Below are 230,686 nucleotides of genomic sequence, written 5' to 3'. Positions count from 1 at the left end.
TCTGATCTTTGCAATGCTCAGCAAAGGTCAATTATATCAAGAAAGAGGTGTTGTTAGTATTTAAATACTCTTTTGTTAAAAATTAATAAAGAACTCTATTTTGGAACTTCCAATTCCATTTATTGGTATATTGGGAGAAGGGTATCTTTTTGCCTTTTTGCCCTTTAAATGCCTCAAAAATTTTTTAATTACCCCCTTGACATTTTACCGTTTGTCTTTCTTCTCTTTTTTCATGCTTTTTAACTGAAATTCTTCTCCGTGCTTCGCAGGCCCTTCGCTTCTTCCAGAGTTCGCTACACCACGCTTCAGAAAAACAAAATGATAAACTATATTTTACAAAAAAAGACACACTTTATAGTGTATCTCGATGTCTACAAATTTACTACTGCTCTTTTAAAAGCTTAATATCTAACTTCGCTTCCTGCAACCTTTGGCTTAATTCTGGAATATTTTTATCAAAATTCTCTAGTTTTTTATCTAACTTCATGTTTATTTCTGTAAAAGCTTCAGGATTTACAGCAGTCCGTTCAAATGTAGCTTAGGTGAACTACCATCCACCTAAAGAGGTGGAGGCTTCCTGCTTCGTCGACCAGACTTGCTGCCGGGACTGTATCCCCAGCAGTAGAGGTCCAATCTCTACAGGCGTAAATTCGGGTGGTTCCCACCCTACTAATTGTTTATATAAACAACACCATAGTTTCTCAAGTTTTTTGCTGCATTTTCATCCCTATCATGGATCGTATTACATTCAGGACATTTCCACATTCTGTCCTTCAATTTCAGTTCTTTATAGAGATATCCACATTTGCTACATATCTTAGACGATGGAAATGTCCTATTTGCTTCTATAATTTTTCTGCCATACCACTCTGCCTTGTACTCAAGAAAACTTAAAAACTTCGACCAACTACTATCCAATATATACTTTGATAACCCTGTTTTTGATAGCCCCTTTACGTTCAAACTTTCGACCACCACGACTTGGTTTTCATCTGTGATGGTCTTAGACAACTTGTGCAAAAAATCTTCTTGCATTCTTTACATACTCATGGTCTTTTGCAAGTCTTTCTCTTGCCTTCTCCCAATTTTTAGAACCTTCTTTCTTCCTCGATAGCTGCCTCTGTAACTTTTTTAATCTCTTCTCAGCTTTAATTAGATATTTTGGATATTCAACCTTCAAACTTCCTGTATCATTTACAATTGTTGCAAAACTTTTCAAACCTAAATCTATTCCACAAATAAAATTCTTCGGCTTTTTTACATCATTTTTCGGGTCCTGTACATCTACAAGTATACTTACGTAGTACTTACCTGCTTTTGTTTTAACAACTGTTGCTGATTTTATTTTACCTTCAAACTTCCTGTGAAATATTGCTTTTATTTCACTTTTTATCTTCGGTAAATACAAGAGCCCTTTCTCAAAATCCACCCTGATTGTCTCATTTCCACCTTTAGTTCGTTGATTATTTGTTGTGTATGACTGTTTGTCTTTCTTTCTCTTGAACTTCGGTATTTCAAAATGTTTTGGATTACTGAAATGGTTTCTAAATGCCTTTTCTTGTTGTAATTGAACATTTGCAAGAGCAAGACTGTCTACTTCCCTCAAGAAAGGATATTCTTCTTTATATTTTGCTGGAGTTATTCTTGGAACTTTCTTACCTTTTCTTAGTGCTTCTAATTTTTCTTCTAACATATTGTTCCATACAAATCTACAGCAACCAAAGGTCTTTTCGAAAAATTCTTTTTGGACTTTATTAGGATATATCCGATACTTATATGCTTTCAGCATTTCCTTTTTTCACCCTGACTTTCGATATACTTTTTAATCACTTCAACTGGAGCACCACCACTTGTCAACAAACAATAACTTCTTGACCAAAAATACTCCTTCCACAGCTTTTGTTTAACTTCAGGAAACTCTTTTTTTATAAGCCTTGATGAGGCACTTTTATAAGCATTTATGAACTTAGAAAGTGATGTTGTGGGAGTTGCTTTGAATAGAACATGAATATGGTCTTTATCATGATTCCACTCAATCATGGTTATATTATAATTTGCCTGAATATGCTCAAAAATCTCTTTCAATCTTTTTGCAATCCTATCATCTATTACATCTCTTCTATATTTTGTTACCAAAATCAAATGGTAGTATAGTAGAAATACTGAATGTTTATTAGTATCAAACTTCATTGTCATCACCAGTTTTATTATATACCGAAACTAAATATTTATCAACCGCAATTCATCTCCATCTTACAGAAGATGGAGACTTCTTGCGAAATGTATGTTAAATTTGTCAACAACAAAATTCATAAATTCTTTATTTGTCACTTCATGACCCCCATATAAAACCTTTTACTAACTTCATCATACCATTCTTATTACAAGTAATCAATATAAAAAAAGAGAGATACACTTTTAATGTATCTCTTGAAGCGTCTTTTGGGATTCTTCTATTATCTGTTTGGTCATTTCAGTCATAGGCTTTGGCTCTAATGATTTAGAATTTGCTTTGTCAAACATTTTTTGTACATCTACCGCTTTTTGCAAAAATTCTTTCGCCTTTTCTTTATCTCCATTGTTTAAATAATACATACCAACCTTGTTATAAGCATCAGCTAATTGCTGATAATTTTCCGGCCTCAAGGGTTGTACTTCTACTGCTTTCAACACATATTTAAGGCCGAGGTCAATCTGCCCATGGGCAAGATAGAAGGCACCTAATTGTGCATTAAGTTGAGAATTAAAAGGCTCTAATTGTACAGCTTTTTCTTCCTCAAACATCGCCTTTTGAAGCTTTACAGCATCTTTTAACTGGTCACCAAGGGCAGTTAAAATTTGCCCATATGTCATTCTGTATTTTGCATTCCACGGGTCACAGGATACTGCTTTTTCGTAATTTTGTTCTGCCAAAACAAGATTTTGCTGCCTCAAAAAGTTGTCTCCTTTTACGGCATAACCTAACGCTACGGACATAGAGCCAGACATAAACATTACAACGAAGGCCACAAGTATCGCTAAATAGTTTAAGTAAATCTTTTTGTTTTTTACTTTAACTTTTAGTATGTCCAAAGAATTTATTACACCAATTAACGCCCAAAGTGCAATAGATACTGCAGAAAGCGATAGGTCAAAATCCATTGCAGCATGAGCATAAAGGCTTACTACGCTTACTATAACAGCAACAATTAAAATTCTATCTTTGTCCTCTAAATATCCTTTATATACTCTGTACATGCACCTAAACAGTGATACTAATAAAAATACTATAGCGATAGCTCCAATAATACCTGTATCTAAAAGCACTTGCATAAAGTAGTTATGGGTTTGTGTAGTCCAATACAGATAAGATTGGTATTTAAAATATAGTGATGCCCATGCGCCGCCACCTGCCCCAAATATAGGATAGTCTTTGAAAATCTTTAATCCATCTTTGTAAAACTGCATCCTCTGTGAGCTACTTTGAGTTGAGAGACTTATGTCTTGCACGCGGGATGCAATATCCTCTGGCAAGTATTTATATTTTAGCATTATGTTTTGTACTTCATAAGGATCATTTTTAGGATATATTTGTGCTTTTGTAAAAGTAACTGACGTGTTTCGGAAGTTATTCACAAAAGTTATAGCAAGCCTTTTTGTGTCTTTCAAAGTGGAAAATTCTATCGTTTTTTCACCTATGAAATTGTCTTTGTCGTAGAATTCTGCAATTTTAGTCGGTTGGTCATTTTCATTTCTGCTGTTTATTATTATGCCGTAAGCCCAATCCTTATTCGAGGGATTTTTGGCTACAACATCGTATTTTAACACATAAACTCTGTCAGGTTCTGCACTCACAAATCTCGTGACGCTTTTTATGCTGTCAGGCTCCTCTACATCATGTTTTAAAGTCAAAGGAACTTGTGTCGTAAAAACTATGTATCCTGCTGCTATCACAAAAATTCCAATTATAGCAGCAATAGCTATTCCTACTTTTACATTTATTTTATTGACAATAGTTACAATAAAGATTATTCCGTATGTAACAATTAGTGAAACAAAAACGCCAATCAAATACCATTTTATCAAGGTGGAAGCTGCCCCGCTGGCAACTGCCGAATTAAATTTTGCTATAGGCAATGCCGAAGCAATCACAACTCCTACAAAATACATAAAAGGTTCTATTCTTTTGCCCCTTGGCATCAAAAGCATGAGGATAATGCCAAGGAAAGGAAGCATAAGCCATGCACCGCGAGACAAGGTAAATACATAGGCGTAAAACTGTGTATAAGCAGTCACACCGTATATTGCCTTTAAATATTTATTATCAGTGTAAGAAATTAAAGCTAAATTGACAAGGAAAAAAGCCATCAAAAATGAAGCTGTTGTATTAGGGTACTGAAAAGTAGAGTTTATCCTGCCTCCTACCCATGAACCGTTGTAATGGATGAGATTAACTGAAGATCCCAGCCCCACAACCGCTACTACAAAAGAGCTTAAAACTAGCACATTTAACAGCATAAAAATTTTTTTGTTATCTCTTACGGTTCTACTAACCATAAAATACATGAACAAATAATCAAAATATCTCAAAACTTCCCCTATACTCGCCCTTATATTTACAGCAAAAAAACTAGAGATTATATACGCCCCTACAAGAGATAAAGCAGCATAGTCTAAGGTAGTACTTATTATGGGTTCTTTTTGCACAATTTTAAAAATAGCCCATATAATAAATACCGCAGAAGTCAATGCAATTGTGGGAAACATTTCTTTTTCAAAGTACATGCCTCTAAAAAAAGGTGGATAAAATACGAGAACTAAAAGCAATATATAAAATATTGTGTCTAAGCTTGCAAAACTTCTGTATGCTTTTTTCGTTTGTTTTTTTATTGTCTTGCCCTTTTTTACAGCTACTTTTTGCGCCATTTTCAATCCCCTTTTCTTGTAGCATTTAACCCATTAAGACCACAGTATATACATATTCGACAAAAATTTCACTTTTCCTTCTTTTTATCAAACTATCAATTACAAATTTAAAATCGCAAAAAGGCACAATTTGCCTCAATCACACATTTTAATTGCAAGAATATAATAAAGTGAAAATAGAAAAAGGAGGATGGGTATGAGGCTTAAGTACTTAATTGTATTCCTGTTAGTATTAGCCCTTACAGTTTCTTTTGCAGGGTGTACAAATAACAGTAAAAAACTTACAAAAATTAATTTTGTAGAAACAGTCCATTCTATTTTTTACGCTCCCTATTACGTAGCTGTAAGCCAAGGCTTTTTCAAAGAACAGGGGCTGGAACTCGTCATTACAACTGCTCAAGGGTCAGATAAAGCTGCAACGGCCGTTTTATCTGGCACAGCAGACATAGGACTTCAAGGACCCGAAACCACTGTATACGTACTTAAAGAAGGTAGAGATGATTATCTTGTAAACTTTGGGCAACTCACAAGAAAAGATGGGTCTTTCCTTTTGGGGAAAAAGCCTGAACCGGACTTTAAATGGGAAAATTTAAGAGGTAAAAAGGTAATAGGTGGAAGGCCTGGCGGGATGCCTCAAATGACACTGGAATACATTTTAAAAGAACACGGCATAAATCCAAAAACAGATTTAACCCTTATCACCAATCTTCAATTTACTGCCGCAGCGGGAGCTTTTATGTCTTCCGATGCTGATTACGTGGCGTTATTTGAACCTACAGCTTCCCTAGTTGAAAAACAAAAAGGTGGATACATTGTAGCATCAGTTGGCGCTTCCAGTCATGAAGTTCCTTATACGACTTTTAATGCAAGAAAAAGCTATATTGAAAAACATCCTGATATAATACAGCGTTTTGTAAATGCAGTGTATAAAGGACTGCTGTGGGTGGAATCTCATTCTCCTAAAGAAGTAGCGGAAGCAATTAAGCCTTTCTTCCCAGATGCTGATGTAGACCTTATGGCGACAGCAATTGAAAGGTACAAAAATCAAAACACCTGGGGCACTACTCTAAAAATGAAAGTTGAGGACTTTGATTTTCTACAAAATATACTTTTAGATGCAGGTGTAATAAAAGAAAAGGTGGACTCACATCATCTAATCAGCAACACTTTCGCTGAAAAAGCTGAAAAATGATCAAAAAGTAAAGTTTTAAATTGTGCTCAATATGTCCCTCCCATATTGAGCACAATTCCCCTTTTATTAACTGACTTTTCACATAGAAGGGAGTGCTTTTATGAATAAAATAATGGTAAGTCTCAAAGATGTATCCTTTAATTATCACACTTTAGAGGGTGAAACAGAAGCTTTAAAAAATATTTCTTTTGATGTGTATGAAGGAGAATTTATAGGAATTATAGGCCCTTCTGGTTGTGGCAAATCTACTCTTCTTTCTATTATTTCTGGTCTTTTAAAGCCTTCTTACGGAAGTGTAGAAGTAAACGGAAAAATAGGCTATATGCTTCAAAAAGATCACCTCTTTGAATGGCGAAATATATGGCAAAATGCGCTACTTGGACTTGAAATACAAAAAAGTCTAACAGAAGAGTCTAAAAAATACGTAGAAGGTTTGCTTGTAAAATACGGCCTCGGCGAGTTTAAAAACCATTATCCTAATCAATTGTCAGGTGGAATGCGACAAAGAGCCGCTCTCATAAGGACATTGGCTTTAAAACCAGACATACTTCTACTAGATGAGGCCTTTTCTGCTTTAGACTACCAAACAAGACTTGCTATATCCGATGAAGTGTATAAAATTCTTAAATATGAGCAAAAAACTGCGGTCATAGTAACTCACGATATCTCAGAGGCAATTTCTATGTGTGACAGAATTGTAGTGCTATCAAATAGGCCTGCCCATGTAAAAAAGATTTATGACATTGTCTTAACCTGCGAAGATCGATCTCCCATAGGCTGCAGAAAAGCTCCTGAGTTTAGAGAATATTTTAATTCTATTTGGAAGGAGTTGGATGTCCATGTATGAAGCAGCAACCCCTTATATTTCAAAAGAGCACAGGGAATTTCTAAAAAAAGTAAAGAGAAAAAATGTATTAATACGAGTCACTCAATTTGCATTATTAATCCTCTTTTTTGCTACATGGGAAATTGTGGCAAGGCATAAAATTGTAGACCCTTTTTTGGTCAGCCAGCCTTCAAGAATGTTAAAAACTATGATGACTTTAAGCCAGAATGGTTCTCTTTTTATGCACATATGGGTTACTTTGAGTGAAACGATAATAGGTTTTACTCTTGGCACAATAATTGGCATGATAATCGCTATACTTCTGTGGTGGTCAGACTTTTTGTCAAAAGTAGCAGAACCTTATTTGGTTGTACTTAATAGCCTCCCTAAAATTGCATTGGGTCCTATATTTATCGTTTGGATGGGAAATGGAGAAGCTCCAATAATTACAATGGCTCTTGCTATTTCATTGATAGTAACTATAATCAGCTTGCAAACGGGTTTTAAAGAAGTAGACGAAGAAAAAATAAAACTTTTAAAGACCTTTGGTGCCACAAAAATGCAAATACTTACAAAATGTATTCTTCCCGCCAGTGTCCCAACGATTATTTCCGCAATAAAAATAAACATCGGCCTTTCCTGGGTAGGAGTAATTACGGGAGAATTCTTAGTTTCTAAAGCAGGTTTGGGATATTTGATTGTCTACGGCGGTCAAATTTTTAAGTTGGATTTGGTAATGACAAGTGTCCTGATACTCTCAATACTTTCTGCCTTGATGTACATTTTTATAGTGTATCTTGAAAAAAAGCTGATAAGGTGGAAATAGAAAACAGTGTTTTTTGTCTTTTTATGTGCTAAAATATGTATTGTAGTACTATAAATGCGGGGTCAACCACCACCCGCCTATAGAGGCGGGGCTTGTAGAAGCCCCGGTTGACCAGCCTAAGGGTTTGACCCAAAGGACAAGGAAATGATAACCCTACGTTATCCCTGTCATGACACCATGGAATGCGTCCCAAGTTCCATGCTCTGTCGTGCAGATTTAAACAGTCCTGGGTGGTAGGGGCAGTGGTCTGAACACAACAAGCAGGAATAACATTGGCGATGGGAGATGCAGGTATAGTCATGCACTCACAAAACTGAACAGAACAAGATTGGGACTGCCCAAAACACACTATTTTGATGCTGTATGTATAGGTCACTCAACACCTGACAGGGTTATTTTTAAAACACAAAATATACTGTACATCAAAGCAAAAGGCAGAGGTTCAAGACAAATGGCAAATGTCGATAAGTACGGTTTCCCCATAGGACACAGAACAAGACAAAAATTTTTCTATGGTTTTCAAACAGGTGACATGATAAAAGCAGTTGTCCCGAAAGGTAAGTATAAAGGAACATGGATAGGAACAGCAGCATGCAGAAAAAGCGGATATTTCGATATAAAGAGCAGGACTGGAAGAAGAACTGCTCAAGGTATATCTCATAAAAACTGTAGAATAATTCAGCGGTTTGATGGATATTGCTATGAACTAGAACAAACAAAAATTAACGGCGCATTTCCTCTCCAACCTGTAGAGGTTAGATAGGAAATGTGCCAGTAAGGTGGTGAAAACTAATGAAAATTGCATTAGCACAAATAAATCCAGTTGTAGGAGATATAAAAGGAAACTTTGAAAAGATAGTAGAGTTTATAAATAGAGCAAAATATCAAAAGGCTGACCTTGTAGTATTCTCTGAATTAGTTACCGTGGGTTATCCTCCTAAAGACTTTTTGTTTATGCAAGATTTTTTAGAGGCCAATGAAAAATATATAAATGAAATAGTCTTGCCCGCTACTTATCAAATCGGAGTAATACTTGGTACTGTAAGGCAAGACGCAGAAGGCAATCTTTATAATTCTGCTTTTTTTATTTATGACGGTAAAATAGTCGAGGTTTTTGATAAGACTTTACTTCCCAACTATGACGTATTTGATGAAAAAAGGTATTTCAAACCAGCACAAATAAGAAAGGTAGCTTCTTTTAAAGGGATAAAATTAGGAGTTAATATATGTGAAGACATATGGAAAGATTATGTTTTTGAGCCAAATGTAGATTATTCTGTTGATGTTTTAGAAGAACAATTTAAGCTAAAACCTGATATTTTTATAAATATTTCAGCATCTCCTTACTACTTGGGTAAGCAAAATATGAGAGTAGAAATGATAGAGAAAAAAATAAAAAAGTACGCAATTCCTTTTGTTTACGTGAATCAAGTTGGTGCAAATGATGAATTGATATTTGACGGTTCTAGCTTTGTAGTAAATGAAGAAGGCAAAAGAGTTGTGCAACTTAAAGCTTTTGAGGAAGACATTAAAATTTTCGATATGGAAGAGCTTAAAAATTTTAAAGAGTTACCTGAGATAAAAGAGGATATATCATGGGTATACAATGCTCTCGTAGTTGGTGTAAGAGATTATTGTAAAAAATCAGGTTTTAAAAAGGCAGTAGTAGGCTTAAGCGGAGGAATAGATTCTGCAGTAGTTTGTGCCATTGCAGTAGAAGCTTTAGGAAAAGAAAATGTTCTTGCAGTTTCAATGCCTTCAAGATATTCCTCTGAAGGAAGTAAAACTGATGCAAGAATACTGGCTGAAAATTTGGGAGTTGAATTTAGAGTAATCCCAATAGAGCCTGTATTCAAAAGTTATTTATCCGTTTTCAATGGGGATAACAGCGTTATAGGTGACCTGGCAGAAGAAAACATACAGGCAAGAATAAGAGGTAATTATTTAATGTTTATATCAAATAGGGAAGGGCACATTGTTTTAACTACCGGAAATAAATCAGAATTGGCAATGGGATATTGCACTCTTTACGGAGATATGAGCGGAAGCCTTGCACCAATTGCAGATGTACCTAAGACAATGGTATACGAGCTTGCGAGGTATATAAACAGAGAAAGAGAAATAATTCCAATTTCTATAATTGAAAAAGTTCCTTCTGCAGAATTAAGACCTAATCAAAAAGATGAAGACTCATTGCCTCCTTACAAGATTTTGGATGAAATATTAAAAATGTATATAGAGGAAAACAGGTCAGCAAAAGAAATAATAGAAAAAGGATATGATGAAAGATTGGTAAAAGATGTTATAAATAATGTTAACAAAGTAGAGTACAAAAGAAAACAAGCAGCACCTGGACTCAAAGTCACCACCAAAGCCTTTGGAACAGGAAGACGTATGCCAATCGTTCACAACTTTAAACTATGATTTTTAAGTAACTTCTGAGGAGGAATTTAAGTTGTCCAAACAATTAAAAAGCGACATTGTGCTCACCGGAGTAACTATGGTGTGGGGGGCTACATTTATAATAGTCAAAAACGCTATACAGACACTTCCTGTATACAATTTTCTTTTTATACGCTTTTTATTGGCTTTTTCGCTTCTCGCAATAATCTTCTATAAAAAGTTAAAAACCATTGACAAAAAAACATTGGCTGTTGCTTCAGTAATTGGGACAATGCTTTTTTTAGGTTATGCCTTTCAGACAATGGGACTTAAATACACTACAGCATCTAAATCAGGATTTATAACAGGGTTTAGCGTAGTGTTAGTGCCAATTTTAGAAGCAGTGCTTCTTAAAAGAAAGCCTTCAAAGCCTGCAATTTTAGGAATTGTCCTCGCTTTTATAGGACTTATACTGCTCACTACAAATATTGATTTATCTATTAACATAGGTGACTTTTTGACACTTTTGTGTGCCTTTGCTTTTGGAATGCAGATTGTTTTGATAGCAAAATACGCTTCTACTTTAGATACTTATTTACTTGCTACTATTCAAATCGGAGTAGTTGCTGTTTTAAGCGGAATTGTGAGTTTAATATTTGAAAAGCCTTTTATACCCACTTCTCTTGATGTATGGTCAGCTATAATAATAACAGGGGTATTCGCAACTGCTTTTGCATATGTTGCCCAAAACACGATGCAAGCCTACACTACTGCCACTCATACAGCTTTGATATTCGCACTGGAGCCAGTTTTCGCTGCAATAGCTGCTTTTTTAATTGCCGGAGAAGTGATGTCTTTTAGAGCAATAATAGGCGGAATTTTTATGTTTGCAGGTATAGTGCTTTCCGAACTGCCTGAAAAGGAAGTGAGTAAATAATAAAAAACTTCCTACTGCTTTTAAAAATCATCAGTAGGAAGTTTTATTTTTACATTTTTTGATATTTGCTAGCAATTTGCAATCTCATCAAAGCCCTCTTTAAGGCTGCTTCTGCCAAAAGATGTTCCTGTTTGCTTCTTTTTTGCCTAAGTTTTTCTTCTGCTCTTTCTTTGGCTGCTTGAGCACGAGCTATATCAATTTCTTCGGGCCATTCTACTGCACTAGACAAGATTGTCACACTGTCTCTTTTGACTTCCATAAAGCCGCCGGAAATAAATGCCTCTCTCCACTGTCCGTCTTTTTTTATCTGTAAAGTACCTGTACCTACGGCTGCTGTCATGGGGATGTGGCCTTTTAAAATACCTATTTGACCTGTGGTTATGGTCACTATTATTTCTTCCACATCTCCTTCGTAAAATTTTCTATGAGGAGTTAAAACCTCGAGGTGAAAATTTTTATCCATTCTTTTCACCTCATTTCATTTTTTCAGCTTTCTCGTAGACTTCGTCTATGTTTCCTACCATGTAGAAAGCAGCCTCTGGGATATCGTCCATTTCTCCCTCTACAATTTTCTTAAATCCTCTTATCGTCTCTTTCAGCGGCACATATTTGCCAGGTGTTCCAGTAAAAGTTTCTGCTACAAAGAAAGGCTGTGATAAGAACCTCTGTATCTTCCTTGCTCTGTAAACTATAAGTTTGTCTTCTTCTGTAAGTTCTTCCATACCCAATATAGCAATTATATCCTGCAGTTCTTTATACCTCTGCAAAATCTCTTGCACTTTTCTCGCAACATAATAGTGTTCTTCTCCTACTATATGAGGTTCCAATATACGTGAAGTAGAATCTAAAGGATCTACTGCAGGATAAATTCCCATTTCTGCAATACTTCTTGACAAAACTGTTGTAGCATCTAAGTGGGTAAAAGTTGTAGCTGGTGCTGGGTCAGTTAAGTCATCAGCAGGTACATAAACAGCCTGAACTGAGGTAATAGACCCTTTCTTTGTAGAAGTAATTCTTTCTTGTAAAAGGCCTAACTCTGTAGCCAATGTAGGTTGATATCCAACTGCAGAGGGCATTCTTCCTAAAAGAGCTGAAACTTCTGAACCAGCTTGGACAAACCTGAATATATTGTCTATGAATAAAAGAACGTCTTGGTGCTCTTCATCTCTAAAATATTCTGCCATTGTAAGCCCTGCAAGACCTACTCTCATTCTGGCTCCCGGCGGCTCATTCATTTGTCCAAATACAAAAGCAGTTTTGTCTATAACCCCTGATTCATGCATTTCATGCCACAATTCGTTTCCTTCACGAGACCTTTCACCAACACCGGTGAAAATTGAGTAACCACCATGCTCTATGGCAACGTTGCGTATTAGCTCCATTATTAAGACAGTTTTGCCAACACCTGCACCACCAAAGAGCCCTATTTTACCACCCTTTGGATAAGGAGTAAGTAAGTCTATTACTTTAATACCCGTCTCCAAAATTTCAGTAGCAGGGCTTTGTTCTTCAAAAGGCGGTGCTTTTCTGTGAATTGACATGTACTTCACATCTTTGACTTCTCCTAACTCATCTATAGGCTGCCCCAATACATTAAACATTCTGCCTAAAGTCCCTTTTCCAACAGGGACCATTATAGGGCTGCCTGTATCTATACATTCCATACCCCTTTTTAAGCCATCTGTTGAAGCCATTGCAACACATCTTACTACATTGTCTCCTATATGCTGAGATACTTCTACAACTAGTTCTCTGTCTTCCATAGGTATTTTTATGGCGTTGTTTATAGGAGGAAGTTCCCCTTCAAATCTTATATCAACAACAGGACCAATGACCTGTGTAATATACCCCTTCTTCAATTTATCATCTCCTTTTATACAGATGCCCCTGCGACTATTTCTGATATTTCCTGAGTAATAGAAGCCTGCCTGAGTTTATTATACTCTATTGTAAGTCTGTTTATCATTTTATCGGCATTTGACGTTGCTCCATCCATTGCAATCATCCTTGCAAAATGCTCTGAAGCAAAAGCTTGAACAAGTATACTGTATATGAGACCTTTGAGATACTCAGGAACAAGCACATCAAAAACTTCTGAAGCAGAAGGCTCGTATATCATGTCACTGTCAATTACTACTTCATTCTTTTCAGCTTCTTCTCCTTCATTGGCTAACGCCATAAAATTGTCAATGTCTAAAGGTAAAAGTCTTAAAACCCTTACCTTTTGTACAAGTCCTTGCATTTCAGTATAAACAATAGATATTTCATCTGTCAGCCCTCTATTGTAAGCATTTAATATGACATCGCTAATTTCTCCTGCTATGGCTGTAGTTGGATTTTGAGCGGTATATAAAAATTCAATATCTACATTATAACCTTTTTTGATAAAATAACGTCTTCCAACCTCTCCTATCACCATTAAATTTACATTTTCTTTGCCGATAAGTTCTTCAGCTTTTTTTATAGCATTGTGATTGTAAGCGCCGCAAAGGCCTTTGTCACCAGTTACAACTATTAAAGATTTTTTCTTCTCACTTTTATCATCTTTTTTCTCAAGATATCGTGAAGTAACTTCTCCAGTGTGAAGTAATATATCTTTCATAGCTACTTGAATTTTATGATAATAAGGTCTCACATTGTCTAACATGACCTTTGCTTTTTGAAATTTTGAAGCCGATATTAAATACATCGCTCTTGTAATTTTGCGAGTTTCTCTTACACTTTTAATCCGCAACGCTATATCTCGCTTTCCCATTAATTATCACCCTTTGCGGCGTACTTTTCCTTATACTCTACAATTGCAGCTTTTAATTTTTCTTCTACCTCGGAAGTTAAATCTTTTGTCTCTCTTATAGATTGTTTTATTTCCGGATAATTTGAATCCAAAAATTCTAAGAGCCCTTTTACAAAAGGTCTCACCTGCTCTACTTCAATATCAGCAACATATCTGTTCATTACTGTGTATATAGCTATTACTTGGTCTTCAACAGGCATAGGTTGATATTGAGGCTGTTTGGTAATTTCAACAATCCTTTCTCCTTGTCTTAAAACTTCAAGTGTTGCTTTATCCAAATTCGAACCAAATCTAGCAAAAACTTGTAGCTCTCTATACTGGGAAAGTTCCAATCTTAATCGGCCAGCTACTTTTTTCATGGCCTTTATTTGTGCGGCACCGCCAACACGGGATACAGATAGACCCACATTTATAGCTGGTCTTATTCCTGAATAGAAAAGCTCTGACTCAAGGTATATTTGTCCATCTGTGATTGAAATTACATTTGTAGGAATGTATGCAGATATATCTCCCGCCAATGTCTCAACAATTGGGAGTGCCGTCAACGAACCTCCCCCGTATTCATCTGCAAGCCTTGCAGAACGTTCAAGAAGTCTTGAATGAAGGTAAAATACATCACCAGGGTATGCTTCTCTTCCAGGTGGTCTTCTCAAAAGCAAAGATATAGTTCTATAAGCAATAGCATGCTTTGAAAGATCATCATAAACTACAAGTACATCTTTGCCTTGATACATAAAATGTTCTCCCATAGCGCAACCTGCATACGGAGCAATATACTGAAGTGCAGCTGAATCACTGGCAGTTGATGCGACAACTGTTGTATATTCCATAGCCCCATACTTTTCTAACATGTTTACAATTCCTGCAACAGTTGAAGCCTTTTGTCCTATAGCTACATATATACAATATACTCCTTTGTCTTTTTGATTTATTATAGTATCTATAGCAATAGCAGTTTTACCTGTTTGCCTATCTCCAATTATTAATTCTCTCTGCCCTCTTCCTATAGGGATCATAGAATCTATAGCTAAAATACCTGTCTGTAAAGGTGTATCCACAGATTTCCTTCTTACTATTGGTGGAGCGGGATATTCAATGGGGCGTTTTGCTTCATAGTTTATTGGTCCTTTACCATCAATGGGCTCCCCTAAAGGATTTACAACTCTTCCTAACATTTCTTTTCCAGCAGGCACTTCCATGATTCTGCCTGTTCTTTTTACTATATCCCCTTCTTTAACTTTTTCGGGGTCTCCAAGGACAACAACACCTACGGTATCTTCTTCAAGATTTAAGACCATTCCAACGACTCCACTTTCAAACTCCACCATTTCTCCGTAAATAGCATTGTCAAGGCCATAAATCCTCGCTATTCCATCACCTGATTGGATGACGTGTCCAATTTCCTGAGTTTCAAGGTTAAAATCGAAATTTTTTATTTTTTCTTCTATAACTGAGCTTATTTCTTCAGGTCTTATGCTCATACTCTTTCACCTTCTTAAATTCATTTTACACAGCTTGTTGCATATTTTTTAGAAGTGCAGTAAGTCTTGCTTTGACTGAACCATCGATTATTGTATTCCCAATAATAAGTTTTAAACCGCCTAATATACTTTTATCTACTATTGGTTCGATATTGATGTGTTTTTCTAACTTTTTCTCTAATTTTTCTTGAAGCTTTTGCAATACTTCTTCTTTTAGTGGATATGCAGAAACGACTTTTACATCTGTAATATTAAAATACTCTTTGTATAGCTTTTTAAACTCCTTTCCAATGTCTTCAATTAGATCTTCTCTATGTTTTGATATTATTATTTTGATAAAATTGATAACTTCTTTATCGGTATCCTTTAAAATCTGCTCCACAAATTCTATTTTCTTTGTTTTATCAATACTTTTATTCTTAAAAATCCGCTTTACTTTATCCACTTGAAGAATTTCAATTGCTTTATTTAACTCCTCATAATACTCTTTCACTTTATTTTGCTGCTTCGCAACATCAAAAAAGGCATAAGCGTATCTCTTCGCAATTATTTGTGCCATGATGCCCTCGCCTCCTCGATAACCTCATTGATGAGGTCTTCGTCAGCAACAGGTAGCTTTTTCTCCAGCACACGGGAAGCGGCATCTATGACTAATTGCGATATCTCTGTCCTTAAATCATGCATAGCTTTGATTTTCTCTAACATTGCCTCTTCTTTTGCCTTTTCTATTATATTTTCTGCCTCTTTATTGGCATTTTCTATAATTTTGTTTGCTTTGTCTTCTGCTGCCTTTTGTGCCTTCTCAATAATAGCTTTTCCTTCATTATCAGCATTTTTTAGTATTTCTTCGTACTTAGCTTTTAAATTATGAGCTTCTTGCCTTTCTCTATTTGCTTCTTCTAAGGAGGATTTAATTTTGTTTTCTCTATTTTCAAGAAATTGTGTAACAGGTTTGAATAGAAGCCATTTCAAAATAAAATAAAGAACTAGTAAATTAATTATTGTAAAGATGAAAGTCGATATATTAAAAATGCCCAATTTTTTCCCTTCTTTCATCAGGAAATTTGTCTCAAACTTATGGCTTTAATATTATTATCAGGAATGCCACCAACAAACCGTAAATAGCTGTTGCCTCTGCAAGCGCGCCTCCCAATAAAAGAAGCTGCATAATCCTTCCACCTGCTTCTGGCTGTCTTGATACAGCTTCAACTGCCTTTCCTGTCGCAAGACCTATACCAATACCTGCACCTATCCCTGTTAATGCAGCAATAGCTGCTCCTATAGCTAATAAATCCATTTAAATCCTCTCCTTTTCTTTTTTATTTTTATTAAAATTTTTTAATCATTTCATTATTTTATTATACATTATTCTATACCTTCTTCAATATATAACATGGTCAAAAACACAAATACCAACATCTGTAATAACCCATCAAAAAGGTCAAAATATAAACTAAATACTGCAGGAACTACTATTGGCACAGCCCTTTCAATAAGTTCCATTATCGTAACTGCTGCAAATATGTTGCCAAAAAGTCGGGCTGCCAGCGACAAAGGTCTTGTGAATAAATCCAAAACATTGATAAAAAGGTTTATAGGAGACTTAAAAAAGTGCTTTACGTACCCTTTAAGCCCTCTTGCTCTTATGGAAGCTATAATAACAGTAGTAATCGACATAATGGCAAGGGCTGAAGTTGTACTAATATCTTTAGTAGGAGGTGTTAAGCCAAAAATGCTTATAGTGTTGGCTAAAATCAAAAAAGCTGCTACAGTTCCTAAATAAGGAGCATAATCTCTCCAATGCTCCCCTAAAGCACCTTCCACAAATTTATTAAATCCCTCCACCATAAGCTCTACAACATTTTGTGCACCCTCAGGAACTAATTTCCATCCCTTAGTAACAACAGCAGCACCCAAAATTAGTACAGCCATTATAATCCATTCTACTACTATTGTTTCTGTAATAGGAATACCTCCAAATAGCGGTATGGTAAATACCACTGAAGATCCTATCTCCAATAACCTCACCTCCTCTTCTATACCCCCAACATGTATAATTATATACTTATTACAAAAGATTTTCAATTTAGTATATTTACTGTGTTGCTAAAAGCTAACAATTCATTTGATTTTTACCTGCTTCGCAACTCTTCTTCTAGATTTTTGTCTAACACAAATAGATAGACGTATTCTCCTTTTTGAGGATTCATATCCTTATAGATACCTATAACATTACAACCTGTAAGGCGCATTATCATCTCCTTAAACTTGGGTTTTAATATTTCATCCAATAATTCCCTTAATTGTTTTACCAACTTTTTACCCTCTTCAGTAGATATAATTTGCATCTCCTCATGGCTCAAAGATTTAATAAGCCTTACAATAATCATATCCTCGCAAATTCGGGTTTTTGCTGCCTCTGCACCTCTTCCAATTGCTTCTTTTGTGAGTTTTATCATTTCTTCGTTTATTTTACTTTCTAATACCCCTTTCATTATTTTCTCCCTCCGCACAAATAAAAACAAAAATTTTTATCAATAGTTAATAAAAATTATACCTCTTACAATGTTCTAACACAACAATTTTAATGCTGCTAAATTTTTTATTTCATCAAAAATAATCAAAAATTTAACGATTTTCTCGTGTTTTTTTACAAAATTAAAAATTTATTTTTTTGTCCACTCATCAAAAATTGATAATACTTGGGATACTCCCATTTTCTTTAAAGAAGAAAAAACTATAATTCTTTCGCTATCAATGTTAAAAGTTTTACAAATGCCTTCTACCGCATTTACTATCTCTGATTTATTGACCTTATCAGCTTTTGTTAATACCACTGTAAAAGGTAACTCTTTATGTCTAAACCAATTTACCATTAAAAAATCGTCTTCTGTAGGAGTTCGACGTATATCTATTAAAAGCAAAGCATGCCGCAGATACTTAGAAGTATTTAGAAAAGTCTCTATGTTATGTGCCCACTGTTTCTTCATTTCTTTTGAAACTTTTGCATATCCATATCCCGGCAAATCTACTAAATAAAAGCCATTATTTATCAAATAAAAATTTATGCCCCTAGTTTTTCCAGGTTTAGAACTTGTCTTTGCGAGATTTTTTCTGTTTAATACAGTATTTATCAAAGTGGATTTGCCCACGTTTGACCTTCCTACGATTACTATCTGAGGAAAATTATCTTTAGGATACTGCTCTTCATTAAAGGCAGTACGAACCAGCTCTACAGTTTTAATTTTCATAAATGCCCTCCTTAGACAAGGCATAGTCAAGAACTTCATCAATTTTTTCAACAAATTTAAATTCTAATTTTTTCTTTACGCTTTGAGGAATTTCATCCAAATCTCTTTTATTTTCCAAAGGAAGTATAACCTTGCGTATCCCTGCTCTGTGAGCTGCTAAAACTTTTTCCTTTACTCCTCCTATAGGTAAAACTTTGCCGGTTAAAGTTATTTCTCCTGTCATAGCTACATCTTTTTTTACAGGAACTTTTTTAAGTGCAGACACCATAGCAGTAACCATAGTTATTCCCGCTGAAGGACCATCTTTTGGAATTGCACCTTCAGGCACATGTATATGTATATCGGCATTTTTGTAAAAATCTTTATCTATATTCAGTTTCTCGGCATTCGCCCTTATATAGCTAAAACCAGCTTGTGCAGATTCTTTCATCACATCCCCTAATTGCCCTGTAAGATTGAGCTTGCCACTTCCTGGCATTATAGAAGCTTCTACAGTTAAAATTTCTCCTCCTACCCTTGTCCATGCAAGTCCAAAAACTATCCCTATTTCGTCTTTTTGATTTGCTTTGTCAGAGCGGTAAATAGGTTTGCCTAAGTAAGACTGTAAATTTCTTTTTCCAACTTTTATTACTTGTGCGTTTTCTTCCACTATCTTCTTTATAGCTTTCCTCACAATTTGAGATAAATTCTTTTCTAAGCCTCTTACTCCTGCTTCGCGAGTATATTCTGAAATTATTCCGTAAATAGCAGATTCTTGGATTATTATTTTGTTATCTGGCACCCCATGTTCTTTTAAAATCTTAGGTATTAAATAATCTTTTGCAATGTGAAGTTTTTCTTCTTCAGTATATCCAGAAACATATATAACTTCCATTCTATCTAAAAGAGGTGCCGGTATGGTATCTACCGTATTAGCCGTTGTTATAAACAATACCTTTGAAAGGTCAAAAGGTAAATCAAGATAATGGTCTCTAAAAGTGGAGTTTTGTTCTGGATCAAGAACTTCAAGCATTGCAGAAGCAGGGTCTCCTCTAAAGTCTGAGCTCATTTTGTCTATTTCATCCAGTAAAAACACAGGATTTTTTGAACCGGCTATTTTTATGGAATTTATAATACCTCCTGGTATGGCTCCAACGTAGGTACGCCTATGTCCCCTTATTTCTGCTTCATCTCTCACTCCACCAAGAGATAATCTGACAAATTTTCTGTTCATAGCCCGCGCTATAGACCTGCCTAATGAAGTCTTACCAACACCTGGAGGACCTACAAGGCATAAAATAGGACTTTTAATTTTGTTGTAAAAACTTCTAACTGCTAAAAACTCTATTATCCTCTCTTTTACTTTCTTTAAGCCGTAATGGTCCTCATCCAATATTTTTTGTGCTCTTTTTAAATCTAAAATATCTTCTGTTTCGTAATTCCATGGCAAATCCAAAATCCAATCCAAATAAGTTCGCACTACAGAAGCTTCTGCAGAACCAGGCGCCATTTTAGAAAGGCGTTTTAATTCTTCTTTCGCCTTTTTTCTAACCTCTTCGGGTAAATCTTTTTCATTTATTTTCTTTTCATACTCCTCAATCTCTTGGTCAATCTCATCTGTCTCTCCTAATTCAGCTTTTATAGCTTTTAACTGTTCTCTTAAATAATATTCCTTCTGTAATTTGTCAATTTGACTTCTAACTTTGGCATTTATCTCTCTTTCAATGTTTAGTATTTCTAATTCCTTCATTAAAAACCCTAAAAGAGTTTCTAACCTTTTATTTACATCAAAACACTCCAAAAGCTGCTGACTTTGATTTGTATTTAAAGATATGTGAGCCGCAATCATATCTGCAAGTCTTCCAGGCTCTTCTATGCTTATAACACTGTATAAACTATCTATAGGCAGTCTCGAAGTCATATTTACATATTCTTCAAAAGCAGAAATAACACTTCTCATTAAAGCTTCAAGCTCTGGTGTCTTTTCAATTTCTTTTTGCTCTTCTTTTTCTATAACTTCTACCTCAAAAAATTCATCATCTCTTGTCACTTGCTGAATTTCAGCACGACTTATCCCTTCTACCAAAACTCTTATAAGTTCTCCTGGCAGTTTTAACATTTGTTTGACTTTTGTAATAGTGCCAACTTTGTAGACGTCGTCAATAGAAGGGTCTTCTATCTCAGCTTCTTTTTGCGTTGTAACAAATATCAACTGATTTTTCATAAAAGCTTCTTCCAAAGCCTTAATTGACTTTTCTCTTCCTATATCAAAATGAAGCACCATGTATGGAAAAATAGTTAATCCTCTTAAAGGAATCATTGGCAATATATACTTTTTTTCTGTCATATCTTCACCCTCTTTTATGCAATATAATCCAAGCCCCCTTCCCATTCACTATTTTAGTATGTGAAGGAGAAGGGGGATTGATGTAAAAATTTTATTTTTTTACGAAACAGACTCCGTCTTTTTTATTTTCTTTTTGGCTTTTTGAGCATCTGAGTAAACCAATGTTGGCGGAGCCTTCTTTAGTACCGTGTCCTCTGTAATTATACACTTTTCTATGTTGTCACTGGATGGTATTTCGTACATCACATCCAACATAATTTCCTCTAAGATTGCCCTCAGTCCTCTTGCGCCGGTCTTTCTCTCCAAAGCCATATCTGCAATGAGCCCTAAAGCTTTCTTATCAAATTCAAGCTTTACACCATCTAATTCAAACAATTTTTCGTATTGTTTTGTCAGCGCATTTTTGGGCTCTGTCAAAATCCTTACTAAGTCATCCTTACTCAATGGGTCTAATGTAACTACTATTGGCACCCTTCCTATAAACTCGGGTATCATACCGAATTTAAGAAGGTCCTGTGGCATTATATGACTTAAAATTTCGCTTAAGTCTTTTTCTTTTCTGCTCTGTACTTCTGCGCCAAATCCTAAGCTCTTTTTCCCTATTCGGGATTCTATTATTTTTTCTATGCCTTCAAAAGCGCCACCACATATAAACAATATATTAGTTGTGTCAATTTGTATAAACTCTTGATGAGGATGTTTTCTTCCACCTTGTGGGGGCACATTTGCAATGGTCCCTTCTAAAATTTTTAACAAAGCCTGTTGTACGCCTTCTCCTGAGACGTCACGAGTAATAGAAGGATTTTCTGACTTTCTCGCTATTTTATCTATTTCGTCAATGTAAATTATACCTTTTTCAGCTTTTTCTATGTCATAATCTGCTGCTTGTATGAGTTTTAAAAGTATATTCTCTACGTCTTCACCGACATATCCAGCCTCAGTTAGAGAAGTTGCATCTGCTATTGCAAAAGGAACATTTAGAAGTTTTGCCAGTGTCTGAGCCAATAAGGTTTTACCAGAACCTGTGGGACCTAAAAGTAAAATATTGCTCTTTTGAAGTTCTACATCGTCTGGCTTTATCCTGCTGTTAATTCTCTTGTAGTGATTGTAAACAGCAACAGCTAAAGCTTTTTTAGCTTTTTCCTGCCCAATTACATATTGGTCAAGAAATTCTTTTATTTCCTTTGGCTTAGGAAGTTCTCCAATTCCCATATCCATATCTTCTTCAAATTCTTCATTTATGATTTCTTGGCAAAGTTCAATGCATTCATCACAAATATACACACCAGGCCCTGCAACTAGCCTCTTTACCTGGTCCTGTGTCTTTCCGCAAAAGGAACACTTTAATTGCTTTTGATTATCGTATTTAGCCATAATTCCACCTCTTTTGGGGCGTTATTTTTTCTTCCTGACAAGGACCTCGTCTATAATGCCGTATGCTTTTGCATCCTCCGCATCCATGAAAAAGTCTCTTTCAGTATCCGCCTTTATTTTTTCAATAGGTTGCCCCGTATTTTCTGCTAATATTTTATCCAACTTATCTCTTAATTTTAAAATCCTTTCTGCATGAATTTTTATGTCTGTAGCTTGGCCTTGCATTCCTCCTAAAGGTTGATGAATCATTATCTCACTGTTAGGAAGTGCAAACCTCTTTCCTTTTGCACCTGCTGCCAGTAAAAATGCAGCCATAGACGCAGCCATTCCAACACACAAAGTCACTACATCTGGCTTTATATACTGCATGGTATCGTAAATTGCAAATCCTGCAGTTATTGAACCGCCTGGACTGTTTATATAAAGCCAAATGTCTTTGTCAGGGTCCTCAGCTTCCAAGAACAAAAGCTGAGCAATAACTAAACTTGCTGTAGTATCATTTATTTCTTCTCCTAAAAATACAATTCTGTCTTTCAAAAGGCGAGAAAATATATCGTAAGAACGTTCGCCTCTATTTGTCTGCTCTACAACAATAGGTACAAGACTCATAATAATCACTCCTCTTTACTTATTATTTTACACTCACTAAAAATAAAGTCAATCGTCTTATAATACGCTATATCTTCTTTTATGCCGTTTATCTGGCTTTCAGTCAAGCTTTTCTTGAATTCTTCCAGATTTATTCTGTAACTCTCTGCCATTTCCTTTAATCTGTTTTCTAATTCTTCCTCTGTAACTTGAATATTTTCCACTTTGGCAATTTTGTCTATGACAAGTTGAGTTTTTACTCTATTTAAAGCTCCATCCCACATCTCTTTCCTTAAATTTTCTAAGGTCTTCCCTGTAATTGATAAATAGCTATTTAAATCTAAACCTTGATATCTCAAATTATAATCTAAATCCCTCAAAGAAATATCTATTTGCCTTTCCACCATAACATCTGGTATATCAACTTTTGCATTTTCCACAACTTTCATTACTGCTTTTTCTTTCATCTCATTTTCTGCATCTAATCTATTTTTCTCTTCTAATTTCTTTCTTATGTCGGCTTTTAACTCTTCTAATGTCTCAAACTCACTTACATCTTTCGCAAACTCATCATCCAATTCAGGCAATTCCTTTTTATTTAAAGCCTTAAGAGTGACTTTAAAAACAGCCGATTTGCCTCTTAATTCTTCCACCCTATAATCTTCAGGAAAAGTAATATTTACATCAAAAGTCTCATTTACATTGTGGCCTATTATTTGGTCCTCAAACCCGGGAATAAAAGTATTGCTACCTAATTCTAATTCATAATTTTCCGCCTTGCCGCCTTCAAAAGGCTTGCCATCTATAAAGCCTTCAAAGTCTATTACAGCAATATCTCCACTTTCTGCTGCTCTTCCTTCAACAGGGATAATTCTCGCATTTTGCTGTCTTAATTTTTCTAATTCGTATTCTACATCTCCATCGTACACATTATACTCTATTTTTTCAATTTCTATGCCTTTATATTCACCCAACTCTACCTCAGGCATGACAGGTACAGTTGCTTCTAAAATCAAGTCTTTTCCTTTGCCGATTTGTAAAATGTTAATATCCGGATAATCTACTGGCTCTAAATCAAACGTTTTAAGAGCTTCCTTGTACGCTTCGTCAAAAACATACTCTACAGCATCTTCGTAAAGGACACCTTCACCATAATATCTTTCTACAATAGCTCTTGGCGCTTTCCCTCTTCTAAAACCCGGTACATTAAATTTTGAAGCATTCTTTTTAAAAGCAAAATTTAAACCCTCTTCAAACTTTTCACTTGGTATTGTAAGTTCAATCGTCGCAATACTTTTCTCTAATTTTTTAAGACTCACACCCATTAAGTAAATCCTCCTATTCTCTTTCTTTCGTATAAAGTCTTCTAAACTTATAATATTATAACATAAAAAAACGGTGAATCAAACTCAAGTTGTCATAATTTTATGCAAAAAAAATAATGCCTACTGCATTATTTTCCTGTCAAATATATATTTTTCTCCCTTAAATTTTTATTGGTGCGGGCAAAGGGACTTGAACCCCCACGGGTAACCCCACCAGATCCTAAGTCTGGCGCGTCTGCCAGTTCCGCCATGCCCGCATATTAAAATGGTGCGCCATTAGGGACTCGAACCCCCACCCCGCTGATTAAGAGTTTACGCAAGACCATTTTATCAAAGTTTTTTTAATATGTCAAGAATGCCTCTAAGCAGGATAGTGTCAAGATACTGTAGGATTTTTTAAGACAACCCCTGAAACTTAGTTAATTTCAGCCTTCAGCTTATCATGCTTTTTATATAACTTGTGCATATTTTATTGCTCTTAAAACTCTGTATATTGGCGTCACTTTTCCCATATTCAAAACTGTAATATTATTTATTTTTTCATTTGTAGACGTTTTAACTCTCCTTACCGCCTCTTTTATTTGCTTCTTCGTTAATTTGTAGCTCCCTTCATTTATATTCTCTTTCTTACCCCATTCTATTTCTCTCAAATCTCCTCCATTCTTGCTGAATACTCTTAATTTCGCCATTAACTTTAATCCTTCTCTACTCCATCCTAATGGATTCCTACTTAATCTAGAAGAAAATACATGACTTATATGCCCTTCTGCACTGCACCCTATTACATCTTTGTCTTTACTGTATATCTCTACTCCTTCCCAATTATTTAGTATGTACCTCTTCGCCTCTTTTACCTTCTCTTTTTCTCTCTCTTCCTTTGTTACCTTTATTAGTTCATTAAATACCTTCTTTAGTTCTTCTTTATCTCCTTCATTTATTGCTCTCCATATCTTATCCCTGTATTTTGGCTCTTTCGATGTAGCTTTTAATACGTATTTGTTTAAATGATATCTGTCTAACACAAACCTTGATTTTACTATCCACTCTAATCCCTCTTTTATCCACGGCGCTCCATCTCCTGCTATGTATATCTTCTCTATCTTCTCTTCCTTGTAATTTTCTTCTATGTAATTTGCTACATCTATCCATATGTCTTCAGCTTTCTCTCCTACGTATGCCTTGTAATACACATTTTTCAGTACGTTTCTTCCGTTTCTCTCTTCCCTCCCTTCATGTATGTACACCAATCGAGGTGTTTCATCTCCACCCTCTTGTAAAGGTACATGGTCTTCATCTGCCTCTATGTATAATACCTTTACTTCTTTCTTCTCTTTTATTTCTCTCTTTACTTCTACTTCCCCTATTTCCCTTATTGCGTTTAATACCGTCTGTTTACTTAGCTCCTCTGGACATGCTTTTTTACTACTTCTTTCATATGATTCTTCTATCGCGTTTTCTACTAACTTTATCTTTACTCCCTTTTCTATCCTATCGTGCCGCCCTATCTCTAATGCATCATCCACCAAATATGTATATCTCCCATCCTGCCTAGATTTGTAATATGTCCTCTCATATTCAATATCTCCAAGAATTGTCGTTAACCTCTTTTTATCTTTTCTTTCTACTATCCATTTTTCTTTCCTTCTCTTGTCTTCTTTTATTATCCTATCTAACTCTTCAATAATTGCTTCTATTACTTCACTACCTAGTTTGTCCGTGATTTCCTTTATTCTTGCTACAAGTCTTGTAATATCCATTCCTTCGTTTAATAAATCACCAAAAATTTCTATCACTTCTCTAGTGAAATTTAGAGCATTTTGTAGTATAATATCTTCAAAAATATATTTTTTCACAAGAGACACCCCTTTCTGTGATGTTTTGTTTCCTATTTCTATTTTATCACAGGGGTTGTCTCTTGTTTTTTTTCACTCAAAAAATCCTACGATAATTTTACACTATCATAAGCAGGATCGCATTTCCCTTTTAATAATTTTAGGAGTACTTCAGGGTCATTTTCTTTTTCAATCATTCTAGCCTCATCTTCACCTCTATGAATAATATTTCTGACTACACTATCTGCTAATTTTGAAATTTTTAGCTCGTCAATTTCTCCATATGCTTCGTACAGTCGTTCATCTTGTATTACAAATGCATGCAAAAATATCCAAATATACGTTCCGCCGTAGGATTCCAAAAAGTTACGTTTCATTTGTCGTTAATCATGATAATAGCATTGGGGGAGTATTAGACCGCTCTCATACTGACATTATCGCAGAATACTTTTAATATGACAATATCACAGAATAATAACAATTTTTCTTTTTACTTATTGACAATGCAAAGAAAAATAAGTATAATTAAAGTAACAAGTAAATAGAAAAAAAGGCAAAGGCGCCTTTAGAAAAAAGGTGCCTTTGCCTTTTTTAATTATTAGCCATCAAATTTAAATTTCCATCAAACTTTATACCAAATATTATCCCCTAAAAAACCTTTTTAAAATATGCAGACCATTTTTATTATACCACAAATTAATTCAAATTTGAAAAAAGGGGCACAAGGAGGTGAAAATGGTTACTAATAGGACATCCCTAATGTATACTGAATATTTTAAGAAAAATAGAGAAAAATGAGAAAATTGTAGATATGTTTTATAAAATGATTATAATTGATAGCCAGCAGAATTTGCAGTGTATTTGCACCCTTTTAAAAAGGAGAGGGGTGTAGCAGGACAGGTTATGTGCTTATAGCAAAAATGTAAGACTATTTTAAAAAAACAGAAAATTTTAAAGGAGGATGGTAAGCCGTGCGTAAAGGCTTTGTTAGGGGAGTAGCGGCAGGTTTATTATCGTTTTTACTTTTATTTGCTTCGGCGTGTGGAAATAAGTCTGAGAGTAGCGATGTTATAAAAATTGGAGCAAACTTAGAGCTGTCGGGAAATGTTGCCACATTGGGTCAATCAGGCTTAAATGGAATTATGTTAGCAGTAGATGAAATTAATAATGCTGGCGGAGTTCTTGGTAAAAAGATTGAAATAGTCAAGTATGACAATAAGTCTGATAATACAGAAGCCGCTTCGGTTGCGACTCGGTTAATTACCCAAGATAAAGTAGTTGCTATTATTGGTTCGATGACTTCTGGCAATACCCTCTCTTATGTTAACATTGCCGAAACTAATAAAGTTCCTGTGATCTCGCCCTCGGCAACTAACCCTGATGTTACAGTAGATCCTAAAACAGGCAAGGTAAGGGAGTATATTTTCCGGACTTGCTTTATAGATCCTTTCCAGGGGACGGCAATGGCGAAGTTCGTTTTAAATGAATTAAAGCTTAAAAAAGTTGCTGTTTTAAAAGATAATACAGCTCCTTATTCGGTGGGTTTAGCTAAGTTTTTTGTAGAAGCTTTCAAAGCTGGCGGTGGCGAAATTTTAGCTGATGAAAACTACACTAGCCAAGATCAGGATTTTCGCTCGGTATTAACCAAGATTAAAAATTTAAAGCCTGAATTTATTTATGTACCTGGTTATTACGAGCAAGTGGGCCAAATTGTAAAGCAAGCACGTGAGCTTGGTATTAATGTTCCTATGGGCGGTGGTGATGGCTGGGATTCGCCAAAACTTGTTGAAATTGCTGGTGCAGCTGCGCTTAATAACACCTTTATTACCAATCACTATTCGTCTTTAATGCCTGACCCAAAAGTTCAGGACTTTGTTAAAAAGTATAAGGAAAAATACAGCAGCGAACCGGATGCAATGGCTGCAGTAGGTTATGATACGGTACTTGTTTTAGTTGATGCCATTAAACGGGCTGGTGAAGCTACACCCGAAAAAATCAAAGAAGCTTTAAAGACCACCAAGAATGTAGAAGGAGTTACTGCCAAAATCTCCTTAGATGAAAATCACAATGCTGTTAAAGGCTTAGTGATTTTGGAATACAAAGACGGTAAGCAAACCTATAAAGCTTACGTAAATCCTTAAAAGATTAAAGGGGAGGAATATTCCTCCCCTAAAGAAAATGAATTTAATTAGGTTAGAGGTGGTTAATATGATGGAATTTATCCAGCAGTTAATAAATGGAATATCAGTAGGAAGTATTTACGCTTTAATTGCGTTAGGATACACTATGGTTTATGGTATTATAAAACTCATCAATTTTGCCCATGGCGATGTTTACATGCTTGGTGCCTTTGCAGGACTATATGCGACCTTGGTTTTAAAAATGTCTTTTGTTCCAGCGTTAATTTTTTCCATGATTGTGTGTGCTATTTTAGGCATTATTATCGAAAGATTGGCATATCGTCCTTTAAGAAACTCACCTAAAATTGTAATTTTAATTACTGCAATAGGCGTTTCCCTTCTTTTAGAATATACCACGATGTTTTTCCTGGGTCCACAGCCTCGAGCATTTCCGGAGGTTTTTAAAGAGGTTTCGTATTCATTACTTGGCGGAAAGGTTACCATATCAAATAGGGAAATTTTAATTATTGCGGTCACGGTTATCTTAATGATTTTACTACAGTATATAGTTCATAATACGAAAATTGGAAAAGCAATGCGGGCAGTTTCTTATGACATGCAAGCTGCTCGTTTAATGGGAATAAATGTGGATACGACAATATCCATCACCTTTGCTCTTGGTTCAGCTTTAGCTGCGGCAGCAGGGGTACTGGTAGGGATATATTACAATAAAGTATTTCCCTTAATGGGAATTATGTTTGGTTTAAAAGCCTTTGTTTCAGCGGTTTTAGGAGGAATAGGAATTATACCTGGAGCAATGACCGGAGGGCTTATTTTAGGGATTACCGAGTCCTTAGTAAGTGGGTACGGCAGTTCTTTATATCGGGATCCTGTAGCTTTTGTGATTTTGATTATTATCCTATTAGTTAAACCTTCTGGCTTATTTGGGAAAAACGTTCGGGAGAAAGTGTAGGTGATACAGAATGCTGAAAAATTGGTTTACAAAGGAAAATCTTGCAGTAATGTTGTTGCTAGTAGTGCTTATGGTAGGAGTTCAGGTTTTGTATTCAGCAGAAATCATTAGTCCTTTTGTGATGTTAAACTTAATTATTATCGCAATCAATATTATTCTTGCAGTAAGTTTAAATTTAGTGGTTGGTTTTACGGGACAATTTTCTATTGGCCATGCGGGATTTATGGCATTAGGTGCTTATGCGTCGGCTATTATGTCTTTAAATTTTAATGCCCCTTTTATTGTATCCTTGTTAGTTGGAGCAATAATGGCGGGTATTGGCGGTATTATAATTGGCATACCTACCTTGCGTTTAAGAGGCGATTACTTGGCTATTGCTACTTTAGGACTGGCTGAAATAATCCGGGGGGTAATAACAAATATTGATTATTTAGGTGGAGCTTACGGTTTAATGGGGATACCACAGAGGACTAATTGGCTGTGGGCTTTTGGGTGCATGCTGGTTACAGTTTTAGTTATCAAAAACTTTGTTCAATCCAGCCACGGTCGGGCGTGTATTTCAGTTCGAGAAAATGAAATTGCAGCGGAAGCCATGGGAATAAATACCACGAAATATAAAGTTATAGCTTTCACTATGGGTTCATTTTTTGCTGGAATTGGCGGGGCACTCCTTGCTCATTATATTACCTTTATTGAACCAAATGCTTTTAACTTTTTAAAATCCTTTGATATACTTGTGATGGTAGTTTTAGGAGGACAGGGGAGCCTCACCGGTTCAGTGGTAGCGGCAATTGTACTAACGTTAATTTCTACATTTTTACAGAGTTTAGCAGAACTGCGACTTATAATTTATGCCATAATCTTAATCTTGGTAATGTTATTTAGACCCCAGGGGCTTCTTGGAACCCATGAGTTATCCTTTAAGCTTTTGCAGAGAAAGAGAGGTGTAAGTCATGGCAGCCATTCTGCAGACGCATAGCGTGGGGATTTGTTTTGGAGGATTAAAAGCAGTTCAGGATTTAAATCTTACCTTAAATGAAGGAGATTTAGTTGGGTTAATCGGACCAAACGGTGCAGGTAAAACGACGGTTTTTAACCTTTTAACCGGGATTTACCTTCCAACCACTGGTGATATAATCTTTAAAGGCGAAAGCATAGTAGGGTTAAAGCCTTACCAAATTGCTGCTAAAGGCATAACCCGTACTTTCCAAAACATTCGTTTGTTTGGCGAACTTTCGGTTTTAGAGAATGTTTTAATTGCCAGGCACTTGCATGTTCCATATAATATGATGCATGCTATATTCCGTCTTGGGAAGTTTTACCAAGGAGAAAAAGAAATGCGGGATGAAGCTTATGAGCTATTAAAAATCATGAACTTAGCTCATAAGGCAGAAGAAAAAGCCAAAAACTTACCTTACGGAGAACAGCGCCGATTAGAAATTGCCCGTGCGTTGGCTACTCACCCTTCCTTATTACTTTTAGACGAACCAGCAGCAGGCATGAATCCTCGAGAAACGACGGAGTTAATGGAATTAATTAGCTTTATCCGAAGTAAGTTTAACGTGACTATTTTACTCATTGAGCACGATATGCATTTGGTAATGAACATTTGCGAGCAGATTTACGTCTTGGACTATGGAGTTAATATTGCTCACGGGACGCCTGAAGAAATTAAAAACAACCCTCGGGTTATTGAAGCATATTTAGGAGAGGGGGCGTACCTATGAGCGGGAAGGAAGTATTAAGAATTGAAGAGTTAAATGTATTTTACGGGGCCATTCATGCTTTAAAAGGAATATCGCTTACCGTAAACGAAGGAGAAATAGTAACCTTAATCGGGGCAAATGGTGCGGGGAAAAGCACTACTTTAAATACAATTTGTGGATTGGTCAAGCCTAAATCAGGAAAAATAATTTTTGAAGGTAAGGATATTACTGGTAAAACTGCTCATGACATTGTAAAAATGGGTATAAGCCAGGTGCCTGAGGGCCGACGGGTTTTTGCTAACATGTCAGTATTGGAAAACTTGGAGTTAGGTGCTTATCTTTTAAAAGATAAAGCAGAATTTAAACGCAGGCTTACCAGGGTTTTTGAACGGTTTCCGCGGCTTGCGGAAAGAAAGGGACAACTGGCCGGCTCTTTATCTGGCGGAGAACAACAAATGTTAGCGATGGGGCGAGCATTAATGTCAGCACCTAGACTTATGCTTTTAGATGAACCTTCAATGGGCTTAGCCCCCCTGTTGGTTAAAGAAATTTTTGCGATCATTAAAGAACTAAACGAGCAAGGAACTACTATTCTTTTAGTAGAACAAAATGCACATATGGCTCTTTCTATTGCTCATAAAGGCTATGTATTAGAAACAGGAAAAATTGTGTTATCTGGCCCCGCCTGGGAGCTGGCGGAAAACCCGCAGGTAAAAGAAGCTTATCTTGGGGGGTAAAGTAGGTTAGATAAGGCAGTTCTTTGAAGGGCTATGTAAAATTTAAGTAGCTGAAGCAGGAAAAAGGAAAAGAAAAGAGACCTCACTGATTCATTTAAAATAAAGGCTTTTTTAAAGTATGCACAAGTCTAATAAAAAAATTGATAAAGGGGAGATAGAATATGAAAATTGGTGTTCCCAAAGAGATAAAAACTGCAGAAGCTCGTGTGGCTATTACTCCTGCGGGAGTAGAGGCATTTGTCAAAAATGGCCATGAAGTATACATTGAAAAAGATGCAGGAATAGGAAGTGGCATAACAGATGAGGAATATGTAAAAGCTGGCGCTAAAATACTTTCTACTGCAAAAGAAGTGTTTGATGTAGCAGATATGATAATGAAAGTAAAGGAACCACAGCCAAGCGAATACGACTATTTCAAAGAAGGACAGGTTCTTTTTACTTATCTTCATTTAGCTCCTGATAAACAACAAACAGAAGCTCTATTGAGGAAAAAAGTGGTAGGGATTGCTTATGAGACAGTACAACTAGATAATGGAGCTCTTCCTCTCTTAACTCCCATGAGCGAAGTAGCTGGAAGGATGTCGGTGACAATAGGAGCTTATCTTCTCACCAACATAAATGAAGGAAGAGGAATTGTAATGGGGGGAGTCCCAGGAGTAGAGCCAGCAGAAGTAGTAATAATAGGTGGGGGAACAGTAGGTACAAATGCAGCCAAGGTAGCTGTGGGGATGGGAGCAAGAGTTACAATATTGGATGTAAATCCTGCAAGACTTGCATATCTTGATGATATATTTGGAGGACGAGTTACAACTTTGATGTCGAATAGTTTTAATATTGCTCAGAGTGTGAAAAAAGCAGATTTATTGATAGGAGCAGTTTTGATACCTGGAGCAAAGGCACCAAAGCTTGTGACAGAGGAAATGGTAAAGACGATGAAGAAAGGTGCAGTAATAGTTGATGTTGCAATAGACCAAGGTGGTTGTATAGAGACATGTGATAGAACGACTTCTCACAAAGACCCGTACTTTATAAAACATGGAGTAGTGCATTATTCCGTGCCAAACATTCCGGGGGCAGTACCAAGGACTTCTACTTTTGCATTAACTAACGTAACATTGCCCTATGCCTTGGAGATAGCAAATAAAGGATATAAGAAAGCTTTACTTGAAAATAAAGCGCTACTGAAAGGACTCAATGTCTACAAAGGAATGGTAACATACAAACCTGTTGCAGATGCGCAAGGTTTAGAATATGTTGATCCTATTGATGCTTTAAACAAAGAATAATTTTAAACCTGTATTTATTGGGTTAAGCTTAAAGTGTAAGAACCTCAATAACTATACTATTATAGCCATTTTGAATGGCTGTACTTACTGCTGAATACAAAAGAAAACTTTAATTGCCCTTCTTTATCGATGTAATAGTATTGAGATATACGGAACCAAACTTGACAAGAAAATTTAAAGCTCCAAGTGTACCATGGACACCTCTTTTGGCCATTCTTTTCGTACTTTCACTCATGGTATTTCTTCTATGGGAGACTTGGGTAAGGCTTATAGTATAGCTTATAAGACAACAGCAATAAAAATACGATACAAAGTTTCATGCTTTGCTCATCAGATGGAAGGTGAATCCCACTTTTATACATGTAAAAAGCGGGATTCGTCATGATATTATATTTGTCAAAAAGTAACATCGTAAATTAAAAACTTCTGAAGATTCACTGTGAGGATTGACAGCAAGCATTTAGTATAAGTACTCTATTTTTTTACAGGTTGGTTCTTGACTAATTCAACATTTATTATACAACCTTAAAAATAAAATATAATCTTGCAATGAAACAAAGGCGTTTCATTTGTATGAGTAGGCCTTTGTTTTATTTTTTTAATATTTTATGCTTTTATACTTTGATTAATCATTCTATCTACGTAAGAAAATGGCATTTTAGCTCTTATAGGACCATCTGGTTGTGGCAAGACTAGAGAATGGAAGACTACATCACTGGAAGATTCGGTTAAAGGAGGTGAAAGGGTGAATCGCACTCATTTTGAAAAAGAATTAGAGGAACTTCATTATGACGTATTAAAAATGGGTAGCCTTGTAGAAGAGGCGATAGCGAACGCCATTGCTTCTTTAGTGAACCATGATACAGAATTGGCACAAAAGGTCATAGATGGTGACGACAGAATAGACAAAATGGAAGTAGAAATTGACAATAAATGTGCAAAGATTATTGTAACCCAGCAGCCAATTGCAAGGGATTTGAGAATAGTTTTGACAGGGCTCAAAATTGTTACAGACTTAGAAAGAATGGCAGACTATGCAGTAGATATAGCAAAAGCTACTTTGAGGATTGCTCATCAAAAATATATAAAACCATTGATAGATATTCCTGGAATGGCTGAAATCGTAAGAGAAATGGTAAAAATGTCATTGGATTCTTATGTTCGCCAGGATTTAGACCTTGCAAGGACGATTGGTGAAAAAGATGATATAGTAGATGCCCTTTACAAACAAGTATTTATGGAACCATTAACTTATATGATGGAAGACCCAAGAAACATCGACCAGGCGAGTCAGTTTTTGTTTGTAGCTCGTTATCTTGAGAGAATTGCTGATCATGCTACTAATATATGTGAATGGGTAATTTACTTAGATACGGGAGAGCATATAGATTTAAATTAAAAATATTAGGTTGTTGAACAATTTTGCGCAAAGCCGCAGCCTCTACCTATAACGAAAGTTTATGTAGAGTACGGTGTCATTACTGCTAGTTATTTAGTGTATTTTGGTTTTTATTTTTAAAGTTTGTGTTACAGAATAAATTACAGCAGTCAAAAATATTGTTGTTATGGTAGGAGTTAGATACCATTTTAATAATGAAGTACCGTTATATACCATGTAATTATACGTAACAATTCCAATGATAGATGATACAACTGCAGGAATATTAAGGTACCCACTTTCTTCATATTTTAATATAAAGAAGCCTACAAAAACTACTGTATATACTGGAATAAATACACTACCGATAGCATATAAAAAGTTTTGATATTTATCAATTGGGAATAAATATGCTGCTATAATACCTATTAGCGAATAAATTATTAATAGCTCTCTTTTACTGAGCCTTGTTTTAATAACTGCCATTGTAGATATCGCAGCAGAATATACATCCATAAAAGTGGTTGTTACTGTTGATAAGAGTATTATTAGCAACGGTACAAACCCAGATTTTATTGATGCAAAATATGAAATTATATCTTTTCCTCCCGTCTTTAAGGAAACAAAAAGACCTATAAAATACATAAAACAGCTTGCAATAAAATAACCTAAAAATGTATATATAAAGCTAGATTTTCTATTTTCACTGTTGATCGTATAATCTCCTACTAAAGGCAGCCATGATACAGGCATAGCAACGGCAAGTTCGATTGCATCTACAAAACTTATATTACCTGTTGGTGTTAAAATTTTCCCGCCCTTTAAAAATACTACAACACCAATAGTCAATATAAACAACAATATTACTGCAATGTTATTTACCCAGTATGCTTCACTTTCAAAAAATAGTGACCATAATAAAACAGATATGCCTACAAAAAGTATTCCTACACCAACAGACATACCAATGGCACCATTAAAAGCTTTTGCTGATTGTATAATCATGACTGCTGTCCATCCAATCAATTGTAGAATGTTTAGTGCTCCTAAAAAAATTGTACCTTTATTGCCCAAAACAACTTTTGTTGATTTTATTGCTGGCAACTTAAGGATGTATGACATAAGCCCCCCAAGCGAGAAAAATAATGTACCAATGATATGGCCTATTAAAATAGCCAACAAGCCTTTAGTTAAACCTAGAGGTGCAAATAGCGAACCTGTATAGATTTCAGCAATTGAGATTGCTGCACCTGCCCATATTAGAAAAAGGGTAAAATTTTTAATTTTCATGATTCACACCCGCCTTTCTAAAGTAAGTTTATGAGATAAATTTCTTATATTTTACTAAAACCAATACCACTACATATCCTATAACCGAGCCTATTGTACTGGAAAGCGAAAATGGAATGACAAACATAAAAGCCGCACCGGAACTTCCAAGTATATACTTAGCTATAGGATAAGAAAGCAAAGCCCCTATAATGCCTGTACCTATAACTTCTCCTATAGAGGCAAAATAAAATTTACGTGTAAATCTATAAAGATATCCAGCAATGAACGCACCAACCATTCCTCCTGGAAATGCCAAAAGCGATCCAACACCAAGGATGTTCCTCAAAAGTCCTATAATAAAAGCTACTTCTAACGCTCCCCAAGGGCCCAAAAAAACTGCTGAAATAACATTAATAGCATGTTGAACAGGTGTAACTTTGGCAGCACCTACACTAAACCATACATATTGAGAAGCAAAGGTGCCTATAGCAATAATAAGTGCCATAAAAACCATACGATGTATTTTATTCATACTCCACCTTCTTATCTTTTTCTATTATCTCCGGCGTGAGATTATATATCTCATCAAAAAATGTCACTTTAAAACTGCCGGGCCCTTTGACATTGCTGCTTTGAGCGGCTCTTTCACCTGCTATTCCAAAAGCTACAAAAGCTTCTACTGTAGCTTCAAAATAATCTTCACATACTCCGCAGAAGCTCGCTACTACAGAGGTAAGCATACAACCTGTGCCAGTAACAGTGCCCATCATAGGATGTCCATTTTTTACATACGCAATTCTTTTTCCATCAGTAATTATGTCAGTAACACCTGACACTGCTACTACAACGTTGTACGCGTTTGCTAAATCTTTTGCAGCTTCAGAAATATCATCTGCTCCGCTTTGAGATTCTACACCGCGTATCTTCCCACCTTTGCCTGCAAGTATTGAAATCTCAGCACTATTCCCTTTTATCACAGAAATTTTTACCTCTTCTAATATCTTTTTTGAGCTTTGTGTCCTAAGCTTCGTAGCTCCCGCTCCAACAGGGTCTAATATAACTGGTACTTTAAGTCTATTTGCAGCCTTTCCTGCCTTTATCATCGCTTCTACTTGTTCATTTGTAAGAGTGCCTATATTTAAAACTAAAGCATCTGCTGCACTTACCATTTCTTCTACTTCTTCCAAGGCATGTGCCATGACTGGCAATGCTCCTATAGCCAGTGTTATATTAGCACAATCATTGACAGTAACTATATTTGTAATATGGTGAACTAAAGGCTTTTTCTCTCTTAAAATTTTCAACAATTCTTTTTTCATTTCAAATTCCTCCTATCGTTTATCGCTTTTGCTATAACCTCCAAAAGTTTTCTTGTATTGTTTTCTATATCCCCATAAAATACAGCTGAAACTGAAGATATCCCGTCTACTCCCGACTTTAACATGACTTCATAAGCATTATCCTTCGTTATACCTCCTATTGCAACTACGGGAATAGTGACTGCCTCTTTTATCTTTTTCAGCCCTTCTATTCCAATGGCTTCCGCTTCCGGCTTTGTAGGAGTCTTAAACACTGCTCCTACCCCTAAATAATCCGCTCCATCCTTTTGCGCCTTTAAAGCTTCTTCCACTGTGCTTGCTGATACCCCCACTATTTTATCACGACCTATTATTTTTCTTACAACATCTGCCGGCAAATCCTCCTGTCCAACGTGAACTCCATCTGCATCTACTGCTAGGGCTATATCCACTCTGTCGTTAATAATGAGAGGGATTTTATTTCTTTTTGTAACTTCTTTAACTTTGAGAGCAATTTCATAAAATTCCCTACTTGATATGTCTTTTTCTCTCAGTTGAATTATTGTTGCACCGCCTTTTATTGCTAATTCTACTGCGTCAGCAATATCCATATCCTTTATGTAAGACCTATCCGTTATAGCATAAAGGGTTAAGTCCATATCTCACACCTTCCTTATTTCTATATTCCAAAAATGGTTAGTGGGACCTACTCCATGCCCTATGGCCAACGAATGTTTTATAGCCCCTGTAATGTATGACTTCGCTCTTTTTATTGACTCAACTAAATCATAGCCTAAAGCGATATTGGCAGCTATAGCTGAGGAAAATGTGCAGCCTGTACCATGCGTGTTTTTAGTATCGATTCTCTCTGATGTAATTTCATAAAACTCTTTTCCATCGAAAAATACATCTAAAGCATCTCCTGTAAGATGTCCACCTTTTACCACCACTGTTTTTGCACCAAAATCTAAAATTCTTTTAGCTGCCTCTTTCATATCCGATACACTTTTGACTTCTTTTCCAATTAATTCTCCTGCTTCCATGAGATTTGGCGTAACTACAAGGCTTAAAGGAATCAGTTCCTTTTTCAAAGCCTCCACTGCTTCCGGCTTCAATAAATAGCTTCCACTTTTTGAAATCATAACAGGGTCCAACACAATATTTTTTACATTGTAATCTTTTAACCCTTTTGCAACCATTTTAATTATGTCTTCATTAGACACCATACCTATCTTCACTGCATCTGGGTATAAATCCTCAAAAATTGCCTTCATCTGCAAATACACCATATCAGGACTTATATCCTCAATTCCCAAAACCCCCATTGTATTTTGCGCTGTTATTGAAGTAATGACACTCATGCCGTATACTCCATGGGCTGAAAAAGTCTTTAAATCTGCCTGTATACCTGCTCCTCCCCCAGAGTCAGAGCCGGCAATAGTAAGGGCTAATTTCATAAAAACACCTCCAAATAATAAAATAAGCCCACCTGTGAGGTGAGCATTTTTACAAATGTTTTAAAAAGCATGCTTCCCTACGCAGGCATTACCCTGACAGGTTCAAAGGGTCGGGAACGAATCCCCTCTCAGCCACTTTTTGGCTCCCCTAGCACTTGTCATATTTAGTTTTAAGTAAATTGCTTAAACTAATTATACCACAAACGCAAAAGAATTCAACAATTATTTTGAAAATGATATCAATATTTAATGAGTTAAGTTATAAATTCCCCTTTTTCTGATAAAATTTAAGTGCTAACAAAAAAACATAAAATTACTGCCCTTAGCTCATTTTTGCAAGCTAAGGGCTCTCCTCAATTTCTCAGTCTTCATTTCTTATTTATCAAAAAGATATCCTATTTGAACCTGTTGTGCTATTGTTTGTCCTTCGCTGTCTGCAAAGATTAAAATTTCTTTGCCTTCAACATGGTTAAAATAATAACCATACTGTTCTTGTTCATTGCCTATTGTCTATCTGCTTGCTGTGAAATTTTTAAATTAAATTTTAGAAAGATTCTTCATAAATCTTGGCAATAACAGCTTCAGTTGCTTCCACTGGTGCATTAGAAAGCAATCCGTCCAGCGAAGGCGTAGTTTTAGCAAGCCTTACCAGAGTCGGAATATCCTCTTTTGTGAATCCAAAGTCCGAAAGTTTTTGGGTGCATCCTACATTAAAGAGCCATTCTTCAACCTTTTTAGCTACATATTCTGCTTCAGCAGGCAGACCTTTTAGCCCAGGCACTATAGGACTATATACTTCAGCCAGAACTTCTGCAACAGATGGATAAATAGCCTTTACCACCGCAGGCAGTATAGCACCAAGTCCAAGACCATGAGCTATCTCGGGTTTTACTGCACTCAGAGGATGCTCTAGCGCATGGGTAAGGTGCAAAAGGCCATTGTCAAAAGAAATACCAGCTAAAGCAGAAGCGTAAAGCAAATAGTATCTGGCCACAAGGTTTTCAGGGTCATTTACAGCAGCGGGTAGGTAACGAACTATCAGTCTCACTGTTTCTTTTGCCATTAGGACGCTGTAAGGTGACGCTACAAGAGTGGTAGCAGCTTCGGTAACGTGGTTTAAAGCATCTATAGTAACCGCTATTGTCTGTTTTTTGTCAAGCTTTGTCATAAGGGAAGGGTCATCTATGGCATACATAGGATACAGGCAATCATAAGCAATTGCAGGCTTATAATTTTTTTCTGGGATTGTAGCCACCGCAAATCTGTCTACTTCGGTACCAGTACCATGAGTAAGGTTTATAGCTATAATAGGAGCAGCTTTTTCAGGTATGAATTTCTGTTCATAAAGTTCTCTTGCATTTTTATCAGTGTATTCCAGCAGTACAGCCACACTTTTCGCGGTATCTATAGGGCTGCCACCGCCAATGCCGATAACAGCTTTTGCCCCAGTTTCCCGGCCGATTTTTGCCGCCTCATCGATCATGTCAACAGTAGGATTGGGCCCAACCTTGTCATAAAGTGAATATTTGAATCCGAGTGTCTCAAGAGCCGGTTTTACCACATCCCAGGCTCCACTGGCTTTATAGGAACCTTTACCGGTTACAAGAATGACATTGTTGATACCTTTGTTTTTAAGAACTTCTAGAATATCTTTTATCTTTTTTATACTACCTATTCCAAAATAAGTCGTGTTTTTGCAGCGAAGTTCAAAAACCTTATTTGGATTTATTTTTGTTTCCCACACTTTAATTACCTCCTATTGTTAAATTTATAACAATCTCTGTATACATTATAGCACTATCTTAGAAAATGGTCAACCCCAAGTTATAACATCTATTCTTATTTATTACCTTTATTACCTCATTTATAAATCCTTATAGTTGTATAAACACCTTTACTATTGTTTTTTAGCAGCCATAACTATTTTTACTTTGCCAGTTGCTTTATCAATGTAAAGTGCACCTCGTATTTTACATTCCTAAGCCTCTTTTTCTTCAAAAATTGCTCAAATTGCATTTTGATTTCTTCTTCAATATTTTCGCTAGCATCAGGAATTTGACGCAGTTCAATATAAGACTTTAATCACTGGTTTGGATAAACTGGTACATAGGTCCTCTGGCATTCAACACAACACTTTCAGGCCAATATTTTTTGATTCCATTCATAGCAAGTACAGTAGAAGCATAACCACTACCTACAGAAGCTATATATAACGTTTTTATGTGAAAATCTCTCCATCCGATTTCCTTTTTGTCCCCGATGCTTATACGTGCCATATTAGCTTCAATCATATCCAAAGCATTTGCATTATAAAGAAAATTGCAGGGTTTACCTATACTGCCAAAAGTGTGAACAAGAATATATTTTCCTATCTTTACTAATAATTAACTGTTTTTTATTTACATTTTTATTTGATGATGTAAAATTTTGTGTGAATTGATTAAAAACCTCCTTCTTGGTAAGAATTAGAATATAAAACAAACCAAGAAGGAGGTTAAAGCAGAGCTTTCAACAGAACTTGGCTATATTTAGAAAAAAAGTTATACTTAAAGATGGATTAGATAAAATGTTAATTAATTCTTGTCAAGGAAGAGTATGAAATTAATCTAAATACACAAAATATTTTCTACTCCTCTTTTATGCATACATATTTCCATAGGGTCTTTTGCCTATCGGATGCAATTTGATAAAAGAATGATTCATAATCTTTTGAAAATCATAATCAAAATATTGGCAAAAATTTTCAACATATTTTTGGATAAACGCGTAATCCTTGTCATCTATTTTTTCCTTAATAACTTCTTTCCCAAGTTTATAGTCTTCTACATCTCCTCTCAAATATATAACTCCTCCATGCATACCTGTACCACAATATTCTCCAACTATATTTTCATCATTTTTTAAGTTCAGTACAATCATACAGCCACCTGCCATATATTCACCAAAGAAGTCTCCCGCACTTCCTCCAATAACTATTACAGGAACTTTATCTTTGTATTCTTTCATGTGTATGCCAACTCTATAGCCAACACTATCTTTTATATAGATAGATCCACCCCTCATCCCGTAACCAACGACGTCACCTGCATGTCCATGTATAATAATATTCCCATCGTTCATTGTATTTCCTATTGCATCCTGTCCATTGCCAAAAACTTCTATTGTGAGCCCGTCCATAAAGGCTGCCATGTCATTCCCAGGCGTACCTTCGATATTTATTTTTGTAGTCCCAGACAAATTATCTCCTATATATCGTTGACCATTGACATTTTTCAAATTAATTATGTCTTCACCTGAACGAACTAACTCTTTAATTATTTCATTAAGGTCTCTATAATAAATTCCTGCCGCATTTATGGTTTTCATTATACCACCTCCAGGTCAAGCATTTTTGCCTTTCTTAATTCTTTTGGCAAATATATAAATCCAAAATCATCATTTAAAAGATATTTCTTAAATGGGGTTATATCTGTTTCATTTTTTATAAACCCAGTAAACAATCCAGCCCTATCAATATCATTAATTAATATAAATCCTACTAACCTATTTTCTTTTACCACAAATTTTTTATAAGACCTTCTGTTATGATCAATTTTAGAGATAATCTCAAATTCCTCCTGCTGTGGATTCGTTATACCAGCTGTTATCATATTTGTATTTTTATAACCTATTGAGTTCATAGGGAAAATCCCTTTAAAACTTTTATTTATACCAATCATGTTAAGTCCCGCAATTTCCCCTTGCATATATGCATTTGGCCATATTGGCACAACCCTATTTGACTCAACAAGCATATCGTAACCTTCGGCTACGTCTCCTGCTGCATACACATCTTCAGCAGTTGTTTTCATAGTGCTATCTACTAAAATACCACGATTTATAGAAATTGACGTGTTTCTTACAACATCAACGTTTGGCACAACACCTATCGCGATAATAAGATTATCGGCTTCTAATTCCTGCCCATTTTTGAGCACAACCCCTTTAACATATTCATCTCCTATGATTTTATCCACTGTTGTTCCCGTAATTATTTTTATGTCGTCATTCTGAAGACTCTGAGATACCAAAGATGCCCCTTCTGCATCAAGAATTGTACTTAAAATTCTATCTGCAAGTTCAACTATTGTTACATCTACCCCTAAATGGTGAAGACCTTCTGCTGCTTTGAAGCCTATGAGACCACCACCTACAATTACAGCTTTTGAACCGGGCTTGGCAGCTTCCTTTAATTTTTTAGCGTCGTCCATTTTAATAAAAGTATGAACATTTTTTTTGTTCAATCCTTCTACTGGAGGTATTATAGGTTTTCCGCCCGTTGCAATGAGAAGTTTGTCAAAACTTATGCTATCCCCGTTTTCAAGATGCACTTCTTTTTTTCTCTCATCAATAGAAATAGCTTTAATACCAAACACAGTTTCTACTTTATTTTTGCGGTAAAAATCTTTCTCTCTATATATCATTTTGTCCTCAGACACTAAATTCCCAAGATAATAAGATATAAGGGGCCTTGAATACACATGGTATGTTTCATCTGAAATAACAACTATTTCAGAACTTGTATCATATTTTCTTATTGCCTCTACTGCACCTACCATTGCCACAGAATTACCAATTATTACTATTATCATACAGAAATGCCTCCTTCACTGTAAACAAGTGCCTCATTGGGACAATTCTTGACACAAGCCGGCTCTCCTGCTTCAGCACATAAGTCACATTTTGAAGCAACCTTATTATTTACATCTCTTATAATTGCACCAAACTCACACACAAGCACGCAAGTCCAGCATCCAACACATTTATCTGTATCACACGTTACAACACCAGTTGACGGATCCTTTTGCATCGCTCCTGTAATACATGATTTAACACATGGCGCATCATCGCAATGCCTACACTGGAGCGAAAAAGATACAGGTCTATTTTCTTCTATAACAATTCGTGGTGTCGGCCTCTGGGGTTCCAACTTATATGCTTTTAAAACATCTTTATACTTTGAATGAGATGTAATACAGTATACTTCACATAATCTACATCCCACGCACACTTCTTCTTTTACATAAACCCTTTTCACAAAAATACCTCCTATTCGCCGGCAGCAAGAATGCCAAGTATATCAAGTTCCTTTTGCGTCATTCCTATCCCACGAAGCATTAACCTATTGCCTTTAAGACTTTCAATATCATTTATACCCATTCCACCAAGCATTTCTTTTATTTCATGACTCCATGCTTGAACAAGGTTAACAAGACGTTTATATCCGATTTCTGGGTTTAATCTTTTAACAAGGTTAGGATCTTGTGTAGCAATTCCCCAATTGCACTTACCAGTATGGCATTTTTGGCACATATGACATCCCAAAGCAATCAAAGCAGCTGTTGCAATGTAAACAGCATCTGCACCAAGAGCTATTGCTTTGACTATGTCTGCACTGTTTCTAATACTACCCGCTGCAACTAAAGATATTGTATGTCTTATACCTTCAGAACGGAGTCTTGCATCTACAGCAGCTATTGCAAATTCAATTGGAATTCCTACGTTATCCCTTATTCTCTTTGGAGCAGCCCCTGTACCGCCTCTAAATCCGTCTATTGCTATATAATCTGCTCCAGCTCTTGCTATTCCCGAAGCTATTGCCGCCACATTATTGACTGCTGCAATTTTAACACCAACAGGTTTTTGATAATCGGTAGCTTCCTTCAATGAATATATTAATTGCGCAAGGTCTTCAATTGAATAGATATCGTGATGCGGTGCAGGAGATATAGCATCACTTCCAGGTGGTATCATCCTTGTTGCCGAGATGTCCTCACTCACCTTTTCACCGGGTAAATGACCACCTATCCCAGGCTTTGCACCTTGACCAATTTTTATTTCAATAGCCGCTGCAGTATTGAGGTATTCTCTATCAACACCAAAACGACCTGATGCTACCTGTACAATTGTGTTTTTGCCATATTTCCGGAAGTCCTTATGAAGCCCCCCTTCACCAGTATTATAAAGTATCCCAAGCTCTTCAGCAGCTCTTGCCAAAGCTGCGTGAGCATTGTAACTTATTGAACCATAAGACATTGCTGAAAACATTATTGGTGTCTCAAGTTTGAGTTGTGGAGGCATTTTTGTTTTAACATTAAGGTTTTCGTCTATTTCTATCTTGTCAGGCTTCCTACCTATATATACCCTTAACTCCATAGGTTCTCTTAGTGGGTCTATAGAGGGGTTTGTAACTTGGCTTGCATTTATAACCATTTTATCCCAATATACAGGATAAGGCCTATCATTTCCCATGGATGACAGAAGAACTCCACCTGTTTCTGCCTGTCTGTATATATCTCTTATAGCATCGTAAGTCCAATTGGCATGTTCTTTAAATGTTTGAGGATGTTTAATAATTGTAAGAGCTTGTGTTGGACACAATACGACACATCTTTGACAATTTACACAATTCATATCATTTGAAATCATTTTATCTAGATGTTCATCATAACTGTGAACTTCAAATGAACACTGTCTCATACAAACCTTACAGTTAATGCATTTATCGTAGTCTCTGAGTACTTTAAATTCTGGAGTAAGGTAGCTTAAACTCATGCAGTAACCTCCTTTGTAGAATACATTTCTTTTTCGTTGTCACGTATGAGCTCAGCTATAACAGGTTCTCCACCTCTAGGAATCCATACGCTTTCAGGATTTTTGCATACTTGCCTTATTGCTGACTCTTCGCTGGCTACATATATCATATCGCCTTTTTTTGCAGCAGTAAGTGGCCTTAGTTTAATCCTATCGTTTATTGCCACAAAGCCATCTTCATATGCTATTATCATTGAAAATGGACCATTTAGGAGTGCTCTCCCATAAATTATTTTCAGGTTAGTGTATAAAATTTTTTCTTTTGGTGACATCCTTTCAACCTGCTTCCACAAAGGCGATGCAACTACTTTGCATGCAAGTTCTATTGGTAAACCATGTCTTCTTAATAGAAGATCGAAAATGTATGCCGCAACTTCTGTATCAGTTTGCAAGGTGCAAATATATCCAAACTCTTCTAAATATTTACGATTAGTATCGTACGAAGAAAGCTCGCCATTGTGAACAACAGAGATATTTAACAGATTAAAAGGATGTGCACCGCCCCACCATCCTGGTGTATTCGTTGGAAATCTACCGTGAGCCAACCACATATATCCTTTGTAAGATTCCAATTTATAAAAATTTGCAACATCTTCTGGGTAACCTACTGCTTTAAATACTCCCATATTTTTCCCGCTAGAAAAAACATATGCGCCTGGTATGTTACTGTTTATATTAAATACAAATTTAATTGTAAATTCATTTTCATCCAGTTCTGATAATTTCAATTTCTCTGGCCTTGGTATAGCAAAATATCTGTAAATTAATGGTGCATTTTTAATATGTGCCGTTTTTCGTGTGGGTATTTTTTCTTCTAAAGCGACTATATAATTTGCTTTTAAAATATTCTCTGTTTCCTGTTTAGCTATCAAATCATCATAAAACATATGAAATGCAAAGTAATCTTTAAAATCAGGATAAATGCCATATGCAGCAAAACCACCTCCAAGACCATTTGATCTATCATGCATTGTCGCGATGGAATCTGCTATAGATTGCCCCGAAAATAGACGACCAGTGCGATCAATTATGCCACTTATAGCACATCCCGAAGGTATTCTTACATAACCTTCCTTCAACATTTTATAACCCCCTTAAAAAATTTTTATATGCAATATTTTTTTTGAAAGTTGCATCAAGCGAAAATGTTTACTGTTTAAAATTGTCCTCAAATTGTGGCAAAATGCTTATCACTCCTAAATTACGAGTGTTATGTTAATTATAATATATTTTATTAATTTTGCAATACGTTAATATGAAAAATTCATAAATTATTTTTAGGTTAATTCTTCACTTAAATGTAGTGGGCAAAAAAAACAGTTAGATACTTTAACATCATAGGTAACTTATATGTAGAATGACAACACCCCCACTTTCTACGCATAAAAAGTGGGGGTGCTTTTTTATATCTGCAATGCTCTTTCTATTGTTCTCGTTCTTCTCCCTAAACATCCAAAAGTCGGCAAAAATTCGCCCAAAAACGGGAAAAAACTTCCTGATTCTTTTCCCACAGCCTTTTTGTCTCCTCTTTAAGTTGAGCCACTGCTCCTGGTCCAGCAAACTCTATAAGTTCTTCTTGATAAATCTCAGTCCAATAACTAACGATTATAGGTGTAACTTCTGGGTGAAATTGTAAAGCCCAGGCACAATCCTGATAAGCAAAAGCCTGGTTAGTACAAGTATCACTTTCTGCAAGGAGAACAGCCCCTTCAGGCAGTTCAAAAGTATCTCCATGCCATTGAAAAGCCCAAAACTCTTCTGGCAAATCCTGAAAAAGAAAGGCCTTTTCCCCTGCTTCTGTCAAATGTATTTTATACCACCCAATTTCTTTTACCGGGTTAGGTTTAACTGTTGCTCCCAACGCCCTGGCAATAAGCTGCCCTCCCAAACATATTCCTAATACTGGTATTCGTCTTTCTATCGCATCGCGTATAAGTTCTTGTACTTGATAAAGATATGGGTACTTTTCTTCTTCGTATGCTCCCATTGGACCTCCCAATATTATCACAGCATTATAGTCAGCCACCGTTTTAGGTAAAATAGCTCCAGGTTGATTCATTACGCGAATATCTAACTTCCATCCTTTCTTCGAAAAAATTTCAGCTATAAGGCCTGGTCCTTCCTGACTTACATGTTGGATAATTAAAACTTGCATTATCTCCTCTCCTTTGTTAAACAATTATGATTATTCAGATTCAATCAACTTTTCTATTTAAAGTGCTTTTTCACCTCGTTCGCCAGTACGAACTCGTATCACATCTTCTAAATTCACCACAAAAATTTTACCATCTCCAATTTCTCCAGTCCGTGCAACTTCTGATATGAGCTTTACTAACTTTTCTGTCTGATGATCAGCTACTGCAATTTCAACCTTAACTTTAGGCAATAAATTGATAAAATATTCATTGCCACGGTAAACCTCGGTCCAACCTTTTTGATTTCCACAACCCATTACTGGATAAACAGTCATACCGTGAATATCAAATTTACCTAACTGGTCTTTAATAATCTCTAATTTTTCCGGCCGTATAATTGCTTCTATTTTCTTCAAAGCAAATCACTCCTTTTAAACTTTTCAAAATATATTCGATATTAATTTCTACTGTTTAATATTATTTTCTAAACAATGTTGTATAGATAATTGTGTTTTTAATTATTATCATAATAGCTAAAATAATTATATTTAAGTTCTATATTATTATAAGCTCCTTCACCGTGTTGAGATATGTCTAAACCTGATTCCTCCTCTTCCTCACTTACTCTTAAGTCCATAAACAGACTTATGAATTTAAGTATGGCATATGTCATTATGCTTGCGAAAGCATATACCGCAATAACACTTATAATTTGTATTATAAATTGGTGTACATTTCCATATATTAATCCATTAGCACCTGCTGGGTTTACTACCTTTGTAGCAAATATACCTGTTGCTATAGCCCCCCACGTACCACCAATACCATGTATGCCAAATGCATCAAGCGAATCATCATATTTAAATTTATGCTTTAAGTAATTAACTGAGAAATAACACAATATTCCTGCGATAGCACCAATTATAATTGCTGATACCACAGTTACATAACCTGCAGCGGGTGTTATTGCAACAAGTCCTGCCACAGCTCCACTTGCCGCACCAAAAAGTGTTGGTTTGCCATTTACTTTCCATTCAACTATAACCCAACCGAGCGCAGCCGCTGCAGCCGCCGTATTTGTCACTACAAATGCATTAACAGCTATTCCATTTACTGCTAATGCACTTCCTGCATTAAAGCCAAACCATCCAAACCATAAAATTGCTGTACCCATAATAACCATAGGTATATTATGGGGAATTATATTAACATTTTTACGCTTTCCAATTAAAATTGCCGCTATAAGGCCTGAAATACCTGAACTGATATGAACAACCGTACCACCCGCAAAATCCAGTGCACCAAGATTTTTAAGCCATCCTCCGTTGCCCCATACCCAATGTGCAATAGGATCATACACAAGTGTTGTCCACAATAGAGTAAATAATAAAAACGAACCAAATCTCATTCTTTCAGCAAAAGCGCCTGTTATAAGAGCAGGTGTAATTATTGCAAACATCAACTGGTAAATCATAAATGCCATAAAAGGAATTGTTGCAGAATATGCGTCATAAGGTTCAAATCCTACATTTTTCAACCCTAACCATTGTAAATTTCCTATTATATGTCCTACATCGCTTCCGAACGATAATGAAAAACCAAATAATATCCATTGGATTGATACTATTGCGATAATTATAAAGCTTTGCATCATGGTACTTATTACATTTTTACTACTAACCATGCCACCGTAAAAGAATGCAAGTCCTGGAGTCATAATCATAACAAGCGCAGCAGAAAATAGCACAAAAGCAGTATCACCTGTATTGATTTTACCTGTAGAAGCAAAAACTAACTTTGGTATAATTAAAAACATAAACATAAGAGAGAATAACAAATAAATCTTCTTCACCATTTTGTATAAACCTCCTCTAAATTTTTCTGTTTTAAGCCAACATAGAAAATGGCGCTTTTGCCTTAGGCTTTAGCCTGTTGCAAAAGCGCCATTGCTTTTGTACTTTAAAATATTAATTTTTATGTCCAATTAGATGACACTGTAAAAAGTTAAATGTTAAATAACATGTCGGCATATGTTGGTAGTGGCCACAATTCTGCATCTACGATTGTTTCCAGTTTATCGCCGATTTCTCTTAAAATGCCCATTTTTGTGAATATTACATCTCTGTAATAGCAAGCCTTGCTATAAGAATCACTATTCATATTTGAAGCTTCATTAACTGCATTTTCAAGTTCAGAGATGTTTTTCTTAAATTCACTCATTAGCGAAGAAACTTCTTCTAACAATTCGGTTTGTGCACTTATATCAACATTTAGACCTGTTGCTCTTACAGAATTTATTGATTCTGCGATTTTTGTGGCAAAATTTATTACAGCTGGGAGTATTTGCCGTTTTGCTATATCCAACATTGTCAGAGCTTCAATATTAATTGTTTTTATATAATTTTCAAGAGAAATCTCATATCGCGATTCAAGCTCAACTTTGCTTAAAACACCATGTTTTTCCATGAGTTTGACATTCTTCTCTTTAATTAAAGCAGGAATAGCTTCAACTGTTGATCGAATATTTGGAAGTCCTCTTTTTTCTGCCTCTTTTACCCATTCTTCTGAATAACCATTCCCATTAAATATAATTCTTTTGTGCTTCTTTACAATTTCCTTAAGCAACAGTTGCACTTCTTCATCAAAATTTGTGGCCTTTTCCAACCTATCCGCAATCTGGGATAGACTTTCAGCAACAATGGTGTTTAATATAAAATTAGCAGTTGCAATTGATGAAGAAGAACCAACCATTCTAAATTCAAATTTATTTCCTGTAAATGCGAATGGAGATGTTCTGTTTCTATCTGTAGAATCCTTTGGTAGTGCAGGAAGAGTTGATACACCTACTTTTAGTACTCCTCCTTGTTTTGAAGTTGTTGCACCACCATTTTCGATTTGTTCAAGAATATCCGTAAGCTGTTCGCCAAGGAAGACTGATACAATTGCGGGCGGTGCCTCATTAGCACCAAGACGATGGTCATTTCCTGGTGTTGCAGCAGCTACTCTGACCAAATCAGCGTATTCATCGATAGCTTTGATTACAGCACACAGAAATACTAAAAATTGTGCATTTTCGTGGGGTGTATGTCCCGGATCTAAGAGATTTTGACCATCATCGGTGCTCATTGACCAATTAATGTGTTTACCGGAACCATTGACTCCTGCAAAAGGTTTTTCATGCAAAAGGCATACAAGTCCATGTCTTAAAGCAATTTTTTTCATTAGCTCCATTGTTAATTGATTATGATCTGATGCAATATTAGCTGTATTGTATACTGTAGCGAGTTCATGCTGAGCAGGAGCAACTTCATTATGCTTAGTTTTAGCAGGAATTCCTAATTTCCACAATTCTTCATCTAGATCTTTCATAAATGCTGATATTCTTTCTTTGATAGAAGCAAAATAATGATCTTCCATTTCTTGACCTTTTGGTGATTTAGCACCAAATAGAGTTCTTCCTGTAAGTATAAGATCTTTACGCTTATCATACATCTTTTTGTCAATTAAGAAATATTCCTGTTCAGGTCCTACGGTTGTAATAACCTTTTTTGCTGTAGTATTACCAAATAATCTTAATACTCGAAGAGCTTGTTTTGATAAAGCTTCCATAGAACGCAGTAAGGGTATTTTTAAATCTAGCGCTTCGCCTGTATACGAACAGAAAGCGGTGGGGATATATAGCGTATTATCTTTTATAAAAGCGGGCGATGTACAATCCCATGCTGTATATCCTCTTGCTTCAAAGGTAGCCCTTAAACCACCTGATGGAAACGAAGAAGCATCAGGCTCGCCTTTAATTAATTCTTTTCCAGAAAATTCAGTTATTACCCTACCATCTTGAGTAGGAGAAATGAAAGAATCCCTCTTTTCAGCAGTAATTCCAGTTAATGGCTGGAACCAATGAGTAAAATGAGTTGCTCCTTTCTCAATTGCCCAATCTTTCATTGCATTTGCTACAACTTCAGCAACTGCTGGTTCTAATGGAATTCCCTCATCGATTGTTTTTCTTAAAGCTTTGTATGTTGCCTTTGGAAGGCGTTCTCTCATGACAGAATCGTTAAAAACATTTGAACCAAAAATGTCGCTTAGAGTGTTTTGTGCCATAGTAATTTCCTCCTCTTAAATTTTTATAAATTAACATAATAAATTGATAATTAATTAAAATACAAATATTAAAAACAAAACAAAGGCGCCACCTCTAAAATACAGGATGAAACGCCTTTGTTTCATTCACACACTATTAAATTTTCATGTTGATTTTATAATAGCACATTTTTATTTTGATTTCAAGTACTTTTTTATCAAAGATAGTGTCAAGATACTGTAGGATAATTTTTATAAACAACTCCTGAAATATCTTAAATCATGGCTTTCACCGTGTGCTTGTTTCTATTGGTTTTTTATATTATATTTTCATATTTTATTGCCTTAAAAATTTTACTAAACACTCTTAATTTTGCCATCAGCTTTAATCCTTTTCTACTCCATCCCATCTTCTCTTGACTTGTAATATGTCCATTTATATTCTATTTCTCCAAGCATTAAAGATGAAGTAATTGGATTCTTTCTGAACCATTCGAATGGCCTCGTCCGGAGGCAACGGTTTGCTGAAATAATAACCTTGAACTTTGTCGCACCCGCTCTCTATAAGACAATCAAGCTGTTCTTTTGTTTCCACACCTTCGGCAGTTACGCCGAGTTTCATCCTGTGCCCCAAGAAAATAATCGCATCGACAATAGCCTTATTTACCTCTACCTTTATCTCGCTCACAAATGACCTGTCAATTTTCAAACCATCAACCGTAAATTTTTGGAGGTATTTGAAAGAACTATTTTCCGTTCCGAAATCATCTATTATTATTTTGACCCCTACCTCTTTCAATCGATAAAGGTTTCTAACCACCGTTTCCATTGCTTCTATAAGGATGGTTTCAGTAATCTCCAGTTCCAAATATCTCGGTTCAAGTTCAATCTCGTTTAGTATATCAAACACAACTTTTGCAAAATCAGGCTGCTGCAGCTGATGCACTGAAACATTCACCGAAACATTAAAGCCAGAATACCCCATATTAAGCCATTCTTTCATTTGCCTGCAGGCTGCCCTTAACACCCATTCACCTATAGATATTATTTGTCGTGTCTCTTCAGCAATCGGAATAAAATGAATGGGATTGATCAGTCCTTTTTTAGGATGCTGCCACCTCAACAGTGCCTCCATACTCGTCACTTTACCAGTCCTTATATCAACAAGAGGCTGATAGCACAAAAAGAACTGGCCTTTTTCCAAAGCCAACCTTAAATCTCTTCTTATTGTGCTGGCAACTTCGACTTCTTTTCTCGTAATGCTGTCAAAATATTGAAAACCATTTTTTCCATCTCTTTTAGCCCTGTACATTGCTATATCTGCATTTTTGACTATAACTCTTTCATTTTTTCCATGGTCAGGATATATGGCAATACCTATGCTAATAGTGACATGCAATTCATGATTATTGAACTTTATCGGTTGGTTGAAAAGTTCCAATATTCTGTTTGCAACCTTATTCGTATCGTCCATATTAATTATGTCAGGTAACAAAATGACAAACTCATCACCGCCCACTCTGGATACCGTATCTGATTCACGCAGACACGCCTTCAGTTTCTTGGCAATCTTTTTCAATAGCCTGTCACCTATATGATGTCCCAGGGAGTCGTTGATTGTTTTGAAATTATCAAGGTCGACAAAAAACACTGCAAGTTTCTTCCCATTCCTTTTTGCATCTGCCATGGCAATTTTGAGCCTATCCATAAAAATCTCCCGGCGAGGGAGGCCAGTTAAAGGATCATAGAATGCCATGTATTTTAACTTGCTTTCCATCTGTTTCCGCTCAGTAATATCCGTGTGTGACCCTGCCATTCTTATGGCTCTGCCATCTTCATCCCACAATGCCTTTCCCCTGCTTAGAATCCAAATATATCTACCGTCTTTTATTTTGATCCTGTATTCGCATAAGTAAAATGGTGTCTTTTTCTCAAGATGATTACGTAGATTATTAATGACGGTTTTAACATCTCTGGGATGGATGAATTTAGTCCATGTTTCACGGTAGTTGCTTATTACTTCTTTATCAAAGCCAATGATATCCTTCCACCTCTCGGATATGTATGCCGTATCCGTTATCAAATCCCAGTCCCATAGTCCATCGCTTGCTCCTTCAACTACCAATCTGTAGCGTTCTTCACTTCTTTTCAATTCTTCCTGCTGCCTTTGTATTTCAATTAAGTTCTGCCTCAACTCTTCTTCCCGGGCCATAAGTTCTTCATTCATTGCAGAGAGCTCTTCCTGTTGAGCCATCAATTCCTCGTTTAAAGCAACAAGGTTATTATTTGCTTCTTCAAGTCTCCTTTCAGCATTCTTTAGGTCTGTAATGTCTATACCAGTTGAAACAACATACCTGTTTCCTTCATCATCCCAAATAATACTGTTATGCCACATAATATAAATTTGTCTGCCATCCTTCAAAACCATCGGATTTTCACATTTGTAATGAATACCTTTATATCCAATGTCGTCCAAATTTTCTTTTATACGACTTATCGTGTCCCTGGGAATTATTGAACTTACATCTATCCTCTCTGTTTGTTCTTCGACCGCTATACCAATTACAGCCTGGGTATATCTGTTGAACCAAACTACTCTACCATCCAATGCCCAGACTACTATAAGCATCTGCTCGTTTTCAAAAATTCTGCTTAAAAATTCTTCTCTCTTCTGAAGATAAGCAATTGATTTCTTTGATTCTTCAATAAAACTCTTATTTTTCTTCTGACTAGGTAACTTCTCCTTCATTCGCCATTAATTTCTCCTTTCTGGACAACTATTCTTTAAATAATGTCTTCAACGACTTTTTCATCTTTGTCTAAATATAATTTTATTTTTTCACCATTTTTTAATTTGTAGCCTATTTTATCAAAGTATAATTCGACTCCCTCATAGCCGTAAAGGATTTTTACTATTGAATTTTTACTTCCCTTTAATAATACGTAACTGCCGACGCCGTGCGATCCGGCTTCTTTTACAAAGATATTTTTGTCAAATTCGATCGTGCTCATTTTAACCTTACCATTAATGGAAACTGAACCATTTGTAGAAATTTTTGTGTTATAACAACCTGCTTCTGAGGTTATAATTACGTCCTTCATAGCATAAATTTTGCTGTCATGAACCCATTTTGCAAGTATACGCCCCTTGTTTTCATGTTCCTCGGCTAAAATCCTTGATATGAAGAGGATTTTTTCATAAATTTCTTTTAATGAATTCAAATGTTTTATAAGACCAATAATATCGTAATCCAAAATGTTGTTGAGCGTTTTAACGAGACTTTTTAAATGCTCTAGAAGATTTTGAAGTACATTTGAACTGCGTATCATACTTATTTCTCTTGATGATGTTTTTAACTCTTCTTTTAAGGTTTCGATTAATTTGATTTTCTCGCTTAAATGTCTGGAATTATTCATAACCGTTGGTAGTTCTTTAATATGGACAAAAATTGCCGATAATTTCTCAACAATAAGATTTACGGCGTGAAGTTCTATTTTATCAAAAATGTTTCCTGGTAAAAAACCGGCATGTAACTGGCTATCAACAATTCCGCCATGGATAATAATATTTTGCCCTCCCTGAACTACTGATTCGTAAACTGAACCAAATATCTGAACATTTCCTGAAGCAATTATTTGATTACCTTTTTCGACATTTCCGTTTATTATAACATCACCATCGAATGTTACAGGCCTTGAATTCTTCGTGATACTTCCTTCGTAAATTAACATGGGAATAGAATTAAATAAATATACAACTTTATCATTTTCGTCTTTTTTATGTACAACCGGTCTTATGTCAGCTATCGCAACTATCTTATCTTCATCTTCTTTAAAAACTATGGAATCGCTGAGAATTTTTACTTCAACATCTCTTACAGGCGGTGCATGTATAATTCTACCTCTTACGCTAATTCCATTTTCACCTTTTATGGGTTTATGTAGTTTTCCGATAACATCACCTTTTCTTGCAAAGGGTATACTTGCCATCTTAAATATATCTTCTTCAGAGGATGTTTCGGTATAAAGAATTCTCGGTTTATTGATATTTATAATAAATTCCAGATAACCATCCCTGCCACTTTTATATGGTATTCCTCTTGCTATTACTGCTTCTTTTTTATTTTGGGTATATACACTAATTAACGCACTTTTATCTACACTCACTATAATTCCATTCTTACGAAGATCGCTTTCCAGTATATTTAAAAATTCATGAATATCTACATTATCCCAAGAAGAAAAAAGGGTTTTTTTTAAGGTTGCAATCATTTCATCATCCGAAATTTCTACAATAACCCCTATTTTCTTCAAAACATCACTTAATTCTATTTTCATAAAAACACCCCCGCGTGTTAGGCACCCCAATGGATATTAATGGATATTCTATATTCAAATATATATTCTGCCTCATTGTAAGCTCAAAGCGACTATATCTATTAACTTCAAAACTATTATTCTAAAATTGCTATCTTCCGTTGTCCTTATTGTGGTAAAACTCTTGAAAAATCAAAGCTCGTAGGGAATGTGATATCCATAAATGCAAGAACTCTTCTCGCCCTTATTATCTTGATAAATATTTAAAAAACAAATTGCATGGGGTACAGGCAATATTGGACTTTGTTTTGTTTGACAAACTCGTCTGCTTTAAGTCAGCCTTATATGCAGTTCTTGGTCATCGGGCCGGGATTTATCATCTAATGTAATTTGGATGATTATTTTCGTTTTTTTTTTGAGAAAAAGACAATATAAATTTTTTTAGTTGTTTTCAAGTTATAACTTACTTACAAAAGCAAAGATATACAATATAAATAGTTAACTGTTTTGTTTTTTACATTATTATCTGTTAAAGTACTATATTCGACAAAAAAAGCATAATTCCTTCTTAAAAATTTTAAAAAAAAAAAAAAAAAAAAGGGGGGGGGGGGGGGGGGGGTTTTTTTTTTTTTTTTTTATTTTTTTTTTTATAAAAAACAAAAAAAAAATTGGGGGGGGGGGGGGGGGGGGGAAAAAAAAAAAAAAAAAAAAAAAATTTTTTTTTTTTTTTTTTTTTTAAAAAAAAAAAAAAAAAAATTTTTTTTTTTTTTTTTTTTTTTTTTTTTTAAAAAAAAAAAAAAAAAAAAAAAAAAAAAAAATTTTTTTTTTTTTTTTTTTTTTTTTTTTTTTTTTTTTTTTAAAAAAAAAAAAAAAAAAAAATTTTTTTTTTTTTTTTTTTTTAAAAAAAAAAAAAAAAAAAAAAAAAAAAAAAAAAAAAAAAAAAAAAAAAAAAAAAAAAAAAAAAAAAAAAAAAATCAGAAAATTGTTTAACCAATTTCACCTAATTGGGTTCTTTGTCAAGAGCTGGGGTAGGTATTTTCTAAATGCCCCCTTTATGTTACCTTTAGATAAGAGGTATTCTTCAAATTTAGTACTTGTATATTGTGACCTCAAATCGCTATGAAGTATAAGCTCTTTTTGAGGTTTCTGAGCATCATAAGCATTATAGTAAGCTCTGTATCCACAGTTTTAGACAAGGAAAAGTTCTAAGCCGGAAGAATAGCAGAAAAAATTAGTGGACCCCAACATAAGGAGAAAATCCTTAATTTCGCATACAAAAAAGGTATCGACATTTTATCGATACCCTTAAACTTCGCATAAATACTGGTGCGCCATCAGGGACTCGAACCCCGGACCCGCTGATTAAGAGTCAGCTGCTCTACCAACTGAGCTAATGGCGCACGTAGAACCGTTCTTATATATTTGGCTTTTTCTTCTCTGGTGCGCCCTGTAGGATTTGAACCCACGACCTCCAGGTTCGAAGCCTGTCACTCTATCCAACTGAGCTAAGGGCGCATACATAATTAAAATGGAGCGGACAACGAGACTCGAACTCGCGACCCTCACCTTGGCAAGGTGATGCTCTACCAACTGAGCTATGTCCGCATCTATATGGTGCGGGAGAAGGGACTTGAACCCATATGCCGCTTTAGGCACTAGAACCTGAATCTAGCGCGTCTGCCAATTCCGCCACTCCCGCACAAATTCAGGCCCTCACTTTTCTCTTTAAAACTGGTGACCCATCCGCGACTCGAACGCGGGACACCCTGCTTAAAAGGCAGGTGCTCTACCTCCTGAGCTAATGGGTCACATAATTGGCTGGGATGGCAGGATTCGAACCTACGAATGCCAGAGTCAAAGTCTGGTGCCTTACCACTTGGCTACATCCCAGCATGGGGTGGATAGTGGGACTTGAACCCACGACCTCCAGAGCCACAATCTGGCGCTCTAACCAACTGAACTATATCCACCACACAATAAATGGTGCGCCTGGAGAGATTCGAACTCCCGACACACGGCTTAGAAGGCCGTTGCTCTATCCAACTGAGCTACAGGCGCATATTGGAGCGGGTGATGGGAATCGAACCCACGTAACCAGCTTGGAAGGCTGGGGCTCTACCATTGAGCTACACCCGCATGTGTTAACTTACTTGAAATTTCAGAAGAATTTTCCTCGCTTGTTTCTTAATCCGTCTGACATTTTTAGATTATATCAGATGCCTTTATCTTTGTCAACACCTCGTTTTAAAAATTTTTTCTGGATTAAATTGTATAGAAAACATAAGAGGGGTAATTCCCCACTCTTACGTTTTCTATGCTTCTTTTAGCACTGAGACTTCTTCTAAATTCACTAATCTTGGGAATATACCAGTCTTATCAATTGTCACTAATGCTATAGTTTTTTTTGCACCTTCTCTTGGCAAAGAAGGACTGCCTGGATTTAAAAGTAAAATATCTTCATGTTTTGAAATCATAGGAATATGAGTATGCCCAAAAAATACAGCATTTACTCCCAATTCTCTTCCTCTATCTAAAATCGTTTGATACTCGTATTTAACATAATATCTGTGTCCATGAGTTAACAAGATTTTTTGGCCTTCTGTTTCAATTACTTTCTCCAATTCATCTTTTGTAGGGAAATCACAATTCCCTTTAACATACTCTAATGGAATCCCAAACTCTTGAGATAATTGAATAGCATCTGAAGCATTATCTCCTAAATGAATAAGATAATCTATTCCTTTAAGCTCCCGCAATTTTTTTCTAACCAGCGCAAATATACCATGTGTGTCGCTAATAACTGCTAAAACCATTTATTTTTCCTCCAGACGTTTTAAAATATAATTTTTTAACTTCATAAGAGCATCAGCTCGATGACTTATCTTATTTTTTTCTTCCATAGTAAGTTCTGCCAAACTCTTTCCTAAATTATCGACATAAAAAACTGGGTCATATCCAAAACCATTTTTCCCTCGAGGATGATCTAAAATGTGCCCTTCTAATTTACCTTCTAATAAAGTTTCTTTTTCCCTTTCTACCACTGCTATTACTGTCTTAAAATAAGCTTTTCTTTTTTCGTAAGGAACGCCCTCTAATAGTTTTAATAATTTTTTGTTGTTATCTTCATAGGTAGCATTTTCACCAGCAAATCTTGCTGAATATACTCCAGGCTGTCCATTTAAATGCTCCACAAACAATCCTGTATCGTCAGCTATAATAATTCCCTCAACCTTTTCTTTTAAAAAGCGAGCCTTGATAAGAGCATTTTCTTCAATCGTATTTCCTGTCTCTTCTATGTCTTCTTTTATACCCAAGTCTGCCATAGAATAAATTTCAACAGGATAGCCTTTAAAAAAATTTTTTATTTCTTCAGTTTTGTGAGGATTGTGGGTTGCTATTATTATTTTCAACTGAATCAACTCCTATTTTATCGACAATATCAGAAAGAACCTCTTTTTGAATTTTGATAATCTGTTCAATCCCATATTCTGCAAGGCTTAAAAGGTCTGTCAAATTCTGCTTTGTAAATGGTCCGCCTTCACCTGTTCCCTGTATTTCTACAATTTCTCCTTTGTCTGTCATAACTACATTCATATCTACTAATGCATTCGAATCTTCTTGAAAGGATAAATCTAAAAGCTCATTTCCCTCCACAATTCCTACACTTACAGCCGCAACAAAACCTTTCAAAGGAATCTTAGGGATGTCACCTTTTTCTACCAATTTGTTAAGTGCATCTGCCAATGCTATAAATGAGCCTGTAATAGAAGCTGTTCTTGTACCCCCATCTGCTTGTATAACATCGCAATCTATCCATATAGTCTTTTCTCCTAACACATCCAAATCCACTACAGACCTTAAAGAACGGCCTATAAGCCGCTGTATTTCCATAGTCCTTCCACTAGGTCTTCCTTTAGTTACTTCTCTTGGATTCCTTGTTTCAGTTGCTCTTGGCAACATACCATACTCACTGGTTATCCAACCCTTACCTGTACCTTTTTGAAATGGAGGTACCTTATCCTCAATGGAGGCAGTGCAAATGACTTTTGTGTTTCCCATCTCAATTAGCACTGAACCTTCAGCAAACTTATTAAAATTTCTCGTAATTTTTATAGGTCTCAGTTCATTAAATTCTCTTCCATCAATCCTGTTCATTTCTTCAACCCTTTCATTTAATAAAAATAGTTTAAAGTTAATTTATTCTGCTTTATTGTTTTTATCGCTCAATATTATTTTAAAACCTTTATTAATATTTTACAAGAACATAAAGACAAAAAAATCTGGTTTAAAAAACCAGATAAATTATGGATTGCTATTTGTATTATTTGTATCATATACAGAATTAGAAACAGTTGCAGAGATAGATCCCTCTTTTAATTTTTTAAAATATTCTACAATGCCATTATATATTCCTTGAGCTACTTTCCATTGGAAGGCATCGTCCTGAAGCAAAGCTGCATCATCAGGATTGGTTATAAAAGCTGTTTCGATAAGTATTGCCGGCATTTTTGTTTTGTTTAACACTGACAAATTAGGCCCTTCTTTAAGCCCTCTGTCTACAGTGTTTATCTCTTTCATTAAGTTGTCATGGATGATTTGAGCAAAAGTCTTGTTGTCTCTTGTGTCTCCCTTGTATCCATTTGGATAATACCATATTTCTGTGCCTTTAGGAGTTGGAGTCCCAAAAGCATTGGTGTGTATACTTATAAATACGTCAGCTCCCGCATTGTTCGCTTCTTGTGACCTAGTAACAAGGTCTATAAATACATCAGAATCTCTAGACATCGTGGTTCTAAATCCACCTTTTGTGAGAAGGCTATTTAGCTTAAGAGCAATCCCTAAAACTACATCAGATTCTCTTAAACCACCTACTCCTATCGCACCAGGGTCACTTCCACCATGGCCAGGATCTATGTAAATAAGAGGCATTTCATTCGGCTGAGACTTCAAGACCAACATTATAATGTTTTTATCGATTATTTTTACAGAATAATCTGCTTTCCCAGTAGTATCTGCCACCACTCTCACTGTATCGTTGTTATACTGTGAATACCTTATAGCCGTTATAACATTTCCTTGCACTGGTATCTGACCAGCTTTACTTCCATCTGGCATTTTAAGAATAGCATCTGATATGTCAACAACTATCTTATTATCTCCAACTTTTTGAGTATTAAACTGCTCTGCATCGCAATTGATTATAACTTTATCATAATCACCTTCTTTTGCAAAACTTATTCCTGTTACATAGCTTGTACCAATATCAAATGAAATAGTTAAATTGGTACTATCCTGCGATTTGGTAATATTATAAGGGACTACATCTGTTAAATATATCACTGCCCGCACTTTAGGGACAGGTTGTGTTTGGTTCTGTGCAATTACTGCATTTACAAGACTTTTCTTATTAATTGGTATATTTATTCTTCCTTTGTCCCATATGGCATTTTCTATGTCCACATAAATTCTAATATTCCCTGGATCTTCTATAACTCCTTGACTATACTTTATGGGACTATCCGCTGTGATATTTACGGAAAATACGCCGTTATTATAACTTGTAGTAAAGCTAGTTATATTTGCAATTTTAGGTGGAGAGGCGGCATTTATTTGGTAATTTTTTTGGTCCCATTCTACTTTGTAGCCAAAAGTTTCAAACAAAAACCTAAAAGGAATATATGTATATCCTTCGTTGCCAATTCCTATTATTCGCGCAGGAGCTACTAACTTAACTTCTTTACCATCAACTAAGGCAACGTCACTTCCAATAGTCAGTCTAACAGTTTTATCTTTTGTTATAGTAACAGATTTAGTTTTGTCATCCCACTCTACTTTAGCTCCGAATCCTTTTTCCGAGATTACTCTCACAGGAATTAATGTACTGTCTTTTAAAATCAAAGGCGGGGTCTTTCCAGTGTCAAAATTTTGGCCAGCTACTTTAATTGTGATATCTGGAACATTGTAATAAAAGGGCTTTCCATCTACTAAAATAGTGTTCTTATATGCAAAAGCCATACTATATGAGGCTAAAATTGCTACAACCATTGCAACAAATAATGCTATTTTTTTCACTAAAAGCCCCCCTTTTTGTGAAAAAATTCGACTTTAAATATATCATAATACATTAATATTACAAAATGATTACAAACTCATTACAATTTCTTAACTTTATTAGTAATTACATATATTGTATCGGTTAAATGGATTAGTTTTTTGAGTTTTAGGAAAAATAAAAAATGGAGGTGGCACTTGTGACTAATATAAATTGCACAGCCGATTGTATTTATCAAAAAGAAGGAAAATGCACTTTATCTGACCTCTCACAAATGATAAAGAACAATAGTTTTGTTGATGATAATTACAATAAAGACAATTTAAATAGTGAAAACATGAAAATAAATTGTGCTTATTATGTTCCAGTAAAAAAATAGCAGCAACTTTTACTTTCCTTATAATTGTTGATGCTTTATTTACCAATTTATTCTATGCGCCTTTTTTAATAAAATAGGAATTTTTTAGCAGCTATGCTGCAAAATTAGAATTAAATTTCTTCTCTCCAAAATACATTTTGACAAAAATAAATGACAAAAGCACTGTCAATATAGGTATGAGTTTTAAGTTATACGGGAAAGAAGCTTCAATCATACTCATTTTTATAGGCTGAGGTGGATATAATAAATATTTCCCAACACCATATAAAGACATTCCTATGTAAAAGGAATTAATCGACTTATTTTTGAATTTCTTGGGTTCAAAAAACATGACAAATAAAAACCACTCATAAACTGGTAACGAAAATGAAAATATCATAATAAATCCCAAAAGCAAAGCAGCAGAAAGAGAAAAAACTGAAAAACTTAAAGCATTTTGTAAATCTAAGCTACGTACACCACTTACCTAAAGAAGGTAAATGGGCTTCTGAGCCATATATATTAAATACTCCCAAGGGATTGTTTTTATCCTGGATAGAAACGGGTGGTTTTTCCAAGTATTTAATATTACCATCCCAAAAAAGATGAGAAGGCATATTTAAGTTTTTTCACCAATAGCTAACTCTCTGCTCCACATATCAGAAGGATTGCTTGCAAAAATCTTTAGATATTCATAAAAATGATAAAAAATTATAGCAATTGAAACTATTATAATTAATAAAGCCGCTAAAAACCTTTTACTCATTTTACCCTTCTTTTTTAAAAATTTATGTAAAAAAGGCACCCACTGCAAGTGCCTTTTTATTTATTGAAAAGATGGCAAGCAACAAAATGGCTGCTACCTACTTCTTTAAGGGGTGGAGTTTGTTCTTTACAAATATCCATCGCATATTTGCATCTCGTTCTAAATCTACAACCAGATGGTGGATTTATTGGGCTTGGCACATCACCTTCAAGTATTATCCTTTCTCTTTTTCTCTCTACTTTAGGGTCAGGTATAGGTACAGCTGACAAAAGTGCCTGAGTATAAGGATGGAGGGGATTAGAGTAAAGCTCGGCGCTACTAGTCATTTCCACAATCATTCCTAAATACATTACAGCAACCTTATCACTTATATGCCTTACCATACTCAAGTCATGAGCAATAAATAAGTAGGTAAGGCCTTTTTCTTGTTGCAAATTCATCAAAAGATTTACAATCTGAGCTTGTATAGAAACGTCTAAAGCAGATATAGGCTCGTCAGCTATAATAAATTCTGGCTCTATAGCCATTGCCCTCGCTATACCAATTCTTTGTCTCTGACCACCTGAAAATTCGTGAGGAAATCTATTAGCGTGTTCTCTATTTAGCCCTACCATCTCTAAAAGTTGATATATTCTTTCCATTCTTTCTTTTCCAGTATATAACCCATGAATGTCAATTCCTTCACCAATGATATCCCCAACCGTCATACGGGGATTTAAAGAGGCATAGGGGTCTTGGAAAATCATTTGCGCTCTTCGGGCAAATTTCTTTCTTCCTTCGTAAGTTAGATGGTTAACTTTTTCTCCATCGAATATTATTTCTCCTGCCGTTGGCTCATATAATCCTATTATCGTACGACCTGTAGTAGATTTACCACACCCCGACTCTCCCACCAAACCTAACGTTTCTCCTTTTTTAATGGTAAAGCTTACATCATCTACAGCTTTTAAAATACCGCCACTAACTTGAAAATATTTTTTAAATTTTTAACTTCTAATAAAACCTTGTTATCACTCATCTGCTGCTACCCCCATTTCGAACGGATTGGTAACTTTGGGAGCATAGGGGTGCTTAAGCCAACAAGCAACTTGATGAGTCTCTGATTCTCTAGTCACCTCTGGCGGAGCTTCATAGCATATTTTCATAGCGTAGTCACATCTTGCTGCAAAAGGGCAACCAACAGGTGGTGCAAATAAATCAGGTGGCGTACCAATTATAGGTACAAGTCTTTCCTTGTTTTTGGCATCTAATCGTGGAACAGACCTCAACAATCCCCACGTATAAGGATGCTGGGGATGATAGAATATCTCATCTAAAGTTCCTCTTTCTACAATTTTTCCTGCATACATTACCACAACTCTATCAGCTATATCAGCGACAACTCCAAGGTCATGAGTAATGATAATTATTGAAGTATTAAACTGTTTTTGCAAATCCTTCATCAAATCTAAAATCTGGGCTTGTATTGTAACGTCTAAGGCTGTAGTAGGTTCGTCTGCAATTAATAATTTAGGTCTACAAGCAAGGGCAATAGCAATCATCGCCCTCTGTCTCATGCCGCCCGAAAATTCATGAGGATATTGATGAATTCTCTTTTCAGCATTAGGGATGCCGACAATATCTAACATTTCTTTAGCCCTTTTCATAGCCTCTGATCTAGTCACATCTTCATGTTTTAAAATTACTTCAGCAATTTGATTCCCTATTGTCATTGTAGGGTTTAAAGAAGTCATAGGATCTTGGAATATCATGCCAATTTTTGAACCTCTTATTGATTGCATCTCTTTATCCGTATAGTTAGTTATATCTTTTCCGTCAAATATAATTTTTCCACCTTTTAATCTTCCTGGAGGTTCAGGGTTTAGTTTCATTACAGCATGCATTGTAACAGACTTACCACAGCCAGATTCTCCAACAATCGCTAACGCTTCTCCTTTATACACTTCAAAGCTTACGCCTCTTACTGCTTTAACCTCCCCGGCATATGTGTCAAAAGAGTATTCCAGATCTTTTACTTCTAACAATACTTCCTTTTTTTCCATGTCAATTCCTCCTTATTTGCGCAACCTTGGGTCCAAAGCATCTCTTAAACCATCACCTAATAAGTTGAAAGAGAGCATTGTCATACTTATGAAAAATGCCGGGAAGAACAACTGATATGGGTACATCAAAAGAACATTGGTAGCATCATTAGCTAAAGTTCCCCAACTTGCTAAAGGAGGCTGCACGCCAAGACCTATATAACTTAAGAATGCTTCTGTAAAAATTGCCGCAGGAACGTCAAAAGTTATAGAAACTATTATTGGACCTAAAGTGTTTGGGATTAAGTGTTTTAAAATTATTCTTACAGGAGAAGCACCTAAAGTCTTTGCTGCTAACACAAATTCCTGCTCTTTTAATTGCAAAACCTGTCCTCTTACAAGCCTTGCCATTCCAACCCAACCTGTTATAACCATTGCAGTAATTATAGTAACAATGCCAGGTCCCATAACAAGCATAAGCAAGATAACTAATATGAGATAGGGTATTCCATACAAAATATCCACAATACGCATCATAACATTGTCAACTTGTCCTCCAAAGTATCCTGAAATTCCCCCGTAAATTACACCAATGATGCCATCCAGTAAAGCCGCTGCAATACCTATAGTAAGGGATATTCTCGCTCCCATCCACGTCCTCACAAATAAGTCCCTGCCAAGATAATCCGTACCAAACCAATGCTCAGCAGATGGTGGTTTGTTTGTCATCATAAGGTTTTGGTCAGAATATTTGTAAGGTAGCATATAAGGACCTATAATCGCCATTATGCCCAATAAGATAAGAAACACCAAAGATGCCATTGCAACTTTATTCATTTTAAGCCTTCTCCATGCATCTTGCCAATAAGTCATACTGGGACGTACAATCGCTTGGCTTTCTTCAATATTGGGCCCTACTCTTTCAAATTTCTCTCTTGTAATTTCAACCACCGTTATTTACCTCCCTTAGCAAGTCTTATTCTTGGATCAATTAAACCGTATGTTATATCTACAAGGAATACTAGGAATACAAGGATAGCACTGTAGAAAATAGTCGTTCCCAATATCATAGTATAGTCGTTGTTATATATACTCTGCACAAAATATTTACCAAGACCTGGTATGCCAAATATTCTTTCAACGACAAAAGTACCTGTAACGATTCCTGCAATCAATGGTCCCAATACCGTTATTACTGGCAAAATGGCATTTCTTATCATATGCCTCCAAATAATCTCAAAAGAAGAAAGCCCTTTTGATTTAGCAGTCTTTATATAGTCCTGTCCAATTACATCAAGCATACTTGCCCTCATTAAACGAGAAATTATTGACAATGAAGCAAAAGAAAGCGCTATTGAAGGAAGTATAGTATGAGCAAAAGTTCCCCATCCTGACACAGGAAGCCATCTTAATTTTGAAGCTATCCAATACTGCAACAATGTAGCAATAATAAAATTAGGGACAGACCTTCCTATAATAGCCAAAATCATTGAAACATAATCCCAAAAGCCATTTCTGTTTAATGCCGCCACAATTCCAAGAATCAATCCTAAAAATACTCCTATTATTATTGATTGCATTCCTATTTGAAAAGAGGCCGGAAAACCGTTTGCTATAATTTCATTTACCGTTCTGTTCAAATATTTTAATGAAATGCCTAAATCGCCATGTAACAAATTTTTTAGGTAATATCCATATTGGACAATTAAAGGTTTATCCAAGTGATACTTAGCCAGCATGTTTTGCCTTATCTGCTCTGGGACTCTTTTTTCGCTTGTAAAAGGATCCCCAGGAATCATGTGCATTAAGAAAAATGTTAAAGTAACAATGACCCACAAAGTTATAATCATATATATCGTTCGTTCTAAAGTATATCTTAGCAAATTTTTACACCTCCAATGGCGTTTGATGTAAATATACAGCGAATATATATGGCCTATGCCATATATATTCGCATTTATTCTAAATCATTCTTTCTTTATTTTTTATTTATTTTCCCTCAATGTAAGTCCATTTCATCTCCCAATCAGGGCCAAATGTTGGGAAGTAAAGATTCTTTACATACGGTTTTACCACATATGCCCTTGCTTGGAACCACAATGGACCAATTGGCATATCTTCCATTAAGATTTTTTCTGCTTGAATCATTTGTTCATTTCTTGCTTTCAAATCACCATTTACTTTTGCTTCTTCTATGAGTTTATCGTAATTTGGATTGCTGTAGAAAGCTGTGTTATTACCATTGTTTGTCTCCCACATATCGAGGAAGGTCATTGGATCGTTGTAGTCAGCCCCCCAACCAGCAAGAACTATTTGATAATCTCCTTTGTCCATCATGTCAAGTCTTACTTTAAATGCTACGCTTTGAATCTCAACTTGCACTCCAAGAGCTTGATTCCACATTTGTTGTAAAGCTACAGCGTATTTTTTAGCAGTATCTGTATCACCCGTTAAGAACTTAATGTTAGGGAGTTTGCTAAGGCCCAGCTCTTGTAAGCCTTTTTGCAAGTATTCTTTTGCTTGTGCCACATCATTGTCTTTGAAATATCCTGGTCCAGCTTCACTCCTAAAATCTCCGTTGTAACCAGGAATTCCAGGCGGAACAATGGCTTCTGCTGGTATAGAACCATTTTTAGCAACTTCTTTTACAAAAAGCTCTCTATTTATTGAAAGAGTAAATGCCTTTCTTATACTAGCATTTTTAAATATTTTATCTTTATTATTGAATTGCAAATACCAAACAGTCGCAAGTGCATAGTTGTGATATTCAGGTGAATCTTTATATTTATCTATATAGTCTCCAGGAATAAAGATAGAATCAAGAGCTCCCGTATCATAGTTTTGCACCAGAGAGTTATTGTCCTTTATCATACTGAAATTAATTGTTTGAAGTTTTACATTATCTTTATCCCAATAATATGGGTTTTTTCAAGGACAATGTTTTGTTCATGGTTCCATTCTTTTACTATAAATGGGCCACTGTATACCATAGTGTTGGGATCAGAGCCAACTTTATCTCCATATTTTTCATATATTGCTTTTTCAAGAGGCATATAAGTTACAAAAGAAGTCAATCCTAAAAATTGAGGTGCTGGTGCTTTCAAAGTAACTTGCAAAGTCTTATCATCTAAAGCCTTAACCCCTACTTGGTCAGCACTGCCTTTGCCAGAGTTATATTCTTCTGCCCCCTTAATATAATACAATTGATAAGCATATTGAGAACCTGTATTAGGGTCAAGAGCTCTTTTCCACGCATATTCAAAGTCATAAGCTGTTATAGGATTGCCGTCACTCCATTTAGCATCTCTTAAATAGAAGGTATAGGTGAGCCCATCCTCTGATATTGTCCAATCTTTTGCAAGGCCTGAACCTTTCTCAATCTTTCCGTCTTTGTTGTATCTTACAAGTCCTTCTAGCACGTCATTTAAAATTGTAATAGAAACTTCATCTGTAGTTTTTTGAGGGTCCAGTGTTGGTGGTTCATCACCTAAATTTAAATTCAAAACTTGTTCACTCTGAGTATTTGTAGAAGTTGTACTTGTAGCAGTTTTACTTTGCCCACTGCAACCTGCCAATAGTGCGCTTAAGACTAATACTAGAGAAAGCAATGTTACTATAACTCTTTTGTGTTTCAACATTTACATCTCCTCCTATTTTCTGTAAAATAAAATTTAAAACAACTTGACCCCCCTCAAAATATAAAAAGCGCGTTTTATCTCTCTTTACTTCACCTCCTTAGTGAAGTGGGCATTTGAAAATCGTATATTGCTTATAAATGATATATACATTTTATATCATTTGGCGATGATAATCAATATACAAATTTAAACACTCGAGAAAAGCTTTTCTTTATATATTATATAATTAAACAAAAATTTAAAAAATCCTTCAATTTTTGTTTAATGTTTAAAATTTTTTTGTAAACATTATATCAAAATTTAAATGCGTAAACAAAATTACTATTTTTATTCAATTTTATTACATTAAAGTTTTATATAATTAAATTCATCCCCTCCTGCCTTAATTATTATCCACCTTAATTTTTTTTAAATCAAGCAAATTATTTGTATATTTTAAACTTTTTGTTTAATTGTATTATAAGTATGTTTATTCTTAATATTTAAATTTACCGTTAAATTGTAAAGACCAGGCCCTTCAAGACCTGGTCTTTATGCCTTTTTTGTCAATTGTATTTTCCTTTATTTATTCTTTCCCTCAATATATGTCCATTTCCATTCGTTGTCAACACCAACTGGGAATCTTACCCAATCCTTTACATATGGTCTTTGCAGATAGGCTCTTCCTGCAAAGTAAAGCGGACCAATTGGCATGTCTTCCATCAATATTTTTTCTGCTTCATGCATTGCTTGCATTCTAACTGCATTGTCATTTGTAGAGTTAGCCTTTTTTATGAGTTCATCGTACTTCGGATTGCTGTAGAAGGCTGTGTTGTTTCCACCACCTGTTACCCAAAGGTCCATAAACGTCATTGGATCATTGTAGTCAGCCGCCCAACCAGCGTATACTATGTCATAATCTCCTTTGTCCATCATATCAAGTCTCACTTTAAACGCGACATTTACAATATCAACACTTACACCCAAGTTTTTGTTCCAGAATTCCTGCAATGCCTGTGTATGCTTTTTAGCAGCGTCACTATCTCCACCTACAAATTTTATCTTTGGAAGCTTGTCGATTCCCAATTCTTGCATTCCTTTTGCAAGAAGCTCTTTTGCCTTAGCTACATCATTGTCTTTAAAGAAATCTCCGCCTTCTTTTCTAAACTCTTCTTTTTCACCAGGTATTCCTGGTGGAACAAATGAAAGAGCAGGTATTGAACCATTCTTGAGGATGTTATCCACAAAAGCTTTTCTATCTACTGCATATGTGAAAGCTTTTCTCATGTTAACATTTGAGAATATTTTGCTCTTATTATTGAATTGTAAATACCACGTTGTAGCCGTTGCCATTTGATGGAAATTGGGATCGTCTTTGTATTTGTCAATATATTGTCCTGGTACACCTATACTATCATATTCTCCTGCTTCGTATTTTTGAACAATGGCATTTTCATCTTTTAACATATCCATATTTATTCTTTCCAGCTTTACATTGTCTTTATCCCAGTAATTTGGATTTTTTTCAAGAACAATGTTTTGTTCATGGTTCCATTCTTTTACTATGAATGGCCCGGAATAAACCATTGTATCTGGTGAGGAACCATATTTGTCTCCATATTTTTCAACAGCAGCTTTTTGCGCTGGCAAATACGTGATAAAAGATGTTAACCCTAAAAATTGAGGAGCTGGTTTTTCAAGGATGACTTCCAATGTTTTATCATCAAGGGCTTTTACTCCCACATCCTCAGCTTTTGCTTTGCCACTATTATATGCCTCAGCATTTTTAATGTAGTAAAGCATATATGCGTACTGTGAAGCTGTTTCTGGAGCAAGGGCTCTCTTCCACGCGTATTCAAAGTCATGAGCAGTTATAGGAGTGCCATCACTCCATTTAGCATCTCTTAGATGGAAAACATATCTCAATCCATCATCTGAAATCTCCCAATCCAAAGCAAGTCCAGAACCTTTTTCCACTCTGCCATCTTTATTTAGTCTAACTAGACCTTCTAATGTAGCATTCAAAATATCAAAAGACACAGTATCTGTCGCCAGTTGTGGGTCAAGGTTTGGTGGTTCTTCCCCTAAGTTAATATTCAATACTTGTTCATCTGCAGGTTGAGATTCAGAAGATTTATCAGTTGGAGACGTTGATTGTTTTGAACATCCTACAAAAAGCACCGAAGATAAAATAAATAAAACAGCTAATGCTAATACTAAAATTCTTTTTCTCATCAAAAACCCCCCTCTTATTAATATTTTTTTAAAATTTCATCTCTCTTACCTTCTATTACAATTTCATGCCTCACCTCCCCCCCCTTAGCCCTTATAAAAATTATCAGTAAAATTAAAATTATTTTTCTTGTCTACAATTATATATATTAGATAAAATCTACAAAATTCCTCCTAAAATTTTATGAATTTTTTATTATTCTAATTGCAAATCCAAAAGAATAAAATATTATTTGACTATTCACTAATTAACAAAAAAATTTAACCCCTTCAACAATTAATCAATTTGTTTAGTAAAAATAAAATACGGACAAATCCAGCAAATAAGCAATATTTCAGCAATCTCGAGAAAAAACAGCTTTACATAATTATATCATCTAATGTTTACATATACAATATTATTTTACGAATTCAGTGAAAATTATTGAATCAATCAAATTTACTTGTAATTGTCATTTTATTGCGAATAAAATAGAAAATAGCCTACACTTTGTGTAGGCTACAGACTGTAGACAAACTTTCGTAAAGGAGATATTTTGCATAAGGAGCGACTTGTTACAAAGCGGTAACAAAACTTAGCGAGACCAAGCGTGGAGGCAGGGCCGAAGCCATGGATGGCGAAGGCGGGCACCTTAAGGCATGGATGCCGATTGTGCCCGGTACCCTGCCGGAGCCCGAAGGACGAGCTTTAGTTTTGTCGCTTTGGAACATCGGAGCGACGATGCAAAATATCTCCTTTGAATATTTTTTAACTTGGTCAATCGAGTAGGAGCTGAATAATTATTTTATTCAGCGTCCTCTCACACCACCGTACGTACCGTTCGGTATACGGCGGTTCATTAGGAATTATGTACAATTCTTAGTACATCGTTTCTTCCATCCCTTGACGCCGATGATATACTATGCACTTCCGTTGTCTTTTGAAATTCCCTTTCTCTATCCAACGGATAGCCTCTTTGTTGAGTTGTCTGCAGTCTTCGCATATCTCTCGAGTTCATAAGATTTCCGAAACCTCCTAATGTTCAGTCCTTCCTTATCTATTCATGTCTAGATAAGTACTATGACCTCTGCTGACTTCTCAAGGTTCAGCCATACATCACTGTATGGGTTGTCACTTCATATTTTACTTCCATGACTTATCCTTGAGACCTCCCTGGGTAAGAACAATAGCTTTCATCTCATATATCTGCCAGATTTACTGTATGGGATTCGGGTAGTGTTGGACTTTGTTTTGATGTGCAAACTCATCCATCCCAATTCAGCCTCTTATCTGGTTCTTGTTCATCAGACCGAGATTTTGCCTTAAGCTTCCTTCAGATTCCACCTCACGATGGACACCCTTGCTCTCGGCTAGTGGTTCCCACTACCAAGCCCACAGCGGACTTTCACCGCCTAGCTATCGCCCATGCCGGGCGCACACAAACTGTAGCCTACACTTTGTGTAGGCTACTTATTTCGACAATTCTTCTTTTAAGATTTGATTAGTAAGCTGAGGATTTGCTTTTCCTTTTGTCGCCTTCATAACTTGCCCTACTAAAAAGCCCATTGCTTTCTCTTTGCCGTTTTTGTAATCCTCTACTGATTTAGGATTTTCTGCTATGACTTTTTTGATAATTTCTCTTAATTCATCCTCATTAGCTATCTGTTTCAATCCTTTTTCTTCTACTATTACCTCTGGCTCTTTCCCTGTACCAAACATCTCTTCAAAAACAGTTTTAGCGATGGATCCGCTTATCACACCGTTATCAATTAATTTAAGCAACTTTACTAACATTTGCGGTGTTACGGGTACTTCGTCTATTTCTTTCCCTGTCTCATTCATGAGGCGAGAAAATTCTCCCATAAGCCAATTGCTTACAGTCTTTGGAGAATCATATTCGAGAGCACACTTTTCAAAAAAGTCCGCCATTTTCTTTGAAGAAGTTATAATTTTAGCATCATATTCAGGCAAACCGTACTCAGCAATAAATCTTTCTCTCTTGTGGTGTGGCATTTCAGGCAAAGACTTTCTAATCTCTTCTTTCCACTCATCTGTTACAATTATTGGAACTAAATCTGGTTCAGGGAAATACCTGTAGTCATGAGCTTCCTCTTTTGTCCTCATAGGCTCAGTAATTCCTTTTGACTCATTCCATCTTCTTGTCTCTTGTACTATTGTTCCGCCTTCTTCTAAGACTTTTATCTGTCTTTTTATTTCATATTCCAACGCCTTTTGAACAGCTTTAAAAGAGTTTAAATTTTTAAGCTCTATTTTTGTCCCTAATTCAGTACTTCCCACAGGCCTCACAGACACATTTGTATCAACTCTTAAAGAACCTTCCTGCATTTTGCAGTCAGAAACTTCGGTGTACTCTAAAATGCTCTTTAATTTTGTTAAGTATTGATAAGCTTCTTCAGGTGTAGACATATCTGGTTCAGAAACTATTTCAATGAGAGGCACTCCTGCACGGTTGTAATCTACTAAAGAACCATCTGTATTTTCATGTAGCAACTTTCCAGCATCTTCTTCAATGTGTATCCTCTTTATTCCTATTTTCTTTGTCTGCCCATCTACTTCAATTTCTACATACCCGTTGCTGCACAAGGGAAGGTCATATTGAGAAATCTGATAAGCTTTGGGTAAGTCAGGATAAAAGTAGTTTTTTCTGTCCATCTTGCTGAAGTTTGCAATTGTGCAGTTTAAAGCAAGTCCCGCTCTTACAGCATATTCTACAACTTTTTTATTTAAAACTGGTAAAGTGCCGGGAAGTCCAAGACATACCGGACATACGTGGGTATTAGGTTCACCGCCAAATTTGGTAGTACAGCTACAAAAGATTTTGCTCTCTGTCAAAAGTTCGGCATGGACCTCTAAGCCAATCACTGCTTCGTACTTCATTATCTTGCACCTCCTATGGCCTGTGGTTTAGCATTAAATTTGTGAGCTTGTTCAAAGGCATAAGCGACATTTAATATTTTCCCTTCGTCAAAATGTCTGCCAATTATCTGAAGTCCAACAGGTAAGCCATCTGAAAGACCACAAGGTATGGATATGCCAGGGAGCCCCGCTATGTTAACCGATACAGTGTATATATCCGCTAAGTACATGGCTAACGGGTCGTTTGCCCTTTCTCCAATTTTAAAAGCTACAGTAGGACTTGTTGGACCTATTATTACATCGCATTTTTCAAAAGCTTTTTCAAAGTCATTTTTAATGAGAGTTCTGACCTTTAATGCTTTTTTGTAATAAGCATCATAATAACCAGAGCTTAAAGCATAAGTCCCTAGCATTATCCTTCTCTTTACTTCTTTGCCAAATCCTTCGCTTCTCGTAACCATGTACATGTCAATCAAATCTTCATATTTTTCTGCAATATGGCCGTATCTTATGCCATCATACCTTGCAAGGTTGGAACTAGCCTCTGCCGAAGCGATTATATAATAAGCTGGAAGAGCATATTCTACATAAGGAATAGATATATCTATGATTTCTGCTCCTAAATCCTGTAAAACTTTTATGGATTCTTGTACAGTTTCTTTTACCCCTTCTTCTATTCCCTCGCCAAAAAATTCTTTAGCCACTCCTATCCTCAAACCTTTAATATCTTCTTTGAGATAAGAAGTGTAATCAGGCTTGTCTATTTTTAAAGAAGTAGAGTCTTTTGGGTCATGCCCTATAATTGTATTTAATACAATAGCACAGTCTGTAACATCTTTTGTAAAGGGCCCAATCTGGTCAAGTGAAGAAGCAAAAGCTACAAGGCCATATCTTGACACCAATCCATAAGTAGGTTTCATCCCTACTACACCGCATAAAGAAGCTGGTTGTCTTATAGAACCACCTGTATCTGAACCCAAAGCAAAAGCCGCCTCGTCTGCCGCTATAGCTGCTGCAGAACCACCAGAAGACCCTCCTGGAACACGGGATAAGTCCCAAGGATTTTTTGTAGTTTTAAAAGCGGAATTTTCTGTAGAAGACCCCATTGCAAATTCGTCTAAATTGGATTTTCCTAAAATTATCACTCCTTCTTCTAGTAATTTTTCCACTACTGTGGCATTATAGGGAGGAATATAGTTTTCTAGCATCTTAGAAGAACAAGTGGTTTTTATTCCCTCAGTAGAAATGTTGTCCTTTATTATGACAGGAATGCCTGTAAGGGCCGTGTCCTCTCCCTTTTTGATTTTCTCATCTGCCTCTTTTGCTTTTTGCAAGGCAAAATCCTCTGTAATTGTGATAAGAGCATCTATTTTAGGTTCTACTTCTTTTATTCTTTCAAGATAGGATTTTGTCACTTCCAAAGCGCTGACTTCTCTCTTTTTGAGAAGTTCTCTAAGTTCGTGAATTGTCAAACTATATAATTCCATTTATGTACCTCCTCATTCTATAATCTTTGGCACTTTAAAACAGCCGTTCTCTTTATAAGGTGCATTCATCAATATTTTGTCTCTGTCCATTGAAGGCTTTACTTCGTCTTCTCTAAATACATTATGGATTGGCACTATATGAGCTGTAGGCTCTACATTTTCAGTGTCCAATTCGTTTAATTTGTTTACATAGTCGATAATTTTGCTCAGTTGCACTGTAAACTCTTCTATTTCCTCTTGCGAAAATTTGAGACGGGCCAGTTTAGCCACATGCTCAACTTCGCTCCTACTAATAGCCATGTTACCACACCTTTCCTTTATTATTCACATCTTATAGTTTACCACAAAAACATATTTTTTGAAGGGTAGTGTTTTTAAATATTTTCACCTTTTAGCATTTCTTCAAATTGTTTTTCATCAATTATCTTTATTCCTAATTCTTGGGCTTTTTTAAGTTTAGAACCAGGATCTTTACCTACTAATATATAATCTGTTTTTTTACTTACTGAATTTGTAACTTTTCCACCTCTTTCTTCAATCATTCTGGTAGCTTCTTCTCTCGTGTAATTTTCCAACGTTCCTGTCAAAACAAAAGTTTTCCCTTCAAATATGTTGCTTACTTTTCCTTTTGAAAGTTTTTTCATGTTTACTCCAGCATTTTTAAGTTTTTCAATTATCTCTACATTTTGTTTTTCTGCAAAAAAGGAAACTATGCTTCTTGCCATCTTAGGTCCTATGTCAGGCAACTGTGTAAAGTCTTCAAATTTTGCCTTCATGATATTGTCCATTGTCTTAAAATGCTCAGCAATCACTTGGGCAGCTTTACTGCCTATTAAGTTTATACCCAAGCCAAAGAGCAATCTATCTAAATCTCTTGTTTTGCTTTCTTCAATAGCATTTAATAAATTTTTAACAGATTTGTCCCCCATTCTTTCTAATTGTATTAAATCTTCGTATTTAAGATAATACAAATCTGCTATGTTGTGAATTAGACCTTTTGACAAAAGCTGATTTATTATAGCTGGCCCCAATCCTTCTATATCCATTGCATCTTTTGAAGCAAAGTGGATAATGCCTCTTAGAAGCTGTGCAGGACAATTTAGACCTGTGCAACGCCTTATAGCCTCCCCCGGAAGCCTCACAGCTAAAGCACCGCATTCAGGGCATCTATCTGGCATTACAAACTCTCTTTCTTGTCCAGTCCTCTCTTCTTTTACCACTTCTACTACTTCAGGAATGATTTCTCCCGCTTTTTGAACTATTACCGTATCTCCTATCCTTATGTCTTTCTCTTTTATGTAATCTTCATTATGAAGTGTAGCTCGGCTCACAACTGAACCTGAAATAGCTACAGGCTCCAATATAGCTGTAGGAGTAAGAGCTCCAGTCCTTCCTACTTGAACTATTATATCCAAGACTTTTGTCTTTTTCCTCTCTGCAGGATATTTAAAAGCAATAGCCCACCTGGGGTCTTTTGCAGTCTGTCCTAAAATTTCTCTCTTTTCAAGGTCATTTACTTTTACAACTGCTCCATCAATGTCGTAAGGCAGCTTATCTCGTAAGTTTCTTATCTCTTCTATTTCTTTTATTACTTCATCTATATTGCTACATTTTTTATGAATTGGTATTACTTTAAATCCTTGTTCTTTCAAAAATTCCAATGTCTCTATGTGAGTTTTAAATTTTCTACCTTCAATCTTCTGAAGGTTAAAAATAAAAATGTCTAAATCTCTTTTCGCCGTCACTTTAGGATCTAATTGCCTTAAAGAACCTGCTGCAGCATTTCTGGGATTTGCAAAAAGGCTTTCCCCTAATTTTTCTCTCTCCTCATTTAATTTTTCAAAAGAAGTGCGGGGCATGAAGACCTCTCCTCTTACAACAAGGCTCGCATCATCCTTAAGCCTTAAAGGAATTGACTTTATAGTCTTTAAATTTTGTGTGACATTTTCTCCTACGATCCCGTCTCCTCTTGTAGAACCTACAGTAAATATGCCATTTTCATAAATTAGTTCCACAGATAAGCCGTCAATTTTTAATTCTACTACGTACTCTACATCTCCCACTGCCTCTCTTACTCTTCTGTCAAAGTCTCTAAGTTCTCCCTCAGAAAAAGCATTAGCCAAACTTAACATTGGAACTACATGCGTAAAAGGCTCAAATTCTTTTAAAGGCTCCCCACCTACTCTTTGGGATGGAGAGTCTGGAGTTTTAAACTCTGGATATTTTTCTTCTAATTCTATAAGTTCTCTCATCAGCATATCGTACTCATAGTCTGAAATCTCTGGTTGGTCCAAAACGTAATATCTGTAATTGTGATAATTTATTTTTTCTCTCAATTCCTTTATCCTTTCTTTTGGCTCCATAATCCAACCTCCACAACTTAAGAAATAGCTTTAATAGGAGCAAACTTTAAGTCTAACTTTTTTATGCCCACATTTGGAAAGGCAACTGTAATCTCTTCTCCTTCTACTTTTACTACAGTGCCTATCCCCCATATTTTATGCTCCACTTTATCTCCTAAATTATATTGAGCCTTTTCATAAGTTTTCCTTTCTACATAGCTAGATACAGGCCTATACTCTTCTCTTGGCTTTGATAACTCATGGTATCTTACTAAAAACCTCTCAGGTATTTCGCTTATAAAACGGGAATAGGAGCTGTACTGAGATTTGCCGTATAAATTTCTCCTCCTCGCATAGGTCAAATAAAGTTTTTCTTTAGACCTCGTAATACCAACATAGCAAAGCCGTCTTTCCTCTTCTAATTCATATTCATCTGTAAATGACTTAAAAGAAGGAAATACCCCTTCTTCCATACCTACCATAAAGACTACTGGAAACTCTAATCCTTTTGCAGAATGTAAAGTCATGAGAACAACGCTTTCTCCAATCTCTCCAGCCAAGTCAATATCAGAAACCAATGTTATCCCGGACAAAAATGCTTCTAAAGATTTGTCCTCTGAAGACTCTTCAAATTCATAAGCCGCATTTAAAAACTCATTTAGGTTTTCTATTCTTCCCTCTGCTTGCTCTGATTCTTCTTTTTCTAACTCCTCTATATATCCAGTCTCTTCTAAAATGTAATTTATTACTTCACTGACAGTCATTGTATCTTTTTTATCAATTAATTCTAAAATAAACTCCTTAAATTCTAAAAGGCTATTTTTAGCCCTTTGGCTTACTTTTGCATCATCTATTGCAAAAAAAAGACTGGTGTCTTTCTCCAAAGCTGTAGCCTCTAATGCTTCAATGGTTGCAGCTCCAATACCTCTTTTAGGAACGTTTATTATCCTTTTAAAAGATATGTCATCATAAGGATTTACAAGTATACGCAAATAGGCAATTATGTCTTTTATTTCTTTTCTGTCGTAAAACCTTAAAGCTCCGACCACTTTGTAAGGAATTCGCACCCTCATTAAGGCTTCCTCAAAAGCACGGGACTGGGCATTTGTCCTGTATAAAATAGCAAAATCCCTAAAACTTCTATTTTCTCTTTCTTTTAAGTTGATTATTTCCTGTATCACAAATTCCGCCTCTTCCCTCTCATTCTCTAATTCACAGAGAATTATCCTTTCTCCTTCTTCATTATTTGTCCATAAAGTCTTTTTCTTCCTTCTTATATTATTATCTATGACATGATTGGCAGCTTCCAATATTGTTTTGGTAGAACGATAGTTTTGCTCTAATTTTATAACTTTAGCCTCAGGATAATCCTTCTCAAAGTTTAATATGTTTTTTACATCTGCCCCTCTCCAACCATATATGCTTTGGTCATCATCGCCAACCACACATAAGTTTCTGTATTTCTGGGCTAACATATTCACAAAATGGTATTGAGGCATATTTGTGTCTTGATATTCATCTACCATTATGTATTTAAATTTTCTCTGGTAAAAGTCTAAAACTTCGGGACTTTCCTTAAAAAGTTCAATAGTTTTTATAATTATGTCATCAAAATCAAGGGCATTGTTTTTCTTTAACTTTTTTTGATATAATTTGTATATTTCACTTATTTTCTTACTTCTATACTCATTTCCAAAAACATAAATATACTCTTCTGGAGTTACCATTTTATCCTTTGCAGAAGAAATAGCATTTAAGACAGTTTTCACAGGATACTGTTTTTCACTTAAATTTAGCTCTTTAAGGCATTCTTGTATTAAAGCCTTTTGGTCAGTAGTATCAAATATGACGAAATTTCTGTCATAGCCTATTTTGTCAATATCTCGCCTTAAAATTCTCACACAGGCAGAATGGAAAGTAGATACCCATAGGTCACCTATATAACCTAATAAATCTTCTACTCTTGTTTTCATTTCTTCTGCCGCTTTATTTGTAAAAGTGATAGCCAGTATGTTAGAAGGGGATACTTTTTTTTCTTTTATAAGATAAGCAATTCTACGAGTTAGAACGCGAGTCTTGCCGCTTCCAGCACCCGCTAATATCAAAAGAGGTCCTTCTGTAGTCATAACTGCTTCTCTTTGTTTGTCGTTGAGGCTGCCTAATATGCTGTTCATTTTTTTCACTCCAATTCAATCATTTAAAAAATCATTTAAAAAGCCCGGTTTTAGTCCCGGGATTCTGTTTCTAATCTGTCTAATATAATTTTATATCCATTTGCTCCATAATTCAATGCCCTATTTACTCTGCTTATGGTAGCAGTACTTGCTCCTGTCTTTTCTGCAATTTCTATGTAAGTCTTCTTTTGGCCAAGCATTTTTGCAACTTCCAATCTCTGCGCTAATGCCTTTATTTCATTTATTGTAGCAATATCTTCAAAAAACCTGTAACATTCCTCTAAATTTCTAAGTTTTAAAATGGCCTCAAATAACTGGTCTACCAGTTCATCCTTAATTTTGGATTCATACATAACCAATCCCTCTTTCAAAAATAATTAATTGTTTACAAATATATTGTACTTAATACACAGACAAATTTCAATACTTTAAAGTGATTTTTTATAACGTATACAAAATTAAGATGTAAGTGATATTGTAGACAAAAGGGCATTATTTCCAATATCAGATAGTGAATTTCATGGCTTTGCTTTGCCACCCCTTAAGAAGGCAAAGTAAAAGGATTGTTTAGAATAGCAAGAGTAGATGACAAAAATGAAAAATGATGGTATAATTATAAAAAATACTACCCGGATTTCCGGGTAGTAAGCAGCTGTTTATTTTTGTCTTTTTTCTAATTGATTGACTCTTTTATAGAGTTCAATCATTCTTTTTATTAAGTTTTTTTCAGCAAGAGCTGTCATAAGCTGGTCTTGAGCATGAATTACTAGGAAATTAGGAGCTTCACTTTGCTCTCCTTGTGTCAGCATATTTTGGTATTTATGCCCTTCATAAAACTCTTCATCTGCTTTTTCAAGATGCTTCTCAGCTTCTTCAAAATCTCCTCTTTCGGCTGCATCCAATGCTTCATAAGCTTCCGCTCTTGCATTTCCTCCATGCAATACTAAGTTGTATATTATTTGTTCTAAGTCCATTAGTTTCACTCCCATCACAAATTATTCTTGGTCTTTTACTTCTTTTTCGTTCTTTAAAAGTTGAGCTTCATACATTTTAAAGAAGGGATAATATATAATCGCTGTTACAATTAAATTTACCAGCTGCAACAAAGCTCCTTGCCAATGGCCACCGGAAGATAAAAATCCGCTTATAAAAACTGGAACTGTAAAAGGCAATTGTATTAAAGGTCTGGGTACTAAGTTTACAGCAAAGGCAAAGTAATTTATTGTTACAACAGCTGCTGGAGCTAATATAAACGGAATAATTAGTATTGGATTTAACACAATAGGAGCACCAAAAATCAATGGTTCGTTTATATTAAATATTGCAGGTATAAGCTCAGCTCTTCCAATTGTTCTAAGTTGTGCAGAAGCAGAGAGTAAAAACATTATTGTCAAAGGCCATGTAGTACCTGAACCGCCTAAGTGGGTAAACACATGGAAGAAAGGTTCAGTTACAATACCTGGTAAAGGCAGTCCTTTTGCTGCAGCCTCTGCATTTGCAGCCAATTGAGCCATCCAGAAAGGATAAGCAATTGAGGAAACAACATTCATACCGTGAATTCCTAATGACCACAAAAGCATCATGAGTATTATTTCAGCTAAAGCTGCAGGATAACTATTTGATGCAGCAACAAGGGGCTTAAATAAGTCAAGCACCAATTGTGGCAATGTTATATGGAAGTTTGCCCATACAATCCATTCTACAATCCACGCTGACACTATCATTACAAACATAGGAACTAATGCTAAGAAGCTTCTTACCACATAAGGTGGTACACCTTCAGGCATTTTTATTACCAAACCACTTTTGTTAAAGAATCTCACAACTATTGCTGTAATTATGCCTATTATTATTGCTACAAACAAGCCTTGACCGCCGAGGTAATTTAGTACATCTCCAAAAGTAACTTTTGTCACATCTGTTGCAGGAAAGCTTGTTATAAAAAATGCCAACATTGAAATAATTCCTGTCATCGTCTCGTCGAGGTCCCATCGTGTAGCAAGGCTATAAGCTGTACCAAAGGCTACCATCATAGCCATTATCCCAAAAGTAAGTTGGAAAGGTATCATGATTTGAGCTGCAATAGGTTTTACTGCTTTTGCCCATGCATGTATAGGTGCCCAATTAATTCCCTCTGGTGGATTTGCTATAATTAAGAAAAGGGCACCAGTCAAAATCACAGGCAAAGCAAAGCTTGAAAATGCGTCTCTAATTGACTGCAAATACACATTTTGTGCTATACGAGCAAGAACTGGCATTAAAGATTCTTCCATCCACTTCATAAACCAATTGTTTGAAAGCCTATCGTTCATTTTATTCCCTCCTTAAACTTCTTTTCCACTTTTTTTAGCAAGCTCAATTATTTGATTTAATATTTTTTTGCCATCCATCATAGCAAAGGCCTGCATGTCGACTATATCAACAGGGATATTGTATTTAGAAGCGATTGATTCAATTTCTTTTTTGAGATGCCTTACTTGTGGTTCTAATAATGCTACATCGTATTCCTCTGCCTTCTTTTTAAACTCTCCTGTACCGCCGGCATCTACTACAACATCCAATCCTTGCTTTTTAGCTTCATCTGTTACCTTTTTAGCAAGAGCACTGGAAGTTGCTCCCCAGCTGCAGAGTATTACTCCTCTTATTGCCATTTTTAACACCTCCTTTCAAAGATTATTTCATTTTTTTCTTTTTAAGCTTTTTATGTTGTTTTTGTAGGTTGCTATCATAAAGTTGTATCATTTTTATGACATAAGTCTGTATTGCAAACACTATTAACATAAAGGCACTTCCAAAAGCCATTATTTTTAAGCCATTAAGGAAGCTATCATGAAACATGGCATAAAATCCTGTAGAAAACCATACTACCCCCAAAAGCAAATAAAATATTTTTCTTTGAACTCTCGATATGCTAAACATTTTTGATCATCTCCTAAGTAATTATCCTTTTTATTTCTTCATAAAATTTTTTCAATAAAACTTCTTTTATTTTTTCTTTGACCTCCTTTTGGGACTGTGCTTCGTTAAGAGTATTCACTAAATCTTCTCTTTCAATTAAAGACATACTTAAATCTCCCAAAACTTCAATTCCTTCTCTATCACCTTCTGGTGCTACCATTAAAAAAGCTGTCCTTATCTTTTCATAATCTCCTACAAGATTTTTCATTTTTACTTCCTCTATAACTTTTCCTACAACTACTAATGGAAAATCTATATTTTCAATTGTGCAATGGTATATAACAAATCCTTTGTTTGGTAATACTATTTTACCTAAGCTTTCTCTTTTTAAAAGTCTTCCTTTTATTTGCTCCTTTTGATTTTCATTAATTAAATTTTCATCTATCAAATTCTTAAGAATATATTCTATTATTTGAGAAGAATTTTCACCTTTTGCAGTCATGTAAGTTATGGTGTCGCATAGCTCCAAAATTCTCTTACCATAATTGGCTATGTGTAAAGCCTCTTTTTTAAAATTGCCTTCTTCTTCTTTTTTTATTCCATATTCCATAATAAAGTCTGTATTTAATGCATTTTTTAGCTTTTCTACATCTTCCTTTAAAAGCAAGGGATTTACCACAACGACTTTTTTGTCTTTTATGTCAAGAGGTATTGTAGAAACAATTAAGTCTATATCATCTCTTACTTTTAAATCTTTTAGTTTTATGCTGGAGGTAACATCCACTATGTTTATTTGTGGAAACATCTGAAGTTTTGACATCAGCATCCTTGATGTTCCAATACCACTAGCACATACCACCATTATGTTGTACCTTTTTGCAGCCTCTTTTTTCCTCTCTAAAGCTGCACCAAAATGCATAGCAATATATCCAACTTCATCTTCTGGAATATCCATGTTTAATTTTTTTCGCAAAACATCGCAAACTCTATTGCTTTTTTCAAAGAGCAAAGGATATTTTGTTTTTATATCCTCCAACAAAGGGTTTCTTATGTCAAGCCCCATCTCCAATCTGTACACCGCCGGAACTAAATGACTCTTTAAGCCATCTTCCAAAAACTCATCTTCTGAAAAACTGACATCAAAAATTTTTTCTGCTTCCTTTATCATGTCCCGGGCAATAATCTCTATGTCTTTGTCATTGTAATTTTGAGTAGTTGACCTGTACTTTGCACCTATAAGGTGTATTGTCACATAGCCAATCTCATCTTCAGGTATAGGTATATCCAATTCTTCTTGTAAATATTTAGCTAACTTTTTAGCAAATTTGTATTCATTAGTTTTTTTAAGTTCCTGTAAATTGTCTTCACCCATTTCAATAGTTTCACCATTTTGAAGCCTTTTTATAGCCAAGGCAAGGTGAACGACAAGGCCTAAATAGGAACTTTCTACAATTTCATAGTCAATTTGCGATTTTAATTTTAAAATTGCCTTTTCTATTTTCAAGACAGTATCGTAGTCAATTAAGTTTAAAAGCCTCAAATCTATGTTTTTTTCAATATTGTTTTTTGCGAGATATCCTGTTTTTAAGAAATCAATCAAATCTGCAGTATCAAAATTCTCATACAAAAAGTTAGCTATAGCTTTTCTAAAAGAGTTTTCGCTTCCCGATATATAAACGCCATAACCCGGCTTTGTTATTAAAGTTAATCCCTGTTTTTCAATCCACTTTTCCAACTCTTTAAGGTCATAACTTATTGTAGAAGTGGTAACGCCAAATTTTTTGCTGAAATACTCTAATTTAACAGGCTCATTTAGCTGCAAAAGCTCTGACAATATCATTTTTCTTCTCTCTTCTGTTTCAAACTCTGAACGATATCCTACTATATCCAGCTTTAGCTTCTCAATATCAGCAACATTGCCTTCTATAACCAACCCATCAGTTTTATTTACAATTTTTGAGTTGTAATTTTTAACAAATTCATTTATAGAAGCAATTTCTCTGTATACTGTCCTTTTGCTTATATCAAATTCTTTCATAATGTCTTCCATTCTTGTATTTGAAGAGGACAGTATTTTTCTTAAAATTTGCAGCTGGCGCCCACTTAGCTTATTCATTTTACATCATCACTTTTCTGTGACATTAATTTAATAATAGTATCTCTTTTTACGTCTATATTATACACCTAATCGCTAAATTAACAAGGAGAAGATGTAAATCTTCTGACATTAGCATTGTGTCATATTTTTAATTGTAAAAATATATAAAATAAGACCTCGTGAAAGCGAGGTCTCAAACTGTAGACAAACCTTTTATATAACATGTTGGCATTTTGCATAAGTGTAGCGACTTGATAGCCCGGCACTCAACCGAAAATGTTAAAAAAGGAGAATAAGAGAAAAGACCAGCCCGTTCAGTTGAGTGCCGGGAAACTTAGCGAGGCTGAGAGGCGAAAGCGGGGCCGTAGCCTTGTGATGGCGGAGGCGGGCACTAAGTCAAGGATGACGAATGTGCCCGGAACCCCGCTTGAGCCCGAGGCCGAGCGCTAGTTTAGTCTGCGATATCACCGGAGCAAACTATGCAAAATGCCAACAACGATAATATTTTGTCAACAAGCTAAAGCCTCCTTTTCACGAGGTTTTAAGTTTAAAAGAAAAGATCTCTTTCTCCATTTTCTATTCTTTTTAGTCTTCTCTTTGTCTCTTCCCTTACAGTTATTGATGGAATTTTCTCTAAATTTACCAATATTGCTTTTTCTCCAATTTCCTTAGTTTTTTTATCCCCGTAATCAATCAAAAACTCTTTGAAGGTTAGTATCGCATTAGGTAGACAGAAGTTGTGTATTTGCCCTGATTTCGCAAAGGTCATAAACCTGTCTCCTGTACGTCCCATTCTGTAGCAAGCAGTACAATAACTTGGAAGATACCCTTGTTCACACAAAGTCCTTAAAATTTCATTAGGGCTTCTTTTATCTTCTACCTCAAATTGTGGCTTTGAACCACCTTTTTTGGATATCTCTTCATGATATCCACCTACTCCTGTACAAGAACCGGCACTAATCTGAGAAATGCCAATGCTTATTACTTCTTCTCTAAATTTAGGCTTTTCTCTTGTAGACAAAATCATTCCAGTATAGGGCACTGCCATTCTTATGACTGCTACTAATTTTTTAAAGTCTTTATCTGATACAATATATGGAAATTTATCTATTGAAGTGTTAAGAGCTGGTCTAAGTCGCGGTACTGAAATAGTATGTGGCCCAACTCCAAATTTCTCCTCTAAATGGTTCGCATGATAAAGCATTGCAACAGTTTCGTATTTGTAATCATAAAGCCCATACAAAACCCCTAATCCTACGTCGTCAATACCTGCCTCCATAGCCCTGTCCATGGCAGTCAAATGATAGTCGTAATCGTATTTTGGTCCCTGTGGATGCATGTATTCATACGTAGGCCTATGGTAAGTTTCTTGGAATAAAATATAAGTCCCTATTCCTACTTTTTTAAGTTTTTTGTAATTTTCTACAGTAGTCGCCGCTATATTGACATTTACTCTTCTAATACTTCCGTTTTTAAGTTTTGTATCGTATATCGTCTTTATTACATCGATAATATAATCTATAGGGCAATTTACAGGGTCTTCTCCAGCTTCAACTGCTAATCTCTTATGTCCCATCTCTTCCAAAATCTCAACTTCTCTTCTCACTTCTTCCATTGTAAGCTTTTTTCTTTCCTGCTCATTAGAATGTCTGTAACCACAATATCTACAGTTGTTTACACAGTAGTTACTTACATAAAGGGGAGCAAATATTACAATCCTATTTCCATATATTTCTTCTTTTATATACCTTGCTACTTTAAACATCTCATTGAGCAAATCCTCATCTTCTACATTTAAAAGTACCGCTGCTTCTTCAGGAGTAATGCCTTTTAGTTTTTTAGCTTTCTCTATAATTTCTAATGCATCTTTACTTGTCGCTTTTTTAGCCTTTTCCAAATCCTGTCTTATCTTTTCATCATCAATAAAATCCGCTTTTTCTTTTATCATACTTTATCTCCTCCCTCGCCCTCAGGAAAATCCCCTTGGGCTTAGTTTTATTTTTATTATATACTATAATTGTTAATTTTTCAACAAAATTATTTTTCTTAAATCCTCAATATAAGGTAGTTTCAGCGCAGAGCAAAGCAGTAAATAGGCAGGAATTCCTGTAAAAATTGATAAAAAAATATTTATCCACATATTAACATTAATTGTCAACAATTTACTGTGGATAATTATAACAATTATTCCCATAATTGTTGATGCTGTTATCGGTTTTATAAACCAATTTAAATAGTCTATTCTTAATCCTGTCATTTTTATGAGCTCAAACATATTTAGCATTAAAATAAGAGCATCGGCAAATATAAAGCTGTATACATATCCAAAAAGTTTAAGTTGTGGCATGGCGGTTAAGTAATACATACCTATAATACAGACTCCCAACCATATAATAGAATTTTTTAAAACCACATTTTGCTTTCCTAATCCATGGAGAATGCTAGCCACCACCGCTTCTAAAAATGCGAATATACTTCCCATGGAAATCGCTCTCACAAAAGCCCCTACTCCTGGGGAAGAAGGATACAAAAGCTGAGAAATTTGCTCAGGAAGAGCTAAAAATAAAATTATAGCAGGAAAAGCTACTAAAGTAGTATAGCCAATTGCTTGGTTAATCCTAAGTCTTACTGTATCCCACTTTTTTAGAGCAGCTGCTTCAGAAACTGCAGGAAGTACAGTAGTGGAAAGACTTGAAGTTATAACTGCTGGCATGTAAGCAAGAGGTACTGCCATACCCAACATTTTGCCAAATTCAGACATCGCTTCACTGTGAGTGAGACCTGAGACAACAAGTCTTGAAGGAATTATTAAAGATTCCGCTAAATCCAACACATTTACAATTAATTTTGAAAAAGTTATAGGTATGGAAGTAATAACTAACGTTTTTGCTATAGAAAAAGCATCCCATTCTTTTCCATCATAAGGTATTTCTTTGTTTATAATTTTTACTTCCCTTCTGTAAAAAAGTATATACATAAGAAAACTGACAATTTCACCTGCAGATATGCCAAATATAGCTATCGCTACTAAATATTCAAGTGTAGCTCCTGTAAAAAGCTGTATTAAATATAAAGTTGTTGATACCCGTACTATCTGTTCAACAATTTCTGAAACTGAAGCAGGTATCATATTTATAACTCCTTGAAAAAAACCCTTAAACACTGATGAAGAAGCAACAATGATAAGCACCGGTGCAAAAATGAGAATTGATAAAAGTGCTCTCGGTTCGTGAAGTAACTTTTCAGCTACGTACTTAGCATTAAAAAATAGCAACGAAGAAATGATAAAAGCAATTATCAATACTATCAAAAAAGTAATTTTTAAAATTTTAAACATATTTTTTTTGTTTCCTTTTGCTCTTTCTTCTGAAATAAAGCGAGAAGTGACAGCCATCGTACCAGAGGTTAAAAAAGTTATTGAAACAAAATATATAGGAAGAACTAATTGATAAATACCCGTACCTTCCGGGCCTAACATATTTGATAAAATTATTCTAAAGATAAATCCAATGCCTCTGTCTATAATATTGGCAATAGTTAATATAAAAGCACCGCGAATAAAAGACCTATTGTGCATAAACAACACCTCACAATAGTTTATTCGCAGTGCTTTTTATATATGAAAAAAAACCGGCAGTATGCCGGCAGTAAAGGGGGATTAGGGGGAGAAATTTTTAAGTACATAAAATTGAGGGGGTTAAGATTTACACATTCCTAAGGCTTCCTCTCACCTATTGGCAGAGGTGATAAATTCACATTACCTCTCTTCCGACAAATATTATGCATCATTTGATGAAAAATGTCAAGATTTGATTTAAATATTTTTTTACATGAAATTTTTCCTGCAGTTTTGTAAAATTATTAATCACTGCAAATAAATAAAACTGCAGTAAACCTTTTTCGTAAGTTTTAAAAGAATATTTATAAATAAATCCCCGTCATTTTTTCCAAATATTTTTTAATCCTTCAAAAAATTTTTTAACCATTTGAGTTTAAATATTTTAAAACTGTAGAGACGTGTACAGCAAGGCCCATTTTAATACAGTCCTCATCGATATTAAATTGGTTGTTATGTATAGGTTTATCTATTCCTTTTTCTTTATTGCCACATCCTAATTTATAAAAACTGCCAGGGACTTTTTGTAAAAAATAAGCAAAATCTTCTACTCCCATTGTTGGGGCAACTTCTATCACATTACTTTCCCCTAACAAAGAAAAAGCAGTTTTCTTTATGAGGTCTGTCATACCTTTGTGATTTACAAGGCAAGGATACCCTCTTGTTCTTTTAAATTCCACTTCCCCTCCCATAGCTTTTGCTGTGTTATCGCAAATCTTCTCCACCATCTCAACTATCTCGTCTCTTTTTTCTTCTTCCATCATTCTTATAATTCCAGACATCCTCACTTTGTTCGCTATTATATTTCGTGCATATCCTCCTTCAATAGTCCCAATAGTTAGCACTATAGGGCTTAATGGATTAGCTTTTCTGCTAACAACAGTTTGGAGCATATTTACAATATTAGCAGCAATCACTATGGCATCCACCGATTTATGAGGCTCAGCCCCATGACTGCTTTTGCCTTTTACAATTATGTCAAACATATCTGATGAAGCATAGGCTTTTCCATAGGTTATCCCTATTTGCCCTACTTGAAGTTCTGGGTCTACATGTAGTCCTATTATAGCATCAACTTTAGGATTTTCTAAAACTCCTTCTTCAATCATCGGAAGAGCTCCCCCCGTTGTTTCTTCCGCTGGTTGAAATATAAACTTAACATTTCCCTTTAACTTATCTCTCATATTTGCCAAAAGTTTAGCAGTACCAAGAAGTATAGCTGTATGAACATCATGCCCACAAGCATGCATTCTTCCTGGAATTCTAGATGCATATTCTACATCATTTTCTTCTTGAATTGGAAGAGCGTCCATATCTGCTCTTATAGCTATCGTCTTGCTTCCATTGCCTTTAAGGGTCCCCACAACGCCAGTTTTAGCAATTCTCTTTACTTCAATCCCTAAATTTTTTAAATAATCATAAACAATTTCAGAAGTTTTTGTTTCTTCAAAACCTAATTCAGGGTACATGTGTATTTTTCGCCTTAATTCTATTACTTCTTTTTCTACTTTTTCAGCCTCTTTGAGAATATCCATCCTAAATCCCACCTGTTTTTTAATATTTTTCTATGTCTACATGCAAAACATTCTCAATTTTCTCGCCTAATAGCATTTCTGCCGTTTTGATAAAATTATCTTTATCTCCACTTACAAAAAATTCTGCCTTACCCCTGATTTGAGGATTTAATAAATCTTTCTTTAATAAATAATCTTTCACATCATAGGCTAATTTAATTGCAGGGTCTACTATTTTTACATTTTCCCCCATTATCTCTTCTATAACTGAAGCCATTAAAGGATAATGGGTACAACCTAAAACAAGAGTATCTATATCTTTTTCTTTCAATTCTTTTAAACACTTGCTAGCAGTTTCATAGGCTATTGGCGAATTATATAGCCCTTTTTCAATAAGTGGGACAAACTCAGGACATGCCTTTTGGTAAACTTCAATATTTTTATCAATAATTTTTATATTCTTTTCATAGCTTTTGCTTTCAACAGTTCTTGTAGTTGCAATAACACCTATTTTTTTATTTATAGTGTATAGGGCAGCGCTCTCTGCCCCTGCTTTTAAAACATCAAAAAGAACCACATCATATTCGCTTTTATTTATAACTGCACAAGTAGTATTACAAGCTATTACTACAGCTTTTACTTTTTGCTCTCTCATAAAATTTAAAATCTGTTTTGCAAATTTTTTTATCTCTTCTTCACTTCTATCGCCATAGGGAACTCTTTTTGTATCACCAAAGTAAATATAGTCTTCTCCTGGTAAAACCTCAACAAGTCTTTTTAGTACTGTAAGTCCTCCTACTCCAGAGTCAAAAACACCTATTGGTCTTGAGTCCATTTCACCACACCCTAATAAAAATTTAAGCCAATTAATTATTCACACCATGGTATTTATTATATCATAATTTATTTATTAGGTTGTAAGATGTATAAAGAAGCTTTTGAACTGACATCTACCATTTTTACTTCTTTAAAGTTTTCTTTTAGTTCTTTTTTAACTTCTTTTACAAAATTAAAATAATCTCCACCTTCCAACCATTCCACAAATGAAGTAAAAAAGTCTCTGTTTTGATTGTAGTCATGAAGAATTACATAATGCTTTGCGACCCTTGACATCTCTTTATATAATATTTCCCGCTCATTCTTTTTAATACCATGAGCCACATAAGAAGCTGTAACCACATCAAAAAAATTATCTTCGAAGGGAAACCCTTCACCTGGATTTATCTTATATGTCTTAATATCCATGTTTTTCAGCCTTTTCATCGCTTGTGCTAACATACCTGCGGAAACTTCCACCCCAGAAACCTCAAAGCCAGCTTCCCTTAATACATAACACAATGCACCTGTACCACATCCGACATCTAAAAATTTTATGTAATTTCCTAAATCAATATGTTCTTTCAAAATAGCTAAAACTTTCCTATAATATTCCACTTGAGAATTAAAAAACCACCCATAAATTGGAGATATAATATCAAAAAGTTTTACATGGTCTTTGGGCATAACTTCTCCCCCATTTTTAAAAAATTAAGGCATATGTTAGTAGATATTATACCATAACTTTAAACTGATTAAAAACGCCAGGTTTACACCTGGCTTACCAAAGCAATATCTTTTCTATAGTACATCCCTTTAAAGCTTATTTTTTTAATTTCTCTATAAACTTTTTCTCTCGCTTCTTCATATGAATCCCCTATTGAGGTAACAGCAAGCACTCTTCCTCCTGATGTGACAATTTTACCATCTTTTAATACCGTCCCTGCATGATATACAAATGCTTCTTTTACTTTTTCTAACCCTGTTATCTCAAAACCAGTCTGATATTCCCCTGGGTAACCGTTTGATACCGCAACGGCACATGCAGCCTTTTTGTCTTCCCATTCAATTTGTATTTTATCAAGTTTTCCTTCTATGGTAGCTTCCATTATATCAATAAGGTCTGTTTTTAAAAGAGGCAGTACAACTTGTGTTTCAGGGTCTCCAAATCTTGCATTAAATTCTAAAACCTTAGGTCCTTCTTTTGTAAGCATTAAACCTGCGTATAACACTCCTTTATATACAATGCCTTCTTTTTGAAGTGCCTTTACCATTGGTTTTAAAATGCTTTCCATCACTTCTTTTAAAGTTTCTTCCTCAAGATAAGGATTTGGTGCAATGCTTCCCATACCTCCAGTGTTAGGACCTTTGTCTCCTTCATAGATCTTTTTATAATCCATAGCAGAAACCATAGGTAAAATATTTTCTCCATCTGTAAATGCGAATACTGACGCTTCTTTTCCAAAAAGCATCTCTTCTATTATTATGATATCTCCTGATGCACCAAATATCCTTTTTTTCATCATTAAGTCTAGAGCTTCTTTTGCTTCTATAAAGTCTTTTACAATAAACACTCCTTTACCTTGTGCCAGTCCATCTGCTTTCATCACAGCAGGATACCATGTCTCTTTTAAAAACTTCAAAGCCTCCTGATATTTGTCAAAGGCTTTAAACCTTCCAGTAAGAATATTGTATTTAGAAAGAAGCTGTTTAGTAAAATATTTGCTTCCCTCAATAGCCGCAGCACTTTTATTAGGCCCAAAGATTTTAAGCCCTACTTTCTCAAATTCATCCACAATACCTTGTACCAGTGGCATCTCTGGCCCTACCACTGTTAAATCAATGTTATTTTTTATGGCAAATTCTTTAAGCTTTTCAATATCTCCAACTTTTATGTCAACACATTCTGCCAAAAGACCTATGCCAGCATTTCCGGGAGCACAGTAGATTTTATCCACTTTGGGACTTTGTGAAAGTTTGTGAACAATTGCATGTTCTCTTCCTCCGCCCCCTATGACTAAAACCTTCATACAAATTCCTCCTCAATGTTTAAAGTGCCTTATGCCAGTGAATATCATTGATATACCGCCTTTGTCTGCAGCTTCAATTGATAAAGCATCGTTTTGTGAGCCGCCTGGTTGGATTATGGCAGTTATACCGCCTTTTACAGCCGCTTCCGCAACATCTGGAAATGGGAAAAAGGCATCTGATGCAAGGACACTTCCCTTTGCTTTTTCGCCTGCTTGTTTGATTGCTTGTTCTGTCGGCCATATCCTGTTGACTTGTCCCACGCCAATACCTACTGTAGCTCCATCTTTTGCTAAAACAATCGCATTGGATTTTACGTGCTTTACTACCTTCCAGGCAAACCTTAAATCTTCCATCTCTTTTTGAGTAGGTGCTTTTTTAGTAACTACTTTCAAATTATTCTCATCTAAATCTATTTCATCTTTTTCTTGTACTAAAAGTCCGCCTTCTACTTTCTTTAAATCATATTCTTTTTCATATCCTTCTTTTAACCTCAATATCCTTAAGTTTTTCTTTTTCTTTAAAATCTCTAAGGCCTCTTCTTCAAAGTCTGGAGCAATTACTATTTCTAAGAATATTTTTATAAGTTCTTCAGCTGTTTTAACATCTACAGTTCTATTTAATGCTACAATTCCCCCAAAAATAGAAACAGGGTCACTCTCATAAGCTTTTAAGTAAGCATTGTATATATTATCTGCAATAGCTACTCCACAAGGATTTGTGTGCTTTACGGCAACTGCTGCAGGCTCTTTAAACTCTCTTAAGAGCTCTATTGCCGCATTTGCATCGTTTATATTGTTAAAAGAGAGCTCTTTGCCGTGCAACTGCTCACATTCTGCAATACCATAGGCTTTAATAGGATTTTTGTAAAAAGCCGCCTTTTGATGAGGATTTTCACCATATCTCATGTCTTGAGCTTTTTCATAGGCAAAGGCCATAACTTCGGGAAACTCTATGTTATTTTTTTGTATCAAATAGTTGTATATCAAAGAATCGTAAAGGGCTGTATGACCAAAAGCTTTTGCTGCCAGATAAAATCTCGTCTCTTCTTTTGTATTGCCATATTGTTTTATTTCTTCAATGACTGTATCATAATCCTTTGGATCTACAAGAATAGTCACATATTTGTAGTTTTTAGCTGCAGCCCTTATCATTGAAGGTCCGCCAATGTCTATATTTTCTATCGCTTCTTCTAAAGTCACATTTTCTTTTAGGATTGTCTCTTTAAAAGGATATAAATTTATGACAACTATATCTATTGGCTCAATGCCATGTTCTTTTAAAGCTTTAATGTGCTCTTCATTGTCTCTTATTGCAAGAAGCCCTCCATGAATTTTAGGATGAAGCGTCTTTACTCTACCATCCATAATTTCAGGGAAACCTGTTATCTCTGATACCTTTACTACATTTACTCTATTTTCTTTAAGAAGATTATAAGTCCCACCTGTTGATATTATTTCATATCCTAATTCATTAAGCTTTTTGGCAAATTCCACTATGCCTTCTTTTTTTGAAACGCTTATTAACGCTTTTTTGGCCATAGAATTGCCTCCTTTTTACAGTTTTATAATCCCTTTTAAAACTCTAATATTTTCACTTTTCTACCTTCGATTTTTAACTTCCCTTCTGTAAAAAGCTTAACTGCATAAGGTAAAACTTTGTGTTCTACTTCCAGCACTTTTTTAGCAATGGTCTCTGGCATATCCTCTTCATCGATTTTCACAACTTCTTGAAAAATAATAGGTCCAGTATCAGCACCACTGTCCACAAAGTGAACGGTACAGCCGGTGTATTTTACTCCGTATTCATAGACCGCCTGATGTACCTTCATTCCATAAAATCCTTTGCCACAAAAGGCAGGAATAAGTGAGGGATGTATATTTATTATCTTGTTTTCAAATCTTTCTACAATTTCTCCACTGAGAATTGTCAAAAACCCTGCAAGAATTATTCCATCCGGATTCAATTTTTCAAGAAGCTTTAATAACTCTCTTTGAAAATTTTCTTTCAATTCTTTTTTGGGAAGGCAGTAAGTAGCAATTCCGTGTTTTTTTGCCCTTTCAAGAGCATAAGCTCCTTTTTTATCGCTAATGACGGCAATTATCCTGGCATTGATATATCCTGCTTCAATGGCATCAATTATTGACTGCAAATCAGTCCCGTTACCTGATGCCATCACCACAAGGTTCATAAAATTACACCGCCTTCGCCTTCTACTATCTCCCCTATTACATAAGCTTTTTCACCCATGCCGTTTAATTTTTCTAAAGCCTTATCTACATCAGATGGGTCTACTATAACTACCATGCCAATCCCCATATTAAAAGTACGATACATTTCTCTTTCTTCAATATCTCCCAATCTTTGAATTAATTCAAAAATAGCTGGAATTTCCCAACTTCCTTTATTTATTTTTGCATCTATACTTTTTCTTAGTATTCTTGGAATATTATCAATAAAACCTCCCCCAGTAATATGAGCCATCCCTTTAATTTTTAACCCTTTTAAAGCCTCTATTGACTTGACATATATTTTTGTAGGAGTAAGGAGTATATCTCCTAAATCCATCCCAAGCTCTGGTATAAAGTCTTTTACTGAAAAATTGTTTTTCTCAAAAAACACTTTCCTCACTAAAGAATAGCCATTGCTGTGAATTCCAGAAGAGGCAAGCCCAATTATGGCATCTCCTTCTTTTATTAATTTTGTATCAATCAGCTCTTCTTTTTCTGCAACTCCTACACAAAAGCCTGCTAAATCGTACTCTCCTTCTTTATAAAAACCTGGAAGTTCTGCTGTCTCTCCTCCTATCAAAGCACACCCGGCTATTTTGCAACCTTCTGCTATTCCTTTGATTACTTCTACTGCAACCTCACTTTTTAACTTTCCAGTAGCAAAATAGTCAAGAAAAAATAAAGGCTTAGCCCCAGTTACAATAATGTCATTTACACACATAGCTACAAGGTCTATCCCTATAGTATCATGTTTTCCCATCATAAAGGCTATTTTAAGTTTTGTCCCAACCCCATCAGTGCTTGACACAAGCACAGGATTTTTATAATTTTTTATCTCAACAAGACCAGCAAAACCTCCTATCCCTTCTAAAACATATTCATTTAAGGTTTGCTTAGCTATTGGCTTTATCATTTCCACCAGTTTATTGCCTTCATCTATATTTACCCCAGCATCCTTATAATTCATAATTATACACCTACTTTTTATTTTTTCTCAAAAAGATATTTACTTCCTTCTTTTGGAACATACATAGGATAGTTGCCATCAAAGCAACCTGTGCAAATAGATTTAAGTCCTACACTTTTTATAAGCCCTTCAATACTTAAAAACTGTAGGCTGTCAGCTCCTATTAATTTGCACATCTCTTCAACTGACATCCTTGCTCCTATCAATTCTTTTTTTGTCGGAGTATCAATTCCAAAGTAGCAGGAATATTTAACAGGAGGTGAACTTATCCTCACATGAACCTCTTTTGCTCCCCCATTTTTTAATAAACTCACCAATCTCTTCATAGTAGTACCTCTAACAATTGAATCATCTATTAAAACTATCCTCTTGCCTTGAACCAATTCTTTTAAGACATTTAGCTTTATCCTCACACCTGTCTCTCTATCCCTTTGGTCGGGAGCAATAAAAGTCCTTCCAATGTATTTATTTTTTATAAGTCCCTCACCCATTGGTAGTCCTGTTTTGAGAGAGTAACCTCTTGCAGCAGCAATGCCTGAATCTGGAACTGGTACTACCAAGTCTGCATCTACAGGTGCTTCTTCAGCTAATCTTTTGCCCATCTCCAATCGTGTAAAATAAACACTTCTTCCATTTATGACACTGTCAGGTCTAGCAAAATAGATGTATTCAAAAACACAAGGCATCTTTTTTTCTTCTACTTCTAACTTAACAGACTCTATTCCTTTTCCATCAATTATAACTATTTCTCCTGCTTCTACATCTCGTATCAACTCTGCTCCTATTACGTCAAAGGCACAAGATTCAGAAGATAAAAAATAAGTGTCATCTTTTTTACCTATGCAAAGAGGCCTTATACTGTTTACATCTCTTATCCCTATTAATTTATTGTCTGTTAAAATCACCAAAGCATATGAACCTTTTATTTGTTTCATTGTTTCTAAAAGAGCTCCGATTAAGTTTTCTTGAAAATTTTTTGCAATTAGATGGAGAATTATTTCACTATCAGTTGTAGTTTGAAATATTCTACCGTCCTTCTCTAATTGGTCTCTTAACTCTCCTGCGTTTATCAAATTGCCATTATGGGCAAGAGCTATATATTTGTTTTTAAAATTACCAACAAGGGGTTGAGCATTTATAATGCTATTGCTGCCTGTAGTAGAATACCTTACATGGCCTATCCCCATTTTCCCCTCTAATGTCTTTAAATTTTCCTTATTAAAGACCTCGCTGACAAGTCCCAACCCCTTAATACAATTTATTTTTTCGCCATCATAAATAGCTATACCTGAACTTTCCTGCCCTCTGTGCTGCAAGGCTTGTAAGCCATAATAGATATAAGAAGTAACTGAAGTGGACAAACTAAAGGCACCAAAAACACCACATTCCTCTTTTAATTTCTCTCCATTTCCCATTTTATTCTCCCTCTCCAGCTTTCCTCTAAGACTTCTAAAGGAAGGTCTATTATTCTTTTACCATTTACATCAATTACAATATCTTTACCCTCTACAACTCCTACTTTTTGCGCTGGAACTTGGTGTTCATAAGCTATTTTTAATACTTCCTCTACTTTTTCAGGACTTACAGCAATTAATGCTCTTGGTTGAGATTCAGAGAACAACTCTATATCCTCTCTCAGAGAAGTTTGTAGCGAAATTTTTGCACCTTTTTTGCCTGAAATTGCACTTTCAACCAAAGCAGCCGCAAAACCGCCCTCTGATATGTCATGAGAAGAATTAATTAAGCTTTTATCAATAAGTTTTAACACCAATTCTTGCAATCTTTTTTCCTCTTCTAAGTCTATTTGAGGTGGTTGCCCTTTTACCATTCCAAAGCAAACTTTAAGATACTCACTTCCTCCAATCTCTCCTTTATTCTCACCTAAAATTATAATTACATCTCTTTCTTTTTTAAAGTCCATTGTACAAATTTTTGATACATCCTCTATAAGACCTGCCATTCCTATTACAGGAGTAGGATAAATGGCCTCTCCCTCATTTTCATTGTAAAGACTGACATTTCCGCTTACCACAGGGATTTGAAGTGTTTCACAGGCTTTAGCTATTCCAAATATAGAATTTTTTAACTGCCAATATATTTCTTTCTTTTCCGGATTGCCAAAATTCAAACAATCCGTAACCCCTATAGGCTTAGCACCAACCATACAAAGATTTCGAGCTGCCTCTGCTACAGCAATTTGAGAGCCTATATAGGGATCTAAATAACAATATCTACCATTGCAATCAGTTGTCAATGCAACAGCTTTTTTTGTACCTTTTATCCTCACAACAGCCGCATCCATTCCCGGAGTTATTACTGTGTCTGTCCTCACCATATAATCATATTGACTGTATATCCATTCTTTACTTGCAATATTTAAAGAAGAAATTACATCTTTTAGAGCTTTATTCATATCCTCTGGAGGTTTTATTTCATTTATATCCAACTTATTGACATCTTCTTGCCATTTAGGTACTTCTTCTTCTCTCACATATTGTGGAGCATCTTCTGTCAAAGACTTGGCTGGAACTTCCGCAACTACTTTTCCATCTTTAATCACTCTTATCATTCCATCATCAGTAATTTTCCCTATTGTGGCGGCATTCAGTCCCCATTTTTTAAATACCTTTTGTACATCTTCTTCCTTGCCTTTCTCTACTACAACCAACATCCTCTCTTGAGATTCAGAAAGCATTATTTCATAAGGTGTCATTCCCTCTTCTCTCAAAGGCACTTTATCAAGGTCAAGCTCCATTCCAGTTCCACCGCGGGAAGCCATCTCGCAAGAAGAAGAGGTAAGACCTGCCGCACCCATATCTTGTATAGCAACTACGGCATCTGTTTCATAAAGTTCTAAACAAGCCTCCAAAAGCAGTTTTTCCATAAAGGGGTCGCCAACTTGAACAGAAGGTCTTTTTTCTTCTGATTCCTCGCTTAATTCCTGAGAAGCAAAACTTGCACCTCCAATACCGTCTCTCCCCGTAGTAGCACCTACTATCATAACAGGGTTACCTACACCTTTTGCTATCCCTTTTTTTATCTTGTCTTTTTCTACTATTCCTACACACATCGCATTTACTAAAGGATTTCCTTTGTAACTTTCTTCAAAATAGGTATCCCCACCCACTGTAGGAATTCCTATGCAATTTCCATAATCCGCTATACCTGCTACCACGTTTTCGATGAGATATTTAGTCCTTTTATCATCAGGAATTCCAAATCTTAAAGAATCTAAAAGAGCAATTGGCCTTGCCCCCATTGTGAATATATCTCTTATTATTCCCCCAACACCTGTAGCTGCTCCTTGATAGGGTTCAATTGCAGAAGGGTGGTTATGGCTTTCTATCTTCATCACAACTGCCAAATTATCTCCAATATCCAATACTCCTGCATTTTCTCCCGGTCCTTGTATTACTCTTTCGCCTTTTGTAGGTAAATATTTTAAAAGAGGTTTAGAATTTTTATAGGCACAATGTTCAGACCACATAACACTATACATACCTAATTCAGTTATATTAGGCTCTCTTCCTAATATCGAAATAATCTTCTCATACTCCTCATCAGTAAGTCCTAATTCTCTCCATATTTTATCCATCCTTAAACCCCGCCTTTTACAAAATTATCCACTATTGACCCTAAGATATAAAGCCCGTCAGTATTACCCAGCAAGGGGGCATAAGCTCTCTCTGGATGAGGCATCATTCCTAAAACATTTCCTTTTTTATTTATAACTCCGGCTATTCTCTCAACAGAGCCGTTGATATTTTCTTTGTACCTAAAAACAATTTGATTGTTTTCTTTTAGTTCTTTTAAAGTTTTGTCATCTACATAATAATTGCCTTCTCCATGAGCAATTGGAAGTAAAATCTCCTGCCCTTTTTTAAGCCTTGTAGTAAAAGGAGTTTTGTCATTTTCAACTATTATGCTGACAGTATTGCAAATAAATTTCAGACCTTCATTTTTTCTCAAAACTCCCGGCAAAAGCCCTGCTTCTGTAAGTATCTGAAATCCGTTGCATATGCCTATAATAAATTTTCCTTTTTCTGCTTCTTCCCTGACAGCCTCCATGACAGGCGAAAACCTAGCAATAGCTCCTGCCCTCAAATAATCACCATAAGAAAATCCTCCTGGTAACATTATAACATCGTACTTACTCAAATTTTTTTCTTGATGCCACACATATTCTACTTCTTCACCAAGCCCATCTTTAACAGCATAATAGCAGTCCGCATCGCAATTGGACCCTGGAAAAACTATAACAGCAAATTTCATCTTTATCCCTCCACAATTTCAAAGGTGTAATCTTCAATAATTGGGTTTGTCAGTATCCTTTTGCACATCTCATCTACTTTGTCCTTTAAGAGGGATAAATCGCCATCCTCAAAAGTTAATTCTATATATTTCCCAACCCGCACCTCTTTTACTTCTTCGTATCCTAATGAGTACAAAGCTCCCTTTACTGCTTTTCCTTGAGGGTCAAGTATTCCTTTTTTAAAGTTATATAGACTTTTGCAATTAGCACTTTACATACCTCCAAGTCTTTTTAAAATTTCTAAATATGCTTCTTCTACTTTGCCCAAATCCTTTCTAAATCTATCTTTATCAAGTTTTTCCATAGTGTTTTTGTCCCAAAATCTGCAAGTATCAGGAGAAATTTCATCAGCTAATAATATTCCTTCATTACTTTTACCAAATTCTAATTTAAAATCTACCAAGATAATGTCTTTAGATAAAAAATATTCTGACAAAATTTTGTTGACTTTAAACGTCATTCCTGTCATAATTTCAACCTCTTCTTTGGTGGCTAATTCGAGAGCTTGTATGTGATATTCATTAATCATTGGGTCTCCTAATTCGTCATTTTTATATGAGAATTCTAATACAGGCGTTTTAAACTTTAGTCCTTCTTCAAGACCTAATCTTTTACAAATACTTCCTGCTGCGTAATTTCTCACGATAACTTCTAAAGGGAAAATCTCAACCTTTTTAACCAACATTTCCCTGTCACTAAGTTTTTCCACATAATGGTTGGGTACATTATTTTTTTCTAATAATGCAAATAAAATTGCAGAAACTTTGTTATTTACTATACCTTTTTCGGCAATTGTGCCTTTCTTTAAACCATTAAAAGCAGTTGCATCATCTTTGTATTCGATGATATAAAAATTCTCTTCATCTGTCTTATAAACTTTTTTAGCTTTTCCTTCATAAAGCAATTCTCTTTTTTCCATATTTATCTCCTCCAATCTCTTAATTGTTTAACACTTCTTCAGCCTTTTTCTCCCTATAATCAGCTAAGGTCTTCTTTAAATAAGTATATTTCAAAGAGAGAATATGACAAGCTAAAAGTGCTGCATTTTCTGCTCCATCTATGGCTACTGTTGCAACAGGCACACCTTTGGGCATTTGAACAATTGATAAAAGGGAGTCAAGACCATCTAAAATAGAAGACTTTATTGGAAGGCCAATAACAGGCAAGAGTGTATAAGAAGCAATAACACCAGGCAGATGAGCAGCTTTTCCAGCACCTGCAATGATTATATCATAATATTTATCTGCATTTACAGCAAACTCTTGTGTCTCAAAGGGAGTTCTATGGGCAGACAGCACTTTAACATCATAGGAAATTTCAAATTCTTCAAGAATTTTTGTGCATCTTTCAACCACAGGCAAATCAGATTTGCTGCCAACTACTATCGCAACTTTAGGCGTCATTTTTTATATACCTCCTATACTTTACTTTTATCTTTTAAGACCCCAATTAGTAAGTACTAATTGGGGTCTTATTTTTAACCAGCAAGTGTAGCAAAACGTAATATGAATAAAAACGCAAGAATGTACACAATAGGATGAATTTCTTTTGCTCTTCCTGCTGCAATTTTTACAATAGGATACGCAATAAGCCCTGCAGCAATACCATTAGCAATGCTAAAGGTGAAAGGCATAGCAATTATAGCAAGGAAAGCAGGCATAGCTTCTGTAAAATCTTCAAAATTTATGTTTTTAATGGAGCCCATCATTAATACACCAACAATAATAAGGGCAGGAGCAGTAGCTTGCGTAGGCACCAGCAAAGCTATTGGTGAGAAAAACAGTGCCACTAAAAACAAAATACCTGTCACAAAAGCAGTAAGACCTGTTCTTCCGCCTTCTGCAATACCTGCAGCACTTTCAACATAAGTAGTAACAGTAGAAGTTCCTAAAAGAGAGCCTATCGTGGTGGCAATAGCATCTGACATAAGTCCTTTTTTCATATTAGGCATTTTGCCGTTTTCATCTAACATTCCAGCTTTTGAACCTGTTCCTATAAAAGTACCAATAGTATCGAATAAATCTACAAAAGTAAAAGATAAAACTACATATAACATACTGGTGAAAAGTGAGAGAAAACCTATATCCTTGCCAATTCCCAAAAGCCCTTTTATATCCAATTTGAGAAATGTGGGTGCAAGACTTGGTGGCATTTTAATTATACTAAAATCAGAGGGTAATTTCGCTATTCCAGTAAAAAGTCCCAATACTGTAGTTATCAATATGCCAAGAAGTATTGAACCTTTTACGTTTCTTGACATCAATATCGCTGTTATAAAAAGTCCCGCAATGGCAAGAAGTGTCCCAGGATTAGTCAAATCGCCAAATCCAATGTAAGTTGCTTGATTTGCCACGATTATACCAGCATTTTTAAGTCCAATAAAAGCTATAAATAAACCTATTCCTCCACTTACTGCATATTTTAAAGACATAGGTATAGCATCAACAATCATTTCCCGTATTCCAGACAAAGTAATCAAAATAAATATAATTCCTGAGAAAAAAACTGCAGCTAGAGCCTCTTGCCAACTGTATCCCATTGTTAAAACGACAGTATAAGTAAAGAAAGCGTTAAGTCCCATACCTGGAGCTTGTGCAAAAGGATAATTAGCGTAAAAAGCCATCATGAGAGTTCCAATGGCCGCTGAAAGACAAGTAGCTACAAAAACGGCTCCTGGATCCATTCCTGTTTCTTTTAGTATAATGGGATTCACAAACATAATGTAGGCCATTGTTATAAAGGTTGTAATACCTGCTAATATTTCTGTTTTTACATTTGTCTTGTAATTTTCAAGTTTCCAAATCCTATTTGCTAATGCGTAAAAAGATGTCTTCGGCTGCAATTTACTCACTTTTTCCATTATAATCCTCCTATCTAAGTATTTTACATTTTTTTGAAACTTTAAAACAAACAAACCCGGGAAGAATAGATTTCTTTAGCAAAACATAGAGTGAAACCTATCCTCCCGGGCTTTTGTCCCTAAGGTGTGGTATATAAACATATACCTGTACCGCTCGGTCCGAACACCTATAAATAGGCTGGAACCCTAGGTACACTTTCACTCATAGTCGAACAATTTACGGTTGTTCGGTAGAGACTCTCGAGCCATATTCTCGAGATTATATGAGTGATTTTTATTCAATTGTCCCACTTATATCTTATCAACTTTTTTGATATTAGTCAACCTCATTTGTGAATTTTTTTATAAAAAATTAAATTAATGTTCGGATTTTTATTCCCACTCTATGGTAGCTGGTGGTTTCGAAGTAATATCGTAAAGCACTCTGTTTACTCCTGGCACTTCATTAGTAATGCTTGTAGATATGCTCTCCAAAATTTCATAAGGAAGCTTTGTCCAATCCGCCGTCATCCCGTCGTAGCTATCTACTACTCTCAAAACTATCGCATAGGCGTAAGTCCTTTCATCCCCCATAACTCCAACACTTTTTATGCCAGGCAAAATCGCAAAAGATTGCCATACTTTATTGTACCAGCCAAACTTTTTCATTTCCCTTAAAACTATGCTGTCAGCTTGTCTCAAAATTTCTAACTTTTCTTCTGTAACTTCTCCAAGAATTCTGACTGCAAGGCCTGGTCCAGGGAAAGGCTGCCTATATAATATCTCCTCAGGGATTCCTAATTCTTTTCCTACTTGCCTTACTTCATCTTTAAAGAGCATCCTCAAAGGTTCAATAAGTTCAAAACCTATATCTTCAGGCAAACCTCCAACATTGTGGTGACTTTTAATAGTAGAAGACACGCCATTGCCACTTTCTATTACATCAGGATACAAAGTACCTTGCACCAAAAATTTCACATCTCCTATCTTTAAAGCCTCTTCTTTAAAAACTTCTATAAAAACATTACCAATAATTTTTCTCTTTTCTTCTGGATCCGTAACTCCTTTAAGGCGGGACAAAAATCTATCCCTTGCATCTACCCGGATTATGTTCATGTCATAATTTTTTCTAAAGGTTTCAATAACCATATCTCCTTCATTTTTCCTTAAAAGCCCTGTATCAACAAAAATGCACACCAATTGGTCGTGAATGGCTCTGTCTACTAAAACAGCAGCAACTGAAGAATCTACACCACCAGACAGAGCACATACAGCTTTGTGTTTTCCCACTTTCGCTTTTATTTCCTTTACTGTCTGCTCAATCAAAGAATCCATTGTCCAATCTGCCGCGCAATCACATACTTCAAAGAGGAAATTTCTTATAATCTCTGTCCCTCTATGAGTGTGTGAAACTTCAGGGTGGAATTGAACCGCATACAACTTTTTCTCTACATTCGCAATCGCTGCGATAGGGCAATTGTCAGTAGAAGCTACTACCTTAAAATCTGGAGGAGGAAGTTCTATTTGATCAGTATGGCTCATCCAAACAATAGTGTCTCTTTCTATGCCTTTAAACAAAGGAATAGTATTGTTTAATACAATTTCTGTCTTGCCATATTCCTTTACAGGGGCTGGAGCCACTTTTCCACCTAAAAGCTCTGTCATAAGCTGTGCGCCATAACATATCCCTAATACAGGATAGCCCAATTCAAAAATTTCTTTATCACACTTAGGAGCATTTTGTACGTAGACACTGGCTGGCCCTCCAGAAAGCACAATTCCCTTTGGCTCTTTTTTTCGTATTTCCTCTGGAGAAATATTGTAAGGAACAATTTCACAAAAGACATTTGCTTCTCTTATTCTTCTGGCAATTAATTGGGTATACTGCCCTCCAAAATCTAAAATAAGCACTACTTCACGTTTAATCCCCATTAAAATCCTCCTCTTTTATCTCAAATTATAATTAGGAGCTTCTTTTGTAATAATTATATCATGAGGATGACTTTCAGTTAATCCCGCCTGTGTTATTTTCACAAATTTTGTTTTAGTCCTCAATTCTTCAATATTGTGAACACCACAATATCCCATTCCTGCTCTCAAACCGCCAACCAATTGATAAACTGTTTCTTTTAAAGGCCCTTTATAGGGCACCCTTCCTTCTACTCCTTCTGGTACAAATTTAGTAACATCTTCTTGGAAATACCTATCGGAACTTCCCTCTTTCATTGCTCCTAAGGAACCCATACCTCTATATACCTTATAACTCCTACCTTGATATATTTCAATTTCCCCAGGGCTTTCCTCCGTTCCAGCAAAAAGACTCCCCAGCATAACCACAGAAGCCCCTGCTGCAATGGCTTTTACAATGTCTCCTGAATACTTTATTCCCCCATCTGCTATTATAGGTATTCCATACTTGTCCGCTTCTTGAGCACAATCATAAATAGCAGTAATTTGGGGAACTCCTACTCCAGCGATCACTCTCGTAGTGCAAATTGACCCTGGTCCAATGCCAACTTTTACGCAGTCAGCCCCTCTTTCAATTAAATCTCTTGTAGCTACAGCCGTAGCTACATTCCCTGCTATTAGTTGTAAATCTGGGTATTTCTCTTTTATCTTAGAGACAGCCTCTAAAACTCCCTTAGAATGGCCGTGAGCTGTGTCTATTACGATAGCATCTACTCCAGCTTCTACTAATGCTTTAACTCTGTCCATCATGTCTTTTCCAACACCGACAGCAGCAGCCACTAAAAGTCTTCCCTTGCCATCTTTTGCAGCATTAGGAAATTCTATTGCCTTTTCTATGTCCTTTATAGTTATGAGTCCTTTTAAAACGTTGTTTTCATCCACTAAAGGCAATTTTTCTATTTTATGTTTTTTTAGTATCTGTCTTGCTTCCTCTAAAGTGGTTCCAGGAGGAGCAGTTACCAAATTGTCTTTTGTCATAACTTCTCTTATAGGTTTATCCAAATCATCTTCAAATCTTATATCACGATTAGTTATTATTCCTACAAGTTTTGAATCCACAGTGATAGGTACTCCCGATATTCTATACCTTGCCATGAGTTCTGCAGCATCTCTTATGGTATGATCAGGAGAAAGATAGAAAGGATCTGTTATTACCCCATGCTCTGACCTTTTAACTTTGTCAACCTCTAATGCTTGTCTTTCAATAGGCATGTTTTTGTGAATTACTCCTATGCCGCCTTCCCTTGCTATAGCTATAGCAAGTTTGGATTCTGTAACCGTATCCATACCTGCACTCATTAAGGGAATATTTAAAGTGATTTTCTTGGTAAGTTTTGTTTTTAAATCTACATCCTTAGGAAGGACTTCAGATTTTGCAGGAATTAAAAGAACATCATCAAAAGTTAATCCTTCTTTAACAAACTTTTCCTCCATAGATTACATCTCCCTTTTAGTATTATTATAACACACTTAGCAAATAAAATCTTTGCTAAATAATTAGATTACTTCAAAACTTTACAGTTTATACACTTGAATAAATTAAAGGCCTGAGGGCAGAATTTCCTCAGGCCAAAACAAATGGCAAATTCCGCCCATAGTAAAGCAGTTTACGGCTGCTTTGTAGAAACTCCCGTGCCATATCCACAGGATTATATGGACTTTCTTAAAAAGTTATTAATTTGTCTAAATAATTTATTATTCAATATATCAAATTTACATGTCTCTGTCAACAGCACAAAAACAGCAAAAAACTAACTTTTCATATAAAATCGAGTAGGAGCTGAATAATTATTTTATTCAGCGTCCTCTCACACCACCGTACGTACCGTTCGGTATACGGCGGTTCATTAGGAATTGTGTACAATTAGATATCTTTGGGATAAACTCTTATAACCTATGCTTTCAAAGTATTTATTTGTAAGAGTCTTATTTAGGATTGGGCTATTGGATATTCTCCAGTAGCCTTTCCTTGTATTGGCGTATTCCCAGGCTTTTTGTTCTTCTACTCCTAGTTTTACTAAGTTATCATGCTTCGTTTTTATCTTCTTCCATTGTTTCCATATACATGCCCTTAGTCTTCGCCTTATCCATTCGTCAAGGGTTTTCATTATGCTTTTCGCGTCTGCTAATCCAAAATAGTTGACCCATCCTGTTGTTATTTGATTTAGTCTTTTTATTCTGTTTTCCATGCTTATTCCCTTGTTCCGATTGGTTATTTCTCTTACTTTTTCCTTAAACCTTTTGATGGATTTTTCATGGATTCTTATTCTTACTTCGTTTTCTTTTGTATAGAATGAAAATCCAAGAAATTTTCTTCTCCATGGTCTATCTACAGCACTTTTTGCTTCGTTGACTTTTAGTTTTAATTTGCTTTCTATGAATTTCTTTATGCTCTTCATTACTCTGTTTCCTGCAGACCTGCTTTTTACATATATGTTGCAGTCATCTGCATATCGGCAGAATTTATGCCCTCGTTTCTCAAGTTCTTTGTCTAGTTCGTCCAACATTATGTTTGCTAATAGGGGACTTAATGGCCCTCCTTGGGGTGTCCCTTCTTCTGTTGATACTTTGATTCCGTTTATCATTACTCCTGATTCTAGGTATCTTCGTATTAACTTTAGTACCCTTTTATCTCCTATCCGCTTTTCTAGTTTGGACATTATTATGTCGTGGTTTACTCTGTCAAAGAACTTTTCTAAGTCCATATCTACAACCCATGTGTATCCTTCATTTATGTATGCTTCTGCGGCTTTTATTGCGTCTTTTGCACTGCGTCCTGGTCTGAATCCATAACTGCTATCAGAAAATGTATGGTTGTAGACTTTATTTAGTATTTGGGCTATTGCTTGTTGTATTAGTCTGTCTAGTACTGTAGGTATTCCTAGTAGTCTTTTTCCTCCATCAGGTTTGGGAATTTCTACTCTTCGCACTGGTTGTGGTTTGTATTTCCCCTCCAGCAGTTGTTGTTTTATGGTTGCCCAGTTTTCTTTGAGATACGGTAGAAGTTCATCTACTCCCATCCCATCGACTCCATGGCTTCCTTTATTTGCAACAACGCGCTTGTATGCTGCTTCCATGTTCCCTCGTTCTACTATCATTTCAAGCATCTTGCCGGTATATCTTTGTACTTCGTTTCTTCCATCTTCCGACGCCGATGATATACTATGCACTTCCGTTGTCTTTTGAAATTCCATTTCTCTATTCAACGGATAGCCTCTTTGTTGAGTTGTCTGCAGTCTTCGCATATCTTTCGAGTCCATAAGATTTCCAAAACCTCCTAACGTTCGGTCCTTCCTTATCTATTCATGTCTAGATAAGTACTATGACCTCTGCTGACTTCTCAAGGTTCAGCCATACATCACTGCATGGGTTGTCACTTCAGATTTTACTTCCATGACTTATCCTTGAGACCTCCCCGGGTAAGAACGATAACTTTCATCTCATATATCTGCCAGATTTACTGTATGGGATTCGGGTAGTGTTGGACTTCGTTTTGTTACGCAAACTCATCCATCCCAATTCAGCCTCTTATCTGGTTCTTGTTCATCAGACCGAGATTTTGCCTTAAGCTTCCTTCAGATTCCACCTCACGATGGACACCCTTGCTCTTGGCTAGTGGTTCCCACTACCAAGCCCACAGCGGACTTTCACCGCCTAGTTATCGCCCATGCCGGGCGCACGTAAAAAAGGATTCTAACTATAAGATAGTTAGAATCCTTGATATTACTAATTTCTATGGTAATGGTGCGCCCGAGAGGACTCGAACCTCCGGCACGCAGTTTAGGAAACTGCTGCTCTATCCTGCTGAGCTACGGGCGCTTAATATTATTACAAAAGTATTTTATCAGACAATCGCAAAAGTGTCAAGTTTAAAAAGCTTAAAAAAGGCTGAGCCTCAACTCAGCCTTTTTTGATTACATCATATCCATTCCTGCTCCGGGATTTGGCATTCCTGTATTCTTCTCTGGTATGTCTACTACTATTGCCTCTGTTGTGAGTATCATTGAAGCAATTGACGCAGCATTTTGTAAAGCTGTCCTTGTAACTTTTGTTGGGTCCACAATACCTGCTTTGAACATGTCTGTGAATTCTTCCTTGTAAGCATCATATCCGAAGTTTGGATCTTTAGCAGCTTTTATTTTTTCTACTATTACAGAACCGTCAACACCAGCATTTGTTGCAATTTGTCTTACAGGCTCTTCTAATGCTCTTAATACTATCTTAGCACCCGTCTTGAAATCGCCCTCTAAGGAGTCAACTACTTTTTGTACATCTTCTATTACATTGAGAAGGGCAATACCGCCACCAGGTACTATACCCTCTTCTACTGCTGCTTTTGTAGCTGCTAATGCGTCTTCAATTCTGTGTTTCTTTTCTTTGAGTTCTGTCTCAGTTGCAGCACCAGCTTGAATTACAGCTACACCACCAGCCAATTTTGCAAGTCTTTCTTGTAATTTCTCTCTGTCATAGTCTGATGTCGTTTCTTCAATCTGAGCTTTTATTTGATTTACTCTCTTCTTAATTTCTGATGGATCACCTGCGCCACCTACAATTGTTGTATATTCTTTCGTAACTTTTACTTGTCTTGCACGGCCAAGCATATCTAATCTTACATCTTTCAAGTCATAACCTAATTCTTCGGAAATTACTTGACCGCCTGTGAGTATTGCTATATCTTGTAACATTTCTTTTCTTCTGTCACCAAAACCAGGAGCTTTTACAGCTACACATGTAAATGTACCTCTTAATTTGTTAACAATTAATGTTGCCAATGCTTCTCCTTCTACGTCATCAGCAATAATGAGAAGCTTCTTGCCCTGCTGTACTATTTGTTCTAAGAGTGGTAACAAATCTTGAATATTTGAGATTTTTTTATCTGTAATAAGAATAACAGGCTCTTCTAATACTGCCTCCATTTTTTCAGCATCTGTCACCATATAAGGGGAGATATATCCTCTGTCAAATTGCATTCCTTCAACAACTTCAAGAGTTGTACCTAATGTTTTTGATTCTTCAACAGTTATAACTCCATCTTTTCCTACTTTGTCCATTGCTTCTGCAATGAGCTTTCCTATCTCTTCATCAGCTGCTGATATAGAGGCAACGTGAGCAATTGACTCTTTATTATCTATAGGTTTAGATATCCTCTTTAATCCCTCAACTGCAGCATCAACAGCTTTTGCAATGCCTCTTCTTAAAAGCATTGGGTTAGCTCCTGCAGCGAGGTTTTTAAGCCCTTCACGAACCATTGCTTGTGCTAAAAGTGTTGCAGTTGTTGTACCGTCACCAGCAATATCATTAGTTTTTGTAGCTGCTTCTTTCAAAAGCTGAGCCCCTTGATTTTCAAATGGGTCTTCTAATTCAATTTCTCTCGCAATTGTAACACCGTCATTTGTTACTGTTGGGGAACCATACTTTTTGTCAAGTACCACATTACGACCTCTTGGTCCTAGTGTAACTTTTACAGTATCCGCAACTGCATTAACTCCTCTTTCTAATGCTCTACGAGCTTCTTCACCATATTTGATTTGTTTTGCCATTTTTAACTACCTCCTTATTCGATAATTGCTAGAATATCGCTTTCTCTTAAAAGTAAATATTCTTCACCATCTAATTTAACTTCTGTCCCAGCATACTTGGAGAAGATTACTCTATCACCGACTTTAACTTCTAATTCTACCTTTTTGCCGTCTATGTATTCCCCTGTTCCTACTGCAACTACTTCACCTTGTTGTGGTTTTTCTTTTGCTGTACCAGGTAGAATGACTCCACCTTTTGTAACTTCTTCTGCCTGGATTACTTTGACCACAACTCTGTCTCCGAGCGGTTTTAATCTCATACTCTTTATCCCTCCTCCTTCATTTGTTAGCACTCAACTTATGTGAGTGCTAATCCCAATCTCTATATTAATTTAAGTGGTAAAACATATCAAACCTTATTATAGCCAATTTTAGGCCATATAATCTGATTATTTATGATTTTGCCCAAATATTATGATTTTATGCCATTATTTATCGATTTAGACTATGTTTCTGTATTTTGTATTTAAAAATAAAAAATACAGGGAAAATATTTATTCCCCTTTACCTTCAGATTTAACTAATCCTTGTTGTTTAAGATAATTAATCATATTATACATATACTGCTGCTGTTCCTTTGTCAACATAGATTTTAGATTGTCTATAATTGCTACCTGCTGGTCAGATAATCCTTGAGGTAATGAATTGTTTTCTTCTTTCTCTAATTGTTCCTCTGTTTCTTTTTTATTGGTATCTAAAATTTTATCTCCTTCCTCTATTTTCGATATTTCCCCTTTATCTTCTATTCTTTCTATTTCCTCTTTATTTTCTTCTGCTTTTTGCTCTTCTTCCTCCATACTCCTAGTAGAAGATTGTAATTGTTTTTTCTCCTCTTTCATGCTGTTCATAATACCCTCTGCTTTGTTTAATACTTCCAACAATTTTATATTCTTTGCCAGCTTATCAGTTTCTTCTAACTTTTCTTCAGGAATTATAGGCCTTAGGGCCTCATAAATATCAATTATTTTGTCGAAAATATTGTCTTTATCTTCTTCTTTTGAATATTTCTCCATTTTTTCTTGCAAATTCTTCAACGCTTCATGAAATTTTAAAAACTTATCTATCACAATTTTTTTATCTTCCGTTATGTAGGGTTTTATCGCTTTCAAAATTCCTATTTTATCTACTTCTATTTTTTCTGCCATTTCAATTTCTTCTTCTGAAAGGCTCATCAATTTTTTTTGTATTTCAATTATTTCGGCTATTTTAGAGAAAATATCTACATAATATTGGTCTCTCTTGTTTAGATAAGGCTTTATGCTACCTACAAAATCTTTTCCCTTTGTTATCACTTCGTACACATCTATTGAAGTTTTTTTATTTTCCTGCGGTGAAGATAATTCATCTTTATCTTCTTCTGTAACTTCTTCTTTTTCTCTTTCCTTTTCTATACCCATTACCTGAAATCTCACAAATGCTACTATCAAAAGTTCTACAGCAAGTATTTTTAATAAAATCTCCTTTTGCAAAACAAATTCCCCCTATTTTTAATCTCTTACTAAATATATGTAAGGGGCTAGTCTATTATTATAGACCACCCCTATTTTTTGTCTAATTTTTTTCCCAAATAATTATTCCTGGAACAAATAGAAGTATTAAAATTATTATTATGAAAATCCAAAACCATCCTGCAACAAAACCTGCTCCTTTTTCTTCTGGCATAAATACTACCTGGTTACCCAAACTGTACAAAAATGTACAGTTTAGATAGCTGGGGTATTTGTAGTCCGCCTTTCAGGCTTTCCCAGCCCCAGCAGGCGGTATTTGGGAAAGCCATAGCCCCTGCCCCAAGAAGCAGGAACTTGCGCCTTTACGGATCTCCCCACTTGCCCTGAATTAGTAATTCCTTCAGGGCAGAGAAGTCTCTTGGTACCTTCTCAGGGGAGAGTGGCGTTACCACCGCTACCTTGAGAACTCGCCAGAAATTATAGGCACTAAAACTTGTTCCATCCAGAGGTTCTAGCACCCTTCCTGGCTCACTCTCAAGGCTTTGTAAAAATTCTATTGCTTTATTTATTTCCCTTATGTGCTTTTTCTTTATATGCTTGTTCCTGACTGTTTTCTTTACGTGCTCTTTTAATTCTTCTAATTCTTCTACAGTCAATGCGTTGAGAAACTTTATATAATTGTCTGGTATTTTTTCTTGCAGTTTTAATCCCCTTCTTGCTATTACATAGGCTGCTGCTATATCTTTTGTTATCATATACTGTGGTGCATATTTTAACATGCCTATTATTGAGGTATAAGAAGGATTGACTTCTATTACTTCTATCTTTTCTCTTTTTGCTATTGTTTTTATTTTTGAAAGAAGTGATTTGTAGCTAAAGCTATGCCTTATTCTCCTTGATTTTCTCCCTGAAAAGTCTCCTCTTTTGCCTTTTTCTTTTATTTCTAATTCTTCAATTACAATTGCTTTTCCTTTCTTTTTTGCTATTTTTACTATCTTGTGAGCATACTGCCATCTGAAATATTCTTTTTTGTCTTTATTTCCAGTTGCAAGCTCTGGCATTGGTATACTGCCATAGCTTATTAGCTTCCCTTTTTCATCTACTTCTGTCCATGATATGTTGTCTGGATATGCATTTATATCTATTGCTATGACTCCTTTGTCTTTTGTTATTAGACTTGTGCAAAATTCAAAAGCCTTCATTTAAGCCATTTCATAGACATGCTTTTTTTCTATCACTCTTGAATTTTTTATCTTTTATGTAGGATTTCCCCTCCCATTTGTCGAATTATTATATATACACTATAAAAATTTTTTTAAGGAGGAGGAATTCCTACATGTACCAGCTTCAATTACTTTTAAATATACCTGAACTCTTTACCTCTCAGTCTAAAATTGATTTCTATTCTTCTATGTTTGAAAATCTTGACCTGTCTTCAATACCTGAATTCCCTTCCTCTAGTCCTGGCCGTAAGGGTTATTCTCATCATGCACTTTTTAGAGCTTTTATTGTTATGAAAGCTGAAAGATTCGGTACAATTTCTGACCTTTTAGATTATCTCCGCAATAATCTTATCATTGCTCATCTTTGTGGCTTCGATATTTCTAAACCTCTTCCTTCTTATTGGACTTTTCGCCGTTTTATTAATGACTTCTCTCATGATTATTTAACCACTATCTTTCAAAATCAAGTCAATATCCTCAAAAATATGGGTATTATCTCTGGTGAGTTTATTTCCATGGATTCTACTCCTATTAAAGCTAACACTAAGTTAAATAACCCTAAGTCTTTTTCTAAAAATAAATTCTCTAAAGATAATCAGCCTAAGTCTGATAAGGATTGTAAATTAGGCGTTTATTCTGCTTCTAATGATTCTTCTAATAAACGTTATAAGTTTTATTGGGGATATAAAAATCATATTATTGTTGATGCTATCTCTGGTTTACCTATCGCTGAAACTACTACTCCCGCTGATGTCCCTGATTTTGAAGTTGCTTTGTCTTTACTTGAAAAGACTAATAATTGGTTTAAACTGACTGGTACTAATTTTATCGCTGATAAAGGTTATGACGTTAAGAAACTCTATAATTATGTTAGAGATACTCTCCACGGTCATTGCTTTATCCCTCTTAACAAGCGTAATTCTAAAAATCCCCCTCTGACTGATGATGGTTATATGGTTTGTGAAGCGGGTATTAAAATGCTTAAAGATGGCAAACAGTATTTTAATGGTTTTATTAAGCAAAAATTTGTTTGCAAGTTCTGTAATTCTAAAGATGATTCTGCCTGCCCTATAAAGCATCCTAAATATTTTAATGGCAAAAAGCATAGAGGCTGTACTAAGTATGCTATTATATCTTCTGATTATAGGTCCTCTATTAATAGAGACTCCCTATATTTTAAGGCTGTCTATAGATTGAGAATTGAATCAGAAAGATATAATTCCCGCTTTAAAGCTCTGGATTTTGAAAAGGCTTATGTTAGAAATATTAATTCTGTGAGCAACCTTAATACTTTTGGCCATATTACTTTGCTTACTGTCGCTATTGTAGCTATTAAGTTGGGCAAATATGATGAGTTTAGATCTCTTGTTGCTTTGATGCAATCGGCCTAATTTTTACTGAATCTATTTCATGCCATTTTTTAACATTTGACTCCTACAGGATATTTATGCCCTTTTTTAGCCCTCTTTTTATCTTTTCTTTTCCCTTACCACTTCCTTTATGTTTGATTGTCAGTCTTGATTACTATATATTGTATGTCATACATATTTTGGCTTTTGATTATGATTATTTTATTTAATTTTGCACATCCCTATTTTGTTATTTTTATTTCTGGATATTTTTCTTCAATAGCAAAATAGGCGTATATATTGCCATTTTTGAGTTTTAATTCTACAGAGTAGGGTATGTTTGATTCAGCGATTTCCTGAAGGAGCTCTTCTCTTCTCTTATTCTTTTTATATCCTGCTTCTATTCTGGCATATACATATTTTCTTTCTCCTACATTTATCCTTAAGAAAGTGCCATTTTCTTTTATTTCTATTCTTGTGTTGAGATTTCCTTTTTTGCTTTTATCTCCTCTTGAATAAAAGTTTCCTTTTCTTCTTTCTTGCCACTTTGTTTTTAGTTTTTGATATTCTTTCTCATTTATATGGCGCTTTTGAAGTTTTTTAAATAAATCTTTCCCTCCAAAAATTACTTTCTTTGGATTATTCCCTAATTCTTTAGAGGATTCTAATGTGCTTCTTGCTTTCATTATTGCATCATCTACGTATCTTGAGTTTAAGTTAAAAATCCCTTGAAGCTCTCTTTTTAATGTTTTTCTATCATAACCTTCTAGAAGCCTTTTGTATGCAAATCTCATGCAGGATGACCATCTTCTCATTAAGTCTAATACTATTTGTTTGTCCTGTTGGTTTAGAAAAATGAGTTTAGCCTGTATTACTATCATGCTTTTTGCCACCCCGTTGTCCGTAAATTCTTGCTGCGAAAGATGTTACTATTGCTATCAAGTCCTCTGCTAGCTCTTTATTTATATCTTCTTCGTCTTCTTTCCCGTCTAAAACTATAAGCTCCACTCCAAAGCTTTCCATGAAAAATTTGAGATATTCAAAGCCAAATCTCGTTAGTCTATCAGGATATTCTATTACAACTTTTTCAACTTCTCCTCTTTTTATCTTGTTCAAAAGCTTTAATAAGCCTCTTCTATTTTCATTTACTCCACTTGCTATTTCGGATATGACTTCATACTGCCATCCTTGGGAATCAGCGTATTCTTCAAGCCTTCTAATTTGATTCTTAAGATATTCTTCTTGTTTCTTTTTGGACACTCTTGCATACAAAACTACTTTAGGTTTTGGTTTTTCTTCCAGCATGCCTAATAACTTCTCTATATCTTCTTTTTTCTACCTTCTTCTTCCTTTTGCTGTTCTAACTGGGGTTATTAATCCTTCCTTTTCCCAGTTTATTAATGTAATTCTGCTTATATCATATAGCTATTTAACCTTTTTTATAGTTAATAACATTCATCATCATCTAATTAAAATTATATCATTTTTTACTACCAATTTTAACTGTTTTGACCTCCCTTCAAATAGGTAAATGGTAGTAAAATAAAGCTTTTCATATTTAGCTAATATATAATACGTAATTTTAAGAATTTGTGTTACCAAAATTAATGCCTGTTAATGACCACAAAAATCGCTTTGCTTTTTTTCGCGGTTTTTCTTCCTGCAAAATTACAAGTATTAAAAAGAAAAATAGTAGACTTTCAAGCTCAAATCTTACATCCAACAGCAAAGTTAAAATTACAAAAAAGAAGAGCAGTGTATCTCCAGAAAAAGACATATATTATCACTCCACACGCATCAAATTTTTTAAATCGAGTAGGAGCTGAATAATTATTTTATTCAGCGTCCTCTCACACCACCGTACGTACCGTTCGGTATACGGCGGTTCATTAGGAATTGTGTACAATTAGATATCTTTGGGATAAACTCTTATAACCTATGCTTTCAAAGTATTTATTTGTAAGAGTCTTATTTAGGATTGGGCTATTGGATATTCTCCAGTAGCCTTTCCTTGTATTGGCGTATTCCCAGGCTTTTTGTTCTTCTACTCCTAGTTTTACTAAGTTATCATGCTTCGTTTTTATCTTCTTCCATTGTTTCCATATACATGCCCTTAGTCTTCGCCTTATCCATTCGTCAAGGGTTTTCATTATGCTTTTCGCGTCTGCTAATCCAAAATAGTTGACCCATCCTGTTGTTATTTGATTTAGTCTTTTTATTCTGTTTTCCATGCTTATTCCCTTGTTCCGATTGGTTATTTCTCTTACTTTTTCCTTAAACCTTTTGATGGATTTTTCATGGATTCTTATTCTTACTTCGTTTTCTTTTGTATAGAATGAAAATCCAAGAAATTTTCTTCTCCATGGTCTATCTACAGCACTTTTTGCTTCGTTGACTTTTAGTTTTAATTTGCTTTCTATGAATTTCTTTATGCTCTTCATTACTCTGTTTCCTGCAGACCTGCTTTTTACATATATGTTGCAGTCATCTGCATATCGGCAGAATTTATGCCCTCGTTTCTCAAGTTCTTTGTCTAGTTCGTCCAACATTATGTTTGCTAATAGGGGACTTAATGGCCCTCCTTGGGGTGTCCCTTCTTCTGTTGATACTTTGATTCCGTTTATCATTACTCCTGATTCTAGGTATCTTCGTATTAACTTTAGTACCCTTTTATCTCCTATCCGCTTTTCTAGTTTGGACATTATTATGTCGTGGTTTACTCTGTCAAAGAACTTTTCTAAGTCCATATCTACAACCCATGTGTATCCTTCATTTATGTATGCTTCTGCGGCTTTTATTGCGTCTTTTGCACTGCGTCCTGGTCTGAATCCATAACTGTCAATTCTCAAATTAAATCTCCAAAGATTTTCAAATTATAATGGCATTTTTTAAGTGCATAAAAGTATTTTTTCTCAAATTATTACAGCCTGATTAAAAATTTTTTTCACCTTCCAAGAGCATTACCGCCAAAATATGTTAATATCTGTTATTGAAATTTTATTTAATTAATATATAATAAAATTGAGAGTAACACAAAAAGTGCTACTCTCATAAACTGATTTCATTTTGTGCCTGGTATATTACTTCTTCGTCTATTTCTCTTAGCCTTTTAGAATACGCATAGAGTAAAGAAGCTGTTACCAGGTTATTTATTATCCTTGGGAGCCCTTTTGTTAGGGAATATATTGCTTCATATGCTGATGGTGTAAATATATCATCCATCATTCCGGCTATTTTCATTCTTGTTTTTATATAATCTTGAATTTCTTCTTTTTTTAGCCCTTGCATCACATACTTTATAGAAATTCTTTGCCTTAGTGCACTGTTTACATTGAGAGCTAGTTTGTTTCTTATGTGTGGTTGTCCTGAAAGTATCAATATATACGGGTTTTGAGAATCCATATTAAAGTTAAATATTATTCTCAAATCTTCAAGAACATCATTAGAAACCAGTTGTATTTCATCTAATATTATGACAGGAGTTATTTTCTGGCTATAGTAAAGTTCTGTTATCGCTCTTTGTATCTGGTAAAAGAGCGTTACTTTTTTGTATGAGGGTGTTTCGCCTAAAATCATAGCCAATGCTTGATAGAATTCTCTCACTGTAAGTGTAGATAAAGCGAAATAACATGGTTTAAATGTAGAACGGTTGAGGCCTTCAGCATATCTTCTTAATGCAGTAGATTTACCTGAACCGGCCTCCCCAACGATAAGTCCTATACCCCTTGTTTCTTGTAAATATTTTAACCTGGCATTTAATTCAGCAATGTCTTCACTTATGTAAAGGTCGTTTACACTTATCTCTTTAGAAAATGGATTAAATTTCATTCCAAAATATTGGGTAAACACTTTAAGGCACCTCTCTTTCAATCAATGATATCGTTAAAAGAGATTACTTTATGCTTGGTAAAATCACTTATTTCTTCATTTTCGTTTACGTCATTTTTGCCTTTTATATACGCAGCAGGAATTTTAGCATTCTCATGAAAGTTCACTTTATACGCTTCCCCCACTTTTTTGCCCTCATAATAAAGTAGAAGCGGTGTATTATCCTTAAGCCACTCAGGGTCATATCTGACTTCTAAGTGCATTATTTTTAAACTTTTCTTCTGTTTCATAAAGTATATTTTCCACTTTAAGTGTAGCATCCTTATTTACCTTACGATTTACTCTTATGAGAAAACATTCATTCAACATATCTATGTTACACATATTTATTCTTGATATTTGTGACATGAAAAAATCTAAAGGACTCATGCCAATACTGCTGTGTTCTTTTCTGTTGTAATCTTCCTCCAGCCATTTAAAAAACATCATGTTGAGTTCATCTATACTCTTTACGGAGGTAGGATCTATTGTGCTTAAGAATCTCATTCTCACCGTATGAAAGAATCTTTCTATTTTTCCTTTTGAATGAGGTGAAAAAGGCTCAGCGTGAATAAGAGATGTGCCTAGTGAAGCACAGATATATTCCAATTGAGTGCTTCTATATATCTTTCCGTTGTCAGTGTAAAGCATTTTGGGTATCCCCCTTCTTAGCACCGCCTCTTTAAATGAGTCTCTTAAAGCTAAAAAATTCTGGGTATAGTAAAAGCGAGCATAGGTACAAAGCCTTGAAGCATCATCTATATATGGCAATAAGGTACGTTTGTCTTTTTGTTTTACCTTCTTTAATATATGGCCCATACATGACATCAGTTTGCCACAGTTCATTGATGTATTCATGGGAAAATCTCTTTGTTTTACCCTCTTTTTCTTTATCTAGAGATTTTACAGGAATGTTTTTCAAAAACCTATAGAATGTCGAAAGGGATACTTTATTCGGTGATATTATTCCTTCTCCTATCAATGTCTCATAAAGAAGTTTGTTGGGCATTTCAGGATGTTCAAGCTTCTTTTGCTTTATTCTCTCTGAAAGTTCAAAGTCTATCTTTCTGTATTTGCCTCTGTCACTTCGATAACCCGGCTTTAACGCTTCTATACCACCTCTTAAATACTGATACAGCCACCCTCTAAGTGTCTTAGGAGTATATCTTCTCATTCCAAGATAAGGTATCTCAATAGGTTTATCGGAAAGAGCATCAAAATATTCTTTCTGATTTTTTACCTGTCCGTTTAACACCGGACTTATCAGTGAAAATCTCTTTAATGCTATAGCTTCTCTCGCTTTTTCATCAAGCATTTATATGTTCCCCCTTCACTTTTTTGATTTCTTAATCGTAATTTTAGCTCATATCTGGGAGACATTAAAGGAAAAAGCTATGTTGCTAAGAAAAAATCAAAATTTTTATTTAAATCTTTCATGTTTAATGCTAAAATTATGTGAGAGGGGCCAGAAATGATTTTTGGCAATGAGCATAAAACCGTTGGGAAAAGAGTGGTACAATGTTTATTATGTCCAAAATCTCTCTGGCCCTCTCTCTTTGAGAACTAACCTCGAATAACTTTATGTAAGGGTCTATTTGCCTTAATCCATATATGATAAAACTTAAATTATTCATTATCCTTTTGGTGTAAAAATATATATGCTGTCTTGAAAATAGTATGGTAGGGAAGTTTCTTTTTAAGTCATTTATGAAAGAACTGAGAGTTTTTTCTCTTGTAAGTGTCTCTTTTAAAGACTTTACAATCATATTGAAAGAATACTGAAAATGAGGAATACAGAAATCAGGGAGGTAGGAAAGAGTCCTTTTGCACACAGGGCATATATACCTTCTTATGGCTATTTTTACACAGTTAGGTCCATCTAAATAGTAACGGTAGTAAAAACCGTGCTTTTTTAGTTTTACTCTGCACTTGCAGTCAGAATGAGGGCATCTGTCTGGTGGGTCAGGAAAATTGTAATCTTTACTTCTTTGCAAATATTCTTCAATGTTATCAACATGAAAAATTATTTGCATAAAACAACATCTCCAATTAAAAAATTAATGCTAAAAGAATGTGATGAATTTTTTTCACATTCCTTTAGCATTAATTTTATCACAAGATTATTTAATCTGAAAAATTTTATCGGTTTTGGGCTGAATTAATTTGAGAAATGACACATAACTGCTATCAGAAAATGTATGGTTGTAGACTTTATTTAGTATTTGGGCTATTGCTTGTTGTATTAGTCTGTCTAGTACTGTAGGTATTCCTAGTAGTCTTTTTCCTCCATCAGGTTTGGGAATTTCTACTCTTCGCACTGGTTGTGGTTTGTATTTCCCCTCCAGCAGTTGTTGTTTTATGGTTGCCCAGTTTTCTTTGAGATACGGTAGAAGTTCATCTACTCCCATCCCATCGACTCCATGGCTTCCTTTATTTGCAACAACGCGCTTGTATGCTGCTTCCATGTTCCCTCGTTCTACTATCATTTCAAGCATCTTGCCGGTATATCTTTGTACTTCGTTTCTTCCATCTTCCGACGCCGATGATATACTATGCACTTCCGTTGTCTTTTGAAATTCCATTTCTCTATTCAACGGATAGCCTCTTTGTTGAGTTGTCTGCAGTCTTCGCATATCTTTCGAGTCCATAAGATTTCCAAAACCTCCTAACGTTCGGTCCTTCCTTATCTATTCATGTCTAGATAAGTACTATGACCTCTGCTGACTTCTCAAGGTTCAGCCATACATCACTGCATGGGTTGTCACTTCAGATTTTACTTCCATGACTTATCCTTGAGACCTCCCCGGGTAAGAACGATAACTTTCATCTCATATATCTGCCAGATTTACTGTATGGGATTCGGGTAGTGTTGGACTTCGTTTTGTTACGCAAACTCATCCATCCCAATTCAGCCTCTTATCTGGTTCTTGTTCATCAGACCGAGATTTTGCCTTAAGCTTCCTTCAGATTCCACCTCACGATGGACACCCTTGCTCTTGGCTAGTGGTTCCCACTACCAAGCCCACAGCGGACTTTCACCGCCTAGTTATCGCCCATGCCGGGCGCACGTAAACAGGGCTCTATCGCAGGATAGAGCCCTTTAAAATTACTTGAGTTCATTGAAAAACCAGCCTAATCCGCCATCCATTATTATTACAAGGAGTATGAAAAAGAACAGCAATGTCTCTAAAGACCATGTTACATTAAGCCAGCCTCCACCAAGCGCTAATACAAGTATCAAGAAGAAAAACAACAAATTGCTTTCGCCAAAAACTGAACTTGTTCCTGCCATATTGATCCCCCTTTAAGCAATTTTTAACACCTAATCAAGCCTTTGGTTCTTCAACAATGAAACCTGGAACAAACAAGAGGATTAAAAGTATTATGATTATAATCCAAAACCACCCAAATCCTGCTCCGCTTTTATCTACTGGCATAAATATTTTCCTCCTTTCAAGCTTCAACCTTTTTATATGGAGGTCTTTTCAGACCTACTACATAATATGACATAACTTCATATGGTGACACTTTTTAAATTTCCACTAACAAATTTTTATATTTCACATATTGTGTTAATAGCATGAAAGTATTTCGGTAATATGTCAAGAGGGTGATAAAAAAAATTCAAAAAAAATTTAATAAAATAACCTAAAAAAGGGCATAGCAAAGCTAACCATCACGCAATAAGCTGATGGAAATTAATGTAAAATATGGTTATGGGATAATATGTTAACTTATACAATCATCTCCTTTCATTATTGGGGATTTATAAAGTTTTTCTTCGCGCAGCAGAGCGAAGACTAACCTTACAGTTTTACGTGCAGTCAATACAAGAGCACGTTTATGCTTGTGAGTTTTGCTTTCTTTAAATTTGCGAGCATAGTATTGTGAGAACTCAGGTAAATACTTCCTGAGTTGGTCAGCTGCTTGAATAAAATAATATCTGAGATACTCATTACCAGTACGCTTGAGATATGTGTCCTCCGCTTTAAAATCAGCAGACTGGTATTCTGACCAATAAAGGCCGGAAAACTTTGCAAGGGCATTATCATTATCAAACCTTGAAATTCCGCCTATCTCAGATATTAAGCCGGCTGCGATGGTTGGGCCAATACCTTTTACTGATGTAAGACAAAGAAATTCATTGTTAAATCCTTTTACCTCATTAATAATGGCTTTTTCTACAGCTTTCTTCTGTTTTTCAAGGGACTGTAGATTATCAAAGCAAGACTTGATAACAAAGTTTAAAGAATCATCTACAGTAGCATTAATTCTATAAGACTTGCGAACAGCCTCTTGAAGCAATTTAGCTGTAGCTTCTGGATCATCAAAGCGATCTTTACTCTTATCAACCAAAAAGCCGGCAAGCTCATCAAGCGGTCGAGCCGCAATATCATCAAGGGTGAAAAACTCATTAAACATTTCAGTAGCAGTTGCTCCAAAATTATTACTAAAGACTTTATTTTGGCACAAACCGCTAAACTTAAGGAACAAATTGCTGAGTAAATAATTTTTTCTCTAACAATACTATTAACAATGTGAAAGCGATGGCGAGTAAGCCTCTGGAGAGCAAGATATCTAAAATCTACAGAACAAGATTTAGGGAGTCTACCGAATCTCAGTTTTTCAGCAATAGCAAAGGCATCCATCCAGTCATTTTTAGGCAAATTGCCGAGAGACTTTTTAAAAGCATTAATAATATTAGCATTAAAAGTAGTAATAGAAGGTTGATAAGGCTTAAGAGCAAAATGATCAGCCAAATAATACTGGAGGTGCCAGCCATAGACTGAGGTAGATTCCAAACCAATAAAGACCTTTTGGATATTGTATTTATTACAACACTCCAAGATACGTGATACTATAACATCACAACCATGAGGGTTATTTTCTACAGAAAAACGAGAGGAAGCATCATTACCCTCCTGGTCGAGAATATGAACCTTGACATCATTCAGGCTTACATCCATACCAACAAAAAGCTTATTCAAGATTGTTACACCTCCTTTCAAAAGTGATAAAGTAAGTAAAAGTTAATTTGAGATAACCCTAGCAACCAGATTATGTAGCAACCTCGCAATTAGCTCTTAATATATAAGCCTGAATCCTCTGCTGCCAGGGGCTTATATATGACAAAGCAGATTTCGCGTAAGAAAAGGCAAATCTGGTGTAGGGACCACACTTAAAAGAGCGGTCAAGCCGCATGGAGGACGAAAGCCTGTCCCACATTAACTTTACAGTATAATAATGCTACAAGTTATCTCAAAAGTAAATAATAAGGCCGAAAAAAGATGAGACGGCCGCGCCATGAATCCTGCATATTGCGCAATATTACGGATTCATGGCAATAGATAAGATTTTAGACAAGATGAGAATATTAAAGATTTCCAGTTATAAATTTGCTTTATTAAATTTTAAGAAGTGAGACAAATTTATTGCCTTTAAAATTAATTATACGAGGAGGTAAGCTAATGAATTTAATTCCTATATTTGCTTTTTCAAAAATCGCAAAAGAAATTTATGTAACAAACAAAATTGACAAAAGACTTTTATATAAAGCTATGTACTTGAGAAGCGAATGTGTTCCAGTGATTTTATATTCCCACCTTCCTTATGAGGTCTTAAAAAAAAGAGTTGAAAAATTAGGTGGCAGCATAAAATTTGAACTGCCGATTATAAAAGCTTGGTCAGTGAATTTGCCCTGTGACAAATTAAAAAATTTTGCAGCACTAAAAGGAGTTCATTTCATAGCAGAAGATTCAACTGTGAAGCTTCAGCTTAACATCGCTACACAAGAAATTGCCTCTCGAAAAGTCAACGATTTAGGCTATACAGGAAAAGGAGTAACAATTGCCTTTTTAGATACAGGAATATATCCTCATCCTGATTTTACCAAACCAAAAAATCGCATAGTGGCATTTCACGATGTAGTAAACGGAAAAAAACAGCCTTATGACGACAACGGCCACGGCACTCACGTAGCTGGAGATGCAGCAGGAAATGGATACACTTCTAATGGAAAATACAAAGGAGTAGCCCCTGAAGCTAATATAGTAGCAGTAAAAGTATTAGATGCTTATGGTAGAGGCTTGTCCTCTGACATATTAGCGGGGATGCAATGGGTTTTAGACAATAAAGACAAATACAATATACGAATAGTTTCCCTATCAATAGGAGAAACGCCCTCTCTCCCTACTTTCTTAGATCCTTTGGTAAGAGGAGTAGATACTCTTTGGAGAAATGGATTAGTAGTAACTGTTGCAGCAGGAAATTCCGGACCTAATTACAATACAATAACTTCTCCGGGTACCAGTAAAAATGCAATAACAGTGGGAGCAGTGGATGACAAAAGAACTTCTGATATAAGCGATGATGAAATAGCTCAATTTTCTGGAAGAGGCTCACCTTATCTATACAAACCAGACGTAGTAGCTCCAGGAGTAAAAATAATCTCAACTGCTTCAGGAAATGTACCTTTTGGAGCAGATGAAATAATGATAAATAAGGCCTACAGAAGCGCTACAGGAACTTCTATGGCAACTCCAATCGTAGCAGGTGCAGCAGCACTACTCCTTGAAAAAAATCCTAATTTGACTAATGTACAAATAAAAAATATTTTAAAATCGACAGCAGTAAAAATTGACGATGCAGGATTATGGACACAAGGAAGTGGAATGATAAATATAGAAGAAGCTTTAAAAAAAGCATGAGGGGCTAGCCCCCTCATTTTAATGACCTATGTCCTAGTCCAATTGCCACTTCATTTAAGTTTAGCATCCCTACAGCAAAAAACACACAAACACAAAGATGCTCATCAGCATAGGCAATGCCTATTTTTCCACCTACATTAAGTCCCATAGCTTTGTTCATGACTTGTATAGCAGCTTCATGCGCAGCTCCTGCTACAGCTCCTTCTGCAGCGTGTGTGTCTTCTATAATTCCTTCTCTTTTAGCCGCTACTACCGCTCTTTCAATAATTTTAGATATAGAATTTACGTATTCTCCACCATAGTCAACAGCTGCAACTTTTACTCCTTGTTGCCAATATTTGTTTTTTAGTATTTCTTCCTCTTCCCTTGTACACATAGCCATTTTTATTGCAATTCTTGCCACATCAATGCTTTTCATTGGCTTCATATTCACACCGCCTAAAATCCTTTTATCATGTTTAGTAAAATCTGATAAAAAATAGGTATAAAAATAGCTGGCAACAAATTCCCCACTTTTATATTCTTAATCTCTAACATATTCAAAGAAATCGCAAATATCAATACTCCTCCTACAGCTGTCATGTCGTCAATCACTGGTTTTGTCAAAAGCCCTTGCAAAAAAGATGCACCTAATGAAATAGAACCTTGATACAAAAATACCGAAATAGCTGAAAAAACAACACCTATTCCAAAAGTAGAAGCAAAAATTATTGAGGAAATGCCATCTAGCACAGATTTAGCAAATAATATACTATGGTCTCCTGAAAGTCCATCTTTCAAAGAACCAACAATCGCCATTGCACCGATGCAATAAACTAAACTAGCTGTTACAAATCCTTTACTTATTGTAGAACTGTTATCTTTACTCAATTTTTTTTGCAACACATCCCCTAACTTATTAAGATACCCTTCAATGTCTAAAGCCTCTCCTATAACACCGCCTATCACAAGACTTACAATTGCTACCATCAAATTATTAAACTGAAGGCCACTGGAAATCCCTATTATCATCACACTTAAGGCGACACCCTGCATGACTATATTTTTAAACCTTTCCGGAATTCCTACTTTAAGAAGAGTGCCAATAGTACCACCCACAATTATTGCAATTGAATTTACAACAGTTCCTAACATTTATTTCTTCCTTTCGTTAAAGATTTTTTTCCCCATCTCCCTGCCATAGTAAAATAAATACTGTTGAGCAAATCCAGACAAATCTCCAAATTTATCTATTGCAAACAGTTGAATCTCCAAAGGGGTCCCTTCTCTTTTTAAATACAGATACTCAACAATTCTTTTTATCCATACATCTGTAGGAAAAGTATCGTATCTGCCTATAGAATACAAAATAACACAATCTGCAACTTTTGGACCTACCCCATTTATACTCATAAGAATATCTCTTATCTCATTAGTACTGTATTCAAACAACTTTAACAGGTCTATTTCTCCGGAAAAAACTTTGGAAGCAGCATCAAGTATATATTTCGCTCTAAAGCCACATTTTGTTTGGGCAATCGTCTCAACATCAAACATAACTAATTCTTCTGCTTTGGGAAAAGTATAATATACTCTGCCTTTATACTCAATTGGATTTCCAAAAGAACTAGCAAGATTTTCTATTACTTTCTTTATCTGTGGTATTCTGTTATTTTGAGAGATTATAAATGAAATAAGAGTTTCCCAAGTATCTTGGCGCAAAATCCTTATACCTTGCCCATATTGAATTGCTTCTTTTAATATAGGATCCTTTGAAAGATTTTCTTTTATTTGCTTGTAATCTCTTCCTAAATCAAAATAGTCAAACCAAATGTCATAAAAGTCATTTAAATCTGTATTGTCAATTATCAACACGTCTCCTTCCAATTTCACGTTTATCACTCTATCGTAAGCAACTCCTGTATAGCTTCCATCCTCTTCCTCATTCCATCTAAAACACTGCCCACACTCAAAAGTCTCTTTAAGGTTAAAATCTTCAATCCCCCTTACAATTACCTTTGTCCCCTTTTCTTCCACACTATATTTCATCTTCCTCATCCACATTGAGTTTATTTACTTACTAACTATCATATTTCTCTATCCTGTTAATTATTATTATATAATTTTTTCTGTACAAAAAAAAGCCGAAACCGGCTTTTTTATTAATACAAGTCATAATTTTTGTCTTTATTTTTTATTTCTCAAATATTCATCTATAGCTTTAGCTGCTTGTTTGCCTGCACCCATTGCAAGTATTACAGTTGCAGCACCAGTCACCGCATCGCCACCAGCAAACACACCCGGTTTTGAGGTTTTACCGGTTTCATCGGCAATTATGCCGCCCCATTTTTGAATCTCGATATCTTTTGTAGTGGAAGGAATCAAATTATTAGGGCTTGTTCCTAAAGCCATAATCACTGTATCTACTTCTATTGTAAACTCAGAGCCAGGTATTTCAATAGGTCTCCTTCTTCCTGAGCTATCAGGCTCACCTAATTCCATTCTTATTACATCCATACTTTTTACCCATCCATCTTCTGTCCCATTTATCCTTATTGGGTTAGCTAAAAACTCAAATTTTATACCTTCTTCAATAGCATGCTCTATCTCCTCCGCCCTTGCTGGCATCTCCTCTTTTGAACGCCTGTATACTACAGTTACTTCTTCCACACCATCAAGCCTTAGAGCAGAACGTGCAGCATCCATTGCAACATTTCCTCCACCTATTACAGCTACTCTCTTACCTACTACAATAGGAGTATCATATTCAGGAAATTTATATGCTTTCATAAGATTTATTCTTGTCAAAAATTCATTGGCAGAATAAACACCATTCAAATTCTTGCCCGGAATATCCATTAACTTAGGAAGTCCAGCACCTGTGCCAACAAATACTGCTTCAAAGCCTTCTTCCTCCATTAATTGGTCAATCGTAACTGTCCTTCCCACAACCACGTTAGTCTCAACTTTTGCACCTAATTTCTTTAATCTTTCTATTTCTGCTTCCACAATTCTCTTGGGTAATCTAAATTCGGGAATCCCATAGGTCAAAACTCCACCCAAAGCATGCAAAGCCTCAAAAATTGTAACATCATAGCCCATTTTTAGAAGGTCTCCTGCACAAGTAAGTCCTGCAGGTCCTCCACCTATTATAGCCACTTTTTTATTTTTCTTCTCAGGCTTTACTTCTTCTTCAATATTATTTTGAAGGGCATAATCAGCTACAAATCTCTCTAATCTTCCAATAGCAATAGGTTTGCCAATTTTATTTAATACGCAATTCTTTTCACACTGTTCTTCCTGCGGACATACTCTGCCACAGACGGCAGGTAAACTATTTGTACTCTTTATTATTTTATAAGCCTCTTCAAATTCTCTTTTCGTAATTGCTTTTATAAACTCTGGTATTCTCACATGGACGGGACACCCGGCCACACAAGTAGGTTTAGGACATTGTATACACCTTGAAGCTTCAGCAATTGCCTCCTCTTCAGTATATCCTAACGCTACTTCATTAAAATTTTTCCTTCTCTCTTTTGGATCCTGTTCTTTCATAGGCACTCTATCTTTAACGGCCATGGTGATCACCTCCATGATGTTGTTCATACAATTCTAATGACACTTTTTCTTGCTTTTTAAACATATTGAGCCTTGTCATTGCCAAATCAAAATTCACAAGGTGTCCATCAAAAATCGGCCCATCCATACATACAAACTTTGTCTCTCCTCCAACTTCAATCCTACAAGCGCCACACATACCTGTCCCATCTACCATCAATGGGTTCATACTTACTATAGTTGGTATATTGTATTCTTTAGTCATTTTGCAAACATTCTTCATCATTATAACAGGTCCTACAGTAATCACATAATCTACTTCTTTGTCATTTTCTAAAACCTCTTTTAAAACATCCGTGACAAATCCTTTTTTGCCAAGAGTACCGTCATCTGTAGCATAATGTACTTTATCACACACAGCTTCCATTTCTTTTTTGAAAATTACATATTCCTCACTTCGTCCACCTAAAATTGCCTCTACTTTATAACCTTCTTGATGTAACATTTTTAATTTTGGATAAAGAGCAGGTATACCTACACCACCGCCAACACCTAATATTTTTTTTGCATCTTTGGGAACTTCCATCGTATTACCCAAAGGCCCCACAAAATCTAAAATATAATCTCCTTCATTGAGAGTACCCAATAGCTTCGTCGATTTACCAACCTCTTGAAATACAATTGTAACTGTTCCCTTTTCCGGGTCATAATCTGCAATAGTAAGAGGAATTCTTTCCCCTTTATCATAAATTCTAATAATGACAAACTGGCCAGGCTTTGCACTCTTTGCAACTCTTGGCGCTTCAATATCCATGAGTTTGACTACAGGATTTAATACCTCTTTTCTCACGATTTTGTACATATCACACACCCTTTTCTCTAATATTTGTTTTTTCTATATACAAATTTTTTACATAAATGTCCATTTGCAGGACATTTATGGCCGTCATATACTCCAATTGTTTTTTTATATTTTTCATAGCTTCTTTTAATACAGGGATAATTTTGTACCCATACCTCATTGTAACGTCTACTTTTAAAATTATACCTTCAGGCCTTTTTTCTGTCAAAACTTTATTAACTTTGTAAACTTCATTAAATAAAATAAGTTCATGAGCCACTATTGAATTTATAACGCTTTCAGAAATGGTATATTTACCTAAATAACTATAATTAGGCCTTACAATGGTTTTTTCAAAATACCCTTTGTTATTCCTCCTAAAAATCCTGAGAGGGTCTAAAAAATAGCCTGAGAACTGCTTTTTAACTTCGAAAGTTGGAACAGGGATAACATGTTTTCCTTCTAACAACCGTTTTTCACGGGCTATTTCAATCTGTTTAGGTGGGACTACATCTTCAATATATATCCTTACACTCACTGGCGGAAGCCCTAACTTTTCAGCTATAGCATCCACCATTTTATCAGAAGTGCCTATTATAAGGATTTTATCCGGTTTCGCTTCTTCAATAGCTTTTTTTACTTCCTCTACATGCGTAGGATCAGTAAATAATGCTCTTTTTATCGCTCCAATTTTTGTAGCCTCTTTTTTAGCAGAAACCCCCGCAATAATGTTATTACCTTTTATTAAAATTCCATCATCAATGATATACCTAATGCCATACTTGCCAGCAATAAAAGAAGCATGATGGCTTTTACCCGTCCCACTTTCTCCTACTAAAGAATAAACCTTCAACAGAGTAACCCCCTAAAAATGCAATATAAAAAACCAGCTAATAATCTTTTGAATTGTTTTACAATATTAATTATACGGTTTTATATAAATTTTTCAATCACAAAAAATATGTATTGCTTCAGCATGTTATAGAAAAAATCAGCAATATATACCCCCCTATCCTATACCCCTACAAAGCTTATTATAACTTTCTTACTATTTTAAAGTCAAGACTATCCCCTTAAATCTCTTTCATAAATTCTATTATTTAAGCAAAAATTATACCAATAATTTCTTAAAATACCAAAATAAAAAGTGCCGAAAACTCGGCACAAAATCAATTTAAATCTATGTAAAAACTCAGGAAAATGTTGAAACCCACGAGGGAAGGGTAGAAAAGATCTTTGAGATGTATTACTTTTTCAACAAAACATCAGGAACTTGCGGCTTATAGAACCAGCCGATGCAAGCAGAAGTTGCAAGTCCCAATGTGCCTATAAATGTAAGCAGCGTTCCTAATAGTGATAGTGGGTTAATTTTTTTCATTCACTTCACCTCCCACTCATCTTTATCTAATTATACAACATTTAAAACGCTTTGTGTGGATTTCGGAACGAAAGTGTCATTTTTGGGAACGAAAATGCATTTTTCACCTAAATATATCCAAATATTTACACAAAATCCCATTTTTTTATGTAATAAATACAATATATTCCTTTAAAAACCATTAATTTTTTGTATAAAAATATATTCTTTGCTTAGATTTACATAAAAAGGCTGAAAAAAATAAAAAAATTTTTATATCCCTGCTTTTTTAAACAACGTATCTGCAATTTTTACTATAGTTTCTCCTAATGTAGTCCTCATAACAGCTTGTAGTGTAAAACCTATAGATACTAAAAACAATATTTTAATATAGACTATTGAATTGGCGAAAAATAAAAAAATATTTATACCAACTAAACTCAGAATTATAACCCTGTAAAATTTATTATCCTTCACTATCGCTAAAACTATAAAATATAACAATAGGCTTGTAAAAACTTTAAATTCTAAAGGAAAATGTATATCTACAAATTTTGCTAAAGCAGCAAAAGGTATGAAATAAACTGCCGTAAAAGTTACACATCTATTATAGGTTGAACAATGAGCTCCTCCTGTATTTATTCTCAAAAAAAGAGCAGAAAGCATTATTACTACAGTGTAAAAGCCAAATCCCAATATTAAAGAAATAGCATAAACTAAAGTAAATTCAATTATTACCCCTAAAATTAAGCTTATACCATATTGTATTTTTGCCATTTCAATATACGTTAAATTTTGCGTTTTAAACAGTCTTTGTGTTAACCTCTCAGCTAACTTTTCGATATTAATTTTAATCACCCTCCAAAGAAAATTTGGGAATTTCTACAATAACGTCAAAATAACCTCCATCGGTTTGTACTTCTATTTCACCGCTATACTTTTCTACTATATTTCTGACAATATACAATCCTTCTCCTCTGCCTCTACCCTCTTTTGTAGAAAACCCTTCTTCAAAAAAGATGGATGGTTTTACATTTGTTTGAAAATTATATCTATTCTTTATGTAAAAAATGTAATCTATTGGGTCTTCTTTCATCTCTATAATTATGTATTTATCTTTTTCCATTTCATCACAAGCCTCTATTGCATTGTCTATTAAATTTCCTAAAACCGAAACTAAATTAAGCACGTGTTTTTTGCTGCACTGGATTTGTGTATCACATTTAAAATCCACTTCAATATCTTTACTCTTAGCATTACTTATTTTCGAATAAAGCAATATATCAATTTCATTTACACCTGTGTTTATCGTCACTAAATTTTTATCAATTTCTTCCATATATGAAGACAAATAATTCTCCAGTTCACTATATCTTTTTTCCTTGACTAATTCAGAAATAATTATCAAGTGATTTTTAATATCATGGTGATTTTGCCTATAGATGCGATTTTGCTCTTCTATGTATTTAAATCTAATACTATTTATCAAAAATTGGCGTTCTTCTTTATTTTTAGCATACAGCTCTCTTAACACAAAAATAGAAAACCCATTCAATATAAAAATTAAAATTCCTATGAAAATCCTAAACAACTCTTGATTTTTTGGCTGAAATACATCAAGACTTTTCATAAAATTGTTGTTTACTAGTATTACTATCAATACCATTTGCACTACATAAATCATCATCGCATTTTTGTAACTATCCTTAAACATAAAACCTCTTCCAATCTAACTATGATTTGTAAATAGCTTTTACTCTCCTCCTAAATTCTTCATACAATTCTTTAGAGAGATAAGCCTTATAATTTGAGCCTTTAAAACGTATCTCAAAGGAAGTCCTATTGTTATCTTTCAACAGCTCAACTTTAAAGAGGTTCACTAAAAAAGACCGATTTGTTCTAAAAAACATGCTACCATCTAACAATTCCTCTATTTCTTTTAAAGAGTAATCACATATAAATTTTTCTTTTTGGGTATAAACTATGCTCCTTTTTTTACTGGCTTGAACACAATAAATTTCCTTTGGATTGATAAGCTTTACTCCATCTTCCGTCTTAAAAGGGATAACATTTTCTACTTCCAAAAGTTTTTTCTTTATCCTATCTAAAGTTTTTCTCAGCCTCTTCTCATCAAGGGGTTTCTCAATATAATCAGAAGCATAAAGCTTTACAGCATCTTTTATGTATTCCTCAAAAGAAGTAATAAAAATTATTTCCAAAAAAGGCATGTATTCTCTAATCTTTTTCGCCACCTCAATGCCCGATATTCCTGGTAATCCTATATCTAAAATGGCAACGTCCGGTTTAATTTTAATTAATGCTTCTAATGCGTCATTTCCGTCTCCCGTAGAATATTCAACACTTACACCTTCCATTGTTAAAAGAATTTTTATGAGTTCTTTTTTAAAATTTATATCGTCTTCTGCAATGACTATTCTTAACATATAAATTCATCTCCCAATACATTACTCTGTAAATAGATAAAGTTTATATTTGCGTATAGCAAAAGAAACCAAAATTGCTATTAATAATTGGGGTAAAAAACACTCAAATCGTAAAACATAGTCCTTCAATAAAATTACAGGATCTATATCAAATAAAAATTGAATTGCCGTAACATTTAGATATTCTATTATTAAATAAATGGAGACGGATAAAATAACACTCATCATACCTTTAAAAAAGTCCATAACTTTAAATACCAAAAACAAAATCATTAATACCCCGATATAAAGTATAACATTTACAATATAACTACTGACCAATGGCCTTATAAAGTACAATATGATTCCAGTAAGTAAGCTTATATACAAAATCTTTTTTGGCTTAAACTTTACTCCCCCTAAACCAAAAGCAATACTTATTATAACTGCTGCCTCTGGCACTGAAAACAAAAATACTTCCCAAATCGTCAACTTATCCATTTTTCTCGCCTTTCTACTTTACATAATCTCAAATATAATTGTAATTTTTATTAATTATGATGTCAATTAAAATTAAAAAACTGACAAGAGGACCAACATAAACCTCTTATCAGTTTTCATTTTATACATATTCTTTTGCCTTTTCTTCACCGTTTAAAACTCTCAAAGCACCTTGAGCTAAAGCTAGCATTTCCTCTTCTCCCGGATATACATAAATAGGTGCTATAAAATTTACTCTCTCTTTTATAAGCGTTACAAATTCCTCACTATATGCAATACCTCCAGTAATTCCTATTGCATCTACGTGTCCTTTAAGAACAACCGCCATACTACCAATCTCTTTTGCAACTTTGTATGCCATTGCTTCAAATACCAGTTTAGCATATTTATCTCCGTTATTTATTCTTTTTAATACTTCTCTGACATCATTTGTACCAAGAAGAGCTGTCATTCCTCCTTTTCCATTTATCATCTTTTTTATCTCTTCATAACTGTATTTGCCACTAAAGCACAAATCTGCAACATCAAGGGCAGGAAGGTTTCCAGCTCTCTCAGGTGAAAAAGGTCCATCCCCATTTATAGCATCGTTAACATCTACAATCCTTCCCTTTTTATGTGCACCTACCGATATGCCTCCTCCAAGATGAGCTATTATGAGATTCGCTTTTTCATACTCCTTACCAATATCTTTTGAAAGGCGCCTTGCTACTGCTTTTTGATTTAAGGCATGGAATCTACTTTTTCTTTTTATTTCTGGAATACCAGTAATTCTCGCCACATCTTCAAGTTCATCAACCACAACCGGATCCACTATAAAAGCCGGAATACCATATTTATCTGCTATCAGACGAGCAATTATTCCTCCTAAGTTTGAGGCATGTTCTCCTTGGACACCATTTTTTAGGTCATTTATCATAATATCATTTACAATATAAGTACCACTTTCAACAGGTTTAATTAAGCCTCCTCTACCTACCACTGCATCAAATTCAGATAATAAAAAATTGTTATCTTGAAGCGTATTAAGTATACAGTCTACCCTAAAATCCAGTTGTTCAATAATATTATTGTATTTATTTAACTCTTTGCTTGAATGTCTTATCGTATCATTGAATACCTCATTTTCATCTTCATAAACTGCAAGTTTAGTTGATGTTGAACCAGGGTTTATTACTAAAATTTTATACATAATATTAAATCTCCCCTTTTAAATGATGAAAGCTTAATCTAAAATCATACTTGGAAGCAAAAACTGCAGGAACTTAAGCCACAATATTTTTGCTTCCAAGTATTCATTCATTATTGTCTTATTTAATAAAGTCGCGTTTTATTGTAAAGTTCCTCAAACATTTTGTTTATTTCTTCAAGCTCACTATTCGCATTTTCTATAAGTTTATATAGATTCATATTTGTATTCTTTATTTCTTTCATATTTTTATCAATTTTGTAACTTATTTCTTTAAGTTTTATAAGTACATTGTTTATAGATTCTACAGAGTCTTTGGTTGACATGGATAATTTCCTTATTTCATTTGCAACTATTGTAAACCCTTTGCCACTCTCACCAACTCTCGCAGCTTCTATTGCCGCATTTAAGCCCAATAAATTTGTTTCTGAAGAGATATGTTTAATAAAGTCTATAAGCTCGTCAGTAGATTGAGCATTATTTTTTGCATATTCTGCAAACTTTGAGGCTTCATCGCTTATTTCAGATACTTCTTTTGAAATCGAAAAGATTTCATGGAGCATAGAGTGAATCTGCTGCAATGAAGAAAACACTTTTTCAGTTATATTTGCTATCTCATCCTGTTTTGCTGTCGATTGAAATATACTTATTCCACCTGTTATTACACCGTTTTCTATCAGCGGAAACGCTATAGCAATATATGGAAAACCATACACTTCGCTTCCTACTCTTCTAACAATACGTTTTCCACTTTTTATTGCTTCATATATAGCAGTACCCTCTTTTAAAGGATCTCCTACCTTTATGTTATGATTGATTTTTTTACCAGGTAAATATAATACGCATTCATTAACATCACATATTGATATACCTAGATCCTCTGTTGTCATTATATTAATAAAAGGTGCTATTTTTTTAAACGCCTCAATAAGGGTCATTTTATCACCCCATATTATTCACCGAGATATGCACAGTTAATATATAAAAGCTGAGGCAGCCATAGAGAAACCTACTCCAGAACCTACAAATACAATGAGGTCTCCCTTCTTTATCTTATTATTTTTTACTGCATCATCTAAAGCCATGGGAAGACATGCCGAGCCTGTGTAACCATATTTTTCCATAATAGTAGTTGTCTTTGATCGATCTAATCTCAATGTGTCCATAACTTCCAATATCACTGACTTATTTATCTGAGTAAAGAAAATATGGTCAATATCTTTAACTTTATAACCTGCTTTTTCCACAACTTCCTTTACAAGAGGAGGCCACATTTTAAGATTCCTATCTGGGGGAAGGGGTTTTAGAGAAGTCAAAAGCTGGTCTTTAGGATTGCCTTTTCTAAACGGATTCTTCGCTCCACCATCATATATACCCAAAAAATCATATTGTGTACCATCTCCTATGAATTTGGATGCTAAAAACCCAGCATTTTCTTCTGTTGAAGTAAGTACAACCGCTCCGCCACCATCTGCAAATATGGCTGATAATCCTGGTGTATTATAGTCAATAAACTTGCTCATGTTATATGCACCAATAACTAAGACTTTATTTAATGAATCATCTGCCATAATCATTTTTGATGCAACTGCAAGAGAGCCTGCAAATCCGGCGCAAGAAGCATTTATATCAAAAAAGCCAGCATTTACTGCCCCAAGTCTTCCTTGTACAACAGCAGAAGTTGGGGGAGTAATATACTCGGGAGTGTCCGTTGATAAAATTATCAAATCAATATCCTTTGCTGATATATCTGCCATTTCTAAGGCCCTTATAGCTGCTTCATAAGCAAGGTCTGCAGTGCTTTCATCTTGTCCAGTTATATACCTTTGAAGTATTCCAACCTTATTTTCAAAATTTATGCTTATTGGCTCACCTATTCTTTTTGACAGTTCTTCATTTGTTATCAAATTCTTTGGGTGATAACTTCCCACTCCTATGATTCGCGCCCTTCTCATATATTTATCTCCTCCCCTATTTCTCAATAAAGTCTAGCATAACCTTTAATGTTTGTTGTTCATTATCAATAAACACACTATGAGCCGCATTTTCAATAATTACAACATGGGCATTCTCTCCGATTTCTTTTGCTGTTTCTTCGCTATACTCTTTTTTTACAATTACATCGTGTTCTCCCCATAATAACAATACAGGCATCTTTAGATTGTCTACTTCCCCTGTACCCATGACCACACCATTATGAATGTGAGATATATTAAAAATCTGCGTTGCCCATGCACAATCAGGATAATTTCTTACTGTAAAAATATCCTCTATGAGCTCTTTGTAATAGTTTTCTTCAGGCTTTTTATAGTTAAACACAGCAGAATCCCAAATATTTTTCATTATTTCTCTGTTTCCCGATCTCAATGCATAAACTATCGGCAAAACTTGTACTTTATCATTAAACACTTCTTCTTTTGTTTTCCAATATTCACCCGGTATCACTTTACCTTCTTCATCTTTTTTTGTAAATGGTATACCTTTGCAAGATGGTGAACTTACGAGGATCAATTTTTTTACTGCATCAGGGTGGTCAGCCGCTAGTTGCATAGAAATTACTCCGCCCATCGACCACCCTACAAGAATAAACTCTTTGATATTCATTTCTTGTGAAAAAAGCCATATATCTTCAGAAAAATCCCTCATTGTTTCAATAGGCTTGTTATATGAAGAGATTCCTGCTCCTCTTAAATCTACTGCATAAAGTTTAAAATTTTCAGGAAATCTTTGCATAAATTTTTCCCAATATTTTGATGAAACTAAATTACCATGAATAAAAATTATTGCGTCTTTTCCTCCTTCTCTTTCTCTGTAACCAATTTCCTCTCCATTTGGTAAAGCAATTTTTTTATATATTACTCTACACATAAATTTTAACCCCCTTTATTTTTAACATCTACAACGTAATATAATATTTTAATTTGTTTCCGAGGAAATAAACTGCTTGAAATATAATTTACTTTTGCTAAAAGCAATTTCCTTTCTCATTTTGACAATTGTGCATCTATCCAATCCATAGCTGATTTATCATATGCCAGTTCAACGTGATTAAGATGATATACATCTTTAGCTATAACTTTTGCGCCTGATTTTGTCATTGCCGATGTATCAGTAGCACTTTTTACAAATACTAATCCATCACTGGGCCCTGTGGTCTCCCATGGAACACCATTTATATAATTGTAATCTCCAGCCAATACAGCTATTTCCACAGAAGGGTCTACAGAAGAATTCTGTAATGTATTGATAAGATTTCCACCTTCTTTAATTGCATAATCTATTCCATATGAATAACTAGCAAATCCCCATCCTCCATAATAAGTTGTATACCAATCTTGCTGCGTTGTATTTAGAGGATATACACTATCCCATCTTGCTAACATCTGAAGTTGTCCTGGATAGGCACCACCTTCTGTATATATACTGTGATAGGTGGTATTATACCATAATCCATAAATCAACATATAAGTATAAGGAACAGGTCCAAATCCTCCAGTTGTTATTATACCCCATGCCATATTTGGATTCCTAAAAGTAAAGTCAATTCCACCATTTGGAGCTCCCAGCTGGATATATCTTCTCACATCTTTTCCAAAATCAACTCCCCATGATTTTTTGACATTTGATACGTACATTCTCGCAGACATATTGCCTTTACTATGTGCTATAATATCAACTTTACTTGCTCCTGTTACAGCCTTAACTTTCTGAATCGCATCAGCGAGAATCTCTCTTTGAATGTAATTGTCTCCATGAGGATGAGCAAAAGTCACTGCAAAAACTTTATAGCCTTTTTGTGAAAGATATTGCATTAAGCCAGTAATAGAACCATCTCTTTTAGGATCTGCGAAAAAATTTGCATCAGAACCAGCACCATGAACGAGAATCACAGGATATGGTTTGGTACCTGTATCCCAGCCAGGTGCATAATGAAGTAAAAAATATTGCGAATTAGGTTGAGGATTATTGTTAAATTCTTTGATGATTTCTGGATCTTTTTGCTGATTATCTGTTATGAATTTTTCTTGTCCTATGTTAGGATTACTATCTCTTAAAAGTTCCACTTTAGCCCAGTATTTGGAGTCAGTATACGTTTTTACTGGCGTTGGGTCAAAATATGATGTTGCTTTATAATGTCCTTGAAATAATAACAACGACATTATTACCAATAGAGGAAATACTCTTAGCTTCCTCATAAATTGTTCCTCCTTTCTTCATCAACATTTTATCTTTAACATTCAAATATTACCATATCATAAGCTCTTTAGCTTTTTCTTTAAGTTCATCTCTAAATTTAGGATGAGCAATATTTATTAAATTTCTGACCCTATCCCTTATTGAGCGTCCTCTCATTTCTGCAATACCATATTCTGTAACAATATAGTCTACATCATTTCTTGAAAGAGTCACTGCAGCACCCTCTGTTAGCACAGGAACTATTGTGGATATAGTATCGTTTTTTACTGATGAGTACAAAGCTATTATTGATTTGCCTCCTTTTGAAATTTGTGCCCCTACTGCCGTGTCTGCTTGTCCCCCTGTCCCACTGAATTGCCTTATACCCAGAGATTCTGAACAAACTTGACCTGTTAAATCTACTTGCAGTGCGGTATTTATAGATACCATTTTATAATTTTGACCTATTACATACGGGTCATTGACCACTGCACCTCTTTGAAATTCTACTCCCATATTATCATCTATAAAATCATATAGTTTCTTAGTACCAAGCGCAAATGTAGCTATAGATTTTCCTTTCCATAAGGTCTTTTTCTTATTGGTGATTACCCCAGCTTCGAATAAATCTACCATTCCTTCTGTAAACATCTCTGTGTGTATGCCAAGGTCCTTTTTATTTAAAAGTGCTTTTGCCACAGCATTGGGTATTCCACCTATTCCTAATTGAATCGTTGAACCATCCTCTACTAATTCAGCTATATAATTTCCTATTATTTTATCTTTTTCATTTGGCTCTACAATAGGAATTTCAGGAACAGGAGCGTGATTCTCAACAACAAAGTCAACTTCACTTATATGAATTTGTGTATCACCATAAGTCCTTGGTAAATTTTCATTTATTTCTAAGACAACATAATCAGCGTTTTCAAGAATATCTTTTTCATAAGTAATGCCTAAAGATAATGATAGATATCCATGTTTATCCATTGGAGTAGCCGTTCCTAGGAAAAACCTAGGTTTTCTATAGTGTAATCTTTTTGTTGAAGCTAAATGAAGATGATTTGGTATAAAAGATACTGTCCCGTATTTATGTGCTTCACGGAGTCCTGCAGTATAAAACCATGATTCAGTAAGAAAATGCCCTTTCATTGATGGATTCATAAAAAATTCATAATCTTTCATTGGAAGACATACAACAACCGTTACATCTTCAACTCTATCTTTTATAGTATGGAGTTTACTTAAAATGCCTTGAGGCTCTGAAGCAGCCATAGCAGAAACAATTTCATCTCCACTGTTAATCTTTGATAAAATTTCTTCAACAGAAACTAACTTCTTCTTGTATAGTTCTTTATAATCCATGTTTAAAACCTCCTGTCATAAAATTTATGCCATAAAATTTATTCTATAGGTCCCCACTTTATTGTAATTGCATCCCATACATAACCTATACCTGCACTTACCCACACGACTATATCACCATCTTTTATTTTTCCTCCTTCTAGGGCAAGTTGTGTTGAAAGTATCTGGTCGATCTGACCCATATGCCCATAGTTTTCTAAGTAAATCGATTTGTCAGGAGATAAGCCTAGTTCATTTAAAATAAATTCATGAGCAGACCTTTTCATGTGAAGTATCGCAAGATAGCCAATATCGGAAGGTGTATATCCGCTTTTCCTTAGAGATTCTTTAATCACACCTAAAAAATTAGGCATCGATTTTTCTTCAAGGCCTTTTTTCATATGTTCCATATTCAAAACATCTAATTTATATAGTCCTTTATCAATCATTTCATGGCTTACAGGATATTTTGTCCCTCCACCGACAACAGCAACATCTTCAGAAAAGGAACCATCTGTTATAATTGATGCCTCAAGTACAATGTTCCTATTATAATTTTTCTTAAGGAGAATTGCTCCTCCTCCTGCAGCAAGGTCATACATGAAGGATACGCGCGGATTCTTATAATCAATAAAGTCAACGTTTCTGTATCCACCAGCAATCATAACGGTATTAATATTATCATCTGCAACCATCATATCTTTCGCTATCTTCAAAGCTGCAACTGCTGTACCGCACCTTAACGCCATATCAAAAGCCCACGCATTTTCTGCTCCTATTTCGTATTGTAATTTGATACCAGATGTCCAAAGTAGATATTCTTTGTGTTCTTCGCCTATATATATAATGAGGTCTATTTCTTTTGGATCAACACCAGTTCTTCTCAAACAATCTTTCGCCGCTTGTATTCCCATATGACAAGTATGGTCTTCAGGACCCGGTATAGGCTTTCTTATAATCCCAAATTTGGTTTTTATAATTTCTTCAGGTATACCTGTTTCTTTTGCTATATCTTCAGCTGTCATATATGTCTCAGGAATGTAAAGTCCTGTTCCAACAATTCCTACGTTAATATCCTTTCTTTCCATTTTTCATCTCCTCCTATAGGTTTTGTTAAAAACTCTACAATTTTTTGATTCACTTCCTCTGCTTTTTCTATAAAAAACATGTGTCCTGCATTATCAAAAAATTCAACTTCTGAGTCCTCAATTTTTGAATGCAATAAAAGAGCATTTTCATAAGGTACGATTTTATCGTCTTTACCTGCCATTATTAAAGTAGGAGATTTAATCAAATGAACTCTTGATTCTTCATCAAATGCTAATCCAGCGTAAAATTGTCTTTTATAAGCGTAAAATGGTTGCGGCTTTTCAAATTTCCATTTCACAATTTGTTCAAATTCATCTTTATGAGTAGAAAGATATTCATCGCTAAAACTTAAAGACATAGCAATTCGCAAATTTTCCAGTGCATTACCTGCACCTGTTCCATTTAACATAATGCTAAGAGTGGACAGTGGTATTGGCACGATATTTGGTCCTCCATAATGAGTAGAACATAATATCAACCTATCAACAAGAGCAGGGTATTCCAAAGCAAGTTCTTGTGCTATATAACCACCCATAGAAACCCCAAGTATGTGAACTTTTTTAAACCCAAGTTCTGTTACCAGAGCCGCTGTATCATCAGCAAACAGCTTAATAGAATATTCCATATCAGGTTTATCGGAATCACCAACACCTCTTAGGTCAAAAACAATAACTTTAAAATGCTTTTTTAACTCGTCAATCTGCTTAAACCACATCCATTTCGAACACCCAAGTCCTTCTATAAGTACAATAGGTTGACCATTTCCGTGTATTTCATAGTATAATTCAATATTATTAACTCTGACTTTTGCCATTTGGTAGCCTCCTATCATGAGGTTTTTAGAAAGGGCTTTTTAAAAAGCCCTTTCTAAAATATTAAAAAGTATCACTTAGGTTCAATGTAATCGGTAATTATCTCATAAGTATATTCATTTTCGTTTTTGTATATAGCCTTCATAAAGTACATTGCCCTTTGTGGACTATGGTCTGTCTCTGTATAGGTAAGTTTATACGCAAGTCCATCGTTCCAATCTCTAAATGTCTCCATGGCTTTTATAAAACCGTCCCATGTAAGATTATCACCGGCCCTTTTTAATCCCTCAACAAAGGTTTGAGCTGCAATCCAACCCGCTACATGATATCCTGAAGGTGTTTCATTCGGGAAATATTTTGCCATTGTATCGTAGAACAACTTAACTTTAGGCTCGTCTTTTGTCTTCTCATATATAGGATATGCCCAACCTGCAACTATAGCTCCATTCCAAGCATCCTTTGCAAGTTTAAACATTGTAAGGTCAGAAACCACATAGGAGGCAAGAAATTGCGGTTTATACCCAATTTCTTTTGCCTTGACAGCAATACCTGCAAGAGGTTTCGCTGTACCAAGGAGTATTACAACATCTCCATTGGCCTCTTTTGCCTTTAATACCGGTGTACTAAAATCTACATCAGTTGTGTTAAAAGGAACAGCAGCTTTCAAAAGGTCAGATTTCCCAAGCTTTTCGAGTTGTTCTTTTATAGCATTTAGGCCTTCTGTACCTTGTTCATCGTTTTGATAAATTACTACAATATTTTTCGCATTTAAATTATCAACCGCATATTGTGCTAGCACATGTCCTTCTGTAGTATAATTAGGCTGTACAGGAAAATAATTTTTCTTGAAGGGAATTGCAAACTTACTTGACCCTGAGCCCTGGTATACATTAGGAATTCCTTTTTGAACGATATAATCCATTGATGCAAGCAATCCTGGAGTCCCAAGCGTGCCTACAAGAGCAAATACTTTATCTTGTTCAACTAATTCCTGAGTTTTTTGTACTGTTACAGCAGGGTTAAATTGATCATCTTTGTAAATGAGTTCTATTTTTCTTCCATTCACTCCCCCTTGATCATTGATATAATTAAAATACGCCTGCATACCATGGAGCATTGGTGTGCCAATTACTGCTACTGGTCCTGTCAACGCCAATGTTGTACCTATTTTTACGGTTGTATCTGTCACTCCTTGAGCCAATTCTTTTTTTGTTTGTTCTTTTTGTGAAGCCGGGATACTTGCCTGTTCATTATTTTTGTTTCCACAACCTGTTAAAATAATCCCTAATGTAAATATTAAAGCAAATGCTATTACAAACAATTTTTTAATAAACTTTTTCTCCATAATTATCCTCCTCTTATTATTTTTAATTTACATTCGACCCTGGTCTTTTACCTCCAAGATAAGTTGCTTTCACCTCCTCATTATTTTTTAAATCTTCTGCTTTTCCTTCCATTACTACTAATCCAGTTTGCAAAATATAAGCATAATTAGCTATTGCTAATGCCTGTCTGGCATTTTGCTCCACTAAAAGTACTGTTACCCCTTCTTGATTAATTTCTTTAATAATTTCAAATATTTCCTTAACTACACGTGGTGCAAGTCCTAATGAAGGTTCATCAAGCATTAACAATTTTGGCTTTGCCATCAATGCCCTTGCTATTGCGAGCATTTGTTGCTCTCCACCACTTAAAGTACCAGCAATTTGATTTTGTCTTTCTCTAAGCCGTGGAAAATAATGATAAATCCTATCAAGGTCTTTTGAAATATTATTTTTGTCCTTTCTGGTATAAGCGCCTATTTTTAAATTTTCTAAAACGGATAAACCAGGGAAAATTTCTCTTCCTTCAGGAGATTGTACAATACCCTTAGATACAATTAATTCGGGAGGTTTGCCATCTATTCTTTCTCCCATAAACTCTATTTTCCCACGGTCAGGTTTTAAAAGCCCTGATATAGTTCTAAGTATTGTGGTTTTTCCTGCACCATTAGCACCTAAAATCGCAACAATATCCCCTTCTTTTATTTCAATTGTTATGCCTTTTAGCACTTTAACATATCCGTAGGAAGATTCTATATCAATAAGGCTAAGCAATCTCTTCACCCCCCAGATATGCTTCGATGACAGCAGGATCAGATTTTACTTTTTCTGGTGTACCTTCGCATATTTTTTTGCCAAAATTCATTACACAAATATTCTCACATATATTCATGACAAGAGACATGTCATGTTCTACTAAAAGTATTGTAATACCAAGCTCATCTCGCAATTTTAATATTAATTCAGCTAATTCATCTGTTTCACTGTGATTCATACCTGCAGCAGGTTCATCTAACATGATTAGTCGTGGTTGAGATACAAGTGCTCTTCCTATTTCTACTAGCTTTTGTATTCCATAAGGTTGTGCCGATGCATATTCATGTGCTTTGTCTTCTATATTGAGAATTTTAAGTATTTCCATAGCTTCCTCCCTAATTCTTCTCTCTTCTTTTCTTACAGAAGAGAGCATAAAAGCAGCGGATAATATGTTCTCTCTTGTAAATGCAACTTGACCAACAAGCAAATTTTCTAATACAGTCATATGCTTAAAGAGTTCTACATTTTGAAAAGTTCTAGATATCCCTGCTCTTATTATTTCATGAGGTTTAAGCTTTGTAATTTCCTTACCCTCAAAAATAATTCTGCCGGAGGTAGGATTGTAAAACCTTGATACGCAATTAAAAACAGTTGTTTTCCCAGCACCATTAGGACCTATAAGCCCATAGATTTCACCCTTTTTAACACTAAAACTGAGAGAATCAACAGCTTTCAAACCTCCAAATTCCATAGTTAAATTGTCAACTATTAAATGTTCCATGCATTATCCCTCACTTCTCTATCTTAACTACGATTTTTTCTTGGTGCTTCGCAAATAATCTCTCAAATTTATCTTTTAGTCTAGCTCCCGCATATGCTATACCGTTTGGATAAAAGATTACGACGGCTATTATAATTGCACCTGTAATAATTTGCGATAAACTTTTTATGGGTAAATTGGAGGTAATCTGTGGAAGCCACGTCATAATTATTGCCCCAATTATGGACCCACTTATTGTTCCTATCCCGCCTATAACAATCATTGCAAGAAAATTAAGAGACATCCCTATGCTGAATGCATAATCATAAGGAGTCATAAAACCAAGCAGGTGAGCATAAAGGCTTCCTGCAATTCCTGTATAAAATGCGCTTAATCCAAAAGCTAATGTTTTATAATACGAAACATTTATTCCCATTGCCTTTGCAGCAATTTCACTGTCTCTCATAGCCATTAGGCTTCTGCCCACTTTTGTCCTTATAATATTCCAAGTCAATATTACAAGAACAATAGTTAAAATTAAGATAATATAGTAATAACTTAGATACGAATTAAACTTAAAACCAAATAACTCAGGTCTCAAAGGTTTTATACCAGAAAAGCCTCCAGTAAAATTTGTCCATATAGCAAAAATTTGTGTTACAGCTACACCAAATCCAAGAGTAGCTATCGCTAAATAATTCCTTTCCAACTTCAGTGCAGGAAGTCCTAAAAGAATCCCCACAATACCTGTTATTAAACCTGATAATATAAGTGCTATAAAAAATGGCACATGAAGTGTAAGTGTTAAATATGCTGAAGTATAAGCACCAACAGCCAAAAAAGCACCATGTCCCAAGGATATCTGTCCTGCATAACCCATTAGAAGATTAAGGCCTATTGCGACAATTGCATATATAAGCGACAAATCTAAAAGATACTGAAGGCTACCCGGTAAATTTAATATAGGTGGAATTAATGTAGCAATTAAAATTAGAACTATCCATGAGATGTATTTTTTTGCATTCATTTTTACACCTTCTTTCCCACTTTTTGGCCAACAAGTCCCGTAGGCTTAATCCATAGCATTATAACTATAAGAGCAAACGCAAATGTCGAACTCAGTTGCGCAGAAATATAGCCACTTGCAATGTTTTCTAACACTCCAAGTATTAACCCTCCTACTACAGGCCCCACAAAAGTTGTAAATCCTCCTAAAACTGCAGCAGTAAATGCCTTTAGCAACACAGAAGACATCATATTTACATCAAGAAATGTAGTTGGGGCTATGAACATACCTGCAATTGCACCAAGTATAGAACTTACAACCCAAGTAATAGAATAAACATGATTAACAGCAATACCCATTAACCTTGCAATAGTTGGATTTTCTGATGTAGCCCTTATAGCAATTCCAGCAAGAGTATATTTCAACATATAAAACAAAATTCCCATTATAAATACTGTAATAACTAATGTCAAAAGATTTGACTTTGATATCACTGCACCAAAAATTTTTAATTCCCCCCCCGACAATTGCTGGAAAACTATGAGTCTCAAAACCAAATGCCCATCCTGCTATACCATTTACAATCATCATAAGACCTAATGTCACAATTAAAAGACTTAAAACTGGAGCATTTTGTATAGGTCTTATGAAAAATCTTTCTACGATAAATCCTAAAACTGACGCAAACAAAAGTGCCAATATAAAAGCTTCCCAATAAGACATACCATAGGATGTCATAGTTGTATATGCAATAAAAGTAGAAAACATCGCCATTTCGCCCTGTGCGAAATTTACTACATCAGAAGTTTTGTATGTCAATACGAGACCTAATGCTGCTAATGCATATAATCCACCTGTAGCAAAACCGCTTATTAATTGTTGCAATAACATGTACTAACCTCCCATTCCAATAATTTCTGCTTACTCCTTTGGTGCAAGTACTGTTGCTACACCTTCTAGCACAACTTCATCATTTTGATTTGTACATATTGTTTTTAATTTAACTCGATTTTTTTCAGGGATGATTTCTACTACTTCTACCTCAGCTTTGATTGTATCGCCAATCCTTACAGGTTTTGTAAACTTCAATTCTTGACCAAGATAAATAGTTCCCGGTCCTGGTAACTTAGTACCCAAAACAGCAGAAATTAACCCCGCTGTCAACATTCCGTGAGCTATCCTTCCCTTAAACATCGTTTTTTCAGATGCTACCTGATTAATATGGGCAGGATTAAAATCACCTGTAATCCCAGCATATAAATATACATCTGTTTCTGTAATTGTTTTCTCAAAATAGTCTTTGTCACCAATTTTTAATTTATTAATCGTTTTCCCCATAATGCTACTCCTTTCAGTTGTTTTTCTCTAAATAGTAAAAGCAAAAAAAGTGCCAACTATTAATTTTGCTTAAAAATTTTTAGAAAATAAGCAGTCAAATGTGGATTTTTTAAATGTCCACCCTTTAAATTAAAAATTCTCTTGTTGCTTTTAAAGACATTACAAAATACAATTTTTTATTGATAAGTGTCTCACAATAATACAAAAAAACGCAAGAGATATGTCTCCTGCGTTTTCAAAATTTGTAGCTTTTCGCTACACAGTATCATTTTACTTCATTATCTTCGAGAATATTAAACTTTTTTAGCTTCCGATAAAGTCTTGACCTTGGTATTTTTAATATTTCTGCTGCTTGTGATTTATTATAGTTACACTCTTTTAAAGTCTCAAGGATTATCTTCTCTTCAAATTCTTCAAGCATTTGCTGAAGTCCCGACCCTTTCTTCCTTATGGGTATCTCTTTGTTTAGAATATAAAGAGGAATGTCTGTTTTCCTAATTGTATCACCTTCCGAATTGACAACCATTCGCTCAACTGCATTTCTAAGTTCCCTTATGTTACCTGGCCAATCATATTTCTCCAAAATATCATACACTTCCTTAGAAACTTTTTTGTATATTCCAGAATTCTGAGCCAAAAGGTACAAAAAATGATCTATCAAAAGTGGAATATCTCCTTTTCTTTCACGCAATGGTGGAACATTAAGCATTAATACATTTATTCTGTAAAACAAATCACTCCTAAATTTGCCTTCTTTAATAAGTTTTGTAAGGTCTTTGTTTGTCGCTGATATTACGCGTACATCAACTCTAATAGGTTCTTTGCCACCTACTCTTTCGATTTCTCCTTCTTGAAGCACTCTTAAAAGTTTTGCTTGCATTGTATACGGCATATCACCTATTTCATCTAAAAAGATAGTACCATGATTTGCAAGCTCGAACTTACCTATTTTACCGCCTTTTTGAGCTCCTGTAAAAGCGCCTTCTTCATAACCAAATAGCTCTGATTCCATTAACTGCTCTGGTATAGCAGCACAATTTACAGTTACAAAGGGATAATCTCTTCTGCTACTTGAATTGTGGATTGCCTGAGCAAAAAGTTCTTTCCCTACCCCACTTTCTCCATATATAAGAATATTGGAATCCATACTAGCCATTTTTATAGCTTTTTTCTTACACTCAATTATTGCATCACTTTTTCCAACAATATTCTCCCATGAATACCTGGCACCACGAATTTTTCTTAATGTTTTTTTATAGTGATTAAGTTCAGTCTCTAAAAGCCTGTTTTTTTCTATGAGTTTTCTAAGTTCATTTAAATCCTCAAACAAAATCATTCCAAAACCGCCAATAACCTCGTCGCCATCTTTTATCGCAATTCTATGCACAATAGCTTCTTTTCCATTGGCAAACTTATGTCTATAGGCAATCTCGTTCTGTCCTGTTTTCAAAACAAGAGGAAATCGCGAGTTTCGATCAACGTCCAATACGTATCTGTTAATAACTTTTTCTTTTTCCAAGCCTAAAAAATCTAAAAACGTTTTATTCATCATTTTTATATTACCTTCTGCATCAAGTATATCAAAAGCAATTGGCAGTTTGTCAAAAACACTTTCAAATAAAAATTCCATTTTTTCACTAAACAAAAACGACTTGCCAACATTCTTACCCATCTTTTCTCTCCCCTTAATATTAAAAAGAAGGGATGTATCATTTTAGGACATCCTTTGATATTTATTATATATGTAATCGTTATTAAAAGTCAATAACCCCCGGCATAAACCGAGGGCCATTATTTTCTCTATTTACTTTACATTTCTATAATCATTGATATGCCCATACCACCACCTATGCAAAGTGTCGCAAGCCCAAGATGGGAACCTCTCTTCTTCATTTCATAAAGCAGTGTCACTAAAATCCTAGCTCCGCTTGCACCAATAGGATGGCCTAAAGCTATTGCACCACCGTTGACGTTTACTTTATCCATATCAAAATTGAGTTCTTTTGCAACTGCTAACGCTTGGGCTGCAAAAGCTTCATTAGCTTCTATGAGGTCAATGTCTTCAATTTTTAAGCCTGCTTTATCAAGAGCCTTCCTTGTAGAATAAATAGGACCTAATCCCATAACGCTTGGGTCAACCCCTGCATAAGCGTAAGACTTAATTGTAGCAAGGGGAGTAATTCCTAACTCTTTTGCTTTGTCTTTTGACATAACAACCACAGCAGCTGCTCCATCGTTTATACCAGATGCATTTCCTGCTGTAACTGTTCCATTCGGTTTAAACGCAGGTTTTAATTTAGAAAGAGCCTCTAATGTTGTACCAGGTCTATAATGTTCATCCGTTTTAAATTCTATGGGATCGCCTTTTTTCTGAGGAATTAAAACAGGTACAATTTCATCGTTAAACCTTCCTGATGTAATCGCAGCTTCTGCAAGCTTTTGGCTTCTTAGCGCAAATTCGTCTTGCTCTTCCCTTGTAATTCCATATCTTTCAGCAACATTTTCAGCTGTTATCCCCATATGGTATTGATTAAATACATCTATTAAGCCATCATATACCATAGCATCAACTATTTTACCGTCATTCATTCTATAACCGAATCGTGCTTCATTAAGAACATAAGGTCCTCTTGACATATTTTCCATTCCACCAGCAACAACTATTTCTGCGTCTCCTGTCATAATAGCCTGTGCCGCCATTGCTACAGTTCTAAGTCCTGATCCACAAACCATATTAATTGTTGCAGATGTTACTTCAACTGGAATTCCTGCTTTCACTGCCGACTGCCTTGCTGGATTTTGTCCTAGTCCTGCTTGTATTACATTTCCCATAAGCACTTCATCCACTTGTTCAGGAGCAATGTTTGCCCTTTTCAAAGCCTCTTTTATAACAATTGCTCCTAAGTCTACAACAGGAATACCGGCCAAACTACCTCCAAATTTTCCTATTGCAGTTCTCGCACCACTTACAATTACAACTTCTCTCATACAAATCAATCCTCCTTACAGCTTTAACTTTTCCTTTAACTTCTGAGCTACTATTTCAGGCACAAATTTAGAAAAACCCCCTCTGAACTGAGCAATTTCTTTTACTGCACTAGAACTGAAATAACTGTATTGCTCATTTGTCATTAAAAAAACTGTCTCAATTGAAGGATCTAATTTTTTATTAATTAAAGCCATTTGAAATTCATACTCAAAGTCAGAAACCATCCTTAAACCTCTTATTATAACACCAGCTCTTACTTTTTTTGCATAATCTACTAATAAGCCATCAAAGTAATCTATTTGGACATTAGGAATATTTTTTGTTACAGCTTTTAAAAGTTCCATTCTTTCTTCTATTGAAAATAAAGGCTTTTTGATTGGATTTAAAAGTACAGCGACAATTAATTTGTCAAATAAAAGTGCTCCTCTTTTTATAATATCTATATGGCCATATGTAACTGGATCAAAACTTCCTGGATAAATTGCTGTTTTCATATCAATTCTTTCCTTTTTAGATTATATTCGTTATTTATATTCAAAAAATCCTTTCCCTGTTTTTCTTCCCAAAAGTCCTGCTCTAACCATTTTTCTCAAAAGCGGATGGGGTCTGTATTTTGAATCATTAAATTCTGAATAAAGTGTATCCATTATTGCAAGAACTACGTCATTGCCTATAAGGTCAGAAAGAGCAAGAGGTCCTATGGGATGGTTTGCTCCTAATTTCATCGCTTCATCTATGTCAGATGCAGAAGCTACTCCATCAGCTAAAACTCCTATAGCTTCATTTATCATGGGAATTAAAATCCTGTTTACCACAAAGCCAGGAGCTTCATTGACTTCAACAGGAGTCTTACCAAGCTTTTGCGCCAGCTCTTTTACTGTATTAAAAGTCTCTTCAGAAGTCTTCATGCCTTTTATAACTTCTACTAATTTCATGACAGGCACAGGGTTAAAAAAGTGCATTCCGATAACTTTTTCAGGCCTTGCTGTGCTACTTGCTATTTCCGTTATTGAAAGAGAAGAAGTGTTTGTTGCAAGTACTGTACCTTCTTTGCATACGTTATCAAGCTCTTTAAAAATTTGTTTTTTTATCTCCATGTTTTCTATAGCTGCTTCAATAACAAAGTCAACATCTTTCGCCTCATTAATGTCAACAGTGCCTTTTATTCTTCCTAAAACTTTATTTTTTTCTTCTTCTGTAATTTTGCCTTTTTCAACACTTCTTTTGAGATTGTTTTCAATTACTCCTAAACATCTTTCTACAAACTTGATATCTACATCTCTTATTATTACATCGAAACCATTTTCTGCAAATACCTGGGCTATTCCCGAACCCATTGTACCTGCACCGACTACAAATATTTTTTGCATTTTAAAACACCCCTTCTAAATTTATTTATAAGAGGGTCAGCTGCCAAAAGGTCAGCCGCCCTCTTTTTTATATATGCAAAATTCATGCCATCTCGTTATTTTTAATCCTCTTTATTTCCTCTATCAATGCCGGTATTACTTTAAATAAATCTCCAACTATTCCATAATCAGCTACTTTAAAAATAGGTGCATCAGGATTTTTATTTATGGCAACTATCGTTTTTGCATTTCCCATGCCTGCAATATGCTGTATCGCCCCACTAATTCCACAAGCTATATAAAGCTTTGGCCTTACGGTTTTACCTGTCTGCCCCACTTGATGATCAGAGGAAATCCATCCTGCATCAACTGCAGCACGAGAAGCTCCTACCACTCCTCCTAAAGCATCAGCTAATTGCTGAATTAGCTTAAACCCTTCTGCCCCTCCTACCCCCCTTCCTCCAGAAACAATAATATCTGCCTCTTCTATATTTACTTTACTCTTCGCTTCTTTTATTATATCAAATATTTGGGTCCTTATGTCACCCTCTTTAATATTTGCCTGTATTTCTATGATTTCTCCTTTGCGCTTTCCGTCTTTTGGAGCTTTTTTCATAACTCCAGGCCTCACAGTCGCCATCTGAGGCCTTCTTTCTGGACATATTATTGTGGCAATGAGATTGCCTCCAAAAGCAGGACGTATTTGTAAAAGCAATCCATTTTCATCTATATCAAGTCCCGTACAGTCTGCTGTAAGGCCAGTGTGCAATCGTGAAGCAATTCTTGGTGCAAGGTCTCTTCCTATATATGTGGCTCCATACAAAATCACTTCTGGCTTTAACTCATTTACAAGGTCTGCAATGACTTTTGCATAGCCTTCTGTCGTATAGTTTTTAAGAAGTGGATTATCTATTACATACACTACATCAGCACCATATTTGATTAATTCATCTGCCAGCCCTTTCACACCATATCCAACTAACACTGCACAAGCTTTTACACCTTTTTTATCAGCAAGTTTTCTCGCTTCTCCTAATATCTCTAAAGATACATTCATTAATCTTTGCTCTCTTTGCTCGGCGAACACCCATATATCTTTGTATTCATTCATTTTTTCCAGCCTCCTTCATATAACATGCTTTTCAACTAATCTTTGGACAAGGTTTTGCACACATTCCTTTACATTGCCTGTAAAAATTTCTCCTGCCCTTTGTGTCTCTGGAGTAGTTGTGGAAATAACTTTTGTAGGAGACCCTTTAAGTCCAACTTCTTGAGGATCTACTCCTAAATCTGCAGCAGTCACAATTTTAACTTCTTTTTCTCTATACGCTTCAAATATTCCCTTTATAGAAGGATACCTTGGAGTATTAAGCTCTTTAATCGCTGTTAAAAGCACAGGCATTTTGACTTTTATGACTTCATATCCGTCTTCAAGTGCTCTTTTTACGATAAGTGTATCACCTTCAATTTTTACTTCTTTTACATATGTCACTTGAGGAATATTAAGCTGTTCAGCCAATTGGGGGCCTACCTGCGCAGTATCCCCATCTATAGCTTGTCTACCACAGAATATTATGTCATAGTCAAATTTTTTAGCCATCTTTGACAAAGTTTTGGCAGTTGCATAAGTATCAGCACCCGCAAATACTCTATCAGTCAAAAGATATGCCTCATCGGCACCCATAGCCAGTGCCTCTCTTAACGCAGTTTCAGCCTGTGGAGGTCCCATTGTTATGACAATAACTTTTGCTCCATATTCTTCTTTAATTCTTATAGCTTCTTCTAAAGCATTTTTATCATCTGGATTTATTATGCTGGGAACCCCTTCTCTTATAAGGGTTTTTGTAACTGGATCTATCTTGACTTCGTTAGTGTCAGGCACTTGTTTTATAAACACAAGTATATTCATGGCAATTCCTCCTTACATCTTTAATAAATTCAAGGCTATGACCATCTTTTGAACTTCTGAAGTACCTTCATATATTTCTGTTATCTTTGCGTCTCTCATTAATCTCTCAACTGGATAGTCTTTTGTATAACCATACCCACCAAAAATTTGTACCGCCTTTGTAGTAACTTCCATGGCTGTCTCAGAAGCAAAAAGCTTTGCCATAGCAGCTTCCATCGTATAACTTAAATTGTTTTGCTTTCTCCATGCAGCGTAGTAAACAAGATGTCTAGCTGCACTTGCTTTTGTAGCCATTTCAGCAATATACCACTGTAAGCCCTGAAATTTCCCTATAGGCCTTCCAAATTGTTGCCTCTCTTTCACATATTTTGTGACCTCGTCTAACGCTGCCTGAGCTATTCCTAAGGCTTGAGCGCCAATACCTATTCTTCCGCCGTCCAAAGTCACCATTGCTATCTTAAACCCCTCTCCTTCTTTGCCAAGTAGGTTTTCTTTAGGCACTACACAGTCTTCAAATACCAATTCTGCTGCCCTCGAGCCTCTTATGCCCATTTTTTCTTCTACTTTTCCTATATAAAAACCGGGAAAATCTTTTTCTACAATAAAAGCACTTATTCCTTTAGTACCTTTAGATTTATCGGTCATAGCAAAAACTATATATACATCTGCCTTTCCGCCGTTGGTTATAAAAATCTTAGAGCCGTTTAAAATGTAATGATCTCCTTCTAATACTGCTGTCGTTTGCTGAGCTGCTGCATCAGTTCCAGCATTAGGCTCTGTAAGCGCAAAAGCCCCTAACTTTTCTCCTTTTGCCAATGGTATTAAGTATTTCTCTTTTTGCTCTTTTGTTCCCCACTGGAAAATAGGAAAACATGCCAATGATGTATGAGCAGACAATATTACGCCTGTCGCCGCACAAGCGCGGGATATCTCTTCCACTGCAATAATATAACTTATATAATCTCCTCCTGCTCCTCCATATTCCTTTGGATATGGAATTCCCATCATATCAGCTTTCGCTATTTTTTTGACATTATCCCAAGGAAATTCACCCGTTAAATCAATTTCCTTTGCTTTAGGTGCAATCTCTTTTTCAGCAAATTCTCTTAATATTTTCCTTACCATTTGTTGTTCTTTCGTCAATGAAAAATCCATTAAAACTCCTCCTTTTTTGATATTTTTTTAACACTTAAGATTACAGATAAAGGGTTATCACCCTTTATCACCACGTATCACTTATCCACAAATTTAGGAGCTCTTTTTTCTAAAAAAGCTGCCATACCTTCTTTTTGATCCTCTGTAGCAAAACAAACAGCAAAAGCCTTTGCTTCATAGCTCATACCTGTTTCAATATCTGCATTAATCCCTATATTTATAGCTTCTTTTGCAAGCCTTACAGCAATCATCCCCTTTGACATTATCTTTTTCGCAATGTTATAAGCTTCTTCCAATAGTTTTTCTTGCTCTACTACTTTTGAAACAAGTCCTATTCTTAAAGCTTCTTCAGCATCTATCATGTCCCCTGTGTAAATAAGCTCCTTCGCTTTTGACATACCTACAATTCGAGGTAGTCTTTGTGTGCCTCCAAATCCCGGTATAATACCAAGTCCCACCTCTGGCTGCCCAAATTTTGCATTGTGACTTGCAATCCTTATGTCACAAGCCATTGCCAGTTCACAACCTCCTCCAAGAGCGTAACCATTAACAGCAGCAATAACAGGCTTTTTCATAAGTTCAATCTTTCTAAACACTTTTTGGCCAAACTCAGCAAATTCTTTTGCTTTAAGTGGATTCATATCCTTCATTTCAGAAATGTCCGCTCCCGCTACAAAAGCTTTTTCTCCTGCTCCTGTTATTATTACTACTTTCACCTCCTCATTTTCCTTAACTTCTTCTAAAGCCTGGTCTATTTCTTTAAGAGTTTCTAAATTCAACGCATTCAAAGATTTAGGTCTGTCAATAGCAATGAGGGAAACGCCTTCATTTAGTTCTAGCTTAATATTTTTAAATTCCATAAAAAACCCTCCTTCTTGTTTTATCATTAAAATTTAAAAGCAAAATTCATGCCAAAATTAAAATAGATGGATAGAAAATTTACACTACCCATCTATTTTAGCAGTTTCTCCTTTTAACTTTTTAAAGAGCTCTTCTTCATTTAATCTATATGATACAGTAAATAAACTATCACTTAAATGAACATTTTCTAAAATTACATCATCAGGTACCTTTAAATCTATTGGCGAAAAATTCCAAATCGCCTTAATTCCCGCTCTCACCAGTCTGTCAGCAGTATATTGAGCATTATCTTTGGGAATACATAAAATACCTATGTCGATTTTATTACGGGCTATAAAATCTTCTACTGTTTCTACGTCCATCACTTCAACATCTCTAATTTTAAGCCCAAATAAACGAGGATTAATATCAAAAATCCCCTTTAAATTAAAGCCAGATTTTTCAAAGCTAGTATAATTGGCAATCGCTTGACCAAGATTTCCTGCTCCTATGATGATAGTATTGTAAGTTTTATCAAGGCCTAAAATCTTAGTCAAATTATTATAAAGCTCTTCTACATTATAGCCATATCCCTGCTGTCCAAAACCGCCAAAATTATTTAAATCTTGTCTAATTTGAGAAGCAGTAACTCCCATCTTTTCGCTTAATTCTCTAGAAGAAATACGCTTTACATCGTTTTTAAGAAGTTCTTCAAGATATCTATGATATCTTGGGAGCCTTCTTATTACAGCCATTGATACTATAGTCTTTTTGCTCACTGTCCTCACCTCATTCTACTATGTAATTGAATTATATAATATTGTAAATTTTTTGTCAACGTAACAAAAACATAGTAGAATATGAGGAATTCTAAAAAATTTCTGTAATAGCACTAAAATTTTTTAATTTTACTGGCTTTTAGGCTCCCATTTATTATATTCTGTATTCATAATGACAATGTCTACTCTTCTATTAAGTCTTCTATGTTCTTCTGAGTCATTTGGAACAACAGGCCTGTATTCCCCATATCCTACTGCTGAAATTCTCTGGGGTTCTATTCCTACTTCATTTACCAATATTTTTACCACATTAGTTGCTCTTATAACAGACAGTTCCCAGTTTGAATCGAATTTACTGTTGTGTATAGGGAGGTCATCTGTAAATCCTTCCACTCTAATATGGTTTGGAAGAGTTTTTAACATATTACCTATTTTTATTAAAACATCTTTCTCTTCCGGATGTACATCAGCAGAACCTAAATCAAAAAGAAGAGAATCCTGCATACTTATTACAAGTCCTCTTTCATCTATATAACTTGTTACCATACCTTGAAGATTGTTTTCTTTTATAAAACCGTTCAATTGCTTTTCAATTTCTCCCAAACTATTTTTGTCTCCACTATTACCTTGAACAAAACTGCTCCCACTATACTGGCCTATCACGTAATCAGTTCCAGTAAAAGTTTTGCTTAAAGAACTGGCAATTTGAGCAAATTTGGTAGCATTAATAGTACTTATAGTATACATCACTATAAAAAATATTAAAAGTAAAGTAATCATATCAGAATAAGTAAGCAGCCATCTTTCGTGATTTGGCTTTGATTCATCTTCCAACCTCTTCATTTAATTCAACACTACCTTTCTGAGGTATATTTTTGCGCTGCGCTTGTGTAATAAATGTCATTAACTTTCTCTCTAAAATCTTTGGATTTTCACCAGCTTGCAGTGAAAGACTTCCTTCTAATATCAATTCTCTTTCCGTCCTTTTAATATGAGCTCTATTTTTTAATTTTTGAGCAATAGGAAGCCACAACAAGTTTGCAGAGCTGACACCATACAGTGTAGCTATAAATGCTACCGCTATAGAAGGACCTAATTTGTCTGGTTCACTTAAATTACTTAACACGTGAACGAGTCCCATAACTGTTCCTATGATACCCATTGTGGGTGCATAACCACCCGCAGATTCAAAAATACCTGCTTCCTTTTTTGCTTCCATATCCTCTATATATATTTTATTCTCCATTGTCGTTCTAATAAGTTCCATATCAGAACCATCAACAACTAATTCTAAACTTTCCTTTAAAATAGGGTCAAATTTTTTTATTTCTTCAGACTCAATCTCTGATTCGAGGCTTAAAAGTCCTTCGCTTCTTGCTTTTTGTGCCAAATAAGTAAAATACTTTATTATCTCAAGGTAATTATCCTTTTCATTTTTAAAAGCTCTCACTAAAAGTCCCGGCACTTTTTTAATTTCATCCATAGAATAAGAAGTTATAGTAGCCCCTATAGTACCCCCAAAAACTATTATAGCAGCAGAAACCCCTATTAACGAAGCAACAGTACCGCCTTCTAATGTAAATCCATAAATCAAAGAACCTACTCCAAGCACTATACCCACTATTGTAGCTATATCCAAGTCCATCACCTTCCATTTAAAAATACACTCATTAATTTTTATCGACACATATTAAAAAAAGTTATAGTTTACTACACTTTTACAAAATAAATTTTTTTGATATATTTAATATGAACAGGAGGTTATATTTATGGCAATCATAACAGTAAGCAACGTGACAAAAAGTTACGGTATCGATATAATTCTACAAAATATTTCTTTTATAGTCAATGAAGGAGACAAAATAGGAGTAATAGGCGAAAATGGTGCTGGAAAATCCACTCTTTTTAACCTTTTAGCCGGTTTTACTGAAGTTGACAATGGAACAATTTCAATTTCTGCAAATAAAATTGGATATCTACAACAAAATACTGTAATTGAATCTGAAAAAAGTATATATGAAGAAGTAAAAACAGTTTTTGATGAAATATTCCAATTAGAAAAGCAAATTAAATCTCTAGAGGAAAAAATCTCACAAACAAAAGATTCACATCTACTTGATAAACTTTTTTTGGAATATTCCTTTTTAACAGACAAGTACAATGAATTAGATGGTTATTCTGTAGAAAGTAAAATAAGAGGGGTTTTAAATGGATTAGGATTTGACGTGTCCCAATTTGATACACCTGTATCAACTTTAAGCGGCGGTCAAAAAACCCGTCTTATGCTGGCAAAAACTTTACTTTTAAGTCCAGATGTCCTATTATTAGACGAACCTACCAATCACTTAGACATAAACTCAATAGAATGGCTAGAACAATATTTAAAATTTTATAATGGTACAATTTTAATTATATCCCATGATAGGTATTTCTTGGATAAAATTGTCACTCGAATATTTGAAATTGAAAATACTCATTTAAGTGTTTACGAAGGCAATTACACAGAATATTTAAAAAGAAAAAAATTGGAAATGGAAGCAAAGTTAAAAGCTTATGAAGAACAGCAAAAAGAAATAAAAAGAATTAAATCAATTATACAGATTCAAAAAAACCGTAGAACAGAAAAGTCAGTAAAAATGGCAGAAAGCAAGCAAAAACTATTAGAAAAAATGGAAATAATAGAAAAGCCAGTGATAAATAATAAATCTATCAACTTGCGTTTTGATTTCGATTTAGAAAGCGGAAATGATGTATTGACAGTCAAAAATTTGTCTTTACGCTTTGACAGACAAATTTTCTCCAATGTATCTTTTGAAATAAAAAAGGGGAAAAATTGCCCTTTTAGGGCCAAACGGAATAGGAAAAAGCTCTCTTTTAAAAATATTAGTGGGGGAAATTGACAATTTTGAAGGGGAAATTAAATTTGGCACAAACGTAATAACAGGTTATTACGAACAAGAATTTAAAAGTTTAAATGCTGAAAAAACAGTCATTGATGAAATATGGGATGAAAATCCATATCTTACTCAAACAGAAGTGAGGACATTATTAGCTTCTTTTCTTTTTAGAGAAGAAGATGTCTTTAAAACTATCTCTACACTAAGTGGTGGTGAAAAGGCAAGGCTTTCATTGCTAAAGCTCATCCTTTCAAAAGCGAATTTTCTACTTATGGATGAACCAACTAACCATTTAGATTTAAAAGCAAAAGAAGTATTAGAAGAAGCTTTGTTAGATTATACTGGAACTTTATTATTTGTCTCCCATGACAGATATTTTATAGACAAAATTGCTACAAAAGTGATGATTTTGACACCTCAAGGTGTAGAAGTATACTTAGGTAATTACAGCTATTATATAGAAAAGAAAAACCAGCTTAACGAAGAAGAAGAAACAATCAAAAAAACAAAAACACAGATAAAAAACGAAAGGTATAAAGAAAGATTAGCTAAACTTAAGTTAAAGCAGCAAAAAGAGTATCTGAAAAACCTTGAAAATTCAATTTATCAAGCTGAAGAAAGAATAAAATATTTGGAAGAAAAAATGTGTGATGCTAAAATTTATAAAACAGGAGAAATTGTAGAAATACAAAAAGAATACAACGCCCTTAAAAGTAAATTGGAACAAATGTATGAAGAATGGGAAAATTTAAGCGGGTAAAAACCCGCTTTAGTATCCTTTATCTAAATTTACAATATTTCTCAAAGGTCTTCCTTCTTTATAAGCTATCAAATTTTCTCTTAAAATTTCCATCGCTCTTTGCATGTATAAAGGCGTAACCCCTGCCATGTGAGGTGTGATTATCACATTTTCCATATCCCACAAAGGACTGTCTTCCTTTAAAGGCTCTTCTTCAAAAACATCTAGTGCAGCCCCTTTTATAACCTTATTCTCAAGCGCATTTATTAAAGCTTTTTCATCCACTACTTTTCCTCTCCCAACATTTATAAAGTAACTGGTATTTTTCATCCTGCTAAATACGTTTTCTCCTATCAAGTGATAAGTATCTTTAGTCAAAGGAAGTATAGATATTACATAATCGGCAAGTGGCAATATATCACAATCTTCAATAGAGGTATACATTTTTTCCACATACAAAGAAGGTTTGCCCGAATTTCTTATACCATAGACCTTCATGCCAAATTCTTTTAAAAGTCTTGCAATTTCCTCTCCTATGCTTCCTACTCCTATTATCAAAGCAGTCTTACCTGTAAGCTCTGAAACCCTAACAGATCTATCCCATACTTTTTTCATTTGATTTCTTACAAAAACGTTAAGGGCTCTCTCAACCATAAGCATATAGCCTATGACTTGTTGTGAAATTTGATATTTGTGGACATCTCTAGAATTAGTAACTATTACCTTCATTTCTTTCAGTTTTTCAAAAGAAAGAGTATCTGCACCTGCACTCAAAAGATGAATCCATTTTAAGTTTGAAGCCTTGTCCACAATATTGGAATAAAATTCAAAGTCAAAGCTTATGATAATCTCTGTATCTTTTACATACTTTTCAGCCTCTTCCTCATTTTGAACGTAAAGAACGTCATATCCCTCCATTTGCTCTTTAATTTCTTTTATGTAATTGTCATTTAATTTTGTGAAAAGCAAAATATTTCTCATAATAACCCCCCTAAGCTTTAAAATTTTGATTTATTTTTAATATATTTTCATTCTATTTTATTACAGTAAATACAATGAAATATATTTAAGCACAATATCCACAAAGTTATCCACAGACCTTAAAAGGCAATACATCATAAACTTCGACAGATTTCCACATTTTCAACAGTCAAATTTTTTCCCCAATCTTTAAGTAAGGAATGGCATTTAAATCCAAGCCAGATGTTTTCCCTTTTATAAAGTCATAATAAGCGGCAGCAGCTATCATTGCCCCATTGTCTGTACAATAAATTTTATCAGGATAATGGACTCTTATTCCAATTTTCTTCGCTTCTTCTCCTAATTTTTCCCTCAAAAAACTATTAGAAGCTACCCCTCCTGCTATAGAAATTTTGCCAATATTTTTCCTCTTTGCTGCATCAATTAATTTTTTTACCAAGACCTCCACCACATTTCTTTGAAAACTAGCCGCCACATCATAAACATTTATCTCTTCTCTTTTTTGCTTTTGTCTATTTAAATAGTTTAAAACCGCCGTTTTAAGCCCACTAAAACTAAAATCAAAATTTCCTTCCTCCATAAAAGATTTGGGAAACTCAATAGCTTCCATATTCCCCAGCTTTGCAGCCTTTTCAATAGCAGGCCCTCCAGGATACCCCAACCCTAAAGCTCTTGCTACTTTGTCAAAGGCTTCTCCTGCCGCATCATCCATTGTTTGTCCCATTACTTCGTATTCTCCATAATCTTTTACAAAAACAATGTGACTATGTCCCCCGGAAGCCACAAGGCAAATAAAAGGAGGAGCAAATTCACCTCCTAAGTAATTTGCAGCTATATGACCTTCTAGGTGATTTACTCCTATAAAAGGCTTGTTTTTTGCATAAGCTAAAGCTTTGCCATAAGACAAACCAACTAAAAGAGCACCTACTAATCCTGGCCCATAGGTAGCAGCAATTACATCTACTTCATCAAGAGTTAGTCTAGCTTTTTCTAACGCCTCTTCCACTACAAAAGATATTACTTCAATATGCTTTCTTGAAGCTATTTCTGGCACTACGCCACCATATTTTTTGTGAACCTCTATTTGAGAATATATTACATTTGACAATACTTCTTTGCCGTTTTTAACAACTCCTGCGGCTGTTTCATCGCAGGAAGATTCTATTCCCAAAATTATTACATCTTTATCCATTATTTCACCACCATCACAAGTCGTATTTCCACATTATAATTGCATCCTCATTATTATCTTGATAATAGCCTTTTCTTCTACCTAATGGTCTAAAGCCATATTTTGCATACAAATGTTGCGCTGTTATATTTGATTCTCTCACCTCTAATGTCATGGCAGTTATTCCATTTTTCTTAGCAAGGTCAATTAAACCTTCCATAATTTTACTTCCAATTCCTTTAGATCTGTATTCCGGATGAACTGCTATATTGGTTATATGACCTTCATCTACAACCACCCAAAATCCTCCATAACCCACAATTTTGTTGTCAACTTCCGCCACTATATACTTAGCACAGCTGTTCTTTGTAACTTCACTTATAAAAGCTTCTTTAGACCAAGGAGTGCTAAAACTTAGCTTTTCAATTTCCAAGACCTCCTCCACATCTTCTTTCCTCATAGGCCTTATAATAACATCCATTAATTAACTCCCCTCGCCACTTAAACGAATTTCAGCAGCCGATTTCCTGATATACATCGGCTTGAAATCAAAGTAACTAATCACTTCTCCTTTTTTTATCTTTTGAATAGCAAGCTCTCCTATGGAGGCAGCTCTTGCCATGTTATCTTTGTCCTTTGCAAATAAAGCTTTATCCCTTATCATCTCTTGTAATTTATCTTTATAGGAATAAACACCCTCTCCTACGAACAACACTTTGTCAGAATAATTGCTTACCAACTCCGTAATTTCCTCTAAAGAATACACCCCAGCATCTATTAAAACTTCAAAATTACCACCTCTTATCAGCATTCCATAAACATTTTCATTTAAAGCATCTATGACAGGGCATATTATTCCTTCAAATTCACTGACATTATATGCAAGAGCTAAAAGAGAAGATACTCCTACAATAGGTATGTTAAGAGCATAAGCCAAACCTTTTGCAGTGGCAGCACCAATTCTAAGCCCTGTAAAAGAGCCCGGTCCCTCTGAAACAGCCACATGAGTTATTTGATTTATCGGTACTTCACACTTTTTAAGTAGTTCATCTATCATAGGCATTAAAATTACTGAATGCCTTAGATAATTTATAGAGTATTCTCCTATTATCCCCTTTTCATCTACTAATGCAACAGTAGCAGTTTTAGAAGAAGAATCTATTGCCAAAATTTTCATTGCCCCATCTCCTTTAAAAGCTCCTCATATCGTCTTCCAAAATCTTTAAATAAAATAACTCTTTCATCTTCTTTTTCTCCTTTTTGAATTATCACTTCTAACCTTTCTTTCGGAAGTAAAGGTCCTAACCTTTCAGGCCATTCAATTGCACAAACTCCTTCGTCATAAAAATATTCCTCATAACCTATGTCATAAAGGGCCGTATAATCATCTAACCTATATAAATCAAAATGATAGAGAGAAATCCTTCCTCTATGTTCATTGACTAAAGTAAAAGTCGGGCTGGTAATTGGTTCATTTATTTCTAACCCCTTTGCAATTCCCTTTGTAAAAACAGTTTTGCCACTTCCCAGCTCACCATATAAAAGAATTATATCTCCACTCCTTAACAGCCTTCCTAATTTTTCTCCTAAAGCAATGGTCTCATCTTTATTTTTGCAAATATAAGTCTTCTTCACCAATTCTCACCCCACTCGTTATAACTTTATTATATACTATCTTTTAACAAATTAAAAATAAAAATAATCCCCAGCATGCGCTGAGGATTCTCAAAAAAATCAATGTTTCAAAACTGGTGAAAGCTTTTTATATATCAATAAAGTGATTAACGAAAGCATAATTCCTTTTAGCACATTAAAAGGAAAAATACCATAAGCTATAAGGGTTCTAACATCCACTATGTTTTTATTTGCAGCCTTACTCATACCAATGATAGCATCCATAGGCCATCCCATAACTTTTTGGTACAAAGGGAGAAAAACATAGTAATTTAAAAGTGAAGCGGTAAAAGCCATCACAACTGTAGCAATCGCCATAGATATAAGGGCATTTTTTCGCGTCTTATTGAATTGATATATTATGCCTGCTGTGTATACAAATATAGAACCCACAGAAAAATTTGCAATTTCTCCAATGCCACCCGATTGAGTTATAGTAGCATGGATTATGTTTTTAATAAGCTCGACCATTACACCATATAAAGGTCCCATAGCAAAAGAAGCAACTAATGCAGGTACGTCACTAAAATCCAGCTTTAAAAAGCCAGGGAATAGAGGTACCTGAAATTCCAAGTACATCAGTATAAAAGCTGTAGCAGAAAGAAATCCCACTTTTACTATGGCTTGTGTTTTGGTTTTTTCCACAATTCATCCCTCCAATTTTATTTACTAAAAAAATCCTGAAGATAAATCTTCAGGATTTTTTGTGATTTATTTTGCAAAAATAGGCACAAAAAGAAAATCTTCTCCCCTCCAGACTTTCACTGTCGGCTTTGGAATTTCACCAAATCGACCGCATGCGCGGCTCGCGGGCTATACCGCCGGTCGGGAATTTCACCCTGCCCCGAAGATTTACCTTCATCTTATTCAATTTTAATTTTATTCTCTCACTTTTATCTCTCTTTGTCAATAGTTTTTGTGAAAAATTTTTAATTTATTTTCATAAGCTTATAACTGTGCCTGCTTTTCCCTCTAAAGCTTCTAATGCTTTGCCTAAAGAAGTAATTATAGCTCGCCTTCCTACTTTTGACTTTGCAAACCTCACTGCTGCTTTAACTTTTGGAAACATACTGCCTGGTGCAAAATGGCCTTCTTCCATGTATTTTATTGCCTCTTCCACTGTCATTTTGTCAAGAAACTTTTGATTTGGCTTGTTGTAATTTATTGCTACCTTTTCAACAGCTGTAAGAATTAACAGCACATCTGCACCAATATCTTCTGCCAATTTTTCAGAAGCCAAATCCTTGTCTATTACGGCAGCTACTCCTTTTAAATTGCCATTTTCCTTAATAACAGGGATTCCTCCTCCCCCAACTGTTATTACTATTACCCCATTTTTTTCAAGTAACTTTATTGTATTAAGTTCTACAATTTCTTTTGGGTCAGGGGAGGGAACAACTCTTCTATATCCTCTTCCACTGTCTTCTACCATTTCATAACCTTTTTCTTTTATTAAAACTTCAGCTTCCTCTTTTGTGTAAAAAGGCCCTATTGGCTTTGTAGGTTTTTTAAAAGCAGGGTCATTTTTATCCACTACAACCTGTGTTATAATAGTTGCTACTTCTTTTCTGATATTTCTCTCCTTCAAAACTTCTCCTAATGCCTGTTGAATCATATATCCTATCATACCCTGGCTCTCTGCCCCACACACATCAAAAGGCATTGCAGGGACAACTTTTGATGCGACTTCATTTTGTATGACTATATTCCCCACCTGAGGACCATTGCCATGAGTAATTACAACGGAATACCCTTTTTCAATTATATCCACTAAATACCCCGCTGTCCTCTTCACTACTTCCATTTGAGCCTCTGCAGTAGGAGGCGTATTCACATCCTGCAGAGCGTTCCCTCCTAAGGCAATAACAACTTTTTCCCTCATAATGTCCTCCCCTGTAACCAATTTTAAAGCAGAGTAGCAATCATCACAGCTTTAATTGTATGTTTTCTATTTTCTGCTTGGTCCCACACTCTAGATTGTTTACCTTCTATAACATCAAAAGTAACTTCTTGTCCTTTTACTGCGGGCAAGCAATGCAAAAATATAGTATCTTCTCTTCCTGTCTTTTTCATCATTTCCTCATTCACTTGGAAAGGTCTCAAAAGAGCTTCCCTCTCTGTAGCCTTTGCTTCTTCTCCCATTGACGCCCACACATCGGTGTAAATAGCATCTGCACCTTCAAGGCCCTCTCCTGGCACACTAGTAAGTTCAAAAGTTCCTCCATTTTCAGCTGCCATTTGCCTGATTTCATCTATGAACTCTTGTGAAGGCCACAATTCTTTTGGAGAATTAATCACATAATGCATCCCCATCTTAGCGCAGCCTACCGCTAAAGTATTAGCCATGTTATTCCTTCCGTCCCCTACAAATACAAGCTTTCTTCCTTTTAAACTCCCAAATTCTTCTTCTATTGTCATAAGGTCAGCCAAAACTTGAGTTGGATGATATTCGTCAGTTAAGCCATTGTACACAGGAACACCTGCATATTTTGCCAAAATTTCCACGGTTTCTTGTTTGAAGCCTCTGAACTCTATTGCATCAAACATCCTTCCTAAAACTCTTGCAGTATCCTCTATTGATTCTTTAGCTCCCAACTGAATGTCATCTGTTGATAAAAATACTGGATGTCCTCCTTCTTCACCAAAGGCAGTTTCAAAAGCGCACCTCGTTCTTGTGGACCTCTTTTCAAAAATGAGAGCAATAGTCTTACCTAAAAATCTTTGATGTACAACCCCTGCCTTCCTCTCTGCTTTTACTTGTTTAGCAATGTCTAAAATATATGTTATTTCTTGAGGGGTGTAATCTTTTAAAGTTAATAAGCTCCTACCCTTTAAATTAAATGCCATAGTCATCCTCCTTTTAGTAATTTCACTTTATTAATTTTATATTATCTTACCCTATTAGTCAAAAGGTTTATATATCTTCTCTCTTTAAAGGCATCGACATACATCTTGGGCCACCGCGTCCCCTCACTAATTCAGAGCCTTCAATTTCAATAACTTTTATTCCATGATTTACTAAGGTGGTGTTGGTTATCTCATTTCTGTTATATGCCATTACAACTCCTGGAGCAATGGCCAAGGTATTCGTGCTGTCATTCCACTGTTCTCTTGCTCCTGTTATCTCGTCACCTCCTCCACTTTCAATTAAATTGACTTTATCAAGGCCCAATGAAGTCTCTAAAACTTTTGTAAAGTCTTCTTCTACCTTCACTCTAATTGTTCCCTTTTCTCCTCTTGTAATCCTATAAACCTTCAATTTTTCTTTTATACCAGGATATATTAAAAATTTGTCCACATCCACCATAGTAAAAACTGTATCAAGATGCATAAAAGTTCGTTTTTTTGGAATTTCTAAAGCGATTATCTCTTGTAACTCTTCTCCCCTCTCTAAAAGAGTAAGAGAAATTTCTTCAATTGCCTGTGGGGAAGTTCTTTCACTTATTCCAATAGCTATTACTTTTTTGCTGAGAACTAACACGTCTCCCCCCTCAATAGGATACTCTGAACGATAATCATACCACAATAGATTCTCCTGTACTTTTAAAGTCTTAGAATGCTTAAAAACATACTTAAGCAACATGGCTTCTCTCTTTCGAGCAGTTGTCTTCATACTGCTTATCATCACACCATTGCCAATGACCACAGCAGGGTCTCTCATAAAATAGCAGTTTGGCAAAGGATTTATAAAAAATGGGGAATCCTTATAGACATAATCCACCAAAGATTGAGGCTCCACCTCATGCACTTCTTTTTTCAAAAGTCCTGCAATAGCGTAGTCCACTATTTCCTTGGGGGTTCTTTCCTTTAAAAAATTTGTAATTGTTTTCTTAACTTCTAAAGAAGTATTCATATATGAAACCAAATCATATATAAAAAACTCTTTTATTCCAGTATCCTGTAAAACCTCTTCCAATAAATCTTCTAAATAATAAACTGTCACTCCGTTTTCTTTTAAAGCTTGCGCAAATTTGTCGTGTTCTTCCTGAATCCTTTTAAGCCAGGGAATATCATCAAAAAGAAGCTCACTTAAAAACTCAGGCGTCAACCTTTCTAATTCTTTACCAGGCCTATGAAGGAGGACAGACTTTAATTTTCCAATTTCAGAATAGACTCGCAAGCAATTTGTGTTTTTCTCCAACTCTGTAACCCCCTCTGTCCCTTTTACTATACTACCTATCCATCAACTTTATACACCTATAGTATAAACCAATAAAATAACTTTTGCAATTTAACTCAGTAAATTAATGTAAACGTTTTGTATAAAAATAATTTAAAAAAATCTTTTGTTTGTAAAGTTTTAAATAATTATTCAAATATCCCAAGATAAAGCCTTAAAAATTCCCCAAATAAAACATGGCATGAATAAAAATAAATCATAGAATTTCAGACTGCATAAAAAATTTTTTAAAGTTATAAAAAATTATGAGGCTATTTATTCAGTCTCCTCTAAATAAATAGCCCCATGACAGTTTATGCTTTATGTACTAATTTCCCATTAATAAATACATATTTTGTCCTTGTCTTCACTTCCAATGGATCTCCATCAAAGACTACAATATCAGCGTCTTTCCCTTTTTCAATGCTTCCCACCCTGTCGTCAACTCCTAAAATTTTCGCAGGGTTTATGGTGATGGCTTTTAAAGCCTCCATTTCATCCATACCATCCTTTACAGCTAAAGCAGCACATAGAGGCAAGTAATTGAGAGGTATTACAGGGTGGTCTGTCATTATCGCAACTGTAAGTCCTGCTTTTGAAAGAATACCTGCTGTCTTAAAGCTTAGATTTACAAGCTCAATCTTTGACCTTTCAGACAATGAAGGTCCCACAATAACCTTAGCATTTTCTTTCACCAATTCATCAACAATTAAATGGCCATCAGTACAATGGTCAATGGTTATATCTACATTAAATTCTTTTGCAATTCTTAAAGCTGTAAAAATATCATCTGCTCTATGAGCATGAGCTTTCAGTGGAATTTCTCTCTTTAATACTTTTACCAATGCTTCAAGACCTAAGTCCCTTTCAGGTTTTTTGTCTTCCTCTGCATGCTCCATCTTTTCCATGTACTCCTGAGCTTTTATAAGCTCTTGCCTTAAAAGAGCCGCAACCGCCATTCTAGTTGAAGGCATTTTATGCTGCTCATGGTAAACGGATTTAGGATTTTCGCCAAAAGCGACTTTTATCGCTGCTGGTTCTTTTACTATCATATCATCTATTCTTTTACCATAAGTTTTTATAACTGCAAACTGTCCTCCTATAACATTAGCACTGCCAGGACCTGTCGCAACAGTCGTAACCCCTGCTTGATAAGCCTCCTCAAAATACTTATCCATTGGATTTATTCCATCAATCGCTCTAAGTTGCGGAGTTATAGGGTCTGTCGCTTCGTTTCCATCTGCTCCTTCAAATCCCATAGCGTTTTCCCACATTCCAAGATGGCAATGAGCATCAATTAAGCCCGGCATAACAGTTAAGCCTTGAACATCAATCACTTCTGCATCCAAAGGAGCAATCAAATCCTCTCCAACATCTACAATTTTCCCGTCGTCGATGAGCACGTCTCCTTTTTCATAAATTTTGCCGGTCATTGTCAGGATTTTTCCACCTTTTAATAAGTACATATAATTCCCCCCTGAATTCATTATATATTAACATTATAGCACAAAGAAACAATTTTATGAAATCATTATCTTTACAAAACATATTCACTAAACTTTTCTGTTCAACCACGTCAAATCTTACTTTTTTAAAGTTTTTTAATTTTTCCATTATGACATCTTTTTTATAAACTCCTATTAAAAACGATAATACTGCGATAATTGCAACGATTCCTGCCATAAAGTAATTTTTATTTCCCAAATTTGCCCCTATATAGGCTGAAAAAAATATGCCTGGAAGTCTCGCAAAAAGAGTAATGATGAAAAAATTGTAAAACTTAACCGGTGTAATTCCTGCAATGTAGGAAAGAGCATCTTTAGGCATTCCAGGTGTAAAAAACAATAAAAAAAGAACAGTTTCTCCTTTAGGGTTATTTATAATATAATCAAATTTTTCCAAATTTTCCTCCGACACAATATTTCTCACAAAATTATAACCTAAAACTCTCGCTATTAAAAAACAGATAAGAGAACCTATGGTAATACCTATAACAGAATACAAAGTGCCTAAAAAAGTCCCAAAAAGGTATCCCCCTGCAATTTGCACTACTTCTCCTGGTATGACAAATACAATTACTTGAAGTATTTGAACTCCTATAAATACAATAATACCAAGATTTCCAAAGCTCATTATCCACTGCCTAAATTTATCGGGACTGTTAATTAGTATAGTTAAATCCTTTCCAAAACTCACCATAACCATTACTAATGCAATGGCAAAAATGACTATTAAAATTAAATTTACTATATTGGTTTTGTTAATTTTCATCCACCCACACCTCAGTAAATTTATTAAACTATATTTTATTATATATTGAGGTGCATGCAGTATCAAGCTGTAAAACATTAGAATCTCATTAAAAATCTAACTTTACTTAGGATTCATTCAAAGCCATGTCAATAAAAGCACTGTCTATACAAAAAACCGGCATTTTACTGCCGGTTTTGCAACATCCAATTGCCTATGTATTTTTTAATCATTTCCCTCTACTTCTTCATCGGTGCCGTATACACTGTTTGTGACTGTTTCATTTGTATTTGCGTACACATCCTGAGATACTGTACTTTCCTCAGAATTATTGTCTATTTCCGTTTGATTCTCTTCTTCAATTTCTATATCTCCTGTTTCTTTATCGTAATTTACTTTTCCCCCTAGAATCTCAGATATAAATCTAACTGGCACAAATGTTCTATTACTTATTTCCATTGCCGGAACGTCTAAAGTATATTCTTTACCGTTTACTAAAACTTTTGTTTCACCTAAAACAAGTTGAATTGTTGTATCGCCTTTTGTAATAGTAACCGTCTTAGTCTCTCGATCCCAATCCACTTTTGCTCCCAAGCCGTTCATTACAGCTCGCACAGGAATTAATGTTCTTTCATCTTTTATCACTGGAGGTACGTCGTCAAATTTAATCTCTTTTTTGTTGACAAATACCTTCCCTTTAAATTCCTTAGCTTTCACGCTAGCTTCTAATTTTGTCTGCGTTTGGACTTCTACCTTATTTTTAGTTTCTCCTTTTGCCTCTAATTTAGTTTCTGTTTTAATTTTTAGCTCATGTTTCGCCTTATCTGGCTTTGCATAGACTGTTAAAGCAGAAGAAAAAACGAGTAACCCCATAAGCACAAAAGCTAATATTTTCTTCATACTCTCTTCCTCCTTTAGTTGATTTACCTTATTTTCACTATATAATTTCGGAGGAAGAAATAAATTTTTAGGGGGTACTAATTAAAAATTTTTTATTTCATTGAAAGAGAAATTCTATTTCTCTCAATGTCAACACTTAAAACTCTCACTTTTACAATGTCTCCCACTGAAACCACATCAAGAGGATGCTTTATGTAGCCTTGAGACATCTCAGAAATGTGAACAAGCCCATCAGTATGAACCCCTATATCTACAAAGCAGCCAAAATCAGTGACATTCCTAACTGTTCCCATAAGTTCCATGCCTGGTTTTAGCTCATTTATAGTCATTACATCAGACCTTAAAATGGGCTTAGGCAAATCCTCTCTGGGATCTCTTCCAGGTTTTTTAAGCTCTGAAACTATGTCATAAAGTGTAGGAAGTCCTATATCGTATTCCTCTGAAATCCTCTCTAATCCGTATTCTTCTAAAGAATTAGCAAAATCTTTTAACTTTTTTCTATCTAGTTTTTCTTTCTCATATCCAAATTTTTTAAAAGCTTTTCTAAGGTTTCGTAACGCTCTGGGTGAACTGCTGTTGAGTCAAAGATATTGTCTCCATCTAAAATCCTTAGAAAACCGGCACATTGTGTAAAAGTGGCTTCTCCTAACCTTTTTACATTTTTAAGCTGCTCCCTATTTGTAAATTTCCCTATTTGATTTCTATATTCTACAATATTCTTGGCAATAGCAGCATTTATTCCTGAAACGTATTTTAATAAAGATACTGATGCAGTGTTTAAATCAACACCTACGCTGTTTACACAATCTTCTACAACACCGTTTAAAGCATCTCCCAGTTTTTTCTGGTCTACATCGTGTTGATACTGTCCTACCCCGATGGACTTTGGATCAATTTTTACAAGCTCTGCCAATGGGTCTTGAAGCCTTCGCGCCAGTGAGATAGCTCCTCTTAAACTTACGTTTATATCAGGAAATTCCTCTGTACCTATTGGAGAAGCAGAATAGACTGATGCCCCTGCTTCATTCACTATCACATATTTTACTTCTCTTGAAAGTTCTTTTATAAGCTCTGCTATAAACATTTCACTCTCTCTTGAAGCAGTTCCATTTCCCAAAGCGATTAAAGTGACATTGTATTTTTCTATTAACTCTTTTAAAACCTTTTTAGAATTTTCAAAATCATTTTGAGGAGGAGTAGGATATACTGTAGCAGTGTCCAAAAGTTTTCCCGTTTCATCTACAACAGCAATTTTACATCCTGTCCTATAGGCAGGGTCGAATCCCATGACAACATGTCCTTTTATTGGCGGCTGGAGTAAAAGACTTTTTAGATTTTCTTTAAAAACTATTATTGCCTTTTCTTCTGCTTTTTCCGTAAGAGCATTCCTTATCTCTCTCTCTATTGAAGGCGCAATAAGCCTTTTGTAGGAATCTTCAATTGCTTTCTTGTAATACTCTGCAAATATTGAAGCTTTATTTACTTTTGATTCTATAAGCCTATTTATTATCCTTTCACTATCTATCTCAATTTTTACAGATATGTATTTTTCCCTTTCTGCCCTGTTTATCGCCAGTATTCTATGAGGCGGTATTGTCTTTACAGCTTCTTTATAGTCATAATACATCTCATAAGGAGACCTCTCCTCTTTTAATGCCTGTGTCACTATAATTCCGTTATTCCATGTAAAACTCCTTATGTATTTCCTTATATCAGCGTCATCAGATATATCCTCTGCAATTATATCCATTGCTCCTTGGTATGCTTCTTCAACTGTTGGAACATTTTCATTAAGATAAGGCTTTGCGTATTCCTCTACATCCCCATCTGTTACCTCATTTGAAGAAATAACCTTTGCAAGAGGTTCCAAGCCTTTTTCTTTCGCAATGGTCGCCCTTGTCCTTCTTTTTGGCCTAAAAGGCCTGTATATGTCCTCCACCTCTTGTAAAGTTGTAGCATTTTCTATTTTTGCTTTTATCTCCTCTGTCAGTTTTCCCTGTTCATCAATTAACCTTATAGTATCCTGTTTCTTCTCTTCAAGGTTTCTCAAATATGTAAGTCGGTCATAAAAATTTCTTAAAACCTCATCTGACAAACTTCCTGTTGCTTCTTTCCTGTACCTTGCAATAAAAGGAATTGTATTTCCTTCATCAATAAGCTTTATTGTATTTTCCACTTGAAAGTCTTTAAGATTAAATTCTTTTTTTAACGTTTCTTTTACCCTATCCATAACTTACCCCTTTCTCACATAAATTTAAAGGGATACCTTTTTAAGATATCCCTTGTGATTTTTGCTTTAGATAAGCGTTTATAAATCCATCTATTTCTCCATCCATTACAGCATTGACATTTCCTTCTTCATAATTTGTCCTGTGGTCTTTAACAAGGGTATAAGGCTGGAAGACATACGACCTTATTTGGTTGCCCCATGCCGCCTCTCTGTGCTCTCCTTTTAAGTCTTCGATTTTTTCTTTCTTCTCTTTCATCATGAGGTCCAAAAGTTTAGCTTTAAGCATTTTCATGGCAGTTTCTCTGTTTTGAATCTGAGACCTTTCACTTTGACATGAAACCACTATGCCTGTTGGAAGGTGAGTAATCCTTACAGCAGACTCCGTCTTATTTACATACTGTCCTCCCGCACCCGAAGCCCTATAAGTGTCAATTTTTAAATCCTCAGGCCTTATTTCCACTTCAATATCATTTTCTAATTCAGGAAGTACTTCCACAAGTGCAAATGAAGTATGCCTTCTACCTGCCGCATCAAAAGGAGATATCCTCACAAGGCGGTGAACACCCGCCTCTGATTTAAGATATCCATAGGCAAAAGGCCCTTTTATCATAAGAGTGACACTTTTTATTCCTGCTTCTTCTCCTTGCAAATAGTCAATGGTTTCTACTTCAAAGCCTTTGTCATTAGCCCATCTTGTATACATGCGAAGTAACATCTCCGCCCAGTCTTGAGCCTCTGTACCACCTGAGCCTGCATGAATAGAAAGTATGGCATTGTTTTTATCATAGGGTCCATTTAATAGGGTTTTTATCTTTAAATCCTCTAACTTTTTCTTGAGCTCTTTGTATTCCTTGTCTACTTCATCAGTTATCGACTCATCCCCTTCTTCTAAACCCAATTCAATAAGTGTATTTAAGTCTTCCCATTTTGACACAAGAGAATTGTACTCTTCTAAAAGTTCTTTTAAGGCTTTTTGTTTTTTAGCTAATTCCTGTGACTTTTTTATATCGCTCCAAAAAGCAGGATCAGACATCTTTTTGTCTATTTCTTCTATTTCTCTTTTGACACTTTCTATGTCAAAGAGAAACCCCCATTTCTTTTATTTCTTCAATCATGTTTGAAACTTCTGCTTTGTAGTCTTGCAACAAACCGCATCTCTCCTTTTTAGTATTTTATATTGGCACCACAACATTTTTTATATTTTTTACCACTGCCACAAGGACATGGGTCATTTCTGCCAACTTTTTTGCCTTTAACAACTGGCTGTTTTTTATCTTCTGCGTCTACATTAGTGGAAATAGGTTTCGCCACCTGTTCTCTTTGAATCATATTGTCTTTATTAATTTGAATGTGATACAAGAATTTAACAGTATCCTCTTGTATGCTTTGTATCAAGTCTTCAAACATATCAAAAGCTATTTTTTTGTACTCAATAAGAGGGTCCACTTGTCCATAAGCTCTTAAGCCTATTCCCTGCCGCAATTGGTCCATTTCGTCTATGTGGTCCATCCACTTAGTATCTACAACTCTTAAAAGAACTATTCTTTCGATTTCCCTCATTTGTTCTGGACCAATTTCTGCCTCTTTTTTCTCATACTGTCTTACTGCCTCTTCATATATTATGTCAGTCAAAACCTCTTTGTCAAGCCTATCTATATCAACATCAATAACCACGCTGTCTTTTTCAAGGAACATGTCGTAAAGATGGTCTAAAAGCCCTTTTATATCCCATTCCTCAGGATACTTACTTCCTGCAGTATATATCTCAACATTTCTCTCTATTATACTTTTTACCATCTCAAGAATAGACTCTTTTAAGTTTTCACCTTCAAGTACCTTTCTCCTTTGGGCATATATTATCTCTCTTTGTTTGTTCATTACATCGTCATACTGCAAAACGTGTTTTCTAGTGTCAAAGTTTATACCCTCTACCTTTTTCTGGGCCTGCTCTATTTGTTTTGTCAAAATCTTATGCTCTATGGGCTGGTCATCATCAATTCCCAGACTGTCCATCATGTTCTTTACTCTTTCTGAGCCAAAAAGTCTCATAAGGTCGTCTTCTAAAGATATATAAAATCTTGATTCTCCTGGGTCACCTTGACGGCCTGCACGTCCTCTCAACTGATTGTCTATTCTCCTAGCTTCGTGCCTTTCAGTACCTATAATGTAAAGCCCACCCAGCTTTACAACCTCATCGTGTTCTTTTTCAGTCTCTTTTTTCGCCTCTTCAAGAAGCTCAAAATATCTCTCGCGGGCTTTTTTAACTTCCTCGCCTGAAACAGGGCCATATCCTGCAGCCTCGTTAATAATTTCTTTTGAGTAGCCCTCCTCAAGCATCTTTTTCTTAGCTATAAATTCAGGATTACCTCCTAAAAGGATATCAGTACCACGGCCTGCCATGTTTGTAGCAATTGTAACTGCTCCTTTTCTTCCTGCCTGTGCTATTATCTCTGCTTCTTTTTCATGGTACTTTGCATTTAATACTTGATGAGGTATCCCTCTTTTCTTTAACATGGCGCTTAATTTTTCAGATTTTTCAATAGAAATTGTACCAACTAGAACAGGCTGACCTTTTTTATGATGTTCTACAATGTCCTCAACAACAGCTTTAAACTTGGCTTCTTCTGTTTTGTATATCACATCAGGATGGTCTATTCTTATCATCGGCTTATTAGTCGGTATTACTACAACATCTAATCCATAAATAGCCCTAAATTCTTGCTCTTCTGTTTGAGCTGTACCTGTCATACCAGCTAATTTTTTATACATTCTAAAGTAATTCTGGAATGTTATGGTGGCTAAAGTTTTGCTTTCCCTCTCTACTTTAACTCCTTCTTTAGCCTCAATAGCCTGATGAAGTCCTTCACTGTATCTTCTTCCAAACATAAGCCTTCCAGTGAATTCGTCCACTATGATGACTTGACCATCTTTTACCACATAGTCTATATCTCTTTTCATTATAGCATGGGCCTTTAAGGCTTGGTTAATGTGGTGAGAAATTTCCATATTTTCAATATCAGCAAGGTTTTTAATTCCAAAAAATTTTTCTGCCTTAACTACACCTTTTTCAGTCAAACTTACAGCCTTTGCTTTTTCATCAACTACATAATCTTCATCTTTTCTCAAAGTCCTCACAAATCTGTCGGCTAACTTATACATGTCTGTGGATTTTTCGCCTATGCCAGATATGATAAGAGGAGTCCTTGCCTCGTCTATCAGTATGCTATCTACCTCGTCTACTATAGCATAATTAAGTTCTCTTTGCACCATGTCTTCTTTGTATATAACCATGTTGTCTCTTAAGTAATCAAAACCGAATTCGTTGTTGGTTCCATAGGTTATATCAGCAGCATAGGCTTTTTTTCTTTCTTCAGGGCCCATATCGTGAAGTATTACTCCAACGCTCAGCCCCAAAAACTCGTATATCTTGCCCATCCAATCGCGGTCTCTTTTTGCCAAGTAATCATTGACAGTTACAATGTGAACTCCTTTGCCCTCTAAAGCATTAAGATATGCAGGTAATGTCGCGACAAGGGTTTTACCTTCACCAGTTTTCATTTCAGCAATGCGTCCTTGGTGAAGGACAATGCCGCCTATCACCTGCACTCTAAAATGTTTCATTTTAAGAGTTCTCCAAGCGGCCTCTCTTACCACCGCAAAAGCCTCGGGAAGTATATCATCAAGAGTTTCACCATTTTTCAATCTATTTTTAAATTCATCTGTTTTCGCCCTAAGCTCTGCATCCGTAAGTCTTGCCATTTGATCTTCATATGACAAAACCTTATCGGCAATTGGTTCCAATCTCTTAACTTCTCTTTCACTGTAGCTGCCAAATATTTTTTCAACTAAGCCCAACATTTTTATCACCTTCTAAGGTTATTAATCAACTATATATTATATCACTATGCAGTCTTTATGGCAATAAAAAGCAGTTTTTTTCAAGAATATTTTACACTCCCTTCATACAATTTTCACAAAAAAGAACGTCTCAAAATGATGCATTCTCTGTCTTAGACAAAGTTCCATTTTTATTGGCATTTTGCATCGTTCGCTCCAGGTGACATCACAGACTAAACTAAAGCTCGACCTCTGACTCAGGCGGGGTTCCGGGCACATTCGACATCCCTGTCTCAGGTGCCCGCCTCCGCCCTCCTTGGCTTCGGCCCCGCCTTCGTCTGTCGGTCTCGCTAAGTTTAGTTGCTGCTCTGTCAAGTCGCTTCACTTATGCAAAATGCCAATACATCATAAAGAGTTTGTCTACAGACTGAGAACATCTCAAAATGAGACGTTTCCTTTTTAAAAGGTTAATTTTTTATGTCCACAGCTTTAAACTTCAAAATAGGATTTAATACGTAAAATAGTGCCAATGCAATTACCGAATCTATTGTGTGGTGAATCATCGTACCTACTCCCACAACCACGAGCGCCTTGTAAAAGTCAAAACCAAAGGGTATCACCACAATTGCTTCTAAAACAGCATGTATTGGAAGTGTAACAGCTAACGCCACGGGAAAAGAATATCCTTTTTGTATCATTTTCGCTCCTACATAGCCAAACACAGCGTGAACTGCCGCTCTTGCTGCTATTACAGGTCCCAATTTTATTAAAAATCCTATCGCAGATACAACACCTACAAATACCGCTGTTACAGGGCTTATAAGCATTGCCAGCATTACAGGCACGTGGGATGCTAATGTTGCTGAGAAAGGCGGAATAACTATTCCTAATACTCCTCCAAAAGCCAAAGGTATTACAAGTGCCAATGCTGCTAAAAGCCCTCCAAGAGTAATTTCTCTTGTTTTCACGTTAAAACCCCCATCCTTTAATTTTCACAATTATAGTATACACAGATGTATATACACCTGTCAATAATAAAATAACCACTTTTTAAAAATTTTTTAAAGTGGCTATAAATCGTCATTCTATTAAAAAGCCTTTTTCTTCTAGAGCCTTTTGTATTCTGTCCAATACCTCTTCACTCTCCGCCTCAACAGTGTGAAGATGCACTCCATCCGTCAGAGAGGATAAAAGGGTAGCTTTCCCTTCTTTTACAAACTCCATGAATTTACTTACATCATATCTTGAAGAAAGCATTAAAAGCCCTTTTATCTCTCCATAGAAGGGATGTTCTACGATTACATCTAACACCTTCCCACCATTGTCAACAATTAAATTTAGCTCCTCCTCTGTCCTGTCGTATCCGTGTTTGACAGCAAAAACTCTTTTTACAGTGTTTTCTTTTACAATGTCTATTATATAGCCTTGAGGGGTAGATAATATTTTAATCCCTTTAGCCCTTAAAATAGCTATATCTTGCACAATAACCTGCCTTGTAACACCAAATCTTTTGGCAAGGTCAGAGCCAGATATAGGCTCTTTAGCGTTTTTTAGAATTTCAACTATTTTATTCCTTCTTTCTTGTGCCGTCATGACTCTTCACCTTTTTAAGCATTGCATTTGTAACAAGTAAAAATGTACCTGTTGCCATTATAAAATCTCCTATGCTGAAGGCTTTTGGCAGTGGATAAGGTTTCGGTAACACTAAAACATCTGCTAAAAATTTTAACCGTGTAGAATTTGTCAAAACTTGATGGGTAGCAATTTTATTTGCCTGAAGCTCTGGTATGAGATTATTAAGTCCCGCTGCCTTTAAAGCATCAATGGATACAGGCATTCTTCCTCCATTGGCAAATATTACAATAAAGTTTAAAAGCACTCCCACACTTATTATCCTAAAATACTTGTTATTTCTATTGTACCACAATCCTAGGAAAAGCAAAAGATATACAAAGAAGTGTATATAAGACCGGTATTCCATAATCACATGAAATTTGTTAGCAAGGTTTAGCATGCTAAACTCCAAGGCAAATGCCGCTATAAAAAGGCTGGGCTTTTTTATATCAATATCAGCGATTCCACTGATTTTCCCTCTTCTTAAAGTTCCGTAAATTAGAGAAGCACCTAATGAATCAAATATCATGCTTAAATTCCTCCCTGTGTTTTTCAAAAGCTTTTTTGAAAGCATTTATTATTTTAGGGCTAAACTGCGTCCCTTCATTTCCTACAATTATTTCATATGCTCCCTCTTGGGAAAAAGCCTTTCGATAGGGCCTGTCTGAAACCAACGCATCGAAAACGTCTGCGAGAGAAAGTATCTGAGCTTCCAATGGTATTTCGTCACCTTTTATCCCATCGGGATATCCACTTCCGTTATACCACTCGTGATGGTATTTTACCCACAGAGAAGCCTCTTTTAACGTAGGGACTTCTTTCAATATTTCATAACCTTTTTGAGGATGTTCTTTTATTATGCTTAATTCTTCATCAGTTAACTTCCCTGGCTTATTTAAAACCTCTTCCTTTACTCCAATCTTTCCTATGTCATGTAAAAGGGCTGCAATCCTCACCATTTCAGTGTGAGACTCACTAAAACCAAATTCTCTGCAGAGTAAAGCTGCAATTTTTTCTACGTTTTTTGAATGACCTGCTGTATACTTGTCCTTTGCATCAAGAGCCTTTACAAGCACATTTATTGTGTCATAATAAGACTGCTTTGAGTCCATGTAAAGCTTAAACATATAGCGAATCATTAAAAGAGGTATAAAAAGTAAAATAAGACTTACATAGCCTATTCTTATAAAAGCCTCTGACATAACTATGCCTAAAAAGGCAAGAAAGAAAAAATTAGGAACCATCCATTTAAAATCTTTTGTTAAGACATATTTAATTCGTCTATTAGTTAGCAAAGACACTAATACAGCTACCATAATAGTATTTAATAAGTAATATGTTATTGCTGCTAACAGTGCAGGAAGAATATATTTAGGATATATATAAGTTGTACTTACTCCACCACTATATCTATATATTAATCCACCAATCCCAACACTCAGGGCTAATTGAGATATATTAAATAAAGTCTTATAATATGGGAAATTAAAAATATGTCTTATTTTCCCATCCATGTACTTGCCAACCTGAAATCCCACACCTATAGCTGCAATTAAAGAACCTTCATAAGGTCCAAAAATAAGCACTGCCATTAAATCAATTGTAAAAGCAACAGATACAGTTAATTCTTTTGTTACATATAATGGCATTGATTCAGCCAAAGCAGCAAAAAAGCCAAACCAAATTATGTCTATTATTTGATTTGTAGAAATATGTAACATCGAATATATAATAAAAAATAATCCCACTGTTATTATTATAGAAATGTATATTTTTACTCTTTTGTTAAGCATAATAAACCTCCTGTTTTCAATCTAAAAAAACACCTCAAACCGCTTAACCCCAAGCAACATTTGCACCTCCAGCTAATGCAAGTGCCATTAAAACCAATAATATTTTTATAAGTGTCGCTTTATTCATCCTGAAACCCTCCTTTGCTGTAATAGCTCTTCTGCCCTTAGGCTTCAGGCGACGCTACGCTAAACGGTTTTTAAGCGGTTTGGGCGTTAAAAAACTAAAGAGATGTGATCGACATGACGCGCCTATTGACGGCGTCCAATGTGGCTTTTACCACAGCCTCCCCTTCATCTTTCTTTATAAGACAAGACCCGGTAAGGAGGTCCTCTTGGTTATTTGTCACATGAGTAACCCCTACAACTATTATCCTGCTTTTCGCTATATTAAATATATCGACATCTTCCAACAAAAATAAATGGTTTTTGGGAATCAATTTAGAAATAGAGTCCAGTGTAGCATTGGCAATTATTCTATACTTATTACTTGCAGTATTAGGCCCTTCAGCATATCCTTCAAAAATCTCATCGCCTCTTGTGAGGATAACTCTCGCTTCACTGGTAAGACCATTATTTATAAACGAATAGCTTGAAAAGACAAGCCTGTGTTCTCCTTGGAGTTTTTCTCCAGTATCAATTTGCGCAACACTGACAATCTTGTGATTTATATCAATTCCAAATTGCGCCATTATAACAGATTGCACATCTCGTGCAATCTGCTTCGCATTCCTTGTGCTGTCAGCTAACACATGGATTTCAGTTATTTCACCATTTTCTACAACAACTCTGTTTGATAATACTCCTTGAATTTTGTTTATGTATCCTTCCATCGAATTTACCGTATCTTTTGTTATTTCACCCATTATCTTCACACCCTATTAAAATTTGTCCACACTTAAAATATATTCTATATAAAATTTAAAATTCCTTCTTTTTAGACAAAAAAATTGGGGATAGAGCCTATCCCCAATTTTTTTGCTTCTTATGTAGTTTTATTCTATCGGCTCTATTAAGCCATATTTCCCATCTTTTCTTTTGTATACGACATTTATAGTATCAGTTTCTGCATTTGTAAACACAAAGAAGTTATGTCCTAAAAGGTTCATCTGAAGAATTGCTTCCTCAGGTGACATAGGTTTTATTGGAAACCTTTTTGTTTTAACTATTTCAAAGGAAGCCTCTTCCTCTTCTCCCCTAGCTTCTTGATAAACAGGTGGAATTTCAAACCTTATTGACTCATTAGCACCGAATCTATTTTTAAGCTTTGCCTTGTGTTTGAGTATTTGTTTTTCTATTTTATCTACAACTCTATCAATTGACACATACATGTCGTCACTTACTTCTTCGGCTCTAAATATAATACCCTTAAAAGGTATTGTGATTTCTGCAATGTGATTGTTTTTCTGTACACTTAAAACAGTCCTCACTTCTGTGTCTTCAGTAAAGTACTTGCTTAATTTGCTCACATTTTTTATCACCGCATCCCTTAGTCCATCTGTAACTGTCATGCCATTTTTACCGCTTACTGTGATATTCATAGTATCAAACCCCTCTCATTATCCTTCTATTTAATATAATTCTACATAAAAAACAATATTCCTGCAATATGTGGAAACAAAAAACACTCCCTCTGGAGTGCCAGTTTGTTGACAAAGTAAAAAATTTTTTAAATAGGATATTTTGCATCGTCACTCCAGTGTTCCAAAGCGACAAAGCTAAACTCGACCCTCGGGTTCCGTAGCGTCGGGCACATTCGACATCCTTGTCTTAGTGCCCGCCTCCGCCATCCTTGGCTTCGGCCCTGCCTCCACCCTCGGTCTCATTAAGTTTTGTTATCGCTTTGTCACAAGTCGCACCGATTGCAAAATATCCTATTTCCGAAAGTTTGTCTACAGTCTGACACTCCCTCCTGAGTGCCTTTATAAAATCTTACTTATAAATTCCTTTGTCCTTTCATTTTTTGTATTGTAGAAAATATCTTCTGGCGTCCCTTCTTCTATTATCATTCCATCGTCCATAAAAATGACTCTATCTCCTACTTCCCTGGCAAACCCCATCTCATGAGTGACAACTACCATAGTCATCCCTTCATTAGCCAATCCTTTCATGACGTTTAAAACCTCTTTTACCATTTCAGGGTCAAGAGCTGATGTGGGCTCATCAAAAAGCATAATATCTGGCTGCATAGCCAATGCCCTTGCGATTGCAAGTCTCTGCTTTTGACCGCCTGATAGCTTAATAGGGTACTCGTCCTTTTTTTCAACAAGCCCCACTTTTTCCAGTAAGCCCAAAGCTATATTCTCAGCGGCTTTTTTGTCCATCTTTTTCACTTTAATAGGAGCTAAAGTTACATTCTCTAAAGCCGTTAAGTGTGGAAATAAATTAAAGTGCTGAAAAACCATTCCTACTTTTTGCCTTATCTTATTGATATTTACTTTTTTGTCGTTTATTTTAATCCCTTCAATATAGATTTCTCCTTTAGTAGGCACCTCTAAAAGGTTTATACACCTTAAAAGGGTGCTTTTTCCTGAACCGCTTGGTCCTATTATCACAACGACTTCTCCCTTATTTACGTTTAGACTTACGCCTTTTAACACTTCTAAATTGCCAAAAGTTTTATACACCTCATTAACGCGTATCACCAGCCCTCAACCTCCTTTCAAAGATTCCAAGGAGTCTTGAAAAGATAAAGGTCATTACAAAATATATGGCTGCAATTATGATGTAGGGTTCGAAATATTTATAAGTAATGCTTTGTATAATATCTGCTTGCCTTGTAAGGTCAGCAAAGCCTATTACTGATACAATAGCTGATTCTTTGAGCATCACAATAAATTCATTTCCCAAAGCAGGCAAAATATTTTTTATTGCCTGGGGAATTATCACATACCTCATCGCCATAGCATGAGTCATGCCAAGGGAACGAGCTGCTTCGTTTTGCCCAGGGTCTACAGCTTGTATGCCTGCCCTTATAATCTCTGCAACATAAGCAGCGCTATTAATAGCAAGAGCAGAAACTCCTGCTGTAAAAGCTGGTATATCTATTCCAAATTGCATAAGACCGTTATATATCAATAAAAGTTGTACCAAAAGAGGAGTACCTCTTATAATTTCAACATAACTGGCTCCTATAAAGCTTATAGGTTTTATAGAAGACATTTTAATAAGAGCAACAATCAGGCCTAATATAACTCCTATAGTCACTGCTAAAAAGGTGAGTTTTAAAGTCATAAGAAGACCACTTACAAATAAATGACTGTATTTTAACATGCTCAAAAAATTTACACTCATAATAATCTTCCTTTCAGCAAAATTTTAGTGGAGAATTGTTTTTAAAATTCTCCACTAAATTTTAATCATTGCTTAAACCATTTATCTATAAGTTTGTCATATTCGCCACTTGCTTTTAACTCTTTTATCACTTCGTTTATTATATTCACTAATTCCTTATTCCCTTTAGCTACTGCAACAGCAGAACCATTATCTACCGTGTTAATTTCTTTCATGAAAACCATCTTCATGTCCTTATATTCTTTGAGATATGCATTTGCTACAGTATTTTCCAATACTATCGCATCACATCTGCCATTTTTTAAATCCATAAAGGCGTCTCCAACACGGTTTAGTTGCTTCAAATTTACATCTGGTATCTTTTTAGCGGCTTCTTCAGAAGTGGTGCCTATTTGTACAGCCACGGTTTTGCCCTTTAAGTCATCAAACTTCGAAATAGGACTGTCATTTTTTACAACTACAACTTGTTGGCTGTTGTAATAAAGGTCTGAAAAATCAACACTTTTAGCTCGTTCTGGTGTTGGAGTCATACCTGCCACGATCATATCTATGCGCCCGGCTTGAAGAGCTGGAATCAACCCTTTAAAGTCCATATCTTTTATCTCCAGCTTAACCCCTAATTTTTTCGCAATTGCATTTGCTATATCAACGTCAAAACCTACTATTGTATCTTTGTTTCCTTCTACTTTATGAAACTCATAAGGTGGAAAATCTGCACTTGTACCCATTACGATAACGCCTTTTTCCTTAATTTTGTCCAAAGTATTAGCTGGTTTGGTGCCACAAGCGGATAAAATTAAACCCAAAATAATTGTCATTGTTAAGAAAACAAATAATGTTTTTTTATTCATTTTTCTTCTCCTCTCCTCTTTATAAAAATTTTGTAAATTCATAAAAAATGTCAATTATAAATAACTGCTACAAATAGATTTTCTGACCTTTTGCTTTCATAATTATAATATCATATGAATAAAATTTCAATATTTTTTTCTTTAAAGAGGACAGGAAATTTTTTTAGAAAGAAAAAAATATGTTGTGAAATAAAAATCTGTGGATAATGTGGATAAGTTTGTGAATAACTTTTAAATTCGCTTTTAACAATGTGGAAAAAGTTCTGAAGTGTAAAAAAGACACCAAAATGGTGTCTTTTGTATAATCCTCTTTACTTTTCTTGCGAAAAAGTAAGGGGATTATCTGCTCATGCCAAAAGCTTTCTTGTCTCTTCTAGCATTGTACTGATGGTTTCTTCTTTTTTTCGCTTCTCTGCAGGCTTTACATCTTACAGGCTCATTTTGAAAGCCTTTCTCCGCATAAAACTGTTGTTCTCCTGCTGTCCACACAAACTCTTTTCCACAATCTTTGCACACTAACACTTTGTCTTGATACATAACTAATAATCCCCTCACTTTGAATTTTTGGTTCAATATAATCTTTCGATTATATTATACGTGTATTATATCACCTTAAACCTTAAATAGCAATAAAATTTTAATAAAATTTTTACGATCTCAAAATACAAATTCCGACATTTTATTGTAAAATCCATCTAACAGTGGTATAATATATTTATACAACCGCTTGCATAACTTAATTCACCCATTTTGGAGGTGTTTAACTAATGAAAAGGCAAAAAGGAATTCAAAAGAAAGAGTCAAAACTAAGGTTCCCTAAAATTTCGTTTTTTAAAATTCCTAAGGCAAACGTTAGACTAAAGCTTTCAAACAGTGGCAGCGGCATATTTGCTAAATTAATGACCTTCATAGCCTTTATGATAATCGTTCCTCTCGCTTTCACTGGTTATATGTCTACAAGCAAGTCAACAAAAACTTTACAAGATACTATCAACATCTCTAATGCTGATACATTAGGACTAATAAATAATTATGTAGACCTTTTCAAAAATGATATTGAAACTCAGCTTACTATTCTCTCTGCCAATCCTCAAATTCTAAATTTAGGACAAGGTGATTTCGAGACTGATAAAAAGAATTTACAAGATTTATTTACAACCATTTTAAAAGCAAAAAGTACTAAAATATCTCTTATTTATTTTGCAACACCAGATAAAAAAATAATTCAATCTCCTGACCTTCCCCTCGACCCAAACTATGACCCTACCAGCCAGGAATGGTATAAAAAAGCTATTGAAAATCCGGATGCAATAATATGGACTGGCCCTTACAGCAATGATGGAACAAATGGAGGAGTAGTTACTGTTTCAAAAGCCGTTAGAAGTTCTTTAACTTCAGCTGCTTCTGATGTCGTAGGAGTTTTGGCTTTTGACATAAATTTAGATTCTCTTTCTAACATGATTTCTTCTATAAAAGTAGGAAAAACAGGAAATGTGTATTTAATTTCTAATGAAGGCATTATAATCGCTGATAAAGATAAGAAAAATTTATTTTCTTACATAACAAAATACGATTATGGCAAAAAGATTCTCTCTATGCAAGAAGGAAGTTTTGAGTACAATGATAATGGAATAAATAAATTTGCATCTGTAAAAACTTTAAATAATTTTGGTTGGAAAGCTGCAATAACCATGGATTCTTCAGAACTTGCTGAAAAAACTTCTCAAATAAAAGATAATACAATAATTTTTAGTTTAATAAGCCTTTTAATAGGAATATTAATAACATATTTCTTCTCAAAAAATATCACTTCAAAAATAGGAAAAGTCATGACAGTAATGAGCAAAGCTGCAAATGGGGATATGACACAAGAAGTAGACCTGAAATCAAACGACGAAATAGGCAAACTAGCTTTAAGCTTTAACCTTATGATAGATGGTATAAAAAGCTTAGTAACCGACGTATTATCTGCTGCAAATTCTGTATACGAATATTCTAAAAAAGTATCCTTTGCATCAAATAAAGCTGAGCAAATCACAAATGAAGTAGTTGCAGCTATGGAAGAAATTGCAAAAGGTGCGCAGGAGCAAGCAAAAGAAGCTGAAAAAGCTGCAACTATTACCAATTTTTTAAGTCAAAATTTAGATGTGACAATGGAAAATTCAAAGAATATAAATAAAGAAACTGAATCAGTAACAAAAGCAGCAAAGACTGGATTAGAAAATATAAAAGAATTAAGTGAAAAGACTAAAATCACAGAACAAATGCACAGCAAAGTGAAAGAATCTACTTCCTATTTAAAGAAAAAATCTCATGAAATAGGAAAAATTGTAGAAACAATAACCGCAATAGCCGACCAAACCAATCTTTTATCATTAAATGCTGCAATTGAAGCAGCCCGTGCAGGAGAAGCCGGTCGCGGTTTTGCTGTAGTAGCTGATGAAGTGAGAAAATTGGCAAATCAGTCTTCGGAAGCCGCTAAAAATATCGAAGCTATTATAAAAGAAATACAACAAAATATTGACGATACCCATAAAGTAGTAGAAGAAGCAAGTGCTTCTATAGAAAAACAAAATGAATCTTTAGCAAAAACAGTTCATACTTTCTACGGCATTCAGCAAGCGGTAAATAGAATCGTAGAGGAGCTTAATAAACTCAATGACTCAATGCTTATGATTTCTCAAAGCAGAAGTGAAATGTTAGATTCAATACAAAATATCGCCGCAGTAACGGAAGAAGCTGCTGCCTCTACGGAGGAAATATCTTCTGCAACAGAGGAACAAAAAACTGCAATAGAAGAAATATCAAAATCCGCACAAGATTTGGACAATATTGCTAATACTTTACTTACTACTATAAACAGATTCAAAATCTAAAAGAAGCGGGAAACCCGCTTCTTTTAGACTGATGAAAAACTTTTGCAAAGGAGATATTTTGACTTTGTCAACAAGCTAAAAGAAGTGGGAAACCCGCTTCTTTTAACGTTTTTTATCTAAAAAATAACTGTCAGGTGTATAGTATTTAAGATATTCTATATACCCTTCTTTATTCTTTGACAATTCCTCTAATTTGTTTTCTATTTTTTCGAAAACAGCAGTTATATTTTGAAGGTTTTTATCGTCTTTTTCTTTTATTTTTTCCAAAAGAGCTTTTGTTTCTATAAAGAGTGCCTTCAATCTACTTATTTCTCCTGTAATTTTCCCTTCTAAAGCAAAAATACTTTCAACTTTATTTTCTTTTTTAAAAGCATTATACAAAGGGATAAAATCTGCATCTAATTTGTCAATTTCTTCTATGATTTTTTGCTTTGTAGTAAGTAAATTCTTCAATTCTTCTAAATTGTTAGAAGCTATAGAGGCACCTATTTTTTCAGTGACCTCATAAAGTTCTTTCAGCCTCTCAATTTTATCCTGTACAATTTGAGTAAGCTTTTCTACATTATTATGCATCTCATCAACCCTTCGCGTAGACTTTCTCTCTAACTTTATTAAGGGCTAGACTCCAAGTATCTCTTAATTCTATGGCAAATCCTTTTACTTCTTCTAAAATTGCCACATCTTTTTTTACATTGGCATCAATTAATCTTCTTAGCATATAGTCATATAAACTGTACAAGTTTTTAGAAATATCATAATTCATATCTAAAGTAAGCATGAGCTCTGTAATAATGTCTTGTGCCCTTTGTATACCACTATTTGCTGCCATGTAATCTTTTTTTCTATCGCCCCTTTTGCTTCTTCTATAAACCTTACTATGCCATTGTAAAGCATCAGTACCAGTTCTTCAGGGCTTGCCGTCAAAATGGCATTTTCTTTGTACTGCTGATATGGATTTACCATCACCGCACTCCTTTCTATTTCCCCATAACCCCTATTTGTTGACTTAACCACGCACTTTGTGAATTCATTTGGCTTACATACATCTCTAACTGTGTAAATTGTGCATAATATCTCTGTTCAAGGTTATTTAGATAATCTTGCATTTGAGCAATCCTATCATCTATTTCTCTTATTCTGTTTCCTATAAAACTTGTATCATAAAGCTGTGTGGTACTACCTGCTTTTTGAGTTATGGCATCAATGCCACTGTTTAAGGTATCGTAAAGCTGTTGTGCAATACCCTGAGAAGTTGAGGTACCTGTAAATATATTCATTACCAATTGAGGATTGGTTGCAATAGCATCTCTAAGCTTTGTTTCGTCAATATATAACTTCCCACCTTCATACCATTGGCCTGTAGTAATACCAATTGAACTTAAAGAACCTGCACCAGAAATTGTAGATGAAATATCATTTCTCATGGAGTAATATACTCGCATAAGAGTTTCATCATTAGCCAAATCCCCAGAGCGGGCTTTTTGTTCCCATAATGTTATGTCACTGTCTTTCATAGCTTGTTTTTGTTCAGAAGTCAAAGGTGGATAATCGTAATATCTTTTTTCTGTAAGCTTTGTATTAATTTTTGTGATTATATCATTGTAAGTGTCAACAAAACTTTTTATTGTGTTATATATTTTGTCAACATCCGTTGAAACAGTAATGGTTGTTGTGCTATTACTTGTCCCTGTAAGGGTAATATTTATTCCTGCTACTGTGACATTGTTAGTCGAACTTGTCATTGGAACATTGTTAAAAGTAAATTCAGCATCTTGTCCTGTTATACCTCCAGCGTTCAAAATATTTGGATCTAATTTTAAGATACTTGTTAAAAAATTTTGGGCAGTTGAATCTGTAGTACCACTAAAATCAATCTTTGAATTTGCTCCAGTAAAATTTGATACCAAAAACAGCCTATCTAAACCCGGATCATATGTAGCAATTACGCCTGTCGCATTAGTCTGAGCATTTATAGCAGCAACTACATCATTTATTGTTGCACCATTTTTTATTACTATTTGTTTATTTGTACCGTCTAATCCCTTTAAATAAAGATATATATCGTTTCCTGTATTATTAAGTGTATTATACGTATATGTTCCATCAGAATTTTTAGTTGCAGCACCAATTTTATCTGTACTTGCAGTTGTCGCAGCTTGAGCTAATTGCGTTACTGATATAGTATAAGTTCCATTTACCGCATTTACACCTGCTGTAGCCGTTGCAACTGAAGGATTTGACGATGCAACAGTTTTTGCCATAAAAGTCCCCTGTAGTTTGAGCTTAAAAACAATGTCATTTCGGAGTGACATAAGCTGTGTGTTTATATCCCTTAAATCCTCTTGCTGCCATTGATACCATTGCTTTTGTTGTTCTAATTTATCAAGAGGTATACTTGCAGCCTTCATAAGCTGCTGTACCATAGAATCAGTATCGAGTCCTGTCGCAAGACCACTGATTCTCAATAAATTGCTCACATTGTAGCTATTCATACTTATTGGATCCATTTTTCATACCCCCAACTATATTTTTCTATCCACAAAAAGTCCAGCTATTTTCCATAATCCTGCCACAAGGTCAAGTATTTTTTCAGGAGGAATCTCGTCAATAACTTCATTTGTATCGCTATCAACAATTTTGACCACTATTGTGTTTGTAGGCTTGTGTACAGAAAATTCAAAATATGTATGATCGTTAATGCTTATTTTTCTATTTTCTTTATTAAGCTCACTATTAAGTTTATCTTCATCCACAGGTTTACTTAGTATATCTTTTACTGCTTTTATTTCCTCTACTAACGCACTATCTCTTTTAAACTGCGAATTTACTTGCCCCGTTCCCGCAGTACTTATCCCCTGCAACATGCCGTTATTACCTCCTGGAATAAAAATTTATCATTTGTAACAACTTCCCTTTTTGCTATTATAAATATCGACATATATTTTAAAAAGTTTAAATTTTTTTATGTAATTTTCACGCAAAAAGAAAAACAAGTAAAACAGCACTTTATTTTACCTGTTTTACTTGTTTTTCTCTTTTCATGTACATGACAATCAATTCGTCTAATTCACGGCTCAGCTCTAAAGCTTTAGGAAGCTCTATATTGCATTCATTTAATTTCTTTTTTAAAAGCTTTATTCTTTCAGCAATGTCGTTTTCTTCGTAATAATGCTCTTTTATCACTTTCTCCATATAAGCCGCATCCTCCTAAAACATTTATGTTTTTATTATATCATGTAGAAATTAAAAGTTCATTAGAAAATTATAACATGTATCAATGGCAAAAAAAGAGAATATATTTACTTATAGATTTAAATTTAGGAGGATTTTTATGTGTGGAATAACGGGATGGGTTAACTTTGATATGGACTTATCACTTCAAAATGAAGTAATCGAAAAAATGACAGACACTCTTAAAAAAAGAGGACCTGACGGTTCTGGAATATGGTTGTCAAAACATTGTGCTTTAGGTCATCGTCGATTAATTGTAATCGATCCAGAAGGTGGAAGTCAACCAATGATAAAAAAATACGGTGAAAAAAATTTTGTCATCATCCACAATGGAGAACTCTACAATATGGATGAATTAAAAAACGAACTCATATCCTTGGGATATACTTTTAAAACCCGTTCAGATACTGAAATTATTTTGACATCTTATATAGAATGGGGTCCTTTATGTGTTAAAAAATTTAATGGAATATTTGCTTTTGCAATATGGGATGAAGTGCAAAATAGGCTTTTTATTGCCAGGGACCATCTCGGAATAAAGCCACTATTTTATACCATTAAAAACGGGTCTTTGATATTCGGTTCAGAGATTAAAGCAATATTAGCACATCCTCATGTAAAACCAGAGATAGACTCACAAGGTCTTGCGGAAATATTTGTAATGGGACCTTCAAGAACTCCCGGATGTGGTGTCTTTAAAGACATTAAAGAATTAAAAGCCGGGCATTACCTCATATTCACTAAAAATGGAGCAAACATAAGCAAATACTGGTCATTACAAAGTCTTCCCCATGAAGATGACCTTGAAAAAACAGGGGAAAAAATAAGGTATCTCCTTAAAGATTCTTCAGTGAGGCAGCTTGTTTCAGACGTACCTTTATGTTCATTGTTATCAGGTGGACTTGATTCAACTGCTGTATCTTTCTTCGCAAATGAAGAATTAAAACAAAAAGGTCAAAAACTTATAACATACTCTGTAGATTATGTGGGTAATGATAAATATTTTACGCCAAACGAATTTCAACCAAACTCTGACGCAGACTGGGTAAAATTTGTCGCAAAGAAACTTGACACAAACCATAACTATGTATTTATAGATAATGAAGAACTTGCACATGCTCTAAAGCCAGCCTTGTACGCTCGAGACCTTCCTGGTATGGCAGATATAGATTCATCTTTATATCTATTTTTAAAAGAAGTAAAAAAAGGAGCCACAGTCGCTCTATCAGGAGAAGGTGCTGATGAAGTTTTTGGAGGTTATCCCTGGTTTAGAAACAAAGAAGCAGTTGAAAGTCACACCTTCCCATGGATAAGAATGGTCAAGGAACGCATGAAATTACTTTTGCCAGAAGTTGTAAAATATATAAGGCCTATAGAGTATTTAAATGATAGATATAACGAAGCTTTAAATGAAGTGCCAAAGCTCATCGGAGAAGACCCCAAAAATACCCGAATGAGGGAAATGTTTTATATTAACATAACAAGATTTATGCCTATGCTTCTTGACAGAATGGATAGAATGAGCATGGCAGTAGGTTTTGAAGCAAGAGTACCTTTTTTAGACTACAGGCTTGTAGAATATGTCTGGAATATACCTTGGGAAATGAAAAATCTAAACGGAAGGGAAAAAGGGATACTTAGATACGCTCTAAAAGGTTACATCCCAGACGAAGTGATTGATAGGAAAAAGAGTCCATATCCTAAAACTCACAATCCGGTATTTAAAATAATTGTTAAAAAATGGCTAAAACAAATAATTGATGACAGTACATCTCCACTTTTGCAACTTGTAGATAAAAAAATAGTTGCAGAACTCATAGAAACAGATGCAAAAGCCTATGACCCTGCCTGGTTTTCACAGCTTATGGGCTCAGCCCAACTTTTTGCCTATCTCGTACAAATAAACATGTGGCTTACTGATTATAAAATTTCTTTAGTATAATAAAATAATAAAATATAAATACACCAATGGCGGGAAATCCCCGCCATTTAATATAAGCTCACTCTTTCTTCAAGATCTATCTCTGGGTATATCTCTTTTATCATCCTGTTAATTTCTTCAGCTTCATCATGCTTTCCTATAGTTTTGTATATCTTGTATAACAATACATAATTATCTACATCCATTTTGTCAATATTAAATGCATTGGCTGCCAATGATAAAGCTTCATCATACATATCCTGTCCTAATGCTCTTTCAGCAAGATATCTATATACCTCAGGATTTTGACTGTTTAAATTTGCAGCCCTTATATAAGCTTCAACAGCTAATTCTTCAAGCCCATATTTTATCATAAGTTGTCCATATTTTTCATACTCTTCTTTAGAAAATTTATTTACATACAAATTTAGCACATCATTGTATAAATCAAATTCTTTTAAACTAATAAGTAAATCCAGTAATGCAAAATAACTATCTTTAATATCATCAAATTTAGCTTTCATTTCCCCAACTATTGTCATATACAATTTCTTATCAGAAGATTCTGATATCTCCCACAATAGATTTTTTGCCTTATCTATTTCTTTTAAAAGTATATAACACAGCACTTTTTGATACGTTGCTTCTTCTTTTGCTTTGCCATACTCCATATCAAAATACTCGATTGCTTTTTTATAATCTTTAAGCCCTAAATATACAGTTCCTTTTAAACTGTTTAATCCCTCTATATCGATATTTATGTTATCAATATATCTTTTTGCCATTTCAAACATTCCTAAATTGATATATAACTTTGCTAATATAGCATTATTTACAGGATTTTTAGTATCAACATGTTTTTCAAAAAATCTGTACACATCCTCAGGAGGTTCATTTTTTATCAGCACATCGAAAAATTTTATAAACACTTCTTGATAACTAGGATTTTCTTTTAATATTTCAATGTATTCTCTAACTGCATCATTGAGCTTATTAAGTTTTTCATAGCAAAGAGCAGCCATATATTTTGCCCGATAGCTTCCTGTTCCTCCCATTGTTATAAAATCTCCATTATATTCTCCCATTGCAACGCATTCTTTAAACATTTCTATCGCTTTTTCGTAACGCTTTTGCTCTGCGTAGATCATACCTTCAAAAAACTTAAAATCAGGTATATCAATATAAAAGGCTTTTGCATCATTAGCAATTTTTAATGCTGTATCATAGTCTTTTAATGCAGTGTAAGTTGCTATCAAATATCTTATTAACCGCGTAGCAGTAGGAGAATTAACATTCATTCCTTTTGTGGCTATTAGCAAATGTTTCAATGCTTTATGGTATTCTTTTGCATTATAATACTCTACTGCAAGATTACCGTGCTGGAATTTATCATCAGGATGTTCTTCAAGGTACTTGGATATAAGCTTAATATATTTCTCCGTTTTATTTTTTTCTATCCGTGTTTCTAAAAGATATCCATAGTGAAGTATCGTTACATCTGCTTTTTTAAAAATAGGCAATCTGTTTTCTTCTACGTTTCTTAAGTTTTCATGAATGGGATAAATATACTTTAGCTTTCCATTATTTCTAAACAGTCTAAAATTGTAATGCACTTCCGTCAAACCGTTTGCTATATTTGTTCCTCCATAATTTATAAACTTGAAAATATATGCTTCTACTGTATCATCATTCAAAAGCAGCCTTATTCTTGATACATCATCTTTTCTAATTTCTTCATCTGCATCAAGGAATAATATCCAATCACCAGTAGCATTTTCTATCGCTATATTTCTAGCCTTACTAAAGTCATCCTCCCATTTTGCATGTATGACTTTTGCCCCAAAACTCTTCGCAATCTCCACCGTTTTATCCGTTGAACCAGTATCAACAACAACTATTTCGTCAACAATGTCTTTAACACTATTTATACAGCGTGCAATGTTTTTCTCTTCATCCTTTGTAATAAGACAGAGAGAGAGTGTATTTAGTGTAAATTGAGAAGATTTAATAGGTTTAACATCTAAATAATTTTCTATTAAAGTATCTTCGAGTACATCTATTGCTTTATTCCATGTAAATTCTTTAATTGTCTCTAAACCATTCTTTACTAATTTCTTTCTTAAGTCTTTATCCTTTATAAGCTGTATTATCTTCTCTGCTAAACCATAAAAATCTCCTGGCTTTGACATTAGACAATTATAACCATCTTTTGCATATTCAGTTACACCACCACTATTTGTCGTAACTACAGCACACCCTGAAGCCATCGCTTCCAGCGGTGGTAATGGACACGCTTCGTAATATGAGCCAGCTACATATATGTCAGCTACTCTATAAAGCTCAGGAATTTTCTCTTGTGGAGGATTTACATAAACTCTAATATATTTTTCGAGATTTATTTCTGGTTGTGATTGTGTAATCCATATTACCTCAAAATCATAACCTTTATCTTTCACTATGTTAAATGCTTTTAATATATCATCAAATCCTTTAAATTTAAGCATTGCATTCCCTACAATAATTATTCTTATCTTATCCCCTTGTTTAATTTCTGAATTACAATAAAACTTTTCCGTATCAATGGCGTTTTTTATAACTGTACAATTTCTATTATATTTTTCCTGTATTGTTTCCTTTAAAAATCTTGATACTGCTAAAAATTTGCTCTCTGAATAAATATAACTATTTGTAACTGTTTCTCTCAATGATGTATCTAATTTATTATCATCAAAGAGAAATTCATCGCCTTGAATCAAAAATAACGTATTATCCAAATTATTTATCTCATACCATTGATTCCAAAATGTATAGACAATAGCGTCCGTATTACTTATATATTTCTCGACTTTCTCACCTAAACTAATTTTTTTTACATTTAACTTCAAATCAAACCAATCAGGATTACCATAATAACTTATTGCCTCTACATTATGTCCTCTTTCTATTAATCTATTTATTTGTTCATAAATTATTCTCATTCCACCCGTAACACCATTCACAATTGGAAGGTAAGTAATATTTAATTTATAATTATTTTCTTTAAATATATTAATGCATTTGCTAATTAAATCATCATGATTTTTTAATTTTAGATATCCTTCTGATACAAATTCGCATAGCGATAATCTTATTTTCTTTAACTTATCGTCTTCTAATTTTCTATACTGCTCAATTGCTTCCGAATAATTATTTTTTAAAAGTAATATATCTCCATAAAGCAATCTATATTTGTCATTATTTATAGAATTTATCATACTTATATAATTAAATGCATTATCTAAATCATTAATTTTTGTAAAACTAATAGCTTTCATATAATTAATTACATCGCTATATTTATTATTTATTAAGTTATTGCTTATATAATTTATTAAATTAATTGCATCTTTGTATCTTCCATCAATAATTAAAGTATTGATTTCTATTAGCTTTTTTTCTTCTTCGTTTAATATACTCATTTTATTATCAATGTTAGTAGCAGAATTTTTTATAATGAACGGCCATTGTCTAAGTTCATAATATTTTTCTATTGTTTTTTTATAAATATTATAATATTTTTTTATTGCAATTTCTGTCGAAAATTTCTCTTCAACGGTTTTCCTTGCATTTTGTCCTATTTCTTTTGATAATTCCGGATTTAAAATAATATACTTTATTTTCTCAGCTATTGCTTCTGGATTTTTATCTGGAACTAAAAAGCCATTATACCCATCTACTATTATTTCTCGTAATCCGCCTATACCCGATGCAATAACAGCTTTCCTACAAGCCATTGCTTCAATTGCTACAATTCCAAATGGTTCTTCCACATTATCTAATTTAATAGACGGAACTACTACTACATCGCTTTTATTATACATTTCTGGCATAAATTTATTATCAACAATTCCTTCAAACTTAATATAATTATCCAGATTTTTGTCCTTAATATAATTTTTTAATGTATGATAATCCTCGCCATTACCAATAATAATGAGTTCTATATTATTAAACTCATTAAGCAACAATTCCATTGCTTTAATTAAAAAAATTACACCCTTTTGTTTAGTAAGCCTACCAGAAAATAATATAGTAAATTTATTATCAGGTTTATTAATTTTAATAAATTTAAATTTGTTTATATCAACAAAGTTATTTATAACAAATACATCTCTTTGTGTTATCTTATTTATATATTTTTTTAACCGCTCTCCAACTGTAATAATATTATCGCTTATTTTATACGCAATTTCTTCAAGTGACCTTAAGTATTTCTCTTCTATACTTCCTTTTAATATTGAATTTGATGCAATATATTCATCGGCTAAATATCCATGTACTGTAAGTAAACATGGAATATTTACCTGTGCTTGTTTTGAAGCTAATAATGCTATTACATCATTGCAAACAATTATATCTATATTATTTTTTATAGAAATTTCCTTGACCAAGCTGGAAAATACTACTTTAAAATTTTCAATAAGTGATATTAAAGTATATTGTTTACCTATTTGTTCCTTAACATTATTATATGATAAAACGTAGACATTATTTCCCGTCGATTCAAAGCCGTTTTTTAATGTTGTAATATAAGATGAAACTCCTCCTACATGAGGATATTCCCAAAACGTAGTTAACAAAATATTCATAAAATATTATCCCCTTTTCATATTTTTATTTTTATAATAACATTAGGTATTTCATCATGTCTAAAAATATCATCAAGAGATATCGATATAATATCTCCATTATTATTTAATATATAATAGTGCATTTCGTTATGTATTTTTAAAAATTCATATAATAAATTCCAATCATCTTGTAACATTCCTCTATTAAGCTCAAAACTTAAAGTCTCAATTTTTCCTGATGCTAATAGTTTTTCCATACCTTTTAAGGCATGATATTCACCACCTTCTATATCAATTTTCAAGAAAGTTATTTTGTCAATATTATCGTAAATTGCATCTAAAGGTTCCGCATCAACTTGAATTTCTTTTATTGAATCTCCTTTATATTTATTTAGATATCCATCATCATGCTTATGCAATGAAGAATTCCCCATAAATTTATCTGTTATATAAAAAGATAACTTTTTAAAATCCGAATATATTGCCTTATTATATATTTTAACTCTATTCCCTATATAATTCATAGAAATATTATCTTGTATTAAAGGAATAAGATTGGGATTAGCCTCATATGAAATAACTTTTCCATCATTACCTACCAAATAACCCATAAGAACAGTAAAATATCCTATATTTGCTCCTATATCAACAACTGTATCTCCATTTTTGATATTTTTTATTAGATAATTTGTTAATCCAACATCGTAAATTCCATTAATAATCAGAGTTGGCGTTAAGCTTAAATCACTAGAATTAACTAATAACATCCCACCCCATTTTGTAGAAACAAGCACCCTGTTATTTCCAATATATGTACCAAACAATACTTTCACTCCCCATTATTTATTTTTTAATACATGCCACTTATTATATATTTATTTAATTTATAGAATATTGGAGTTTAAGATATTTCAAGCAAGTAGCAGATGTTTATTTGTTACTTTTGCTAATAGATAAAACGCAAAATTCATTACATTTATTAACATAGTCTCTTTTCTATGAACATCCTGGACATATATTTATTCTTCTAGTACATTAATACATAATTAACTACTTAAATATATCGACAGATTTTGATAAAAGTTAAGCAAATATTGTACCTCTGCACTTTAGACATTTAAGAAACTCAAAGAAATTTCTGTATCTACTTTTTCCTATTGTTATTTTTACTATAATATTTTGACAGCAAATTCCTTTTTGTAAACCAGCATCGACAGTCACAAAAATTTTTTAATTATTTTTTCGGCAACAAAGTCATTTTTATATCGCTTCATTTTACTATTGTATTTCTCCCTTTAATTCTTTTTATCACAAAAAGATAATGTAAAATTAAAATTTCATAACATTTTGCTTTTTATGTTATAATTTGTAAAAGTCAATATATTTTTGTACAAAAAGTGGAATATAATTTTGTACAAAAAATGTACTAAGATGCATTCGAAGAACTGTTAAAATATTCAACTTTTGACTTTAATCTATATGAAGGCCCTTTTATTGATATAACATGCGAATGATGAAGTAATCTATCCAATATTGCATTGGCTAATGTTGCTGATCCAAATACTTCTGCCCAATTAGAAAAGGGCATATTAGTTGTAATAATAGTACTATGCTTTTCATACCTTTTAGATATTAGCTGAAAAAATATATTTGAAGCATCTGTGTCTATTGGTAAATACCCTACTTCGTCTATTATTAACACTTTATACTTTGAAAAATGTTTTAATCGGATCTCTAAACGGTTTTCTGCTAATGCCTTTTTTAATTGAGACATTAATTCTTGAAAATGAATAAAATATGTAGAATATCTGTGCTTAGCACATTCTATCCCTATGGCGGTGGCAAGATGTGTCTTGCCTACGCCGGGGGTTCCTACAAACAATATATTTTCGTTATTTTCTACAAATCTTAAGCTTTTTAAATCAAGAATTTCTTGTTTGTTTATGCTTGGTTGAAACTCAAAATCAAAATCATCAAGTGTCATTTCTCAAATTAATTCAGCCCAAAACCGATAAAATTTTTCAGATTAAATAATCTTGTGATAAAATTAATGCTAAAGGAATGTGAAAAAAATTCATCACATTCTTTTAGCATTAATTTTTTAATTGGAGATGTTGTTTTATGCAAATAATTTTTCATGTTGATAACATTGAAGAATATTTGCAAAGAAGTAAAGATTACAATTTTCCTGACCCACCAGACAGATGCCCTCATTCTGACTGCAAGTGCAGAGTAAAACTAAAAAAGCACGGTTTTTACTACCGTTACTATTTAGATGGACCTAACTGTGTAAAAATAGCCATAAGAAGGTATATATGCCCTGTGTGCAAAAGGACTCTTTCCTACCTCCCTGATTTCTGTATTCCTCATTTTCAGTATTCTTTCAATATGATTGTAAAGTCTTTAAAAGAGACACTTACAAGAGAAAAAACTCTCAGTTCTTTCATAAATGACTTAAAAAGAAACTTCCCTACCATACTATTTTCAAGACAGCATATATATTTTTTACACCAAAAGGATAATGAATAATTTAAGTTTTATCATATATGGATTAAGGCAAATAGACCCTTACATAAAGTTATTCGAGGTTAGTTCTCAAAGAGAGAGGGCCAGAGAGATTTTGGACATAATAAACATTGTACCACTCTTTTCCCAACGGTTTTATGCTCATTGCCAAAAATCATTTCTGGCCCCTCTCACATAATTTTAGCATTAAACATGAAAGATTTAAATAAAAATTTTGATTTTTTCTTAGCAACATAGCTTTTTCCTTTAATGTCCCCCAGATATGAGCTAAAATTACGATTAAGAAATCAAAAAAGTGAAGGGGGAACATATAAATGCTTGATGAAAAAGCGAGAGAAGCTATAGCATTAAAGAGATTTCCACTGATAAGTCCGGTGTTAAACGGACAGGTAAAAAATCAGAAAGAATATTTTGATGCTCTTTCCGATAAACCTATTGAGATACCTTATCTTGGAATGAGAAGATATACTCCCAAGACACTTAGAGGGTGGCTGTATCAGTATTTAAGAGGCGGTATAGAAGCGTTAAAGCCGGGTTATCGAAGTGACAGAGGCAAATACAGAAAGATAGACTTTGAACTTTCAGAGAAAATAAAGCAAAAGAAGCTTGAACATCCTGAAATGCCCAACAAACTTCTTTATGAGACATTGATAGGAGAAGGAATAATATCACCGAATAAAGTATCCCTTTCGACATTCTATAGGTTTTTGAAAAACATTCCTGTAAAATCTCTAGATAAAGAAAAAGAGGGTAAAACAAAGAGATTTTCCCATGAATACATCAATGAACTGTGGCAAACTGATGTCATGTATGGGCCATATATTAAAGAAGGTAAAACAAAAAGACAAACGTACCTTATTGCCATATATAGATGATGCTTCAAGGCTTTGTACCTATGCTCGCTTTTACTATACCCAGAATTTTTTAGCTTTAAGAGACTCATTTAAAGAGGCGGTGCAAAGAAGGGGGATACCCAAAATGCTTTACACTGACAACGGAAAGATATATAGAAGCACTCAATTGGAATATATCTGTGCTTCACTAGGCACATCTCTTATTCACGCTGAGCCTTTTTCACCTCATTCAAAAGGAAAAAATAGAAAAGATTCTTTCATACGGTGAGAATGAGATTCTTAAGCACAATAGATCCTACCTCCGTAAAGAGTATAGATGAACTCAACATGATGTTTTTTAAATGGCTGGAGGAAGATTACAACAGAAAAGAACACAGCAGTATTGGCATGAGTCCTTTAGATTTTTTCATGTCACAAATATCAAGAATAAATATGTGTAACATAGATATGTTGAATGAATGTTTTCTCATAAGAGTAAATCGTAAGGTAAATAAGGATGCTACACTTAAAGTGGAAAATATACTTTATGAAACAGAAGAAAAGTTTAAAAATATGCACTTAGAAGTCAGATATGACCCTGAGTGGCTTAAGGATAATACACCGCTTCTACTTTATTATGAGGGCAAAAAAGTGGGGGAAGCGTATAAAGTGAACTTTCATGAGAATGCTAAAATTCCTGCTGCGTATATAAAAGGCAAAAATGACGTAAACGAAAATGAAGAAATAAGTGATTTTACCAAGCATAAAGTAATCTCTTTTAACGATATCATTGATTGAAAGAGAGGTGCCTTAAAGTGTTTACCCAATATTTTGGAATGAAATTTAATCCATTTTCTAAAGAGATAAGTGTAAACGACCTTTACATAAGTGAAGACATTGCTGAATTAAATGCCAGGTTAAAATATTTACAAGAAACAAGGGGTATAGGACTTATCGTTGGGGAGGCCGGTTCAGGTAAATCTACTGCATTAAGAAGATATGCTGAAAGCCTCAACCGTTCTACATTTAAACCATGTTATTTCGCTTTATCTACACTTACAGTGAGAGAATTCTATCAAGCATTGGCTATGATTTTAGGCGAAACACCCTCATACAAAAAAGTAACGCTCTTTTACCAGATACAAAGAGCGATAACAGAACTTTACTATAGCCAGAAAATAACTCCTGTCATAATATTAGATGAAATACAACTGGTTTCTAATGATGTTCTTGAAGATTTGAGAATAATATTTAACTTTAATATGGATTCTAAAAACCCGTATATATTGATACTTTCAGGACAACCACACATAAGAAACAAACTAGCTCTCAATGTAAACAGTGCACTAAGGCAAAGAATTTCTATAAAGTATGTGATGCAAGGGCTAAAAAAAGAAGAAATTCAAGATTATATAAAAACAAGAATGAAAATAGCCGGAATGATGGATGATATATTTACACCATCAGCATATGAAGCAATATATTCCCCAACAAAAGGGCTCCCAAGGATAATAAATAACCTGGTAACAGCTTCTTTACTCTATGCGTATTCTAAAAGGCTAAGAGAAATAGACGAAGAAGTAATATACCAGGCACAAAATGAAATCAGTTTATGAGAGTAGCACTTTTTGTGTTACTCTCAATTTTATTATATATTAATTAAATAAAATTTCAATAACAGATATTAACATATTTTGGCGGTAATGCTCTTGGAAAGTGAAAAAAATTTTTAATCAGGCTGTAATAATTTGAGAAAAAATACTTTTATGCACTTAAAAAATGCCATTATAATTTGAAAATCTTTGGAGATTTAATTTGAGAATTGACACAATATCTTGAATATCCAAGTTTATAGTTAAATACATTAACAACGAATTCTTCTCCATATCTCGAAACTAATTTTATGTCTTCCTTCCAATCTACCTGGGCCTGTTTTCCCGCAGGAGTTTCAAATCGTGGATGACCACTTGCTTTTTTAGTAGGTTTCAGCCCCTTTCTCTTTACATATTTGTTGAAATTAGAATATGTCCCAATATCATAATTTTTAGAAACAAAGTATTCATATACTCCCTTTACCGTAACCCCCTTTATTTCAAGCTTTGCTTTTATTTCATCATAGTATTTATCTAATTTACTTTGTTTATTTCTTGTTTTTGGCTTGCCTTCATATCCTTCATAATACTTTTTAACAGTTCTCCTATCTATTCCATATTCTCTTGCTAATTCTGAAAAATTAGGTTTTATCTCCATAGCCTTAAATATACTAATTTGACCTAATAGATTTTTCATTTTTGGTATCCCTCCTACAAACAGAAGGATACCAAATTTATGTACAAATTTGTACATTTTTATTTTCCACTTTTCGTACATTCTTATTTTATCATTTACATAATTAAAGCAAGAATAATCTGAAGGACTGATAATTTCATGGACAAATTAGAATATTTACAAAAACATTATCCTAATACGAACAATAAAATTTTAGCAAAGCATCTTGGTATATCTGAGCAATCAGTGAGGAGATTAGCATCAAAATATAATATCAGAAAAAGTAAAGAGTATATGAAAAAACAGTATGAATTACTTTTAAAAACAAAAGAAGCTAAATATTTATCAACTATTCCAGATTTGCATCCAACCAATTACCAGTTAAATATAATTATTGGTAGTATTTTAGGTGATGGAAATTTGTCATAGGTCCCAATAAACAGAAATGCTTATTATAGAGAACACTTTTCTCAAGAACAATATGAATGTAGATTATGGAATGGATTATAAATTGAATATTGAGAAAAGAATCCTTAAGAAAGCAAAAACGACAAAATAATAAATTTAAGTAATTTTTATAGTCGGAAATTCCTTTCGTATACAAATGAGGAGATAGACAAAATCATTGACTTTAAAAAAAGAGGTTTCTCTGATAAAGAAATTGCTGATAAGTTAAATAGAACGTATTGGGGCATAGTATGGAAAATAAGAGACTTGAAAGCCAAAAATATGATTTAAGGGAGGCAAAGCCTCCCTTCAGACTGTTGACAAAATATCGGGAACCCGTTATTATGAAAAGGGTTCCTTGTTTTTTAGTAGTATAAAGCAAAAGAGGAGAGGAAAAGGAAGATGTTAACAAAGAAACAGGATGCAAGACATCAAATAGAATTTGTAAGCATAGATCAATTAGTACCAAAAGATCACCTTTTAAGAAAGATAGAAAGAGTTATAGACTTTAATTTCATATACGATTTAGTAAAAGACAAATATTCCGAAGATCACGGCAGACCAAGCATAGATCCAGTAGTATTGATAAAAATACTATTTATTCAATATCTTTTTGGTATACCGTCGATAAGAAGAACAATAGCAGAAATAAAAACAAACGTTGCATATAGATGGTTTTTAGGGTATGGACTAACAGAAGAAATACCTCATTTTTCAACATTTAGCCAGAACTACATAAGAAGATTCAAAGGGACAGACATATTTGAGAAAATATTTACGAAGATTTTAGAAGAAGCAATAAGGCATGGGTTAGTAAATGCAGAGGAAGTATTCATAGATTCTACTCACGTAAAAGCAAGTGCCAACAAAAAGAAATACACCAAAGAAATAGTAGAACAAGAAGCCAGGACTTATCAAGAAAAACTAGAAGAAGAAATAAACAAAGATAGAGAAGCTCATGGAAAAAAGCCATTAAAGAAAATCAAGACAATAAAGACGAAAGAAGTAAAAGTAAGCAAAACAGACCCAGATAGTGGAATGTTAAATAAAAATGGAAAAGAAAAATGTTTTGCATATTCTTTTCACACAGCCTGCGATAAAAACGGATTTGTATTAGGAGTAAAAGTTGAAGCTGCAAATGTCCACGACAGCGTAATGTTTGAAGAAGTATTAGAAGAAGTTGAAAAGAGAATAGGAAAACCGAAAGCAATAGCAGTAGATGCAGGCTACAAAAATCCGTACATATTAAAGACAATATTTAATAGAGAAATAATACCAGCAGTGCCATACACAAGACCAAAAACAAAAGACGGTTTTATGAAGAAACATGAGTTTGTATATGATGAATATTATGACTGTTACATATGCCCACAAAATGAAATACTAACATATGTCACAACCAATAGAGAAGGATATAGAGAGTACAAATCAAATCCAGAAAAATGCAAGAATTGTCCTTTAAGAGAAAAGTGTACCCAAAGTAAAGACTACACAAAGAGGATATTCAGGCACATATGGGAAGGATATGTAGAAGAAGCAGAACACTTAAGACATACACCTTATTGTAAAGAAGTATATGAGAGAAGGAAAGAGACAATAGAGAGAGTGTTTGCGGATTTAAAGGAGAAGCATGGTTTGCGATGGACAACATTAAGAGGGAAAGAAAAATTGTCCATGCAAGCGATGCTTGTTTTTGCTGCCATGAATTTAAAGAAAATGGCAACATGGTTATGGAGGAGGGGTAAGAGCCCTTTTGGCACTTTAAATTTTTACCCATTATTTGGAACTTTAAAGAAAATTTTATCCAGATATATACAGCCCCTGTTTTCGGGACTAAGAAAACAGGGGCTTAAATTTCGCTTTGTCAATCGAGTAGGAGCTGAATAATTATTTTATTCAGCGTCCTCTCACACCACCGTACGTACCGTTCGGTATACGGCGGTTCATTAGGAATTATGTACAATTCTTAGTACATCATTTCTTCCATCCCTTGACGCCGATGATATACTATGCACTTCCGTTGTCTTTTGAAATTCCCTTTCTCTATCCAACGGATAGCCTCTTTGTTGAGTTGTCTGCAGTCTTCGCATATCTCTCGAGTTCATAAGATTTCCGAAACCTCCTAATGTTCAGTCCTTCCTTATCTATTCATGTCTAGATAAGTACTATGACCTCTGCTGACTTCTCAAGGTTCAGCCATACATCACTGTATGGGTTGTCACTTCATATTTTACTTCCATGACTTATCCTTGAGACCTCCCCGGGTAAGAACGATTGCTTTCATCTCATATATCTGCCAGATTTACTGTATGGGATTCGGGTAGTGTTGGACTTTGTTTTGATGTGCAAACTCATCCATCCCAATTCAGCCTCTTATCTGGTTCTTGTTCATCAGACCGAGATTTTGCCTTAAGCTTCCTTCAGATTCCACCTCACGATGGACACCCTTGCTCTCGGCTAGTGGTTCCCACTACCAAGCCCACAGCGGACTTTCACCGCCTAGCTATCGCCCATGCCGGGCGCACACAAACTGAAGGGAGGCAAAGCCTCCCTTTAAATTATCTTAGTAATTGCAATACTGTCTGTGGTAATTGATTTGCCTGAGCTCTCCAGGCCGGTTCCTTTCGGATACCGAATAGATCATATCTTCATCCTATCAGTCATCTGATAGGAGCCGGGCGCTTCGGGCTAAATATTTTAACCCTACGGACTTCATCACCATAGGCTTTATGCCCATAGGTGGTATGTCCTGATCGTTGAACCTTCTCCAACCTTTCGGTACAGGAGCTTGGCTGCTGGTTGGCCAATCCCTTTATTTTTCAAACCATCGCACTTGCCGTTTCCGGCTATGCTGTGGTATAAAGGGCTCTAAGGCTTTTCCAGCAATTCACCCGGTGATACTCCTGAGAATTGCTTCTCAGGACGCCTGTGAGAAATGGCTCATGCTGCCATTCCCTCAAGCATTGCTGTCGCTGCTTGATTTAGTATGTTGTCTTTTGTGAATTCCATCATCGCTTTTGCCATGTCTACATCTCTTATACGGGATTCTGCAGCTGTTAAGTTTTCTGAAGCTACACCTAAGTTATTAATTGTATGTTCTAAACGATTCTGTGTAGCACCTAAAGCAGAACGCTGAGAAGAAACCGTATTAATGGCATTATCAATCGCACTCAATGCAGTATCAATATCCGCAGAAGTTGAGAAAGTTGCTACGGATATGCCTTCCACTCCTAATGTACTAGCATCCATTGCACCAATTGTTAAACTCATTTGTTGTCCTTGATTAGCACCTATTTGGAATACCAATGCTGTAGTTGAATAATCTCCATTAAGTAACGTTTTTCCATTAAACTGAGTACGCTGGCTAATACCTGTAATTTCTTCATTTAAACGATTTATTTCGTCTTGAATTGCCTGTAAATCCTCGCTCTGATTGGTACCCAAGTTACCTGCCTGTACAACAAGTTCTCTCATTCTTTGAAGTATTGCATGAGTTTCAGTTAATGCACCTTCCGCTGTTTGAATGAGTGATATACCATCTTGAGCGTTCCTTTGAGCTTGATTCAAACCAGCTATTTGTGCTCTCATTTTTTCTGAAATTGCAAGGCCTGCTGCGTCGTCACCAGCTCTGTTGATTCTATAACCTGATGAAAGTTTTTCTAACACTTTTTGTGTGTTGGTAGTATTAATTGAAAGTGCTCTCCATGCGTTTAACGCGCTTAAGTTGTGGTTGATAATCATTTTACCTTCCTCCTTGAATTTTTATTTGGCATCCTTGCCTTTTTAAGTTTTTAAGGTCCACAGTTGGCCAACTGCTTTATCTTTTGTTTTCACTATATATATCGATATATTTTTAATTTACTTTAGCGTTTTTTAATAAAATTTTCTATTTTACTCAAAGCTTCTTTGTTTACAGATGCGGCTTTTATGTTTTCGTCTTTGATTTCTATAAGCTCTTTTCTTAAAACAGATATATTTTTTGGTGCAGTAATCCCCAATTTTATTTGACCATCGTCAATTTCCAATATTTTAATTTCTATATCTTCCCCTATAATTATGGCTTGACCTACTTTACGCGTTAGAATAAGCATTTTTAAGTTCCTCCAATATTGGATGCTTTATTAAATATTCATCATTGTCAAGAATAATTTGTTTGCCTTTGTTATTTTTAGCATTTATAATTATAGGGGCTTTTAGGTTTGCTGTCATTTTTTCTATTTCATCAGGGATTACTACGATTACGTATACAAGAAGGTGGTTTACATCCTCTATTTGAAGTTCTTCTTTTAATTCTTCATCAATTTCAAAAGTATAATTAGGTTTAAACACACGAGGGTCCATAATTACAAAAGCTATGTCAGTATCATCTATTGATTGAAGCCATTTAAAAGGCATGTCTTCTTTGTTGTCAGTGATTATTAAAAAATTGTGTAAGTTTTCAAAGCCGGGTATTCCTTCTTCGAAGTAAATTACATCTTCAGGGTTATACTCTATGATACCAAAGTTTTTTGTATTTATCTGCATATTAATTCCTCACTTTCATATTCTCCTATCGACATTATTTCCTACATATTGTATCTTTATTGATGGATATTGCCTCATATATATGTTTACATGTGCCGGTGCTACTGATACTTGAGGCTTGTGGGGTGTCGCTTTTATCTCTACGCCGCCTAATTGCCAATTTATATTTAAATATCCTTCAAACCATATTTTAGGTCTTGATTTTGGCATGAGGTCAATTGTAAATGTAACCTCATGTTCCATCGCCTTTTTAGCTAACTCTGCAATAGCATTTTGATGGTTTTCTATAGAAGCAAGAAAACGCCCATCTTCAGCAATTTTACCTATTGCATCAAGTGCTATTTGCTTACTCCACTGTGCCTCATCGTGTACAAGGTCAAAAATATTTTTAAGGCCTGCTTCATAAAAGCATTGATACTGATCTATATGTACCTGAGGAAGTTTTTGGTCTATTTGTATTTTTGCAGGTATTTGTTTTATTTCAAGGTCTGCTTTTTGGCTTTCTATAGAAATTTGGGCAGGAGTAGTGTCTATACCTATCCTGCCAAAAGTTTGATGTATAACTATGTTCATAATTATCACCTTAAAAAGTCTATAAGACTGGGCTGTATAATACGCGCACCTGCAGCTAATGAAGCTCTATATACATTTTCATCCATTTGAAGATTTGTAATAACCTGTGCCAAATCTGCATCTTCATTTTTTGAAAGAAGAGCTGTGAAATTGTAGTTATCATTTTGGAGCCTGTTTTGTATGAGGTCAATTCTGTTTGATTTTGCACCCACTTCTGCTCTTACTGCCAATACATTTTCCATCTGCTTATCCACATCAGCTATTAAATTGCTTAAAGCCTGATGATCTCCCGAGTCTAAAGCGCTTTTTAGATTATCCATCATAACAAGAAGTTGAGAAGTTCCTGTCGAATCTACATTAAAAACTTTGTCTCCAGTTACATTTACAGCTATTTTGTTTCCTCCTGGTCCCATTTCAAACTCTATTATACCATTATCACCACTATAAGAATTATTGGTCTCACTAAAAGGCTGGGTTGTAGTTTTAAAACCTGCAAATATATATCTTCCATTGTATTGAGTATTCCCAACTTGTATCATCTGTGCTTTTAACTGCTCTATCTCGTTAACTATTTTTTGCATATCTTCTTGTGTCAAAGTCCCATTAGATCCCTCAACTGCTAATTCTCTTGTACGTTGTAACAGGTCATTCAATTGACTCAATGCAGAGTCAGTAATATCTAACCATGATTTTGCATCATCAGCATTTTTGGTATAAGCGTCGTTTCTTGCCATATCTGTTCGAATACGTAGGCTTGCAGCTACTGCAACAGGGTCATCAGAAGGCCTCGATATTCTTTTTCCTGTAGATAACATATTTTGATTTTTTTGTAACCGTTCAAGGTTATTGTTATAGTCATTCAAAAAATTCGTAACAAGCATTCCGTCAGTAACTCTCATTTTTTACACCTACCTTTTATCTTCCTACAATGCCCATTCTATTTATAAGAGTATCTAAAAGTTCGTCCATAGCTGTTATCACTCTTGCAGAAGCAGCATAGGATTTTTGATACTTTATCATGTTTGTCATCTCTTCATCTAAAGATACTCCAGATACCGATTGTCTGTTTAAATCAATTTGTTTTACCATGACCTGCTGATTTTGTTGCATCATATTGGCCTGCTGTGCATCCACTCCAAGATTTGATATTAAAGACCTTGCAAAGTCGTCAAAAGTTGCTCCATCCAGTTCTGGAATACCTTGGTCTCTAAGATTTATAAGCAACAAAGCATTTGTATTGTCACCCGGAAGAGTTGCACTACTTGATGCTGCAGCTATTTTTTGAAGGCCATTTGAATCGAGAATATCTGAACTGACTTTAATTAATTGAGCATATTTAACTACAGGGTCATACGGATCTGCAAAATCAGTAAAAAGAGGAATATTTGTTGAGCTATCAAGTCCATAACCTGCTTTATGTACTTCATTTATCGCTTGTGCTATACTATATGCTAATTTATTCCATTCATTTATATAATATGGTATTCCTTTTATCCCGTTGCTGCCATCTCCATCTCTCATATCAAGTAAGCCTTTTAATATACCACTCGAAGGATTTACAGATGACCCTGTCAAATCCCATACTACTTTTCCATCCTTGTCAATACCCATAGTAAACGCAGTTGACCCATCTACCAAGGCTTGTCCCGCTATATCAATCCTGAAATTTCCATTAGAATCTTCATATGTGGTGATGTTGACAAGTTTAGAAAGTTGATCAACAAGGAGATTTCTCTGGTCTCGTAAGTCATTTGCTGTTTGTCCGCTAAGTTCAAATCTATATATTTCATTATTTAATTTGCTTATTCTGTCGGCATATGAATTTATTTCGGCAATTCTACTTTGTATGGTAGAATTTAATTCATTCAATTTATCATTAAGATGCTGATATACAGTATTAAAAGTATCAGCAAGAGCAATAGCTCGTTCTCTAACTTCCGCTCTTACAGTTAAACTTTCTGGGTTTTTAGCAAGTTCTTGAAGGGAATTAAAAAAGTCATTAAGCACTGTGCTTATTCCGCTATCCGAAGGTTCGTTAAATATATTTTCAACAGCGGCCAAAACTTGCGCTTTTGTTTCCCATTCGCCCAAAAATTTATTTTCCCTTCTGTATTGATTGTCTAAAAATTGGTCGCGGATTTGCCTTATATCCTGTATTTTTACGCCTTCTCCTATGGCTTTTCCCCATTGGTCATACATGCCAAAAGTAGTGGGTGGTGCAATTGAGGCCATATCTACTACTTGACGAGTATACCCAGTGGTATTAGCATTAGCAATATTGTGTCCAGTGACATCCAAAGCCTTTTGGCTTACAAACAATCCTGTCTTTGCTATTTCTAATCCTTGAAAAGTAGACATCTTCATCCCCCTATGCCTTTTTGTCAATTAGGCTGGTGTATCTTTTTATATTGCCACTATTCCCATAAACACCATTATCACTTTCTAAGGCACTTGATATTGTTTGAATAGAATAGTTTATATATTCTAACGCTTGTTCAATTAAAGCAGCATTTAATTTGTTTCTTTCTTCAAGTTCTTTTAAAATATTAGTCAGATTATATTTGATATCTTTAAGGTTTTCTGCTTCTTCTGAAGAAATGGATTCTATCAAGTCGGTTATTGTCATTTTGCCTTCTATATCAATCTTCTCCAGTATATCCTCTCTTTGCTCTTCTAATTCCATAAGTTTCTTTATAAGTTGCTTTTCTATTTGCACTATTTCATCTAATTTTTTATTTTTCCTGCAATTATAATATCAGTTTTTTTATCGCTAAGTCTAATAAAACTTTGTAAATTTCTGTTTCTCCCCTTAATACATCTACAAGCTTTTGGCTATTAGCCATTGCCAGCACACCCTTTTTAAATTTTTTTATTCAACAATATTCCCTTAAGAATAGCATCCGCTACATCTTCAGCTTTTACATTGTAAGTTCCTGCATTAAGCATTGACTTTATGTTTTCAATCTTTTGATTCTTAATCTTTTCAAATTCATTTGAACTTTGTGCAAGTTTAATTGCTTCTTCTGATATCTCAACTTTATCTTTTATCTCCGCTTTCTTGCTGGTAACCTTTTCTACCGGATCTACTCGATAAACTGACATTATTTTTTCAATATTGTTGTTATAAATTTTCATTTTTAACACCCCCGTACTACTACTAATATCGACTTAATAATTTAAAAGTTTAATATAAAAATCATTTTTTCTTTTTTGGTTTTCATAAACGTACAGCCTTTCTCCTGTTTGTTTTTCTTCTTCTTTATCCTCGGATTGAATTGAATAGCCTTTCATTAATTCCTTAGCTAATTTGGTTTTGCACTCGTCACAAAACCTACCTGTAAGTATTGGTTTACCACATTTTTCGCACCTAAGACCTATATTGACGTTATTAGAGGTTAAAATAAGCCTGCCTTCCTTTAAAAAATCCATTATTTTCTTTGTAGAAACCTGTGTATTTTGAGATATTTCCAGCATGGTAGCTGAAGGGTGAGCATCTAAATAATCCCGCACTTTCATAAAATCTTCTTCATCCTGTCTATAACATTCTGGACATAAATCAATTCCTGTATACGTGTAAAGCCTTCCGCACCTTTTACAATTTCTTATTTCCATTTCCTTTCATCCCCTTTTTGATACTTCAAACTCCCCATCACATATTTTTGCCAGTTGCTATAGTAACCACATATACATCTTTTGCCCCATTTTCTTTTAAGACTTTGGCACACTCGTCCAAAGTAGCACCTGTTGTCAACACGTCGTCTACCAGTAGCGCATTTTTCCCAACAATAGTATCTTTGTAAGTCACTTTAAAAGCACCCTTTACGTTTTCTATCCTCTCTTCTTTGTGCAAAGCAGTCTGTGTTGTTGTATTTCTCACTCTTCTTAAAGCTTTAGACATAAAAATATTCAACCGATAAGAAAGTTCTCTTGCCAAAAGTTCTGACTGATTGTAACCTCTTTCGTCAAGTCTAATTTTGTGAAGAGGAACAGGTACTATGACATCTATAGGCCAGTTCATTTTTTTAACTGCATCAGCCATATAGTCTGCAAAAAAAGGTGCCAATTCTCTCTCTTTGAAATATTTGAACCGCCCTATTAAGTCTTTTACAACACCATCGTATTCAAAAGGACTTATATTTTGTTTAAATTCATGACCATGTTCCAAACAATCAGGACATGTTCCTTCATAGTCTGTTGGTTTACCACAAATACTACACCTATTACCCTCAATAAATTTTAATGTGCTTTTGCATTTGTCACATAAATATCCTGTTTTTATAGCAGTTTTACAAATAATACAGGTTGTTTTTGGCGGAAATAAAAGGTCTAAAAAAATCATCTTTTTACCCCTTACAATATTTTTTCTTATAATCTATATCGGCACTCTTCTGTTAAAATTAATTGAAAATTATCATTTTACACTAAATTCCCTTTTATTTAATGCAAAATTTAATTTACATACAAAAGTGCTTTTTTAAGCCTTGAAAGAAGCCCTGAATATCTTTTTGAGATTCTATTGTTGTCAATCATAAATTTCAAATATTTCTCTTGACCCACCAAAATAACCAATTTCTTTGCCCTTGTAACGGCGGTGTACAAAAGGTTTCTTGTAAGTAGCATAGGAGGCCCATAAGTAATTGGCATTATGACAACAGGAAATTCACTGCCTTGGCTTTTGTGCACTGTTATAGCATAAGACAAATTTAGTTCATCCAAATCAGAAAAGTCATAAGTGACAAATTTTTCATCGTCAAAATATACAGTCAATTCCTGTAATTCTTCGTCTATTGATTGGATTATTCCTATATCTCCGTTAAACACTCCTTCTCCTTCTTCATCGCCTTTTTTCCATTTTATCTTGTAATTATTTTTTATTTGCATCACTTTATCCCCTACCCTGAAGACAAACTCCTTCATTATTTTTTCGGCTTTAGTTTTGTCGTGGGGATTTAATGTTTTTTGCAGTTCTAAATTTAAATTGTGAACACCAATTATCCCCTTTCTCATAGGGGTGAGTACTTGAATATCATTAATAGGATGAAATCCATAAGCTTTAGGAAGTCTGTTTGTCACAAGTTCCAATATGGTTTTTAATATATCCTCTTGTGTGTTGGCATTTATAAAAAAGAAATCACTATTTTTATCGTTATAGGCGGGATATTCTCCATTATTTATCTTGTGAGCATTTACCACTATCAAGCTTTGCTTTTGTTGTCTAAAAATTTCTTTTAATCGTATCACTTTTACTATGCCACTGTCTATTATATCTCTTAGGACATTTCCCGCTCCAACAGATGGAAGTTGGTCAGCATCCCCTACTAAAATCAGCTTTGCTCCTATAGGTATGGCTTTTAATAGAGCATTCATAAGCAATATATCTACCATTGAAGCTTCGTCAACTATTATAACGTCGTACTTTAATGGGTCTTTTTCATTTTTGTTAAATCCCTTCCCTTCTTCTTCCGAATAAGTATACTCTAAAAGCCTATGAATAGTTTTTGCCTCTTTTCCAGTAGCTTCTGTTATCCTTTTTGCGGCTCTTCCTGTTGGGGCTGCAAGAGCCACTTTTTTACCAGCTTTTTCAAAAATACGTATTATACAATTTATTATCGTAGTCTTTCCTGTGCCTGGACCTCCCGTTATGACAACAACAGAATTTTTAACAGCTTCTTCTACAGCCAATTTTTGATTTTCTGCCAACAAAATACCTGTTTCTTTTTCAAAATTTCTAATTTCTTTTTGGACATCTAAACCTAAATCTTCATTTTCCATTAGTGTCATGTTAAACAATCTCTCTGCTGTGTGTAATTCAGCTATATAATAAGGTATATAGTAGATTCCTACAGTATTATCTTCAAAAGTTTCAATATGTATTTTTTCATTTTGTACTAAAAGCACAAAAGAATCTTCTACTTCTTCTTCGCTTACTTCTAACAAACTTGCTGCTTCTTTTTTTAACAATTCTTTCGGCACATAGGTGTGACCATTTGCCGCATACTGCATCAAAACATATCGAGTACCAGAAGATATGCGATATAGAGAATGAGGGTCAACTCCTAGGCTCTCTGCTATTTTGTCTGCAGTTTTAAATCCTATTCCAAATATATCGTCAGCCAATCTGTAAGGGTTTTGCTTAATAATTTCAATCGCGTTGTTTCCGTATTCTTTATAAATCTTTATAGCCATTGCAGTGGAAATACCGTACCCCTGCAAAAACACCATCACTTCTTTTATGCCCTTTTGCATTTCATAAGCTTCACAAATTCTTTTTATCTTCTCATCGCTTAGACCTTTTATTTCTTTTAATCTTTCTGGTGCAGTTTCAATTATATTTAAAGAATCAACGCCAAACTTTTTTACAATTTTTCTTGCTGTAACAGGACCTATTCCAGGAATTAAGCCAGAAGATAAAAACTTTTCTATTCCTTCTAAAGTGGTGGGAGCCAAGGTTTCATAATTTAAAACCCTAATTTGCTCACCATAATCAGGATGTTCTACCCATTCTCCTTCAATTTTAATTCTTTCCCCAATGTTTACATAAGGCATATAACCTACAGCAGTGACTACTAAATCTTGGGTACTTAATTCTAAAACCGTATAACCATTTTGTTCATTTCTAAAAATTATTTCTTCAACTACACCCTCTATGTCAATCATAGCCGATTCTCCTGTTTTAATTCTTTTCTTTATTTAATTTTACCTTATATTTAAAGCAAATTAAAGCCAATTCATTTCTTTTTTTCAATTTTTGTGGTATAATTAAGGTAGCGAAGCGTTTACAAAACATAAATTCTATGGCATTAAAAAAGATATATAAAAAATGCCATAAGCCCGGGTTTACCCGGGCTTTCAAATTTATATTCCTGCCAACTTTTTTAATATATCTACTTTGTCTGTTTTCTCCCATGGGAGGTCTAAGTCGTGTCTTCCAAAGTGGCCATAAGCTGCAACTTGTCTATAAATAGGTCTTCTTAAATCTAAATCCCTAATTATAGCTGCAGGTCTTAAATCAAAAACTTGTTTTACAACTTCCGAAATCTTTTCATCTGATATTTTACCTGTGCCAAAAGTATCAATACCTATTTCAAGAGGTGTAGCAACACCTATCGCATAAGCTAATTGCACTTCACACTTCTTAGCAAGTCCTGCTGCCACAATATTTTTTGCCACATATCTTGCAGCATAACTTGCGGATCTATCAACTTTTGTAGGGTCTTTACCAGAAAAAGCTCCGCCCCCGTGCCTTGCATATCCGCCATAGGTGTCTACAATAATTTTTCTTCCTGTAAGTCCGCTATCACCTTGAGGTCCACCAATTACAAACCTTCCTGTGGGATTTACAAAAATTTTAGTCTTATCATCTATCATATTTTCAGGAATTATAGGTTTTATTACATGTTCAATAATATCTCTTTCAATAGTATCATGGTCAACCTCAGGTGCATGTTGAGCTGATACTACAACAGAATCTACCCTCACAGGCTTATCATCTTCATACTCTACTGTTACTTGTGTTTTACCATCTGGTCTTAAATAGCTTAATGTCCCGTTCTTTCTAATTTCCGCAAGTCTTCTTGCAAGCTTGTGAGCTAGCATTATAGGCATAGGCATTAATTCTTCTGTTTCATCGCAAGCAAAACCAAACATTAAACCCTGGTCTCCAGCGCCAATAGCTTCAATTTCCGAATCTGAAAGTTCTCCTCTTTTAGCTTCTAATGCCTTGTCCACACCGAGGGCAATATCCGGTGATTGCTCATCAATAGAAGTGATAACCGCACAAGTATCAGCGTCAAAACCGAATTTTGCTCTAGTATAGCCAATTTCTTCTACTACTTTCCTTACAACTTTCGGAATATCTACATAGCACTGAGTAGTAATTTCTCCCATTACTAAAACCAAACCGGTAGTTACAGCAGTCTCACAAGCAACTCTGGCATAGGGATCTTTTTTCAAAATTTCATCTAATATTGCGTCAGAAATCTGATCACAAATTTTATCAGGATGCCCCTCTGTGACTGATTCAGATGTAAACAGCCTACGCATTTTTTTCTATTCCTCCTTAAAAACAAAATAAAACCCCTTCCAAAAGAAGAGGCACATACCCTCATCTTTCAGAAGCATGCTTCTGAGAGAATTAGCACCTTGTCCTATAGGACAGGTTGCTGGGTTTCATCGGGCTCTTTCCCTCCACCTCTCTTGATAAGAGCATGTTATTAAATTTTCTGATGTCTACTATAGCACACTTTATCTACTATGTCAAATATTTTTGCATCAAAAAAGAGCATGCCAAAACATGCTCTTTTCTTTAAAAAATTATATTTAAAATGCTACAAATTTTTCTCCAGGAACTCCACATACAGGACATTTTTCTGGCAATACATCAACAGAGGTATATCCGCAAACAGGACATATGTAAACTTTTGATATCTTTATATCTTCTCCTTTTAATGCTGCTTCTTTTGCTTCAGTGTACAATTTTGCATGTATTTTTTCAGCCTCAATAGCATAATGTATGCTTTTTTTAGCTCCAGATTCCTCTTGAAGTTCTGCAACAGCATTATAAGCAGGATACATCTCTTCTACTTCAAAGGTTTCCCCTTCTATAGCTTTTTCAAGATTTTCTACTGTATTTCCAACTTCTCCAAGAGTTTTATAATGATTTGTGGCATGTACCAATTCAGCATAGGAAATAGCCCTGAAAAGTCTTGCAATATTAGGTTTGCCTTCTTTTTCAGCTACATCAGCAAAAATTTGATATCTCATGTGAGCTTGGCTCTCTCCTGCATAGGCTTCACTAAGATTGTGTCTCGTCATTTCTCTCATAAAAGATTCCTCCTTAATCAAATTTTTATTAATAAATAATTATTTTCTCTTTCAAATAATATTATACTACACTTTTTTACCATGTCAAGATATTTGAAGGAGAAAAATAAAAAAGACCTCACGGTCTTTTTTTTCAATGGTGGAGGGAGATGGATTCGAACCATCGAAGGCGACAGCCAACAGATTTACAGTCTGCCCCCTTTGGCCACTTGGGTATCCCTCCACAATATTTAATTTTTTGAAAATGGTGGTCGCAATAGGACTCGAACCTATGACCCCCTGCTTGTAAGGCAGGTGCTCTCCCAGCTGAGCTATACGACCACAATGGTCGGGATGGAGGGACTTGAACCCCCGACCCCATGCTCCCAAAGCACGTGCGCTACCAACTGCGCCACATCCCGACATCAGTGACGAAATAAATTATAATAGAAAAAATGAAATTTCACAATAGGCATAGAAGCTTAAAAATGGCCGTTTTATTGATTTATCGCTTGTAATCTTTAAATTTTTTAAGAATACGTCATATTTTAAATCAATTGATTTAAAATAGAAGCAAAGAATTTTTTGAATTTTTTCTTCAAACTAACTCTATCCTTAGGATAAGCTTAATGTTTTAACTTTATCTACTCAGCAAATAATAATATATTAACCAAATATTTATGTTTTTGTAATACACCTGTAATAATGCAATGGTACAATTAACCTGTAAAAACACAATAAAAACCAACTGGAGGGATATAATTGAGAATTAAAAAAATCTTATCTTTATGCATCAGCTCTCTTCTACTATTTTTAGCTTTTCCAATGCAAAATGTAAAGGCCGATACATATACAATCCTTGAGGCAAAAGAATTTGCACAAAATTTAAGTAAAGGAGTAGTACATAAAAATATAACCTATTTTACGACTGAAGGATGGATAAACATTAACGTGTTAAAAGTGGACTTAACTGATAAATATACTGATGTATCAGTAATTTTCAATCCTACTGGCATAAAAGATAGAATGCCAGTGCGTGAAATGGCAAATTCTTATGGTGCTGTGGCTGCTGTGAACGGCGATTTCTTCGATACAAAAACAGGATTCGTAATAGGAGCAACAGTAAAAGATGGAAGGTTAATAACAGACCCTTCAAATGAGGGTAAACTGGCCACTTTCTCCATTGACGCAAATGGAGTTCCCTCTATAGAATATTGGTCAAAAAGTATGTCCGTTACTCTTCCAAACGGCACGAAACTTCCTCTTGCCGCAATAAATAAAATAAGCAATACTTTTGAGTATTTAGTAATGTACACAAGGGATTGGTTTACAACATCTCCGGGAGCAAATGAAAATGTACCTCAATTGGTAGAAGTCGTTGTAGATGAAAATGACAGAGTATTAGAAGTGCGTCAAGGACAGCCTTCTGTCGAAATACCACAAGGCGGATATGTGTTGGCTGGTGCAGGTTATGTAGGTGAAAATTTACTCACTTTAAAGCCAGGAGATATAATACAAAAAGACATAAATACAAATCCTCCCTTTCAAAATCTCAAAATGGCTGTAAGTGGCGGCACAATCCTTGTAAAAGACGGAAAAATTGCGCCTTTCACTCATGAAATAAAAGGCTACACAGCACGAACAGCAATAGGCTATACTCAGGACAAAAAATATTTGATCATCGCCACTGTTGACGGTACTTCAAGCCGTGGAATGACACAAACAGAAATGGCAAATTTAATGATATCCTTAGGTGCATATGATGCTTTAAACTTAGACGGTGGCGGGTCAACACAAATGGCAATAAGACCAATGGGGGATACTGACGCTAAACTTGCAAATTATGCTCCTGAAGGCTATGAAAGAAAAATAGTAAATGGAATAGGAATATTTAACACAGCTCCTAAGGGAAATCTATACGCTTTAAAATTAGAAGTATCAGATACTAACGTGTTTAAAGGACTTCACAGGACAATTACAGTTAAAGGATACGATGAAAATTACAATCCTGTCATAATTAATCCTGAAGAAGTTTTGTTTTCAGTAAGTGGAATTACTGGAGTATTTAGTGGTAATGCTTTTATGCCAACAAGCGTAGGAGAAGGTGTTATAACTGCAAGAGTAGGAAATGCTATTGGGACTATCAAGATAACTTCACTTGACAAACCTGTAGACATACGATTTAATCCAGCTAATATAGTCGTTGATAAAAACAAAGCAGTACCCATAACAGTCACTGCAAAGAACATAAAAGGCTACAGAGCTTTAATAGAACCGCAAGGTATCACTTGGGATGTTTATAACAACATTGGCAATATAGATAGTAAGGGAGTATTTATATCCTCTAATTTCGATGCGAGTGGTGCATTTGTCGCAAATATACTGGGAGAAAAAGCCATTTTACCCGTTAAAGTAGGGCAAGGTTCACAATTTGACACGTCAGTACTTCCTAAAGTTACAGAGTTTACACAAATAGACCCAGCTAACAAAGAAGTGCCTGTGAAAAATACTTCTAATTCTTTTAAATTTATGGTATTTGGTGATACAAAATACAATACCCTTTTGAAGTTGCAAATATCCTTAAAAGCGGCTGATATTGCAAACAAAGAATACCCACTGGCTATATTTTTAGGAGATGTAAATGAAAAAGTTTTAAATAATTTGAAGGTTAAATATATTACCACCAATGAGAAGTATGAGGTATATAATTATAACAATTCAACATTTATTGTACTTAATAATCGCAGTGGAAGTCTTTTAAATCCTGATAAAAACCAATGGACTTGGTTTAAAGAACAGCTCAGCAACGTAAAAGGAGATAACCTTTTTGTCATACTTCCTAAACCAGTATGGGGAAGTGATGGTTTTAAAGACGTAAAAGAAGCTACTTTATTTGAAGAGACTCTAAAAGAATTTAACAAAAATACAGGTAAAAATGTGTGGATTATATATAACAGCAAAAGCAAGTTTTACACTACTTTAAATGATGAAATAAGATACATCACAACTTATGGTACCGACGTAGAAGGCAATACCAATGACATATACAATGACTTTGGTTTTATCTCTGTAATGGTAAATGGCAAAGAAGTAAACTATCAGTTTAAAAATCTTATAAATAAATAAATTTAGCGAAATTTAAAACCCCTTCTAATTTTAAGGAGGGGTTTATTTTTTTGCAAAATATTCATTTGCTATTTCTACAAGGTACTGAACATCTTCAGAGGAAAGCTTATTTTTTAATATTTCCATTATTTTGTCATTATCCTTCTGTGTCAAACCCTTCTGAGCCATTTTCATAATTTCGTTCATATCATCCGTTCCTAATTTAAGGATAATATTCATTACTTTGATTTTTTGTGAAGGTTTCATCTCATTTTGCACTTGTAAAATCTTTTCTGGAGTAATTATTATGTTGTCATCGCCACTATTTTCCTTTTCCGTTTTTTTGTTATTTTCCAAATCATAAACTTCTCTGTTTTTTTGTTTAATCAGGTCCTCTAACATTTTCTCTTTAAAAATCCTTACTTTTTTGGCATTTTCACTTCCTTGATTTCTTTTTGCCATTTCTTTTTCTTCTTTATCTACTTTTGAACTGGCAGTTTGCTCTTCTTTACAAACTGTCTCATTTTCTTTTGTAAGTTGGTTTTCACTTTTATCCCACAAATCTTGTTGAGAAAAATAAATAGGTTCTTCAAACTTTGTCTTCAACATAAACATAGTAGTAAAAAGAGCAATTGCAGTAATCAAAGCCAAATATTTTAATCCCTTCATCAACAACCATTCCTTTCATTAATATTGCACATTTTTATTATTGCTTATCATAAAGGTTTTAATTCAGCTTATTTTAAAGGAGGCTATTTATAGATGGAGGAATTAAGACTTAAATATGACGACTCAAATGCAATTTATTTCATATCAAATTTTTTAAGTACATATTTAAGTCCTAATTCAATTTTTTTATGTATCGGCACAGACAAATTCATAAGCGACTCATTAGGACCTATTGTGGGTGACTTGCTTTCCAAAACTATTCCATCAAATTATTTCGTTTACGGCACATTAAAGTCTCCGATTCATGCTATGAACTTAGAAGAAAATATAAAATACATAAAAAAGAAGCATCCTAATAGTAAAATTATAGCTATAGATGCTTCGTTGGGAGACAAAGAAAGTATAGGAAAAATCTCAATAAAAAAAGCCCCACTGTACCCTGGAAAAGGTGTGGGGAAAATGCTTCCTCCTGTTGGAGATATTTCAATAGTAGGCATTGTCGATGTATATGACTCAATTCCTTTAAATTCCGTAAGATTAGGGTTTGTATTTAACATAGCCGAAGTAATTGCCAAAAGTATTCAATTAGCCTTGAAATGCTAAATTCACTTAAGTTTTAATGGGATAGAAACGAGGTTTTGCACAGAACCATCTTTAGGACTTAAAGAGAAGACCTGAAGAATACCGTTTTGAGGCTCTTTCAAAGGTTTATAAGAAATTATAGCTTCAAAATCTCCCCAAGAAGGAGCAGCATTACTTGCTTGTACAAAAGTCTCATTTAAAACATTTCCATTGCTGTCAACAAGCCTTATATTTACATTCCCTTCAAATATTCTCGCTTTGCCTATTACTTTAAATGGGCTTGTCACAACATTGTTTCTTACAGGAGATATTACTTTTATGTTAGGCTCATAAGATATGTTACTTCTATCCGAAACTATTATAGCCCTCGCTTCTTTATCTTTATTTAGTATTATACCCAGTTCATCACCTATTTTTATTTCTGCAAAGTTTATGTCTTTTTCCGCATACTTAAATCCTCCTTGGCTGTCATAACCTACTTTCGCCTGAAAATGTATAATAGCATCAGGCAATACCTTTATATCCGGCCCTACTTGATTTCTTACGTCCTGAGAGTCCTGGTATTCTCTTTCAATTGTTATAATTCTGTTTTGATAGTCAATAGCCTTCACTATACCGTATATGAAAGATTCTCCTTTAAGAGGATTTGCTTCAGGTATTTGAGTAAACTTGGCTTTGACATTGTCTATAACCCAAATATAGTTACTCCCTTTACCAAGAGGCTGAACCAATGTTATGCTGTACATTTTGTTATCGTGTATCGCCTCTACATAAGCTACACCATTATCTTCGCTTTTTAAAGTCAAATCATCTTCACTTCCAATCCCTATTATCCCGCCTTCTTTTCTAAGGAGTTGGATAGGGTCAAAACGCCATGTTTCTTTTCCTAAATCTGCTCTCTCTTGTAATTTCTTTATCCTATCTGGGTTATTGTAAACATCTCCTATTAATATCATTCTTTTTAAAGGATCTAAACCTATTTTATATTTCCCTACCGCATCAATTTTATTTCCTTCTACCAGTATTTGAACACTGTCAACTCCGGGTATATCGGTCAAAGCATTTATGAGTGCCGCAACTCTTAATTTGTCTATTTCTTCATCTTCACTGTCTTGTAAAAATTCTTTGGATAAATTTACAAAAGCAGTTCCCTCTTGTAATTCTATAGAGATTAGCTTTGTGCCACTAGGGAATACCGGTTTTGCGTATTCATCTGTCGGCCCTTTAATCATTTCAATTACAACTTGTTTTAAAACATCAGCATCCTTAGAAATAAGCCTTTTTTCTAAAACAAGTCCATTCATTTTATCATTTAAAAAATAAAGAGAAATCTCTTTTGATACGTCTTGTACCATAGGCTTTGGATTTATAGGAGCATTTTCATCATTGCTATTAACTTTCGCAAAGCACCCCGACAATGTCAAAATAAATAAACCTATCAATACTAAGGCAATTCTTTTCACTTTTATTCCCTCCCTCTAGTTTAATCTTACTATACTTTTGTTACATAAACATTAAATAAACATTAAATAAACATAAAAAAATCATTAAAAAAGCTTAATCCTTTTTCTTTTTGGGCAGGGAAATTTTAAATACAGTTCCTTCTCCCACTTTACTTTCCACTGTGACTTTGCCTTCATGAATGTCTATTATCTCTTTAGCAATAGCGAGTCCTAAGCCAAAACCACCGCTCTTTTTAGACCTTGCGGTATCTCCTCTTGTAAACCTGTCAAATATTTTGGGAAGAGTTTCTTCACTTATACCTATTCCGTTGTCAGCAATTGTTAAATAAATATTATTTTCATCTTCCTCCAAACCCACTATGACATTGCCACCATTATAGGTGTATTTTATTCCATTTTCTACTATATTATACACCATTCTGTAAAATCTATCCGCATCCACTTCTGCGAAGACATTACTTTTGCCTTGAAAAGCAAGGTTTATTTCTTTTGCCTTTGCAAGCGGAGCGAGACTTTCTATGACGTCCAATATGATTTCACTAATTTCGCATTTCTTCACTCTCACTGATTTAATTTTGTCCATTCTTGCCAACTCTAATAGGTCGTTAACTAGTCTTGTCATCCTATCAATTTCACTGTCCACATCCCTCAATATTTCTTTATAAAAATGTACATCCTCATTTCTGCTATCTATTAATGATTCAACCAAAGCCTTTACTGACGCAAGAGGAGTTTTAAGTTCATGAGATGCATCTGAAACAAATCTTTTGCGCTCTTCATCAATCTGCATAAGGCTTAAACTCATTTTATTAAAAGCTCTCGCCAATTTTCCTATTTCATCATTACTTTTTACGTCCACCTTATAATCCAATTTCCCTTGAGATAAAATATTTGCTGCTTCTGTTAATCGTTTTAAGGGATTAGTAATGTAAGAAGCCACTAAAAGGCTTAAAAGGCTTACCAAAAATCCAATAGCTGTAAAAGTATATATCATGCGATACTTTATAGAGTTTAACAGGTCTATTATGTTATCTATAGAAGAAGATATAAGTATTGCCCCTACTACATTGTTTTTTGCTATAACGGGGACTGCAGTATACATCGCCCAACCTACACCATTTATATCATGAATACTTGTAGAACCCTTGCCATTTAAAGCCTCTTTTATATCGCTGTAATCCTTTATTACTTTTCCTTCAAATTCCTTTGAGGAAGCAGAATCTACCAATACTTTTCCATTTATATTAGTAAAAAGTATCCTTGAATTTATTTGTTTTGCATACTCCATTATAGTGGGCTCAATCAGATAAGAAGAAGAGGTTCCTACAAATCTTGATACAAAATTAGATACCATATTGGCTTGCATTAAATTATTGACTCTGACATTGTCTAAATAGCTTTTTTCAATATAACGGTAAAGATAAAACCCAGTTAATGCCAATGAAATTATTAAAATTATCAAATATAAAGAAAAGATTTTCCACCTTAAACTCATCTTATCACCTTTACTTCATATAGTATCCTGCACCCCATTTGGTGAAAATATATTGAGGATTTGCAGGGTCATCTTCAATTTTCTCTCTAAGTTTTCTCACATGCACTGTAACAGTATTAGTATCACCGTAAAAATCAAATCCCCATATCAAGTCTAACAATTTATCTTTCGTATAGACTTTTCCTGGATTAGAAGCTAACAACACTAAAATTTCAAATTCTTTATTTGTAAGCTCAATTCTCTTGCCTCTCTTGTAAACTGCTCTTTCTGGAATATTTATATAAAGTTCTCCCCTTCTTATTTCGTCTTTCCTCTTAGTATAAGGATTTGTAGCTCTTCTTAAAAGTGCTCTTATTCGCGCAATAAGCTCTCTAGTATTAAAGGGCTTCGCTAAATAATCATCAGCTCCTATTTCTATCCCTACAATCTTGTCAATATCATCTCCTCTTGCAGTAAGCATAATTATGGGAATATTTGAAAAAGTCCTTATCTCTCTACACACTGAAAAACCGTCTAACTTAGGAAGCATAATATCTAAAATTACAAGGTCATAATTCCCTAAACGAACCTTATCAAGCCCTTCTTCTCCATCGTAGGCAGTATCAACTTCAAACCCTTCTTCTTCTAAAGAAAGTTTTAAACCTTTTACAAACATCTCTTCATCGTCTATAATCAACAATTTTTCCATCTAAACCTCCCCCTGACACCAGTATATCATAATAATTTACAAAAAAAATAGCCTTAACGGCTATTTTTTTCTTCTCCAAAGCCAGTAGATTCTCTTACAATCAACTGATGAGGCAAAATAACATGCATTTCTTCAATAGGTTCTTTTGCTAAAAGCTTAGTTAAAAGCCTCATGCTCACAGCCCCTATATCATAAGCAGGCTGTTGTATTGTAGTAATTGTCGGTCTAAAAATAGTAGAAATGTAAGTATTGTCAAACCCCACTACATGGATATCTTCGGGCACTTTAAGGTTTGAGTCAAATATGGCGTTTATGGCAGCAGCAGCCATATCATCTGATGCTGCAAACACTGCATCTACCTTGTATTCCAAAAGCTTTAGCATAGCTAAATACGCTTTGCGAGTTTTAAACTCTCCTTCTACTACTAATTCCGGGTCATATTTTATGCCGTGTTCTTCGAGAGCTTTTTTGTAACCTTCAATTCTTTGAAGCCCTCCTATAGGATCATGCATAGGCCCTGAAATCATACCTATTCTCTTATGCCCTAAAGAAATCAAATATTTTACTGCGTCGTATGCGGCTTTTTCATTGTCAATCATAACACTAGGAAATCTCTTATCTTTGTCCTGAGTACCTGCCAGCACCACTGGTACACCAAATTCGTTAAACGTTTGTATAACACTATCCCTTACAATATCCCCCATAAAGATAATCCCGTCTACTTGCTTTTCTCCTAATATTTCTATATATTTGACTTCCTTTTCCTCTTTTTGGTCAGTATTACACAAAAATATGTTATAATTATACATCGCCGCAATATCCTCTATCCCTCTAACTACCTCAGGATAGAAAGTACTAGAAATATCAGGAACTATAAGCCCTATAGTATGAGTCTTTTGGATCTTTAAACTACGAGCTAACGCATTAGGCTTATATCCCGTCTTTTTTATAGCCTCTAATACTCTCTGTCTCGTCTCGTCTGTAACAACAGCACTGTTATTTAACACTCTAGAAACCGTAGCAATTGAAACCTTTGCTTCTCTCGCCACATCTTTTATCGTTGCACTCATTGCACATCACTCCCAGGATTAATCGTTTTCGCTTTATGTTATTTTACTTTTTAAAAAGAATTTTGTCAATAGATTTTTTCAATTTTTTTCATTCATTTTCATGAATTTTTTTGACTGACTCATCTTTTAACTCTCTTTTTTGTTCTTTTTCGCAAAATAGAGGCAAAAAAGAGAATAACATATATAAAATCCCAACAAATATAATAACCAAACTGATAAATTTTATAACCATACCTTCCATGGTCATCACCTAAAATAAAAAAATATATTACCGCCGGGCGGTAATATATTTTATTCCCTTTCGTTTAAACTGGTTACTATACAGCTACTGTCTTTTTATTTAAGAAAAATTTATCTATTACATGAGCAACTCCATCTTCATCATTTGATAAAGTTGTATAATCCGCTTTTATTTTTACAATGTCAGGAGCGTTCCCCATAGCTACTCCCAATCCTGCATATTCTATCATTGACAGGTCATTTAGATTGTCTCCAATCGCCACTACCTGCTCTCTTTTTATACTGTACATATTGGCAAGAGTTTTTAAAGCATTTCCCTTGCTTACTCCTTTTGCATTAATCTCTAAATGTCCTCCTCCAGAAGTAGAAATGGTCAATCTTTTTGAAATTTCGTCGTAAATTTCTGCATCAATAGAAATAGGATTTTTCATATCATTCAACGCATAGATTTTAGCCGTTACGCTTCCCGTTCTTTTAAGAAATTCCTCCAAATTCCCCACCGCATTTACAGTAACATTGTTAAAAGAAAGGTACCACTCTACTCTATCAGTTATTTCTTCCACGTATAACTCATCATCAATATAGAGGTTAATATGGTATCCACTTTCTTTTAGCAATCTTATTGCAAATATTGCATCTTCTGTCTGTATAGGATTGTAATAATACACCTTTTTAGTGTAAATATCTTTTATTAAAGCACCGTTATAAGAAATCACCGGAGCATTAACATTAAGTTCAAAGGCATAAGGCAAAATAGAAGAAAACATACGTCCAGTAGCAATAGTAAAAATGACTCCCCTTGAAATCACCTCTTTTATTGCTTCTTTATTTTTATCAGAGATTTCAGAATTACTATTTAATAAGCTCCCATCAGCATCTGTGACAAAAAGTTTATACATATTCTTCAACCCCTATTTTTTATTTATCCCTCCTCTATATTATAACAGTTTGTAAATTTACATACTATATCATAAATTGTTATAAAACGTTACCACTGAAAATTTTACATTACAAAAAGTTTTTTAACAAACTTTATTGCAAAAGATTGGAATAAATGTAAATGAATATTTTCAAAATCCTTCAACAATACTATATATGGAAGACTTAGAAAGGGTGAAAACATGCTGATACTGTTTTTTCGCACAATAATTTTATATGCTCTCGTCGTAATATTCATGCGAATTTCGGGAAAACAGCAAATAGGTCAACTTCAGCCCTACGAGTTAGTTGTAGCAATCATGATAGCAGACTTAGTGGCAATTCCTATGCAAAACAAAGGGATACCTCTTGTATCAGGTATTATACCTATTTTAACCTTATTAGTCTCTCAGCTTTTTTTATCTTATTTGTCAATAAAAAGTTTGCGAGCCAGGGCTATAATCTGTGGTACTCCTACAATTTTAGTTGAAAACGGAAAAATCCTTACATCTCAGCTCCAAAAAGAAAGGTACAACATAAATGACCTTTTGGAAGAGTTAAGAGTCAAGGGATATCCTAACATAGCTGATGTAGAATACGCAATACTTGAAACAAATGGCAGTTTAAGCGTAATACCAAAATCCAATAAAAGGCCAGTTACACCACAAGATTTAAATTTGACACCTCAATACGAAGGCTTGCCTCTTCCAATAATAATCGATGGAAGAATTATGCACCAAAATATGCAAAAAGCGGGTATTGACATGGAATGGCTAAACGCACAACTTAAAATGTGGAAAATACAAAATGTCAAAGAAGTGCTTTTTGCCTCTTTAGATACCAATAAAGTTTTGACTGTTTACAGAAAGGAAGGTTAAATGTGCGATATGTAGTTCCTTTGATGATATCCATTGTCGCTTTCGTCCTGCTTTTAGATATTGTATCTTTTAAATACCTTGATAAAACCTCTGAAAATTTAGATAAAATGCTGACAATAGTTCAACAAAATATAGAAAAGGAAAACTGGACTGAAGCAAAGAAAAACATAGATAAAGCAGAAAAAGAATGGAAAAATATAGACAAGAAATGGGCAATACTGATAGAACATAGAGAAATTGACGAAATAGAAATAAACATGGAAAAATTAAAAAGCTATGTAGAAACAAAAAACAAAGATTTAAGCATGGCACAGCTTAAAGCTATTAAAATGTTAATAAGACATATACCCCAAAATGAAAAACCAACTCTTGAAAATATCCTTTAATCTGTAACTTTATAATATAATGTGTTATAATATAGGCATAAAAAACCCTTTTAAAAGAAAGGGGGAATAAAATGTGGATTCAAAAATCACTACAAAACGAGTAATAATAGGGCCAGATAATTTTAAAAAAGTAGTTGATCTATCCTCTACCTCTAAAATAGGACTGCCAAAAGGTCAAATTGATACAGATTTTTTGTCCCAAATAAAACCCGGCAATAGTTTTGAAGTACACGGAGTAAAATATTACGTACTTAATTGTGATACTTTTGACTACATAATGCACTCCTTAAAGCGCCAAACACAAATTGTCTATCCAAAAGAGGGAGCTTACATAGCAATGCGCCTTGACATTTTTCCAGGCAAAAGAGTAGGTGAAGCAGGAACAGGTTCTGGAGCTTTCACTGTATACCTCTCTCGCGCTGTGGGACCTTATGGAAGAGTATATACATATGAACAAAGAGAGGAATTTTATAAGCTTGCACAAAAAAATCTCAGCGAATTTTTGGAATTTGACAATGTCATAATGTACAATAAATCTATAAATGATGGAATCAAAGAAAGAGATTTGGACGCATTTTTCTTAGATGTTAGAAAACCATGGGAAGTTTTAGAAGAAGTAAGAAAAGCACTAAAACCTGCAGGACACTTAGGAATATTAGTTCCCACTACAAATCAAGTATCTGAAAGTTTAGCTGCACTTGAAAAAAATGGGTTTTATATTTCAGAAGTCAGTGAAATTATGCTTAGAAAATATAAATTAATCCCTCAGAGGTTAAGGCCAGAAGACCTGATGGTAGGTCACACAGGTTATCTCATTTTTGCAAGAAAGCTAGAATAGTAATTGTCTTTATTGACTACAAAACCCCATTATGCTATTTTAAAAGTGGTGGTATCTTCATAGAACCACACACTTCATAAAAACTTAATAGGGCTTATATGCCCCGCCAGGATCACAAGACCGGGACGGGAAATAAAGAAGATTTACCTTCCCATCCGTGGAAGGTTTTTTGTCTTAATTAAAAGGAGGGAAAACTATTGAAAATTGGATTTGTCGGGGCTGGCGTTGTAGGAACAAGCCTCGCTTTTTTGTTATCCCAAAATGGTATTAATATTTCAGGTTTTTTAAGCAGGAATTTAGAATCAGCCAAAAAATCGGCTGAATTTACACAATCCAGTGTCTTTTCTTCTTATGAAGAGGTCATCACAAATTCTGATGTAATTATAATAAGCACAAATGACAACAGCATACCAGAAGTAGTAAATAATTTAAGTCAGTACAAGGAAATACTTAAAGAAAAAACTTTTGCTCATTTAAGTGGAGCTTTAAATTTAGAAGTTTTAAACCCTCTTAAAGATGAAAATAATTTTATCATGGTAATGCATCCTATACAAACGTGTCCCTCTGTATCATCAGCTTTAGAACTTCTCCCAAAATCCTATTTCACTTTAGAAGGGGATGAAAAAGCAGTTGAAATTGGAAAAGAAATTGTAAATAAAATATCAGGTAAATACATAGTTTTAAACAATATAGTAAGACCCCTTTATCATGCTGCTTGTGTTGTAGCCTCAAATTACCTTGTAGCTCTTTCAAAATTTAGTTTGCTTCTTCTAAAAGAAGCAGGTTTTCCTTTTGAAAATTATCCTGATGCCTTAATCCCTTTAATGGAGGGAACTTTAAAAAATATAAAAGAAAAAGGCACAACTGATGCTTTGACAGGTCCTATAGCAAGAGGGGATGTAAACACTGTAAATCTTCATCTTGAAAATATAAAAGATCCAAATCTTGAAGAGCTTTATAAAAGTTTGGGTAAATTAACTCTTGAGATTGCTTATGAAAAAGGAAGTTTTAACAATGAAAAATACTTTGAATTGGAGGGTATATTAAATGGAGGAAAAAGTAACAACTCTCACACTAAGGAAATTTA

At 34.7% G+C, this 230,686-nt stretch carries 200 protein-coding genes, 14 tRNA genes, 19 pseudogenes and 5 riboswitches (3 of these 238 only partly in view); of the genes and pseudogenes, 34 read left to right on the top strand and 199 right to left on the bottom strand.

What is annotated here, in order from left to right:
* Nucleotides 1-64, top strand: a pseudogene (locus tag THEWI_RS03785) (IS110 family RNA-guided transposase) (it extends 1,177 nt beyond the left edge of the window).
* Nucleotides 65-669: 605 nt separating this feature from the next.
* Here THEWI_RS03785 and THEWI_RS03780 read toward each other — a convergent pair.
* The 3 genes and pseudogenes from THEWI_RS03780 to THEWI_RS03770 form a co-directional block, all read right to left on the bottom strand.
* A pseudogene (locus THEWI_RS03780) lies at nt 670-1,789 on the bottom strand (RNA-guided endonuclease TnpB family protein).
* Nucleotides 1,783-2,190: an IS200/IS605 family transposase gene (gene tnpA, locus THEWI_RS03775; RefSeq protein WP_014062500.1), complete on the bottom strand. Its 408-nt coding sequence runs from the start codon at nt 2,188-2,190 to the stop codon at nt 1,783-1,785. Before tnpA ends, THEWI_RS03780 begins: the two are co-directional and overlap by 7 nt.
* 228 nt (nt 2,191-2,418) lie before the next feature.
* The gene (locus THEWI_RS03770) at nt 2,419-4,905 is read right to left on the bottom strand and encodes an O-antigen ligase family protein (protein ID WP_014062499.1); all 2,487 of its coding nucleotides are present in this window, start codon (nt 4,903-4,905) and stop codon (nt 2,419-2,421) included.
* A 196-nt stretch (nt 4,906-5,101) separates the two neighbouring features.
* Between THEWI_RS03770 and THEWI_RS03765 the strand changes: the two genes are divergently transcribed.
* The 6 genes from THEWI_RS03765 to THEWI_RS03740 all read left to right on the top strand — a co-directional run bounded on the left by THEWI_RS03765 (nt 5,102) and on the right by THEWI_RS03740 (nt 11,068).
* Nucleotides 5,102-6,097: an ABC transporter substrate-binding protein gene (locus tag THEWI_RS03765; RefSeq protein ID WP_014062498.1), complete on the top strand. Its 996-nt coding sequence runs from the start codon at nt 5,102-5,104 to the stop codon at nt 6,095-6,097.
* Nucleotides 6,098-6,197: 100 nt separating this feature from the next.
* Entirely contained in the window at nt 6,198-6,944 is a 747-nt protein-coding gene (locus tag THEWI_RS03760; protein ID WP_014062497.1) for an ABC transporter ATP-binding protein, read from the top strand.
* Nucleotides 6,937-7,749 carry an ABC transporter permease gene (locus tag THEWI_RS03755; protein WP_014062496.1) on the top strand — a complete coding sequence of 271 codons (813 nt, stop codon included), beginning with the start codon at nt 6,937-6,939 and terminating at the stop codon, nt 7,747-7,749. Before THEWI_RS03760 ends, THEWI_RS03755 begins: the two co-directional genes overlap by 8 nt.
* Nucleotides 7,750-8,200: 451 nt before the next feature.
* A complete protein-coding gene (locus tag THEWI_RS03750) occupies nt 8,201-8,512 on the top strand; it encodes a hypothetical protein (RefSeq protein ID WP_156786931.1) in 312 nt (103 codons plus the stop codon).
* 29 nt (nt 8,513-8,541) lie between these two features.
* A complete protein-coding gene (locus tag THEWI_RS03745; protein WP_014062495.1) occupies nt 8,542-10,173 on the top strand; it encodes an NAD+ synthase in 1,632 nt (543 codons plus the stop codon).
* Between the two features lie 31 nt (nt 10,174-10,204).
* Nucleotides 10,205-11,068, top strand: coding sequence for a DMT family transporter (locus tag THEWI_RS03740; RefSeq protein ID WP_014062494.1), 864 nt, complete (start codon nt 10,205-10,207; stop codon nt 11,066-11,068).
* A 49-nt stretch (nt 11,069-11,117) separates the two neighbouring features.
* Here the strand turns inward: THEWI_RS03740 and THEWI_RS03735 are convergent, their stop codons facing one another.
* From THEWI_RS03735 to THEWI_RS03655, 17 genes are all read right to left on the bottom strand, one after another.
* Complete coding sequence (locus THEWI_RS03735) at nt 11,118-11,531, bottom strand: F0F1 ATP synthase subunit epsilon (RefSeq protein ID WP_004397392.1); 414 nt, start codon at nt 11,529-11,531, stop codon at nt 11,118-11,120.
* Between the two features lie 10 nt (nt 11,532-11,541).
* A complete protein-coding gene (gene atpD, locus THEWI_RS03730; RefSeq protein WP_014062493.1) occupies nt 11,542-12,927 on the bottom strand; it encodes a F0F1 ATP synthase subunit beta in 1,386 nt (461 codons plus the stop codon).
* A gap of 14 nt (nt 12,928-12,941) precedes the next feature.
* A complete protein-coding gene (gene atpG, locus THEWI_RS03725; protein ID WP_014062492.1) occupies nt 12,942-13,823 on the bottom strand; it encodes an ATP synthase F1 subunit gamma in 882 nt (293 codons plus the stop codon).
* The gene (gene atpA / locus THEWI_RS03720) at nt 13,823-15,343 is read right to left on the bottom strand and encodes a F0F1 ATP synthase subunit alpha (protein ID WP_014062491.1); all 1,521 of its coding nucleotides are present in this window, start codon (nt 15,341-15,343) and stop codon (nt 13,823-13,825) included. Before atpA ends, atpG begins: the two co-directional genes overlap by 1 nt.
* A gap of 25 nt (nt 15,344-15,368) precedes the next feature.
* Entirely contained in the window at nt 15,369-15,902 is a 534-nt protein-coding gene (atpH, locus tag THEWI_RS03715) for an ATP synthase F1 subunit delta (RefSeq protein WP_003870591.1), read from the bottom strand.
* Nucleotides 15,890-16,381, bottom strand: coding sequence for a F0F1 ATP synthase subunit B (atpF, locus tag THEWI_RS03710; protein WP_041589193.1), 492 nt, complete (start codon nt 16,379-16,381; stop codon nt 15,890-15,892). The genes atpH and atpF overlap by 13 nt, the downstream gene beginning before the upstream one ends.
* 37 nt (nt 16,382-16,418) lie before the next feature.
* Nucleotides 16,419-16,640 carry an ATP synthase F0 subunit C gene (gene atpE / locus THEWI_RS03705; protein WP_003870589.1) on the bottom strand — a complete coding sequence of 74 codons (222 nt, stop codon included), beginning with the start codon at nt 16,638-16,640 and terminating at the stop codon, nt 16,419-16,421.
* Between the two features lie 68 nt (nt 16,641-16,708).
* On the bottom strand, nt 16,709-17,362 hold the full coding sequence (locus THEWI_RS03700) for a F0F1 ATP synthase subunit A (RefSeq protein ID WP_014062489.1): 654 nt from the start codon (nt 17,360-17,362) through the stop codon (nt 16,709-16,711).
* A gap of 113 nt (nt 17,363-17,475) precedes the next feature.
* Complete coding sequence (locus THEWI_RS03695; protein WP_004397406.1) at nt 17,476-17,838, bottom strand: Na-translocating system protein MpsC family protein; 363 nt, start codon at nt 17,836-17,838, stop codon at nt 17,476-17,478.
* Between the two features lie 171 nt (nt 17,839-18,009).
* The gene (gene yihA, locus THEWI_RS03690; RefSeq protein ID WP_014062488.1) at nt 18,010-18,594 is read right to left on the bottom strand and encodes a ribosome biogenesis GTP-binding protein YihA/YsxC; all 585 of its coding nucleotides are present in this window, start codon (nt 18,592-18,594) and stop codon (nt 18,010-18,012) included.
* On the bottom strand, nt 18,584-20,920 hold the full coding sequence (gene lon, locus THEWI_RS03685) for an endopeptidase La (RefSeq protein WP_014062487.1): 2,337 nt from the start codon (nt 20,918-20,920) through the stop codon (nt 18,584-18,586). The genes yihA and lon overlap by 11 nt, the downstream gene beginning before the upstream one ends.
* Nucleotides 20,921-21,019: 99 nt before the next feature.
* Nucleotides 21,020-22,294 carry an ATP-dependent Clp protease ATP-binding subunit ClpX gene (gene clpX, locus THEWI_RS03680; RefSeq protein ID WP_014062486.1) on the bottom strand — a complete coding sequence of 425 codons (1,275 nt, stop codon included), beginning with the start codon at nt 22,292-22,294 and terminating at the stop codon, nt 21,020-21,022.
* Between the two features lie 21 nt (nt 22,295-22,315).
* Nucleotides 22,316-22,903 (bottom strand): ATP-dependent Clp endopeptidase proteolytic subunit ClpP, encoded by a 588-nt coding sequence (gene clpP, locus THEWI_RS03675; RefSeq protein WP_014062485.1) that lies wholly within the window; start codon nt 22,901-22,903, stop codon nt 22,316-22,318.
* A gap of 5 nt (nt 22,904-22,908) precedes the next feature.
* Nucleotides 22,909-24,207 (bottom strand): trigger factor, encoded by a 1,299-nt coding sequence (gene tig, locus THEWI_RS03670; RefSeq protein WP_014062484.1) that lies wholly within the window; start codon nt 24,205-24,207, stop codon nt 22,909-22,911.
* Between the two features lie 172 nt (nt 24,208-24,379).
* Nucleotides 24,380-24,464, bottom strand: a tRNA-Leu gene (locus THEWI_RS03665).
* 192 nt (nt 24,465-24,656) lie between these two features.
* Nucleotides 24,657-26,060, bottom strand: coding sequence for an ISLre2 family transposase (locus THEWI_RS03660; RefSeq protein WP_014062483.1), 1,404 nt, complete (start codon nt 26,058-26,060; stop codon nt 24,657-24,659).
* Between the two features lie 86 nt (nt 26,061-26,146).
* Complete coding sequence (locus tag THEWI_RS03655; RefSeq protein WP_014062482.1) at nt 26,147-26,416, bottom strand: hypothetical protein; 270 nt, start codon at nt 26,414-26,416, stop codon at nt 26,147-26,149.
* Nucleotides 26,417-27,010: 594 nt separating this feature from the next.
* Here THEWI_RS03655 and THEWI_RS03650 point away from each other — a divergent pair.
* The 8 genes from THEWI_RS03650 to phoU all read left to right on the top strand — a co-directional run bounded on the left by THEWI_RS03650 (nt 27,011) and on the right by phoU (nt 34,260).
* The gene (locus tag THEWI_RS03650; RefSeq protein WP_014062481.1) at nt 27,011-28,180 is read left to right on the top strand and encodes an ABC transporter substrate-binding protein; all 1,170 of its coding nucleotides are present in this window, start codon (nt 27,011-27,013) and stop codon (nt 28,178-28,180) included.
* Between the two features lie 67 nt (nt 28,181-28,247).
* Nucleotides 28,248-29,132: a branched-chain amino acid ABC transporter permease gene (locus tag THEWI_RS03645; protein ID WP_006570089.1), complete on the top strand. Its 885-nt coding sequence runs from the start codon at nt 28,248-28,250 to the stop codon at nt 29,130-29,132.
* Nucleotides 29,133-29,142: 10 nt separating this feature from the next.
* Nucleotides 29,143-30,111, top strand: coding sequence for a branched-chain amino acid ABC transporter permease (locus THEWI_RS03640; RefSeq protein ID WP_014062480.1), 969 nt, complete (start codon nt 29,143-29,145; stop codon nt 30,109-30,111).
* Complete coding sequence (locus THEWI_RS03635) at nt 30,086-30,859, top strand: ABC transporter ATP-binding protein (RefSeq protein WP_014062479.1); 774 nt, start codon at nt 30,086-30,088, stop codon at nt 30,857-30,859. Before THEWI_RS03640 ends, THEWI_RS03635 begins: the two co-directional genes overlap by 26 nt.
* Nucleotides 30,856-31,575 (top strand): ABC transporter ATP-binding protein, encoded by a 720-nt coding sequence (locus THEWI_RS03630; RefSeq protein ID WP_006570086.1) that lies wholly within the window; start codon nt 30,856-30,858, stop codon nt 31,573-31,575. The genes THEWI_RS03635 and THEWI_RS03630 overlap by 4 nt, the downstream gene beginning before the upstream one ends.
* 161 nt (nt 31,576-31,736) lie before the next feature.
* Nucleotides 31,737-32,861: an alanine dehydrogenase gene (gene ald, locus THEWI_RS03625; RefSeq protein ID WP_014062478.1), complete on the top strand. Its 1,125-nt coding sequence runs from the start codon at nt 31,737-31,739 to the stop codon at nt 32,859-32,861.
* Between the two features lie 113 nt (nt 32,862-32,974).
* Nucleotides 32,975-33,139 carry an amino acid permease C-terminal domain-containing protein gene (locus tag THEWI_RS15220; protein WP_156786930.1) on the top strand — a complete coding sequence of 55 codons (165 nt, stop codon included), beginning with the start codon at nt 32,975-32,977 and terminating at the stop codon, nt 33,137-33,139.
* Between the two features lie 467 nt (nt 33,140-33,606).
* A complete protein-coding gene (gene phoU, locus THEWI_RS03620; protein WP_014062477.1) occupies nt 33,607-34,260 on the top strand; it encodes a phosphate signaling complex protein PhoU in 654 nt (217 codons plus the stop codon).
* 93 nt (nt 34,261-34,353) lie between these two features.
* On the opposite strand, the gene cytX is transcribed toward phoU, so the two are convergent.
* The 31 genes from cytX to THEWI_RS03465 form a co-directional block, all read right to left on the bottom strand.
* A complete protein-coding gene (gene cytX, locus THEWI_RS03615) occupies nt 34,354-35,529 on the bottom strand; it encodes a putative hydroxymethylpyrimidine transporter CytX (RefSeq protein ID WP_014062476.1) in 1,176 nt (391 codons plus the stop codon).
* A 28-nt stretch (nt 35,530-35,557) separates the two neighbouring features.
* Nucleotides 35,558-36,043, bottom strand: coding sequence for an energy coupling factor transporter S component ThiW (thiW, locus tag THEWI_RS03610; protein WP_014062475.1), 486 nt, complete (start codon nt 36,041-36,043; stop codon nt 35,558-35,560).
* On the bottom strand, nt 36,036-36,830 hold the full coding sequence (gene thiM / locus THEWI_RS03605; RefSeq protein ID WP_014062474.1) for a hydroxyethylthiazole kinase: 795 nt from the start codon (nt 36,828-36,830) through the stop codon (nt 36,036-36,038). Before thiM ends, thiW begins: the two co-directional genes overlap by 8 nt.
* Complete coding sequence (thiE, locus tag THEWI_RS03600) at nt 36,827-37,468, bottom strand: thiamine phosphate synthase (RefSeq protein WP_014062473.1); 642 nt, start codon at nt 37,466-37,468, stop codon at nt 36,827-36,829. Before thiE ends, thiM begins: the two co-directional genes overlap by 4 nt.
* 3 nt (nt 37,469-37,471) lie before the next feature.
* Entirely contained in the window at nt 37,472-38,266 is a 795-nt protein-coding gene (gene thiD / locus THEWI_RS03595; protein WP_014062472.1) for a bifunctional hydroxymethylpyrimidine kinase/phosphomethylpyrimidine kinase, read from the bottom strand.
* Nucleotides 38,267-38,323: 57 nt separating this feature from the next.
* Nucleotides 38,324-38,426: riboswitch (TPP riboswitch) on the bottom strand.
* Between the two features lie 384 nt (nt 38,427-38,810).
* Nucleotides 38,811-40,010 (bottom strand): iron-containing alcohol dehydrogenase, encoded by a 1,200-nt coding sequence (locus tag THEWI_RS03590; RefSeq protein WP_014062471.1) that lies wholly within the window; start codon nt 40,008-40,010, stop codon nt 38,811-38,813.
* Between the two features lie 334 nt (nt 40,011-40,344).
* Nucleotides 40,345-40,557, bottom strand: a complete 213-nt coding sequence (locus THEWI_RS14720; protein WP_244262313.1) for a hypothetical protein — start codon at nt 40,555-40,557, stop codon at nt 40,345-40,347.
* A gap of 346 nt (nt 40,558-40,903) precedes the next feature.
* On the bottom strand, nt 40,904-41,632 hold the full coding sequence (locus THEWI_RS03580) for a GltB/FmdC/FwdC-like GXGXG domain-containing protein (protein WP_014062470.1): 729 nt from the start codon (nt 41,630-41,632) through the stop codon (nt 40,904-40,906).
* On the bottom strand, nt 41,632-42,897 hold the full coding sequence (locus THEWI_RS03575) for an NAD(P)/FAD-dependent oxidoreductase (RefSeq protein WP_014062469.1): 1,266 nt from the start codon (nt 42,895-42,897) through the stop codon (nt 41,632-41,634). The genes THEWI_RS03580 and THEWI_RS03575 overlap by 1 nt, the downstream gene beginning before the upstream one ends.
* Entirely contained in the window at nt 42,894-43,343 is a 450-nt protein-coding gene (locus THEWI_RS03570) for a 4Fe-4S dicluster domain-containing protein (protein ID WP_014062468.1), read from the bottom strand. The genes THEWI_RS03575 and THEWI_RS03570 overlap by 4 nt, the downstream gene beginning before the upstream one ends.
* Before the next feature lie 11 nt (nt 43,344-43,354).
* Nucleotides 43,355-44,860, bottom strand: a complete 1,506-nt coding sequence (locus tag THEWI_RS03565; protein WP_004397460.1) for a glutamate synthase-related protein — start codon at nt 44,858-44,860, stop codon at nt 43,355-43,357.
* Nucleotides 44,857-45,981, bottom strand: coding sequence for a class II glutamine amidotransferase (locus THEWI_RS03560; RefSeq protein ID WP_003870571.1), 1,125 nt, complete (start codon nt 45,979-45,981; stop codon nt 44,857-44,859). The genes THEWI_RS03565 and THEWI_RS03560 overlap by 4 nt, the downstream gene beginning before the upstream one ends.
* A gap of 362 nt (nt 45,982-46,343) precedes the next feature.
* Entirely contained in the window at nt 46,344-47,054 is a 711-nt protein-coding gene (locus THEWI_RS03555) for a type 1 glutamine amidotransferase (protein ID WP_014062467.1), read from the bottom strand.
* 57 nt (nt 47,055-47,111) lie between these two features.
* A complete protein-coding gene (locus tag THEWI_RS03550) occupies nt 47,112-47,450 on the bottom strand; it encodes a P-II family nitrogen regulator (protein ID WP_014062466.1) in 339 nt (112 codons plus the stop codon).
* 98 nt (nt 47,451-47,548) lie between these two features.
* Nucleotides 47,549-48,889, bottom strand: a complete 1,341-nt coding sequence (locus THEWI_RS03545; RefSeq protein ID WP_014062465.1) for an ammonium transporter — start codon at nt 48,887-48,889, stop codon at nt 47,549-47,551.
* Between the two features lie 149 nt (nt 48,890-49,038).
* Nucleotides 49,039-51,138, bottom strand: coding sequence for a glutamine synthetase III family protein (locus THEWI_RS03540; protein ID WP_003870567.1), 2,100 nt, complete (start codon nt 51,136-51,138; stop codon nt 49,039-49,041).
* 415 nt (nt 51,139-51,553) lie between these two features.
* Nucleotides 51,554-53,866, bottom strand: a complete 2,313-nt coding sequence (locus THEWI_RS03535; RefSeq protein ID WP_014062464.1) for a bifunctional diguanylate cyclase/phosphodiesterase — start codon at nt 53,864-53,866, stop codon at nt 51,554-51,556.
* A gap of 35 nt (nt 53,867-53,901) precedes the next feature.
* The gene (locus THEWI_RS03530) at nt 53,902-55,455 is read right to left on the bottom strand and encodes a FapA family protein (protein WP_014062463.1); all 1,554 of its coding nucleotides are present in this window, start codon (nt 55,453-55,455) and stop codon (nt 53,902-53,904) included.
* A gap of 1,303 nt (nt 55,456-56,758) precedes the next feature.
* Nucleotides 56,759-56,834 (bottom strand) — tRNA-Lys (locus THEWI_RS03525).
* 38 nt (nt 56,835-56,872) lie between these two features.
* Nucleotides 56,873-56,949 (bottom strand) — tRNA-Arg (locus THEWI_RS03520).
* 14 nt (nt 56,950-56,963) lie between these two features.
* A tRNA-Gly gene (locus THEWI_RS03515) sits at nt 56,964-57,039 on the bottom strand.
* Nucleotides 57,040-57,046: 7 nt separating this feature from the next.
* Nucleotides 57,047-57,133 (bottom strand) — tRNA-Leu (locus THEWI_RS03510).
* A gap of 33 nt (nt 57,134-57,166) precedes the next feature.
* Nucleotides 57,167-57,242: transfer RNA gene (locus THEWI_RS03505), tRNA-Lys, on the bottom strand.
* 7 nt (nt 57,243-57,249) lie between these two features.
* A tRNA-Gln gene (locus THEWI_RS03500) sits at nt 57,250-57,324 on the bottom strand.
* A gap of 3 nt (nt 57,325-57,327) precedes the next feature.
* Nucleotides 57,328-57,404, bottom strand: a tRNA-His gene (locus THEWI_RS03495).
* Between the two features lie 11 nt (nt 57,405-57,415).
* Nucleotides 57,416-57,492, bottom strand: a tRNA-Arg gene (locus THEWI_RS03490).
* 4 nt (nt 57,493-57,496) lie between these two features.
* Nucleotides 57,497-57,570, bottom strand: a tRNA-Gly gene (locus THEWI_RS03485).
* Between the two features lie 176 nt (nt 57,571-57,746).
* Entirely contained in the window at nt 57,747-58,247 is a 501-nt protein-coding gene (locus THEWI_RS03480) for a metallophosphoesterase (RefSeq protein ID WP_003870473.1), read from the bottom strand.
* Nucleotides 58,248-58,844, bottom strand: a complete 597-nt coding sequence (locus THEWI_RS03475) for an XTP/dITP diphosphatase (RefSeq protein ID WP_014062462.1) — start codon at nt 58,842-58,844, stop codon at nt 58,248-58,250.
* Nucleotides 58,804-59,589 (bottom strand): ribonuclease PH, encoded by a 786-nt coding sequence (rph, locus tag THEWI_RS03470; RefSeq protein WP_003870475.1) that lies wholly within the window; start codon nt 59,587-59,589, stop codon nt 58,804-58,806. The genes THEWI_RS03475 and rph overlap by 41 nt, the downstream gene beginning before the upstream one ends.
* Before the next feature lie 147 nt (nt 59,590-59,736).
* Nucleotides 59,737-61,506 carry an N-acetylmuramoyl-L-alanine amidase gene (locus THEWI_RS03465; RefSeq protein ID WP_014062461.1) on the bottom strand — a complete coding sequence of 590 codons (1,770 nt, stop codon included), beginning with the start codon at nt 61,504-61,506 and terminating at the stop codon, nt 59,737-59,739.
* A gap of 179 nt (nt 61,507-61,685) precedes the next feature.
* Between THEWI_RS03465 and THEWI_RS03460 the strand changes: the two genes are divergently transcribed.
* Nucleotides 61,686-61,865: a hypothetical protein gene (locus tag THEWI_RS03460; RefSeq protein ID WP_014062460.1), complete on the top strand. Its 180-nt coding sequence runs from the start codon at nt 61,686-61,688 to the stop codon at nt 61,863-61,865.
* A 91-nt stretch (nt 61,866-61,956) separates the two neighbouring features.
* Here the strand turns inward: THEWI_RS03460 and THEWI_RS03455 are convergent, their stop codons facing one another.
* The 8 genes and pseudogenes from THEWI_RS03455 to THEWI_RS03425 form a co-directional block, all read right to left on the bottom strand.
* A complete protein-coding gene (locus THEWI_RS03455; RefSeq protein WP_156786929.1) occupies nt 61,957-62,244 on the bottom strand; it encodes a hypothetical protein in 288 nt (95 codons plus the stop codon).
* 219 nt (nt 62,245-62,463) lie between these two features.
* A complete protein-coding gene (locus tag THEWI_RS14140) occupies nt 62,464-62,610 on the bottom strand; it encodes a hypothetical protein (RefSeq protein ID WP_014062459.1) in 147 nt (48 codons plus the stop codon).
* 56 nt (nt 62,611-62,666) lie between these two features.
* Nucleotides 62,667-63,628: pseudogene (locus THEWI_RS03450) on the bottom strand (ABC transporter ATP-binding protein).
* Entirely contained in the window at nt 63,621-64,652 is a 1,032-nt protein-coding gene (locus tag THEWI_RS03445) for an ABC transporter ATP-binding protein (protein WP_004405396.1), read from the bottom strand. The pseudogene THEWI_RS03450 and the gene THEWI_RS03445 overlap by 8 nt, the downstream one beginning before the upstream one ends.
* A gap of 12 nt (nt 64,653-64,664) precedes the next feature.
* Nucleotides 64,665-65,582 carry an ABC transporter permease gene (locus THEWI_RS03440; protein WP_014062458.1) on the bottom strand — a complete coding sequence of 306 codons (918 nt, stop codon included), beginning with the start codon at nt 65,580-65,582 and terminating at the stop codon, nt 64,665-64,667.
* A 2-nt stretch (nt 65,583-65,584) separates the two neighbouring features.
* Entirely contained in the window at nt 65,585-66,514 is a 930-nt protein-coding gene (locus tag THEWI_RS03435; protein ID WP_014062457.1) for an ABC transporter permease, read from the bottom strand.
* Between the two features lie 106 nt (nt 66,515-66,620).
* A pseudogene (locus tag THEWI_RS03430) lies at nt 66,621-68,269 on the bottom strand (peptide ABC transporter substrate-binding protein).
* Nucleotides 68,270-68,830: 561 nt separating this feature from the next.
* A complete protein-coding gene (locus THEWI_RS03425) occupies nt 68,831-70,483 on the bottom strand; it encodes a peptide ABC transporter substrate-binding protein (RefSeq protein ID WP_004405405.1) in 1,653 nt (550 codons plus the stop codon).
* Between the two features lie 607 nt (nt 70,484-71,090).
* Here THEWI_RS03425 and THEWI_RS14345 point away from each other — a divergent pair.
* Nucleotides 71,091-71,249: a hypothetical protein gene (locus tag THEWI_RS14345; protein ID WP_167535740.1), complete on the top strand. Its 159-nt coding sequence runs from the start codon at nt 71,091-71,093 to the stop codon at nt 71,247-71,249.
* A gap of 70 nt (nt 71,250-71,319) precedes the next feature.
* Here THEWI_RS14345 and THEWI_RS14135 read toward each other — a convergent pair whose 3' ends face one another.
* From THEWI_RS14135 to THEWI_RS03245, 36 genes and pseudogenes are all read right to left on the bottom strand, one after another.
* On the bottom strand, nt 71,320-71,478 hold the full coding sequence (locus tag THEWI_RS14135) for a hypothetical protein (protein WP_014062067.1): 159 nt from the start codon (nt 71,476-71,478) through the stop codon (nt 71,320-71,322).
* A 452-nt stretch (nt 71,479-71,930) separates the two neighbouring features.
* On the bottom strand, nt 71,931-73,358 hold the full coding sequence (gene gatB, locus THEWI_RS03415; RefSeq protein WP_014062455.1) for an Asp-tRNA(Asn)/Glu-tRNA(Gln) amidotransferase subunit GatB: 1,428 nt from the start codon (nt 73,356-73,358) through the stop codon (nt 71,931-71,933).
* Nucleotides 73,358-74,824 carry an Asp-tRNA(Asn)/Glu-tRNA(Gln) amidotransferase subunit GatA gene (gatA, locus tag THEWI_RS03410; RefSeq protein ID WP_014062454.1) on the bottom strand — a complete coding sequence of 489 codons (1,467 nt, stop codon included), beginning with the start codon at nt 74,822-74,824 and terminating at the stop codon, nt 73,358-73,360. Before gatA ends, gatB begins: the two co-directional genes overlap by 1 nt.
* Before the next feature lie 12 nt (nt 74,825-74,836).
* Nucleotides 74,837-75,124, bottom strand: a complete 288-nt coding sequence (gene gatC / locus THEWI_RS03405; protein WP_003868770.1) for an Asp-tRNA(Asn)/Glu-tRNA(Gln) amidotransferase subunit GatC — start codon at nt 75,122-75,124, stop codon at nt 74,837-74,839.
* 74 nt (nt 75,125-75,198) lie between these two features.
* Entirely contained in the window at nt 75,199-77,187 is a 1,989-nt protein-coding gene (gene ligA, locus THEWI_RS03400; protein ID WP_014062453.1) for an NAD-dependent DNA ligase LigA, read from the bottom strand.
* Nucleotides 77,188-77,204: 17 nt separating this feature from the next.
* Nucleotides 77,205-79,340, bottom strand: coding sequence for a DNA helicase PcrA (pcrA, locus tag THEWI_RS03395; protein WP_014062452.1), 2,136 nt, complete (start codon nt 79,338-79,340; stop codon nt 77,205-77,207).
* A 50-nt stretch (nt 79,341-79,390) separates the two neighbouring features.
* Complete coding sequence (locus THEWI_RS03390) at nt 79,391-79,693, bottom strand: YerC/YecD family TrpR-related protein (protein WP_014062451.1); 303 nt, start codon at nt 79,691-79,693, stop codon at nt 79,391-79,393.
* 303 nt (nt 79,694-79,996) lie between these two features.
* Nucleotides 79,997-80,314 (bottom strand): PTS sugar transporter subunit IIA, encoded by a 318-nt coding sequence (locus tag THEWI_RS03385; RefSeq protein ID WP_003870489.1) that lies wholly within the window; start codon nt 80,312-80,314, stop codon nt 79,997-79,999.
* A 21-nt stretch (nt 80,315-80,335) separates the two neighbouring features.
* Nucleotides 80,336-81,652, bottom strand: coding sequence for a PTS sugar transporter subunit IIC (locus tag THEWI_RS03380; protein ID WP_014062450.1), 1,317 nt, complete (start codon nt 81,650-81,652; stop codon nt 80,336-80,338).
* A gap of 12 nt (nt 81,653-81,664) precedes the next feature.
* Nucleotides 81,665-81,991 (bottom strand): PTS sugar transporter subunit IIB, encoded by a 327-nt coding sequence (locus tag THEWI_RS03375; protein WP_003870491.1) that lies wholly within the window; start codon nt 81,989-81,991, stop codon nt 81,665-81,667.
* A gap of 22 nt (nt 81,992-82,013) precedes the next feature.
* On the bottom strand, nt 82,014-82,259 hold the full coding sequence (locus THEWI_RS03370) for a hypothetical protein (protein WP_003870492.1): 246 nt from the start codon (nt 82,257-82,259) through the stop codon (nt 82,014-82,016).
* Nucleotides 82,260-82,272: 13 nt separating this feature from the next.
* Nucleotides 82,273-84,354 carry a BglG family transcription antiterminator gene (locus THEWI_RS03365; protein ID WP_014062449.1) on the bottom strand — a complete coding sequence of 694 codons (2,082 nt, stop codon included), beginning with the start codon at nt 84,352-84,354 and terminating at the stop codon, nt 82,273-82,275.
* A 529-nt stretch (nt 84,355-84,883) separates the two neighbouring features.
* On the bottom strand, nt 84,884-86,284 hold the full coding sequence (gene hydG, locus THEWI_RS03360; RefSeq protein ID WP_014062448.1) for a [FeFe] hydrogenase H-cluster radical SAM maturase HydG: 1,401 nt from the start codon (nt 86,282-86,284) through the stop codon (nt 84,884-84,886).
* 72 nt (nt 86,285-86,356) lie between these two features.
* On the bottom strand, nt 86,357-87,913 hold the full coding sequence (gene spoVB, locus THEWI_RS03355) for a stage V sporulation protein B (protein WP_014062447.1): 1,557 nt from the start codon (nt 87,911-87,913) through the stop codon (nt 86,357-86,359).
* 401 nt (nt 87,914-88,314) lie between these two features.
* Nucleotides 88,315-89,487, bottom strand: a complete 1,173-nt coding sequence (locus THEWI_RS03350) for a M20 metallopeptidase family protein (RefSeq protein WP_014062446.1) — start codon at nt 89,485-89,487, stop codon at nt 88,315-88,317.
* Nucleotides 89,488-89,506: 19 nt separating this feature from the next.
* Nucleotides 89,507-90,301 carry a glutamate racemase gene (gene murI / locus THEWI_RS03345; RefSeq protein ID WP_004402425.1) on the bottom strand — a complete coding sequence of 265 codons (795 nt, stop codon included), beginning with the start codon at nt 90,299-90,301 and terminating at the stop codon, nt 89,507-89,509.
* A 68-nt stretch (nt 90,302-90,369) separates the two neighbouring features.
* Complete coding sequence (locus THEWI_RS03340; protein WP_014062445.1) at nt 90,370-90,969, bottom strand: class I SAM-dependent methyltransferase; 600 nt, start codon at nt 90,967-90,969, stop codon at nt 90,370-90,372.
* Between the two features lie 83 nt (nt 90,970-91,052).
* On the bottom strand, nt 91,053-92,312 hold the full coding sequence (gene purD, locus THEWI_RS03335; RefSeq protein WP_014062444.1) for a phosphoribosylamine--glycine ligase: 1,260 nt from the start codon (nt 92,310-92,312) through the stop codon (nt 91,053-91,055).
* A gap of 12 nt (nt 92,313-92,324) precedes the next feature.
* Entirely contained in the window at nt 92,325-93,851 is a 1,527-nt protein-coding gene (gene purH, locus THEWI_RS03330; protein WP_014062443.1) for a bifunctional phosphoribosylaminoimidazolecarboxamide formyltransferase/IMP cyclohydrolase, read from the bottom strand.
* Between the two features lie 35 nt (nt 93,852-93,886).
* A complete protein-coding gene (gene purN / locus THEWI_RS03325; RefSeq protein WP_014062442.1) occupies nt 93,887-94,501 on the bottom strand; it encodes a phosphoribosylglycinamide formyltransferase in 615 nt (204 codons plus the stop codon).
* Nucleotides 94,498-95,508, bottom strand: a complete 1,011-nt coding sequence (gene purM / locus THEWI_RS03320; RefSeq protein WP_014062441.1) for a phosphoribosylformylglycinamidine cyclo-ligase — start codon at nt 95,506-95,508, stop codon at nt 94,498-94,500. Before purM ends, purN begins: the two co-directional genes overlap by 4 nt.
* A 17-nt stretch (nt 95,509-95,525) precedes the next feature.
* The gene (purF, locus tag THEWI_RS03315) at nt 95,526-96,923 is read right to left on the bottom strand and encodes an amidophosphoribosyltransferase (protein WP_014062440.1); all 1,398 of its coding nucleotides are present in this window, start codon (nt 96,921-96,923) and stop codon (nt 95,526-95,528) included.
* Entirely contained in the window at nt 96,902-99,103 is a 2,202-nt protein-coding gene (gene purL / locus THEWI_RS03310; protein WP_014062439.1) for a phosphoribosylformylglycinamidine synthase subunit PurL, read from the bottom strand. The genes purF and purL overlap by 22 nt, the downstream gene beginning before the upstream one ends.
* A 2-nt stretch (nt 99,104-99,105) precedes the next feature.
* Nucleotides 99,106-99,780, bottom strand: a complete 675-nt coding sequence (gene purQ / locus THEWI_RS03305) for a phosphoribosylformylglycinamidine synthase subunit PurQ (protein WP_014062438.1) — start codon at nt 99,778-99,780, stop codon at nt 99,106-99,108.
* A gap of 2 nt (nt 99,781-99,782) precedes the next feature.
* Nucleotides 99,783-99,956, bottom strand: coding sequence for a phosphoribosylformylglycinamidine synthase subunit PurS (purS, locus tag THEWI_RS03300; RefSeq protein ID WP_244262312.1), 174 nt, complete (start codon nt 99,954-99,956; stop codon nt 99,783-99,785).
* 75 nt (nt 99,957-100,031) lie between these two features.
* Nucleotides 100,032-100,739 carry a phosphoribosylaminoimidazolesuccinocarboxamide synthase gene (gene purC / locus THEWI_RS03295; protein ID WP_014062437.1) on the bottom strand — a complete coding sequence of 236 codons (708 nt, stop codon included), beginning with the start codon at nt 100,737-100,739 and terminating at the stop codon, nt 100,032-100,034.
* A 19-nt stretch (nt 100,740-100,758) separates the two neighbouring features.
* Complete coding sequence (gene purE / locus THEWI_RS03290) at nt 100,759-101,223, bottom strand: 5-(carboxyamino)imidazole ribonucleotide mutase (RefSeq protein WP_014062436.1); 465 nt, start codon at nt 101,221-101,223, stop codon at nt 100,759-100,761.
* Nucleotides 101,224-101,297: 74 nt separating this feature from the next.
* Complete coding sequence (locus THEWI_RS03285; RefSeq protein ID WP_003870509.1) at nt 101,298-102,680, bottom strand: NCS2 family permease; 1,383 nt, start codon at nt 102,678-102,680, stop codon at nt 101,298-101,300.
* Nucleotides 102,681-102,865: 185 nt separating this feature from the next.
* Nucleotides 102,866-102,967: riboswitch (purine riboswitch) on the bottom strand.
* Nucleotides 102,968-103,052: 85 nt separating this feature from the next.
* The gene (guaA, locus tag THEWI_RS03280; RefSeq protein ID WP_014062435.1) at nt 103,053-104,591 is read right to left on the bottom strand and encodes a glutamine-hydrolyzing GMP synthase; all 1,539 of its coding nucleotides are present in this window, start codon (nt 104,589-104,591) and stop codon (nt 103,053-103,055) included.
* A 15-nt stretch (nt 104,592-104,606) separates the two neighbouring features.
* A complete protein-coding gene (gene guaB / locus THEWI_RS03275; protein ID WP_014062434.1) occupies nt 104,607-106,061 on the bottom strand; it encodes an IMP dehydrogenase in 1,455 nt (484 codons plus the stop codon).
* Nucleotides 106,062-106,202: 141 nt separating this feature from the next.
* A riboswitch (purine riboswitch) is annotated at nt 106,203-106,304 on the bottom strand.
* Nucleotides 106,305-106,474: 170 nt separating this feature from the next.
* A complete protein-coding gene (gene ltrA, locus THEWI_RS03270) occupies nt 106,475-107,887 on the bottom strand; it encodes a group II intron reverse transcriptase/maturase (protein WP_014062433.1) in 1,413 nt (470 codons plus the stop codon).
* 482 nt (nt 107,888-108,369) lie between these two features.
* Nucleotides 108,370-108,446 (bottom strand) — tRNA-Arg (locus THEWI_RS03265).
* Between the two features lie 95 nt (nt 108,447-108,541).
* The gene (gene groL, locus THEWI_RS03260; protein WP_003870513.1) at nt 108,542-110,167 is read right to left on the bottom strand and encodes a chaperonin GroEL; all 1,626 of its coding nucleotides are present in this window, start codon (nt 110,165-110,167) and stop codon (nt 108,542-108,544) included.
* A gap of 14 nt (nt 110,168-110,181) precedes the next feature.
* Nucleotides 110,182-110,466 carry a co-chaperone GroES gene (gene groES / locus THEWI_RS03255; protein ID WP_003870514.1) on the bottom strand — a complete coding sequence of 95 codons (285 nt, stop codon included), beginning with the start codon at nt 110,464-110,466 and terminating at the stop codon, nt 110,182-110,184.
* Between the two features lie 234 nt (nt 110,467-110,700).
* Nucleotides 110,701-111,675, bottom strand: a complete 975-nt coding sequence (locus THEWI_RS03250) for a hypothetical protein (protein WP_014062432.1) — start codon at nt 111,673-111,675, stop codon at nt 110,701-110,703.
* Between the two features lie 341 nt (nt 111,676-112,016).
* Nucleotides 112,017-112,826: pseudogene (locus THEWI_RS03245) on the bottom strand (IS200/IS605 family accessory protein TnpB-related protein); the annotation flags it as partial.
* A 164-nt stretch (nt 112,827-112,990) separates the two neighbouring features.
* Between THEWI_RS03245 and THEWI_RS03240 the strand changes: the two are divergent.
* Nucleotides 112,991-114,268, top strand: a complete 1,278-nt coding sequence (locus THEWI_RS03240; RefSeq protein ID WP_014062431.1) for a transposase — start codon at nt 112,991-112,993, stop codon at nt 114,266-114,268.
* A 203-nt stretch (nt 114,269-114,471) separates the two neighbouring features.
* On the opposite strand, the pseudogene THEWI_RS03235 reads toward THEWI_RS03240, so the two are convergent.
* The 10 genes and pseudogenes from THEWI_RS03235 to THEWI_RS03190 all read right to left on the bottom strand — a co-directional run.
* Nucleotides 114,472-115,107: pseudogene (locus tag THEWI_RS03235) on the bottom strand (IS200/IS605 family accessory protein TnpB-related protein); the annotation flags it as partial.
* A pseudogene (locus tag THEWI_RS03230) lies at nt 115,088-115,642 on the bottom strand (IS607 family transposase). The pseudogenes THEWI_RS03235 and THEWI_RS03230, both read right to left, overlap by 20 nt.
* Nucleotides 115,643-115,808: 166 nt before the next feature.
* Nucleotides 115,809-116,003 (bottom strand): hypothetical protein, encoded by a 195-nt coding sequence (locus tag THEWI_RS03225; protein WP_003871626.1) that lies wholly within the window; start codon nt 116,001-116,003, stop codon nt 115,809-115,811.
* A gap of 112 nt (nt 116,004-116,115) precedes the next feature.
* A pseudogene (gene ltrA, locus THEWI_RS03220) lies at nt 116,116-117,063 on the bottom strand (group II intron reverse transcriptase/maturase); the annotation flags it as partial.
* A 211-nt stretch (nt 117,064-117,274) separates the two neighbouring features.
* Nucleotides 117,275-118,075 (bottom strand): ExeA family protein, encoded by an 801-nt coding sequence (locus THEWI_RS03215; protein ID WP_014062430.1) that lies wholly within the window; start codon nt 118,073-118,075, stop codon nt 117,275-117,277.
* Nucleotides 118,076-118,092: 17 nt separating this feature from the next.
* A pseudogene (locus THEWI_RS15410) lies at nt 118,093-119,408 on the bottom strand (IS481 family transposase).
* Nucleotides 119,409-119,544: 136 nt separating this feature from the next.
* Nucleotides 119,545-120,126: a DUF6431 domain-containing protein gene (locus THEWI_RS03205; protein WP_014062373.1), complete on the bottom strand. Its 582-nt coding sequence runs from the start codon at nt 120,124-120,126 to the stop codon at nt 119,545-119,547.
* A gap of 144 nt (nt 120,127-120,270) precedes the next feature.
* A pseudogene (locus THEWI_RS03200) lies at nt 120,271-120,741 on the bottom strand (group II intron reverse transcriptase/maturase); the annotation flags it as partial.
* A 458-nt stretch (nt 120,742-121,199) separates the two neighbouring features.
* Nucleotides 121,200-121,385: a hypothetical protein gene (locus THEWI_RS03195; RefSeq protein WP_003869358.1), complete on the bottom strand. Its 186-nt coding sequence runs from the start codon at nt 121,383-121,385 to the stop codon at nt 121,200-121,202.
* Between the two features lie 437 nt (nt 121,386-121,822).
* Nucleotides 121,823-123,060 (bottom strand): annotated as a pseudogene (locus THEWI_RS03190) (IS110 family RNA-guided transposase).
* Between the two features lie 501 nt (nt 123,061-123,561).
* Between THEWI_RS03190 and THEWI_RS03185 the strand changes: the two are divergent.
* Complete coding sequence (locus THEWI_RS03185) at nt 123,562-124,800, top strand: S8 family peptidase (RefSeq protein ID WP_006570034.1); 1,239 nt, start codon at nt 123,562-123,564, stop codon at nt 124,798-124,800.
* Nucleotides 124,801-124,813: 13 nt separating this feature from the next.
* On the opposite strand, the gene THEWI_RS03180 is transcribed toward THEWI_RS03185, so the two are convergent.
* From THEWI_RS03180 to THEWI_RS03010, 37 genes are all read right to left on the bottom strand, one after another.
* Nucleotides 124,814-125,227, bottom strand: coding sequence for a HutP family protein (locus tag THEWI_RS03180; RefSeq protein ID WP_004400730.1), 414 nt, complete (start codon nt 125,225-125,227; stop codon nt 124,814-124,816).
* An 11-nt stretch (nt 125,228-125,238) separates the two neighbouring features.
* Nucleotides 125,239-125,934, bottom strand: coding sequence for a DUF554 domain-containing protein (locus THEWI_RS03175; RefSeq protein WP_004400731.1), 696 nt, complete (start codon nt 125,932-125,934; stop codon nt 125,239-125,241).
* Nucleotides 125,935-126,828, bottom strand: coding sequence for a DNA-3-methyladenine glycosylase family protein (locus THEWI_RS03170; RefSeq protein ID WP_003869353.1), 894 nt, complete (start codon nt 126,826-126,828; stop codon nt 125,935-125,937).
* Nucleotides 126,829-126,966: 138 nt separating this feature from the next.
* The gene (gene gltA, locus THEWI_RS03165) at nt 126,967-128,358 is read right to left on the bottom strand and encodes an NADPH-dependent glutamate synthase (protein WP_003869352.1); all 1,392 of its coding nucleotides are present in this window, start codon (nt 128,356-128,358) and stop codon (nt 126,967-126,969) included.
* Nucleotides 128,348-129,199: a sulfide/dihydroorotate dehydrogenase-like FAD/NAD-binding protein gene (locus tag THEWI_RS03160; protein ID WP_006570031.1), complete on the bottom strand. Its 852-nt coding sequence runs from the start codon at nt 129,197-129,199 to the stop codon at nt 128,348-128,350. Before THEWI_RS03160 ends, gltA begins: the two co-directional genes overlap by 11 nt.
* A gap of 1 nt (nt 129,200) precedes the next feature.
* Nucleotides 129,201-130,031, bottom strand: coding sequence for an Asp23/Gls24 family envelope stress response protein (locus THEWI_RS03155; protein WP_003866831.1), 831 nt, complete (start codon nt 130,029-130,031; stop codon nt 129,201-129,203).
* Nucleotides 130,032-130,424: 393 nt separating this feature from the next.
* Entirely contained in the window at nt 130,425-130,556 is a 132-nt protein-coding gene (locus THEWI_RS13825; RefSeq protein ID WP_014062428.1) for a cyclic lactone autoinducer peptide, read from the bottom strand.
* A 252-nt stretch (nt 130,557-130,808) separates the two neighbouring features.
* Entirely contained in the window at nt 130,809-131,393 is a 585-nt protein-coding gene (locus tag THEWI_RS03150) for an accessory gene regulator B family protein (protein ID WP_014062427.1), read from the bottom strand.
* On the bottom strand, nt 131,386-132,249 hold the full coding sequence (locus THEWI_RS03145) for a sensor histidine kinase (protein ID WP_014062426.1): 864 nt from the start codon (nt 132,247-132,249) through the stop codon (nt 131,386-131,388). The genes THEWI_RS03150 and THEWI_RS03145 overlap by 8 nt, the downstream gene beginning before the upstream one ends.
* 19 nt (nt 132,250-132,268) lie before the next feature.
* Nucleotides 132,269-132,979, bottom strand: a complete 711-nt coding sequence (locus tag THEWI_RS03140; protein ID WP_014062425.1) for a LytR/AlgR family response regulator transcription factor — start codon at nt 132,977-132,979, stop codon at nt 132,269-132,271.
* Nucleotides 132,980-133,000: 21 nt separating this feature from the next.
* A complete protein-coding gene (locus THEWI_RS03135; RefSeq protein WP_014062424.1) occupies nt 133,001-133,459 on the bottom strand; it encodes a hypothetical protein in 459 nt (152 codons plus the stop codon).
* A 121-nt stretch (nt 133,460-133,580) separates the two neighbouring features.
* Nucleotides 133,581-134,648 carry a butyrate kinase gene (gene buk, locus THEWI_RS03130; RefSeq protein ID WP_014062423.1) on the bottom strand — a complete coding sequence of 356 codons (1,068 nt, stop codon included), beginning with the start codon at nt 134,646-134,648 and terminating at the stop codon, nt 133,581-133,583.
* 122 nt (nt 134,649-134,770) lie between these two features.
* On the bottom strand, nt 134,771-135,583 hold the full coding sequence (locus THEWI_RS03125; RefSeq protein WP_014062422.1) for a methyl-accepting chemotaxis protein: 813 nt from the start codon (nt 135,581-135,583) through the stop codon (nt 134,771-134,773).
* Nucleotides 135,584-135,619: 36 nt separating this feature from the next.
* Entirely contained in the window at nt 135,620-136,600 is a 981-nt protein-coding gene (locus THEWI_RS03120; RefSeq protein ID WP_014062421.1) for a 3-oxoacyl-ACP synthase III family protein, read from the bottom strand.
* A gap of 16 nt (nt 136,601-136,616) precedes the next feature.
* A complete protein-coding gene (gene phaZ, locus THEWI_RS03115; RefSeq protein ID WP_014062420.1) occupies nt 136,617-137,513 on the bottom strand; it encodes an intracellular short-chain-length polyhydroxyalkanoate depolymerase in 897 nt (298 codons plus the stop codon).
* A 116-nt stretch (nt 137,514-137,629) separates the two neighbouring features.
* The gene (locus THEWI_RS03110; protein WP_014062419.1) at nt 137,630-138,841 is read right to left on the bottom strand and encodes an esterase/lipase family protein; all 1,212 of its coding nucleotides are present in this window, start codon (nt 138,839-138,841) and stop codon (nt 137,630-137,632) included.
* A gap of 49 nt (nt 138,842-138,890) precedes the next feature.
* Entirely contained in the window at nt 138,891-140,186 is a 1,296-nt protein-coding gene (locus THEWI_RS03105) for an acetyl-CoA hydrolase/transferase family protein (protein WP_014062418.1), read from the bottom strand.
* 38 nt (nt 140,187-140,224) lie between these two features.
* The gene (locus THEWI_RS03100) at nt 140,225-141,253 is read right to left on the bottom strand and encodes a 3-oxoacyl-ACP synthase (protein ID WP_014062417.1); all 1,029 of its coding nucleotides are present in this window, start codon (nt 141,251-141,253) and stop codon (nt 140,225-140,227) included.
* The gene (locus THEWI_RS03095; protein ID WP_014062416.1) at nt 141,229-142,068 is read right to left on the bottom strand and encodes an alpha/beta fold hydrolase; all 840 of its coding nucleotides are present in this window, start codon (nt 142,066-142,068) and stop codon (nt 141,229-141,231) included. Before THEWI_RS03095 ends, THEWI_RS03100 begins: the two co-directional genes overlap by 25 nt.
* Nucleotides 142,069-142,139: 71 nt before the next feature.
* Nucleotides 142,140-143,411 (bottom strand): ABC transporter substrate-binding protein, encoded by a 1,272-nt coding sequence (locus THEWI_RS03090; RefSeq protein ID WP_014062415.1) that lies wholly within the window; start codon nt 143,409-143,411, stop codon nt 142,140-142,142.
* A gap of 22 nt (nt 143,412-143,433) precedes the next feature.
* Nucleotides 143,434-144,162, bottom strand: coding sequence for an ABC transporter ATP-binding protein (locus THEWI_RS03085; protein WP_014062414.1), 729 nt, complete (start codon nt 144,160-144,162; stop codon nt 143,434-143,436).
* A complete protein-coding gene (locus tag THEWI_RS03080) occupies nt 144,155-144,925 on the bottom strand; it encodes an ABC transporter ATP-binding protein (protein WP_014062413.1) in 771 nt (256 codons plus the stop codon). The genes THEWI_RS03085 and THEWI_RS03080 overlap by 8 nt, the downstream gene beginning before the upstream one ends.
* 10 nt (nt 144,926-144,935) lie before the next feature.
* Nucleotides 144,936-145,931: a branched-chain amino acid ABC transporter permease gene (locus THEWI_RS03075; RefSeq protein ID WP_014062412.1), complete on the bottom strand. Its 996-nt coding sequence runs from the start codon at nt 145,929-145,931 to the stop codon at nt 144,936-144,938.
* Nucleotides 145,932-145,933: 2 nt separating this feature from the next.
* On the bottom strand, nt 145,934-146,356 hold the full coding sequence (locus tag THEWI_RS15215; RefSeq protein ID WP_279625616.1) for a branched-chain amino acid ABC transporter permease: 423 nt from the start codon (nt 146,354-146,356) through the stop codon (nt 145,934-145,936).
* Nucleotides 146,253-146,801: a branched-chain amino acid ABC transporter permease gene (locus THEWI_RS15210; protein WP_279625615.1), complete on the bottom strand. Its 549-nt coding sequence runs from the start codon at nt 146,799-146,801 to the stop codon at nt 146,253-146,255. Before THEWI_RS15210 ends, THEWI_RS15215 begins: the two co-directional genes overlap by 104 nt.
* Nucleotides 146,802-146,831: 30 nt before the next feature.
* Nucleotides 146,832-147,248, bottom strand: a complete 417-nt coding sequence (locus THEWI_RS03065; protein ID WP_014062410.1) for a MaoC family dehydratase — start codon at nt 147,246-147,248, stop codon at nt 146,832-146,834.
* Nucleotides 147,249-147,513: 265 nt separating this feature from the next.
* Nucleotides 147,514-148,920, bottom strand: a complete 1,407-nt coding sequence (locus tag THEWI_RS03060) for a sigma-54 interaction domain-containing protein (protein ID WP_014062409.1) — start codon at nt 148,918-148,920, stop codon at nt 147,514-147,516.
* Nucleotides 148,921-149,057: 137 nt separating this feature from the next.
* Nucleotides 149,058-150,236, bottom strand: a complete 1,179-nt coding sequence (locus THEWI_RS03055; RefSeq protein WP_014062408.1) for an acetyl-CoA C-acetyltransferase — start codon at nt 150,234-150,236, stop codon at nt 149,058-149,060.
* A 15-nt stretch (nt 150,237-150,251) separates the two neighbouring features.
* Complete coding sequence (gene coaD / locus THEWI_RS03050) at nt 150,252-150,731, bottom strand: pantetheine-phosphate adenylyltransferase (RefSeq protein ID WP_014062407.1); 480 nt, start codon at nt 150,729-150,731, stop codon at nt 150,252-150,254.
* A gap of 30 nt (nt 150,732-150,761) precedes the next feature.
* On the bottom strand, nt 150,762-151,607 hold the full coding sequence (locus THEWI_RS03045) for a 3-hydroxybutyryl-CoA dehydrogenase (protein WP_014062406.1): 846 nt from the start codon (nt 151,605-151,607) through the stop codon (nt 150,762-150,764).
* 82 nt (nt 151,608-151,689) lie between these two features.
* The gene (locus THEWI_RS03040) at nt 151,690-152,697 is read right to left on the bottom strand and encodes an electron transfer flavoprotein subunit alpha/FixB family protein (RefSeq protein WP_006570014.1); all 1,008 of its coding nucleotides are present in this window, start codon (nt 152,695-152,697) and stop codon (nt 151,690-151,692) included.
* Nucleotides 152,698-152,712: 15 nt separating this feature from the next.
* Complete coding sequence (locus tag THEWI_RS03035) at nt 152,713-153,495, bottom strand: electron transfer flavoprotein subunit beta/FixA family protein (RefSeq protein ID WP_014062405.1); 783 nt, start codon at nt 153,493-153,495, stop codon at nt 152,713-152,715.
* Between the two features lie 12 nt (nt 153,496-153,507).
* Nucleotides 153,508-154,650 (bottom strand): acyl-CoA dehydrogenase, encoded by a 1,143-nt coding sequence (locus THEWI_RS03030; protein WP_014062404.1) that lies wholly within the window; start codon nt 154,648-154,650, stop codon nt 153,508-153,510.
* Nucleotides 154,651-154,727: 77 nt separating this feature from the next.
* A complete protein-coding gene (locus THEWI_RS03025) occupies nt 154,728-155,510 on the bottom strand; it encodes a short-chain-enoyl-CoA hydratase (protein WP_006570011.1) in 783 nt (260 codons plus the stop codon).
* Nucleotides 155,511-155,594: 84 nt separating this feature from the next.
* Complete coding sequence (locus THEWI_RS03020) at nt 155,595-156,269, bottom strand: redox-sensing transcriptional repressor Rex (RefSeq protein ID WP_003869324.1); 675 nt, start codon at nt 156,267-156,269, stop codon at nt 155,595-155,597.
* Between the two features lie 129 nt (nt 156,270-156,398).
* Nucleotides 156,399-157,112, bottom strand: a complete 714-nt coding sequence (locus tag THEWI_RS03015; RefSeq protein ID WP_014062403.1) for an OmpA/MotB family protein — start codon at nt 157,110-157,112, stop codon at nt 156,399-156,401.
* Nucleotides 157,093-157,914 carry a flagellar motor protein gene (locus THEWI_RS03010; protein ID WP_003869322.1) on the bottom strand — a complete coding sequence of 274 codons (822 nt, stop codon included), beginning with the start codon at nt 157,912-157,914 and terminating at the stop codon, nt 157,093-157,095. Before THEWI_RS03010 ends, THEWI_RS03015 begins: the two co-directional genes overlap by 20 nt.
* 124 nt (nt 157,915-158,038) lie before the next feature.
* Between THEWI_RS03010 and abc-f the strand changes: the two are divergent.
* Nucleotides 158,039-159,926: pseudogene (abc-f, locus tag THEWI_RS15405) on the top strand (ribosomal protection-like ABC-F family protein).
* A 9-nt stretch (nt 159,927-159,935) separates the two neighbouring features.
* Here abc-f and THEWI_RS03000 read toward each other — a convergent pair.
* The 25 genes and pseudogenes from THEWI_RS03000 to THEWI_RS02880 all read right to left on the bottom strand — a co-directional run bounded on the left by THEWI_RS03000 (nt 159,936) and on the right by THEWI_RS02880 (nt 185,193).
* Nucleotides 159,936-160,886 (bottom strand): D-2-hydroxyacid dehydrogenase, encoded by a 951-nt coding sequence (locus THEWI_RS03000; RefSeq protein ID WP_014062401.1) that lies wholly within the window; start codon nt 160,884-160,886, stop codon nt 159,936-159,938.
* Between the two features lie 169 nt (nt 160,887-161,055).
* Nucleotides 161,056-162,078, bottom strand: a complete 1,023-nt coding sequence (tsaD, locus tag THEWI_RS02995) for a tRNA (adenosine(37)-N6)-threonylcarbamoyltransferase complex transferase subunit TsaD (protein WP_014062400.1) — start codon at nt 162,076-162,078, stop codon at nt 161,056-161,058.
* Nucleotides 162,079-162,091: 13 nt separating this feature from the next.
* Nucleotides 162,092-162,538 carry a ribosomal protein S18-alanine N-acetyltransferase gene (gene rimI / locus THEWI_RS02990; protein WP_003869318.1) on the bottom strand — a complete coding sequence of 149 codons (447 nt, stop codon included), beginning with the start codon at nt 162,536-162,538 and terminating at the stop codon, nt 162,092-162,094.
* A gap of 3 nt (nt 162,539-162,541) precedes the next feature.
* Nucleotides 162,542-163,234, bottom strand: coding sequence for a tRNA (adenosine(37)-N6)-threonylcarbamoyltransferase complex dimerization subunit type 1 TsaB (gene tsaB, locus THEWI_RS02985; RefSeq protein WP_014062399.1), 693 nt, complete (start codon nt 163,232-163,234; stop codon nt 162,542-162,544).
* Nucleotides 163,231-163,692, bottom strand: a complete 462-nt coding sequence (gene tsaE / locus THEWI_RS02980) for a tRNA (adenosine(37)-N6)-threonylcarbamoyltransferase complex ATPase subunit type 1 TsaE (protein WP_003869316.1) — start codon at nt 163,690-163,692, stop codon at nt 163,231-163,233. The genes tsaB and tsaE overlap by 4 nt, the downstream gene beginning before the upstream one ends.
* 99 nt (nt 163,693-163,791) lie before the next feature.
* The gene (locus THEWI_RS02975) at nt 163,792-164,376 is read right to left on the bottom strand and encodes an ECF transporter S component (protein WP_003869315.1); all 585 of its coding nucleotides are present in this window, start codon (nt 164,374-164,376) and stop codon (nt 163,792-163,794) included.
* Between the two features lie 92 nt (nt 164,377-164,468).
* A riboswitch (FMN riboswitch) is annotated at nt 164,469-164,587 on the bottom strand.
* Between the two features lie 84 nt (nt 164,588-164,671).
* Nucleotides 164,672-165,613 (bottom strand): carbamate kinase, encoded by a 942-nt coding sequence (gene arcC, locus THEWI_RS02970; protein WP_014062398.1) that lies wholly within the window; start codon nt 165,611-165,613, stop codon nt 164,672-164,674.
* A 23-nt stretch (nt 165,614-165,636) separates the two neighbouring features.
* Nucleotides 165,637-166,578, bottom strand: a complete 942-nt coding sequence (argF, locus tag THEWI_RS02965) for an ornithine carbamoyltransferase (protein WP_003869314.1) — start codon at nt 166,576-166,578, stop codon at nt 165,637-165,639.
* A gap of 67 nt (nt 166,579-166,645) precedes the next feature.
* Nucleotides 166,646-167,872 (bottom strand): arginine deiminase, encoded by a 1,227-nt coding sequence (gene arcA, locus THEWI_RS02960; RefSeq protein WP_014062397.1) that lies wholly within the window; start codon nt 167,870-167,872, stop codon nt 166,646-166,648.
* A 332-nt stretch (nt 167,873-168,204) separates the two neighbouring features.
* A complete protein-coding gene (locus tag THEWI_RS02955; protein WP_014062396.1) occupies nt 168,205-169,356 on the bottom strand; it encodes an amidohydrolase in 1,152 nt (383 codons plus the stop codon).
* Nucleotides 169,357-169,489: 133 nt separating this feature from the next.
* Nucleotides 169,490-170,161, bottom strand: a pseudogene (locus THEWI_RS02950) (TVP38/TMEM64 family protein); the annotation flags it as partial.
* Between the two features lie 204 nt (nt 170,162-170,365).
* A complete protein-coding gene (locus tag THEWI_RS02945) occupies nt 170,366-171,040 on the bottom strand; it encodes a copper amine oxidase N-terminal domain-containing protein (RefSeq protein WP_014062394.1) in 675 nt (224 codons plus the stop codon).
* A gap of 92 nt (nt 171,041-171,132) precedes the next feature.
* Nucleotides 171,133-173,270: pseudogene (locus tag THEWI_RS02940) on the bottom strand (Tex family protein).
* A 40-nt stretch (nt 173,271-173,310) separates the two neighbouring features.
* Nucleotides 173,311-174,418 (bottom strand): peptide chain release factor 2 gene (gene prfB / locus THEWI_RS02935; RefSeq protein ID WP_014062392.1). Its coding sequence is split into 2 segments (ribosomal slippage): nt 173,311-174,348 and nt 174,350-174,418, totalling 1,107 coding nucleotides; the frame shifts between segments, so codons are not numbered across the junction.
* A gap of 16 nt (nt 174,419-174,434) precedes the next feature.
* The gene (gene secA, locus THEWI_RS02930; protein WP_014062391.1) at nt 174,435-177,128 is read right to left on the bottom strand and encodes a preprotein translocase subunit SecA; all 2,694 of its coding nucleotides are present in this window, start codon (nt 177,126-177,128) and stop codon (nt 174,435-174,437) included.
* Between the two features lie 446 nt (nt 177,129-177,574).
* Nucleotides 177,575-178,075: a hypothetical protein gene (locus THEWI_RS02925; protein WP_014062390.1), complete on the bottom strand. Its 501-nt coding sequence runs from the start codon at nt 178,073-178,075 to the stop codon at nt 177,575-177,577.
* A gap of 112 nt (nt 178,076-178,187) precedes the next feature.
* Nucleotides 178,188-178,700: a transcription repressor NadR gene (locus tag THEWI_RS02920; RefSeq protein ID WP_014062389.1), complete on the bottom strand. Its 513-nt coding sequence runs from the start codon at nt 178,698-178,700 to the stop codon at nt 178,188-178,190.
* Entirely contained in the window at nt 178,675-179,250 is a 576-nt protein-coding gene (locus THEWI_RS02915; protein WP_014062388.1) for a DUF5317 domain-containing protein, read from the bottom strand. Before THEWI_RS02915 ends, THEWI_RS02920 begins: the two co-directional genes overlap by 26 nt.
* Nucleotides 179,240-180,514 carry an HD-GYP domain-containing protein gene (locus tag THEWI_RS02910; protein ID WP_014062387.1) on the bottom strand — a complete coding sequence of 425 codons (1,275 nt, stop codon included), beginning with the start codon at nt 180,512-180,514 and terminating at the stop codon, nt 179,240-179,242. Before THEWI_RS02910 ends, THEWI_RS02915 begins: the two co-directional genes overlap by 11 nt.
* Before the next feature lie 221 nt (nt 180,515-180,735).
* A complete protein-coding gene (locus tag THEWI_RS02905; RefSeq protein WP_014062386.1) occupies nt 180,736-181,377 on the bottom strand; it encodes a hypothetical protein in 642 nt (213 codons plus the stop codon).
* A gap of 129 nt (nt 181,378-181,506) precedes the next feature.
* Entirely contained in the window at nt 181,507-182,052 is a 546-nt protein-coding gene (gene hpf / locus THEWI_RS02900) for a ribosome hibernation-promoting factor, HPF/YfiA family (protein ID WP_014062385.1), read from the bottom strand.
* A gap of 381 nt (nt 182,053-182,433) precedes the next feature.
* Nucleotides 182,434-183,156: an amino acid ABC transporter ATP-binding protein gene (locus THEWI_RS02895; protein WP_014062384.1), complete on the bottom strand. Its 723-nt coding sequence runs from the start codon at nt 183,154-183,156 to the stop codon at nt 182,434-182,436.
* Nucleotides 183,143-183,805, bottom strand: coding sequence for an amino acid ABC transporter permease (locus THEWI_RS02890; protein WP_003869298.1), 663 nt, complete (start codon nt 183,803-183,805; stop codon nt 183,143-183,145). Before THEWI_RS02890 ends, THEWI_RS02895 begins: the two co-directional genes overlap by 14 nt.
* A 65-nt stretch (nt 183,806-183,870) precedes the next feature.
* On the bottom strand, nt 183,871-184,656 hold the full coding sequence (locus THEWI_RS02885; protein WP_014062383.1) for a basic amino acid ABC transporter substrate-binding protein: 786 nt from the start codon (nt 184,654-184,656) through the stop codon (nt 183,871-183,873).
* A gap of 339 nt (nt 184,657-184,995) precedes the next feature.
* A complete protein-coding gene (locus THEWI_RS02880) occupies nt 184,996-185,193 on the bottom strand; it encodes a zinc-ribbon domain-containing protein (protein WP_003869296.1) in 198 nt (65 codons plus the stop codon).
* 230 nt (nt 185,194-185,423) lie between these two features.
* Between THEWI_RS02880 and THEWI_RS02875 the strand changes: the two genes are divergently transcribed.
* Nucleotides 185,424-187,532, top strand: a complete 2,109-nt coding sequence (locus THEWI_RS02875) for a methyl-accepting chemotaxis protein (protein ID WP_014062382.1) — start codon at nt 185,424-185,426, stop codon at nt 187,530-187,532.
* Between the two features lie 102 nt (nt 187,533-187,634).
* On the opposite strand, the gene flgN is transcribed toward THEWI_RS02875, so the two are convergent.
* The 5 genes and pseudogenes from flgN to THEWI_RS02850 form a co-directional block, all read right to left on the bottom strand.
* Nucleotides 187,635-188,105, bottom strand: a complete 471-nt coding sequence (gene flgN, locus THEWI_RS02870) for a flagellar export chaperone FlgN (RefSeq protein WP_014062381.1) — start codon at nt 188,103-188,105, stop codon at nt 187,635-187,637.
* Nucleotides 188,106-188,109: 4 nt separating this feature from the next.
* Nucleotides 188,110-188,426 (bottom strand): annotated as a pseudogene (fliS, locus tag THEWI_RS02865) (flagellar export chaperone FliS).
* An 83-nt stretch (nt 188,427-188,509) separates the two neighbouring features.
* Complete coding sequence (gene fliD / locus THEWI_RS02860; RefSeq protein ID WP_014062379.1) at nt 188,510-190,039, bottom strand: flagellar filament capping protein FliD; 1,530 nt, start codon at nt 190,037-190,039, stop codon at nt 188,510-188,512.
* Nucleotides 190,040-190,054: 15 nt separating this feature from the next.
* Nucleotides 190,055-190,396 carry a flagellar protein FlaG gene (locus THEWI_RS02855; protein ID WP_014062378.1) on the bottom strand — a complete coding sequence of 114 codons (342 nt, stop codon included), beginning with the start codon at nt 190,394-190,396 and terminating at the stop codon, nt 190,055-190,057.
* Between the two features lie 142 nt (nt 190,397-190,538).
* The gene (locus THEWI_RS02850; protein WP_003869286.1) at nt 190,539-190,724 is read right to left on the bottom strand and encodes a Spo0E family sporulation regulatory protein-aspartic acid phosphatase; all 186 of its coding nucleotides are present in this window, start codon (nt 190,722-190,724) and stop codon (nt 190,539-190,541) included.
* Between the two features lie 139 nt (nt 190,725-190,863).
* Here THEWI_RS02850 and asnB point away from each other — a divergent pair, with 139 nt between their 5' ends.
* On the top strand, nt 190,864-192,705 hold the full coding sequence (gene asnB / locus THEWI_RS02845) for an asparagine synthase (glutamine-hydrolyzing) (protein WP_014062377.1): 1,842 nt from the start codon (nt 190,864-190,866) through the stop codon (nt 192,703-192,705).
* A gap of 47 nt (nt 192,706-192,752) precedes the next feature.
* Here asnB and THEWI_RS02840 read toward each other — a convergent pair whose 3' ends face one another.
* From THEWI_RS02840 to istB, 3 genes are all read right to left on the bottom strand, one after another.
* Nucleotides 192,753-197,312: a glycosyltransferase gene (locus THEWI_RS02840; protein ID WP_014062376.1), complete on the bottom strand. Its 4,560-nt coding sequence runs from the start codon at nt 197,310-197,312 to the stop codon at nt 192,753-192,755.
* A gap of 17 nt (nt 197,313-197,329) precedes the next feature.
* A complete protein-coding gene (locus THEWI_RS02835; RefSeq protein ID WP_244262306.1) occupies nt 197,330-198,127 on the bottom strand; it encodes an FkbM family methyltransferase in 798 nt (265 codons plus the stop codon).
* Nucleotides 198,128-198,720: 593 nt separating this feature from the next.
* Nucleotides 198,721-199,278, bottom strand: a complete 558-nt coding sequence (istB, locus tag THEWI_RS02830; RefSeq protein ID WP_014062374.1) for an IS21-like element helper ATPase IstB — start codon at nt 199,276-199,278, stop codon at nt 198,721-198,723.
* Nucleotides 199,279-199,415: 137 nt separating this feature from the next.
* Here istB and THEWI_RS02825 point away from each other — a divergent pair.
* The 3 genes and pseudogenes from THEWI_RS02825 to THEWI_RS02815 all read left to right on the top strand — a co-directional run bounded on the left by THEWI_RS02825 (nt 199,416) and on the right by THEWI_RS02815 (nt 202,269).
* Nucleotides 199,416-199,998 (top strand): annotated as a pseudogene (locus THEWI_RS02825) (DUF6431 domain-containing protein).
* Between the two features lie 136 nt (nt 199,999-200,134).
* Nucleotides 200,135-201,451 (top strand): annotated as a pseudogene (locus tag THEWI_RS15400) (DDE-type integrase/transposase/recombinase).
* A 17-nt stretch (nt 201,452-201,468) separates the two neighbouring features.
* Entirely contained in the window at nt 201,469-202,269 is an 801-nt protein-coding gene (locus THEWI_RS02815; protein ID WP_014062372.1) for an ExeA family protein, read from the top strand.
* Between the two features lie 211 nt (nt 202,270-202,480).
* On the opposite strand, the pseudogene THEWI_RS02810 reads toward THEWI_RS02815, so the two are convergent.
* Nucleotides 202,481-202,942: pseudogene (locus THEWI_RS02810) on the bottom strand (IS21 family transposase); the annotation flags it as partial.
* A 138-nt stretch (nt 202,943-203,080) separates the two neighbouring features.
* On the opposite strand from THEWI_RS02810, the gene THEWI_RS14675 reads away from it, so the two are divergent.
* Both THEWI_RS14675 and THEWI_RS02800 read left to right on the top strand, forming a co-directional pair.
* Entirely contained in the window at nt 203,081-203,350 is a 270-nt protein-coding gene (locus THEWI_RS14675) for a hypothetical protein (RefSeq protein ID WP_052877849.1), read from the top strand.
* Between the two features lie 420 nt (nt 203,351-203,770).
* Nucleotides 203,771-205,255, top strand: a complete 1,485-nt coding sequence (locus tag THEWI_RS02800; protein WP_014062370.1) for an IS1182 family transposase — start codon at nt 203,771-203,773, stop codon at nt 205,253-205,255.
* A 59-nt stretch (nt 205,256-205,314) separates the two neighbouring features.
* Here THEWI_RS02800 and THEWI_RS14125 read toward each other — a convergent pair whose 3' ends face one another.
* The 17 genes and pseudogenes from THEWI_RS14125 to THEWI_RS02710 all read right to left on the bottom strand — a co-directional run bounded on the left by THEWI_RS14125 (nt 205,315) and on the right by THEWI_RS02710 (nt 217,689).
* Nucleotides 205,315-205,473 (bottom strand): hypothetical protein, encoded by a 159-nt coding sequence (locus tag THEWI_RS14125; protein WP_014062067.1) that lies wholly within the window; start codon nt 205,471-205,473, stop codon nt 205,315-205,317.
* Nucleotides 205,474-206,308: 835 nt separating this feature from the next.
* Nucleotides 206,309-207,109: a flagellin Hag gene (hag, locus tag THEWI_RS02790; RefSeq protein WP_014062369.1), complete on the bottom strand. Its 801-nt coding sequence runs from the start codon at nt 207,107-207,109 to the stop codon at nt 206,309-206,311.
* A gap of 122 nt (nt 207,110-207,231) precedes the next feature.
* Nucleotides 207,232-207,459, bottom strand: a complete 228-nt coding sequence (csrA, locus tag THEWI_RS02785; RefSeq protein WP_014062368.1) for a carbon storage regulator CsrA — start codon at nt 207,457-207,459, stop codon at nt 207,232-207,234.
* Complete coding sequence (fliW, locus tag THEWI_RS02780; protein ID WP_014062367.1) at nt 207,440-207,892, bottom strand: flagellar assembly protein FliW; 453 nt, start codon at nt 207,890-207,892, stop codon at nt 207,440-207,442. Before fliW ends, csrA begins: the two co-directional genes overlap by 20 nt.
* Before the next feature lie 15 nt (nt 207,893-207,907).
* Nucleotides 207,908-208,465: a DUF6470 family protein gene (locus tag THEWI_RS02775; RefSeq protein ID WP_041589188.1), complete on the bottom strand. Its 558-nt coding sequence runs from the start codon at nt 208,463-208,465 to the stop codon at nt 207,908-207,910.
* 5 nt (nt 208,466-208,470) lie between these two features.
* Nucleotides 208,471-209,364 carry a flagellar hook-associated protein FlgL gene (gene flgL / locus THEWI_RS02770; protein WP_014062365.1) on the bottom strand — a complete coding sequence of 298 codons (894 nt, stop codon included), beginning with the start codon at nt 209,362-209,364 and terminating at the stop codon, nt 208,471-208,473.
* A 16-nt stretch (nt 209,365-209,380) separates the two neighbouring features.
* Nucleotides 209,381-210,823, bottom strand: coding sequence for a flagellar hook-associated protein FlgK (gene flgK, locus THEWI_RS02765; protein ID WP_014062364.1), 1,443 nt, complete (start codon nt 210,821-210,823; stop codon nt 209,381-209,383).
* Between the two features lie 10 nt (nt 210,824-210,833).
* Nucleotides 210,834-211,308, bottom strand: a pseudogene (locus THEWI_RS02760) (flagellar protein FlgN).
* Nucleotides 211,309-211,324: 16 nt separating this feature from the next.
* Entirely contained in the window at nt 211,325-211,600 is a 276-nt protein-coding gene (locus THEWI_RS02755; RefSeq protein ID WP_014062362.1) for a flagellar biosynthesis anti-sigma factor FlgM, read from the bottom strand.
* Between the two features lie 33 nt (nt 211,601-211,633).
* Entirely contained in the window at nt 211,634-212,077 is a 444-nt protein-coding gene (locus THEWI_RS02750; protein WP_014062361.1) for a TIGR03826 family flagellar region protein, read from the bottom strand.
* A gap of 37 nt (nt 212,078-212,114) precedes the next feature.
* Nucleotides 212,115-212,804, bottom strand: coding sequence for a ComF family protein (locus THEWI_RS02745; protein ID WP_014062360.1), 690 nt, complete (start codon nt 212,802-212,804; stop codon nt 212,115-212,117).
* 110 nt (nt 212,805-212,914) lie between these two features.
* Entirely contained in the window at nt 212,915-215,122 is a 2,208-nt protein-coding gene (recD2, locus tag THEWI_RS02740; RefSeq protein ID WP_014062359.1) for an SF1B family DNA helicase RecD2, read from the bottom strand.
* A gap of 198 nt (nt 215,123-215,320) precedes the next feature.
* Nucleotides 215,321-216,508, bottom strand: coding sequence for a methionine adenosyltransferase (gene metK, locus THEWI_RS02730; RefSeq protein WP_014062358.1), 1,188 nt, complete (start codon nt 216,506-216,508; stop codon nt 215,321-215,323).
* A 58-nt stretch (nt 216,509-216,566) separates the two neighbouring features.
* A riboswitch (SAM riboswitch) is annotated at nt 216,567-216,671 on the bottom strand.
* 113 nt (nt 216,672-216,784) lie between these two features.
* Entirely contained in the window at nt 216,785-217,288 is a 504-nt protein-coding gene (locus THEWI_RS02725; protein WP_003866895.1) for a rubrerythrin family protein, read from the bottom strand.
* A 137-nt stretch (nt 217,289-217,425) separates the two neighbouring features.
* Nucleotides 217,426-217,511: transfer RNA gene (locus tag THEWI_RS02720), tRNA-Tyr, on the bottom strand.
* A gap of 22 nt (nt 217,512-217,533) precedes the next feature.
* Nucleotides 217,534-217,609 (bottom strand) — tRNA-Val (locus THEWI_RS02715).
* 4 nt (nt 217,610-217,613) lie between these two features.
* Nucleotides 217,614-217,689 (bottom strand) — tRNA-Pro (locus THEWI_RS02710).
* A 340-nt stretch (nt 217,690-218,029) separates the two neighbouring features.
* Between THEWI_RS02710 and THEWI_RS02705 the strand changes: the two genes are divergently transcribed.
* Nucleotides 218,030-220,393, top strand: coding sequence for a phosphodiester glycosidase family protein (locus THEWI_RS02705; protein ID WP_014062357.1), 2,364 nt, complete (start codon nt 218,030-218,032; stop codon nt 220,391-220,393).
* Between the two features lie 42 nt (nt 220,394-220,435).
* Here THEWI_RS02705 and THEWI_RS02700 read toward each other — a convergent pair whose 3' ends face one another.
* Nucleotides 220,436-221,041 carry a hypothetical protein gene (locus tag THEWI_RS02700; protein WP_014062356.1) on the bottom strand — a complete coding sequence of 202 codons (606 nt, stop codon included), beginning with the start codon at nt 221,039-221,041 and terminating at the stop codon, nt 220,436-220,438.
* 93 nt (nt 221,042-221,134) lie between these two features.
* Between THEWI_RS02700 and yyaC the strand changes: the two genes are divergently transcribed.
* Nucleotides 221,135-221,644, top strand: a complete 510-nt coding sequence (yyaC, locus tag THEWI_RS02695) for a spore protease YyaC (protein WP_014062355.1) — start codon at nt 221,135-221,137, stop codon at nt 221,642-221,644.
* A 2-nt stretch (nt 221,645-221,646) separates the two neighbouring features.
* On the opposite strand, the gene THEWI_RS02690 is transcribed toward yyaC, so the two are convergent.
* From THEWI_RS02690 to THEWI_RS02670, 5 genes are all read right to left on the bottom strand, one after another.
* Nucleotides 221,647-223,086, bottom strand: coding sequence for a Gmad2 immunoglobulin-like domain-containing protein (locus THEWI_RS02690; protein ID WP_014062354.1), 1,440 nt, complete (start codon nt 223,084-223,086; stop codon nt 221,647-221,649).
* Between the two features lie 94 nt (nt 223,087-223,180).
* Entirely contained in the window at nt 223,181-224,581 is a 1,401-nt protein-coding gene (locus THEWI_RS02685; protein ID WP_014062353.1) for a sensor histidine kinase, read from the bottom strand.
* Nucleotides 224,582-224,591: 10 nt separating this feature from the next.
* The gene (locus THEWI_RS02680; RefSeq protein WP_006569135.1) at nt 224,592-225,269 is read right to left on the bottom strand and encodes a response regulator transcription factor; all 678 of its coding nucleotides are present in this window, start codon (nt 225,267-225,269) and stop codon (nt 224,592-224,594) included.
* Nucleotides 225,270-225,322: 53 nt separating this feature from the next.
* Nucleotides 225,323-226,339, bottom strand: a complete 1,017-nt coding sequence (locus THEWI_RS02675; RefSeq protein ID WP_004402491.1) for a LacI family DNA-binding transcriptional regulator — start codon at nt 226,337-226,339, stop codon at nt 225,323-225,325.
* 317 nt (nt 226,340-226,656) lie between these two features.
* Nucleotides 226,657-227,478, bottom strand: a complete 822-nt coding sequence (locus tag THEWI_RS02670; protein ID WP_006569136.1) for a Cof-type HAD-IIB family hydrolase — start codon at nt 227,476-227,478, stop codon at nt 226,657-226,659.
* Between the two features lie 222 nt (nt 227,479-227,700).
* On the opposite strand from THEWI_RS02670, the gene THEWI_RS02665 reads away from it, so the two are divergent.
* A complete protein-coding gene (locus THEWI_RS02665) occupies nt 227,701-228,375 on the top strand; it encodes a YetF domain-containing protein (RefSeq protein ID WP_014062352.1) in 675 nt (224 codons plus the stop codon).
* Between the two features lie 2 nt (nt 228,376-228,377).
* Nucleotides 228,378-228,761, top strand: coding sequence for a DUF4363 family protein (locus THEWI_RS02660; protein WP_014062351.1), 384 nt, complete (start codon nt 228,378-228,380; stop codon nt 228,759-228,761).
* Between the two features lie 73 nt (nt 228,762-228,834).
* Nucleotides 228,835-229,599: a tRNA (adenine-N1)-methyltransferase gene (locus tag THEWI_RS02655; RefSeq protein ID WP_004402502.1), complete on the top strand. Its 765-nt coding sequence runs from the start codon at nt 228,835-228,837 to the stop codon at nt 229,597-229,599.
* Nucleotides 229,600-229,796: 197 nt separating this feature from the next.
* Nucleotides 229,797-230,686, top strand: partial view of a Rossmann-like and DUF2520 domain-containing protein gene (locus tag THEWI_RS02650; RefSeq protein WP_014062350.1) — the 5' portion only. It continues 1 nt past the right edge of the window; the window shows 890 of its 891 coding nt (coding positions 1-890); its start codon is at nt 229,797-229,799; its stop codon straddles the right edge of the window (only 2 of its three bases are visible, at nt 230,685-230,686).
* On the top strand, nt 230,647-230,686 hold the beginning of the coding sequence (gene panB, locus THEWI_RS02645; RefSeq protein ID WP_014062349.1) for a 3-methyl-2-oxobutanoate hydroxymethyltransferase. The gene runs 785 nt beyond the window's last position; the window shows 40 of its 825 coding nt (coding positions 1-40); it begins with the start codon at nt 230,647-230,649; the stop codon falls past the right edge of the window. The genes THEWI_RS02650 and panB overlap by 41 nt, the downstream gene beginning before the upstream one ends.

Origin of the sequence: Thermoanaerobacter wiegelii Rt8.B1, from assembly GCF_000147695.2 — a bacterium.
GTDB lineage: Bacteria > Bacillota > Thermoanaerobacteria > Thermoanaerobacterales > Thermoanaerobacteraceae > Thermoanaerobacter > Thermoanaerobacter ethanolicus.
The sequence above is the reverse complement of the archived record's forward strand: the minus strand, read 5'-3'. Positions and strand labels throughout refer to the sequence as shown.

Excerpts from the sequence above, each read along its gene's own strand:
- THEWI_RS03170 (WP_003869353.1), bottom strand. The coding sequence starts at position 126,828 with ATGAAATATAGTGTGGAAGAAAAGGGGACAAAGGTAATTGTAAGGGGG.
- thiE (WP_014062473.1), bottom strand. The coding sequence starts at position 37,468 with ATGGACTTAACCCTTTATGCTATAACGGATAGGTCTTACATAAAGGAT.
- THEWI_RS03080 (WP_014062413.1), bottom strand. The coding sequence starts at position 144,925 with ATGGAACATTTAATAGTTGACAATTTAACTATGGAATTTGGAGGTTTG.
- ltrA (WP_014062433.1), bottom strand. The coding sequence starts at position 107,887 with ATGGACTCGAAAGATATGCGAAGACTGCAGACAACTCAACAAAGAGGC.
- tnpA (WP_014062500.1), bottom strand. The coding sequence starts at position 2,190 with ATGAAGTTTGATACTAATAAACATTCAGTATTTCTACTATACTACCAT.
- purE (WP_014062436.1), bottom strand. The coding sequence starts at position 101,223 with ATGACGCCTAAAGTTGCGATAGTAGTTGGCAGCAAATCTGATTTGCCT.
- groL (WP_003870513.1), bottom strand. The coding sequence starts at position 110,167 with ATGGCAAAACAAATCAAATATGGTGAAGAAGCTCGTAGAGCATTAGAA.
- THEWI_RS03770 (WP_014062499.1), bottom strand. The coding sequence starts at position 4,905 with ATGGCGCAAAAAGTAGCTGTAAAAAAGGGCAAGACAATAAAAAAACAA.
- purQ (WP_014062438.1), bottom strand. The coding sequence starts at position 99,780 with ATGAAATTTGCTGTTATAGTTTTTCCAGGGTCCAATTGCGATGCGGAC.
- THEWI_RS03695 (WP_004397406.1), bottom strand. The coding sequence starts at position 17,838 with ATGAAAGGGGTATTAGAAAGTAAAATAAACGAAGAAATGATAAAACTC.
- fliD (WP_014062379.1), bottom strand. The coding sequence starts at position 190,039 with ATGGATCCAATAAGTATGAATAGCTACAATGTGAGCAATTTATTGAGA.
- THEWI_RS02745 (WP_014062360.1), bottom strand. The coding sequence starts at position 212,804 with ATGATTTTTTTAGACCTTTTATTTCCGCCAAAAACAACCTGTATTATT.
- THEWI_RS03365 (WP_014062449.1), bottom strand. The coding sequence starts at position 84,354 with ATGAATAAGCTAAGTGGGCGCCAGCTGCAAATTTTAAGAAAAATACTG.
- arcC (WP_014062398.1), bottom strand. The coding sequence starts at position 165,613 with ATGAGGGAAAAAGTTGTTATTGCCTTAGGAGGGAACGCTCTGCAGGAT.
- atpG (WP_014062492.1), bottom strand. The coding sequence starts at position 13,823 with ATGGGAAAGCGAGATATAGCGTTGCGGATTAAAAGTGTAAGAGAAACT.
- THEWI_RS03390 (WP_014062451.1), bottom strand. The coding sequence starts at position 79,693 with ATGTATGAATCCAAAATTAAGGATGAACTGGTAGACCAGTTATTTGAG.
- clpP (WP_014062485.1), bottom strand. The coding sequence starts at position 22,903 with ATGAGTCTTGTACCTATTGTTGTAGAGCAGACAAATAGAGGCGAACGT.
- THEWI_RS03755 (WP_014062496.1), top strand. The coding sequence starts at position 6,937 with ATGTATGAAGCAGCAACCCCTTATATTTCAAAAGAGCACAGGGAATTT.
- THEWI_RS03135 (WP_014062424.1), bottom strand. The coding sequence starts at position 133,459 with ATGGATAAGTTGACGATTTGGGAAGTATTTTTGTTTTCAGTGCCAGAG.
- thiM (WP_014062474.1), bottom strand. The coding sequence starts at position 36,830 with ATGAAAAAAGAATTGTTGAAAATTTTAAGAGAGAAAAAGCCTTTAGTT.
- THEWI_RS14675 (WP_052877849.1), top strand. The coding sequence starts at position 203,081 with ATGGACAAATTAGAATATTTACAAAAACATTATCCTAATACGAACAAT.
- fliW (WP_014062367.1), bottom strand. The coding sequence starts at position 207,892 with ATGCAGATAAATACAAAAAACTTTGGTATCATAGAGTATAACCCTGAA.
- THEWI_RS03030 (WP_014062404.1), bottom strand. The coding sequence starts at position 154,650 with ATGGATTTTTCATTGACGAAAGAACAACAAATGGTAAGGAAAATATTA.
- THEWI_RS13825 (WP_014062428.1), bottom strand. The coding sequence starts at position 130,556 with ATGAAAAAAATTAACCCACTATCACTATTAGGAACGCTGCTTACATTT.
- clpX (WP_014062486.1), bottom strand. The coding sequence starts at position 22,294 with ATGGCTAAATACGATAATCAAAAGCAATTAAAGTGTTCCTTTTGCGGA.
- THEWI_RS14140 (WP_014062459.1), bottom strand. The coding sequence starts at position 62,610 with ATGAGTAAAAGGTTTTTAGCGGCTTTATTAATTATAATAGTTTCAATT.
- THEWI_RS02945 (WP_014062394.1), bottom strand. The coding sequence starts at position 171,040 with ATGAAGAAAATATTAGCTTTTGTGCTTATGGGGTTACTCGTTTTTTCT.
- rph (WP_003870475.1), bottom strand. The coding sequence starts at position 59,589 with ATGAACAGGATTGATGGAAGAGAATTTAATGAACTGAGACCTATAAAA.
- THEWI_RS03575 (WP_014062469.1), bottom strand. The coding sequence starts at position 42,897 with ATGATAATAGTAATAATTGGTAATTCTGTGGCAATGGTAGGTGCAGTA.
- hydG (WP_014062448.1), bottom strand. The coding sequence starts at position 86,284 with ATGATAAAAGAAAAAGCGGATTTTATTGATGATGAAAAGATAAGACAG.
- THEWI_RS02910 (WP_014062387.1), bottom strand. The coding sequence starts at position 180,514 with ATGCTTAACAAAAGAGTAAAAATATACATTTCTATAATAATAACAGTG.
- flgN (WP_014062381.1), bottom strand. The coding sequence starts at position 188,105 with ATGCATAATAATGTAGAAAAGCTTACTCAAATTGTACAGGATAAAATT.
- THEWI_RS02750 (WP_014062361.1), bottom strand. The coding sequence starts at position 212,077 with ATGGAAATAAGAAATTGTAAAAGGTGCGGAAGGCTTTACACGTATACA.
- THEWI_RS02700 (WP_014062356.1), bottom strand. The coding sequence starts at position 221,041 with ATGAAGGGATTAAAATATTTGGCTTTGATTACTGCAATTGCTCTTTTT.
- THEWI_RS03095 (WP_014062416.1), bottom strand. The coding sequence starts at position 142,068 with ATGGCAAAAGTCAGAGTTAATAATATTGAATTATACTATGAAATACAC.
- THEWI_RS03765 (WP_014062498.1), top strand. The coding sequence starts at position 5,102 with ATGAGGCTTAAGTACTTAATTGTATTCCTGTTAGTATTAGCCCTTACA.
- THEWI_RS02890 (WP_003869298.1), bottom strand. The coding sequence starts at position 183,805 with ATGAGTGTAAATTTTTTGAGCATGTTAAAATACAGTCATTTATTTGTA.
- purM (WP_014062441.1), bottom strand. The coding sequence starts at position 95,508 with ATGAATTATAAGGATGCTGGGGTAAATATAGATGAAGGCAATAAACTG.
- THEWI_RS03075 (WP_014062412.1), bottom strand. The coding sequence starts at position 145,931 with ATGAATGCAAAAAAATACATCTCATGGATAGTTCTAATTTTAATTGCT.
- atpA (WP_014062491.1), bottom strand. The coding sequence starts at position 15,343 with ATGAGCATAAGACCTGAAGAAATAAGCTCAGTTATAGAAGAAAAAATA.
- gatC (WP_003868770.1), bottom strand. The coding sequence starts at position 75,124 with ATGGCTATTAGTAGGAGCGAAGTTGAGCATGTGGCTAAACTGGCCCGT.
- THEWI_RS02885 (WP_014062383.1), bottom strand. The coding sequence starts at position 184,656 with ATGAATAAAAAAACATTATTTGTTTTCTTAACAATGACAATTATTTTG.
- THEWI_RS03060 (WP_014062409.1), bottom strand. The coding sequence starts at position 148,920 with ATGGGTAAGAATGTTGGCAAGTCGTTTTTGTTTAGTGAAAAAATGGAA.
- THEWI_RS03580 (WP_014062470.1), bottom strand. The coding sequence starts at position 41,632 with ATGAAAACCATAAATGCGGCAGGAATTTATTATAGAGACCTTAATGAA.
- hag (WP_014062369.1), bottom strand. The coding sequence starts at position 207,109 with ATGATTATCAACCACAACTTAAGCGCGTTAAACGCATGGAGAGCACTT.
- THEWI_RS03160 (WP_006570031.1), bottom strand. The coding sequence starts at position 129,199 with ATGTACAAAATCGTGAGAAAAGAGGTATTAAATCCTGTAGTCAAACTC.
- thiW (WP_014062475.1), bottom strand. The coding sequence starts at position 36,043 with ATGAATAAAATACATCGTATGGTTTTTATGGCACTTATTATTGCTATA.
- THEWI_RS15210 (WP_279625615.1), bottom strand. The coding sequence starts at position 146,801 with ATGTTATTGCAACAATTAATAAGCGGTTTTGCTACAGGTGGATTATAT.
- THEWI_RS03025 (WP_006570011.1), bottom strand. The coding sequence starts at position 155,510 with ATGGAATTTAAAAATATTAAGCTAGAACTAAATGAAGGCGTTTCCCTC.
- THEWI_RS02955 (WP_014062396.1), bottom strand. The coding sequence starts at position 169,356 with ATGTACTTATTAAAAGGTGGAAAAATCCTGACAATGACCGGCAAAATT.
- THEWI_RS03565 (WP_004397460.1), bottom strand. The coding sequence starts at position 44,860 with ATGAGTTTAAGCTACCTTACTCCAGAATTTAAAGTACTCAGAGACTAC.
- phaZ (WP_014062420.1), bottom strand. The coding sequence starts at position 137,513 with ATGTGTAGAGTAATATATAAAAAAATTGCTTTACCAAATGGAGAGGAA.
- THEWI_RS02880 (WP_003869296.1), bottom strand. The coding sequence starts at position 185,193 with ATGTATCAAGACAAAGTGTTAGTGTGCAAAGATTGTGGAAAAGAGTTT.
- groES (WP_003870514.1), bottom strand. The coding sequence starts at position 110,466 with ATGAGATTAAAACCGCTCGGAGACAGAGTTGTGGTCAAAGTAATCCAG.
- THEWI_RS03555 (WP_014062467.1), bottom strand. The coding sequence starts at position 47,054 with ATGCAAGTTTTAATTATCCAACATGTAAGTCAGGAAGGACCAGGCCTT.
- THEWI_RS03630 (WP_006570086.1), top strand. The coding sequence starts at position 30,856 with ATGAGCGGGAAGGAAGTATTAAGAATTGAAGAGTTAAATGTATTTTAC.
- pcrA (WP_014062452.1), bottom strand. The coding sequence starts at position 79,340 with ATGAACAGCATATTAGGCAGCCTCAACGACAAACAAAGAGAAGCAGTT.
- THEWI_RS03145 (WP_014062426.1), bottom strand. The coding sequence starts at position 132,249 with ATGTTTAAGGATAGTTACAAAAATGCGATGATGATTTATGTAGTGCAA.
- THEWI_RS03180 (WP_004400730.1), bottom strand. The coding sequence starts at position 125,227 with ATGAAGCCAATGAAAAGCATTGATGTGGCAAGAATTGCAATAAAAATG.
- lon (WP_014062487.1), bottom strand. The coding sequence starts at position 20,920 with ATGACAGAAAAAAAGTATATATTGCCAATGATTCCTTTAAGAGGATTA.
- THEWI_RS03750 (WP_156786931.1), top strand. The coding sequence starts at position 8,201 with ATGGCAAATGTCGATAAGTACGGTTTCCCCATAGGACACAGAACAAGA.
- THEWI_RS03540 (WP_003870567.1), bottom strand. The coding sequence starts at position 51,138 with ATGGCACAAAACACTCTAAGCGACATTTTTGGTTCAAATGTTTTTAAC.
- purF (WP_014062440.1), bottom strand. The coding sequence starts at position 96,923 with ATGGGAAATGGAGAGAAATTAAAAGAGGAATGTGGTGTTTTTGGTGCC.
- THEWI_RS03045 (WP_014062406.1), bottom strand. The coding sequence starts at position 151,607 with ATGCAAAAAATATTTGTAGTCGGTGCAGGTACAATGGGTTCGGGAATA.
- THEWI_RS03015 (WP_014062403.1), bottom strand. The coding sequence starts at position 157,112 with ATGAAGAGGTTGGAAGATGAATCAAAGCCAAATCACGAAAGATGGCTG.
- THEWI_RS02755 (WP_014062362.1), bottom strand. The coding sequence starts at position 211,600 with ATGAAAATTTATAACAACAATATTGAAAAAATAATGTCAGTTTATCGA.
- THEWI_RS03535 (WP_014062464.1), bottom strand. The coding sequence starts at position 53,866 with ATGAAGGAGAAGTTACCTAGTCAGAAGAAAAATAAGAGTTTTATTGAA.
- THEWI_RS03380 (WP_014062450.1), bottom strand. The coding sequence starts at position 81,652 with ATGAACGATAGGCTTTCAAACAATTGGTTTATGAAGTGGATGGAAGAA.
- THEWI_RS03455 (WP_156786929.1), bottom strand. The coding sequence starts at position 62,244 with ATGATATTTTCATTTTCGTTACCAGTTTATGAGTGGTTTTTATTTGTC.
- THEWI_RS02920 (WP_014062389.1), bottom strand. The coding sequence starts at position 178,700 with ATGACGGCACAAGAAAGAAGGAATAAAATAGTTGAAATTCTAAAAAAC.
- THEWI_RS03120 (WP_014062421.1), bottom strand. The coding sequence starts at position 136,600 with ATGAGAAGGGCGCGAATCATAGGAGTGGGAAGTTATCACCCAAAGAAT.
- thiD (WP_014062472.1), bottom strand. The coding sequence starts at position 38,266 with ATGAAATTAGCCCTTACTATTGCCGGCTCTGACTCTGGGGGAGGAGCA.
- THEWI_RS03185 (WP_006570034.1), top strand. The coding sequence starts at position 123,562 with ATGAATTTAATTCCTATATTTGCTTTTTCAAAAATCGCAAAAGAAATT.
- THEWI_RS03225 (WP_003871626.1), bottom strand. The coding sequence starts at position 116,003 with ATGTCTTTTTCTGGAGATACACTGCTCTTCTTTTTTGTAATTTTAACT.
- istB (WP_014062374.1), bottom strand. The coding sequence starts at position 199,278 with ATGACACTTGATGATTTTGATTTTGAGTTTCAACCAAGCATAAACAAA.
- flgL (WP_014062365.1), bottom strand. The coding sequence starts at position 209,364 with ATGAGAGTTACTGACGGAATGCTTGTTACGAATTTTTTGAATGACTAT.
- THEWI_RS03000 (WP_014062401.1), bottom strand. The coding sequence starts at position 160,886 with ATGAGAAATATTTTGCTTTTCACAAAATTAAATGACAATTACATAAAA.
- THEWI_RS03370 (WP_003870492.1), bottom strand. The coding sequence starts at position 82,259 with ATGTTTAGCATATCGAGAGTTCAAAGAAAAATATTTTATTTGCTTTTG.
- guaB (WP_014062434.1), bottom strand. The coding sequence starts at position 106,061 with ATGGAGGAAAAGTTTGTTAAAGAAGGATTAACTTTTGATGATGTTCTT.
- THEWI_RS03645 (WP_006570089.1), top strand. The coding sequence starts at position 28,248 with ATGATGGAATTTATCCAGCAGTTAATAAATGGAATATCAGTAGGAAGT.
- hpf (WP_014062385.1), bottom strand. The coding sequence starts at position 182,052 with ATGAATATCACAGTAAGCGGTAAAAATGGCATGACAGTTACAGATGGA.
- gatB (WP_014062455.1), bottom strand. The coding sequence starts at position 73,358 with ATGAAGTACGAAGCAGTGATTGGCTTAGAGGTCCATGCCGAACTTTTG.
- tig (WP_014062484.1), bottom strand. The coding sequence starts at position 24,207 with ATGGGTGTGAGTCTTAAAAAATTAGAGAAAAGTATTGCGACGATTGAA.
- THEWI_RS03175 (WP_004400731.1), bottom strand. The coding sequence starts at position 125,934 with ATGTTAGGAACTGTTGTAAATTCAATTGCAATAATTGTGGGTGGTACT.
- purL (WP_014062439.1), bottom strand. The coding sequence starts at position 99,103 with ATGGATAAAATATGGAGAGAATTAGGACTTACTGATGAGGAGTATGAG.
- rimI (WP_003869318.1), bottom strand. The coding sequence starts at position 162,538 with ATGGATGTTATTATAAGGCCTATGAGGAAAGAAGATGTGGAGGAGGTC.
- atpE (WP_003870589.1), bottom strand. The coding sequence starts at position 16,640 with ATGGATTTATTAGCTATAGGAGCAGCTATTGCTGCATTAACAGGGATA.
- atpH (WP_003870591.1), bottom strand. The coding sequence starts at position 15,902 with ATGGCACAAATAATTGCGAAGAGATACGCTTATGCCTTTTTTGATGTT.
- THEWI_RS02665 (WP_014062352.1), top strand. The coding sequence starts at position 227,701 with ATGCTGATACTGTTTTTTCGCACAATAATTTTATATGCTCTCGTCGTA.
- purC (WP_014062437.1), bottom strand. The coding sequence starts at position 100,739 with ATGGAAAAAAGAGAATTGCTTTATGAAGGAAAAGCTAAAAAAGTTTAT.
- THEWI_RS03635 (WP_014062479.1), top strand. The coding sequence starts at position 30,086 with ATGGCAGCCATTCTGCAGACGCATAGCGTGGGGATTTGTTTTGGAGGA.
- THEWI_RS03745 (WP_014062495.1), top strand. The coding sequence starts at position 8,542 with ATGAAAATTGCATTAGCACAAATAAATCCAGTTGTAGGAGATATAAAA.
- purH (WP_014062443.1), bottom strand. The coding sequence starts at position 93,851 with ATGGCCAAAAAAGCGTTAATAAGCGTTTCAAAAAAAGAAGGCATAGTG.
- cytX (WP_014062476.1), bottom strand. The coding sequence starts at position 35,529 with ATGAAAATTAAAAATTTTACCCTTTTTCTAATATGGGCAGGTGCAGCA.
- THEWI_RS14720 (WP_244262313.1), bottom strand. The coding sequence starts at position 40,557 with ATGATTGAAGCTAATATGGCACGTATAAGCATCGGGGACAAAAAGGAA.
- THEWI_RS03425 (WP_004405405.1), bottom strand. The coding sequence starts at position 70,483 with ATGAGAAAAAGAATTTTAGTATTAGCATTAGCTGTTTTATTTATTTTA.
- THEWI_RS02680 (WP_006569135.1), bottom strand. The coding sequence starts at position 225,269 with ATGGAAAAATTGTTGATTATAGACGATGAAGAGATGTTTGTAAAAGGT.
- THEWI_RS02725 (WP_003866895.1), bottom strand. The coding sequence starts at position 217,288 with ATGAGAGAAATGACGAGACACAATCTTAGTGAAGCCTATGCAGGAGAG.
- THEWI_RS03530 (WP_014062463.1), bottom strand. The coding sequence starts at position 55,455 with ATGAAAATAGAATTAAGTGATGTTTTGAAGAAAATAGGGGTTATTGTA.
- THEWI_RS03385 (WP_003870489.1), bottom strand. The coding sequence starts at position 80,314 with ATGGACTTAGAACAAATAATATACAACTTAGTATTGCATGGAGGAAAT.
- THEWI_RS02850 (WP_003869286.1), bottom strand. The coding sequence starts at position 190,724 with ATGGAGAAAGTGATAAAAGAGCATTATTACGAAGAAAACGACATTGCT.
- THEWI_RS14125 (WP_014062067.1), bottom strand. The coding sequence starts at position 205,473 with ATGAACTCGAGAGATATGCGAAGACTGCAGACAACTCAACAAAGAGGC.
- murI (WP_004402425.1), bottom strand. The coding sequence starts at position 90,301 with ATGGACTCAAGACCAATAGGTGTTTTTGACTCTGGAGTAGGAGGACTT.
- THEWI_RS02685 (WP_014062353.1), bottom strand. The coding sequence starts at position 224,581 with ATGAGTTTAAGGTGGAAAATCTTTTCTTTATATTTGATAATTTTAATA.
- purD (WP_014062444.1), bottom strand. The coding sequence starts at position 92,312 with ATGAAGGTTTTAGTCATAGGGGGCGGAGGAAGAGAACATGCAATTGTT.
- THEWI_RS03375 (WP_003870491.1), bottom strand. The coding sequence starts at position 81,991 with ATGGCAATAAGAGGAGTAATACTCTGCAGCTGGGGAGCAACTTCCAGT.
- THEWI_RS03655 (WP_014062482.1), bottom strand. The coding sequence starts at position 26,416 with ATGAAACGTAACTTTTTGGAATCCTACGGCGGAACGTATATTTGGATA.
- coaD (WP_014062407.1), bottom strand. The coding sequence starts at position 150,731 with ATGAAAACAGCAATTTATCCAGGAAGTTTTGATCCAGTTACATATGGC.
- secA (WP_014062391.1), bottom strand. The coding sequence starts at position 177,128 with ATGTTGGGCTTAGTTGAAAAAATATTTGGCAGCTACAGTGAAAGAGAA.
- tsaD (WP_014062400.1), bottom strand. The coding sequence starts at position 162,078 with ATGGATAAAGATGTAATAATTTTGGGAATAGAATCTTCCTGCGATGAA.
- argF (WP_003869314.1), bottom strand. The coding sequence starts at position 166,578 with ATGGCATTTAATTTAAAGGGTAGGAGCTTATTAACTTTAAAAGATTAC.
- THEWI_RS03195 (WP_003869358.1), bottom strand. The coding sequence starts at position 121,385 with ATGGCAGGAACAAGTTCAGTTTTTGGCGAAAGCAATTTGTTGTTTTTC.
- csrA (WP_014062368.1), bottom strand. The coding sequence starts at position 207,459 with ATGCTTATTCTAACGCGTAAAGTAGGTCAAGCCATAATTATAGGGGAA.
- THEWI_RS03340 (WP_014062445.1), bottom strand. The coding sequence starts at position 90,969 with ATGCCCAAAGACCATGTAAAACTTTTTGATATTATATCTCCAATTTAT.
- asnB (WP_014062377.1), top strand. The coding sequence starts at position 190,864 with ATGTGTGGAATAACGGGATGGGTTAACTTTGATATGGACTTATCACTT.
- THEWI_RS02670 (WP_006569136.1), bottom strand. The coding sequence starts at position 227,478 with ATGTATAAACTTTTTGTCACAGATGCTGATGGGAGCTTATTAAATAGT.
- THEWI_RS03140 (WP_014062425.1), bottom strand. The coding sequence starts at position 132,979 with ATGTTAAGAATAGTCATTGCAGAAGACGATATAAATTTTAAAAAAGAA.
- THEWI_RS03110 (WP_014062419.1), bottom strand. The coding sequence starts at position 138,841 with ATGAGGAAGCTAAGAGTATTTCCTCTATTGGTAATAATGTCGTTGTTA.
- THEWI_RS15215 (WP_279625616.1), bottom strand. The coding sequence starts at position 146,356 with ATGGGAATTTTGTTTTATATGTTGAAATATACTCTTGCTGGAATTGCT.
- THEWI_RS03010 (WP_003869322.1), bottom strand. The coding sequence starts at position 157,914 with ATGGACTTGGATATAGCTACAATAGTGGGTATAGTGCTTGGAGTAGGT.
- THEWI_RS03055 (WP_014062408.1), bottom strand. The coding sequence starts at position 150,236 with ATGAGAGAAGTTGTAATTGTAAGTGGTGCGAGAACTGCAATAGGAAAA.
- guaA (WP_014062435.1), bottom strand. The coding sequence starts at position 104,591 with ATGGGGATTAAACGTGAAGTAGTGCTTATTTTAGATTTTGGAGGGCAG.
- THEWI_RS03125 (WP_014062422.1), bottom strand. The coding sequence starts at position 135,583 with ATGACCCTTATTGAGGCGTTTAAAAAAATAGCACCTTTTATTAATATA.
- THEWI_RS03205 (WP_014062373.1), bottom strand. The coding sequence starts at position 120,126 with ATGCAAATAATTTTTCATGTTGATAACATTGAAGAATATTTGCAAAGA.
- THEWI_RS03100 (WP_014062417.1), bottom strand. The coding sequence starts at position 141,253 with ATGGAAAGAAAGGATATTAACGTAGGAATTGTTGGAACAGGACTTTAC.
- THEWI_RS03040 (WP_006570014.1), bottom strand. The coding sequence starts at position 152,697 with ATGAATGAATACAAAGATATATGGGTGTTCGCCGAGCAAAGAGAGCAA.
- THEWI_RS03545 (WP_014062465.1), bottom strand. The coding sequence starts at position 48,889 with ATGGTGAAGAAGATTTATTTGTTATTCTCTCTTATGTTTATGTTTTTA.
- THEWI_RS03065 (WP_014062410.1), bottom strand. The coding sequence starts at position 147,248 with ATGGGGAAAACGATTAATAAATTAAAAATTGGTGACAAAGACTATTTT.
- purN (WP_014062442.1), bottom strand. The coding sequence starts at position 94,501 with ATGAACCTTGTGGTGATGGCATCAGGTAACGGGACTGATTTGCAGTCA.
- THEWI_RS02915 (WP_014062388.1), bottom strand. The coding sequence starts at position 179,250 with ATGATATTTGATTCATTAGGTGCTTCTCTAATTTACGGAACTTTAAGA.
- THEWI_RS02905 (WP_014062386.1), bottom strand. The coding sequence starts at position 181,377 with ATGGGTGAAATAACAAAAGATACGGTAAATTCGATGGAAGGATACATA.
- THEWI_RS03735 (WP_004397392.1), bottom strand. The coding sequence starts at position 11,531 with ATGGATAAAAATTTTCACCTCGAGGTTTTAACTCCTCATAGAAAATTT.
- THEWI_RS03445 (WP_004405396.1), bottom strand. The coding sequence starts at position 64,652 with ATGGAAAAAAAGGAAGTATTGTTAGAAGTAAAAGATCTGGAATACTCT.
- THEWI_RS02775 (WP_041589188.1), bottom strand. The coding sequence starts at position 208,465 with ATGAACATAGTTATACATCAAACTTTTGGCAGGATAGGTATAGACACT.
- THEWI_RS03240 (WP_014062431.1), top strand. The coding sequence starts at position 112,991 with ATGTACCAGCTTCAATTACTTTTAAATATACCTGAACTCTTTACCTCT.
- THEWI_RS14345 (WP_167535740.1), top strand. The coding sequence starts at position 71,091 with ATGGATGGCGAAGGCGGGCACCTTAAGGCATGGATGCCGATTGTGCCC.
- THEWI_RS03640 (WP_014062480.1), top strand. The coding sequence starts at position 29,143 with ATGCTGAAAAATTGGTTTACAAAGGAAAATCTTGCAGTAATGTTGTTG.
- buk (WP_014062423.1), bottom strand. The coding sequence starts at position 134,648 with ATGTATAAAATTTTAGTAATAAACCCTGGTTCAACATCAACTAAACTT.
- spoVB (WP_014062447.1), bottom strand. The coding sequence starts at position 87,913 with ATGCACAATAGGTCTTTTATTCGCGGTGCTTTTATATTAACTATTGCC.
- THEWI_RS03035 (WP_014062405.1), bottom strand. The coding sequence starts at position 153,495 with ATGAATATACTTGTGTTTATAAAACAAGTGCCTGACACTAACGAAGTC.
- ald (WP_014062478.1), top strand. The coding sequence starts at position 31,737 with ATGAAAATTGGTGTTCCCAAAGAGATAAAAACTGCAGAAGCTCGTGTG.
- recD2 (WP_014062359.1), bottom strand. The coding sequence starts at position 215,122 with ATGATTGACATAGAGGGTGTAGTTGAAGAAATAATTTTTAGAAATGAA.
- yihA (WP_014062488.1), bottom strand. The coding sequence starts at position 18,594 with ATGAAAATTAAAACTGTAGAGCTGGTTCGTACTGCCTTTAATGAAGAG.
- THEWI_RS03090 (WP_014062415.1), bottom strand. The coding sequence starts at position 143,411 with ATGGAGAAAAAGTTTATTAAAAAATTGTTTGTAATAGCATTTGCTTTA.
- THEWI_RS03105 (WP_014062418.1), bottom strand. The coding sequence starts at position 140,186 with ATGGATTATAAAGAACTATACAAGAAGAAGTTAGTTTCTGTTGAAGAA.
- ligA (WP_014062453.1), bottom strand. The coding sequence starts at position 77,187 with ATGGAGCCAAAAGAAAGGATAAAGGAATTGAGAGAAAAAATAAATTAT.
- THEWI_RS03480 (WP_003870473.1), bottom strand. The coding sequence starts at position 58,247 with ATGGTTTTAGCAGTTATTAGCGACACACATGGTATATTTGCGCTGGTT.
- THEWI_RS03285 (WP_003870509.1), bottom strand. The coding sequence starts at position 102,680 with ATGGAAAAAGTGAGTAAATTGCAGCCGAAGACATCTTTTTACGCATTA.
- THEWI_RS14135 (WP_014062067.1), bottom strand. The coding sequence starts at position 71,478 with ATGAACTCGAGAGATATGCGAAGACTGCAGACAACTCAACAAAGAGGC.
- tsaB (WP_014062399.1), bottom strand. The coding sequence starts at position 163,234 with ATGAAAATTTTGGCAATAGATTCTTCTTCTAAAACTGCTACTGTTGCA.
- gltA (WP_003869352.1), bottom strand. The coding sequence starts at position 128,358 with ATGGCCGTTAAAGATAGAGTGCCTATGAAAGAACAGGATCCAAAAGAG.
- THEWI_RS02875 (WP_014062382.1), top strand. The coding sequence starts at position 185,424 with ATGAAAAGGCAAAAAGGAATTCAAAAGAAAGAGTCAAAACTAAGGTTC.
- yyaC (WP_014062355.1), top strand. The coding sequence starts at position 221,135 with ATGGAGGAATTAAGACTTAAATATGACGACTCAAATGCAATTTATTTC.
- THEWI_RS02855 (WP_014062378.1), bottom strand. The coding sequence starts at position 190,396 with ATGTTGCAGGGGATAAGTACTGCGGGAACGGGGCAAGTAAATTCGCAG.
- THEWI_RS03760 (WP_014062497.1), top strand. The coding sequence starts at position 6,198 with ATGAATAAAATAATGGTAAGTCTCAAAGATGTATCCTTTAATTATCAC.
- THEWI_RS03560 (WP_003870571.1), bottom strand. The coding sequence starts at position 45,981 with ATGTTGAAGGAAGGTTATGTAAGAATACCTTCGGGATGTGCTATAAGT.
- gatA (WP_014062454.1), bottom strand. The coding sequence starts at position 74,824 with ATGGAATTATATAGTTTGACAATTCACGAACTTAGAGAACTTCTCAAA.
- metK (WP_014062358.1), bottom strand. The coding sequence starts at position 216,508 with ATGCGTAGGCTGTTTACATCTGAATCAGTCACAGAGGGGCATCCTGAT.
- THEWI_RS02800 (WP_014062370.1), top strand. The coding sequence starts at position 203,771 with ATGTTAACAAAGAAACAGGATGCAAGACATCAAATAGAATTTGTAAGC.
- flgK (WP_014062364.1), bottom strand. The coding sequence starts at position 210,823 with ATGTCTACTTTTCAAGGATTAGAAATAGCAAAGACAGGATTGTTTGTA.
- THEWI_RS02675 (WP_004402491.1), bottom strand. The coding sequence starts at position 226,339 with ATGAGTGCAACGATAAAAGATGTGGCGAGAGAAGCAAAGGTTTCAATT.
- THEWI_RS03350 (WP_014062446.1), bottom strand. The coding sequence starts at position 89,487 with ATGGATATTCTCAAAGAGGCTGAAAAAGTAGAAAAAGAAGTAATAGAA.
- THEWI_RS02840 (WP_014062376.1), bottom strand. The coding sequence starts at position 197,312 with ATGAATATTTTGTTAACTACGTTTTGGGAATATCCTCATGTAGGAGGA.